The 228,657-nt window shown below is 71.9% G+C and carries 193 protein-coding genes and 9 pseudogenes (1 of these 202 only partly in view); 105 read left to right on the top strand and 97 right to left on the bottom strand.

Annotated features, from left to right (window positions below):
* The 13 genes from ACFYQQ_RS20170 to ACFYQQ_RS20110 form a co-directional block, all read right to left on the bottom strand.
* On the bottom strand, positions 1-1,522 hold the 5' portion of the coding sequence (locus ACFYQQ_RS20170; protein WP_388904912.1) for a molybdopterin oxidoreductase family protein. Its footprint begins 575 nt before the window's first position; 1,522 of the gene's 2,097 nt are visible here — the first part of the coding sequence; the start codon lies at positions 1,520-1,522; its stop codon lies off the left edge, out of view.
* Entirely contained in the window at positions 1,515-2,888 is a 1,374-nt protein-coding gene (locus ACFYQQ_RS20165; protein ID WP_388904911.1) for an MFS transporter, read from the bottom strand. Before ACFYQQ_RS20165 ends, ACFYQQ_RS20170 begins: the two co-directional genes overlap by 8 nt.
* 33 nt (positions 2,889-2,921) lie before the next feature.
* Complete coding sequence (gene ssuE, locus ACFYQQ_RS20160; RefSeq protein WP_355794507.1) at positions 2,922-3,455, bottom strand: NADPH-dependent FMN reductase; 534 nt, start codon at positions 3,453-3,455, stop codon at positions 2,922-2,924.
* Positions 3,456-3,545: 90 nt separating this feature from the next.
* Positions 3,546-4,409, bottom strand: a complete 864-nt coding sequence (locus tag ACFYQQ_RS20155; RefSeq protein ID WP_356170376.1) for a PAS domain-containing protein — start codon at positions 4,407-4,409, stop codon at positions 3,546-3,548.
* A 12-nt stretch (positions 4,410-4,421) separates the two neighbouring features.
* The gene (locus ACFYQQ_RS20150) at positions 4,422-5,159 is read right to left on the bottom strand and encodes an alpha/beta fold hydrolase (protein WP_355789614.1); all 738 of its coding nucleotides are present in this window, start codon (positions 5,157-5,159) and stop codon (positions 4,422-4,424) included.
* 28 nt (positions 5,160-5,187) lie between these two features.
* Positions 5,188-5,418, bottom strand: a complete 231-nt coding sequence (locus ACFYQQ_RS20145; RefSeq protein ID WP_355789611.1) for an acyl carrier protein — start codon at positions 5,416-5,418, stop codon at positions 5,188-5,190.
* Between the two features lie 13 nt (positions 5,419-5,431).
* Positions 5,432-6,001, bottom strand: coding sequence for a GAF domain-containing protein (locus ACFYQQ_RS20140; RefSeq protein WP_355789607.1), 570 nt, complete (start codon positions 5,999-6,001; stop codon positions 5,432-5,434).
* Positions 6,002-6,059: 58 nt separating this feature from the next.
* Positions 6,060-7,268, bottom strand: coding sequence for an acyl-CoA dehydrogenase family protein (locus ACFYQQ_RS20135; protein WP_355789604.1), 1,209 nt, complete (start codon positions 7,266-7,268; stop codon positions 6,060-6,062).
* Positions 7,265-8,950, bottom strand: coding sequence for an amino acid adenylation domain-containing protein (locus ACFYQQ_RS20130; RefSeq protein ID WP_388904910.1), 1,686 nt, complete (start codon positions 8,948-8,950; stop codon positions 7,265-7,267). The genes ACFYQQ_RS20135 and ACFYQQ_RS20130 overlap by 4 nt, the downstream gene beginning before the upstream one ends.
* A 40-nt stretch (positions 8,951-8,990) precedes the next feature.
* Positions 8,991-10,067: a methyltransferase gene (locus ACFYQQ_RS20125; protein ID WP_356170362.1), complete on the bottom strand. Its 1,077-nt coding sequence runs from the start codon at positions 10,065-10,067 to the stop codon at positions 8,991-8,993.
* Positions 10,068-10,069: 2 nt separating this feature from the next.
* On the bottom strand, positions 10,070-11,707 hold the full coding sequence (locus ACFYQQ_RS20120; protein WP_356170360.1) for a class I adenylate-forming enzyme family protein: 1,638 nt from the start codon (positions 11,705-11,707) through the stop codon (positions 10,070-10,072).
* A gap of 17 nt (positions 11,708-11,724) precedes the next feature.
* Positions 11,725-12,972, bottom strand: coding sequence for an FAD-dependent monooxygenase (locus ACFYQQ_RS20115; protein ID WP_355794451.1), 1,248 nt, complete (start codon positions 12,970-12,972; stop codon positions 11,725-11,727).
* Positions 12,973-13,315: 343 nt separating this feature from the next.
* Positions 13,316-14,509: an MFS transporter gene (locus ACFYQQ_RS20110; protein WP_355794120.1), complete on the bottom strand. Its 1,194-nt coding sequence runs from the start codon at positions 14,507-14,509 to the stop codon at positions 13,316-13,318.
* A 172-nt stretch (positions 14,510-14,681) separates the two neighbouring features.
* On the opposite strand from ACFYQQ_RS20110, the gene ACFYQQ_RS20105 reads away from it, so the two are divergent.
* Positions 14,682-15,212, top strand: coding sequence for an Rrf2 family transcriptional regulator (locus ACFYQQ_RS20105; RefSeq protein ID WP_355794119.1), 531 nt, complete (start codon positions 14,682-14,684; stop codon positions 15,210-15,212).
* Between the two features lie 30 nt (positions 15,213-15,242).
* Positions 15,243-16,265, top strand: coding sequence for a ParB/RepB/Spo0J family partition protein (locus ACFYQQ_RS20100; RefSeq protein ID WP_356170353.1), 1,023 nt, complete (start codon positions 15,243-15,245; stop codon positions 16,263-16,265).
* A gap of 153 nt (positions 16,266-16,418) precedes the next feature.
* On the opposite strand, the gene ACFYQQ_RS20095 is transcribed toward ACFYQQ_RS20100, so the two are convergent.
* Positions 16,419-17,333: an AfsR/SARP family transcriptional regulator gene (locus ACFYQQ_RS20095; protein ID WP_355785849.1), complete on the bottom strand. Its 915-nt coding sequence runs from the start codon at positions 17,331-17,333 to the stop codon at positions 16,419-16,421.
* A gap of 432 nt (positions 17,334-17,765) precedes the next feature.
* Between ACFYQQ_RS20095 and ACFYQQ_RS20090 the strand changes: the two genes are divergently transcribed.
* From ACFYQQ_RS20090 to ectB, 4 genes are all read left to right on the top strand, one after another.
* On the top strand, positions 17,766-18,584 hold the full coding sequence (locus ACFYQQ_RS20090; RefSeq protein WP_355785863.1) for a 2-amino-3,7-dideoxy-D-threo-hept-6-ulosonate synthase: 819 nt from the start codon (positions 17,766-17,768) through the stop codon (positions 18,582-18,584).
* On the top strand, positions 18,581-19,684 hold the full coding sequence (locus ACFYQQ_RS20085; RefSeq protein ID WP_388904909.1) for a 3-dehydroquinate synthase II family protein: 1,104 nt from the start codon (positions 18,581-18,583) through the stop codon (positions 19,682-19,684). The genes ACFYQQ_RS20090 and ACFYQQ_RS20085 overlap by 4 nt, the downstream gene beginning before the upstream one ends.
* A gap of 193 nt (positions 19,685-19,877) precedes the next feature.
* The gene (locus ACFYQQ_RS20080) at positions 19,878-20,324 is read left to right on the top strand and encodes a hypothetical protein (RefSeq protein WP_355785851.1); all 447 of its coding nucleotides are present in this window, start codon (positions 19,878-19,880) and stop codon (positions 20,322-20,324) included.
* A gap of 60 nt (positions 20,325-20,384) precedes the next feature.
* The gene (gene ectB / locus ACFYQQ_RS20075; RefSeq protein ID WP_355785854.1) at positions 20,385-21,662 is read left to right on the top strand and encodes a diaminobutyrate--2-oxoglutarate transaminase; all 1,278 of its coding nucleotides are present in this window, start codon (positions 20,385-20,387) and stop codon (positions 21,660-21,662) included.
* A gap of 371 nt (positions 21,663-22,033) precedes the next feature.
* On the opposite strand, the gene ACFYQQ_RS20070 is transcribed toward ectB, so the two are convergent.
* Together ACFYQQ_RS20070 and ACFYQQ_RS20065 are read right to left on the bottom strand one after the other, a co-directional pair.
* Complete coding sequence (locus ACFYQQ_RS20070; RefSeq protein WP_355785856.1) at positions 22,034-22,324, bottom strand: hypothetical protein; 291 nt, start codon at positions 22,322-22,324, stop codon at positions 22,034-22,036.
* A gap of 105 nt (positions 22,325-22,429) precedes the next feature.
* Positions 22,430-22,561: pseudogene (locus ACFYQQ_RS20065) on the bottom strand (transposase); the annotation flags it as partial.
* Between the two features lie 811 nt (positions 22,562-23,372).
* Between ACFYQQ_RS20065 and ACFYQQ_RS20060 the strand changes: the two are divergent.
* From ACFYQQ_RS20060 to ACFYQQ_RS20045, 4 genes are all read left to right on the top strand, one after another.
* Entirely contained in the window at positions 23,373-24,293 is a 921-nt protein-coding gene (locus tag ACFYQQ_RS20060) for a radical SAM protein (RefSeq protein WP_388904908.1), read from the top strand.
* Positions 24,290-26,167, top strand: a complete 1,878-nt coding sequence (locus ACFYQQ_RS20055) for an AAC(3) family N-acetyltransferase (protein WP_388904907.1) — start codon at positions 24,290-24,292, stop codon at positions 26,165-26,167. Before ACFYQQ_RS20060 ends, ACFYQQ_RS20055 begins: the two co-directional genes overlap by 4 nt.
* Before the next feature lie 374 nt (positions 26,168-26,541).
* Complete coding sequence (locus ACFYQQ_RS20050; RefSeq protein WP_388904906.1) at positions 26,542-27,777, top strand: MFS transporter; 1,236 nt, start codon at positions 26,542-26,544, stop codon at positions 27,775-27,777.
* A 257-nt stretch (positions 27,778-28,034) separates the two neighbouring features.
* Positions 28,035-30,791: a hypothetical protein gene (locus ACFYQQ_RS20045; protein ID WP_388904905.1), complete on the top strand. Its 2,757-nt coding sequence runs from the start codon at positions 28,035-28,037 to the stop codon at positions 30,789-30,791.
* A 150-nt stretch (positions 30,792-30,941) separates the two neighbouring features.
* On the opposite strand, the gene ACFYQQ_RS20040 is transcribed toward ACFYQQ_RS20045, so the two are convergent.
* The 6 genes from ACFYQQ_RS20040 to ACFYQQ_RS20015 all read right to left on the bottom strand — a co-directional run bounded on the left by ACFYQQ_RS20040 (position 30,942) and on the right by ACFYQQ_RS20015 (position 38,530).
* Positions 30,942-31,436: a DUF5949 family protein gene (locus ACFYQQ_RS20040; protein ID WP_388904904.1), complete on the bottom strand. Its 495-nt coding sequence runs from the start codon at positions 31,434-31,436 to the stop codon at positions 30,942-30,944.
* A 241-nt stretch (positions 31,437-31,677) separates the two neighbouring features.
* Complete coding sequence (locus tag ACFYQQ_RS20035) at positions 31,678-33,057, bottom strand: APC family permease (RefSeq protein ID WP_388904903.1); 1,380 nt, start codon at positions 33,055-33,057, stop codon at positions 31,678-31,680.
* A 546-nt stretch (positions 33,058-33,603) separates the two neighbouring features.
* Positions 33,604-35,103: a GH1 family beta-glucosidase gene (locus tag ACFYQQ_RS20030; protein WP_388904902.1), complete on the bottom strand. Its 1,500-nt coding sequence runs from the start codon at positions 35,101-35,103 to the stop codon at positions 33,604-33,606.
* A 52-nt stretch (positions 35,104-35,155) separates the two neighbouring features.
* Positions 35,156-36,097: a carbohydrate ABC transporter permease gene (locus ACFYQQ_RS20025; protein ID WP_355794007.1), complete on the bottom strand. Its 942-nt coding sequence runs from the start codon at positions 36,095-36,097 to the stop codon at positions 35,156-35,158.
* A 13-nt stretch (positions 36,098-36,110) separates the two neighbouring features.
* Positions 36,111-37,106 carry a sugar ABC transporter permease gene (locus tag ACFYQQ_RS20020; protein ID WP_355794009.1) on the bottom strand — a complete coding sequence of 332 codons (996 nt, stop codon included), beginning with the start codon at positions 37,104-37,106 and terminating at the stop codon, positions 36,111-36,113.
* A 110-nt stretch (positions 37,107-37,216) separates the two neighbouring features.
* Positions 37,217-38,530 (bottom strand): extracellular solute-binding protein, encoded by a 1,314-nt coding sequence (locus ACFYQQ_RS20015; RefSeq protein WP_355792896.1) that lies wholly within the window; start codon positions 38,528-38,530, stop codon positions 37,217-37,219.
* 284 nt (positions 38,531-38,814) lie between these two features.
* Between ACFYQQ_RS20015 and ACFYQQ_RS20010 the strand changes: the two genes are divergently transcribed.
* Positions 38,815-39,831, top strand: coding sequence for a LacI family DNA-binding transcriptional regulator (locus ACFYQQ_RS20010; RefSeq protein WP_356173979.1), 1,017 nt, complete (start codon positions 38,815-38,817; stop codon positions 39,829-39,831).
* A 551-nt stretch (positions 39,832-40,382) separates the two neighbouring features.
* Here ACFYQQ_RS20010 and ACFYQQ_RS20005 read toward each other — a convergent pair.
* From ACFYQQ_RS20005 to ACFYQQ_RS19990, 4 genes are all read right to left on the bottom strand, one after another.
* Positions 40,383-40,874 (bottom strand): RNA polymerase sigma factor, encoded by a 492-nt coding sequence (locus ACFYQQ_RS20005; RefSeq protein ID WP_355795511.1) that lies wholly within the window; start codon positions 40,872-40,874, stop codon positions 40,383-40,385.
* Positions 40,875-40,977: 103 nt separating this feature from the next.
* The gene (locus ACFYQQ_RS20000) at positions 40,978-41,658 is read right to left on the bottom strand and encodes a class F sortase (RefSeq protein WP_388904901.1); all 681 of its coding nucleotides are present in this window, start codon (positions 41,656-41,658) and stop codon (positions 40,978-40,980) included.
* Positions 41,655-42,014, bottom strand: coding sequence for a sortase-dependent protein (locus ACFYQQ_RS19995; RefSeq protein WP_388904900.1), 360 nt, complete (start codon positions 42,012-42,014; stop codon positions 41,655-41,657). Before ACFYQQ_RS19995 ends, ACFYQQ_RS20000 begins: the two co-directional genes overlap by 4 nt.
* A 270-nt stretch (positions 42,015-42,284) precedes the next feature.
* Positions 42,285-42,854 (bottom strand): TetR/AcrR family transcriptional regulator C-terminal ligand-binding domain-containing protein, encoded by a 570-nt coding sequence (locus ACFYQQ_RS19990; RefSeq protein ID WP_388904899.1) that lies wholly within the window; start codon positions 42,852-42,854, stop codon positions 42,285-42,287.
* A gap of 74 nt (positions 42,855-42,928) precedes the next feature.
* On the opposite strand from ACFYQQ_RS19990, the gene ACFYQQ_RS19985 reads away from it, so the two are divergent.
* From ACFYQQ_RS19985 to ACFYQQ_RS19970, 4 genes are all read left to right on the top strand, one after another.
* Positions 42,929-44,206 (top strand): MFS transporter, encoded by a 1,278-nt coding sequence (locus ACFYQQ_RS19985; RefSeq protein WP_356173988.1) that lies wholly within the window; start codon positions 42,929-42,931, stop codon positions 44,204-44,206.
* Between the two features lie 580 nt (positions 44,207-44,786).
* Positions 44,787-45,230 carry a VOC family protein gene (locus ACFYQQ_RS19980; RefSeq protein ID WP_355783056.1) on the top strand — a complete coding sequence of 148 codons (444 nt, stop codon included), beginning with the start codon at positions 44,787-44,789 and terminating at the stop codon, positions 45,228-45,230.
* A 257-nt stretch (positions 45,231-45,487) separates the two neighbouring features.
* Complete coding sequence (locus tag ACFYQQ_RS19975) at positions 45,488-46,948, top strand: NAD(P)/FAD-dependent oxidoreductase (protein ID WP_355783058.1); 1,461 nt, start codon at positions 45,488-45,490, stop codon at positions 46,946-46,948.
* A 429-nt stretch (positions 46,949-47,377) separates the two neighbouring features.
* Complete coding sequence (locus ACFYQQ_RS19970) at positions 47,378-48,115, top strand: SDR family oxidoreductase (protein WP_355783063.1); 738 nt, start codon at positions 47,378-47,380, stop codon at positions 48,113-48,115.
* Positions 48,116-48,259: 144 nt separating this feature from the next.
* Here the strand turns inward: ACFYQQ_RS19970 and msrA are convergent, their stop codons facing one another.
* Positions 48,260-48,772 carry a peptide-methionine (S)-S-oxide reductase MsrA gene (msrA, locus tag ACFYQQ_RS19965; protein ID WP_355783061.1) on the bottom strand — a complete coding sequence of 171 codons (513 nt, stop codon included), beginning with the start codon at positions 48,770-48,772 and terminating at the stop codon, positions 48,260-48,262.
* Positions 48,773-49,304: 532 nt separating this feature from the next.
* On the opposite strand from msrA, the gene ACFYQQ_RS19960 reads away from it, so the two are divergent.
* From ACFYQQ_RS19960 to ACFYQQ_RS19945, 4 genes are all read left to right on the top strand, one after another.
* Positions 49,305-50,810 (top strand): hypothetical protein, encoded by a 1,506-nt coding sequence (locus ACFYQQ_RS19960; RefSeq protein ID WP_388904898.1) that lies wholly within the window; start codon positions 49,305-49,307, stop codon positions 50,808-50,810.
* Positions 50,811-50,919: 109 nt separating this feature from the next.
* A complete protein-coding gene (locus ACFYQQ_RS19955) occupies positions 50,920-52,215 on the top strand; it encodes an AAA family ATPase (RefSeq protein ID WP_388904897.1) in 1,296 nt (431 codons plus the stop codon).
* Between the two features lie 128 nt (positions 52,216-52,343).
* A complete protein-coding gene (locus ACFYQQ_RS19950; RefSeq protein WP_356174000.1) occupies positions 52,344-53,546 on the top strand; it encodes a VWA-like domain-containing protein in 1,203 nt (400 codons plus the stop codon).
* A gap of 184 nt (positions 53,547-53,730) precedes the next feature.
* Positions 53,731-54,516, top strand: a complete 786-nt coding sequence (locus ACFYQQ_RS19945) for an endonuclease/exonuclease/phosphatase family protein (RefSeq protein WP_355793296.1) — start codon at positions 53,731-53,733, stop codon at positions 54,514-54,516.
* Between the two features lie 108 nt (positions 54,517-54,624).
* Here the strand turns inward: ACFYQQ_RS19945 and ACFYQQ_RS19940 are convergent, their stop codons facing one another.
* Entirely contained in the window at positions 54,625-55,488 is an 864-nt protein-coding gene (locus ACFYQQ_RS19940; RefSeq protein ID WP_355793292.1) for a PhzF family phenazine biosynthesis isomerase, read from the bottom strand.
* A 92-nt stretch (positions 55,489-55,580) separates the two neighbouring features.
* On the opposite strand from ACFYQQ_RS19940, the gene ACFYQQ_RS19935 reads away from it, so the two are divergent.
* The 4 genes from ACFYQQ_RS19935 (at position 55,581) to ACFYQQ_RS19920 (ending at position 58,685) form a co-directional block, all read left to right on the top strand.
* The gene (locus tag ACFYQQ_RS19935) at positions 55,581-56,480 is read left to right on the top strand and encodes a LysR family transcriptional regulator (RefSeq protein ID WP_388904896.1); all 900 of its coding nucleotides are present in this window, start codon (positions 55,581-55,583) and stop codon (positions 56,478-56,480) included.
* Positions 56,481-56,652: 172 nt separating this feature from the next.
* Positions 56,653-57,087, top strand: coding sequence for an ester cyclase (locus tag ACFYQQ_RS19930; RefSeq protein ID WP_356174006.1), 435 nt, complete (start codon positions 56,653-56,655; stop codon positions 57,085-57,087).
* Between the two features lie 43 nt (positions 57,088-57,130).
* On the top strand, positions 57,131-58,024 hold the full coding sequence (locus ACFYQQ_RS19925) for an NAD-dependent protein deacetylase (protein WP_356174009.1): 894 nt from the start codon (positions 57,131-57,133) through the stop codon (positions 58,022-58,024).
* Between the two features lie 73 nt (positions 58,025-58,097).
* A complete protein-coding gene (locus ACFYQQ_RS19920; RefSeq protein ID WP_355790546.1) occupies positions 58,098-58,685 on the top strand; it encodes a 3'-5' exonuclease in 588 nt (195 codons plus the stop codon).
* 95 nt (positions 58,686-58,780) lie between these two features.
* Here the strand turns inward: ACFYQQ_RS19920 and ACFYQQ_RS19915 are convergent, their stop codons facing one another.
* From ACFYQQ_RS19915 to ACFYQQ_RS19895, 5 genes are all read right to left on the bottom strand, one after another.
* Complete coding sequence (locus tag ACFYQQ_RS19915; protein WP_355790543.1) at positions 58,781-59,017, bottom strand: acyl-CoA carboxylase subunit epsilon; 237 nt, start codon at positions 59,015-59,017, stop codon at positions 58,781-58,783.
* Positions 59,018-59,147: 130 nt separating this feature from the next.
* Positions 59,148-60,473, bottom strand: a complete 1,326-nt coding sequence (locus ACFYQQ_RS19910) for a hypothetical protein (RefSeq protein WP_355790540.1) — start codon at positions 60,471-60,473, stop codon at positions 59,148-59,150.
* Between the two features lie 125 nt (positions 60,474-60,598).
* Positions 60,599-61,627: an ABC transporter ATP-binding protein gene (locus ACFYQQ_RS19905; RefSeq protein ID WP_355790537.1), complete on the bottom strand. Its 1,029-nt coding sequence runs from the start codon at positions 61,625-61,627 to the stop codon at positions 60,599-60,601.
* The gene (locus ACFYQQ_RS19900; RefSeq protein WP_388904895.1) at positions 61,624-64,560 is read right to left on the bottom strand and encodes an ABC transporter permease; all 2,937 of its coding nucleotides are present in this window, start codon (positions 64,558-64,560) and stop codon (positions 61,624-61,626) included. The genes ACFYQQ_RS19905 and ACFYQQ_RS19900 overlap by 4 nt, the downstream gene beginning before the upstream one ends.
* Positions 64,557-67,730, bottom strand: coding sequence for an FtsX-like permease family protein (locus tag ACFYQQ_RS19895; RefSeq protein ID WP_388904894.1), 3,174 nt, complete (start codon positions 67,728-67,730; stop codon positions 64,557-64,559). The genes ACFYQQ_RS19900 and ACFYQQ_RS19895 overlap by 4 nt, the downstream gene beginning before the upstream one ends.
* Before the next feature lie 185 nt (positions 67,731-67,915).
* On the opposite strand from ACFYQQ_RS19895, the gene ACFYQQ_RS19890 reads away from it, so the two are divergent.
* Positions 67,916-68,653, top strand: a complete 738-nt coding sequence (locus ACFYQQ_RS19890; protein ID WP_388904893.1) for an ABC transporter ATP-binding protein — start codon at positions 67,916-67,918, stop codon at positions 68,651-68,653.
* Positions 68,654-68,729: 76 nt separating this feature from the next.
* Here the strand turns inward: ACFYQQ_RS19890 and ACFYQQ_RS19885 are convergent, their stop codons facing one another.
* From ACFYQQ_RS19885 to ACFYQQ_RS19870, 4 genes are all read right to left on the bottom strand, one after another.
* The gene (locus ACFYQQ_RS19885) at positions 68,730-69,605 is read right to left on the bottom strand and encodes a geranyl diphosphate 2-C-methyltransferase (protein WP_355786007.1); all 876 of its coding nucleotides are present in this window, start codon (positions 69,603-69,605) and stop codon (positions 68,730-68,732) included.
* A gap of 54 nt (positions 69,606-69,659) precedes the next feature.
* On the bottom strand, positions 69,660-70,718 hold the full coding sequence (locus ACFYQQ_RS19880) for a family 2 encapsulin nanocompartment cargo protein terpene cyclase (RefSeq protein ID WP_355786004.1): 1,059 nt from the start codon (positions 70,716-70,718) through the stop codon (positions 69,660-69,662).
* A 20-nt stretch (positions 70,719-70,738) separates the two neighbouring features.
* Positions 70,739-72,181 (bottom strand): family 2B encapsulin nanocompartment shell protein, encoded by a 1,443-nt coding sequence (locus tag ACFYQQ_RS19875; protein ID WP_388904892.1) that lies wholly within the window; start codon positions 72,179-72,181, stop codon positions 70,739-70,741.
* A 463-nt stretch (positions 72,182-72,644) separates the two neighbouring features.
* Positions 72,645-73,184 (bottom strand): TetR/AcrR family transcriptional regulator, encoded by a 540-nt coding sequence (locus ACFYQQ_RS19870; RefSeq protein WP_355793349.1) that lies wholly within the window; start codon positions 73,182-73,184, stop codon positions 72,645-72,647.
* A gap of 171 nt (positions 73,185-73,355) precedes the next feature.
* On the opposite strand from ACFYQQ_RS19870, the gene ACFYQQ_RS19865 reads away from it, so the two are divergent.
* The 3 genes from ACFYQQ_RS19865 to ACFYQQ_RS19855 all read left to right on the top strand — a co-directional run bounded on the left by ACFYQQ_RS19865 (position 73,356) and on the right by ACFYQQ_RS19855 (position 76,604).
* A complete protein-coding gene (locus tag ACFYQQ_RS19865; protein ID WP_355793347.1) occupies positions 73,356-74,369 on the top strand; it encodes a zinc-binding dehydrogenase in 1,014 nt (337 codons plus the stop codon).
* Positions 74,370-74,559: 190 nt separating this feature from the next.
* Entirely contained in the window at positions 74,560-76,104 is a 1,545-nt protein-coding gene (locus tag ACFYQQ_RS19860; RefSeq protein WP_388904891.1) for a hypothetical protein, read from the top strand.
* 38 nt (positions 76,105-76,142) lie between these two features.
* Positions 76,143-76,604 carry a hypothetical protein gene (locus ACFYQQ_RS19855; RefSeq protein WP_355794136.1) on the top strand — a complete coding sequence of 154 codons (462 nt, stop codon included), beginning with the start codon at positions 76,143-76,145 and terminating at the stop codon, positions 76,602-76,604.
* A gap of 34 nt (positions 76,605-76,638) precedes the next feature.
* On the opposite strand, the gene ACFYQQ_RS19850 is transcribed toward ACFYQQ_RS19855, so the two are convergent.
* Positions 76,639-77,574 carry a LysR family transcriptional regulator gene (locus ACFYQQ_RS19850; protein ID WP_388904890.1) on the bottom strand — a complete coding sequence of 312 codons (936 nt, stop codon included), beginning with the start codon at positions 77,572-77,574 and terminating at the stop codon, positions 76,639-76,641.
* A gap of 134 nt (positions 77,575-77,708) precedes the next feature.
* Here ACFYQQ_RS19850 and ACFYQQ_RS19845 point away from each other — a divergent pair, with 134 nt between their 5' ends.
* The 3 genes from ACFYQQ_RS19845 (at position 77,709) to ACFYQQ_RS19835 (ending at position 81,397) form a co-directional block, all read left to right on the top strand.
* The gene (locus ACFYQQ_RS19845; RefSeq protein ID WP_388904889.1) at positions 77,709-78,977 is read left to right on the top strand and encodes an MFS transporter; all 1,269 of its coding nucleotides are present in this window, start codon (positions 77,709-77,711) and stop codon (positions 78,975-78,977) included.
* Between the two features lie 194 nt (positions 78,978-79,171).
* On the top strand, positions 79,172-81,064 hold the full coding sequence (locus ACFYQQ_RS19840) for an SMI1/KNR4 family protein (RefSeq protein WP_388904888.1): 1,893 nt from the start codon (positions 79,172-79,174) through the stop codon (positions 81,062-81,064).
* A 33-nt stretch (positions 81,065-81,097) separates the two neighbouring features.
* Positions 81,098-81,397 carry a YciI family protein gene (locus ACFYQQ_RS19835; RefSeq protein ID WP_355792534.1) on the top strand — a complete coding sequence of 100 codons (300 nt, stop codon included), beginning with the start codon at positions 81,098-81,100 and terminating at the stop codon, positions 81,395-81,397.
* A gap of 175 nt (positions 81,398-81,572) precedes the next feature.
* On the opposite strand, the pseudogene ACFYQQ_RS19830 reads toward ACFYQQ_RS19835, so the two are convergent.
* Positions 81,573-81,821 (bottom strand): annotated as a pseudogene (locus tag ACFYQQ_RS19830) (hypothetical protein); the annotation flags it as partial.
* A gap of 57 nt (positions 81,822-81,878) precedes the next feature.
* Here ACFYQQ_RS19830 and ACFYQQ_RS19825 point away from each other — a divergent pair.
* The 3 genes from ACFYQQ_RS19825 (at position 81,879) to ACFYQQ_RS19815 (ending at position 87,369) form a co-directional block, all read left to right on the top strand.
* Positions 81,879-82,346: an SRPBCC family protein gene (locus tag ACFYQQ_RS19825; protein ID WP_355792536.1), complete on the top strand. Its 468-nt coding sequence runs from the start codon at positions 81,879-81,881 to the stop codon at positions 82,344-82,346.
* Positions 82,347-82,832: 486 nt separating this feature from the next.
* Complete coding sequence (locus tag ACFYQQ_RS19820; RefSeq protein WP_388904984.1) at positions 82,833-85,601, top strand: PQQ-dependent sugar dehydrogenase; 2,769 nt, start codon at positions 82,833-82,835, stop codon at positions 85,599-85,601.
* A 16-nt stretch (positions 85,602-85,617) separates the two neighbouring features.
* Complete coding sequence (locus ACFYQQ_RS19815) at positions 85,618-87,369, top strand: ThuA domain-containing protein (protein WP_356169958.1); 1,752 nt, start codon at positions 85,618-85,620, stop codon at positions 87,367-87,369.
* A 182-nt stretch (positions 87,370-87,551) separates the two neighbouring features.
* Here ACFYQQ_RS19815 and ACFYQQ_RS19810 read toward each other — a convergent pair whose 3' ends face one another.
* On the bottom strand, positions 87,552-88,970 hold the full coding sequence (locus tag ACFYQQ_RS19810; protein ID WP_356169956.1) for a lipase family protein: 1,419 nt from the start codon (positions 88,968-88,970) through the stop codon (positions 87,552-87,554).
* Positions 88,971-88,991: 21 nt separating this feature from the next.
* Positions 88,992-90,590 carry a GMC oxidoreductase gene (locus ACFYQQ_RS19805; protein ID WP_388904887.1) on the bottom strand — a complete coding sequence of 533 codons (1,599 nt, stop codon included), beginning with the start codon at positions 90,588-90,590 and terminating at the stop codon, positions 88,992-88,994.
* 269 nt (positions 90,591-90,859) lie between these two features.
* On the opposite strand from ACFYQQ_RS19805, the gene ACFYQQ_RS19800 reads away from it, so the two are divergent.
* From ACFYQQ_RS19800 to ACFYQQ_RS19790, 3 genes are all read left to right on the top strand, one after another.
* Positions 90,860-91,507 carry a helix-turn-helix domain-containing protein gene (locus ACFYQQ_RS19800; protein ID WP_356241151.1) on the top strand — a complete coding sequence of 216 codons (648 nt, stop codon included), beginning with the start codon at positions 90,860-90,862 and terminating at the stop codon, positions 91,505-91,507.
* Between the two features lie 228 nt (positions 91,508-91,735).
* Positions 91,736-92,218 carry a GNAT family N-acetyltransferase gene (locus ACFYQQ_RS19795; protein ID WP_355794280.1) on the top strand — a complete coding sequence of 161 codons (483 nt, stop codon included), beginning with the start codon at positions 91,736-91,738 and terminating at the stop codon, positions 92,216-92,218.
* A 285-nt stretch (positions 92,219-92,503) separates the two neighbouring features.
* Positions 92,504-93,400 (top strand): GNAT family N-acetyltransferase, encoded by an 897-nt coding sequence (locus tag ACFYQQ_RS19790; protein ID WP_388904886.1) that lies wholly within the window; start codon positions 92,504-92,506, stop codon positions 93,398-93,400.
* A gap of 134 nt (positions 93,401-93,534) precedes the next feature.
* Here the strand turns inward: ACFYQQ_RS19790 and ACFYQQ_RS19785 are convergent, their stop codons facing one another.
* Both ACFYQQ_RS19785 and ACFYQQ_RS19780 read right to left on the bottom strand, forming a co-directional pair.
* Positions 93,535-94,044: a GNAT family N-acetyltransferase gene (locus ACFYQQ_RS19785; RefSeq protein WP_355793209.1), complete on the bottom strand. Its 510-nt coding sequence runs from the start codon at positions 94,042-94,044 to the stop codon at positions 93,535-93,537.
* 87 nt (positions 94,045-94,131) lie between these two features.
* Positions 94,132-94,911, bottom strand: a complete 780-nt coding sequence (locus ACFYQQ_RS19780) for an SDR family oxidoreductase (RefSeq protein WP_355793211.1) — start codon at positions 94,909-94,911, stop codon at positions 94,132-94,134.
* 295 nt (positions 94,912-95,206) lie between these two features.
* Here ACFYQQ_RS19780 and ACFYQQ_RS19775 point away from each other — a divergent pair, with 295 nt between their 5' ends.
* Positions 95,207-96,061 (top strand): class II glutamine amidotransferase, encoded by an 855-nt coding sequence (locus ACFYQQ_RS19775; protein WP_355793213.1) that lies wholly within the window; start codon positions 95,207-95,209, stop codon positions 96,059-96,061.
* 59 nt (positions 96,062-96,120) lie between these two features.
* Here ACFYQQ_RS19775 and ACFYQQ_RS19770 read toward each other — a convergent pair whose 3' ends face one another.
* Complete coding sequence (locus ACFYQQ_RS19770; protein ID WP_388904885.1) at positions 96,121-96,789, bottom strand: TetR/AcrR family transcriptional regulator; 669 nt, start codon at positions 96,787-96,789, stop codon at positions 96,121-96,123.
* Positions 96,790-96,930: 141 nt separating this feature from the next.
* Between ACFYQQ_RS19770 and ACFYQQ_RS19765 the strand changes: the two genes are divergently transcribed.
* The 5 genes from ACFYQQ_RS19765 to ACFYQQ_RS19745 all read left to right on the top strand — a co-directional run bounded on the left by ACFYQQ_RS19765 (position 96,931) and on the right by ACFYQQ_RS19745 (position 103,787).
* Positions 96,931-98,079, top strand: coding sequence for an FAD-dependent oxidoreductase (locus tag ACFYQQ_RS19765; RefSeq protein WP_388904884.1), 1,149 nt, complete (start codon positions 96,931-96,933; stop codon positions 98,077-98,079).
* A gap of 159 nt (positions 98,080-98,238) precedes the next feature.
* Complete coding sequence (locus tag ACFYQQ_RS19760) at positions 98,239-100,959, top strand: LuxR C-terminal-related transcriptional regulator (protein WP_388904883.1); 2,721 nt, start codon at positions 98,239-98,241, stop codon at positions 100,957-100,959.
* Between the two features lie 334 nt (positions 100,960-101,293).
* Complete coding sequence (locus ACFYQQ_RS19755; RefSeq protein ID WP_355794102.1) at positions 101,294-102,922, top strand: MFS transporter; 1,629 nt, start codon at positions 101,294-101,296, stop codon at positions 102,920-102,922.
* A 15-nt stretch (positions 102,923-102,937) separates the two neighbouring features.
* A complete protein-coding gene (locus ACFYQQ_RS19750; RefSeq protein ID WP_356169923.1) occupies positions 102,938-103,459 on the top strand; it encodes a hypothetical protein in 522 nt (173 codons plus the stop codon).
* Between the two features lie 130 nt (positions 103,460-103,589).
* Complete coding sequence (locus tag ACFYQQ_RS19745) at positions 103,590-103,787, top strand: hypothetical protein (protein ID WP_355788727.1); 198 nt, start codon at positions 103,590-103,592, stop codon at positions 103,785-103,787.
* Positions 103,788-104,115: 328 nt separating this feature from the next.
* On the opposite strand, the gene ACFYQQ_RS19740 is transcribed toward ACFYQQ_RS19745, so the two are convergent.
* Positions 104,116-105,525 carry a DUF2252 domain-containing protein gene (locus tag ACFYQQ_RS19740; RefSeq protein ID WP_356169920.1) on the bottom strand — a complete coding sequence of 470 codons (1,410 nt, stop codon included), beginning with the start codon at positions 105,523-105,525 and terminating at the stop codon, positions 104,116-104,118.
* A gap of 492 nt (positions 105,526-106,017) precedes the next feature.
* On the opposite strand from ACFYQQ_RS19740, the gene ACFYQQ_RS19735 reads away from it, so the two are divergent.
* From ACFYQQ_RS19735 to ACFYQQ_RS19710, 6 genes are all read left to right on the top strand, one after another.
* Complete coding sequence (locus ACFYQQ_RS19735; RefSeq protein ID WP_355794462.1) at positions 106,018-106,680, top strand: DUF308 domain-containing protein; 663 nt, start codon at positions 106,018-106,020, stop codon at positions 106,678-106,680.
* A gap of 76 nt (positions 106,681-106,756) precedes the next feature.
* Positions 106,757-107,758 carry a hypothetical protein gene (locus tag ACFYQQ_RS19730; RefSeq protein WP_355794461.1) on the top strand — a complete coding sequence of 334 codons (1,002 nt, stop codon included), beginning with the start codon at positions 106,757-106,759 and terminating at the stop codon, positions 107,756-107,758.
* 45 nt (positions 107,759-107,803) lie between these two features.
* A complete protein-coding gene (locus tag ACFYQQ_RS19725) occupies positions 107,804-108,697 on the top strand; it encodes a YhjD/YihY/BrkB family envelope integrity protein (protein ID WP_356169914.1) in 894 nt (297 codons plus the stop codon).
* 48 nt (positions 108,698-108,745) lie between these two features.
* Complete coding sequence (locus ACFYQQ_RS19720; RefSeq protein WP_356169911.1) at positions 108,746-109,216, top strand: SHOCT domain-containing protein; 471 nt, start codon at positions 108,746-108,748, stop codon at positions 109,214-109,216.
* A 35-nt stretch (positions 109,217-109,251) separates the two neighbouring features.
* Positions 109,252-109,677 carry a hypothetical protein gene (locus ACFYQQ_RS19715; RefSeq protein WP_388904882.1) on the top strand — a complete coding sequence of 142 codons (426 nt, stop codon included), beginning with the start codon at positions 109,252-109,254 and terminating at the stop codon, positions 109,675-109,677.
* A gap of 67 nt (positions 109,678-109,744) precedes the next feature.
* Positions 109,745-111,097: a diacylglycerol/lipid kinase family protein gene (locus tag ACFYQQ_RS19710; protein WP_388904881.1), complete on the top strand. Its 1,353-nt coding sequence runs from the start codon at positions 109,745-109,747 to the stop codon at positions 111,095-111,097.
* 147 nt (positions 111,098-111,244) lie between these two features.
* Here the strand turns inward: ACFYQQ_RS19710 and ACFYQQ_RS19705 are convergent.
* The 3 genes and pseudogenes from ACFYQQ_RS19705 to ACFYQQ_RS19695 form a co-directional block, all read right to left on the bottom strand.
* Positions 111,245-111,451: pseudogene (locus ACFYQQ_RS19705) on the bottom strand (hypothetical protein); the annotation flags it as partial.
* 123 nt (positions 111,452-111,574) lie between these two features.
* Positions 111,575-111,871, bottom strand: a complete 297-nt coding sequence (locus ACFYQQ_RS19700) for a DUF6234 family protein (protein WP_388904880.1) — start codon at positions 111,869-111,871, stop codon at positions 111,575-111,577.
* 348 nt (positions 111,872-112,219) lie between these two features.
* Positions 112,220-112,508: pseudogene (locus tag ACFYQQ_RS19695) on the bottom strand (hypothetical protein); the annotation flags it as partial.
* A gap of 142 nt (positions 112,509-112,650) precedes the next feature.
* Here ACFYQQ_RS19695 and ACFYQQ_RS19690 point away from each other — a divergent pair.
* The gene (locus ACFYQQ_RS19690; protein WP_355785726.1) at positions 112,651-113,184 is read left to right on the top strand and encodes a DinB family protein; all 534 of its coding nucleotides are present in this window, start codon (positions 112,651-112,653) and stop codon (positions 113,182-113,184) included.
* A gap of 198 nt (positions 113,185-113,382) precedes the next feature.
* On the opposite strand, the pseudogene ACFYQQ_RS19685 reads toward ACFYQQ_RS19690, so the two are convergent.
* Together ACFYQQ_RS19685 and ACFYQQ_RS19680 are read right to left on the bottom strand one after the other, a co-directional pair.
* Positions 113,383-114,056: pseudogene (locus ACFYQQ_RS19685) on the bottom strand (DinB family protein).
* 170 nt (positions 114,057-114,226) lie between these two features.
* A complete protein-coding gene (locus tag ACFYQQ_RS19680; protein ID WP_388904879.1) occupies positions 114,227-115,768 on the bottom strand; it encodes a polysaccharide lyase family 1 protein in 1,542 nt (513 codons plus the stop codon).
* Between the two features lie 896 nt (positions 115,769-116,664).
* Between ACFYQQ_RS19680 and ACFYQQ_RS19675 the strand changes: the two genes are divergently transcribed.
* Positions 116,665-117,315, top strand: a complete 651-nt coding sequence (locus ACFYQQ_RS19675; protein WP_355779763.1) for a class I SAM-dependent methyltransferase — start codon at positions 116,665-116,667, stop codon at positions 117,313-117,315.
* Positions 117,316-117,559: 244 nt separating this feature from the next.
* On the opposite strand, the gene ACFYQQ_RS19670 is transcribed toward ACFYQQ_RS19675, so the two are convergent.
* From ACFYQQ_RS19670 to ACFYQQ_RS19645, 6 genes and pseudogenes are all read right to left on the bottom strand, one after another.
* Positions 117,560-118,225 (bottom strand): hemerythrin domain-containing protein, encoded by a 666-nt coding sequence (locus tag ACFYQQ_RS19670; RefSeq protein ID WP_355779736.1) that lies wholly within the window; start codon positions 118,223-118,225, stop codon positions 117,560-117,562.
* 223 nt (positions 118,226-118,448) lie between these two features.
* Positions 118,449-119,129: a DUF3618 domain-containing protein gene (locus ACFYQQ_RS19665; RefSeq protein WP_355779733.1), complete on the bottom strand. Its 681-nt coding sequence runs from the start codon at positions 119,127-119,129 to the stop codon at positions 118,449-118,451.
* Positions 119,105-119,542, bottom strand: a complete 438-nt coding sequence (locus ACFYQQ_RS19660; protein ID WP_355779730.1) for a phage holin family protein — start codon at positions 119,540-119,542, stop codon at positions 119,105-119,107. The genes ACFYQQ_RS19665 and ACFYQQ_RS19660 overlap by 25 nt, the downstream gene beginning before the upstream one ends.
* 1 nt (position 119,543) lies before the next feature.
* Positions 119,544-120,185 (bottom strand): hypothetical protein, encoded by a 642-nt coding sequence (locus ACFYQQ_RS19655; RefSeq protein WP_355779727.1) that lies wholly within the window; start codon positions 120,183-120,185, stop codon positions 119,544-119,546.
* Between the two features lie 404 nt (positions 120,186-120,589).
* Positions 120,590-121,481 (bottom strand): annotated as a pseudogene (locus ACFYQQ_RS19650) (phytase); the annotation flags it as partial.
* A 96-nt stretch (positions 121,482-121,577) separates the two neighbouring features.
* Positions 121,578-122,336: an SDR family oxidoreductase gene (locus ACFYQQ_RS19645; protein ID WP_355779724.1), complete on the bottom strand. Its 759-nt coding sequence runs from the start codon at positions 122,334-122,336 to the stop codon at positions 121,578-121,580.
* Positions 122,337-122,486: 150 nt separating this feature from the next.
* Here ACFYQQ_RS19645 and ACFYQQ_RS19640 point away from each other — a divergent pair, with 150 nt between their 5' ends.
* Both ACFYQQ_RS19640 and ACFYQQ_RS19635 read left to right on the top strand, forming a co-directional pair.
* On the top strand, positions 122,487-123,125 hold the full coding sequence (locus ACFYQQ_RS19640) for a TetR/AcrR family transcriptional regulator (RefSeq protein ID WP_355779721.1): 639 nt from the start codon (positions 122,487-122,489) through the stop codon (positions 123,123-123,125).
* 203 nt (positions 123,126-123,328) lie between these two features.
* A complete protein-coding gene (locus ACFYQQ_RS19635) occupies positions 123,329-123,844 on the top strand; it encodes an SMI1/KNR4 family protein (protein ID WP_355779718.1) in 516 nt (171 codons plus the stop codon).
* Between the two features lie 25 nt (positions 123,845-123,869).
* Here ACFYQQ_RS19635 and ACFYQQ_RS19630 read toward each other — a convergent pair whose 3' ends face one another.
* Positions 123,870-125,093 carry a cation:proton antiporter gene (locus ACFYQQ_RS19630; RefSeq protein ID WP_355779760.1) on the bottom strand — a complete coding sequence of 408 codons (1,224 nt, stop codon included), beginning with the start codon at positions 125,091-125,093 and terminating at the stop codon, positions 123,870-123,872.
* 22 nt (positions 125,094-125,115) lie between these two features.
* Positions 125,116-125,262, bottom strand: a complete 147-nt coding sequence (locus tag ACFYQQ_RS19625) for a hypothetical protein (RefSeq protein WP_356169880.1) — start codon at positions 125,260-125,262, stop codon at positions 125,116-125,118.
* 262 nt (positions 125,263-125,524) lie between these two features.
* Between ACFYQQ_RS19625 and ACFYQQ_RS19620 the strand changes: the two genes are divergently transcribed.
* Together ACFYQQ_RS19620 and ACFYQQ_RS19615 are read left to right on the top strand one after the other, a co-directional pair.
* Positions 125,525-126,715 carry an MFS transporter gene (locus ACFYQQ_RS19620; RefSeq protein WP_355794869.1) on the top strand — a complete coding sequence of 397 codons (1,191 nt, stop codon included), beginning with the start codon at positions 125,525-125,527 and terminating at the stop codon, positions 126,713-126,715.
* Between the two features lie 319 nt (positions 126,716-127,034).
* A complete protein-coding gene (locus ACFYQQ_RS19615; RefSeq protein WP_388904878.1) occupies positions 127,035-127,802 on the top strand; it encodes a tetratricopeptide repeat protein in 768 nt (255 codons plus the stop codon).
* Between the two features lie 185 nt (positions 127,803-127,987).
* On the opposite strand, the gene ACFYQQ_RS19610 is transcribed toward ACFYQQ_RS19615, so the two are convergent.
* Together ACFYQQ_RS19610 and ACFYQQ_RS19605 are read right to left on the bottom strand one after the other, a co-directional pair.
* Entirely contained in the window at positions 127,988-128,266 is a 279-nt protein-coding gene (locus ACFYQQ_RS19610) for a GlsB/YeaQ/YmgE family stress response membrane protein (protein WP_356169872.1), read from the bottom strand.
* Between the two features lie 290 nt (positions 128,267-128,556).
* Complete coding sequence (locus ACFYQQ_RS19605; protein WP_355795494.1) at positions 128,557-128,958, bottom strand: excalibur calcium-binding protein; 402 nt, start codon at positions 128,956-128,958, stop codon at positions 128,557-128,559.
* A gap of 174 nt (positions 128,959-129,132) precedes the next feature.
* On the opposite strand from ACFYQQ_RS19605, the pseudogene ACFYQQ_RS19600 reads away from it, so the two are divergent.
* The 6 genes and pseudogenes from ACFYQQ_RS19600 to ACFYQQ_RS19575 all read left to right on the top strand — a co-directional run.
* A pseudogene (locus ACFYQQ_RS19600) lies at positions 129,133-129,315 on the top strand (DUF2269 domain-containing protein); the annotation flags it as partial.
* 287 nt (positions 129,316-129,602) lie between these two features.
* Positions 129,603-130,148 carry an ATP-binding protein gene (locus tag ACFYQQ_RS19595; RefSeq protein ID WP_388904877.1) on the top strand — a complete coding sequence of 182 codons (546 nt, stop codon included), beginning with the start codon at positions 129,603-129,605 and terminating at the stop codon, positions 130,146-130,148.
* A gap of 195 nt (positions 130,149-130,343) precedes the next feature.
* Entirely contained in the window at positions 130,344-131,150 is an 807-nt protein-coding gene (locus tag ACFYQQ_RS19590; RefSeq protein ID WP_388904876.1) for an MBL fold metallo-hydrolase, read from the top strand.
* A gap of 397 nt (positions 131,151-131,547) precedes the next feature.
* The gene (locus ACFYQQ_RS19585; RefSeq protein ID WP_355791969.1) at positions 131,548-131,991 is read left to right on the top strand and encodes a VOC family protein; all 444 of its coding nucleotides are present in this window, start codon (positions 131,548-131,550) and stop codon (positions 131,989-131,991) included.
* A gap of 142 nt (positions 131,992-132,133) precedes the next feature.
* On the top strand, positions 132,134-133,609 hold the full coding sequence (locus ACFYQQ_RS19580) for an NAD(P)/FAD-dependent oxidoreductase (RefSeq protein ID WP_355791972.1): 1,476 nt from the start codon (positions 132,134-132,136) through the stop codon (positions 133,607-133,609).
* A gap of 435 nt (positions 133,610-134,044) precedes the next feature.
* A complete protein-coding gene (locus tag ACFYQQ_RS19575) occupies positions 134,045-134,602 on the top strand; it encodes a CGNR zinc finger domain-containing protein (protein WP_355791975.1) in 558 nt (185 codons plus the stop codon).
* Between the two features lie 55 nt (positions 134,603-134,657).
* Here ACFYQQ_RS19575 and ACFYQQ_RS19570 read toward each other — a convergent pair whose 3' ends face one another.
* Positions 134,658-135,026, bottom strand: coding sequence for an SgcJ/EcaC family oxidoreductase (locus tag ACFYQQ_RS19570; protein WP_355791978.1), 369 nt, complete (start codon positions 135,024-135,026; stop codon positions 134,658-134,660).
* 262 nt (positions 135,027-135,288) lie between these two features.
* Positions 135,289-136,212, bottom strand: a complete 924-nt coding sequence (locus tag ACFYQQ_RS19565) for a LysR family transcriptional regulator (RefSeq protein ID WP_356169856.1) — start codon at positions 136,210-136,212, stop codon at positions 135,289-135,291.
* A gap of 426 nt (positions 136,213-136,638) precedes the next feature.
* Here ACFYQQ_RS19565 and ACFYQQ_RS19560 point away from each other — a divergent pair, with 426 nt between their 5' ends.
* From ACFYQQ_RS19560 to ACFYQQ_RS19550, 3 genes are all read left to right on the top strand, one after another.
* Positions 136,639-136,941, top strand: coding sequence for a muconolactone Delta-isomerase family protein (locus ACFYQQ_RS19560; protein ID WP_355789221.1), 303 nt, complete (start codon positions 136,639-136,641; stop codon positions 136,939-136,941).
* A gap of 251 nt (positions 136,942-137,192) precedes the next feature.
* A complete protein-coding gene (locus ACFYQQ_RS19555) occupies positions 137,193-138,356 on the top strand; it encodes a YbfB/YjiJ family MFS transporter (RefSeq protein WP_388904983.1) in 1,164 nt (387 codons plus the stop codon).
* Between the two features lie 326 nt (positions 138,357-138,682).
* Positions 138,683-139,147 (top strand): MarR family transcriptional regulator, encoded by a 465-nt coding sequence (locus ACFYQQ_RS19550; protein ID WP_356169853.1) that lies wholly within the window; start codon positions 138,683-138,685, stop codon positions 139,145-139,147.
* Positions 139,148-139,275: 128 nt separating this feature from the next.
* On the opposite strand, the gene ACFYQQ_RS19545 is transcribed toward ACFYQQ_RS19550, so the two are convergent.
* Complete coding sequence (locus ACFYQQ_RS19545) at positions 139,276-139,527, bottom strand: DUF5133 domain-containing protein (protein ID WP_355793542.1); 252 nt, start codon at positions 139,525-139,527, stop codon at positions 139,276-139,278.
* A 757-nt stretch (positions 139,528-140,284) separates the two neighbouring features.
* Between ACFYQQ_RS19545 and ACFYQQ_RS19540 the strand changes: the two genes are divergently transcribed.
* Both ACFYQQ_RS19540 and ACFYQQ_RS19535 read left to right on the top strand, forming a co-directional pair.
* Positions 140,285-140,842 carry a DUF3291 domain-containing protein gene (locus ACFYQQ_RS19540; protein ID WP_355793540.1) on the top strand — a complete coding sequence of 186 codons (558 nt, stop codon included), beginning with the start codon at positions 140,285-140,287 and terminating at the stop codon, positions 140,840-140,842.
* Positions 140,843-140,863: 21 nt separating this feature from the next.
* Positions 140,864-141,394, top strand: a complete 531-nt coding sequence (locus ACFYQQ_RS19535) for a GNAT family N-acetyltransferase (protein WP_355793538.1) — start codon at positions 140,864-140,866, stop codon at positions 141,392-141,394.
* 86 nt (positions 141,395-141,480) lie between these two features.
* Here ACFYQQ_RS19535 and ACFYQQ_RS19530 read toward each other — a convergent pair whose 3' ends face one another.
* Positions 141,481-143,088 carry a cation acetate symporter gene (locus ACFYQQ_RS19530; RefSeq protein WP_388904875.1) on the bottom strand — a complete coding sequence of 536 codons (1,608 nt, stop codon included), beginning with the start codon at positions 143,086-143,088 and terminating at the stop codon, positions 141,481-141,483.
* Positions 143,089-143,484: 396 nt separating this feature from the next.
* Between ACFYQQ_RS19530 and ACFYQQ_RS19525 the strand changes: the two genes are divergently transcribed.
* The gene (locus ACFYQQ_RS19525; protein WP_356169844.1) at positions 143,485-143,814 is read left to right on the top strand and encodes an antibiotic biosynthesis monooxygenase; all 330 of its coding nucleotides are present in this window, start codon (positions 143,485-143,487) and stop codon (positions 143,812-143,814) included.
* 219 nt (positions 143,815-144,033) lie between these two features.
* Positions 144,034-144,507, top strand: coding sequence for a carboxymuconolactone decarboxylase family protein (locus ACFYQQ_RS19520; RefSeq protein WP_355794552.1), 474 nt, complete (start codon positions 144,034-144,036; stop codon positions 144,505-144,507).
* A gap of 250 nt (positions 144,508-144,757) precedes the next feature.
* On the opposite strand, the gene ACFYQQ_RS19515 is transcribed toward ACFYQQ_RS19520, so the two are convergent.
* Together ACFYQQ_RS19515 and ACFYQQ_RS19510 are read right to left on the bottom strand one after the other, a co-directional pair.
* Positions 144,758-145,108 carry a hypothetical protein gene (locus ACFYQQ_RS19515; protein ID WP_355794550.1) on the bottom strand — a complete coding sequence of 117 codons (351 nt, stop codon included), beginning with the start codon at positions 145,106-145,108 and terminating at the stop codon, positions 144,758-144,760.
* Positions 145,109-145,283: 175 nt separating this feature from the next.
* Positions 145,284-145,844 carry a hypothetical protein gene (locus ACFYQQ_RS19510; protein ID WP_355794548.1) on the bottom strand — a complete coding sequence of 187 codons (561 nt, stop codon included), beginning with the start codon at positions 145,842-145,844 and terminating at the stop codon, positions 145,284-145,286.
* 282 nt (positions 145,845-146,126) lie between these two features.
* Between ACFYQQ_RS19510 and ACFYQQ_RS19505 the strand changes: the two genes are divergently transcribed.
* The 3 genes from ACFYQQ_RS19505 (at position 146,127) to ACFYQQ_RS19495 (ending at position 147,644) form a co-directional block, all read left to right on the top strand.
* The gene (locus tag ACFYQQ_RS19505; RefSeq protein ID WP_355793749.1) at positions 146,127-146,552 is read left to right on the top strand and encodes a DUF6003 family protein; all 426 of its coding nucleotides are present in this window, start codon (positions 146,127-146,129) and stop codon (positions 146,550-146,552) included.
* A gap of 88 nt (positions 146,553-146,640) precedes the next feature.
* A complete protein-coding gene (locus tag ACFYQQ_RS19500) occupies positions 146,641-147,234 on the top strand; it encodes a DinB family protein (RefSeq protein ID WP_355793747.1) in 594 nt (197 codons plus the stop codon).
* A 236-nt stretch (positions 147,235-147,470) separates the two neighbouring features.
* Positions 147,471-147,644, top strand: a complete 174-nt coding sequence (locus tag ACFYQQ_RS19495) for a hypothetical protein (RefSeq protein WP_355793745.1) — start codon at positions 147,471-147,473, stop codon at positions 147,642-147,644.
* Between the two features lie 26 nt (positions 147,645-147,670).
* Here the strand turns inward: ACFYQQ_RS19495 and ACFYQQ_RS19490 are convergent, their stop codons facing one another.
* Positions 147,671-148,048, bottom strand: coding sequence for a hypothetical protein (locus ACFYQQ_RS19490; protein ID WP_355793743.1), 378 nt, complete (start codon positions 148,046-148,048; stop codon positions 147,671-147,673).
* Positions 148,049-148,469: 421 nt separating this feature from the next.
* Here ACFYQQ_RS19490 and ACFYQQ_RS19485 point away from each other — a divergent pair, with 421 nt between their 5' ends.
* A complete protein-coding gene (locus ACFYQQ_RS19485) occupies positions 148,470-149,591 on the top strand; it encodes a peptidoglycan bridge formation glycyltransferase FemA/FemB family protein (RefSeq protein ID WP_356169833.1) in 1,122 nt (373 codons plus the stop codon).
* A gap of 16 nt (positions 149,592-149,607) precedes the next feature.
* Here ACFYQQ_RS19485 and ACFYQQ_RS19480 read toward each other — a convergent pair.
* Positions 149,608-149,862: pseudogene (locus tag ACFYQQ_RS19480) on the bottom strand (SAM-dependent methyltransferase); the annotation flags it as partial.
* A 371-nt stretch (positions 149,863-150,233) separates the two neighbouring features.
* Between ACFYQQ_RS19480 and ACFYQQ_RS19475 the strand changes: the two are divergent.
* From ACFYQQ_RS19475 to ACFYQQ_RS19460, 4 genes are all read left to right on the top strand, one after another.
* Positions 150,234-150,566 (top strand): putative quinol monooxygenase, encoded by a 333-nt coding sequence (locus ACFYQQ_RS19475; protein WP_355790019.1) that lies wholly within the window; start codon positions 150,234-150,236, stop codon positions 150,564-150,566.
* Between the two features lie 252 nt (positions 150,567-150,818).
* Positions 150,819-152,288 carry a glycosyltransferase gene (locus tag ACFYQQ_RS19470; RefSeq protein ID WP_356169831.1) on the top strand — a complete coding sequence of 490 codons (1,470 nt, stop codon included), beginning with the start codon at positions 150,819-150,821 and terminating at the stop codon, positions 152,286-152,288.
* Between the two features lie 102 nt (positions 152,289-152,390).
* Complete coding sequence (locus tag ACFYQQ_RS19465) at positions 152,391-153,416, top strand: permease (RefSeq protein ID WP_355791797.1); 1,026 nt, start codon at positions 152,391-152,393, stop codon at positions 153,414-153,416.
* The gene (locus tag ACFYQQ_RS19460; protein WP_355791800.1) at positions 153,413-154,174 is read left to right on the top strand and encodes a TIGR03943 family putative permease subunit; all 762 of its coding nucleotides are present in this window, start codon (positions 153,413-153,415) and stop codon (positions 154,172-154,174) included. Before ACFYQQ_RS19465 ends, ACFYQQ_RS19460 begins: the two co-directional genes overlap by 4 nt.
* 32 nt (positions 154,175-154,206) lie before the next feature.
* On the opposite strand, the gene rpmF is transcribed toward ACFYQQ_RS19460, so the two are convergent.
* From rpmF to ACFYQQ_RS19445, 3 genes are all read right to left on the bottom strand, one after another.
* The gene (gene rpmF, locus ACFYQQ_RS19455; RefSeq protein ID WP_355791803.1) at positions 154,207-154,377 is read right to left on the bottom strand and encodes a 50S ribosomal protein L32; all 171 of its coding nucleotides are present in this window, start codon (positions 154,375-154,377) and stop codon (positions 154,207-154,209) included.
* A gap of 88 nt (positions 154,378-154,465) precedes the next feature.
* Positions 154,466-155,830, bottom strand: coding sequence for a VWA domain-containing protein (locus ACFYQQ_RS19450; protein WP_388904874.1), 1,365 nt, complete (start codon positions 155,828-155,830; stop codon positions 154,466-154,468).
* Positions 155,827-156,684, bottom strand: coding sequence for a MoxR family ATPase (locus tag ACFYQQ_RS19445; protein ID WP_355789446.1), 858 nt, complete (start codon positions 156,682-156,684; stop codon positions 155,827-155,829). The genes ACFYQQ_RS19450 and ACFYQQ_RS19445 overlap by 4 nt, the downstream gene beginning before the upstream one ends.
* 243 nt (positions 156,685-156,927) lie before the next feature.
* On the opposite strand from ACFYQQ_RS19445, the gene ACFYQQ_RS19440 reads away from it, so the two are divergent.
* Complete coding sequence (locus ACFYQQ_RS19440) at positions 156,928-157,101, top strand: hypothetical protein (protein ID WP_355789438.1); 174 nt, start codon at positions 156,928-156,930, stop codon at positions 157,099-157,101.
* 900 nt (positions 157,102-158,001) lie between these two features.
* On the opposite strand, the gene ACFYQQ_RS19435 is transcribed toward ACFYQQ_RS19440, so the two are convergent.
* The gene (locus tag ACFYQQ_RS19435; RefSeq protein ID WP_388904873.1) at positions 158,002-158,994 is read right to left on the bottom strand and encodes an AraC family transcriptional regulator; all 993 of its coding nucleotides are present in this window, start codon (positions 158,992-158,994) and stop codon (positions 158,002-158,004) included.
* Between the two features lie 293 nt (positions 158,995-159,287).
* Here ACFYQQ_RS19435 and ACFYQQ_RS19430 point away from each other — a divergent pair, with 293 nt between their 5' ends.
* Complete coding sequence (locus ACFYQQ_RS19430; RefSeq protein ID WP_355791602.1) at positions 159,288-159,956, top strand: hypothetical protein; 669 nt, start codon at positions 159,288-159,290, stop codon at positions 159,954-159,956.
* 85 nt (positions 159,957-160,041) lie between these two features.
* Here ACFYQQ_RS19430 and ACFYQQ_RS19425 read toward each other — a convergent pair whose 3' ends face one another.
* Both ACFYQQ_RS19425 and ACFYQQ_RS19420 read right to left on the bottom strand, forming a co-directional pair.
* Positions 160,042-160,497: an HIT family protein gene (locus ACFYQQ_RS19425; protein WP_355791605.1), complete on the bottom strand. Its 456-nt coding sequence runs from the start codon at positions 160,495-160,497 to the stop codon at positions 160,042-160,044.
* Positions 160,498-160,552: 55 nt separating this feature from the next.
* Positions 160,553-160,972 (bottom strand): MarR family winged helix-turn-helix transcriptional regulator, encoded by a 420-nt coding sequence (locus ACFYQQ_RS19420; RefSeq protein WP_388904982.1) that lies wholly within the window; start codon positions 160,970-160,972, stop codon positions 160,553-160,555.
* A 204-nt stretch (positions 160,973-161,176) separates the two neighbouring features.
* On the opposite strand from ACFYQQ_RS19420, the gene ACFYQQ_RS19415 reads away from it, so the two are divergent.
* Positions 161,177-162,634, top strand: a complete 1,458-nt coding sequence (locus tag ACFYQQ_RS19415; protein ID WP_388904872.1) for an MFS transporter — start codon at positions 161,177-161,179, stop codon at positions 162,632-162,634.
* Between the two features lie 94 nt (positions 162,635-162,728).
* On the opposite strand, the gene ACFYQQ_RS19410 is transcribed toward ACFYQQ_RS19415, so the two are convergent.
* The gene (locus ACFYQQ_RS19410) at positions 162,729-163,388 is read right to left on the bottom strand and encodes a YceI family protein (RefSeq protein ID WP_355789200.1); all 660 of its coding nucleotides are present in this window, start codon (positions 163,386-163,388) and stop codon (positions 162,729-162,731) included.
* 572 nt (positions 163,389-163,960) lie between these two features.
* The gene (locus ACFYQQ_RS19405) at positions 163,961-164,818 is read right to left on the bottom strand and encodes a haloalkane dehalogenase (protein ID WP_355789197.1); all 858 of its coding nucleotides are present in this window, start codon (positions 164,816-164,818) and stop codon (positions 163,961-163,963) included.
* A 288-nt stretch (positions 164,819-165,106) separates the two neighbouring features.
* Here ACFYQQ_RS19405 and ACFYQQ_RS19400 point away from each other — a divergent pair, with 288 nt between their 5' ends.
* Complete coding sequence (locus ACFYQQ_RS19400) at positions 165,107-165,634, top strand: MarR family transcriptional regulator (protein WP_355789194.1); 528 nt, start codon at positions 165,107-165,109, stop codon at positions 165,632-165,634.
* Positions 165,635-165,816: 182 nt separating this feature from the next.
* Positions 165,817-165,963: a hypothetical protein gene (locus ACFYQQ_RS19395; protein ID WP_355789191.1), complete on the top strand. Its 147-nt coding sequence runs from the start codon at positions 165,817-165,819 to the stop codon at positions 165,961-165,963.
* A 149-nt stretch (positions 165,964-166,112) separates the two neighbouring features.
* On the opposite strand, the gene uvrA is transcribed toward ACFYQQ_RS19395, so the two are convergent.
* Positions 166,113-168,581 carry an excinuclease ABC subunit UvrA gene (gene uvrA / locus ACFYQQ_RS19390; RefSeq protein ID WP_356169799.1) on the bottom strand — a complete coding sequence of 823 codons (2,469 nt, stop codon included), beginning with the start codon at positions 168,579-168,581 and terminating at the stop codon, positions 166,113-166,115.
* A gap of 137 nt (positions 168,582-168,718) precedes the next feature.
* On the bottom strand, positions 168,719-169,420 hold the full coding sequence (locus ACFYQQ_RS19385; RefSeq protein ID WP_355781581.1) for a ScbR family autoregulator-binding transcription factor: 702 nt from the start codon (positions 169,418-169,420) through the stop codon (positions 168,719-168,721).
* Between the two features lie 253 nt (positions 169,421-169,673).
* Here ACFYQQ_RS19385 and ACFYQQ_RS19380 point away from each other — a divergent pair, with 253 nt between their 5' ends.
* Positions 169,674-170,597 carry an NAD-dependent epimerase/dehydratase family protein gene (locus tag ACFYQQ_RS19380; protein WP_356169795.1) on the top strand — a complete coding sequence of 308 codons (924 nt, stop codon included), beginning with the start codon at positions 169,674-169,676 and terminating at the stop codon, positions 170,595-170,597.
* A gap of 35 nt (positions 170,598-170,632) precedes the next feature.
* Here the strand turns inward: ACFYQQ_RS19380 and ACFYQQ_RS19375 are convergent, their stop codons facing one another.
* The 4 genes from ACFYQQ_RS19375 to ACFYQQ_RS19360 all read right to left on the bottom strand — a co-directional run bounded on the left by ACFYQQ_RS19375 (position 170,633) and on the right by ACFYQQ_RS19360 (position 175,585).
* Positions 170,633-171,022 (bottom strand): TraR/DksA C4-type zinc finger protein, encoded by a 390-nt coding sequence (locus ACFYQQ_RS19375; RefSeq protein WP_356169793.1) that lies wholly within the window; start codon positions 171,020-171,022, stop codon positions 170,633-170,635.
* A gap of 66 nt (positions 171,023-171,088) precedes the next feature.
* Positions 171,089-172,510, bottom strand: coding sequence for an extracellular solute-binding protein (locus tag ACFYQQ_RS19370; RefSeq protein WP_356169790.1), 1,422 nt, complete (start codon positions 172,508-172,510; stop codon positions 171,089-171,091).
* A complete protein-coding gene (locus tag ACFYQQ_RS19365; RefSeq protein ID WP_355786400.1) occupies positions 172,507-175,203 on the bottom strand; it encodes a vWA domain-containing protein in 2,697 nt (898 codons plus the stop codon). Before ACFYQQ_RS19365 ends, ACFYQQ_RS19370 begins: the two co-directional genes overlap by 4 nt.
* A 4-nt stretch (positions 175,204-175,207) precedes the next feature.
* Entirely contained in the window at positions 175,208-175,585 is a 378-nt protein-coding gene (locus tag ACFYQQ_RS19360; RefSeq protein ID WP_355786398.1) for a hypothetical protein, read from the bottom strand.
* A gap of 211 nt (positions 175,586-175,796) precedes the next feature.
* On the opposite strand from ACFYQQ_RS19360, the gene ACFYQQ_RS19355 reads away from it, so the two are divergent.
* On the top strand, positions 175,797-176,978 hold the full coding sequence (locus ACFYQQ_RS19355) for an amidase domain-containing protein (protein WP_355786395.1): 1,182 nt from the start codon (positions 175,797-175,799) through the stop codon (positions 176,976-176,978).
* Between the two features lie 120 nt (positions 176,979-177,098).
* Here ACFYQQ_RS19355 and ACFYQQ_RS19350 read toward each other — a convergent pair whose 3' ends face one another.
* The 3 genes from ACFYQQ_RS19350 to ACFYQQ_RS19340 all read right to left on the bottom strand — a co-directional run bounded on the left by ACFYQQ_RS19350 (position 177,099) and on the right by ACFYQQ_RS19340 (position 180,371).
* The gene (locus tag ACFYQQ_RS19350; protein WP_355786393.1) at positions 177,099-178,289 is read right to left on the bottom strand and encodes a cytochrome P450; all 1,191 of its coding nucleotides are present in this window, start codon (positions 178,287-178,289) and stop codon (positions 177,099-177,101) included.
* 167 nt (positions 178,290-178,456) lie between these two features.
* Positions 178,457-178,978: an RNA polymerase sigma factor gene (locus ACFYQQ_RS19345; protein WP_356169781.1), complete on the bottom strand. Its 522-nt coding sequence runs from the start codon at positions 178,976-178,978 to the stop codon at positions 178,457-178,459.
* 64 nt (positions 178,979-179,042) lie between these two features.
* A complete protein-coding gene (locus ACFYQQ_RS19340; RefSeq protein ID WP_355792201.1) occupies positions 179,043-180,371 on the bottom strand; it encodes a condensation domain-containing protein in 1,329 nt (442 codons plus the stop codon).
* A gap of 1,178 nt (positions 180,372-181,549) precedes the next feature.
* Between ACFYQQ_RS19340 and ACFYQQ_RS19335 the strand changes: the two genes are divergently transcribed.
* The 3 genes from ACFYQQ_RS19335 to ccrA all read left to right on the top strand — a co-directional run bounded on the left by ACFYQQ_RS19335 (position 181,550) and on the right by ccrA (position 195,499).
* Positions 181,550-190,297: an amino acid adenylation domain-containing protein gene (locus ACFYQQ_RS19335; RefSeq protein WP_356241326.1), complete on the top strand. Its 8,748-nt coding sequence runs from the start codon at positions 181,550-181,552 to the stop codon at positions 190,295-190,297.
* Positions 190,290-194,144 (top strand): beta-ketoacyl synthase N-terminal-like domain-containing protein, encoded by a 3,855-nt coding sequence (locus tag ACFYQQ_RS19330; protein ID WP_356169772.1) that lies wholly within the window; start codon positions 190,290-190,292, stop codon positions 194,142-194,144. The genes ACFYQQ_RS19335 and ACFYQQ_RS19330 overlap by 8 nt, the downstream gene beginning before the upstream one ends.
* Before the next feature lie 161 nt (positions 194,145-194,305).
* Positions 194,306-195,499, top strand: a complete 1,194-nt coding sequence (ccrA, locus tag ACFYQQ_RS19325) for a crotonyl-CoA carboxylase/reductase (protein WP_388904981.1) — start codon at positions 194,306-194,308, stop codon at positions 195,497-195,499.
* 59 nt (positions 195,500-195,558) lie between these two features.
* Here the strand turns inward: ccrA and ACFYQQ_RS19320 are convergent, their stop codons facing one another.
* From ACFYQQ_RS19320 to ACFYQQ_RS19310, 3 genes are read right to left on the bottom strand one after another with little or no spacing between them, the layout of a single operon-like run.
* On the bottom strand, positions 195,559-196,233 hold the full coding sequence (locus ACFYQQ_RS19320) for an enterobactin synthetase (RefSeq protein WP_356169769.1): 675 nt from the start codon (positions 196,231-196,233) through the stop codon (positions 195,559-195,561).
* Positions 196,234-196,285: 52 nt separating this feature from the next.
* Positions 196,286-197,764: an AMP-binding protein gene (locus ACFYQQ_RS19315; RefSeq protein WP_355794250.1), complete on the bottom strand. Its 1,479-nt coding sequence runs from the start codon at positions 197,762-197,764 to the stop codon at positions 196,286-196,288.
* Positions 197,764-198,012: an acyl carrier protein gene (locus ACFYQQ_RS19310; RefSeq protein WP_355794249.1), complete on the bottom strand. Its 249-nt coding sequence runs from the start codon at positions 198,010-198,012 to the stop codon at positions 197,764-197,766. Before ACFYQQ_RS19310 ends, ACFYQQ_RS19315 begins: the two co-directional genes overlap by 1 nt.
* Before the next feature lie 472 nt (positions 198,013-198,484).
* Here ACFYQQ_RS19310 and paaA point away from each other — a divergent pair, with 472 nt between their 5' ends.
* The 10 genes from paaA to ACFYQQ_RS19260 all read left to right on the top strand — a co-directional run bounded on the left by paaA (position 198,485) and on the right by ACFYQQ_RS19260 (position 207,131).
* Positions 198,485-199,561, top strand: a complete 1,077-nt coding sequence (paaA, locus tag ACFYQQ_RS19305; RefSeq protein ID WP_356169765.1) for a 1,2-phenylacetyl-CoA epoxidase subunit PaaA — start codon at positions 198,485-198,487, stop codon at positions 199,559-199,561.
* Positions 199,558-199,860: a 1,2-phenylacetyl-CoA epoxidase subunit PaaB gene (gene paaB, locus ACFYQQ_RS19300; RefSeq protein ID WP_355795314.1), complete on the top strand. Its 303-nt coding sequence runs from the start codon at positions 199,558-199,560 to the stop codon at positions 199,858-199,860. The genes paaA and paaB overlap by 4 nt, the downstream gene beginning before the upstream one ends.
* Positions 199,853-200,656: a 1,2-phenylacetyl-CoA epoxidase subunit PaaC gene (gene paaC, locus ACFYQQ_RS19295; RefSeq protein WP_355795313.1), complete on the top strand. Its 804-nt coding sequence runs from the start codon at positions 199,853-199,855 to the stop codon at positions 200,654-200,656. The genes paaB and paaC overlap by 8 nt, the downstream gene beginning before the upstream one ends.
* A 50-nt stretch (positions 200,657-200,706) precedes the next feature.
* Positions 200,707-201,237: a 1,2-phenylacetyl-CoA epoxidase subunit PaaD gene (paaD, locus tag ACFYQQ_RS19290; RefSeq protein ID WP_388904980.1), complete on the top strand. Its 531-nt coding sequence runs from the start codon at positions 200,707-200,709 to the stop codon at positions 201,235-201,237.
* A gap of 7 nt (positions 201,238-201,244) precedes the next feature.
* Positions 201,245-202,369: a 2Fe-2S iron-sulfur cluster-binding protein gene (locus ACFYQQ_RS19285; protein ID WP_356169761.1), complete on the top strand. Its 1,125-nt coding sequence runs from the start codon at positions 201,245-201,247 to the stop codon at positions 202,367-202,369.
* 84 nt (positions 202,370-202,453) lie between these two features.
* Entirely contained in the window at positions 202,454-203,224 is a 771-nt protein-coding gene (locus ACFYQQ_RS19280; protein ID WP_355787816.1) for an SDR family oxidoreductase, read from the top strand.
* Positions 203,225-203,314: 90 nt separating this feature from the next.
* Positions 203,315-204,163: a tryptophan 2,3-dioxygenase family protein gene (locus tag ACFYQQ_RS19275; protein ID WP_355787813.1), complete on the top strand. Its 849-nt coding sequence runs from the start codon at positions 203,315-203,317 to the stop codon at positions 204,161-204,163.
* A complete protein-coding gene (locus tag ACFYQQ_RS19270; protein WP_355787810.1) occupies positions 204,153-204,992 on the top strand; it encodes an alpha/beta hydrolase in 840 nt (279 codons plus the stop codon). The genes ACFYQQ_RS19275 and ACFYQQ_RS19270 overlap by 11 nt, the downstream gene beginning before the upstream one ends.
* Positions 204,989-206,239, top strand: a complete 1,251-nt coding sequence (gene kynU / locus ACFYQQ_RS19265) for a kynureninase (protein WP_355787807.1) — start codon at positions 204,989-204,991, stop codon at positions 206,237-206,239. The genes ACFYQQ_RS19270 and kynU overlap by 4 nt, the downstream gene beginning before the upstream one ends.
* A 286-nt stretch (positions 206,240-206,525) precedes the next feature.
* Positions 206,526-207,131, top strand: a complete 606-nt coding sequence (locus tag ACFYQQ_RS19260) for a hypothetical protein (RefSeq protein WP_388904871.1) — start codon at positions 206,526-206,528, stop codon at positions 207,129-207,131.
* Positions 207,132-207,216: 85 nt separating this feature from the next.
* Here ACFYQQ_RS19260 and ACFYQQ_RS19255 read toward each other — a convergent pair whose 3' ends face one another.
* The 4 genes and pseudogenes from ACFYQQ_RS19255 to ACFYQQ_RS19240 all read right to left on the bottom strand — a co-directional run bounded on the left by ACFYQQ_RS19255 (position 207,217) and on the right by ACFYQQ_RS19240 (position 210,094).
* Positions 207,217-207,477: a hypothetical protein gene (locus tag ACFYQQ_RS19255; protein WP_356169752.1), complete on the bottom strand. Its 261-nt coding sequence runs from the start codon at positions 207,475-207,477 to the stop codon at positions 207,217-207,219.
* A gap of 104 nt (positions 207,478-207,581) precedes the next feature.
* Positions 207,582-208,754: pseudogene (locus ACFYQQ_RS19250) on the bottom strand (globin domain-containing protein).
* Between the two features lie 100 nt (positions 208,755-208,854).
* A complete protein-coding gene (locus ACFYQQ_RS19245; protein ID WP_355787095.1) occupies positions 208,855-209,301 on the bottom strand; it encodes an Rrf2 family transcriptional regulator in 447 nt (148 codons plus the stop codon).
* A 184-nt stretch (positions 209,302-209,485) separates the two neighbouring features.
* Positions 209,486-210,094, bottom strand: coding sequence for a flavin reductase family protein (locus tag ACFYQQ_RS19240; RefSeq protein WP_355787092.1), 609 nt, complete (start codon positions 210,092-210,094; stop codon positions 209,486-209,488).
* Between the two features lie 611 nt (positions 210,095-210,705).
* Between ACFYQQ_RS19240 and ACFYQQ_RS19235 the strand changes: the two genes are divergently transcribed.
* The 4 genes from ACFYQQ_RS19235 to ACFYQQ_RS19220 all read left to right on the top strand — a co-directional run bounded on the left by ACFYQQ_RS19235 (position 210,706) and on the right by ACFYQQ_RS19220 (position 215,563).
* The gene (locus tag ACFYQQ_RS19235) at positions 210,706-212,205 is read left to right on the top strand and encodes a hypothetical protein (protein ID WP_355787089.1); all 1,500 of its coding nucleotides are present in this window, start codon (positions 210,706-210,708) and stop codon (positions 212,203-212,205) included.
* A complete protein-coding gene (locus tag ACFYQQ_RS19230; protein WP_355787087.1) occupies positions 212,202-214,034 on the top strand; it encodes a class II fructose-bisphosphate aldolase in 1,833 nt (610 codons plus the stop codon). The genes ACFYQQ_RS19235 and ACFYQQ_RS19230 overlap by 4 nt, the downstream gene beginning before the upstream one ends.
* Complete coding sequence (locus ACFYQQ_RS19225; RefSeq protein ID WP_356169738.1) at positions 214,031-214,513, top strand: YbaK/EbsC family protein; 483 nt, start codon at positions 214,031-214,033, stop codon at positions 214,511-214,513. The genes ACFYQQ_RS19230 and ACFYQQ_RS19225 overlap by 4 nt, the downstream gene beginning before the upstream one ends.
* 99 nt (positions 214,514-214,612) lie before the next feature.
* Positions 214,613-215,563 (top strand): DMT family transporter, encoded by a 951-nt coding sequence (locus ACFYQQ_RS19220; RefSeq protein ID WP_388904870.1) that lies wholly within the window; start codon positions 214,613-214,615, stop codon positions 215,561-215,563.
* A gap of 32 nt (positions 215,564-215,595) precedes the next feature.
* On the opposite strand, the gene ACFYQQ_RS19215 is transcribed toward ACFYQQ_RS19220, so the two are convergent.
* Positions 215,596-216,663: a membrane dipeptidase gene (locus ACFYQQ_RS19215; protein WP_356241354.1), complete on the bottom strand. Its 1,068-nt coding sequence runs from the start codon at positions 216,661-216,663 to the stop codon at positions 215,596-215,598.
* Positions 216,660-218,015 (bottom strand): amidohydrolase family protein, encoded by a 1,356-nt coding sequence (locus tag ACFYQQ_RS19210; RefSeq protein WP_355792822.1) that lies wholly within the window; start codon positions 218,013-218,015, stop codon positions 216,660-216,662. The genes ACFYQQ_RS19215 and ACFYQQ_RS19210 overlap by 4 nt, the downstream gene beginning before the upstream one ends.
* Positions 218,016-218,122: 107 nt before the next feature.
* Here ACFYQQ_RS19210 and ACFYQQ_RS19205 point away from each other — a divergent pair, with 107 nt between their 5' ends.
* Positions 218,123-218,890 (top strand): IclR family transcriptional regulator, encoded by a 768-nt coding sequence (locus ACFYQQ_RS19205; protein ID WP_355792818.1) that lies wholly within the window; start codon positions 218,123-218,125, stop codon positions 218,888-218,890.
* Positions 218,887-219,837, top strand: a complete 951-nt coding sequence (locus ACFYQQ_RS19200) for an ornithine cyclodeaminase family protein (protein ID WP_356241357.1) — start codon at positions 218,887-218,889, stop codon at positions 219,835-219,837. Before ACFYQQ_RS19205 ends, ACFYQQ_RS19200 begins: the two co-directional genes overlap by 4 nt.
* Before the next feature lie 112 nt (positions 219,838-219,949).
* Here ACFYQQ_RS19200 and ACFYQQ_RS19195 read toward each other — a convergent pair whose 3' ends face one another.
* Both ACFYQQ_RS19195 and ACFYQQ_RS19190 read right to left on the bottom strand, forming a co-directional pair.
* On the bottom strand, positions 219,950-220,291 hold the full coding sequence (locus tag ACFYQQ_RS19195) for a DUF5713 family protein (RefSeq protein ID WP_355794988.1): 342 nt from the start codon (positions 220,289-220,291) through the stop codon (positions 219,950-219,952).
* Between the two features lie 350 nt (positions 220,292-220,641).
* Positions 220,642-221,556, bottom strand: coding sequence for an NADP-dependent oxidoreductase (locus tag ACFYQQ_RS19190; RefSeq protein ID WP_356241361.1), 915 nt, complete (start codon positions 221,554-221,556; stop codon positions 220,642-220,644).
* Between the two features lie 206 nt (positions 221,557-221,762).
* On the opposite strand from ACFYQQ_RS19190, the gene ACFYQQ_RS19185 reads away from it, so the two are divergent.
* The 4 genes from ACFYQQ_RS19185 (at position 221,763) to ACFYQQ_RS19170 (ending at position 226,583) form a co-directional block, all read left to right on the top strand.
* Positions 221,763-223,019 (top strand): LuxR C-terminal-related transcriptional regulator, encoded by a 1,257-nt coding sequence (locus ACFYQQ_RS19185; RefSeq protein ID WP_388904869.1) that lies wholly within the window; start codon positions 221,763-221,765, stop codon positions 223,017-223,019.
* Positions 223,020-223,183: 164 nt separating this feature from the next.
* The gene (locus tag ACFYQQ_RS19180) at positions 223,184-223,705 is read left to right on the top strand and encodes an SRPBCC family protein (RefSeq protein ID WP_356241367.1); all 522 of its coding nucleotides are present in this window, start codon (positions 223,184-223,186) and stop codon (positions 223,703-223,705) included.
* Between the two features lie 105 nt (positions 223,706-223,810).
* Entirely contained in the window at positions 223,811-225,175 is a 1,365-nt protein-coding gene (locus ACFYQQ_RS19175; protein WP_355788744.1) for an FAD-dependent oxidoreductase, read from the top strand.
* 220 nt (positions 225,176-225,395) lie between these two features.
* The gene (locus tag ACFYQQ_RS19170; RefSeq protein WP_356241370.1) at positions 225,396-226,583 is read left to right on the top strand and encodes a hypothetical protein; all 1,188 of its coding nucleotides are present in this window, start codon (positions 225,396-225,398) and stop codon (positions 226,581-226,583) included.
* Between the two features lie 198 nt (positions 226,584-226,781).
* Here the strand turns inward: ACFYQQ_RS19170 and ACFYQQ_RS19165 are convergent, their stop codons facing one another.
* Entirely contained in the window at positions 226,782-228,350 is a 1,569-nt protein-coding gene (locus ACFYQQ_RS19165) for a hypothetical protein (protein ID WP_355794674.1), read from the bottom strand.
* Positions 228,351-228,657: the final 307 nt, after the last annotated feature.

The following is a 228,657-nucleotide window of genomic DNA, read 5'->3' as shown; positions in this document are numbered from 1 at the left end:
CGCGCAGTTCGTCGAACACGTCCTTCGGATCGGTCGGGTAGCGGTGGGCGGGCTCCCCGAGCCGGACCGCGAGGCCGTGCAGGACCTCCAGGTCGCTGCGGACGTGGGGCGGTGGTGGCAGCAGGGCGCGGCGGCGCAGCACTCTGCCCTCCAGGCTGGTCAGGGTGCCGTCCTCCTCGGCCCACTGGGTGACGGGCAGCACGATGTCGGCCGTCTGGGCGGTCTCGGAGGGCACGAAGTCGGCCACCACCAGCAGATCCAGCGAGGCCAGGCGTTGCGCCACGTGCGCGGCGTGCGGCGCCGACACCAGGGGGTTCGATCCGAAGACCAGTAGAGCGCGCGGCCCCGTGCCGTGTCCGAGCGAGTCCAGGAGTTCGTAGGCGGTGCGCCCGGGGCCGGGGAGGGCGTCGGCGTGCACACCCCAGACACCGGCTACGTGGGCGCGTGCGGCGGGGTCGGTGAGGGAGCGGTAACCGGGCAGCTGGTCGCTCTTTTGCCCGTGCTCGCGCCCGCCTTGGCCGTTGCCCTGCCCGGTCAGGCAGCCGTAGCCGCCGTGGCCGGAGCCGGGCAGGCCGAGTGCGAGCGCGAGGTTGATGAACGCGGCCGCGGTGTCGGTGCCCTGGCGGTGCTGTTCGACGCCCCGCCCGGTGAGGACGTAGGCGTCGTCGGCCGCCGCGAGCAGCCGGACGGCGGTGCGCTGGGTGCTTGCCGGGACGCCGGTGACGGCTTCGACGCGCTCGGGCCACCACGCCATCGCCCGGCGTGCGGCGGCCTCGAAGCCGTGGGTGCGGCGCCGGATGTACTGCGTGTCGGTGAGTCCTTCGACGACGGCGATGTGCAGCAGGCCCAGGGCGAGGGCGAGGTCGGTGCCCGGGGCGGGCCGCAGGTGCAGCGTGGCGCGTTGAGCGGTGGCGGTGCGCCGGGGGTCGATGACGATGAGTTCCGCCCGGTCCAGGTGCTGCATGAGGGGCGGCATGGTCTCGGCGACGTTCGCGCCGGCCAGCAGCACTGTGCCGGCGGTCGCGAGGTCGGTGACGGGGAAGGGCAGGCCGCGGTCCACACCGAGAGCGGCGTTGCCGGCTGCGGCGGCGGACGACATGCAGAACCGGCCGTTGTAGTCGATCTGGCTCGTGCCCAGCGTCAGCCGGGCGAACTTGCCCAGCAGGTAGGCCTTTTCGTTGGTGAGTGCGCCGCCGCCGAAAACGGCGACCGCGTCGGGCCCGTACCTCGTGCGCAGCTCACGCAGTCGCCCGGCGACCGTGTCGAGGGCCTCGTTCCAGGTGACGGGGGTGAGGCGGCCGTCGGCGGCGCGCATCAGAGGCTCGGTCAGCCGGTCGGCGGCGGACAGCACGTCGGGCGCGGTCCAGCCCTTTTGACACAGTCGGCCACGGTTGACGTCGAAGTCCGCCGGGCGCACGGTCACGCCCCTGTCGCGGTCGCCGGCCAGCCGGGTACCGCACTGCAGGGCGCAGTAGGGGCAGTGCGTGTGCACTTCGCGTGTGCGGTCGGGGGCTTCAGACACGGCTGGCCACCCTTGCGCCGGCCGGGGTGGCCGGTTCCGCGGGCGGCCGGCGTAGGTAGACGGTCCGGATGAGCAGCATGCACAGGATGTAGTAGCCGAGGAAGGTGAGGAAGGCGGGTGTGCCGGAGCCGGAGCCGTCGGAGTACGAGAGCTTGAAGGCGATGTTGATGGCGGCGCCGCCGAGTGCGCCGATCGCCCCGGCGATGGCGATGACCGCCCCGGACAGCCGGCGGGCCCGGGCGAACGCGGCGCTTGCGTCCTGTCCTTCGGTGATCTTCGCCTCGGCGCGTCCGGCGTGGATGGCGGGGATCATTTTGTAGGTGGAGCCGTTACCGATGCCGCTGAGGACGAACAGGGCGGTGAAACCGGTCACGAACAGGGGCAGGGAGTTCGCCCGGGAGGCGCCGATCAGGACGAGGGTGCCGCCGCCCATGGCGAGGAAGTTCCAGAAGGTCACCTTGGCGCCGCCCAGCCGGTCGGCCAGCAGTCCGCCCAGCGGCCGGGCCATGGAACCGAGCAGCGGGCCGAGGAAGGTGTAGCCGACGGCGGTGAGCGGGGTGGCGTCGAACTCGTTCTGCAGCACCAGGCCGAAGGCGAAGCCGTAGCCGATGAACGAGCCGAACGTGCCGATGTACAGGGCGGAGATCCACCAGGTGTCCCGGTCTCGGGCGGCCTCGCGCTGGGCGCCGGGGACGGTCCGCACGGCGTCGACGTTGTCCATCCGCCAGGCCGCGAGCAGCGCGAGGAGCACGATCAGCGGCAGGTAGACGGCCGCGACGTACGAGGGATGGGTGCGGCCTGCCACCGAGATGACGGCGAGTCCGACCAGTTGCACGGCCGCCACCCCGAGGTTCCCGCCGCCCGCGTTCAGGCCCAGCGCCCAGCCCTGGTGGCGCTGCGGATACAGGGCGGTGACGTTCGTCATGGAGGAGGCGAAGTTGCCGCCGCCCACCCCGGCCAGGGCGCCGATGAGCAGGAACACCCACAGCGGGGTGCCGGGCCGCCCCACGACGTACAGGGCGAGCACGGTCGGCACGAGCAGGATCGCGGTGGCGAACACGGTCCAGTTCCGGCCGCCGAAGCGGGTGACTGCGAAGCTGTAGGGCAGTCGCAGCAGGGCACCGACGATCGTGGGCGTGGCCACCAGCAGAAACTTCTCCCCCGGGTCGAACCCGAGCCCGATGTCGGGCGACATGAACAGCACGAGGACGGACCACAGGGTCCATACCGAGAAGCCGATGTGCTCGCAGAGTACGGACAGGACGAGGTTGCGGCGTGCGATCCTGCGGCCGTATCGCTCCCAGGCGTCCTGGTCCTCGGGGTCCCAGCCGACGAGCCACTGTCCCTTGTCCGGGTGGTCAACCATGGTGTGGCTCCAGCGGAATCGGATTGGTCCGGCTCATGAGGCCGAGACGAGAGACTTGCGGAACTGCTCGATCACGTCGTCGAGCAACTGCGCGCTCTGCGGGAGCAGTCGCGGCCGGTCCTCGTGCAGCACCAGGTGCTGGTTCAGGAGGAAGACGCTCTGCACCACGTGTCGTGCGCCCAGGGCGTGGGCCACGGGCCGCAGCGCGTAGTCGAGGACGAGGAGATGGGCGAGGCTGCCGCCGGTGGCCAGGGGCAGCACGGTCTTCTGCCCGAATCCGTGTCGGGGCAGCAGGTCCAGGAACGTTTTGAGCAGGCCCGAGAAGCTCGCCTTGTATGTCGGTGTGGCGAGGACGATGCCGTCGGCTCGCGAGACCTGTTGGATGGCTTCGGCGATCGCGGGGTCCGCGACGTCGGCGTTCATCAGTGGTGCGGCCGGCAGGGTGCGCACTCGTAGGTGTCCGACGTGCCACTCGTACTCGGCGAGGCGTCGCGCGACGTGGTCGCCGACGGCTTCGGTTTTGGAGGTCGCGGACGGGCTGCCGGAAATGACCAATACGTGGGACACAGCCACCCCTGGGGTCGTGTGGTCCGTTCGGGAAACCTGCGGTTGCCGGGCGGGCGGGGCGGGCGCCCGGCCCGCCCCGCCCGCCGGGCGTCAGGCGGGCCAGCCGAAGGCGCTGATGCTGTCGCGGGCGCGCTGCGGCTCGGGATCGCTGAAGACGAAGCAGCGGGTGTTGGAGACGCTGCCGCCTTCGGCCTGGGCGGTCGAGAAGATGAGCACGGGCTTCGGGGTGCCCTCCCGGGTGAGGAAGTTGGCCCGGAAGTTGATGATCGGCGAGTCCTCGTCCCAGCGTCCGAGGAAGTCGTCGAGCAGCCCCTTGTCCTCGTAGATGGTGCGGATGTGCCCGCCGACGTACTCGGCCGGCGACGCGGTGTACCCGACGAGGGCCACGTCCGCGGGGTTGGCGTGCATGACCTGGCCGTTGACTCCGATCAGGTGGATCGCCACCGGGGCGACCTCGTAGAACTCCCGCATCACGTCTTCGTGCTCCTTGGTGGGAGCCAGAGCGGGCAGCGGGCACTGGTCGACGGCACGGATCCAGGACGCCGCGTCCGAGGTGACGTCCTGGGAGCTGTCGTTGGAGACCGGAAGCCGCTCGCCGAGCTCGGGCCGGCTCACCCAGTGGATCCGGGTGGCGTCGCCGCTGCCGGTCAGGACGGCGTTCACCCAGGAAGCCCGCTCGTGCCCGCCTTCGGCGTCGCGGTAGGTGACTTGGACGTTCTCGATCCGCTGTTCCTTCTCCAGTCGCTGGATCAGTGCCGTGAGGCCGTCCTGTGAGCTGTCGAGCAGGATGCGGCCACCCAGGTGGGCGGCCTCACCGCCCATCAGCACGGACTGAGCCCGGTTGTGCAGCACGACGGCGCCGGTGGCGTCGGTCACCGCGATACCTACCGAGCTGTTGGTGATGACATCGATCAACTGCTCGACCGACGGTGCGTTCTGCTGGTCGTTCGGCATTGCTGTCTCCATTCAGTTCGGGGTGAGGGGACGCGAAGGGTTGGGATGTCGGCCGTGGTGGACGATGCGGGTGAGGGTGTCCGCGATCGCCTGCCGGCCGGACAGGTAGTAGTCGTGGCCGCCGGGGAAGGTGAACACCCCCAGGCAAGGGCCGCTGGTGACGTTCTTCCACGCCTCCATCTCCGCCGGGCGCGCGAAGGGGTCGGAGGTGCCGCACAGCAGCGCCACCGGTGCTTGCACCCTCTGGCGGGTGGTGCGGTACTCGTCCCGCATCCGCAGGTCCCGGTCCATCCACTGCTCCGCGGCGCCGTCCTGCTCGGACGCCCGGAGAGCGGCGAATGCGGTGGCCAGCAGGGAGCGGGGTGCGCTGCCCGGCTCGCGGGCTCCCGACACGGACAGGCTCGCCGCCTCGCAGACGGACCCGGCCTCGAAGCGCAGCGTCAGTTCATAGGCGTACAGCGCGCCCAGGCTGTGCCCGAAGAAGTGCAGCCGGTGGCCCTGCAGGGTCTCGGCCAGCTCGGCGGCCCAGCGGTCGGCAGCCTCGTGCACGGAGCTTGGTGACTCCTCGGCCGCCAGCCGGCCGCGCCCGGGCATCTCGCAGTGCGCGGCCGGCAGGATGTCCGGGAGGTGTTCGCCTATCTCGAAGTACGGCGAAGTGACGCAGCCGGCGGGCGGCAGGAACACGGCGACGTCCTCGGCCCTTTCGACATCGCCCTGAATGACTACGGATCGTCCGGTCGTGGTGCCCATTTGCCTCTCCCCGCACGGGTGTCTGCCTCTACTGGAAGAAGTTCTGCTCGATGCCCTTGAGGGTGCGAAAGGAGTCGAGGCTGACGTCGTTCGACTCCAGTGCGGTGCCGCGCAGGTCCTCGATGTAGAGGACGAGTTCGACGAACTGCAGGGAGTCGACGATGCGCGAGCCGATGATGTCGGTCTCGGGCTCCAGTTCCGTCAGGTCCGGATTGCGCTCGAGAATCCAGTCGCGTACGTCCGTCCAGGTCGCGGTCATCAGCTCTCCCCGCTCACTGTCCGGCGCGAGCGGACAGGGCGAGGAGTGCGTTGAACGCCCCGACCCGGTCGGCTACTTCGCAGGCGAGCGCCAGGTCCCCGGGGCTGAAGGGGCCCCGGCGGTGCTTCGCCGCGCGGGCCAGCACGAGGTGACCGCCGGACAGCCCCCGGTAGGCCAGCGAGAGGACCACCGCCGAGTCGCAGCCGCCTTCGCGCAGGAGTTCCAGGTGGCGCGGGTCGGTCTTGCCGACGAGTCCCTCGTGTTCGCTGACGACGATCTGCCGCTGCTCCGTCTCGATGGCCAGAGCGCGCAATGCCTCCAGGGTGGCCGCCAGTTCGTCCGGTGCCTGGACGACCGCCTGGTCCCGGCCGGGTCCGGCGTCCAGCGAGACGCCGGTGGCGAAGAACGGCACACAGGTGCGGGCCACCGCCGGGACGACGTCCGCCACGTCCTGGGTCTCCCGGACGGTGGTGCTGATGTGCGCGACGAAGCCCAGTGACTCCTCGGCCGCTTTGCGCCCCGCGATGTACTTCAGGGCGGTGTTCCAGTTCTGCGTGGAGCTTTCGGCGGTGTTTCCAGGCATGGCGATTCCTCGGGAGAGTGAGAGGTGGGTGCGGTGACTGCCGGAGAGGGGTGGAGGATCAGCCGAAACGGACGTCCGGGTCGAGCAGGCACAGCCGCCCGTCGGCCAGGTGCAGCCGGTCGTTGCTGTAGTTGAGGACGGCCGAGCGCAGATCGCGCAGGGCCTTCTCCAAGCGGGTCGGCGAGTCCTGGAGGTAGCCGTGCCTGAGGCCGACCGCGTCGATCAGTTCCTCGACGGCGGCGTGGCACTCCTCGGCCGCCGTGATCTTGAGGTTGTTCAGAAGCAGCTGGTGACCGGTGAGCGACCAGTCCGTGCCCGACTCCGCCAGTTCCTGGGTGCGGCGCAACAGCGCGTGCACGGTCTCCAGTCGCTGCCGGGCGCGGGACAGCCGGGTGAGCAGCAGCTCGGAGCCCAGGTCGAAGCGTTTACGGCCGGCCGGGTCGCGCAGCAGGTGCAGTACCCGGGACAGCGCACCGGAGGCCGTGCCGAGCCAGGCGGCCGACCAGCCGATGTGAGCGAGCGGGCCGAAGACGGACTGCACGATGCGGTGGAAGGCGCCGTGCTCGCCGATCACCTGATGGCCGGGGATGCGGCCGGTGAGCCTGAGCGGCAGGCTGTGGGTGGCGCGCATCCCCATCGGGTTCCACTGACCGGTCACCTCCACCTGCAACTGGTGGCGGTGGGCGTAGACGAGGGAGACGTGGTGGTCCGCCGTGGCGTGCGGGCTGCGCATGGTGATCAGGAAGCCGTCCGCGGAGCTGCCGCCGGTCGAGATGGGGACCGCCCGGTCCACCTCCAGCGTGCCCCGGGTCTCGTGCAGCGGGGCTTGGGACTTGAACAGGTCGGCGCCCTTGCCGCCTTCGGTGGTCACCGAGGCGAGGTACAGCTTGCCCTCGGCCAGCAGCGGGATCAGTTCCTCACGCAGCGGCGACGCGGCGTGCCGTACCACCGCCTCGGCCTGCTGGCAGTGCATCACGAAGATCATGGCCAGGGACATGTCGGTGCGTCCGAGCACCATGCCTGCCTCGATCAGGTCACCGAGGCCGCCGCCGAGGCCGCCCTCCTCCTTTGGCACCTGCAGGCCGAGCAGGCGGGTGCTGCGCAGCTGGGCCAGTGCCTCCTCGGGGAACGTCGCGTCCCGCTCGGTGCGGTCCAGGTGCTGCTCGGCGGCCCGGGTCACCGCCGAGAGGCGTTGCGCGAGGTCGGGAACGCCGGTGCGGTCCGTCCCTTCGCGTGCGCGGGCCGTCGTTGCTGTCGCCGTGGTCATCGTGCCCCTTTCCGGGTGCTGGCCGTGGCCGCCGTGAGCGACCGGTAGTCGGTCTTTCCGTTGCGGCTCAGCGGCAGCGCGTCCCATTGCCGCCAGCGCCGCGGCACCATCACCGGGGGCAGGGCAGCGCTCAGCGCCTGTCGCAGTTCCGCCTGCGCCACTTCGGTGCGCAGGGTGTAGTGGGCGACGAGTTCGCTGACGGCGCCTTCGTCGGAGACGGTGACGGCGCAGCTCTCGACGCCGGGGTGCCGGCTCAGGACGGCTTCGATCTCGCCGAGTTCCATCCGGACACCGCCGACCTTCACCTGCCGGTCACCGCGTCCCAAGTAGTGCACGAGTGCGTTCTCGACACGGGCGAGGTCACCGGTGCGGTAGATCCGGCCGGTCGCGGAGCCCGGTTCGAAGGGGTCGTGGAAGAAGGCGCGCTCGGTGGTGGCGGGATCGTTGAGGTAGCCGCGGCCGACGCAGGTGCCGCCGACGAACAGTTCACCGTTCTCGCCCGGTTCGGCCGGCCGCCAGGTGCCGTCGCCGGTCGGAAGCAGGACGTGCAGGGTGCAGTTGGCGACTGGCCTGCCGACCGGAAGCCTGGGGCGAGTCAGGTCGGCGCGGGTCACGACGTGCAGAGCGACGTCGTCGGAGCATTCCGCGGGCCCGTAGGCGTTGACGAGGTGAACGTGCGGCAGCGTGTCGAGCACCTGCTCCGCCAGGGCGGGGTACAGCTCCTCGCCGGTGGACAGCAGCCACCGCAGTCCCGGCAGGGCCGGTCCCTGCTGCCGCCAGATCTCGTCGACGAGCCGGCTGACGACGGTGGGCACCAGTTCCACGACGCTCACGGCCGCGGCATCGAGGGCACCGAGCAGCCACCGCGGCATACGCATGACGGCGTCATCGAGGACGACGACCCTGCCGCCGACCAGGAAGGGGCAGAGCATCTGCCAGATGGAGATGTCGAAGACCAGCGGGGCCGAGAAGGCGACGGCGTCCTCGGGCCCGAGGGACAGGTCGGCCACCTTGGACCACAGATGGTTGAGCAGGCCCCGGTGCTCGATGGTGGCGCCCTTGGGGTGACCGGTGGTGCCGGAGGTGAAGATCGTGTAGCGGGCTTCACCGCTGCGGTCGCTGTAGGGGCCCTCGTCCAGGCCGCCCGGCCTGGCTTTCTTCGGCAGAGCCAAGACCGCGAATCCTCCGGCGTCGGCGGCTTGGCGGGCGGCGGAGGCGGCGCCGGCGGAGTAGTCGACCAGCAGGGCGGCTCTGCTGCGCTCGAGGACGTCCCGGACCCGGTCCTGCGGCCAGCTCGGGTCGATCGGCAGGTACGACGCCCCGACGCTCTCCAGGGCGAGGAAGACGACCGGTGTGTGTGCGCTGCGCGGCCCTACGGCGGCGACGGTGTCACCGGCGCGCACACCGTGCGCACGCAGTGCGTCCCGTGCCGCGGCGACCCGGCCGAGCAGCCCAGCGTAGGTGAGTGTGCGTTCGCCGTCGACAACGGCGCAGGCGTCCGGCCGCGACCGGGCGTTGCGGACGACGTGGTCGAGGAGCGCGGTCGCCGTGTCGAGGTCCACGGGGTTGCGCAGGGCCAGCTCCCGTGCCCGGGTGACGGCGCCCGGTGCCAGGGGCAGTTCGGGGTGGTGCCGTGGGCGGTCGTCGGCGGTCTGGTGCGGGGGCGGGGCCTGACTGGTCAAGGTCTCTCCTGGTCCGTGGGGGCATGCGGGCAGGGATCGGTCAGCCGGGGGCGGCGACGAGGAGGTGTGTCTCCAGGGGAAGCCGGTGCTGGGACTCCACGGCGAATCCGGCCTTTTCGAGGAGGGCGCGGTAGTGCGCCTCGTCCCGCTCGCGGCCGCCGCCGAGCACCACCAGCATGTGCATGTTGTAGCCCTGGGTGAGCGAGGAGCCGGTGCCCTTGGTGAGGATGCGCTCCAGGATCACCAGCCGGGCGCCCGGGCTCATCGCGCGGCGGCAGTTGGTGAGGATCCGGTGGCAGGCGTCGTCGTCGAAGCAGTGCAGTATGCGCGAGAGGAGGTAGACGTCGCCGTCCGGCGGGACGGACTCGAAGAAGTTGCCGGCGATCCGTTCGCAGCGGTTTGCGTGCACGGTGGCGATCGGGCGGCTCGCTGCCTCCTCGATCACATGCGGTGCGTCGAACAGTACGGCGCGCGGGCCAGGGTTCGCCTTCAGGATCTCGTCGAGGAGCGCTCCGTGCCCCCCGGCGACATCCACGATCCGGCGTGCCGCGGAGAAGTCGAAGGCGCGGGCGACCTCGGCGAAGAAGGGAGTGCCCGCCACCATGGCGCGTTCGTACGTCAGCGAGACGTCGGGGTTCTGGTGGAGATACGAGAACAGGTCGCTGCCGAAGACGTGGGTGAACGCCGAGCGTCCGCTGCGCAGCGAGTGGGACAGGGCGCCCCACGCCTGGTAGAAGTGCGAGCCGTAGATGCGGACGTGGTCGCTCATCGAGCCGGGTGCGTCGGTGCGCAGCAACTCGCCGACAGGCGTGAGGGCGTAACCGCTCCGGTCGTCGCCCTCGACGACGCCGAGGCTCTCCAGGAACAGCAGCAGCCGTCCCAGGGCGTCGGCGTCCGTGTTGGTGCGCAACGCCAGGTCGACGGTGGGGATGCGGCCTGCGGCCGCGATGCCGTCGGCGATGCCCAGTTCGGTCGCCAGGAAGACGGCCTGCGTCTTCCAGAAGCCTGCCATCAGCTCGATGAGCTGTCGGCCTGCGGTGTCTTCGACCGTGTGCCGCACGGTCGCCGGCTTTGCCGTGTCGTGCGTGGTCGCTCCCACGCTCTGCTGGTTTTCCATGTTCAGGCACCCACCGTCTTGTCCGCGTCGTCGCCGGTTGTGTCGGGGTGTCGTAGGGCCTCCCGCACGAGCCGGGCCAGTTCGGGCCGCTGGATCTTCCGGGTGGAGGTCCGCGGCAGGTCGTCGTACCGGAACTGCCGGAATTCCGCCATCGGGGGCAGGTCCAGGACGGCCCGGCGCCAGCGGCGTTGGTCGAGCGGCAGTTCGTCGCGGGTGGCCACCACCGGGACCGGTTCGCCGGCCGGGCCTGCCACAATGACCACTTCGCGCAGTTCGTCGAGGCGGCTCATCAGCAGGTCCTCGACGGCGAGGTTGCTGTCCAGGGTCTCGATGCGGTCCGTTTCGCGGTCCATCAGGTGGAGCAGTCCCCAGCGGCTGAGCCGGCCGAGGTCGCCGACCCGCCACCAGCCGTCGTGCATCTGATCGGCATACCGTTCGTCCTCACCGAGGTAGGTGAGGATGCGGGTCCGGCTGCGGACCTCGATGTGGCCGGTCCGGCCGGGTGGCACCTTCTCTCCCGCGTCGTCGACGACTCGCATCGAGATGAAGCCGGGCAGCGGCAGTCCGACGCAGCGCCCGTCGGCTTTGTGGGCCGTGCGGCGGGTGTACCAGCGGCCGGCCATCGGGCCGACCTCCGACTGGCCGTAGAACTGCACGAATACCGGGAACCTGGCCCGGGAGGCCGCCAGCATCCGCTGGATGGTGCGCGGGTGCATCGCGTCGAAGGTGGCACCGAACACCTTGACCCCGGCCAGGGGGTCGCCGGGCGCGCGGTCGAGTTCCTCCCAGTCGACGTAGGTGTTGGGGTGGGTCTCCAGGTATCCGGGCCGGGTCCGCGCGAGCAGCGGCCCGATGGACGCCGGGTCCGGGTCTATGGCGATCACCAGGGGGTTGCCGTGGCCGAGGAACATGGCCAGGCCCTGGTAGAAGCGTGAATGGACGAGCGTGATGCACAGCGCGGCCGTCTCCCGCGCCCGAATCGGCCAGGAGACCAGACGCTGGGGCACCAACCGGTGCCAGCCCGCCTCGGGGGTCTGCACCGCCAGCTTGGGGGTGCCGGTGGTGCCCGAGCTGTGTGTGATCAGGGACGGCTCGCGGGGGTGGAGGAACACCGGCGGGCGACGGGGCGCGTCCGCGTGGGAGGCGAGCAGGTCGACCTCGCCGGTGTGGCCCCGCGGTGCGGCCCCGGCCGACAGCAGCGTCCTGCGGACGGTGCCGTCCAACGGTATGTGGCGCAGTTGGCCGGCCAGGATGTCGCCGTCGGTCAGCAGCCACGGCTGTTCAAGCCGAAGGAGCAGCCGGGCCGCCGTCGGGCCGTCGAGGGAGGGGGAAAGGAGTGCGGGCACGGCACCGATCCGGGACACCGCGCAGGCGAGCAGGGCGATGTCGAAGTTCTCCGACTTGTACAGCGCCACGCGTTCGGTGGGCCGGACGCCGGCGGCCCACAGTCGGGCCGCCAGCTCGTCGGTCTGTTCGGCGAGTTCACCGACCGTGAAGCGGGTCCCGCTGTCGGGGGCCCACTGTGGCGGGTGGTCGAGGATCACGCTGGTCGAGGCATCGCGGCGGGCGGCGGCGTGGAAGATGTCGCCGATGTAGAAGCCGTTCCCGCGGGTGGCTCGGCCCAAGAGGGTGTGCAGCACAGTGTTCTCCTCGCAGGTCAGAGCCGGTGGATGGGGTGTGCGGCCGGTACGGGCGCCGGAACCGGGGACGCCGGGCCGGGTGTCGGGGTGGTCGCCGCATCGGCGTCGAAGCCGTAGAGCCAGCTCAGATGTTCCGGTTCCTGCCGGTCGCGCATCTCGCGGTCCCGGTCGGTCTGTTCCTGGCCGTCGGGCAGGTGGAACGTCCGGGCCAGGTCCCGTGCCCTGCGGTGGACCTCGGCGGTACGCGGCCTGCGCAGTGACTGGTAGCGGTGGAGCGCGGGTGCCAGGCGCGCCGGGTCCGCTTCCCACAGGCATCGGGCCAGGGTCACGGCGTCCTCCAGGGCCTGGTTGGCACCCTGGGAGAGGTACGGCAGTGTCGGGTGGGCGGCGTCGCCGAGCAGGGCGATCCTGCCGGTGACGTACCGGTCCGCGAGGTCGCGGTCGAACAGGCCCCAGCGGGTGACCGATCCGGCGGCGGTCACGACCCGCCGGACCTCCTCGTGCCAGTCGGCGAACCCGGTCGCCAGTTCGTTCATCTCGTCCGGTGAGGAGAAGGATCCGGTGCGTGCGTCGTTGCTGGCGCCGACCGCGCTGAAGTGGACGATGTCGCCGCCCCTGACGGGGTAGTACGTCACGTGGCGGCGCGGTCCGAGCCAGAACAGCACGCGCGGGTCCGTGGCGAAGGAGGGTACGGCCGCGGCCGGGACGAGGCCGCGGTGCACTGCGTATCCGGAGAAGCGGGGCTCGTCTTGGACGACCGCGGCGCGGACCGCGGAGTGCACTCCGTCGGCACCTATGACCACATCGGCGGTGGTCGTCGTGCCGTCGGCGAAGTGGAGTGCGACCTCGTCGGGCCCTTCGACGACACGGGTGCAGCCCTTGCCGAGTTCCATGACGTGCTCGGGCAGCACCGACAACAGGCAGCGTTGCAGGTCCGCGCGGTGGATCAAGTAGTAGGGGGCGCCGAAGAGTTCGGTGCAGGCCACGCCGTGCCGCACCCGGGCGATGCGGGTTCCGTCGGCCCACCGGCGTGTCTCGATCGCCTGGGCCCGGACGCCGGTGCGGGCGAGTGCCGCCTGGAGTCCGAGCCGGTGCAGGACGCGGACCCCGTTGGGCGAGAGCTGGATTCCCGCGCCGATCGCGCCCAGCTGCGGGGTCTGTTCGAAGATACGGACGTCGATGCCCCGCCGCCGCAGCAGCGTGGCGGTGACCAGTCCGGCGACGCCGCCTCCCACGATGGCGACGCGTGTCCTTGGCTGGCGCATGCGGTTCCTCCCGACCTCGTGGGGCACGTACGACGCGTGGGGCACGTACATGGGGACCGGACGGGCCTCCCGTCGCCGGGGGCCGTTTGCGCTGTCAGCCTCGCAAACGCCTGTCGAGACCCTGTCGGGACCGAGCCTCAGAAGTACTCAACATCGAGCAGGTGTACGGCAAAGGCGCAGGCACAGGGCGGGGGCGGCGCGCTTGGGCGACGCGAAAGTCCTCGGCTGCGGGGGCATCGGACGCCTCGGGAACCGTCCGGACACAGGACAAGAGCCCGCCCCGGGGGATTGGGCGGGCTCTTGCCGTTGCGGGGCCGGCGTGCGGACCGGCCGGGTGCGGGGCTCAGGCGGTGTCCTGATCCTTTGCGATGTGCTGCGGCGACAGCCGGGAGATGGGCAGCAGCATCAGCAGCGTGAGCACCGTGAGGAGAACGAACGCCGGCCTGAAGTCGCCGGCTGCGTCGCGCAGTGCGCCGACGACGACCGGGCCGAGTGCCGCACAGGCGTAGCCGACGAAGAACGCCATGGCGGCGAACCGGCCGGCCTGTGTCGCGTCCCGGGCTGCGGCGACGGGCAGTGTCAGAACCAGCGTGAACAGACCGCCGTGTCCCACGCCCATGGCAAGGACCCACAGCCAGGTGCCGGTGCCGGGGCTGAGGCCGAATCCGAGAAAGCCCACGGCGGTCAGCACGGTGGTGAGCGCGAGACCGAACCGTTTGTCCTGCCGCTCCCCCAGCAGAGCGGGAACGGCCAGCATGGCAACGACCTGAATGGAGATCATCACGGTCAGCATGAACCCGGCACGGCTCTCGCTGAGTTGGCCGTCGTCGTGCAGCAGCGGTGCGATCCAGGCCAGTTCGCAGTAGTAGAGCGCCGAGTTGCCCGCGGACACGGCGGTGATCCGCCAGGCGAGACCGGACCTCCAGGGTAGTCCGCTGGTGGCCGGCCCCTTGGGACCGTCGACATGCTCCAGGCGCAGTGAGCCCTTGGCGGCCGTCCACAGCACCATGCCGGCCACGGCGAGAACTCCCCAGGAGGCCAGGGCGCCCGGCCAGGAGTCGAGGGCGTCGGCGAGCGGCGCGCTGACGCCGGCCGCCACAGCGCCGCCCAGGCCGAGGCCGGCGGTGTAGATGCCGGTGACCAGTGCGGCGCGGTCGGCGAAGCGGGTCTTCACGACGGCCGGCAGCAGTGTCTGCGAGATGGCGATCCCGGTACCCACCACCGCCGCGCACACCAACTGCAGCCAGGTGGACTGCCCCAGGCCGCGCGCCGCGGTCGCGAGGCCGACCACGGCCAGACCGAGCAGTACGCCTCTGTGCAGTCCCCAGCGGCGGCCGACTGCGGCGGCCAGCGGCGCGCACAGACCCATCGCCAGGGTCGGGACGGTGGTCAGCAGTGACACTCCGGTCGCCGACAGGTCCAGGTCCGTACGGATCCGGTCCACCAGGGGGGAAACGGCAGCGATCGCGGGCCGCAGGTTGGCCGCTGCCACGAACAGGGCGACGGCGGCGAACCCGAGCGCCGCGGGTCCGGGCACCGACGCGCTCCTGGACTCCGCGGGACGCCCGGGGGCCGCAGTGGCACGCGATGCCGTTAAACGATCTTCTGCCTCACTCATGACCTGCACCTTCACCTATCTCGGATAGTTGGTGTCCTCGTTATAGCAGAATCACGGATAGAAAAGGTCTGCGATTGCTAGACTGCGGAACATGAAGCTGACCAACGGCGTCGAGTGGGCGCTGCACTGCTGCGTGTCGCTCAGCCAGAGCCAAGTCCCCGTGTCAGCAGGCCGGCTGGCGAAGCTTCACGGCATTCCGCCGGCGTACCTCGCCAAGCACCTGCAGTCGCTGTCACAGGCCGGCATCCTGCGCTCCACACCGGGCCCGGTGGGTGGGTACACCTTCGCTCACCCGCCCGAGCAGGTCACCGTCCTGGACGTGCTCCGCGCGGTCGACGGGCCGGAACCGGCATTCCGCTGCACCGAGATCCGCCGGAAGGGGCCCCTCGCCGTACAGCCGGAGAAGTGCACGAAACCCTGCGCCGTCTCTCGTGCCATGGCCGCCGCCGAGGATGCGTGGCGGGCGGCACTGCGGCACATCACGATCGCCGATCTCGCCGAGGACATCGACGCCGACAGCGACGGCACCGCCATGGCGGAGGTCCGGCAGTGGCTGACCGGACGTAAGGAGCCGCTCCCGTCCTCGGCGTCATCCCCCCACGACCCCCTGGGCGTGTCCTGACCGCAACACTCACCGGAGGTGCACTGCGCGATGAGCCCTGAAGACGATCCCGAACCCGCACTCGCGTCAGAACTGTCCGAGGTGGAGGTCGTACCGATCAGCTGGCTGCTGCCGGCCGACTCCCCCCGCCGCCAGGGCGAGAACAGCGAACACGCCCGCCTCCTGGCCGACTCCGAGGCGCCACTGCCCCCGATCCTCGTCCACCGCCCCACCATGCGCGTGGTCGACGGCATGCACCGGCTGCTCGCTGCCCGGTGGCGCGGCAGCAGCACGATCGAGGTGCGCTTCTTCGACGGTCCGGAAAAAGACGCCTTCGTCCTCGCCGTACGGACCAACGTCCGGCACGGCCTGCCGCTGTCCGTCGCCGACCGCACATCGGCCGCCGCCCGCATACTGCGCACCCACAAGGACTGGTCCGACCGCGCCGTCGCCTCCGTCACCGGCCTGTCCGCGAAATCCGTCGCCGCGCAGCGGGTGAAGATCCAGGGCGATGCCGCCGGCCGCGCGGCCCGGGTCGGCCGGGACGGCAGGGTCCGTCCGCTGAGCAGTGCCGAGGGCCGGCGGACCGCGGCCCGGCTGCTCGCCGAGACCCCTTCCGCGTCGCTGCGTAGCATCGCCCGGAAGGCGGGGGTCTCCCCCGGTACGGTGCGCGACGTACGGGACCGGCTGAGGCGCGGCGAGAGCCCCGTGCCGGCCAGACAGCGGGCGGCCCGGCATGCCGTGCGTCCGATCACACCGCCCGCGGCGGGGCCGTACGACCAGCCGGTGCGGATGTCTGCCGAGACCCGCAAGGCGACGTTCCGCAGCCTGTGCCGCGATCCTTCCCTGCGGATGACCGAGACCGGACGCCTGCTGCTGCGCATGATGGAGCTGCACATGACGGCGGACCACCGGCGTATCGCCGCTTCGGTTCCCGCGCACTGCGCCGACTCCATTTCGGAGATGGCCACGGCCTGCGCCGAGGAATGGCAGAACCTGGCCGACGCTTTGCGGGCCGCCCCTGCCCCCTTTGCCACGGCACTGCCGCGGGAAGCGGTGCTGGCCGCGCCATGACCGGCCGCAGCGCGGCCGGCGGCGGTTCGCCAGACCGCTGAGGGCTCGGCGCGGACGCAGGAACTGCCCGGGCGGTGCGCACCCCGGTCGGCTCGTCCGGCTTGTGGCCGAGCAGCACGGCTCGGCCACAAGCCGGACGAGCCCCTGGGACTCTCACACCATGCCGGGCTCCGATTTCAGTATGGCCAACTGCAGTTCCCTGAGCGGGGCCCCAGGTTCGATCCCGATCTCGCTCACCAGTCGGGTACGCAGGGTGCGCAGCACCCCCAGCGCTTCTGCCCGGCGTCCGCCCAGGGCAAGAGCGCGGACGTACTGGGCGTGCAGCCCCTCGTGCAGCGCGTGTTCCCGGGTCACGGCGGCGAGCTGGGTGACGGCCTTCTGGTGCATGCCCGCCTTGATCTGCGCGTCGGCCCGGACCGCAATGGCGTCGAGCCGGGACTCCTCGAAGAACCGCCGTTTGGCATCGAGCACGGGCCCTGCCGGGGCGTCCACCAGAGCGTCGCCCCGCCACAGCCCCAGGGCGGCGTCGAGCGCGTCGATTCCCGCCGTGGTGTCGCCCACTTCGAGAGCCTTCGTTCCGAGGTTCTTCAGCCGCTGGAACTCCGACCAGTCCAGGCGGACGTGGTGACTCCTCAGCCCGTAGCCGCCCGCCCCGGTCACCAGGATCTCCCGGGCGACATAGGCGGCGGAGCAGCCCGTCAGTTGAGACACTATTTTTCGGCAGTTGAGAATATAGGTCTGCAAGGTACGCAGGCCGGTCGCCGGGGGCCTTTCCCGCCAGAGTTCGCGCATGAACGCATGGATGGGAACCACCTGGTCGGCATGGACCAGCAGCATGGCCAGAACCGTGCGAATCTTCGGCGCGAGTGCCACACCTTCGGCCGACGCGGAGATATCCAGATGCAATGGTCCGAGAATTCCGCCGTGAATGGCCACCCCGGCGCCCTCGACCGGCGGACGTTCTCGCGCATACCCTTCGGGGTTTCCTTCGTTCAAATGCTTCGAGTGATACACCAGTCCCCCATCAATCGCTTCGAATGCATGTGCCGGTGATCCGTAGAGATTCATTCAAGCAACACGAACATACACATCGGTTTGCTCATCAACCAGAAGCGCATGGGACCGCTGTGGCGCTCAAGCCACGACCGTCTCTGGCACACGAGGCTGCGGGCGCCCGTGGTCACACCGGTCGGACGCCGAACACCGGGGCTTCCCCACCACGCCTGTGCGGAACGGAAATGGCGCGATCTGCACCCGGCTCGCGCCCGCCCGGGCGCTCCTCGCGCCAAGCGGAACCGGGCACTTCCCATGGGCAACTGCGGAATTCTCCAGTTGCACGCCCGTGACCGCCCGCCGGATCTCACGCCCAAGCGTCGCCATGGCCGTCACGAGCTGCGGTTTGACGTTTTCTCCAACCGTTTCTTGAACGCGCTTTGCCAGGCTACCGACGACCCCTCATCGACTCCGTCTCCGCCGAATCCCCGTCAGAAGGAGCGCAGGATGGCCAATGCCACACTGACAGGACGTGCTTTACGCTTTGCCAGGCTGGCCGGTTACGGGGACGGCCGACTTGTTCTCGTTCCGCTGGACCACTCGGTTTCGGACGGGCCCATCACAGCGGCCGTGCGTTTCGACGAACTGGTCCGCGACATCGTCGCCGGCGGCGCCGACGGCATCGTCGTGCACAAGGGACGGGCCCGGCTGCTCGACCCGACGCTGTTCGCCACCTGTTCGCTCATCGTCCACCTCAGTGCCAGTACCGTGCACAGCCCGGACGGCAACGCCAAGGTCCTGGTCGCAGACGTCGAGGAGGCGTTACGTCTGGGGGCGGACGCCGTCAGCGTCCATGTGAACATCGGCTCCGACACCGAGGCGAAGCAACTGGCCGATATGGCCAAGGTGGCGGCCGCCTGCGACCGGTGGGGTATGCCGCTGCTGGCCATGATCTACCTCAGGGGCCCGAGGATCACTGGTCCCGTCACCCCGGAACAGGTGGCCCACGTGGTCACCCTGGCCGCGGAACTCGGTGCCGACCTGGTGAAGACGGCCTTCGCCCAGCCTGCCGACGGCATGACCGACGCGGTCGCCGCCTCTCCGTTGCCCGTCCTGGTCGCGGGCGGCTCCCACGACACCCGGGCGAGCCTGGGCGAGTTCGCCCGTACGGCCCTGGCTGCCGGTTGCCAGGGTCTGGCGATCGGCAGGCGGGTCTTCACAGCGCCCGCGCCCGGACGGCTGGTGCGGGAGCTCGTGGACATCGTGCACGGCCCCACCGTGGCGCCGGTTCCCTTCTCCCCCTCGCGATTGGCAGGTGTGCAGTGAAGCTCAGTTGGATCGACATCCGTGACGTCGGCTCGGCCAAAGAAGCCATTGTTCAGGAGGCGATTCACGCCCGGGTGGACGGCATCCTCGCCGCTGACCCGGCGGACCTGGAGCCCCTGCCGCCCACCGTGAAGAGGGTCCTGTTCCCCCAGGACCGGCCGCTGCCCGAGGACTTCGGGTCCGCCGACGTGGTCGTCGTCGACCCGGCCAAGCACGGGGACCCCGCCGAACTCGCCGCGCGGCACCCGCACATCGAGTTCGGCCGGTACGTGGAGATCGTGGACGCGCCGACGCTGGAGAACGCATGCCGTTCCGGCCGGGCCGACCAGTGGAGCCTGCTGCTGTTCCGGGACCCGACGAAGATCCCGCTGGAGATCGTGATCGCCGCGGCCGCCGGCGCGAAGGGAAGCCTGATCACCGTCGCCCAGGACGTCCAGGAGGCGGAGATCATCTTCGGGGTACTCGAACTGGGCTCAGACGGTGTGCTCATGGCTCCCTCGCGGGTCGGCGAGGCGACCATGCTGAAGCGGGCCGCCGAGACCGGGGTGCCCGACCTCGACCTGGTCGAGCTGGAGGTCACGGCGACCGCCCATGTCGGCATGGGCGAGCGGGCCTGCGTGGACACCACCACACACTTCCGCAAGGACGAGGGCATCCTGGTCGGCTCGCACTCCAAGGGAATGATCCTCTGCGTCAGTGAGACGCACCCACTGCCATACATGCCCACGCGCCCCTTCCGGGTCAACGCCGGAGCCATCCACTCGTACACCCTGGCCGTCGACCAGCGCACCAGCTACCTCAGCGAGCTGGGGTCCGGCAGCAAGGTCACAGCCGTCGACATCCACGGGAAGACGCGGCTGGTGACGGTGGGGCGGGTGAAGATCGAGTCGCGCCCCCTGCTGTCCATCGACGCCGTCTCCGCGGACGGCCGGACGGTCAACCTCATCCTGCAGGACGACTGGCACGTACGCGTCCTCGGCCCCGGTGGCACGGTGCTGAACAGCACCGAGCTCAAGCCCGGCGACAAAGTCCTCGGGTATCTGCCCGAGCAGGACCGGCACGTCGGCTATCCGATCCACGAGTTCTGCCTGGAGAAGTGACCGCATCTCGCCGTCCGTTCGGACCGGCGCGCCGCGGGCCGGCGCCGGTCCGAACGAGCCCGCACCGGCCCTCCCGACACCGAACGGTGCCGAGCGACGCTCGCAACACCGCCGGGCGCCCCCACCACCGGCAACAGACACCCGTCCGCCCCGGGACACCGCTTTACGGGCCGCAGGCAGGAGACAGCTCACCATGTCCGACGCAGACATCTCACATCGCGCGGCCCGCCTACCACAGCGGCGTCGGCAGTGGCCCGGCATGAAACGGCAGGGCCTCGCGCTCCGGTTCACTCTGATCATCGGCGACCGTCGACTGACAGAGGCCCTTCAGGTCGTGTGCGACAAGGACGCCGTGATGCTGGAGTTCCCCGAGACCTCCGTCCGTATCGGCCTCCGTCGGCTGCTTCCCGAACAGGACGGCGGCGTCGTACTCGACTGCCGGGCCACCTACCACCCCGGCGATCGCGGGCAGCGCGAGAGCACTCGCACCTGGCAGCGGGTGCTCTCCGGCCGCCCTGGTGCGCTGCACCAGCGCGAGGCCCTTCTGCGGGAGGTCCTGTCCGCCCGCAGTCACGCTCCCGGCCGGGTCGTCGTCCGCCCGACCCTGGCCTCGCTGCGCTACCTCGCGGCCGCGGTCTGAGATCCCACAGCTCCTTTGCCAGCCGCCCGTCCACACTCGTCTGCCGCTCAAGGATGTGCAATGGACCGTCATCACGGGGCCGATCAGCCTGATCCGGACGTCTTCGAAACCTTGGAATCGGAGGTGCGCAGCTACTGCCGCGGCTGGCCGACCGTCTTCGACCGCGCCCGCGGCACGCACCTGTACGACGAGCGGGGCCGCGCCTACATCGACTTCTTCACCGGGGCGGGATCGCTCAACTACGGCCACAACAACCCCCTGTTGAAGCGCGAGTTGCTCGCCTATCTCCAGCGTGACGGAGTCACCCACGGCCTGGACATGTCCACGGCGGCCAAGCGCACGTTCCTGGAGACCTTCCGTTCCCTGATCCTGCGGCCCCGCGAGTTGCCGTACAAGGTGATGTTTCCGGGTCCGACCGGCACCAACGCTGTGGAGGCGGCGCTCAAGCTGGCCCGTAAGGTCAAGGGGCGCGAGACGGTCGTGTCGTTCACGAACGCCTTCCACGGCATGTCCCTGGGATCGCTCGCGGTGACCGGCAACGCCTTCAAGCGGGCGGGTGCCGGCGTCCCGCTGGTGCACAGCACGCCCATGCCCTTCGACGGTTATCTCGACGACGCGCCCGCCTTCGCATGGTTCGAGCGGCTCCTGGCTGACAAAGGCTCCGGTCTCAGCCGGCCCGCGGCCGTGATCGTGGAGACCGTGCAGGGCGAGGGCGGCATCAACGTGGCCCGGCCCGTATGGCTGCGCGCGCTGGCCGACCTATGCGAACGCCACGACATGCTGCTGATCGTCGACGACATCCAAATGGGCTGTGGCCGTACCGGCGCCTTCTTCTCCTTCGAGGAGTCCGGCATCGTCCCGGACATCGTCACTGTGTCGAAATCCATCAGCGGCTACGGACTACCGATGGCGCTGTGCCTCTTCCGCCCGGAACTCGACATCTGGGAGCCGGGTGAGCACAACGGCACGTTCCGCGGCAACAATCCCGCCTTCGTCACGGCCACCGCGGCGCTCAACTCCTACTGGACTGACGACCAGTTGGAGAAGCAGATCCTCCTGCGCGGCGAACAGGTCGAGCAGGTGCTCACGTCGATCCGGGCGGAACACCATGAGGAGACCAAGGAGTTTCGAGGGCGCGGCCTCGTGTGGGGCCTGGAGTTCCACGACAGGAGCCGCGCAGAGCGCGTCGCCGGGCGAGCCTTCGAACGGGGCCTGCTGGTGGAGACCTCCGGCCCGGACAACGAGGTGGTCAAGCTCCTGCCGCCGCTCACCGTGACCCCCGACGAACTCGACAAGGGCCTGCGCGCCCTGGCCGAGGCGATCCGCGACACGGCCTGACTGCCATCGGCGCACGGTCTTCACGTGCCACAGCGGACCGCGTCCCGGCCGATCCGGCGGCCCACATACGCCCCATCTGGCATCCCACGAGGCCACGGGGCCTGGCGCGTAGCGCGCAGCGTGTGAGGCTGCAACTGCGCCTCCCGCCCTCTGCCCAACCGGTCGGCGACAGGCTGGCTCAGTGGTTCCTCAACGGCCGTCGCACGGGTCGTCGCCTACATGCATCGGCTTGGTGTCGACCGCCAGGCAGGAGGAGTACACCCGTGGCGGAGTGTGCTGCGGGTCCGCTTCCGTCGCGGCGCTCACGGCGCTGATTGCCGCAGCACCGGCGCAGATCAGCCCCGCTACCGCGGGGAGCCCTATACGGCGCCTCACCGGCCGCCGCCAAAGTGGTCAAGAATCACATCACGGCAGTCTGCCGCGCCGCCCGTCGTTCGCGAGAAGGCCAGCACACCGTCGTCGTTGCCATCCGCCTTGGCCCTGTCCAGCTGCGTCTCAATGTCCGAGATGTACTCGGCACACTCGGCGCTGACGGGCTTCTCGGGCTGCGCCTCAGGCTCCACGGAGGCATTCAGAGCGGCGGTGGCACCGATTCCAGCAGCGCACAGCACCGCCCACGCGGCGACCCACGTACGGCAACTCATCCCTAACGGCTTGGGCATCCAGGCATTTTACGAGCATTGCTCGGGCCGGCGCCGTCGCCGGGGTGGAAGGATGCTCGTTCTGCCATGCCGGGAGGCTAGAGGTTGTCCCGTGTGGGCCGTGAGTTATCCGGTGAGGGCCAGGTTGTAGAGCCGGGCTATGCCGAGCAGGGCCTGGTGAACTCCGTCGCCCTTGAGCCGGCAGTCCCGCAGGATCTTCCAGTTCTTCAGCCGCGACAGAGCATGTTCCACCCGGGCGCTGAGAGTCGGTACCGGCAGCCCTCAAAGCGATGAGGAAACACGCACAAAGGGCATACCGGCGCTACGCATGACAGCTTGGGCACCCCTGCCCCCGCCAGCCACCGCAGACCGGCCAATCGGAGGAAGCCAGGGAGACCATCGCGGCAGGCGCTCGGATACCAGTCGGACACCACGAAAACCCGCAGCGTGCAGCGCGTCAATGCCGGTGGTGAGCCGCTTGGACTGGAATTCGTCGAGGGCCAGCCGGTGGCGAGACCGACTGGACTGGATGAACGGCGAAGAGCCCTGGCTCGGCCACGACCCCGCGTCGCGCGCCGCGCACACTGGGGCGACCGCCCGGCTGTGGCCTGATGCAGAGCACCCGGACGGTCTCCCCATCGAACTGCCGCTGGCCCGATTGCCGGACTCCTGGGCTCCGTACAAGCCCAGCTCGTTCCTTTCCTAGCCTCCATCGAGGAGCGGGCCGCCCGGTATGCCCCGCTCCTCGCCCTTAGCCGCCTTCTCCTGCGCTCTGCTCTAGGGACCACAACTCCCCCTCACCTCCCACCTGGCGCTCAGTCTGCGCACCATCGCGCGCACGGAGGAGGCGGACGCACTGGCCGAGGAAGCGGTCCGGCGTGCCAAGGAGACTCCCGGCAACGCCCACTCGACCACCCGGGCCGTACTAGCCGGCAAGCATCTCGACTCCGACATTGGACCGCCGACCACCTGAACGGCGTAATTAAGCGTGCCCGCCATCGGGGTTCAGCCCTCGACTCCCTAGGATTCTGGGATTCACTCCGCCGACGCACCAGAGCGACCGATGCCGATGCCCGCCACCAGCCTCCCGACCGCCGGACCGGACGACCGTCAGGAGACGGTGCCCTTCCGGCAGTTCCTGCTGAAGGCGCACAGTAGGTGCAACCTGGCCTGCACCTACTGCTACATGTACGAGGCCGCCGACCAGAGCTGGCGCCGACGGCCGAGGACGATGGCCCCGGAGGTCGTCAGCCGGACCGCCGGTCTCATCGCCGCCCACGCCCGGGAACACGCGCTGGGCAGGTTCGACGTCGTGATCCACGGGGGCGAGCCGCTCCTGGTCGGAGCCGAACGGCTCGCCGCACTCTTACAGACCCTCACCAACGCCCTCGCCGGAGTCGCCGAACTCCGGCTGACCACGCAGACCAACGGCATCCGGCTCATCGAGGATCCTGACCTGCTGCCCGTCCTGGACCGCTACGGCGTACGCGTCGGGGTCAGCCTCGACGGCACCGCCGCCCTTCAGCAATTCCACCGCATGGGCGACCGCGGGCGCCAGCCCGAACAGCCGGGCGTCCGCACTCCCCACCCGACCCCGGCGCACAGCGCCCGTCGCCTCGTACGCCTCACCCAGTGCGCCGAACGCGGCGCCCTCGAACAGGCGGACTCACTCAAGGCCAGCTATCCCGGAGCCCCAGCTACCGGACTGCACGTGCTGAGCGACACCTTCGCCGACGCCGCACCGCACCCCGGTTTCCGCGCCTGCCGGCGCGGGACGGCCGGCCTCGAGCCGGTGTGCCGGGCCCGCCCACGGTCACGAGTCAGCGGCGGAGGCCTCTACGCCCACCGGTACCACCCCGGCTCCACTCCCCTGTTCGCCGCGCCCTCCGTGTATTGCGACGACTTCGCCGTACCCATCGACCACATCGGCGACTGGCTCCGCAGAGACGTGGCCCGGCTCGCTCGGTCGGGACGGGAGGCGATCCGGTGACGCCGGCTGCCAACATTCCGCGCGTTGGCCGGAGTTCGGCCGAGCCCGTCCCGCGAGTCATCGACCTCGCCACGTTCGCCGACCTCGCCCGGGCCCGGGGCGGCGCCCGAGCCGTGGCCCAGCTCGGCGCCGGGCAGCTCAGCAAACGTATGCTCCTCGCGGACGCGCTCCGGCGCACCGCCGCCGCGGGGCCGCCGGCCGTCGCCGCCGAGGTCGCGGGGATGTACGAACGGCTGGTGGACCTGAACCGCCGAGACCGGCGGGCCTGGCACGCGGTCATGATGCACCCGTTCCTCGATGAGGGGCTGGCCCGCGCCCTTGGTGCGCTGGACCGGGGTGAGCATCCCGAACTGGGCTGGCTGGAAGACCTCTTGGACGGCACGCGGCAGGGGAAGTGGCCAGTCGTGCGCACGGTGTGCGACGAGCAGGTGCTGCAACTGTGGCTCGCCGACAGCGGATCCCTGCGAGACGCGCACGGGCATGCCCTCACCGAACCGCTCGACGACAAGCAAGTACTGCGGTGGCAAGAGGCATTGGAGGGTGCCTGGGAGATCCTGGTCAGGCGACACCCCTGGCACGCCGAAGCCGTAGGCGCCTGCATCCAGGCGCTGGTGCCGTTGTGTCCCGGCACGGACGGCACCGCGGTCAGTTCCGCCGCCCGCCGCGCCTACGGTGCGATCGCGGCTTCGCTCCCCGACGACCCGGTCCTGCTCGCGCTCACCCTCGTCCACGAGTTCCTGCACGTCCAACTGGGCGCGCTGCTGGACCTGGTGCCGCTGCACGGCCCCCCTTCGGACGCCCGTTACCACGCCCCCTGGCGGCCAGACCCCCGTCCCGCGGGCGCCCTTCTCCAGGGCACCTACGCCCATCTCGGCGTCACCGACTTCTGGCGGGCCGAACTCGCAGCGGGGGTGGGCGGCGAGCGGGCCCGGCACGAGTACGGCACCTGGCGCGGACACACCGAGGACGCGGCGGCCGCCCTGTTGGACAGCGGGGAACTGCTGCCCGCCGGCGAACGGTTCGTCCAGGGAGTGCGCGAGGCCGTGCGACGCGAGCCGGTCGTCACCAGCCGGCTGCGTGAGCGGCACGAACTCGTCGATGCATTGAGCCAGTTGGGCCTCAGCACGGGCGACACCGTCCTGGTGCACGCCTCGCTGCACGCCCTCGGACCCGTCCGCGGCGGCGTGGACACCGTGGTCGACGCCCTGCGTGACGTGCTCGGTCCCACCGGCACTCTCACCGTCTACACCCAGACTCCCGACAACTCGGATCCATCCCGGTGGCCCGGCACACGGGGATACGCGGTGCCGAAGGAGACCTGGGACACGGAACGGGACAAGGTTCCCGCGTTCGACCCGGCGCGCAGTCCCAGCTTCGGCGTGGGCGTCCTCTCCGAGCGTGTATGGAGGCAGGACGGTGCCATGCGCAGCGCACATCCGCAGAGTTCCTTCGCCGCTCTGGGCGCCGAGGCGGCCTACGTCACCGCCGACCACGCCCCGGACTGCCACCTGGGTGAGGACTCGCCACTGGCCCGGCTGGAGAAGCTCGACGCCCGGGTGCTGCTTCTGGGCGTGGGGTACGACGTGTGCACCGCCTTCCATCTCGCCGAGTACCGTGTTCCCGGGCGGCCGAGGAACACGTACTCGTGCGTCGTCGCGGCGCCTCCTCCGCAGGGCCGCCGCTGGTACCGGTACCGCGACGTCCTGCTCGACTCCTCCCCGTTCGGCGAACTGGGTGCGGCGTACGAGGCCACGGGCGCTGTGCGCCGGGGTCGGGTGGGGAGTGCGGACGCCCGGCTGTTCGGGCTGGCGCCCGCGGTCGCCCATGCGGTGGAATGGCTGAAGGCCGGCGGCTCGAACTCGACCGAGAGCTGATCCTGGAGGCGAGGCGGCCGGTGCGTTCGGCGGGGTGACTCGGCTCCGCTCAACTCACCTGGCCTCAGCCGGGTTGGCCCGCTCGGTTAGACCAGCCACCGTCACAGTCGGCAGCGAAGCCAGAGCCAAAGCCCGAGCCGCCGCCAGCACCAGCACCAGCGATCGCCCGTTCCCAATGGACACTCCCGCCACGAGCGGTGAGAATGTCCGCCACACAACACCTAGATTTCTGCCCGGTGATGGAGTCGGTGCGGGGAGCCGTGCCCCCTCTCCGCGCCACCACTGGACGGTTCCAGGCGGCAACACCGGGTCGGCGCTTTCGGGCACCGGCGACCCGGACAAGCCGTCCCGCCGGGCGGTGAAATGGACTCGCCGTGCCCACGGCGAACTACCGTTCCTTGCTGCGCACCCCGGGCGCCGCCGCGTTCTTCCTGCCGGCTTCGCTCGGTCGGGTCGGCATTGCGATGACCAGCCTCAGCATCGTCTGGCTGGTACACGGCCACACCGACAACTTCACCTCGGCTGGACTGGTCACCGGCGCCTTCGCCGTGGCCGACGCGGTCCTGGCGCCCCAACTGGCTCGGCTGGTGGACCGGTTCGGGCAGACCAGGGTCCTGCCGCCGTCGTTGTTCGCCCACGCCGGTGCGATGGCCGTACTCGTGATCCTGGTGGCGGCCGACGCGTCCCCGGCCCTTCTGGCGCTGGGCGGGGCACTGGCCGGGGCCTGCGTTCCCCAGCTCAGTGCGATGTCCGCCGCACGCTGGGCGGCACTCCTCCGTGCCGACCGCGCCGGAGAACTGCCCACCGCCTTCGCGTTGGAGTCCATCAGCAACGCGGTGTCCTACCTCGTAGGGCCGACGATGGTCAGCGCGCTCGCCGCGGCAGGGCATCCCGTGTTCGGCACGGTGCTGGCCACTTCCCTGTCGGTGGTCGGCGGTCTGGTCCTCGCGGCGCAGCACCGGAGTGCGCCCCCACCGGCAGTCCGCGTCACCGCGCGCGACGCTCGTGAGGACCGCTCGCTGCTGCGCCGCGACGTCTTCTTGCTCATGGGCATGAATCTCGCCCTCGGGGTCTTCTTCGGCGCCATGCAGGTGTCGGTGACCGCCTTCGTGGTGGAGCGCGGTGTGCCAGGAGCCGCCGGCCCGGTCTTCGCCCTCTCCAGTTGCAGCGGGCTGCTGGCAGGCTGGCTGTACGGGCTACGCCGGTGGAGCGTCGTGGCGTCGACGCAGCTGCTGGCGACGACTGGCGTGCTGATGTGCGGCACGCTGTTGCTCGTGTCGGTCGACTCGCCATGGCAGCTGGCGGCGGTCGTGGTGCTGACCGGTGCCACCATTCCGCCGCTCCTGGTGCTGTTCTCGTCGCTCACCGAATCGGCCGTCCATCAGTCCGTCCTGACCCAGGCCTTCTCCTGGCTCGGTTCCGCCGGCGCGGCGGGCACGGCTGCCGCTGCGGCCGCCTCCGGCTGGGCGAGCGACTCACTCGGGTCCCGTGGTGGCTTCGCGGTCGCGGCTGTTGCCACCGCGGCGATGACGCTGCAGAGCGTCATGGGCCTGCGCCTGTTGCGAGCGCCGGAGGATCGGCCGGGACAGGCGGAGTCGACGACGAGATGAGGAGTCCTTCGTCCGGCGTTGGCGCGCGCACCGCTTGGTGGCGCCGATGTCCATGCGGTGATCCCCCTTCGCCGACCGTGCCGTCCCCGATCTGACCACTCGCTTCTAGTGCTCACGAGCCAGCGCCCCATGGTCTGACCGAGTCATGACAGAACCAGTCACCTATCCCCTAGCCTCCCCGTGCACCACTTGACCCAGCGGCCGCCCGACCGGACGTCCCGTCCGCGGGGGCCGTCGAGATTCTGGGGGAACTCGCCATGTGGCGCTTCGTACCCGGCTCACGACACAGACCTGCGCGCACCGCATCCAGCAGCCGCCTGCTCGCCGCCACCGCCGCCCTGCTGCTGTCGGTCGGCGTGTTCCAGGTGCCGGCCACCGCCGACTCGCCGTCCGGCGATGGCGCACCTGTCACCTCCACGGTCGACGGTGGCCCCACGGCCAAGTCGGCTCTCGCCCCACGGTCCAAGGCGCGGGCCGAGTACGAGGTTCCCGACTTCGATCCGCAGCCGCTCACCCGCAAGCAGTCGGGTGAAGCGCCCGAGCAGCCCGACCCCGTCAGCTACGCGGGCTTCGAACCCGGCATCCGCGCCCTCCTGGAGGACCTGCAGAGCGGGACCTTGAACGAAGAGGCTTTCATCAACCACGCGTACGCCACGCTCGGTTACCTCGGTGGCGTACCCGCGCACTACCGCGACACCGCGAAGGTGCCCCAGGAACAGCGTCAGATCCTCGCCATGGTCCTGGGCCGGGAGCTGGCCCGGCTGGGCCACCCGATCCGCGACTCGGTCAAGCACGAACTCGACCGGGCCGATCTGCTCACGCCCTTCATCAGCCGCTCCTCACTTCGGCTCGCTCCGACGCCGAGTACGGAATGCCAGCAGGCCAGTCTGCCGGGCGACTTCCAGTGCCTGCACCAGACGTCCCACTTCTCCGTGTTCTACCGCACCACGGGTGAGCGCAACGTCGACACCTACGACGGCGCCGGGGACCCGGCCCGGGGCGACGTGGCCGGCAACGGTGTGCCCAACTACGTCGAACGCCTGTCACGTTCACTTGAGGTGTCCTGGACCACATACACGTCGGACCTCGGCTATCACCCGCGTGAGGACACGGACAAGAAGGTCGCCGTCTTCCTCGGCTCGCCGCACGTGGACAGTGGGGTGGGCTTCGTCCAGCCGTACGAGACAGCCGACGCGAACATCATCCACATCGGCACCGACTACGGCGCGGGTGACGAGGCGGACGAGTTCTACCTGCCGAGGCACGAGCTGTTCCACACCATGCAGTACGGCTACATCGGCATCGGGCTGGTCTTCAATCCGCGTGACCTCAACGCCTGGATGGAGGGCAGCGCCGAGTGGGCCGCGCACCAGGCCATGCAGAACGACAGCACCGTGCCCTCCGCCAGCAACGCCAAGTACGCGAAGGCCCTGGACAGTTACTTCGCGAGGCCAGGAGTGGACCTCACGCAGCAGGACGGTTTCGGGTCGGGCCACCAGTACGGAACGTTCATCTTCGCCGAGTTCCTCGAGGAACGGCTCGGCAGGGACTCCATCCGTCGTACCTGGGAGCGGATCGACGACGCCTGGTTCCCGGACGCCAAGAGCCAGATCCGCGACATGATCGAGGACGACTACCACAGCGACCCGCACACCCAGTTCAGCGACTACTGGATCGCCAACTACCAGCTCTGCGGCGGCGGCAGCGCGGCCGACTACGGCACGTACTGGCACTACGCCGACAAGGACGTCCCGGTCTGGTGCTCCGAACTCCGGGGCACCGGTTCGGACTCGACCTTCTCCGTCCCACGCCCGGCGCACGAGACCGTCCGCCTTCCCGCCGATACCGGCGTGGCGTCCGGCTCGTACACCGTGCACGGCGGGGGCGCGCACTTCGTGGATTTGGTGGGCCAGGCCGATCCGTCCAAGCTGTGGAACATGGCCGTACGGACCATGCAGGACGACGACCGGCGGCTCACCTTCCGGGTGGTCGACTGGCAGGAGATCCCCAAGCGCTGCTACGCCGACGACGTCAGCGCGCGCGAGGAGGACAAGACGCTGGACACGCGGATCGGCGGCCGTGACTGCTACCGCGTCACCCTTTTGATCAGCCATGGGCAGCCCGACGAGGACGAGGAGGAGGGCCGTTGGGAGACGAAGTACACGAGTCTCTTCGGCGGCAGCATCGGCGGCGCCGCCACCGAGGTGGAGATCGGGGTCCAGCCCGGCGGCAACCTGATCACGCCCAGCGGCCGGCCGAGCGCCGGGGTCGGCACCACCGACCTGGGGCTGCGCCACAAGCCGACGAACTACGAGGGCGTCTCGGTCGCCGGCTGCTTCTGCGAGGGCTGGGGCATCGAGGTGACCCCACCCGGGGGCGTCGGGCAGTGGGCGGGCTGGTCCCACGGTGTCCAGGGGCTCTCGGACAACGCCGAGATCGTCGAGTTCTCCACCACTGCGACCACCGCGAAATCCGTGGTGCGGCTGGTGGGGACCGACTACCCGATCACCGTCACCCACGAGTACCGCCCGTCCTCCAGGCCGGAGCTGTACGACGTGAAGGTGACCGTCGCCTCCGAGGCGCCCCCGGGTGACCAGCCGTCGGTGGTCTACCGGCGCGTCGTCGACTGGGACGTGGAGCCGACGCCGCTCAACGAGTACGTCACGCTCAAGGCCGACCACGACCGCGTGGTCTTCGCCAGTGACGACGGGCTGGCCGGGCCGAACCCGCTGACGGGCCGCCCGTGGCTGCACAACAGCGGTTCGTTCACCGACGCCGGGCCGTACGACCAGGGATCGCTGCTCGACGTCGACGTACCGGTCGACGCGGTGGCAGGACAGCCGGGCACGTCGGGCAGCTTCGACCTGTACTACGGGGCGGCCGGCGACCAGCAGACCGCCCTGGCCGCACTGGGCGCCGTGAACGCGCCGGTCTACTCGCTCGCCAAGCCCAGCACCGCGGGCAATCCGGCCGGCGGCAGCCCGGTGACGTTCGTCCTCGGTTACAAGCCCTGAACCGTCCGTGCCCCCGCCCCGCTCCGGCGGGTGCGGGGGCACTCCTCGGTGACCGGCGCCGTCGTGTCTCGGCACGCGCCGCGTGTCACCGCGTATGCGCGAAGGACGCCGGCCGCCGCCGTGGGTCCACGGCCGCGGCCGCCGGTCGGGTCAGCGGTCGCGCAGTTTGCGAGCCGGCAGGACGACGTTGGCGGACAGCTTCAGCGTCTCCTCGTCGTTGGCGAAGGCGGCCAGTGCGTCGTTGTCGGTCAGTTCCCCGCCCGGCCACGTGCGCGTGGTGAGGATGAGACAGGCGTACCCGCGCTCGGCGACGACCGCGAGCCACTGGTCCGACGGGACGATCTGCGCGTTGATCTGCGGCATGGAGAGGACCACGGACCCGTCCACGACGAGCAGGCGGACCGGCATGCTCGGCCGGGAGCTGCCGTCGACCAGGCCCTCCTCGATCGAGAGTCCGCAGTTGCGCACCAGCTGCTCGACGGCGGCGGCGGCGGAGCCTTCGGGACCGTTCTCACCGTCACCGAGGGAGAAGGCGAGCACGTAGGGGATGGCGCCTTGCGGCGTCTCGCGGCTCCACGACATGGCGACGAAGGTCCCCACCTCGGCGGAGCGCACGGGGCGCGTTTCTGTTGAGTTCGAGGTCACCGCGTGACCGTATCGGCGCGGCGGCGGCAGTCTCCCTCCTCGCTCACTCGACCGGGTGACACGTGAGGGGTTCTGTACCCGAACGAAGGACGGCCGGCGGTCGGGCTGCGGTCTGACGTGCTCTTCTGCGTGGCGCTGCCGCCGGAGTGGTCCTCTGGGCACGCGGTGCGCCCGCAGATTGGGATGTCTGCGGGCGCTTCTGCCGCCGCGGGGACGGAGCGTCGCGCTCCGGTCGGCTCGTTCAGTCCGGCTGGGCGCCCCGGTCGTCGCGCCGGTGCCGGCGGGCCGCGACGAGGGCGGGGACGACGCCCACCGCCAGGACGAGGAGTCCGCGCTTCCACACCTCGCCCTCGACGCGGGTCGCGAGGAGGACGCAGGACGCGGCGCCCAGGACCGGAACCACGACCGGAATCCGGAAGTACTCGCGGTCGACGGGGTCCTTGCGCAGTACCAGGGCCGCGGTGTTGACCATGAAGAAGACCACGAGAAGAAGGAGCACCAGCGTCGAGGCCAGGGTGGCGACATCACCGGTGAGGGCCAGGAGCAGCGACAGCGCCGTGGTGACGGCGATCGCGACCCAGGGGGTACGGCGCTGCGGCAGCACGGTCGCCAGCTGACGGGGCAGCAGTCCGTCCCGGGCCATGCCGAACGCCAGCCGGGAGGACATGATGCCGGTCAGCAGGGCCCCGTTGGCCACGGCGACCAGGGCGATCGCGCTGAAGAGCCGCTCCGGTACCCCTCCCGCCGCCTTGACGACCTCCAGCAACGGACCGCTGGAGTCGGCGAGGACCGTGGCGGGGACGGCGGCGGTCGCCGCGAGCCCGACGAGCACGTAGACCAGTCCGGCGGTGCCGAGAGCACCGAACAGCGCCCGGGGATAGGACCGCACGGGGTCGCGCGTCTCCTCCGCCACGTTGACGGACGTCTCGAAACCGACGAAGGAGTAGTACGCGAGCACGGCGCCGCTGAGCACGGCGGCTGCCGCGCCCTTCTGCGGGGTACCCAGGTCGGTCAGCGCATCGACGTGTCCGTCACCGCGCAGCACGATCCACGCCCCGAGCACGACCACGATCAGCAGGCCGCCGACCTCGATGACCGTCGCGACCACGTTGGCGCGGGTCGACTCCTTGATGCCGCGTGCGTTGAGCAGGGCGAGCGCCGCGAGGAACACGATGACGACCGCCGCCACGGGCAACGACACGAACGCGGTCAGATAGTCACCGGCGAAGCCGCGGGCCAGCGCGGCGACGGAGACGATGCCGGCCGCCAGCATGCAGTAGCCCGCCAGGAACCCGGCGAACGGTCCGTAAGCCCGTGTCGTGTAGTGGGAGGCTCCACCGGCGCGCGGGTACTTGGTCGCGAGTTCGGCGTAGCTCCCTGCGGTCAGCATCGCCAGGCACAGCGCCACGCTCAACGGCACCCAGACCGCTCCGCCGGACGCGGCGACGATCTGTCCCACGAGGACGTACACGCCGGCCCCCAGGACGTCACCGAGGATGAAGAAGTAGAGCAGCGGCGTGGACAGGGCGGAATTGAGTGGGCTCTGCTTGGGTGTCCGGTCGTCGGGCTGCGGCCCGCGCCGCGCCGGCTGCGCGGATGCCGAGGACTTGGAGGTGTCCATGTGGTCAGGCCGCCTCTCGCCCGACGGCCCCGGCCTCACGGCGAGGGTGCGGGAGATGGCGCCCGAGCCGCGGAGTCGGGGCCGGGTTCCTCGGTCGTCGAAGGCCGGGCCGTCCCGCTCCGTGCGGAGGGTGGCAGACAGGTCGAGGTCGCTGGTCGTGGTGCCGCGCGACGGAGCGGTAGGTCTTTCCATGTGCGGCTGAGTAGCCCGCCGGACGGGACGGAAACGGGGGCGAGCGTGTGATTCGGCCTACCCGATCGTTCCCGGCGATCACACGGGCCCACGGCTCCCGCCGTCCGTAGGTCACTGGTCGGCGAGCGACGAGTGCTGGTCAGGCGGGGACCGGGGCACCACCGGGCGTGGCGCACCCCGAACCCCAGCCTCGGCTCCGGGCCCGGGCTCCCCGGTCCCCCGGGGCCCACTCCCGACACGGCAGCCCACACACGGCGGCGCCCGGCCCCGAGCGCTCCGTGGCGGGTACGCCTGTACGCGTACCCGCCGCACGTCCGCACCCTCGGCCGGGCCCGGCCCCACGTCTCGCCGGGCTCAGTGGCTCCGAGGACCCTCGCCCGGCAGGCTGCCGGTGCGTGCCACGTCGGCGTACCACCGCGCGCTGGCCTTGGGGATGCGCTTGCCGGTCGGGTAGTCGACGTAGACGGCGCCGAAGCGCTTGCTGTAGCCATAGCCCCACTCGAAATTGTCCAGCAGGGACCACAGGAAGTAGCCGCGCACGTCGGCACCGGCCGCGATCGCCCGCCGCACGGCCGAGAGGTGGCCGTGGAGATAGGCGATGCGCTCGGGGTCGGAGACCTCGCCCTCAGGGTTGACGTAGTCGTCGAAGGCGGCGCCGTTCTCGGTGATCATCAGCGGCATCGAGGGGAAGTCCGCCTTGAGCCGCATCAGCAGGTCGTACAGACCGCTGGGGTCCACCGCCCAGCCCATCGCGGTGGTGCTGCCGGCGGGCCGGTGGAAGGCGACCTGGTCGGCGCCCGGCCAGGGGCTGTGCTCGCTGGCCCCGTGGCCGTCGGAGCCGTGGCCGGCCTCGCCGGTGGCGGCGGACACGAGGGTGGGCGTGTAGTAGTTGACGCCCAGGAAGTCCAGCGGCTGGTGGATCGTGGCGGTGTCGCCGTCCCGCACGAAGGACCAGTCGGTCAGGCCGGCCGTGTCCTGGAGGAGGTCCTGCGGGTAGCGGCCCTCCAAGATGGGGCCGGTGAAGACGCGGTTGGCGAGCGCGTCGATCCTGCGGGCCGCGTCCAGGTCCTCGGCGGCCTCGGTCAGGGCACGGACGTGGTGGATGTTGAGGGTGATGGACGCCCGTGCGGAGGACGGCAGTTCGGCGCGTAGTGCCTGAACCGCCTTGCCGTGCGCGAGGTTGAGGTGGTGCGCCGCGCGCAGTGCGGCGACCGGGTCGGTGCGCCCGGGAGCGTGGACACCCGAGCCGTATCCGAGGAAGGCGCTGCACCAGGGCTCGTTGAGGGTGGTCCAGGTCTTCACCCGGTCGCCCAGCGCGTGGGCGGCCAGGGCCGCGTAGTCGGCGAACCGGTCGGTGGTGACGCGCTCGGGCCAGCCACCGGCGTCCTCCAGCTCCTGCGGCAGGTCCCAGTGGTAGAGCGTGACCACCGGTTCGATGCCGTTCTCCAGCAGCGCGTCGGTCAGGGCGCGGTAGAAGTCGAGCCCCTTCTGGACGGCCGGGCCGCGGCCGGTGGGCTGTACGCGCGGCCAGGACAGGGAGAACCGGTACGCGCTCACGCCGAGGTCGGCCATGATCGCGACGTCCTCGCGCCAGCGGTGGTAGTGGTCGGTGGCCACGTCACCCGTGTCGCCGTTGCGCACCCTGCCGGGTGTGTGCGAGTAGGTGTCCCAGATCGAAGGGGTGCGACCGTCGACGGCGGCGGCGCCCTCGATCTGGTACGCGGCGGTCGCCGTGCCCCAGGTGAATCCCTGCGGGAAGCGGACGGCGTCGGTGGTCTCCGGGGCGGGCGCGACACGTCGGGTAACGGTGGTCACGTGAGTCCTTCCAGATGTACTGCGGGGCGGGAGTGGCATACGGGGGTGGCGGGCGCCGGGGGGCCGTGGCAGCAGTGGGGCGGTGAGGCGCTCATCCCTTGACGGCTCCCTGCATGATTCCGCCGACGATCTGCCGGCCGAAGACGACGAACATCACGAGCAGGGGCAGGGTGCCGAGCAGGGCTCCCGCCATGATCAGTGACTGGTCGCGTACGTAGCCCGCGCTCAGCTGGGTGAGGGCCACGGGGACCGTCGGGTTGGTCATGTCGAGCACGATGAAGGGCCAGAAGAAGTCGTTCCAGGCGTGCACGAACGTGATCATGAAGAGCACGGCCATCGGGGGCCGGGCGATGGGGAGCACGATGCTCCAGAAGATGCGCAGGGAGTGCGCACCGTCGACGCGGCCGGCCTCGACGAGTTCGTCGGGCAGCGCCTCGGTCAGATACTGCCGCATGAAGAACACCCCGACGGCGCTGACGAGCGTGGGGAAGATGACGGCGGGCAGCTTCTGGCCCCAGCCCAGTTCCGTCATCATCATGAACAGCGGTACGACGCCGAGTTGGGGCGGCACCATCATCGTGCCGATGACGAGCATGAGCAGGATGTTGCGGCCCTTGAAGCGGAGTTTGGCGAACGCGAAGCCGGCGAGGGTCGCGAACAGCACCGTGGACAGGGCGATCACCCCGGCCACGATCATGCTGTTGAGCATGGCCTTGCCCAGCGCGGCGTCCTGCCATGCCTTGCCGAGGTTCTCCAGCAGGTGGGGTCCGGGCAGGAACGGCGGGGGCGTCTGGGTCACCCGCGTGTTGTCGGTCGAGGCCGCGACCATCGTCCAGTAGAGCGGGAAGAGCGAGAACAGGGCCGCGATTCCCAGGAGGATGTAGGCGACGGGGCCCGCGTGGTGCTGACGTCCGGCGCCCGGGTGCCGGAAGAGGCGCCGGCCCTGTCCGCCGGACGCGCTGCTCCCGCGTGTTTTCGGTGCGGCCCCGGGGTGCGCCTCCGCCGCCCGGACCGGGATGCTGTCTGTGGTCATGGAGATCTCCCGGTCAGGCCCTGCGCGCGAGGACGCGCCTGACGAGTCGTTGGACGACGAACAGGGCGATGAGCAGCAGGAACATCGCCCAGGCGACCGTGGCGGCCCGGCCCATCTGGTAGTTCTTCCAGCCCTCCTCGTACAGCAGCAGTCCAAGGGTCTGGTACTGGTTGTCCGCTCCGCCGGTGATGCCGTTCGGGCCCTGGCCGAAGATCAGGGGCTCGCCGAAGAGCTGGGTGGCGCCGATCGTGGACAGGACGATGGTGAACACGATGGTGGAGCGGATGCCGGGGACGGTGACCTTCAGGAACTGCTGCCACCGCGAGGCGCCGTCGATGGCGGCGGCTTCGTAGCGGTCGCGCGGGATCGCCTGCATCGCGGCGAGGTAGAGGAGGGCGTTGTAGCCGGTCCAGCGCCAGATGACGATCGTGGAGATCGCCGTCTGCGCGGCCCACTTGTTGTTCTCCCAGTCGATGTTGTCGACGCCGACCAGGCTCAGCACCCAGTTGATCATGCCGAAGTCGCGTTCGTAGAGCATCGTGAACACGAGGGCGGCGGCGCCCACCGATGTGGCGTACGGCGTCAGGGCGGCGACACGGAAGAAAGTGGAGCCGCGGAGGCGGTAGTTGAGCAGGTGCGCGAGGCCGAGCGCCATCATCAGCTGCGGCACGGTCGACAGGACACCGATGGTGAAGGTGTTGAGCAGCGCGTTCCAGAAGCGGTCGTCCTCCCACAGGGACGTGTAGTTGTCGAAGCCGACCCATTCCATGAGGTTCAGGGTGGACAGCTCGACGCGGTGCAGGGAGATCCACGAGGTGTAGACGAGCGGGTAGAAGCTGAAGGCGGCGAAGACGACGAAGAACGGTGCGACGAAGGCGTACGGAGCTCCGCGGACGTCGAGGCGGTGCAGCAGCGTCCGCCGCCGCTGGCGTTCCCCGCCGGTGCCGGTCCCGGCCGGCGGGACTGTGCCGGGGGCACCGTCTGAGGGTGTGGAGGTGGAGATGGCCACCGGAAGGCGTCCTTCCTGGAGGGTGAGAGGGGCGGGCAGGGGCCCGGCGGCCCAGGCAGGCCGTGCGTGGGGCGCCGGGCGGCTCCGCGGGCGGGCAGCGGTGCCCTCGGTCAGCCGGCGGCCTTCTCGATGCGCTCGTCAGTGGTCTTCCACGCCTCGTTCGGGCTCTTGTTCTGCGCCTCGATCAAGGTCAGGCCCTGGGAGAAGATGTCCTTGATGGTGCCGTCCTTGCGGCCGAGCACCTGCTCGTCGGGGATCTCCTTGGCCGCTGCGCCGAAGATCTTCCCGATGGGCGCGCCGCTGAAATAGTCCGACTTGGCGTCGACCACTTCGGGCATCCCGAGCGCGGTCTGCGACGAGGGGAAGTTGCCGATCTTCTCGAAGAGGTAGGCCTGCTGCTCGGGAGCGGTGAGCCAGGCGACGAGTTCCTGGGCCTCCTTCTTGACGGGGCTCTTCTCCATCACGCCAAGGAAGGAGCCGCCCCAGTTGGCGCCCTGGGGTGCCTTGGCGACGTCCCACTTGCCCTTGTTCTTCGGTCCGGCCTTCTCGCTGATGTGCGCGAGCATCCAGGCGGGGCAGACCGTGGTGGCGAAGGTGCTGTTGGCCAGGCCGGGGTCCCAACCGGGCTGGAACTGGCGCAGTTTGGCCGTGAGATCGGACGTGGCCGCCTCGGAGGCCAGCTTCCAGGCGTCCTTCACGACAGGGTTGGACGCGTAGATCAGCTCGCCCTTCTTGTCGTAGAACTGCTCGGAGTGGCCGTAGATCATGGCGTTGAACAGGCCGCTGGAGCTGTCCATGAAGGCGACCTTGCCGTCCTTGGACTTCTGCTTGAACTTCTTGCCCGCGGCGACGTACTTGGACCAGTCGCCCTCCCACAGCTTGGCGACCTCGTCACGGTCGGTGGGCAGGCCCGCCTGCTCGAACAGGTCCTTGCGGTAGCAGACGGCCATCGGACCGATGTCGGTGCCGAGGCCGATGACCTTCTTGTCCGCGGTGGTGACCTGGCTCTGCTTCCACGGGAGGAAGTGGTCGGTGCCGGACACCCCGGACAGGTCGACGAACTTGTCCTTCTGCGTGTCCGACAGCTCCTTGGCCCGGCCGATCTCTATGCCCTGGATGTCCTTCAGCCCGCTGCCCGCGGCCAGGTGGGTCTGCAGGGCGGTGTAGTAGGTCTGCTCGTCACCGGCGACATCGGCCTTGATGGTGACGTCGGGGTGTTCCTTCATGTACTTGTCGAGCAGGCCGGTCTCCTTGAAGCCCATGACGCCGAAGAGCCCCATGGTGATGGTGACCTTGCCGTCCTTCTTTCCTCCGCCGGTCCCCCCGTTGTCACTGCTCCCGCAGCCCACGACCAGACCGAGAGCCGACACGACCGACACGGCGGCCACGACTCGTGTACGCAACTTCCTTCGGGCCTTGCCCATTTCGTCCTCCTAGCGGCGGCGCTGACGCACCGGAGATCGAGCACCACGGTCCGCTCCGTAGGCCCGATTTGTCCGGGTGGGTACGTTCCCAAACGGCGATGGGAACGTGCCCACCCGGAGGCCCGAAGCGTGGCCGCCGCAAAAGGCTCCTGTCAAGAAGTTGAATCCAGTTCGTTGCGGAAAGATGTCGCGCCGGCGTCCTCGGCCCCTCCGGAAGCTCTTCCGGGGTCTGGCACAATGCGCAGGTGAAAGCCGTCGGGGCAGCGCGTGAGCGAGGAGGCGCCATGGGGGGCAGGCAACGCCCGACCATCAAGACCGTGGCCGCGCGCGCCGGCGTCGGACGCACCACGGTTTCACGAGTCATCAACGGCTCCGAGCTCGTCAGCGAGAAGGCCAGGGCCGCGGTGCTCGCGGCCATCGAGGAGCTGAACTACGTACCGAACTCGGTCGCCCGGGGCCTCGTGACGAGCAGGACGAACTCGGTGGCCCTGGTGATCCCCGAGTCGGAGAGCAGACTGGGCTCCGAGCCGTACTTCTCGGCGGTCATCCGCGGGGTCAGCACCGCCCTGGCGGAGACCCGGACGCAGCTCCAACTGGTGCTCGTACGCGACCAGGCCGAGCGGGACCAGCTCACCGAGTCGGTGGCGGAACGGCGTGTCGACGGTGTGCTGCTGGTCTCCGTGCACGAGCACGATCCGCTGCCCGGGCTGCTGGAGGACATGGGCCTGCCCACGGTGCTGGCCGGACGCCGCTCCCCCGCCGAGTCCCTCAGCCACGTGCACTCCGACAACGCGGGCGGGGCCGCCGCGGCCGTCGAGCACCTGCTCGCCCGAGGGCGGCGCACGATCGCCACGATCAGCGGCCCGCTCGACATGGACGTGGCACGCAGCCGGCTCCAGGGATGGCGTGACGCCCTGGAGAAGGCGGGGCACGAGATCCCGGAGCGGCTGGTGGCCTCGGCCGACTTCACCGAGGAGGGCGGCGAGGCCGCCATGCGTTCACTCCTTGAACAAGTCCCCGCTCTCGACGCCGTGTTCGTCGCGTCCGACGTCATGGCGGCGGGAGCCCTCGCCGAGTTGCGCAGGCAGGGGCGGCGCGTTCCGGACGAGGTGGCGGTGGTCGGGTTCGACGACTCCATCATCGCCCGCCACAGCAACCCGCCCCTGACGAGCGTGCGTCAGCCCGTCGAGGAGATCGGCGTCACGATCGCCCGCATCCTGCTGGAGGAGATCGGCGACCCCGAGGAGCCGCGTCGGCACGTCGTCCTCCCCACCGAACTCGTGGTGCGCGAGTCCTCGTGAGTGTGCCGGGCACCCGTCCGTCCCGGGGCCCGGCACAAGGGAGTTGAGGCCGCGGGCACCCGACTGGCACTCGTCCGCCGCGGCCCGGTGAGGCTCAACGCGGGCCGCGCTCCGTGGGTGCGGTCCCGGTCCGAGCCGTCTCCCGCGACGGCTCGGCGAGAGAGGGTGTGGGTGTCGCGGACGGTTCCCGGGTGGGCACCGGGGGACGGCGGGGATCGCTCTCCCTGGGGGCGGGCCGGGACGGCTCCGGCGAAGTCTGCCGGGAGGGGGCCGTCGTAGGGACGGTCGCGGGGCTGCTTGCGGGAGGCGGGGCGAGAGGGACGGTCGGGGAGGCCGGCGCCTCGGACGCGGACATGGTGAGCGGGAGCGCGACGACGGCAGCGACGGCGCACGACAGCCCGACTCCGATCGCGGTCCGGACCGTCCTGCGCCGGGACGCGCCGCGGCGGATCGCCTCGTACCGGCCGGGCGGTGGGCTCAGGTAGTCGGGCCCTGGCCTCAGGACGGCGGCGAGGGGGTCGTCGAGTCCGAAGTCCGGGTCCGGACCTTCGTCATGGTGTGCGATCAAGGTTCCTCCCCAGGTGGGCGCGGAGCAGTTCTCGGGCCGTGTGGAGGTCGGCCTTGACGGTTCCTTCCTTGCGTCCGGTCAGGACGGACACCTCCCGGATGGGCATGTCCGCGTAGTAGTGCAGCAGGATCGGGACGCGCAGGCGCTCCGGCAGTGACTGCACGAGCAGGCGCACCGAGGGATCGGTCTGCTCGTCGTGCGGACGGACGGCCGCCTCGGAGGTGACGCGCCGCACGGCTCTGCGCTCGCGTTCCGTCCTGCGCCAGTGGTCGCGCACGAGGTTGGCCGCCGTCACGTAGAGGAAGCCTCGGGGCTCCTCCACGGCCGTCCAGCGTGCCCAGAGCCGGGTGAAGGCCTCCGAGGCGATCTCGTGGGCGGTCTCGTCGTCGTCGACCAGTCGGCGGCACCAGCCGGCGAGACGTGGGTAGAGGGCAGCGAACAGCTCGGACGCTGCCGTGTCGCGGGACCGTTTCAACGCTCTCCATGGTCGTGGCCGCACGGGGTCGTGGGCTCGGGACTGGTGGGGCGGTTCCCGGGCGGCCGGCACAGGTCCGTCCGCCCGGGATCCGGTGGGAGGGTCAGGGAGTCACCGACTTCAGCCGGGCGAAGACGATCACGTTGTCGCGGTAGCCCTCGTCGGCGCGGGGGCCGCCGCAGGTGATGAGCCGGAGCTCGGGGCGGTTCACGTCCCCGTAGACGGCCTTCGCGGGGAAGCGGTTCTTGGCGACCGTCCGGACGGAGGTCACGGAGAAGGCCGCCGCCGTTCCGTCTCCCAGACTCGCGGTGACCGTGTCGCCGGGGCGCAGCCGGTCCAGGCGGCGGAACACCCCGTCCCCGTAGGCGCCGACGGTGACATGGCCGAGGATCACGGACGGCCCGACCTGTCCCGGCGCGGGCGAGTGCTCGTACCAGCCCGCTCGGTCGTGTGCCGTCACGGGTGGTACCTGCACGCTGCCGTCCTCTGCCAACCCGAGCCGTATCAGCGGGGTGTCGACCGAGATGGCGGGGATCCGCAACCTCACGGGGGCCGAACTCCCTTGCCGTTGCGGTGCCTTCGCCTTCGTGCCGGACTCCGAGGGCTCACGCCCGCTGCCCGATGGGGTTGTTGCGGACCGAGTGTCGCCGGTGCCACCACCGCAGCCGGACAGCAGCGTGCCCAGTACGGCGGCGGTGACGAGCCGTCTGGAAGGCGCGTGGGCGGCCGGTGCGCTCCGGGCGGGAACGGCAGGGGTGACCGCGCGCCGGGCAGGTGACGTCATGCCCCGGCGGTCCGTCGGCGGCGGACCACGAAGGCCACTCCGCCGCCCAGGACGACCGCCGCCGCGGCGCCGCCTCCGATGGCCGCTCCCCCGTCCGTGCCCTGTCCGGTCGTGGGTGCCACACCGGTGTCGGGCGCTCCGTTCGGAACGCGGCTGACCTGGCCCGTGGCGGGCGCCCGAGTCGGCGCTTCGCTCGGGGAGGCGGTGCTGGGGGTGGGCGTCGGGGCGGCGGTCGGGCGCTCCGAGGGGGCGGTGGGGGCCGGCCTCGGCGTCGTCTCGTTGGCGAACGCCGGTATCGCGCCCGCCAGTACGGCGGTGCACGCGAGTGTCATGGCCCCGGAAACGGTACGGCGCATGGGTCGCTCTCCTCTTTCGTCCGTCCGCCGCGGATCCGGCGGACCGGGTGACAGGTCGAGCGAAGAGACGACACAGCGACGGACCAGGTTGTAAAGAGCAGGCAAAGCCCGCGACTTGGCGGCGGCCCCTCGTCGTTCCGCGGGGCGACACGGCGAGCATTCGTGCGGGCACCGGCGTACGCCGCGCGGCCGCCGCACTGCCTGCCACCCCGAGCCGCGGCACGTGGCCGCCGCGCCTCGGGCTTCCTGCGCCGGGGAGGTCCGGCTCGCTCAGGTCAGCGCCCGGGAAGCCGCCAGGAACGTCGTGACGAGGCCGCGAGCCCAGTCACCGGAAGCGGGCTCCGCGCTGAAGATCGCGCGGTAGTACAGCGGGCCGAGGAGGAAGTCGACGGCGCTCTCCACCGTGGGCGCCTCACCGCCCCGGGAGCGCTCGCGCTCGATGATGGCCCTCAGCTGCTCGTGCCGGTCGGCCGTGCAGGCGCATCCCCCTTCGGGCCCCGAGCCGATCGTGGCGCGCATGAGGGCGAGGGTGTCCGGATCGGCGAGGTCGGTCGCGACGTCCGCCATCCACCGCTCGAGGTCGCCGGCCAGCGAACCCGAGTCGGGCACGACGACGTCACCGCTGAAGCGGCTGGTGGCCACGTCGCTGAGCAGTTGGGCGGCCGATCCCCAGCGCCGGTAGACGGTCGTGGGGTGCACGCCCGCGCGGGCGGCGACGGCGGGGATCGTCAGTGCCTCGGCGGGCCCGTCCGCCAGAAGATCCGCGACGGCGCGGTGCACGGCCGCCCGCACCTTGGCGGAGCGGCCACCGGGACGTACCTGAGCTGAAGCGTCAACCATGACGGAATTATCGCACTGATCGTTGCGTTAGTGCTAGCGTCTTAACGCATCGATCACTGCGTTTGGAGAGAATCGTGCCCGCCTCCGCCCTGCCCCATCAGCACACATCCCCACCGGTCACCACGTCGCCGGAAGGACGCCGCCGCCGCGAGCTGGGGCGGCCGATGGCGTTCGTCGCCCTGGCCGTCGTGTTCGTGCTCTTCATGGCCGCGTCCAGCGCCCCCTCCCCGCTCTACGTCGTCTACCAGCAGGAATGGAGCTTCTCGGCCACCGTTCTCACCACGGTCTTCGCGGTCTACGTCCTCGGGATGATCGCCGCGCTACTGGTGCTCGGCGCCCTGTCCGACCACCTCGGCCGACGACCGGTCCTGCTGTCGGCGCTGGCCCTCGAAGCCGTGGCGATGGCCCTGTTCCTCACCGCGGACGACATCGCGCTGCTGCTGGTCGCGCGGCTGGTCCAGGGCATAGCCACCGGCGCCGCCATGACCGCGCTCGGCGCGGCCCTGGTCGACCTCAATCCGGCACACGCGCCACACCGCGCCGGTGTCGTCTCGGGCGCGGCCCCCACCTTCGGGCTCGGACTGGGTTCGCTGGGTTCCGGTTTCCTCGTGGAGTACGGACCGCACCCCACCCGCCTGGTGTACGTGCTGCTGCTGGCCGCCGTGCTCGTGGCCGGCGCCGTCCTCCTGGCGCTGCCGGAGACGTCGGTGAAGCGGCCGGGTGCCGCCCGCTCGCTCCTGCCGCGCCTGCGCGTCGCTCCGCACCTGAGGGGCGACCTGCTGGGGCTGGTGCCGATCCTCGTCGCCAGCTGGGCGCTCGGCGGTCTCTACCTCTCGCTCGGCCCCTCCGTCGCGGTCGGCCTGTTCGGCCTCTCCAGCCATGTGGTCGGCGGTCTGGTGGTCACCCTGCTCACGGTGCCGGCCTCCCTCACCGCGTTCGCCCTGCGCGGCTGGCCCACCTCGCGCACCCTGACGCTCGGCGCGAGCCTCCTGCTGGTCGGTACGGCCGTCGCCCTCACCGGGGTCGAGGAGAACTCCCTGGTCACCGCGGCGCTCGGCACCGTCATCGCCGGAGTCGGTTTCGGCGGCTCGGCCCTCGCCAGCTTCGGCACCCTGGCCCGGATCGCCGCCCCGTCCGAACGCGGCGAACTGCTCTCCGTCGCCTTCGTGATCTCCTACCTGTCCTTCAGCGTGCCCGCCGTGATCGCCGGAATCGCCGCCACCCACACGGGACTGCACGAGACGTCCGTCGTCTACGCGGCCACGGTTGCGGTCCTGGCCGCCCTCGCCCTGCTCGCCCAGTGGCTGCGCTCCGCTCGCACCCCCGAGCGGGCGGCCGGCTCGCAGGCGTGAGGAGCCCGTCCGGGGCGGTGACGGCCACCCCGGACGACGGGCCGCACAGTCCCTCCCGTGCCGGGCACCCCGAGACAGGAGGGACTTCGCGGACATGGCCTTGCGCAGTGACCTGAAGGCGGTGCGGATCTCCCGGGACAGCAGCTCCGGCTGTTCCCAGGCGGCGAAGTGGCCGCCCTTGTCGACCTCGTTCCAGGGGGTCAGGTTGCCGAGTGGGGTGCCTGACGGCATCTCAAGCCGGCGATCACGACAGTCGATACGTCACCGGTCAAGCAAGTGACAAAGTCCGTCGACCTACATCCGGTCGAGGCGCGCAGCACGCGTTCGACCCACCCCCCAGCAGGCGGTCGCCGTCGGATGCATAGCAGCAACTTCTGGCCGCCTGGATCTATACAACTCTTGACCCAAGCCGTCGGACGCAGGGCCGACCCGCCCGCTTCCACGCCAGAGAGACAGCCCGACCGGGGAGCACATTCCTCCGTCACCAGCTTGACCAGTGACGCCGACGTTGGAATGATGTCACCCGTTGAACCGGTGACACGCTCGGGGCGTGTCCTCTGTCGTGAAAGCGAAGGCAACAATGGAATTCAAGCTCGAGGTCATGGTGCTGCCCGTCTCGGACGTCGACGCGGCCAAGGCCTTCTACGAGAAGGCCGGGTTCCGGCTGGACGTCGATTACGTCGCCGATGACTCCTACCGGGTGGTCCACCTGACCCCGCCGGGATCGCAGTGCTCGATCCTCTTCGGCACCGGTGTCACGACCGCCGCACCGGGTTCCGTGCAGGGCCTGCACCTCGTCGTCTCCGACATCGAGGCCGCTCACGCGGAGCTCGTTGAGCGGGGTGTCGAGGTGGGCGAGATCTTTCATGACGCGGGCGGCGTGTTCCACCGCGGCACGGAGGAAGGCAGGGTCGGCGGACCGCAGCCGCGGCGCGCCAGCTACGGCTCCTTCGCGGCGTTCAGCGACCCTGACGGCAACGGATGGGTTCTGCAGGAGGTCACGACCCGGCTCCCCGGCCGGTGACCACCCGTCCGTAGGACAGCTGGGAACGCCGCTCGGGGCCAGGCGCCCGTCGGCCCGACCCGAACCTCGCTCGGGATGCCCCCACCTACTGGCGTCCGCGCCCGGCGCCGCCGGTTGGGTTCCGCCAGGCGCTGTCCGACCCTCTGGAGGAATATGGCAGGAGAACTGCGCCGACCCCGGGCGAGTGCGGGTCGCGCGGTGTTCTCCACATTGAGCGCCACGCCGGGCTGCGATTCGGATGAGGGACTGGAGCAAGCATGGATAGCACTTCTCGCGCCTACGACGTGGTCGTTCTGGGCGCCGGCCCGGCCGGCGAGAACCTGGCCGAGCGCACCAGGGCGGCCGGACTCTCCACGGTGATCGTGGAGAACGAGCTGCTCGGAGGCGAGTGCTCGTTCTGGGCGTGTGAACCGAGCAAGGCGCTGCTGCGCCCCGTGGTGGCGCGCGCTGACGCCCGTCGAGTCCCGGGGCTGAGGGCAGCGGTGGAGGGCCCGCTGGACGTGCCCGCGGTGTTCGCCTACCGCGACAAGATGTCCGCCTACTGGCATGACGAGGACCAGGTGGGCTGGCTGAACTCGGTGTCCGTGGACCTGGTGCGCGGCTACGGGCGGCTGGACGGCCCGAAGCAGGTCGTCGTGGAGACGCCGGACGGCGACACCGTGCGCCTGACGGCACGGCAAGCCGTCGGCGTGTGCACGGGGACGATCACCGCGTTCCCCGATCTGCCCGGGCTCGCGCAGGCCCGCCCCTGGACGAATCGTGATGCCACCGCCGCCCGGCACGTCCCGGATCGCCTCGCCGTCGTGGGCGGTGGTGTGGTGGCCGTCGAGATGGCCACGGCGTTCCAGGCACTCGGTTCGCGGGTGACCATGCTGGTGCGGGGCAGCAAGGGGCTGCTGAACCGCATGGAGCCCTTCGCCGGAGAGATGGTCGCGGAATCCCTGCGAGCCGCGGGCGTCGATCTCCGTTTCGACACCTCGGTGACCGGGGTCGTCCGTGAGAACGGCGACGACAGCCCCGTGCGGGTGACCCTGTCCGGCGGCGAGACGTTGGAGGCCGACGAGATCCTGTTCGCGACCGGCCGCGCGCCGCACACCGCGGACATCGGCCTGGAGACCGTCGGACTGACGCCGGGCGACTGGTTGGCCGTGGACGACTCCTACCGCGTGACAGACGTCGCCGACGGATGGCTCTACGCGGTCGGCGACGTCAACCACCGCGCCCTGATGACCCACCAGGGCAAGTACCAGGCGCGCATCGCCGGTGCGGTGATCGGGGCGCGCGCCAAGGGCGAACCGCTGGACGACGGCAGGTGGGGAGCGCACGCCTCCACGGCCGACAGCGCCGCCGTGCCCCAAGTGGTGTTCTCCGAGCCGGAGGTGACCAGCGTCGGTCTGACGACGCAGGAAGCCGAGCGCACCGGGCGCCGTGTCGACGTCGTGGACCACGAGATCGGCAGGGTCGCCGGCGCCTTGCAGTACGCCGAGGGCTACCGCGGCAGGGCTCGCGTGCTCATCGACCCCGATCTCCAGACCGTCGTCGGAGTGACCTTCGTCGGCCCCGGGACGCAGGAGCTGCTGTACTCGGCGACCGTCGCGATCACCAGCGAGGTACGTGTGGACCGGCTGTGGCACGCCGTACCGGCGTTCCCCACGATCAGCGAGGTCTGGCTGCGCGTTCTGGAGAGCTACCGAGACGGCCGCGTCGGCAAGTCATGACACCGTCCGTTCGAGCACGGTGTCACCGGCCCCCGCCTGCGAGGGTCCGGTGCCGCTCCAGTGGTGGGCGACATCCGGGAGAGGTACGTTGGTGAGCGCCGTGACGGGCGCGCTGCGTGTCGGCACCGCGGGCAGTCGCATACGAGAACTCGGCGTGAGAACGATGGCGGCGGGTCCGGCGTGGAGCGTACGCGGACCTCGCGCCTTCGAAGTCCCAGGTGTGTACCGGACCAAGCAGCCTCGACCTGGGCGCGCGTGACGGGACTTCGGTTGCGCGGCGGCTGCCCCGTCCGGCTCGGGGCGATTCCGTGCGGCGCCTGGCCCGGCGCGGGCGTGACGAACACCTCGCCGTGGACGGTCAGTTGACCCGGAGTGTGAGATGTCCACCACTCACCCTCCACCGGCCCCCTCGATCACCGGAGGCACATGATGGGCGAGCAGAACCAGGGTCGTGACTTGGCCGATCAGACCGTCGTGGTGATCGGAGCGAGTTCCGGTATCGGGTTGGCGACCGCGCGTCGCGTACGTGACGAGGGCGGCCAGGTGGTGATGGTCGGTCGCGATCCGCAACGCCTGGAACGAGCGGCCGCCGACATCCAGCCGTTGAGCACCGCGACCTTCGACGCCACGGACACCCACCAGGTGGAGCGGTTCTTCCAGGACCTCCCCCACCCCGTCGACCACGTCCTGTCGACGGCAGGCGGCCCGTCCTACGCGCCCCTGGCCGACCTGGACCTGCCGGAGACCAGCCGCCACTTCGGTGACCGGCTCGCCATGACCCTCGCCATCGGCAAATACAGTCAGGGCAGGGTCCGAGCCGGAGGCACGCTGCTGTTCATCGGGGGAACCGGTGGACGGCGCCCGGGCAGGGGCCTGTCCGTCATCTCCGCGCTCACGGCGGCGCTGCCCGCACTCACTGCCAACCTGGCACTCGAACTGGCGCCGATCCGCGTGAACCTCATCGCCGCCGGATTCGTCGACACGGCGTTGTCGGCCTCGCTCCTCGGCGACCAACTCGAAGCACGACGCGAGGAACTGCGCTCGACCCTGCCCATCCGGCGGGTCGTCGGCCCGGAGGACATCGCGGCGCTGGCCGTTCACATCATGCTCAACGAGGCCCTGACCGGGGCCACCTACGACATCGACGGCGGACAGCAGTTGCTCTAGAGCCGCCGCACCTTCGCGTCGCTGTTCTCTGTCGCGCTCGACCGGCGCGAGCGGCCCGCGGTCACCGACTTCCTCGGGCGGCGTATGCGAAACCGCCCCGCGGAACCAGGGATCCGCGGGGCAGGTGACCGTCAGCCGGGTGGGTCAGCTCGCGGCGCGCTTCGGCAGGCGCCAGTTGGGCCGCGGGAAGTGGCAGGTGTATCCGTCGGGGTACCGCTGGAGGTAGTCCTGGTGCTCCGGTTCGGCCTCCCAGAACGCCCCGGCGGGCACCACTTCGGTCACGACCTTCCCGGGCCACAGTCCGGAGGCGTCGACGTCGGCGATGGTGTCCTCGGCGACGCGCCGCTGCTCCTCGTCGAGGTAGAAGATGGCCGAACGGTAGTCGGCGCCGATGTCGTTCCCCTGCCGGTTCTTCGTCGTCGGGTCGTGGATCTGGAAGAAGTACTCGAGGATGTTGCGGTAGTCCGTCTTCGCCGGATCGAAGGTGATCTCGATGGACTCCGCGTGCCCGGCGTGGTTGCGGTACGTCGCGTTGGGGAGGTCGCCGCCGCTGTATCCGACGCGCGTGTCCAGGACACCCGGGATTGACCGGATCAGTTCCTGCATGCCCCAGAAGCAGCCGCCCGCCAGCAGAGCCCGCTGCGCTTCGTTACTCATGATCCATCTCCTTGTTCGTCGGTGCACACGGCTGGCGACACGCCCTGGTCCATCCGCACGCCCTGAGGGCGCACTGTAGTACCGGCCTGCACTGATGCCGCAGATCATCGAACACCGCGGGCAGGCCGGTCATTCCCCCGGACGGGGTCTGCCAGGGGTGCCGGCGGGCGCCGAGACCGGGGCTTTAGCAGCGACTCCGAGCGCGGTCGAGGCGTACTCGCCGCGGGACGTGCGGGGACACGGCGGGTCGTCGGCGTTCCTGACCGTGAGCCGCTCTCCTGACGCCTTGCGTCACCGGCTGGAGTGGTGATGAATGTCACTGTCCGTGCATCCGTCGCGGCCATGACCAGGTGCTCGAAAGGTCGGGCCAGGGCCTCCCCGGCGAGGGCACCTCGCCCCCCACTCCACACGCGCAGGAGGTGGCAGCCGCTATAGGCGCATGACAGATCTTCACCGTCGTGGTTACGATGCGCGCGATGAAGAACTTCTCCTCTTTCGGATTGGGGGACTCTTCCGCGAACGGTGAGTGCTGATGGCACTTCACTTCGCGGACGAGATTCCGCCCCACCTGTTGATGTGGCAGCGCGTACGGGAGTACGCCGTGCCACCGTCCATGATCGAGAACGCGACCGCGCGGCGCGCGGCCGGTGACTGGGCGGGGGCCTGCGCCGCCGCCCGCGTCTACGTCGATCTCGATCTGCGCGCCGTACGCCGTCGCCACGGCACCGGCATCGTCACCCTCCTCCGAGCGGACCTGCGTCGCCTGGCGCCGGATCTGCTCCGCTGGCACATGCCCCGCATCGCCCCCGACGGGCGGCTACGCCCCGGTCTCACCATCTCCCTTGCCCGCTACCGGAGTTCGGGCGGGTCGCCGCTGCACCTGGTGGTGCGGACACCGCCTGCCCGGGCGGATGCCGGACAGCGCATGTCCCTGGCGGTGTGGGACGCCTCGGACAGTCACGGCAGGGGCATCCCGGCGCACCACCCGCATCCGCATCCCGACCGCCGCTTCCGGCTCGACCTGCACCGGCATCTCTGGGACGCCGGGCGGAGCCATGAACTGGCATCGCGGTGCGGGCCGGGAAGACCACTCTCCCTCGCGGCAGTTGACCCGGGCCCCGAAACGCACGGGCCGCTGTGGCCGGATGGACCGGAACGGCACTACGGCGACAACTCCCATTGGGCGTTCGGCAGTTGGGTAGCTGAGGCCGAGCTGTTGCTGCGCGCCGACGGGCTGCCTCGCGGGGCCTTCACCGTACGGCTCGGTGCGCGCAGGCGTGCCGTACTCGACCTCGTCGCGCCCGACGACAGCCACGTTCCGACGCTCCGGCGGCTCCCCGAGGACGCGCTGCCGTCCCAGGTGACCGCTGCTCTGCCGGTCCTGCCGGAGGCGGCGGCCCGCGTCCTGCCGGACCTGGAACTGCTGCGCTCGGGGCTCGTCCCGGTGAACGGGCTGCATCCTCTCGTGGCCGCGGCGCTGACGGCTCCCGGACCTGCGTCTGCCGACGGAGGCCCTCCGGAAACCGGTGATCCGCACCGCGTGCCGTGCCGGGGCGAGATCCACCGCATCGCCCTCCGGGACGGAGTGCTGACAGCCGTCGACCACGATCCCGCCCAACTGCGGCGGGAGGAACTGCTCGTGGCGCTCGGCGGCCCACCACTGCCCTGCCTACGGGCCATCGACGCGGTGCACCGTGATCCGGAGGCGCTGCCCGCCGTCCGGGAACGGCTGCGGCACGGCGACGTCACCGGCGCCTTGGCCGTGGTCGAAGGCTTGCTCGGGCCTGCGGCGATCCTGCGCGACGGACCGCTCCGGACCGAACTGGAGTCGGCCATGGCCCGCCGCGTCGACCACGGGCTCTTCCGTTCGGGACTGCTCGACGTGCACACAGGTGCCGGTACGGCAGGGCCTGAGAGCGCGTCGGACGTGGCACACGCGACGGCCGACCACCGACCCCGTCTGAACCGGCGTACGCCGATCGCGGTGCGCCGCAAGCTGAGCAGCCGCGCCCGGCCCCGGACCGGCCTGGCGTCCTGACCGGCGCCACCGAACTCCCCTTACCTGAGCGCGCGTTCAGCCGTCCGCGCGCCCTCATGACCTCCGGACGGATCCTTCCCCGTCCCCTCACGCCCTCAAGGTGATGCCGATGACCACCAGTACGCTCCTGTCCGCTCCGTTCCCGACCAACGAAGCGTGCGCACCCGCTCGCGCGACCGCGACCGACGCCCACCTCGCCGTCGCCGACAACCTGCTCTCCCTCCTGCGGACGACCACCACCGAGCCGCGCCCGGACGAACAGCTCGAAGCACTGACGCTGGCCGTGGCGGCTGACCTGCCCGTTCTCTTGTGGGGCGAACCGGGCATCGGGAAGACCGCGGCCCTGACCCAGCTGGCGGACTCCCTCGATCTGCCGCTGACCACCGTGATCGCCAGCGTCCACGAGCCGTCCGACTTCTCCGGGCTGCCCGTCGTCGGTGAGGACCCGGCGGTGCAGGGCGTGCCGATGGCACCGCCGCAGTGGGCCGTGGAACTCGTACGGGCCGGACGCGGGCTGCTGTTCCTCGACGAACTCTCCACCGCGACCCCGGCCGTGCAGGCCGCCCTCCTGCGGGTCGTGCTGGAGCGGCGGGTGGGTGCGCTGCAACTGCCGCCGGGCGTACGGATCGTGGCCGCCGCCAACCCCCGCGCCTCGGCGGCGGACGGGTGGGAACTGAGCCCTCCGCTGGCCAACCGGTTCGTGCACCTGTACTGGGTGCACGACCAGGAAGTGGTGGTGCGCGGCCTGGGGGGCGTCTGGCCGAGGGCGGAACTGCCCCGGCTGGTGCCGGAACGACTGCCGGAAGCCGTCGCCTTCTCCCGCCGCGCGGTCTGCGGCTTCCTGGCCGCCCGGCCGACCCTGATCCACCGGCTGCCCAGCACCGAGACTCGACGCGGGGGCGCCTGGCCCTCGCCCCGCAGCTGGGACGCGGCGCTGACCCTGCTGGCTTTCGGCACCGCGGCCTCGGTCTCTCGCGACGTACTGGCACTGCTCGTACGCGGCGCGGTCGGTGACGGACCTGGACTCGAACTCCTCGCCTATCTGGACCGGATGGACCTGCCGGACCCGGAGACACTGCTGGCCGATCCGGGCGCCGCCGAGCTGCCGGAGCGGGGTGACCTGCGGCAGGCGGCCCTGGAGGCGGTGGTGGCCGCCGTCGGCGCGCGGCCGGAGCGGCAGCGGTGGGAGGCGGGCTGGGCCGTCCTGGTCCGGGCGTTGGAGACCGGCGCGGCGGACCTGCTCGTCGCTCCGGCGACGGCACTGGCCGCGGTGCGCCGTGACGACTGGGAGGTGCCGGAGACGATGGAGCGGCTGGCCGCGGTGGTCGGCCTCGCGCGGCAGGCGGACCGCTCGGTGGGACGGGTCAAGGCGGCGGCCGCCAGGCGTACGGGGGTGGCGGGCTGATGGCGGAGGTCGCGAAGCGGCCGGTGCCGCGTCCGATGCCCCGGCCCCCAACGCCGCGCCCGGTGAGGGAGGTCCATCCGGGGCCGGGGCCCGTCCATGTGTCCGACCGGGCCGAACTTCCGCTGGACATGCAGAAGTTGCTGACCGCCCGGCTGCACGCGGTGAACGTACGGCCCTACCTCGCCGGTGCGCTCTTCGCGCTGCACGTGGTGGAGGACCGGTCGGTGCCGACGATGGCCGTGGACGCCCACTGGCGTTGCTACGTCTCCCCCGGGTTCGTGGCGCGCACCCCGGTGGAGGAACTGGCGGGCGTCTGGGTGCACGAGGTCTCCCATCTGCTGCGGGACCACCACGGGCGGGGCGAGCGGTACGCGCGGCAGCACGAGGAGTACGGGCCGGGCGAACGGCTGCGGCGGAACATCGCCGCGGACTTCGAGATCAACGACGACATCTACGGAGACGGGCTGCCCCGGCCCGCCGGAGTGGTGCTGCCGTCGCTGCTGCGGCTGCCCGACGGACTGCTGATGGAGGAGTACCTGCGGCGGTCCTCCATGTCCGGGCTCGCGGACCTGGCCTGGCTGGACTGCGGCAGTGGCGCCGACGGGCAGCACCGCTCGTGGGAGCTGGGCCCCGACGGGGCGAACGGGCTGACCAGGCAGCAGCGGGACGCGGTTCGCTTCCGGGTCGCGGAGGCGATCAAGGGCCGGCCGGGCAGCGCGCCCGAGGGGTGGCGCCGCTGGGCGGACGAGGCGTTCCAACCGCCTCAGCCCTGGCGGCAATTGCTGGGGTCGGCGATCCGCTCGGCCGCCGGCGCCCCGGGGGCGGGCGAGAACCACAGTTACCGGCGGCCGTCCCGGCGTTCCGCGAGCCTTCCCGGGGTGATCCTGCCGAGCCTGCGCCGTGTTCCGCCGCGGGTCTGCGTCGTGATCGACACCTCCGGGTCGGTGAGCGACGCCGAACTGGGCAGCGCGCTGCTGGAGGTCGCGGCGATCTCCCGGGCGGTGGGCGGGCGGCGCGACCTGGTCTCCGTCATCTCCTGCGACGCGGCGGCCGGAGTCGCCGTCCCGCTCTGCCGTGCCGAGAGCATGGAGCTGATCGGCGGCGGTGGCACGGACCTGCGTTCCGGTTTCGCCCGGGCGCTGCGCTCGCGGCCCGGTCCCGACGTCATCGTGGCGCTGACGGACGGGCAGACCCCGTGGCCCTCCGCGCCACCGCCCTGCCGCACCGTCGTCGGTCTCTTCCCCCGGCCCGCCGGCTCCGCGCGCGAGGACGATCCCGACTACGTCCCGGACACTCCGCCCGGCTGGGCACGTGTCGTCACCATCGGGTGAGAGGCGGCGAACGCCGTGCCACCGTCCGGGCCGCGACGGGATCGCCGACTCCGCGCGGGCCGGCGGCGGCGTGTCCCATAACCTCGTACAGGAACACGTCGGATGTCAGGGGAATCGACTTCGAGGAGGCGATGTGCTCGCCAGGGGCACGCGCTTGCACGTCGGCGCACTGATCGTGGCCTGCATGGCGCTCATCGGGCCAAGTGCCCCGAGGGATGCCCTCTTCGGCGGGTCGCTGCCGGTCGAGGCGGTCAGGGACGTCGTGCCGAACCGGGTGATGACGTGGAACATCTGCAACCCGTGCGACGCGAGCAACGTAGCCCGGGCGGCGGAGATCGCCACGTACGCGCCGCAGGTCATCGGCCTGCAGGAAGCGTGCGTGCGGGACGTGGAGAGCATCCGGGACCATCTGGAGAACCTGCACGGGCTGGTCTACCACGTCGAGTACGGGGCGGTCCTCAGGAACTGGAGCCGCTGCGGAGGTGTGCCGTGGCGTCCGGGCGGCTACGGACAGGCGATCCTCTCGGCGGCACCGATGAAAGACGTCCTCCGGGCGGAATACCCCGACGGCGGATCCGAGGACCGTGGGTACATGGCCGTCACCACCACCGTGGGCGGACGGTCCGTCCGGGTCTTCGACACACACCTCGCCCAGCGGCGGCAGGAGGGGGTCCGGGCGGCCCAGGCGCGCGTACTGGTCGCTGAGGTCGCCCGGCACGACCGCGCGATCGTCCTCGGCGACTTCAACGCCGTACCGGACGCCCCCGAGCTCGACAGGATGTGGACACTGGCCCTCGACACGGACCCGCAGTGCCGCCACTCCGTCTCCGGGGCCTGCGAGCCCACGACCGACTGGCAGAGCAAGTTCGACTACGTCTTCCTGCGAGGGATCGACTCGTCGCGGCACCGTGTGCGCCCGAGCGTCCACTCGGACCACCATCTGCTCCTCGCCGACCTGGACACGACCTGAGCGGGCGCCCCGACCGAGCCGGCCGGCGGTCCGGGGAGTGCGCGGTGCGCTCCGCCGGTCCCGGGCCGCGACGGCTCGCCCCGACGCGGGCCCGGGGTCCTGCCGCGTTCACTGCTTGATCGGCACCGCTTGTCCGCTGACGCGTACCCGCGGGTCCGCGGCGTCGATGTCGACGTCGAGCAGGCTGGGGCGGCCCATGTCGTCGCCCTGGTGGATGCGCACGGTACGGCCGTGCGGTGCCAGGCCGAGGGTCCTGAGGTATCCGCCGAACGCGGCAGCCGCGGCGCCGGTCGCCGCGTCCTCGACGACTCCCCCGACGGGGAACGGGTCGCGGGCGTGGAACAGATCGTCCGACTCCCGCCAGACGAGCTGCAGAGTCGTCCAGCCGTGGCGGCGCATGACCTCGCCGAGGGCGTCGAAGTCGTAATCCAGGTCGGCGAGTCGGGCCCGGGTGGCGGCGGCGAGGACGAGGTGCCGCACGCCCCCGAAGGCGACGTGCGCCGGGAGTTCGGTGTCGAGGTCCGACTGCTTCCAGGCCAGTGCGGCGAGAGCCTCGCTCAGCTCGGTCCCGCTCGCCGGCCGGGTGTGGGTCGGGACGCTGGTCAGCGTCGCGTGCAGCGCGCCGTCGGCGTCGGCGACCGTGAGGACGGGGACTTCGCCGGCCTGGGTGTCCAGCATCAGCAGGCCCGGGCCGATGCGTTCGGCCAGGGCCACGGCGGCGGCGATGGTCGCGTGTCCGCAGAAGTCGACCTCGGCGAGGGGGCTGAAGTAGCGCACGGTGAACCGGCGTTCGTCCATGTCGTGCTCCGTGATGAACGCCGTCTCGGAGTACCCCACGTCCGTGGCTACGGCGAGCATGCGGGCGGCGTCGTACGACGCGGCGTCCAGGACGACCCCCGCCGGGTTCCCGCCCTGGGGGTCGGCGGTGAAGGCGGCGTAGTGCAGCACCGTGTCGGTGAGGTTCGAAGTCATGTCTCTACGGTGCCACCCCTCCGGCATCGAAGGAAGCGATGATTCTCGATGGATGTCATCGGGAAAAGCGATGGCTCGGGTAGGGTCCGAGTGTGGAGACACAACTGATTCGGACGTTTCTGACCGTCGCGCGGACGGAGAACTTCACGTCGGCCGCGGCGGAGCTGCATCTCTCGCAGTCCACGGTGACGACGCAGGTCAAGTCCCTGGAGAAGATGCTCGGAGTCCAGCTCTTCGACCGTATGCCGCGCGGGGCCCGCGTGACCGCCGCGGCACGACGACTGGTGCCGGAGGCCGCGGCCGTCCTCGACGCGGAGGCGAGGCTTCGCTCGGCCGCCGCGGACTCCGAACCCTCGGGTACGGTCGCCGTCGCCGCGGGAGACACCCTGTGCTCCACGCATCTGCCTCATGTGATCGCCGCTCTGCGCCGCAGCCACCCGAACATCGCCGTGCACCTGTTCCCCGCCGGCACCCACGCCTCGGTCGAAGGACTCCGCAGCGGCCAACTCGACCTGGCCCTGCTGCTGGAGGACTCGGTCGCCTTCCCCGACCTGACGGCGACCGTCATCGCGAGGGAGGCCCTGTCCCTGGTCGGACCGCCGGGGCACCCCCTGGCCTCGTCACGAAAGCCTGCCACGTGGCGTCAACTCGCCGACGAGGACGTCTTCTTGCACGAGGAGGGCTGCTCCTACAGCGACCGGATCGCGGGCCGGCTCCAGGCCGCGTCCGGCGCGCACACCCGACTGACCCGCCTCGGCAGCAGCGAAGCGGTCCGCAGCTGCGTCATGGCCGGTCTCGGCATCAGCATCCTGCCCCGTACGGCGGTCGCGACCGCGCTGCGCGAGGAGCGCCTGGCCGTCATCGAGGGCCCGGCGCTGCCCGACGTCCCCGTGCAACTGGTCCGCCATGGCGAGCGACGGACGTCACCGGAGGTCCGCGTGGTGGTGCAGGCCCTGACGGACCACTTCTCCACGACGCGGCACGACGGATGACCCGCTCCGCTCGCGCGGGCCCGACGCCCTCGTGCGCGACAGCCGAACCGGCGGCAGGTCCCGCGCGTCAAGCACCGTCCGCGAGCCTCCCTCAGGGGCCGTGTCACATTCCGAGCGGCCGCCCCGTCTCATCGCTGTGACCCCTTCCAACACGGGCCCGAGGAGAGACCGCATGCCGACAACCGAGACGACGGACAACACGGCGACGCTCCACCGCTTCCACTCCGCCGTGAACAGCGGTGATCCGGACACCGTCCTGAAGGCCATCGACGAGTTCGTCGCACCTGACGTGCGCTTCCATGCCCCCGTCCCGATGGGCGAGACCGGCGCGAAGGCGCTGAAGCAGGTGTGGGACGTGCTGCTGCGCGCTTTCCCCGACATCCACGTCACCATCGAGGAGACGGTCGCGGAGGGGGACAAGGTCGTCTCCAGGAACACCGTGACCGGGACCCACCAGGGCGAGTACCGGGGCCTGGCCCCCACGGGTCGCGCGGTCACCTACGGCGAGATCTTCGTCTTCCGCTTCGTCGACGGGCGGATCGCAGAAATACGGGGCGTCGTCGACGTCCTCACCCAGCTGCGCCAGCTCGGCGCCCTGCCTTCCTGAGCGACGTGCCGGGTCGCGGCGCGGGATTCCGTACCCTGGCTGAATGCGCATGCGTCCCACTCTGAACTGGACCCCCACCGGGGATCTGCCGCCGGGCACCACGGACCTGGAGCCGGTCGCCGAGGCGCTGGGCACCGGCGGCGTGCTGGTGCTCAGCGGGGCGGGCATCTCCACGGAGTCCGGCATCCCCGACTACCGGGGCGAGGGCGGGAGCCTGAGCAGGCACACCCCGATGACCTACCAGGAGTTCACCGCGAGCGCCCCGGCCCGGCGGCGCTACTGGGCGCGCAGCCACCTCGGCTGGCGCACCTTCGGCCGGGCTCGCCCGAACGCGGGGCACAGGGCCGTCGCCGCGTTCCAGCGGCACGGTCTGCTCTCGGGTGTGATCACGCAGAACGTCGACGGTCTGCACCAGGCAGCCGGAAGCGAGGGTGTCGTGGAGCTCCACGGCAGCCTGGACCGGGTCGTCTGCCTGACCTGCGGCGCTTTCACCCCGCGCCGGGAACTGGCCCGCCGTCTGGAGGAGGCCAACGCTGGTTTCGCCCCGGTGGCCGCCGCCATGAATCCGGACGGCGACGCCGACCTCACCGACGAGCAGGTCGGCGACTTCCACGTCGTTCCCTGCACGGTCTGCGGCGGCATTCTCAAACCGGACGTGGTCTTCTTCGGCGAGTCCGTTCCGCCGTCCCGGGTCGCGCACTGCCGCGCCCTGGTCGACGGGGCGACCTCGCTGCTGGTCCTCGGATCCTCACTGACCGTGATGTCGGGTCTCCGGTTCGTCCGTCATGCCGCTCAGGCCGGAAAGCCGGTGGTGATCGTCAACCGGGACCCCACGCGGGGCGACCAGCACGCCGTCGCCCGTGTCACGCTCCCGCTGGGAACCGCCCTCACCACCGTGGCCGAACAGCTGGGCATCCCCGGGGACGGCACCCTCTGACACGTCGGCCCCCGATGCCGCCCCGCACAAATGGGGATGCCGGGACCCAGCTCGCGTCTCTACGCTCGGCCGCATGCGCCGCGAATCCGCCCTGCTGAACGTCATCGATGTGGAAGCCACCTGCTGGGACGGACAACCGCCGCCCGGCTCCGTGAGCGAGATCATCGAGATCGGTCTCGCCGTCGTGGACGTGTCGGCACGGCGCCGCGTGTCGAGGCACCGCATCCTGGTCCGCCCCGCCCGGTCGGCGGTGAGCGACTTCTGCACCGAACTGACCGGCCTGACCCAAGCCGAGGTGGAGCAAGGCGTCACCTTCGCCGACGCGTGCCGGATCCTCGTCCAGGACCACGAGGCCGGGGAGCGCCCTTGGGCCAGCTGGGGCGAGTACGACCGTCGGCAGTTCGCGCGGCAGAGTCAAGCCCACGAAGTCGCCTACCCCTTCGGCCGGCCGACGGAGCGCACCCACACGAACGCCAAGGCCGTGTTCGCCGCGGCCTACGGGCTGCGCAAGAAGCCCGGTATGGCTCACGCCTTGCAGATCGCCGGACTGCCGCTCGAAGGACGACATCACCGCGGCGAGGACGACGCGTACAACATCGCCGCGCTCGTCCTCGATCTGGTGGGCCGTGGCGCATGGCCGGCCACGGCCACCGTCGTCTAGACAGATCCCCTGCGCATCACATCGCGGGGGGCGGAGCACCGGTTCACGCCGGCGAGCAGCCCACCGTCCTTCGCACCGACCGTCACGGTCACGCGTCAACCCGCGAACGGGAGTCGGGGTGGATGGCGCCACGAATGGGGAGCGCGGTAGACACCTTGGCTGTCGTCCTGCCCCCATCGCGCGGTCTCCGGCTCCTCCTTCAAGTCGTCCTCGTCTCGGTCCCGCCCGGACAGCACGGCGCCGAGGACCACCGCGATCGCCGCGAGCTCCTCCTCCCCCGCGGTGCCCCGCACCACCCGCAACTCGGTTCGGACACTGTCCCGTTCACCCACGAGAGCCTCCCGACGACGCAGCACGCCACGACATGCTCACGCTCGGGCACACGCCTCGAAGAACGCTTCCGTCCCGGTCGAGAAGGCTTCGAGAACCGGTACAGGCCGTCCGGTCACCGAAGGACGCTCGTCAGCCGTCCGAACCGCATTCCTCCCCCAGCTGTCTCAGGACCTCTCGGAAGTCGTCGAGCGCCGGCCCGAACTCGCGGGTGGTGGCACGGAAGGCCGAGCGGTCGAGCAGCGACCTGACGACTGCCGGAGTTCCCTCCGCGGGGCGGTGCCGGGACCAGCGCAACGCCAGTTCCACGCCTTCGTCGAACAGCACGCCCGTGTGCTCGGTGCACCCTCGGGCGCCCGCTTCCCAGTGGACGGCGGAACGAATGGTGAACACCCGGTGCAGCCGCACCAGTTCGGCGAGGTGGCTTTCAGGATCTTCAGCGGCCCGTGTGGCGAGGGCGTCCACCTCGTCACGGAGCGCGTCGCGGCTGTCGAAGTAGTCGCGTCGGACGTCGGGTGACCACCGCAGTGTGACGACGCCCGACGGCGGCCGGGGTTCTCCGGGCCGCGGCCGCTCGCTCTCGGCGCCGGACATCAGCGACAGCACCGCCCAGTACGACGACTGGTAGCCGCTCCAGGACTTGCGCTCGCCGGTGGCCGCCAGTTCCGTCAGCAGGACGAGCGCCTCCTGCCGGGCCGCGGCGGCCTCCCGTCGTCGGCCGTGGGTGCCGAGCATCCGCGCGTACTCGAACAGCGCGAAGAGGTGGCAGGCGATCGGGCCACGGTCGTTCGCGGCTTCGGCCGCCTCCATGTCGACAAGTGTCTTGAAGGCGGCGAGTGCCTCCTCGGACCGGCCCGCGTCACGGAGAGCGGCGATCCACTGCAGCAGGATCCACGCCAGACCACCTTCGGCGGGGCCACCGGGCAGCGCGGTGGCCGCCAACTCGGTCGCGGCGTCGGCGGCTTCGACATAGCGGCCCTCTTCGGAGAGTCCCGAGGCCCACTCGGACAACCCTCTGATGGCGCGGCTTCGTGACGTCTCCGCCTGAGCCCTTCCGATGGCGAGCATCTCCGCACGCATGGCGAGCCCTTCGGCTCGTCTGCCCACTTCGTACAGTCCTCTCTGGCACGTGCCGAGGGCCTCGTACAGGAGATTCGCGCGCTCCGGCTCGGCCGGATCGACGGTTCGTGCGGCGGCCACCGCCTCCTCGCACAGTGCGAGGCTCACTTCGGGCCGGTGGCTGGGGTCGTAACTGAGGTGCTGCAGCGCCTTCACCAGGCGGGGCAGGTAAGCGGCGGGACTGACCTGAGCAAGGACACGGTAGGCGCCGACTTCCTCGCGAGGAGTGCGGCGTCCCGAGGCGAGCAGTACATTCCGCGCTCGCAGGATGTCGTCCTGGTCGATTTTCGCCGAGTAATTCATGGCGGAATTCTGGATGTCGCCGAGAATGCCGGACAAGCCGTAAAGGCTGTGCCCTTCGTCCTACTGGAATAGCCCCTGACCTGGCATGATGGAACTGGCATAACTCCCATGACTTCGACGCAATGTGACGGAGCTTCTGGTGGCTCCGGACCTCGCCCTGGTCAGGCTCCGGCGTCCGGGGCCGGAGTGTCCGGCCAGACGCCGATGTGGTCGCGTTCGAGCTGGAGCATGACCCGGTGCTCCATCGACAGGGACTCCACGTACTCCGACGGAAGCTGGAGTCGGCCCGCGCGGTCGAGCATCGCGTACTCGTGGGCCTCGACCGACGTGCGACCGCCCTCGTCGACCGTGGTCCGGCGCAGCGTCTCCGTGGAGGTGCGTCCGTCGCGGATGGCGACGGTACGGCGGACCTCGTTCGCGACGGCCTGGTCGTGGGTCACCACCAGTACGGTGGTGCCCAGTTCGTCGTTGGCGCGCCGGAACGCCGCGAAGACATCGGCGGCCGTGGCCGAGTCGAGTTCACCGGTGGGCTCGTCGGCCAGCAGCAGCGAAGGGTTGTTGGCGAGCGCCACCGCGATGGCGACCCGCTGCTGTTCGCCGCCGGAGAGCGCGGCGGGACGGCGGTCGGAGCGGTCCGCGACGCCGAGCAGGCCGAGCAGGTCGTGCGCGCGCTCGGCGGCCGCCGCACGGGCCTTGCGGCCGCCGCGGCCCGCGAGCCGGATCGGCAGGGCGACGTTCTGCGCCACGTCCAGGTAGGGCAGCAGGTTGCGCGAGGTGCGCTGCCACACGAAGCCGACGGTCTCGCGCCGATAGGCGAGGCGCTCGCGGGCGCGCATGGTCAGCAGGTCCCGTCCGGCGACCCGGGCCGCGCCGGCGGTCGGCACGTCGAGGCCGGCCAGGATGTTCATCAGCGTCGACTTGCCGCTGCCGGAAGCACCCACGAGTGCGGTCAACTCCCCCTCGCGGACCAGCAGGTCGAGCCCTTGCAGGGCCTGCACCTCGACACCGTCGGCGGTGAAGACCCGGACGAGCCGGTCGCAGACGACGAGCGCGTCCCGGCCGTGGACGGGGCGTTCGCGCCCCGCCCGCTCCTCCAGTTCGGCGAGGGTGCGGCGGGTCCGGGAGCCGTCCGGCTCGCCCGCCGCGCCGGCCGGACGGGACCCGGCCGAGGACGGCTGGGGCACGGTCATGAGGGCTCCTCCTGCGTGCGTTCGGTCGAATTCGCCGCGGTGGGGCTCACCCCGGCGGGGTCGCTGGTGACCGGAAGGCCAGGGGTGCGTCCGGCGCCGGGAGGCGCAGCGTCCCTGAGGCTGCCCGGGCCGGCCTCGCGGGCCCGGGGCCACCTGCGTCGGCCGCCCGGATCGCCCGCCCGGCGTGTGTGCAGCACCGTGACGACGGCCGCGAGCACCAGGACCGCGGCGGCGGGCAGCACCAGGGCAGTGGGCACGGCGTGCAGCGCGGGGTGGAAACCCTCGGGGACGGTCGTGCCGTCCGGCCCTGCGGGGGCGGTGCCGACGGCGAGCAGCCGCAGGTCGACCGCCGGGCCCGCGAGGGCGATCGCGACCCAGCCGGTGACGGCGCCGCCGACGGCTGCGGTCACCGCGAGCGGCACCGCCTCCAGCAGGGCGAGACGGCGGCTCTGCCGGGCCCCGAGGCCCAGTGTGCGCAGCCGGCCGAGGAATGCGGCGCGGGCGTCGGCGTCGTGGAGCAGGGACAGCGCGAGCGCGAGGGCGGCGAGCGCGCCCGCGGCGCCGACCGCCGCGGCGTAGACGCGGAACGTGCCCTCCTGGAGCGGCGGGGCCGCGTACCGTGCCCGCACTTCCGAGCGGAGTACGGCGCGCACGGGCGTGGAGCCCTTGGCGCGGGCCGCGCGTTCGAGGGCCGTCGCACCGGCCGGGGTGCCGGTGACCAGCAGGCTCGTCGCGCCCCCGGCCCGCATCAGGGTCTGGTCGAGAAGGAGGAACGCACCGTGCGGGACGGCCGGTGTGCTCGTACGGGCGGCGGTGACGCGCACGGTGAGGGTGCGGCCGAACGCCTGGACCCGCTGCGGTCCCGTGCCCAGGCGGCGGGCGAGGCCAGGAGAGGCGACCGCGCCCAGGGCGCCGCTCCGGGGCTGGAGGGCGGCCGCGGGGAAACCGCCGTTGCCGGTGGAGCGGGACAGCCGCGCGTACGCCTCGGCGGGGACGGCGACGGCGGTGACCCGGTGGCCCCCCACTTGCCCGTCGGTGTCGGTGCCCACCGAGGTGACCGAGCGGACGCCGGGCAGGGCGGCCACGGCGTCCCGCGCCCCGGCGGGCAGCCGGCCGCCGCCCAGGACGTCGACGCGGGCGTCCGCACCGGTGGCGAGCAGTGCCGCGCGGTCCCGGGCGGCCGTGGTGCCGAGAAGGACGGAGCCGCCGAACGCGGCCGTGGTCAGGGCGATCACGAGGGCGCACAGCGGGAACGCGGTGGCGGCCGGGGCGCGTCCGGCGCGGGCCAGCGCGAGGAACACCACCGGACCGCGCAGCCGCGCCGTCGAACGGGCGGCACTCCGCAGCAGCGGCGGGGTCAGCCGCAGCAGCAGAAGCGCTCCGAGCAGCGCGGTCAGTACGGGAACGACGGCGACCGCCGCCGTCGAGTCCGCGCCCGCGGCGCGCAGCGCCACCAGGGAACCGGCCGTCAGGAGCACGATCGTCGCCTCGGCGACGAGGCGGCGGCGTCCGGGGCGTACGGCGGCGAGGTCCTCGCGCTCGTCGTGCGCGCGCGGCACCCGGTGAACGGCGACGACGAGCAGCGGCGGTGTCAGGCAGACGAGGACGGCGACGGCCGCGACCGCGAGGACGGCCCGTGCTTCGCGCCCGTCGGGCAGCACCAGTCGCGCGAGCAGCAGGCCGACGGCCGCCGCGGGCAGCGTGGTCACGGCCGTCTCGGCGCCGGTACGGGCGGCCAGGGAGATCAGGCCGGCGCCCCGGGCGCGCAGCAGCGCGAGTTCGGGGGCGCGGCGACGGGTGAGGAGAGCCGCCGTGGCGGTCAGGACGAGTGCGGCGACGGCGGCGGCTCCGGTGAGGCCCGCCGTGACGAGCGGGTTGACGGCTTCTCTCTGCCGGTTGTGGGCGGCTGCCACGTCGCCGAGTTGTGTGGTGACGGCGGCGCTGGGCCCGGCGAGGGCGCGTAGCCGCAAGGACGCGGGGCCCTGGCGCAGGGACGCGGCGGCGCGGACGATCCCTTCGGCGTCCTCGCCGGTGAGCGCGTCCGTGTCGGGGATGAACCGCCAGGCGAGTTCGGGCTGGGTCTGGGTGCCGAGCAGCACGGGTGCGGCCTCGGCGGGCAGCAGCAGCGCCGCCGACCAGTACAGGGCCGGGAGTCTGTCGCTGGTGGCGGCCATGCCGGGAGTACCGAGCTGCGGATCGGCCGACCAGTACGGGCCTGCGGGCGCGCGCGGGCGCAGGATCGCGGTGATGGTGAACTCGGGCCCCTGGGAGCCGTTCTCGTAAGCGGTCGGCACCGTGCTGCCGACATGCAGCCGCAGCGCGCGGGCGGTGGCCTCGGTGACGGCGGCTTCCGCGGTGCGGGTGGTCTCGGTGGTGTCGTGCGCGGCGCGCGGCAGCCGGCCCCGCAGCACCCGGGCGTGCTCGTCGAGGCCGCCGAGCGCGTGCACGCTGAAGTGCGGCGGGACGGCCTCGGGGCGGGGCAGCGCGGGGTCTGTGCCCAGGAGCTGGTGGGTGGTGCGGACCTCCGCCACGGCGTTCTCGGCCCGGGTGGTCAGCGGCGCGGGGAACGTCCGGGGTGCCCTGTGCGTCACCCGGGCGAGTGCTTCCGGGGCGACGGCGGCGGCGCGTTCACGTGTCCCGAGCGCCAACGAGGGCTGCGGCGCCGTCAGTTCGACGACCGTGCGGGGGGTTCCCGCGTCGGTGAGGGCCGCGTGCAGGGCCCGTGAGGCGACGGCGTCGTCGGCGCGCGGCAGCGCCGCGGCGACGAACGCGACGAAGCAGGTGAGCGCGGCGAGCGCGAGCACCGCCCGGGGTGCGGCGCGCAGCCGGGTCCGCAACCACGGGGCGGGGACCCGGTGCGTGTGGCGCCGGCGTGGGACCTCCCGCGCCGCCGCCGCGTCGCGGTCGGTCCGCTCGGCGTGACGGATGGTCATGCGGGCTCCGTTCCGGTGCCCGCGGGGATGCGGGTCGCGTGGCGGGCGAGCAGGACGGTGACCACGACGGGCGCCGTGGCCACGGCGGCGAGCAGCAGGAGGACGTGCGGAACGGGCAGGTCCGTGACGGCGGTGGGCACGGGCCGGGCGCCGGTGGCGGTGCGCACGGTGTACGGGACCACGGCGTGCACCAGCAGGACGCCGAGGACGGTGCCGGAGACCAGGCCGGTGACGAGGTGCGCGGCGTTCTCCGCCGCGATGAGCAGCATGGGCAGCCTGCGGGGCGCGCCGAGCGCGCTCAGCACGGCGAACTCCGGCCGGCGGACCCGCGCCGTCGCGGCCCAGGCCGCCGCGAGGCCGAGCGCGGCGAGGACGACGGCCGCCTCGGCCGTGGCCCACAGTGCGCCGCGCACTCCGCCGCTGAGCGGATCGGCGAGGAGCCGGGCGACGGTCTCGTCGCGCACGGCCACGGTGGCTCCCGGGTGCGCGGCGCGCAGCGCGGCGGCGGCCTGTTCCGTGCGGCCGGGGGCGGGCCCGGCCCACCACTCGTTCGGGGCGAGAGGGGCGCGGCCTCGGGCGGTCAGCCAGGCGTCGGCGGCGGCCAGGTCCACGACGAGGGCGCCGCCGGTGCCGGTGGTGGGGAAGGAGCGAGCGGTGGCGGCGAGCCGCACCCGCAGGGTCTCTCCGGAGAGGGTGACGTCGACGGTGTCGCCCGCGTGGGCTCCGGTGGCTCGCAGGTAGGCGTCGGTGGCGAGCGCGGGCAGCACCGCCGGGACGCGGGGCTGCGCGCCGGGGCGAAGCCGCACGGTGACGGTGGCGGACGCGGGGTCGGCGGCGCCGGTGCGGTAGCCGACCGTGACGGCGTTCCCGTCGACGCGCGGGCGCAGTGCGCGGGGCGGATCGTCGAGGGTGCCGCGGGTGACGGTGGCGTCGGCGCTCCAGGTCAGTGCGGCGGGAAGGTCCAGGGCGCGGACGGTGTCGCCGCGGCGCGCGGTGTGGAGCGCCTCGATGCGCAACGCGGCGGCGCGGTCGCGGCCGGGGACGGGGCTCTCCGCGTCGATCCCGGTCAGAATGAGCGGGCCGGCGGGGGCGGCACGCGTGGTGTCCGCGGTGGTGTCGAGGGCGGCGCGCAGCCGGTGGACGCGGCCGTCGGCCGGCAGTCCGCCCGCGGACAGCCGGTAGGCGGTGCCGTGCCGGTCGGTGACGACCACCGACAGCAGCGTGGCCCTGCCGTCGTCACTCGCGGACTCCCGCCGGTCAGTCCGCGCGTCGATGAGGAGCGCGCGGGCATCGGGGGGCAGGACCGCGCGGGTACCGGACACGGTGGGGCGCGCCGCGGCGGGCGCCGCGAGTGGGTCGGCGTCGGCGAGCGCGGGCCGCAGCAGGACGACGGACCGCAGGGCGGTGGTGTCGGCGGCGAGCACGGTGGCCTGCGGGCCTTCGGCGCGGTGTACGGGCGCCACGGTCGTCAGGTCCGGCACGCCGTCGACGCGGCCGCTCTGTCCGGGGCCGGCCGGGCGCGCGTCGGTCACGCGCAGCGGGGCGCCCACCGTGTGGTCGGCCTGGTCGTGCTGGGAGGTGCGCCAGGAGGAGTTCTGCCCGACGGCGAGCAGCCCGGTGGCCAGGGTGAGGACGAGCAGCAGAACCGGCGCGGTGGCAGTGGCGGGCCGTCGGGCGAACTGCCGGCACGCGAGGGCGGCGCCCGCGCCACGGCCGCGGGCGGCGATCCGCTCGGCGGCGCGTGCGGCCCACGGAAGCAGCCGCAGCATCAGCACGGTGGCAGCGAGGAGGGTGAGTGCCGGTGCGCAGGCGGCGACCGGGGTGAGGGTGTCGCCGGAGCGCAGCGGGAGCCAGGCCGCGGCGGCGAGGACGACAAGGGCGAGGTCCGCGCCGGCTCGGGCGGGTCCCGGCAGCGCCCGCGCGCGTGCGGTCGCGCCGTCGCCCCGGGTGGGGGTGGCGGTGGCGAGGACGACGACTGCCCCGGCGAGGGAGGTCGCGGCGCCGACCAGGAACACGGCGCCGGTCAGCGGGGCGCGCGCGGCGTCGGCGGCGAAGAGGCCGGCCAGCGGGCGTGCGGCGAGGACGGCGACGGCGGCCGCGGGCACCGCCAGGCACGCCGCCTCCACGGCTGCGACGGCGGCCAGCGCGCGGGCGGAGGCGCCACGGGCGTAGAGCACCGTCGTCTCGGCGGTGCGCCGCTCGCGCAGCAGCCGGGCGACGAGCAGCAGGACGCCGGTGGCCAGGACGACGAGGTGGACGGCCGCGGTCAGCAGTGACGTCGCGGCGACCGAACGCGCCGTGGCCGCCTGGTCGAGGAGCGCGGGCAGCTTCGTGGCCACGACGGCCGAGCCGCCCAGCTCGGGCGCGCCGCGCAGTGCGGCGCGGGCCCGCACGACATCGGCCCGCAGGGCGCCGGAGTCGGCGACGGTGACGCGGCGCGTGTCGGCGGTGACGCTCCACGCGGTGCTGTCGGTCGCCACCCGGCCCGTGGTGAACGCCTCCGCGGAGGTGAGCAGGGGCCCGTACGTCGTGAAGGAGACCGTCGCCGCGCCACGGCCGCGCAAGGGGTCGAGCCGCCAGTACGGATCGGACGCGTCCTGTGGCTCGTAGACCCCGGTGACGGTGACGCGCAGCGCCCGGGAGTCGAGCCGCCCGGTGAGGCGCAGGGTGTCGCCCGCGCGGACGCCGAGCCGTTCGGCGGCCACCCGGGGCACGGCCACGGCGACCCGGCGCGCGGTGCCGGCGGACGGCAGCCGCCCGGAGACCAGGCGTACGCGGCCGGTGTCGAGGGTGGCCAGCTGGGTGAGGTCGGGCCGGTCGCGGTCACCGCCGGGCAGCGCGTAGGTGACGGAGCGTTCGCTCTCCCGGACCGTGACGGGCAGCCCGCCGTACGCAGCACGGGCCTGCCGGGCCACGGTGTCGCGGGCCCTGTCCCGCTCTCCCCCGGGCACGTCGGCGGTGATCCGCAGCGCGGTGTCGGCTCGGTGGTCGGTGGCGGCGAGGGTGCGGCGCAGCGCGGCGTCCCCGGCGGCGGTGGAGAAGGCGGCCAGGGCGGTGAGCACCGTGGCTGAGAGGGTCACCGCGAGTACGGCGGCGAGCACCGGCAGCCGGTGCGCGAGAATCCGCCGCGTCCCCCAGGTCAGCACGCAGACCCCCGTCCCGTTCGCCACGACGTCGACTGCCGTTCCCCGGACGGCAGTTCGAGCCGGAGCGCGAGGATCATAACCCTGCGCCTCCGCATGACCGCGACCGCACGGCGCACGTTGTCTCGCGGGACGCGTCCGCATAGGGTGACCGCCCGTCCGGGTGGCGGGCACGCGGATGTCCGCCGGACGGCGCGGAACAGGGTGGGGCGATGACCGGAGACAGAGTGGAGCACGGCGCGGAGCCGATGGTCCGCGTGGTGGACGTACACCGCGGCTATGGACGCGGACCCTCGGCGGTGCAGGCACTGCGCGGAGTGTCGCTCACGGCGCGGCGTGGACGGCTGACCGCGGTGCGCGGGCGCTCGGGCGCGGGCAAGACGACGCTGCTGAACATCGTGGGCGGCCTGGTCCGGCCGGACCGGGGCCGGGTACTCCTGGACGGCACCGACCTGTCCGCCCTGCCCGAGGCCCGGCTCCGTGAACTGCGCCGGGACCGGGTCGGGTTCGTCTTCCAGGACTTCGGCCTGCTGCCCGTGCTCACGGCGGCCGAGAACGTGGGCGTGCCGCTGAGGCTGCGCCGGCGGCAGCGCGCGGAGCGCGACGAGCGGGTGCGGGTGCTCCTGGCCCTCGTGGGTCTGGCCGACCACGCGCGGCAGCGGCCCGACGAGCTCTCAGGCGGGCAGCAGCAGCGGGTGGCGGTGGCGCGGGCGCTCGCCAACCGGCCCGCTCTCCTGATCGCCGACGAGCCGACCGGGCAACTCGACGCGCACACCGGCCTGGCCGTGATGGAGCTGCTCCGTGCCGTGGTGGACAGCGAGGGGGTCACCGCTCTCGTGGCCACCCACGACACCCGCCTGCTCGACCTCGCCGACGACGTGTGGGAACTGAACGACGGCACGGCCCGCCTCACCAGCCCGCCGCCCGCGGTCGCACACGCGTCGGCGTAGACGCCGGACCGGGTCCGTCGCCGTGCACGGCACCTGCCGTCGCCACGCCGGCGGACCCTGGCGTCCGCGACGGAACCTAGACCCGGTCGGCCGCGATCAGCAGATACTGGAAACTGCCGTTGCGATAGGCGTCCAGGAAGGTCTCCTCGATACCGGTGACCAGGTGGTCGGCCTGCCGGCGCAGGTCCCAGTACGGAATGGTCGCCGCCGTCAGATCCTCCACGTGCACGGGCACGAGCCGGTTGCGCGCCATGGCGCGGAAGTACTCGGACCGCGGGTGGATGTCGCAGATGTAGTGGGCGTTGATGAGCGACACCTCACGGGAGGCCCGCCCGTAGGTGTCGTTGTAGCAACCGGTGATGACCACGTACCGTCCGCCGCGGCGCAGCAGGCGGGCGTGCTCGGCGAAGAGCAGGTCCAGCTCGACGTACATCGTGGACTCGTTGTTCCAGGACGCCGCGTAGGCACCGGACTTGAGTCCGGTGTCGAGCATGTTCCGGTGGTGGTAGCGCACCTTGTGGTCGATACCGCGCTTGCGGGCCTGCTCGTTGGCGAACTCGGCCTGCTTGGCGGAGAGGGTGACCCCGTCGGCGTGGCAGCCGTAGCGCAGGTTCGCGGTGACGCTGCCTCCGCCCCGACCGCAGCCCGCGTCGAAGACCCGGTCGTCCGGCGAGAGTTCACCCAGGTGGGAGGCCAGCAGTTCCGCCTGCGCGTGCTCCAGCCGGTGCAGTTCGTGCGTGATGCGCTCGCGGCGCCGGTCCGGGTCCGGTTCGTCCAGCACCGAGGCGTCGGCGCCGCCGATGCCGTAGTGGTGGTGGTAGAGGTCATCGATCTTCCCGAGCTCGAGGTTGACCGGGTTCTCCTCGGCGTTCCAGTACTCCGCGACACGGTTCTGGTACGTGGACTGGGCTGGCACCGGTGCGGACGTGACTGCGGTGGGGACGGTGGTCAACGGTGACTCTCCTCGCTTTGACACTGTGCTGACGTGCTGGCGGAACCGCTCGGCCTACCAGTAGTTGGGCAGGCTGTAGCGGTGGCTGTTGGTGGCGTGCCACTCGTGGTTGCCGGACACCCAGTCGGCGAGGCCACGGGCGTACCTTTCGACGAGCGGCGAGGTGGCCGAGAGGGCGGCGGCCTCCGCCTCGAAGGCGTCCATGATCTGGTTGTGGATCTCGACGCTCTTCAGATAGGCGGCCTTGAGGCCGCACTGGTCGTTCGCGGCGACCACCTGGGGCAGGTTCAGGTGGTCGGGATCGCTCGCCAGCTCCTTGGTGTAGGAGTACAGGTCGTTGACGATCGTCGTGGCGTTGCAGGCCAGGGCCGTGATCCGCTGGATCTCCGGTCGGGCGTACACCACTTCGGGCAGTTCGTAGCCGTCGACGGCGTCCACGATGGACAGGCAGGGCCGGAAGTTGTTGAACTGCCGCATCACCAGGTACTCCCAGATGTCCGGCACGTACCTGGTCTCCGCCCAGGCGGCCTCACCGAGGTACCCGAGATGCAGTCGGGCGACGTCGTGCAGGAACCTGCTGGTCTGGCTGGGTGTGGCGACGGCGGCGTAGTCCTTCAGCGCCCAGTGGTACGAGCGCAGCGGGCCGTCCGCCTGTACTCCGTCGCGCCAGCGCTCCTCCAGTTCGGGAGTGCTGTGGAACGGGTCGAGCGCCGACTGGGCCACGACGAGCCGGCCGCCCAGTCCGCTGCGCGCGGCGCCCCTGCCCTCGTCCTCCTCGCAGTAGCAGCTGTCGACGATGTTCTCGGCGAGCAGGAGTTTGCCTGCGACGGTGAGGCGCTCCAGGTCGGCCGCTCCGGGGTGCTGGAGGGCCACGGCACGGCCGAACTGGAACTGGGTGAAGTCTCCCGTCCACTGCGGGGGGAACAGGTCGAGCCCGCGCGCCCATGCCTCCAGTCTCCGGTCGATCTCCGCGGCCTTCTCGGGATTGGCGGGGGCCGCCGGCCGGTACCTGAGCCCCGGGACGGCTCCACTACGCCTGGCGCGCAGGGTGGGGACGGGGTGGGGTGGGCCGGGCGGGGTGAACGCGGCTGTGTCGTCCGTGGACGTGCTCATGTGTGCGGTGCTCCACCTGTTCAGTCGGCGACGCGGCCGAGCTGGACGTTCTCCAGGACGCCGGCCGCGTCGGGCACGAGGATGGCCAGGGAGTAGTAGGCGGTGACGAGGTACTTGACGACGGCATGCTGGTCGACGCCCATGAAGCGGACGTTGAGGCCGGGTTGGTACTCCTCGGGGATTCCGGTCTGGTAGAGCCCGACGACCCCTTGGTCGGCCTCACCGGTGCGCAGCGCGATGATGCTGGTCGTGTGGGCCTTGGAGGTCGGGATCTTGCCGCAGGGCAGGATCGGGACTCCCCGCCAGGCAAGGCATTTGTGGCCGTTGATGGTCGTGGAGGCGGGCATCAGGCCGCGTTTGCCGCACTGGCGGAAGAACGCCGCGATGGCCTTCGGAGGGGCGAGGATCAGCCGCGTGCCGCGCCGCATCGCCAGCAGTTCGTCCAGGTCGTCGGGTGTCGGGGGTCCGCTGGACGTGCTGATGCGCTGCTCGAAGTCCACGTTGTGCAGGAGTCCGAACTCGCGGTTGTTCACCAGCTCCCATTCCTGGCGCTCGCGGACCGCCTCGATGGTGAGCCGCAGTTGCTCGCGTGTCTGGTCCATGGGACTGCTGTAGAGGTCGGCGACGCGGGAGTGCACGCGCAGCACGGTCTGTGTGAGGGACAACTCGTACTCGCGGGGCGCCAGTTCGTAGTCCACGAAGCCGCCCGGCAGCACCCGCTCGCCGGTGTGCCCGGCCCGGATCGGCAGGTCGGCCTCTCCGGCGCGGTTCGTCCGGCGTCGCCGGTGGCGCTCGTACGACTCCAGGTGAGCGGCGAACGAGGGTGAACGGTCGCCGAGTTCGCGGATCGCCCGCAGGGGCAGCACGAGCAGGATTCCCGCTGTCTCGGCCCGCACCGAGGTCGGCCACACGGGGTCGGACCGGCCGAGGGCCTCGTCCCCGAGGTGGTCGCCGTTCGCGGCGATCCCGTGGGACTGCTCGTCGCCGTAGGCGCCAACGGTGAACCGGCGGAAGCGGCCGTGGGCGACGAGGTGGATCTCGGTGACGGGCTGTCCGGCCCGTACGACGACCTGTCCGGGCTCGACCTCGCGGGTAGCGAAGCGGCCGGCGATCCCTTCGAGGACCTCTGTGTCCGTACAACCGCGCAGGGCGGCGAGTTCGGTCAGGGTCCCGGGGATCACCCTGATGTCGTCCGCGCCGTTGTGCTCGAAGCGGACGCGTCCTCGCCCGACGTGCAGGTGCAGTCGCCGGTTGACGCGGTACGCGCCGCCCTGGACGTCGACCCACGGCAGCGTCCGCAGCAGCCAGCGGGAGGAGATCGCCCGCATCTGTGGCTGGGATTTGGTGGTGGTCGCCAGCTGGCGGGCGGCCTGTGTCCCGAGACTGGTGCGGGCCGACCCCGAGGGCGGTGGCGGAGCCGCTTCATCGACCGCGGGACCAGTGACGCTGTCCGGTACTGACACATGCCCTCCGGGAGCTGAACGGAAGTGAAGCGAACGCCCGGTGGTGAGCGAGGTGGCCGTGCGCAGGAACAAGCGAAACAGGCGGGGCGGCATGTCAGTAAGGCGCGAAAGAGGGCGGTTTGCTCACTGAGAGGCATAAACACCGTTATGAGGCAGGAGGCGCATTGTGGATCACCTCGCGCGCCCCACCCTCTCGCGCGGGCCCAGACCGGGCGGCCGGCAGGAGGCCCCGGTCACCGCGGATGGCGTGAAGTATCACTGCCGCGACCCTCACTGGACGCCGTTACGGACGTCCGGCACCGGCACCGTGGCAATCACCATCGCGGACGCCCGGCACCGGCGTCTCGACGAAACCCACCCGTTGTCGAGTCCGCACGGGAACCCGGACGCACTCACCCACCGCCGACCGGCGGCCGACCGGTGGCGTGGCGCCCCGGCAGTCACCCGCCGACGGGCGCGGGCCTCACCCTCCGTCGGGCCTGACCCCGTCGAGCGTGAGGCCGACCAGGCCGCGGACGAGAGTCTCGTCCAGGGGCGCCCCGCTCAGCAGGACGCGCGTGAACAAGGGCCCGCTGATGGCTTCGACGACCAGACCGGCGTCCGTGCCCTCCGCCAGTTCTCCTCGTTCGACGCCCCGCCGGACCATCACGGCGGCCCGTTCGAGCCGGTCGCGCCAGTAGCCGGTACGGCAGTCGTCGAGCATGTCGTCCCGCTCCACGCTCAGGCGCAACAGGGCCCGCCCCTGCGCCGAGTCGAGCAGCCGGACCAGCGCGAGGAAGAACCGCGTCAGGTCCTCCCGGACGTCCCCGCTGTCCGGGATCGGCAGCGCGGTGTCCAGTTCCGTGGTCAGCGCGTCGAGGATCAGGTTCTCGCGGGTCTTCCACCTGCGGTAGACCGACGTCTCGTGGACTCCGGCCGCCCGGGCGACTGCGCCGACGGTCGCGCCCCGCAGTCCTTCCGCCGACAGGAGGTCCACGGTGGCGGCGAGGACGGCCCGCCTCATGCGCTCGCCGCGCCGGCGCAGCGGAGGTGCGGGGGCGGGCTCTGGTGTGGATGACGGGGCGGCGCTCATCGTCCAAGCGTAAAGCAAGTCGACCTGCGTTGGGTGTACGGTGAACGCAAGGCGACCTGCGATACGGCGCGGGGCTCGCCGCCGCACCGAGGAGACCGCCCCATGGAGCAGATGCTCGCCGCCCGACTGCACGTGCCCAGCCGCACCCTGCGCCTGGAGGAAGTGGCCCGCCCCCAGCCGAGCCCGGGGCAGGTCCTGGTCAAGGTGGAGGCGGCGGGCGTGTGCCTTTCCGACGTACACCTGATCGACGGGACGCTCACCCCGCTGCTGCTCAAGGGGGACACCGTCACCCTCGGCCACGAGGTGTCCGGCGTGATCGCCGAGGTCGGCGACGGGGTCACCGCGTGGCAGGTCGGCACGCGCGTGGTCCTGTACGCGGGTGAGGTGCGCGAAGGCGTCACCTACACCCGGGGCGTCGACTACGACGGCGGCTGGGCCGAGTACACCCTGTCGTCCGCCGACGCGCTCACCGTGCTGCCGGACGCGATCCCCTTCGAACAGGGGTCGATCATTCCCGACGCCGTCTCCACTCCCTGGGGCGCGATCACCACCACCGGTGCGGTCCGGCCCGCCGAGGCGGTCGGCGTCTGGGGCGTAGGAGGGCTCGGGGTGCACGCGGTGCAACTGCTGCGCGCGGTGGGCGCCTGCCCGGTCATCGCCGTCGACCCGAACCCCGTCGCGCGGGAACGCGCCCTCGCGGCCGGCGCCGACTTCGCCCTGGACTCGGCCGACCCCGATCTGCGCGCGACCGTCGCAACGCTCACGGGCGGCGCCGGAATCGCGGCCGCCTTCGACTTCGCGGGCGTCCCGGCCGTACGCGAGCAAGCTCTGCGTGTCCTCGCCCCCAAGGGCCGACTCGTCCTGGTCGGACTGACCGACAAGCCGCTCACCGTGTCCGACGGCACCCGGTTCAGCTACCTGCAGCAGCAGATCCTCGGCCACTACGGCTCCGACATGCCCGTCGCCCTGCCCCAGCTCCTGCGGCTGATCCAGAACGGGCGCCTGGACTTCTCCGGTTCCATCAGCGACGTGCTGCCGCTCGCGGAGGCGGCCCAGGCGGTGGAGCGGCTGGAGAAGAAGGAGGGCAACCCCATCCGACTCATCCTCCGCCCCTGACGACCGCGGCGGCGGGCTGCCCCGAGGCAGGTGGGCTGCCCTACGGCCTCCAGTACGGCACCCGACCCGGCACCGTACCGGCCCGCCGCCACCGAACGTCGATGCTCACCAGCCCCCTCGAGACCGGGAGCCGTGCCGCGGCGCCGAAAAGCCCGCGCCCTTCACGTGCGGCGCGGGCAGTATGCCTCTCGTGAATCACGTCCTGCGCGGTCTCGCCGTCAACACCGCCCTGCCCTCCGAACTGGTCGACCGGCTGATCGCGGTCGCGGACGACGACGTCGCGGCGAGCCTGGCCGATCGCCCGGACCTCAGCCGCGCGCAGGCGGTGGAACTCGCGTCGCGCGTACCGGAGAGCGCGCTGCCCCTCGCCTGCAAGGGGCGGCTGACCTCCGCCGACATCGATCCTTCGGCGCAGCCGCTCGCCGCCCTCGGCCTGCTGGAAGAGAGTTCCGGGAACCCGGAGTGGGCGCGCCTGTTCGCGGCGGATCCGCTCGTCGAGCACCGAGAGAAGCTGGCCGGCTGCCCCGGCCTCCCGCCCGACGTGGTGGAGACGCTGACCGGGGACCCGGACATACGGGTCGTCGCGGAGCTCGCCCTGTGGGCCACGGCGGATGTGGCCGCCGGCCTGGCCGGGCATCCTCACGCCGAGGTCCGACGTGCGGTGGCGTTGAACGAGGCGACTCCGTCTGCCGTCCTGGCCGCGCTGCTCAGCGGCGAGGGCTTGCCTCCCGCTCGCTGGTGCCTGGTCTGCGACGGCGAGACGAAGCCGTGCGTGGATGATCCGGACTGCCGGCAGCCCTCCTGCGGCCTGCCGACCGGGGCCTTCTGCGACGGAGCCCACGAGTCCACCGTGCACCTCATCCGCCAAGCCGCCCTGGGGAATCCGGCCACACCCGTCGACGCGGTCGTCGGCTTCGCCGCCCATCCGTCCGTATCGCTGCGCTGGGCACTCGCCGCCCGGCCCGACCTGCCCACGGAGGTGTACCGGCTGTTGGCCGAGGATCCCGTTCCCGGGATACGCGGTGACCTCGCGGAGAATCCCGGGATCGACGAGTCCCTGATCCGGAAGCTGGCCGACGATCGCGGACACGACGTACGGCGCAGACTGGCCCATCACCCGGACATACCGCTCGACGTGCTCGCCGGCCTGGCCGCGACCCGCAAGATCGGTGCGACTCTGCTGCCGCGGATCGCGACGGCTCGTCCCGACGAGATCGAGGCACTGGCCCAGTCGCCCGCGCCTGCCGTGCGGATGCTGGCGGCTCTACGACGGGATCTGCCCGCCGGAATCCGTGACGCGCTGGCCGACGACCCCGACGCGAAAGTGGTCAAGTGCGTCGCCCCTCATCCGGGCTTCGACGAGGCACGCCTGCGAGGCATGGTGGCGCGGCACGGGACTCAGGTGATCGCGGGGGTCGCGGCCAACCCGGACGCGACCGCGGAGCTGTTGAGGGACCTGGCTCGGCACCAACCCACGCCGGCGAGGGCCTTGCGCGAGATCGCCCGGCACCCGTGTGCGACGGCCCCGGCGCTCCTCGCCTGTCTGACCGACGGACGTGCCAGGCGCGTGGCAGCGGGCCACCCGGCTCTCCCGCCATCCGCCATACGGGAGTTGCTCACGGATCCCGACTGGCTCGTGGTCGAGGCAGCGGCAGCCAACCCGTCCCTGCCGCGGGAGGCGATGTCGGCACTGGTGACTTCCCGGGGCTTTGTCCTGGACGGTTCCCCGGCTTGAGTACGCTCCCTCTGGCTGCGTGGGCGGAGGAGGCAGGCATGACGCGGAGACCGTCGACACGTGAGGCTTTGGGGGTGCTCGAAGGAGAACTGCGGTCTGGGACGTCTGCCGGTCTGGTCACGGAGGACTTCTGGCTTGCCTTCCTCCGTTTCGGCCGACGGCTGTTCGACGTCCCTGACACGCCTGACGCTGACGGCCTTCTGCTCCAGTACGGGATCTACGCGTTCGACGGTCCCGCCTCGTTCACGCTTGACCTCACCCGCCAGTTCGAGGTCTCCGGCAGGGCCGGTGACCATGACCACTACACACAGGTCCACTGCGAGCTCCGGTACGGACTCGCCCCCGACCTGGCGGCTCTGGGAAGTTTCGACTCGTGGTTCTTCCACGGCGCCGGAGACGATCTCGACCTCTGGGCCCGACGCCTGGCCGGGCGGCCTGCCTGGGCAGTGATCCGGCGGCTTCGGCCTGTCCTGGTCAGGGTCTACGAGGAGCGGGTGTAGTCGCCTCGTCGGGGCCGGTGGGTCCGGGGGCCGTTCACCGTGGGATCACCCAGTCCGGTGCCCACGTGCCGACGGCGTCGTGGCCGGGTGCCGCCGCGGCCAGGTGAGCGCGGAGCGTGGCCAGCGCCGGGTGCGGGTTGTCGCGGTGCCAGAGGAGCGAGTGCGGGTACACAGGCGTCGGGTCCGTCACCGGGATTCGGCGCAGCCCGTGGCCCGCGGGCCAGACGAGGCGGGTGTGGCCGCCCATGAAGGTGGCCAGCGACGGGGTGTCGGCGATGGTGTCGAGGAGCGCGTCGGACCCGAAGTTGGGGCCGGTGGCCTCGATGGTGAGGCCGAACTCGGCGATGAGGTCGTCGTAGTAGGCGGCCCATTCCGTCCCCGGGACGATCCCGGGCATCCAGATCCGGTGCCCGGCCAGCTGGGCGACGGTCACCGACTTGGCGCCCGCCAGTGCGTGGGCCGGGCCCGTGAGCAGCTGGAGCGGCTCGTCCAGCACCCGGCTCGCCTCGACGTCGTCGGGAAAGGGCCGCCCTGGCGCGGCGACGGCGCGGAAGGACGCGTCGATCGCGCCGGAGCGGATGGCGGCGACCGCCGTCTCGATCTCGAACAGCATCACGACATCGAGGTCGATCTCTGGGTACGCACGGTGGAAGCCGCGCATCAGTCCCGTCGCCGCGCCGCGCGAGGCGATCACGTCGACGCGCAGGGGACGACGGCCCGCGCGCACGGAGGCGGACGCGCGCTCGGCGACCCGCAGCAGCTCGCGCGCGTGAGGCAGGAACGCCTGGCCGTCGATGGTGAGTTCGGCGCCACGGGGAGTGCGGGTGAACAGCGGCACGCCGAGATCCCGTTCCAGCGCCGCGATGCGCTTCGAGACGGCCTGCTGGGTGACCGCCAGTTCGGCGGCGGCCTCCTGGAACCGTCCCGCCTCGGCGGCGGCGACGAAGGTCCGGACGGTGTCGAGGTCCATGCCCACCAGCCTAGGGGCACAACCACTGGTTGTGACTGAGGGCCTCGTGGTTGTTTGTGCGCTGCGTATGGCGCTCGCTTTGATGAAGTCGAACGCGAATCGGTTGTGCGGGTGAGGGGCGGAGGGCGTCGGGCATGAAGCGCTGGCACGGGCTGGGGTGGTCGACCGGGGTTCGCCTGGGCCGGCCGTTCGGGTGGCTCTGGGGGGCGTACGGGACCAGCGCGCTCGGCACCTGGCTGGCCTTCGGCGCGTTCCCGCTGATCGCCGTCCGGGTACTGGACGCCGGGCCGGCCGAGGTCGCCGCGCTGTCCTCCGTGGGGGCCGCGGTGGGCGCGGTCGTCGCGGTGCCGCTCGGCCCGTGGGTGGAGTTCCGCAGCAAGCGGCCGGTGCTGATCGCCATGGACCTCGTGCGGTGCGCGGCACTGCTGACGATCCCCGTCGCGTTCGCGTTCGGCGTGCTCGGCTTCCTTCAGCTCCTCCTCGTCACGGTGGTCGTCGCGGCGGCCGACATCACCTTCCGTGCCGCCTCCGGCGCGTACCTGAAGACCCTGCTGCCGGCCGAGGACCTGCTCGTCGCCAACGCCCGGTTCGAGTCCACGTCCTGGACGACCACGATCGTCGGGCCTCCGCTGGGCGGTCTCGCGATCGGGCTGCTCGGCCCGGTGGCGACGGTGGTGGCCGACGCGGTCAGCTATCTGCTCTCCGCCCTGGGCATCCGCGCCATGGGCGGCCACGAGGCGCCGCCGGAAGCCCGGAAGGCGACGCGTCCGCGGGCCCGGGACCTGCTCGACGGCTGGCGGTACATCCTCGCCGACGGGACGCTGCGACCGCTGTTCTTCAACACCGCGCTGTTCAACGGACTCGTCATGGCCGCGCAGCCGCTGTTGACGGTGCTGATGCTCGGACCGCTCGGATTCGCGCCGTGGCAGTACGGCCTCGCCTTTGCCGCGCCCTCGATCGCCGGCCTGCTCGGTTCGCGGCTCGCCGGGCCGCTCGTCACCCGGTTCGGCGGACACCGGGTCCTGGTCGTGACGGGGGCACTGCGTGCGCTGTGGCCCGTCGGCCTCGCCTTCGTGGGGTCCGGGACGGGAGGGCTACTGCTGGTGATGGGCGTGGAAGCCGGGCTCATCTTCTGCTGCGGGGTCTTCAACCCCGTCCAGGCCACCTGCCGCCTGGAACGCACACCGGCCGAACGGGTCGCCCGCACGCTGTCCGCCTGGGCGGTGACGACGAAGGCATCGACCGCGCTGCTGACCGCGGTCTGGGGCCTGCTGGGCGCCCTCCTCGGCCCGCGTACCGCCATCGGCCTGGCCGGGCTCCTCCTGCTGGCGACCCCGTTGGTGCTCCCCCGCCGCACGAAGTCCGCCCCTGCCGAGCCGCGGCCGGAACCGAGCGCCGCCTGAAGTCCCGTCGCGGCGGGCGGAGGCCCCGGTTCGCCGACGTCGAGCCGCTGGTGCGAGCCGCCGCTGCCTTCGAAGCCGCCGCGTGCGTTCTCCGGTCCGGCTCCGGCCCCGCTCCCCGGCGGGCGCGCCGAGGGGGGATCGTTCCGCGGAGGGGCCGCGGCCCGATTGTCAGTGGCCGGTGCCATGATCCGCGCATGACTGGCGAGCCTTTCAACTGGCATGATCTCCTCGGGCGTTGGCAGGAGGAGTGGGTTCCTCGCGCGGGCGAGGACGAGGGCGAGGAGGAGGCCACCGCTCCGCCCGGCCGGCCCGGCGCGGACGAGGCGACGATCGCCGCCGCCGAGGAGCGGCTGGGGACGCGGCTGCCTCCCTCGTACCGCGCGTTCCTCGCCGCGAGCGACGGGTGGCACGTGGACCAGACGGCCGCCGTCTATCAACTCGGCGGCGCCGCCGACATCGACTGGTTCCGGGACCCGCACGACATGACCTCCCTGTACGAACAGCACGTGGACGACACGTCGCGCGAGGAGGACGTCCTCCTCGCGGGGATGTGGCGTCGGGCGCTGCGGCTGGAGACGGAGTCCGACATGTCGCACGCCCTGCTCGACCCGGGCGACCGCGACCAGGACGGCGAATGGGCGCTCTACGTCTACAAGGGCTGGAGCGGTGAATACCCGGACCGCTACCCGTCGTTCCGGGCCTACATGGAGGCCATGTACCGCAGCTTCCACGCCGACCGCGTGGAAAGACCCGACTTCGTGAACGCGACCACGCGCGCGCAGGACGCCCGTACCGAGGAAGCCCGCGTGCTGGCCCTGCGCGGGCGGTACGAGGAGGCCCTGCCGCTGCTCGAGGAGGCATCCTCCTTCGGACGGCCGCGGAGTGCCGCCCTGCTGCGCCAAGTCCGGCAGTTGCTGGCCCCGCGCGGCACTTCGGACTACGGCGATCTGGTGGCCGACGCGCGCTACCTTCCCGAGCTCCTGCCGGTCGTGGCCATGGGGGCGGCGCACGCGGCACGGTGGCCGGACGAGGGCGAGCACTGGCTCAGGATGATGGCCGCTCGGGGAGTCGACCGGGCGGTAGCCGAAGCGGTGCTGAACGCGGTGCGCGACGGCACCTACCGTTACGCGCCTCCCGGTCCCTGGGGGCGGGCCGTGGCCGAGGCCCGGGAGTCGGCCCGCCGGGGAGCGGGCGACACCGCGTGGCGGGTGCTGCGCGACGCGCTCCCGCGGTGGGAGGCGCCCGGACCCATGCTGATCGCCCCGATCGGGCTGCTCGCCGACCCGGTCCTGGGCCCGCTGGTCACCCCGGAGCGCGGGCGGGAGATCCTCGCGACACCGCGGGCCGGGGAGACGGGCCCCGCCCCCGAGCCGGTGCCCGATCTGGACCCCCCGGGTCTCTCGTGGCTGACGGAGCCGATGCCGAACGGGCAGGCATTCGACGGATACCGCTGTGTCTGGGTCGAGGACACCGACCCCGCACTCCTGCCCGCCCTGATCGGCGAGGACGGCGCCCGGCTGAGCGTGCCCGTGGACCCGCGCACGGCGTCCTGGCGGGCGCCCAGGCCCCACGAGCGCGAGGGCGTGGAGCTGTGGGAGGACCGGGCCGTCGTCTGCGTCGGCCGCACCGCCGAGGGGTGGGCCTTCGCCTTCGACGGTCACTCTCGGAGCCGTCTGGGCAAGGCGTCCCGGTCCCCCGCCGCGGCCGCGTCCTCGTCCGGCCGTGCGGTGGTCCTCTGGCGGGACGCGGCGTTCTCGACCTCCGAGGACCACCCCGCCGCGTTCCACGTGTCGGTGGCCGAACGGGGCGAAGAGCTGTACGCGTTCACCGTGCGGGGCGCGGAGGTCCTGCGCTCCGGTGCGATACCCGAAGCTCTGGACCCCGCACGGCTGTTCCGCCCACAGGACTCCGACTCGGCCCGCGAACTGGCCCTGTTGCGGGCCCTGCACGACGAACTCGGCCTCTCACTCCCCCGCTTCGCGCTGACCCGCGGGAAGCTCTCCACCTTCACCACCCGCTCCTGGACGCGGGCGCCGCGCGAGGGCGAGGCCTTCGCCTACCTCAGCTTCGTCCGCCACCGGTCCTGAGCACGGTCGGCGAGTCCGGCTAACCTGCGGATCATGTTCGTAATGGAATTGACCTACACGGCACCCATCGAGCGCGTCGAGGAGCACCTCGGGGCGCACGTGGCCTGGCTGAGCACCCTGTACGAGGAGGGCGTGGTGATCGCCTCCGGCCGCAAGGACCCGCGGACCGGCGGCATCCTGATCGCGGCGGGGATCGACCGCGCCCGCGCCGAGCGGATAGCGGCGGCGGACCCGTTCGTCGCGGCCGAGGTCTGCGAGTACCGGATCACGGAATTCATCGCGACGAAGACGGCGCCCGCGCTGGAGCGGTACCAGGAGCAACTCCCGGCGTAGGCGCCCGAAGAGGCCGCAGGATGCCTGGTCCGCTGCCTCCGAGTGCCCCTGGACCGGGTCTCCTGCGCCCGGCATCCCCACCCGGGCCGTCCACCGTGGCCCCGGCCGCCGTCGGCCGGGCGTCACCGGTCGGCGCGGGCGCGAGTGTGTGTCAGCGGTGGTCCCCGCGGGCGCGTCACGGGTGGTCGCCGTGCCGCCCGAGGATCTGCACAGGGGTCGCACCAGGACGGGTCCACCGCGGCACGGAACGGCTGGTCCCGCCCCAGGGCGTGTTCCCGTCCGCGTCCGCGCGCCAGGACCGGCACGGGTCGCGTCCCTCGAACCGGCCCTCGGGACGATCTTCCCACGCCCCACCGCGCCCGCAGGGCGTCATGTCCAGCAGCCCCAGGTACGCGTTGACCTCATCGGCGCGAGGCGTTTCGCTTCAGCGACCCGGCCGGTCGCGGGCCGCCCCGGAACCTCGCGACCATAGACTCGGCGCATGGACCGGAGAGACCGCGCCACCCGCCTGATCGCCGCTGCACCGACGGCCGTCTACGACGCGCTCCTCCGCAGGGAGTCCCTCGAGGCCTGGTTGCCGCCGGAGGGCATGCGCGGGCGTATCGAGCGGTGGGATCCCCGGTCCGGAGGCGGCTTCCGCATGGTCCTGACCTATCTCGACGCCACCGACAGCCCTGGCAAGACCTCCGGGGGGACGGATGTGGTCGAGGTCGAGTTCGCCGACCTCGTGCCGCCGGAGCGTGTGGTGCAGCGGGCGGTGTTCGAGGCCGACGATCCCGCGTACGCGGGCACCATGACGATGACCTGGCAACTCGCCTCCGCGGGCGCCGGGACAGAGGTCACCGTGACCGCCACGAACGTGCCCTCCGGGATCGACCAGACGGTGCACGAGGTCGCGATGGCGTCTTCCCTGGCTCACCTGGCAGCCCACGTCGAAGAGGCCCGCTGACCACGTAGTCGTATGCCTGGGCGCCGCCGCCGTCGTCTCGGCCGTCACCGTCCCTGATCTCACGTTCGGCAGACCGTTCGGCCGACGCCGTCGCGGGCTGCCGTCACCGTCGCCGTTGCCGTCCTCTGCGGGCGGCCTCCTTCACACGTCCCGCGTCTCCGCGATCGACGGCTGCCGTCAACTCCATTGCTCCGCAGGCGACATGGCACTTTGTCCCGTCAGCGGAGAAAGAATGAAGATCTTGATGGAAAGGGGTTACGGGTGAGGACCAACCCCGCTAACTTCCCTGAAATGAACCGGTCATAAATCTCTTAGGCCGGGGCTCGACGGCGCGACGGCGCGCGCCTGTACTCCCTCACGGCAGTCCCTGCGGCCTGCCGCCACCCCCACCCCCGGGAGAACTCTGTGCGCACGAGAACGCGCGGACACAGACGTGTCCGTTTCCTCCTGACGGCCGCGGCGTGTGCCATCGGCCTGGCCCTGCCCATGAGCCCGGCCGCCGCCGACACGGCGGACCCCGGCGGCCGGGCCGCGTCCGCAGCCGCCGACGAGTTCCAACAGGTCACCCTCGCCAAGGGCGTGGCCGAGACCGGCGAACCCATGACCCTGGCGGTGCTGCCGAACCGGTCGGTGCTGCACACCTCGCGCGACGGCACACTCCGCCTGACCGACGCCGGAGGCACCACGAGCGTGGCGGGCACGCTGGAGGTGTACAGCCACGACGAGGAGGGCCTGCAAGGCGTCGCCGTCGACCCGGGATTCACGTCCAACCGCTTCATCTACCTCTACTACGCACCCAAGTTGAGCACGCCCGGCGGCGACGCCCCGGCGGACGGGACCTCCTCCGACTTCACCCCGTTCGACGGGGTCAACCGGCTCTCGCGGTTCGTCCTACGCTCGGACGGCACCCTGGACACGGCGAGCGAGAAGAAGATCCTCGACGTGCCGGCGTCCCGCGGCCTGTGCTGCCACGTCGGCGGTGACATCGACTTCGACGCGGCGGGCAACCTGTACCTGTCCACGGGCGACGACACCAACCCCTTCGCCTCGGACGGCTACACGCCCATCGACGAGCGCACCTCGCGCAACCCGGCCTACGACGCCCAGCGTTCGGCGGGCAACACCAACGACCTGCGCGGCAAGGTCCTGCGTATCAAGGTGGCCGCCGACGGTTCGTACACGATCCCGTCCGGCAACCTCTTCGCGCCCGGCACCGCGAAGACCCGTCCCGAGATCTACGCGATGGGCTTCCGCAACCCCTTCCGCATGAGCGTCGACAAGGCCACCGGCACCGTCTACGTCGGCGACTACGGCCCCGACGCGGGCACCGCCAGCGCGTCCCGAGGGCCCGCCGGGCAGGTGGAGTTCAACCGCATCACCAAAGCGGGCAACTTCGGCTGGCCGTACTGCACGGGCAAGAACGACGCCTACATCGACCACGACTTCGCCACCGGCTCGGCGGGCTCGGCCTTCAACTGCGCCGCCCCGAAGAACACCTCGCCGCGCAACACCGGCCTGACCGACCTGCCCGCCGCGCAGCCCGCGTGGATCCCCTACGACGGCGGCTCCGTACCGGAGTTCGGCAGCGGATCCGAATCGCCCATGGGCGGACCGGTCTACCGCTACGACGCGAGCTCGACCTCCGAGGTGAAGTTCCCGCAGGAGTACGACGGCGACTTCTTCGCGGGCGAGTTCGGCCGCCGCTGGATCAAGCGCATCGAAGCCGCCGGCGACGGAACCGTGCAGTCCATCAACTCCTTCCCCTGGAGCGGCACCCAGGTGATGGACATGGCCTTCGGGCCGGACGGCGCCCTCTACGTCCTCGACTACGGCACGGGCTACTTCAACGGCGACGCGAACTCAGCCCTGTACCGCATCGAGCACGTCACGGGCGGCCACGCCCCGGTCGCGCAGGCCAAGGCGAACGTCACCTCCGGAAAAGCGCCCCTGTCCGTCACCTTCTCCTCCGCGGGCACTTCCGACGCGGACGGTGACGCCCTCTCCTACTCCTGGAACTTCGGCGATAGCACCACGTCCAACGCGGCCGACCCGTCGCACACCTACCCCGCCAACGGGCAGTACACGGCCACGCTCAAGGTCACCGACGCGACGGGCAAGAGCGCGACCGCCTCCGTGCAGATCACGGTCGGGAACACCGCCCCGACGGTGCGCATCGACCTGCCCGGCGACGGCGCCATCTACGACGCCGGCGCCGCGATCCCCTTCAAGGTCACGGTGACCGACCCCGAGGACGGCACCGTCGACTGCACCAAGGTCAAGGTCACGTTCATCATCGGCCACGACAGCCACGGCCACCCGCAGACCTCGACGACCGGCTGCACCGGCACCCTGCAGACCCTCGCCGACGGTGAGCACGACCCCAACGCCAACATCTTCGGCGTCATCGACGCCGAGTACACGGACAAGGGCGCGAACGGTCAGCCGGCTCTCACGACGCACGACCAGCACATCACCCAGCCCAGCCACCGCCAGGCCGAGCACTACGGTGACTCCTCGGGCGTCGAGGTCGTCAGCCACATCCCGGCCAACGGCGGCAAGACGGTCGGTTACATCGACAGCGGCGACTGGATCTCCTTCAAGCCGTACACCCTCGGCAACACCACCGCCTTCACCGCCCGCGTCTCCTCCGCCGGCGCCGGCGGCACCATCGAGGTGCGTGCCGGCTCCAAGACGGGCACGCTGCTCGGCACGGCGACCGTGCCGGTGACAGGCGGCTGGGAGACCTTCCGGGACGTGACGGCGAACCTGAGCGGCCAGCCGACCGGCTCCACCACCCTGTACCTCGTCTTCAAGGGCGGCAGCGGCTCGCTCTTCGACGTGGACGAGTTCTCCTTCACCACCACGGGCGGTACCCGGTCAGGCCCGGTCAAGGGGGTCGGCGGCAAGTGCCTGGACGTGAAGGACGCGGCCACGGCGGACGGCACGCAGGTGCAGCTGTGGTCGTGCGACGGTTCGGCCGCGCAGAAGTGGTCGGTGCCGGGCGACGGAACGCTGAAGGCGCTGGGCAAGTGCCTGGACGTGTCGGGCGGCGGAAGCGCCGACGGTACGCGCGTCCAGCTGTGGACGTGCAACGGGACCGGCGCGCAGAAGTGGGCGCCCCAGTCGGACGGCACGGTCCGCAACCCGCAGTCCAGCAAGTGCCTGGACGCCTCCGGCGACACCTGGAACGACGGAACGCCGGTCCACCTGTGGACCTGCCACACCGGACCCAACCAGAAATGGACCCTGCCCTAGAAGGGAGGTGACGCAGATGCGCACCCATCTCACAGCGGTTCTCGGGCTGTTCGCCGGCGCCGCACTCTGTTCCGCTCCGCAGGCCGCGGCCCTGCCCGCCGTCGGCACGAGCGCCCACACGCAAGCGGTCACCCGCGTGGCCGCCGACCCGACGTACAAGATCCTCGTCTTCTCCCGGACCGCGGGTTTCCGCCACGACTCGATCGACGAGGGCATCACGGCGCTGCGGGACCTCGGCACGGCGAACAACTTCACCGTCGACGCCACCGAGGATCCGCAGACCTTCACCACGGCCAACCTGGCCCAGTACAAGGCGGTCGTCTTCCTGTCGACGACCGGTGACGTCCTGGGCGCCGCCCAGCAGACCGCCTTCGAGAGCTACGTCCAGGGCGGAGGCGGGTACGTCGGTATCCATGCCGCCGCGGACACGGAGTACGACTGGCCCTTCTACGAGGGGCTGGCCGGCGCGCTCTTCCGCTCCCACCCGGCCGTACAGTCCGCCACCGTCCGCGTCGAGGACCGGGCGCACGACGCCACCGCCCATCTGGGCAGGACCTGGCAGCGCACCGACGAGTGGTACGACTACCGCACCAACCCCCGCGCCACGGCCCATGTGCTGGCCTCGCTCGACGAGTCCAGTTACACGGGCGGTTCCATGGGCGGGGACCATCCGATCGCCTGGTGCAAGGACTACCGCGGCGGCCGGGCCTTCTACACCGGGGGCGGTCACACCGAGGGCTCGTACGCCGAGGCGGCGTTCCGCAGGCATCTGCTCGGCGGCATCCGCTGGGCGGCGGGGATGACGCGGGCGGACTGCCGGCCGGAGAACGGCTACACGTCCCTGTTCGACGGGTCGGGCACGACCGGCTGGCAGCAGGCGGGCCCCGGCGGTTTCGACCTCGCCGACGGCACCCTCACCTCGCACGGCGGGATGGGCATGCTCTGGTACTCCGCCAAGGAGTTCACCGGGGACTACTCCCTCAAGCTGGACTGGAAGGCGAGCGGCGACGACAACTCCGGTGTCCTGCTGGGCTTCCCGGCCTCCTCCGACCCGTGGTCGGCGGTCGACAACGGCTACGAGGTCCAGATCGACGCCACCGACACCGTCGACCGCACCACGGGAGCCGTCTACGGGTTCAAGTCCGCCGACATCGCCGCGCGTGACGCCGCGCTCAACCCGCCGGGGCAGTGGAACACGTACGAACTACGGGTCACCGGGGAGCGGTTGGAAATCTTCCTGAACGGCAGCAAGATCAACGATTTCACCAACACCGATCCGGCGCGGAGCCTGAAGCAGGGCCACATCGGCATCCAGAACCACGGGGACGGCGACGAGGTGGCCTTCCGCAACATCCGCATCAAGCAGGGCGACACCCAGCCCGGTCCGCGCTCGGGGCCGGTGAAGGGCGTCAACGGCAAGTGCCTGCAGGTGGAGAACGCGGGCACGGCCGACGGCACCCGGGCGCAGCTGTGGTCGTGCGACGGTTCGGCCGCGCAGAAGTGGTCGGTGCCGGGCGACGGAACGCTGAAGGCGCTGGGCAAGTGCCTGGACGTGTCGGGCGGCGGAAGCGCCGACGGTACGCGCGTCCAGCTGTGGACGTGCAACGGGACCGGCGCGCAGAAGTGGGCGCCTCAGTCGGACGGCACGGTCCGCAACCCGCAGTCGGGCAAGTGCCTGGACGCCTCAGGCAGCACCTGGAACGACGGAACGCCGGTCCACCTGTGGACCTGCCACACCGGACCCAACCAGAAATGGACCCTGCCGTGATGCCGGTAGGCCGTTGAGGCCGTCCGGCTGGTGACCTTCAGCCCCGCTCACATCTGTGAGCGGGGCTGAACGCGTCCGCGACCGCCGGTGCCACCGACGCGCTCAACTCAACCGACTTCACGGCTACTTGGCGGTGTAGCCGACGAGGCGCACGTCGAACGAGCGGAGGCACGCCCGACCGGTCAGGGTTGCAGCGGCATGGTCCAGCAGTTGGAGGTCGTGGGCTTGCCCGAGAGCCGGTCGGTCAGCCAGGAGATCGCGTCGCCCTGGTCGGTGAGCAGGGGGACGAGGTGGTTGGTGAGGATCTTGTCGCCGAGGTTGGGCAGCCGGATGGGCTCGTAGGTGACGTCGCCGCCCTTGCGGCACCAGTCCACGGCGAGTTGCCGGGCCTGGCCGTGGGGAACGATGTCGTCCTGGACGCCGGTGGCCACGCGCACCGGGCCCGTGGGTTCGAGCCGCCCGATGCGCTGCTTGTCCAGCGCGGCCTTGGCACGCGGCTCGGCGGCGATGACGTCCCCGACGGACCTGCCGTCGTTGGTCCACTTGTTGCTCTTGGTGAAGCCGTAGCCGAACAGCGCGTCACCCACGCACATGGTCGAGGCGTCCTTCAGCGCGGCCTTGCCGGTGGCGCTGATGTTCGCCTCGACGACCGCGCGCAGGTCGGGGTCGGCCTGCGCGAAGCCGTTGATGGACCAGGCGAGCGCGCCGGCCAGGGCACTGCCGTCGATGCCCTTCATGACGGAGGTGAGGTCCGCCGGCGGCGCGCCGGCGTAGGTTCCGACGAGGGGCACGTCGGGTGCGTAGGTGGACTGAAGTTCGGCGGCCGACGCGCTGGCGCCGCCGCCCTGGCTGTAGCCGTACAGGCCGGTCGGGGAGGCCGCGGTGACCGAGGCACCGGGCACGCCACGGGCGGCGCGGGCGGCGTCCAGCAGGGCGTGCCCCTGGTCGAGGCGGTTCACGTAGGTGTGGACGCGGTCGGTGGCACCGAGGCCGACGTAGTCGGTGACGACCACGGCCGCCCCGGTGGCGAGGATGCGGTAGATGGCCAGAGCTTCGTAGCCGACCGACACGGTGTCGCCGTTCAGGGTCAGCGGGTGCTGGAGCGCGAACGAGGGCGCGCACTGGTCGCCCTGCCCCATGGTGCCGGAGGCGACCGCCACGAGCGGGCGCGGGCCGGGCTTGGTCCACGCGGCCGAGGGTTCGATGTAGGCCCCGGTCACGGCGACGGGCTGCCCGGCCGAGTCGGTGGACTTGTACATCAGCCGTGTCGCGGTGCCGGGCATCGGGCGGCCGTCGAGTCCGGGGATGCTCAGCCCGAGCGGCATCGCTTCGGTGCGTATCAACGCGCCGTTGGTGGCGGGCAGTTCGGCCGGCGGGTTGTAGAAGGCGGGGATGGTGACCCCGCGTGAGACGACGGGTTCCGTACCGGCCGCGGACGCCGGTGCGGCCAGCAGGCACGCGCAGACCGTGCCGGTGACGACACCGGCCAGCACTCGCGGTCCGGCAGGGCCGGTACGGCGGGTGCGCTCCGCCGGGGAGGCGGCCTGCGGGACCCGGCCCGGGGTGAGGTCGGAAAGGGATCGGGTTCTCTTGCGGCTCATGGTCGGCTCCTCGCTCGGCGTTCAGATGAACGTGTCGATGTCGTGCGCGGTGATCGCGTCCATCGCCCGCTCGGCGACGGCCGCGATGGTCATGGACGGGTTGCACGCCCCGGTCGTGCCGGGGATCAGGGCGCCGTCGAGCACGTAGAGGCCCCGCTGGCCCCGCACCCGGCCCTCCAGGTCGCACACCGTGCCCATGGACGCGCCGCCCAGTGGGTGCCAGGTGCTGTTGACCAGGGAGTTGGTGTCCGTCAGTACGCCGAGTCCCTTGGCGACGGCCGTGACCCGCCGGTGGAGGTTGCGGTGGCTCGCGGAGTCCCCGCCCCGGGGCCAGTGCAGGGACACCGAGTCGGTGGACGCGTCGTAGCGGAAGCGGCCGCGGTCGGGGCTCACCCCGAAGCCGACCAGCATGGTCGTCCGGGCGTCGATGCCCAGTGGCGGCAGTGACGCCTGGATGACGGTGTTCGCGGTGGCCGGGTCGTCCCACGCCTTGCTTCCGTAGACGACGGGGCCTCCCTGCTCGGCGCCGAAGTCCTCCTGCAGGTTCGTCCAGGCGTAGATGCGGTCGCCGTTGGTTCCCCAGCCTTCGCCGAGTCCGTCGGGGAGGTCGGGCACGGCGCCGGTCGCCTGCGCGCGGACCAGGAGCCTGCTCGTGTTGACGCTGCCGGCTGCCATGACCAGGGCACGGGTCGAGAGGACCTTCTGCTCCAGCACGCGGCCCGAGTCGTCGGTGCGGTCGGCCCACACCTCCCAGCGGCCGTCGGCGGCCCGGGCCACGGAGGTGACGTTGTGGTGGGTCGCGACGGTGACCTTGCCGGTCGCCTCGGCCTGCCGCAGATACGTCACGTCGACGGAGTGCTTGCCTCCGTTGTTGACGCCGAGTGCGCAGTCCCCGTTGGTGTAGGAGGGCTTCATCTCGCCGCGGAGTTCGGCGAGGGCGTAGTCCCAGTCGATCGGCATCGGGATCTTCGCGAGGTCGTAACCGGCTCCGCGCACCCGCTCGGCGAAGACCCGTGCCGCGTAGTAGGTGCGGGCGCCGACGAGTTCGTCGGGTGCCGTCGCGACCTGGAGCATGTGCGCCACGCGGGGGTAGTGGATCAGGTCCATGCGGCCGTAGTCGAGGCGTTCGGGCAGCCAGGTGTTGAACACCGCTTCCGAGGGCTGGAGGGTCATGCCCTGGTAGACCAGCGATCCCCCGCCGACCCCGGCCGCGCAGACGCTGAGGATGTTCTCGCCGCGTACGGGTTCGAGAAGCCCTGTGTAGGGCGCGAAGTCCAGTGGGGTGCCGATCAGCCGGGCGAGCGGCCTGACGGCGGCCGGGAGCGTGCCGTACCAGAGCATCCGTTTGTCGAGGCCGGACACGTGGGGGAAGGTCTCGGCGTTGGGCCCGGTCGGCCACCTGCGGCCGCGCTCCAGGACGGTCACCGGCACGCCGGCCTGCGCGAGGCGGAGCGCCGCCACACCTCCCCCGAACCCCGATCCGATGACGACGACCCGGTGTTCCTCCCTGGTCAGCCGCACGCGGGACGGTGCGGCCGAGGCCGCCGGTGAGGGGAGGAGGCTCGCGGCGGCCAGTCCGGTGGCACCGGCGAGCAGGGCGCGTCTGCTGGGCCTGGGCATGTGGGGCTCCTTGGTCGGATGTGGGGGTGCCGTCCGTGGGGCGGCCGACCGCGCCGTTTCGGCGGGCCGGGCGGGGTTCGCGCAGGCCGGACCGCGCCCGTCGCTTGGCAGGGGCATGCCAAAGAGCGGGCGAGACCGCGGCGGTTACTCGCTGGTTACTTACGTTAGAGTAAGTTCGCGTGTCACTCAGTGACAAGACGTCTGCATGCGTCATCTTGCGGCGGCTTCGCTATGCTGCGGCGACCAGAGACCGAGGGCGGGGAGCGAGCGTGCGCAGGACGCCATCCGTGGACCACGGGCAGCCTGCGGCACCGGACGACAGGCCGTCGCTCGCCCAACGGCGCAGGTCCGCCCTCCGCTTCGACATCGCCCGTGAGGCCGTCCACCTGTTCACCACGCAGGGCGTCGGCGCAACGACGGGCGAGCAGATCGCCCAGGCGGTCGGCGTCTCCGCCCGCACGCTGTGGCGGCACTTCCCCACCAAGGAGAGCTGCGTACTGCCGCTGCTCACCGCGGGCCTCGACTTCGCCATGGACCAACTGCGGTACTGGCCGACGGACATGAGCCTGCTGGACTTCTTCGAGGACCTCTGCGGGAACGGTGAGATGCCGCCGGCCGCCCCCGTCATCCTCGACCTGATCCGGATGACCTCCACCGACCCGGCACTCCGCGCCGTCTGGCTCCAGGCGCACGACGACGCACTGCCCGTCCTCGCGACGATGCTCGCCCGGCGATCCGGCGCGGACGTCGACGACCTGCGAGTGAAGGTCCACGCCGCGACCCTCAACGGGGCACTGCGCGCCGTCGCCGAGGACTTCGCACGGCGGTACGGGGACGACCCGGACGCGGCCGGCAACGAGATCACCGCCTGCCTCCTCGCCGCCCTGCACGCTGCGTCGGAAGGGCTCCCCTACTGACGCCGAGGTGTCGGGGATGAACCGCGACGCAGGGACCGTCACCGGCAGCCGGAGCCGAACCCGCGCCGCGTGAACGTGATCGCGACTGCGGCGCGAGACGCGAACCGCGTCCCACAACGGGCCCCTTGCCGTGCCGGACCACTCAGGGCGCGGCGCCTGCACGCCCTCCGGGACGCGGCCGACAGAAATTCAGGCGCGGCCGAGGCGAGACCACGCGAAACTTGCCGCATGACCACAGACTTCCGTGTACGCCGGGCTGAGGCGGCCGACGCTCCCGAACTGGCGCGGTTGCGCTGGGCGTTCAAGCAGGAGGACTACGAAGCGGACCACGAGGTCGACGCCCCCGCCCCGGTTCACTCCGCGAGGGAGGCCGAGCAGTGGATCCGGGAACGGCTGGGCGACGGACGGTGGTTGGCCTGGGTGGCCGAAAGCGACGGAGTGGCCCGGGGGCACGTCTTCCTCAACCTCGTGGAACGAGTGCCCGAGGCCTATGAGGACAACACACCCCTCGGTTACGTGACGAACTTCTACGTGACCCCCGGGTTCCGCGACCGCGGGTGCGGTGCCGCACTGCTCGACGCCCTGCGCCGGCACGCACGGGCCACGGGCATGGACGTGCTCGTGGTCTGGCCGTCCGAGCGCAGCGCCCCGCTCTACCGACGGGCGGGGTTCCGGCCCCCGGAGGAGCTGCTGGAGGCGCGGGACAGCTGAGACGGTGATTCCGAACCCTTCCAGTCACCGCTGCCGACGGGTCGGGGGCGTCTGCGGCGGCCGAGCACCGGTCAGCCAAGGGAAGGAGACCGGGACGCGACCGTCGTCAAAAACCGGTGGCCCCGGCTCGCCGTGGGCCGTAAGGTGGGCGCACGCCCTGAGACGGACGGAAGGAGGCGAGTGCCATGCAGTTCACAACGACCCAGCGCTCCCTTTCCGTTGCCCCGGCGTGGCTCGTCTGATCCGACCGGGAGCGCTTCACACGGCATTCTTCCCGGAGGACTCATGACCGACACGGTCATCCACGCGCTCGACGAGCGCGACGCACATCTCTTCGACACCCTGCCCGACCCGCTGAACACGCGAGAGGCACACCGGCGCACCCGCTTCCGCACCGACTGGAAGCGCGTGGCCCTGCGCGACGGAAAGGTCGTCGCCCGTGCCGCCTGGTGGGGTGGCCCCGACGACACCACACCGCTGACCGTCAACTGGTTCGACGTGGCCGAGGGCGAGGAGAAGGCCGGAGCCGAACTCCTGCGCAGCGCACCCTGGCAGGTCGAACTCGAGATGAACCTGCCCGCCGGCTGGTGCGAGGACCCCGCCCTGCGCACCGCCGCCGAGACACGGTTCACCGCCGCACGGGCGGCGGGATACGAACTCCTGGTGGAGCGCTTCCTGTACCGCTGGACACCCGACTGCGGGCTGCCCGAACGCCCCGGCCGCCTGGAGTTCCGCTCCGAACCGGACGACGCGGTCTTCTTCGACGCGCTGCGCAGCATCCACTCCGTGACGTTGGACGCCCACGCCCTGCGAGCCATCCGCGAAGGCGGCATCGACAAGGCCGCCCAGGAGGAACTCGACTTCTTCAACTGGTGCCCGTCGCCTCGGGAGTGGTGGCAGATCGCTCACACTCCGCAAGGGGAGCCGGTGGGCATCCACATCCCGGCGCGCAACCCGTCGGGCCCTTGCGTCGGATTCATCGGGGTGCTGCCGGAGCAGCGGGGCCGCGGGTACGCCTATGACCTGCTCGCGGAGTGCACCCACTTCCTGGTCGAGCAAGGCGCGGACTTCGTGTCCGCGGCGACGGACCAGGGCAACTTCCCGATGGCCGCCAACTTCGCCAAGGCGGGCTACCCGGTAGTGCGGGAGCGGCTCAACTTCGACTTGGCCGACGCCGGTTGAGACAGCGCACCGTACCGGCCGGGGCTCGCGCCCCCTGCCGGTACGGGCGCGACCCGGGATCACGTACCCGCCATCGCCCGTCACACCGTCCTGGGCCACGGCAAGCGCATCACCTCCGCCGCGCCTGCGTGGGACTACAAGCCCTTCACCGCGTGCACCATGCAGACGAGCCGGTCGCGGTCGTCCCAGGACTCGGTGATGGTGAACCCGAGCCGCTCGTACAGTGCGATGGCCCCGGTACGCCACTCCCACACCGACAGCCGCACCAGGCCCACGCCGAGGTCTGCGGCGTACGTCAGCGCGGCGCCGACCAGGTCGGAGGCCACGCCCCTCCCCCGGAACGCCGGGTCCGTCCAGAGCCTCTTGATCTCGCAGTGCCCGTCGACGGGAGCGGTCACGACCAGACAGCCCACCGCGGTGGCACCGCTGAACGCCAGCAACACGGCGTCGTCCGCGAAAACGGCCTCAGGACGGACCAGTTCGGCGCGGTAGCGGTCCGGCAGCTCGTCCACGCCGCCGGCGGCCTCACCCTTCTCGGCCTGCGTCCGCAGGTGGTAGGCGGCCAGCAGCTCGGACAGCCCGTCACGGGCGGAGAGGTCCCTGCCAGGCCGGCGGACGACCACCACAGCGTCTTGCGTGTTCATGCGGTGAGCATCGCACGACGCGGGACAGGCGCCCCGCGGCACCCATCGCTCGCTGTACGGCCGGACGGCACCGGCGTCGGCCCCGGCTCAGTGCACGGAGAGGCCACCGTCGACGAAGATCGACTGACCGGTGACGTAGCCGGACGCCTGACCGGCCAGGAACACCGCGGCGCCGGCGAAGTCCTGGGCCAGACCGTTGCGCCCGGCCATCGTGCGCTCCGCGAGCGCCGCCACCTTCTCCGGGTCGGACGACAGGCGTTCGTTGAGCGGCGTCATGACGAAGCCGGGCACGAGCGTGTTGCAGGTGACGCCGTGCCGCGACCAGGCCTCCGCCTGTGACCGGGCCAAGGACTCCAGCGCCCCCTTGGAGACGCCGTAGGCGCCGCTCTGGACGAACGCCCGGTGCGCCTGCTGCGAGGTGATGTGGATGATCCGGCCGAATCCGCGCTCGGCCATACCGGGCCCGAACCGCTGGCCGAGCAGATAGGGCGCCTCCAGGTTCACCGCCATGGTGGTGTCCCACACCTCGTCGGTCAGCTCGTCCATCGGCGGCCGCAGGTTGACCCCGGCGCTGTTGACGAGAATGTCGGGCTCGCCGAACACCTCGGCCGCCTGTTCCGCCGCCGCGCGCACGCCCTCGCGGGTGCCCAGATCTGCGCTCACCCAGGCCGCCCGGCATCCCTCCGCCGTCAACTCGTCGACGGTGGCCGTCAGTTCGCGTTCCTTGCGCGCCACGACCACCACGCTCGCACCGGCCCTGGCGAGCGCTCCCGCGATGGCTCTGCCGATACCGGAACTCCCTCCGGTCACGACGGCGACCCGGCCGTCCAGCGAGAAGAGTTCGGAGAGGTAGGCGCTCGATGTCATGTCCGAACCCTAGACGCGAGGGCCATGACGGAATCGCCAGGGGCGGAGGTCCAGAAAGCGCGCCCGCCACACCCTCTCCCGGCGCTCCCACCAGGCACTGCCCGATCCGGCCTTGTCCGTGTGCCGCGCCCGGACGCCGTCCCCGTAAGGCCGCCCCTGTCCCCCCTGTCTCCGGGCCAGAACAAAGGGCGTCCCGGCGTGCCGTCGGCGCACGGCCGGGCGATACTGGGGACTACTCGTCCGACGGCGCCTCTCCTGTGACGGGCCGTTGATCCCAGCAGCGGAGGGATCCAAGATGTGCCGCTGGATCGCCTACTCGGGCACTCCTGTCCTGCTCAGCCAGGTGCTGTTCAAGCCGACCCACTCCCTGATCGACCAGAGTCTGCACTCCCGCATGGGGGTGGAGACGACCAACGGCGACGGTTTCGGCCTCGGCTGGTACACCCTGGACACGGGCGCGACCCCGGCCATCGTGCGGGACGTGGGCCCGGCGTGGAACAACCGCAATCTGCGGGAGGTCGCCCATCACGTCCGCTCGGGCCTCTTCTTCGCCCACATCCGGGCGGCGACCGGGACGGCCGTGCAGCAGTCCAACTGCCACCCCTTCCGGCACGACCGCTGGATGTGGATGCACAACGGGATGATCAACGGTTTCCGTCTCCTCCGGCGTGATCTCGCCGTGGCCGTCGATCCGGAGCTGTACCCCGACATCGAGGGGTCCACCGACTCCGAGCTCATGTTCTACCTCGCCCTCACCTTCGGCCTCACGGAGGACCCACCCGGGGCGGTGGCCCGTATGGCGGCCCTCGTCGAGCGAACGGGCCACGCGCACGGCGTCGAGAATCCCCTCCAGATGACCGTCGCGGTGGCGGACGGCGAGCGGCTGTGGGCGTTCCGCTACTCCAGCGAAGGGCGGTCACGCTCGCTGTACTTCAGCACGAGGGTGGACACCCTGCGCTCCCTCCACCCCGACGTCGGGTTCCTCCGTGAGGTCTCGGAGGAGACGCGTCTCGTCGTGTCGGAACCGCTGGGCGACCTCCCGGGCGCCTGGAACGAGGTCCCGGAGCACAGTTACGTCCTCGTCCAGCCGGGTCACGACGTGATCCGCAGCTTCCGTCCCGAGTTCGAGGGCGACCCGGCCCGAAGCTGAGGAGCGGGCACGGACAGGCGCCGGACCACGGACGTCCGGAGGCCTCCGGAGGAACCGGGCTACGGGCGCGCGGTGATCCCCGCGAGGATGAGGTCGATGCCGGCCGCGAACTCTGCCCGGTCGTCGTGCCGGCGGAGGCGCTCGGCGACGTGCCGGGTGAACGGGTAGCGGTCGGGGTCGAGTGCCTCCCACGCGGTCGCCGTGGCGTCGAGGAACTCGGTGCGGTCCGTGCCCGGCCGCACCGTGCGCGCGTTCGCGGCGTTCTGGCCCGCCACTCCGAGGATGTAGTTCAGCAGCGCGGACGCCGCGGTGAACTGGGCCTCGTCCGGCACCCCGAGCGCCTGGACCTGTCGTCCGAGGCTTTCGAAGACCTGGAGCATGGGCGGCTGCGACGGTGAACTGGCGAGTTGCGTGCCGACCCAGGGATGGGCGTCGATCGCGTCGAACAGGCCCAGTGCGAGGGCGCGGATCGTCTCCTGCGGGGTCGCGGCAGTGTCTCCGACGGTGGTGGCTCCGATGACGGCGTCGGTTGCGGCACCGAGGAGCTCGGCCTTGCCCGTGACGTGCCAGTAGATCGCCCCGGGGCCGGTCGCGAGCCGCTCGGCCAGCGCGCGGAAGGTGAGACCGCCCTCCCCCACCATGTCGAGGAGTTCCACGGCGGTGGTGACGATGCGCTCGCGGGAGAGCGGTTCCTGCCGTCGGTCCGGACGGCGCGTCCTGGTTGCCATGCCGCCATCGTAGACGCTCTGGAACATTGTTCCAGCTTGACAGGTGATGGAACGGTGTTCCACTCTGGGCGTGCTGGAACGTCGTTCCAGACTCCCTCGGTCGGCGCTCGCCCCGGGGTCCGCGATCACGGAGGAAGCACCATGACCACGCACGTCACGATCGTCGGAGCGGGGCTCGGCGGGCTGACGCTGGCCCGCGTCCTGCACGTCCACGGCATCCCGGCGACGGTGTACGAGGCAGAGGCGTCACCGGCCGCGCGTGCCCAGGGCGGCATGCTCGACATCCACGACCACGACGGACAGCGGGCTCTCAAGGCCGCAGGCCTGTACGACCGGTTCCTCGACCTCATCCACGAGGGCGGTCAAGCGATCCGCGTGCTCGACCGGCACGCGACCGTGCTGTTCGACCGGCCCGACGACGGCTCGGGCGGGCGGCCCGAGGTGCTCCGCGGCCGGCTGCGGCAGCTGCTTCTCGACTCGCTGCCCGCCGGCACGGTCGCCTGGGGGCACAAGGTCACCGTGGCCCGGTCTCTGGGCGACGGCCGGCACGAGCTCACCTTCGCCGACGGCTCGAAGGTGACGAGCGGCCTCCTGGTCGGCGCGGACGGCGCGTGGTCACGGGTCCGCCCCCTGCTGTCCGCGGCGCGACCCGAGTACGCCGGCACGGTGTTCGTCGAGACCTACCTGTTCGACAGCGACGAACGCCACCCCGCCAGCGCCGGGGCGGTCGGAGAGGGCTCCATGTTCGCGCTCGCACCGGGCAAGGGAATCGCCGCCCACCGGGAGCCGGACGGCGTCCTGCACACCTACGTCCAGCTCAACAAACCGCGTGAGTGGATCGACGACATCGACTTCACCGACGCCGCCGGAGCCGCGGCCCGGGTCGCCGAGGAGTTCCCCGGATGGGCACCCGAACTCACCGCGCTCATCACCGACGGCGAGACCGCTCCGGTCGCCCGGATCCTGCACTCACTGCCGGGCGACCACCGGTGGGAGCATGTCCCGGGCGTCACCCTGCTCGGTGACGCCGCCCACCTCATGCTGCCCTCCGGCGAGGGCGCCAACATCGCCATGCTCGACGGCGCGGAACTCGCCGACGCCATAGCCGCCCACCCCGACGACACCGAGGCGGCGCTCACCGCGTACGAGGAAGCGCTGTTCCCCCGCAGTGCCGAGGCGGCCGCCGAGGCCGCCGCCCTTCTCCCCCTCTACCTCGACGAGAACGCGCCGCACAGCCTGGTCGACATGTTCACCGGCGCCCGGCAGGGCGGCGACCCGGCAGGTACCTGACGCACGGCCGGAAAGCGCTCGCGTACACGCCCGGAGGGCGCCGCCTACCACCCCAGTACCGATCTTGCACGTCGCGCGCGGGGGCGGGAGGGCTGGGATGCTGGATCCGAGAGCACTGCCCCGTGACACGACTCCGACGGACAGTGGTGGTGAGCGCCCGTGGCGGAGACCTCCGAGCATGCTTCGGGAGCGGCCGACCCGGGCGCCCCGTGGCTCGATCTTCCGGGAGAACCCCTTCTCCGTACGCGGATCACCGTGCCGACAGGACCGGCCACGTTCCTGCGGCGGCAGCGACTCGTCGATCATCTCGACGAAGCCCTCCGGACGCCGTTGACGCTGGTCAACGGTCCGGCCGGAGCGGGCAAGACCCTGCTGGCCGCCGACTGGGCCGCCGGACTGCGGCAGCCGGTCGCCTGGCTGTCCGCGGAGGCGGAGGACCGGCGTCCCGGAGTGTTCTGGGCCTACGTGCTGCAAGCCCTGCGCGCTGGCGGGGCGCCGGTGTCCGCAGCGGTGGGGGTTCCGGCCGAGGCGGGCCGGGTGGACCAGCGGCTGCTGTCGGCGCTCGCCGCCGAGCTGAACGGCCGTGCCGGACCCGTCGTCGTGATGATCGACGAGTACGACCGTGTGACGGACCCGGAGATCGCGGAGCAGCTGGAGTTCGTCCTGCATCACGCGGGGCAGGGCCTGCGTCTGGTCCTGGTGACCCGGACCGAACCCCTCCTGCCCCTGCACCGCTACCGGGCGGCGGACGAGCTGACGGAGATCCGCGCCGCCGAGCTCGCCTTCACGCCGGAGGAGACGGTGGCGCTGCTGGAGCTGCACGGACTGACTCTGCCGGTGCCGGCCGCGAGCGCCCTGGTGGATCGCACCCGCGGCTGGGCGGCCGGTCTGCGCCTGTGTGCCCTGGCCGCAGGGGAGACCGAGGATCCGGAGAGGTATCTGAAGGAGTTCGAGGCGGACCGGAGCACGGTCGCGGACTTCCTGCTCGCCGAAGTGCTCAAGCGGCAGACGGCGGAGACCCAGGACCTGCTGCTGCGCGTCAGCGTCCTGGACCGCTTCTGTCCCGGCCTGGCGGACGCCCTGACCCTGCGGAGCGACGCCGAGCCCATCCTCGACGGACTGCACCGCGGGAACGCGTTCGTCGAGCGTCTGGGGCACTCGTGGTATCGGCTGCACCCGCTGTTCGGGGAGATACTCCGCGCCCATCTGCGGGTGCGCATGCCCGGCCTGGAGCCGGAACTCCACCGGCGCGCCGCACGCTGGCTGCGCCGCCGGGGGACGCTCACGGAGACCCTCGCCCACGGCGCGGCCTCGGGCGACTGGGAGTTCACCGCCGAAGCCCTCGTCGACGACCTGGCGATCGGGCAGTTCTTCACCGGTCTGCGCTCCGGCGAACTCGACCACGTCTTCTCCGAGTTGGACCCCGGGACCGCCGGCCCCGCCACCGATCTGGTGCGGGCGGCCCGCGACCTGTCCCGGGGCGAAGCCGAACGCGGACTGCACCACCTGCGCCGCGCGCAGGAGCGGCTGGCCGCCGCGGGACCCGACGCCGCGTCCGCCCGGCTGAGCTGCGCCCTGCTGCAGACGCTGGCCGCCCGGCTGACCGGCGCGCCCGACGACGCCGAGGCGGCCGCCGAGACGGCCGGCGCACTCCGGCGGGAGGTCCCGGGTCCACTGCTGGACGGGCATCCCGAACTCATGGCGCTCCTGCGGACCCATCTGGGCTCGGCCCGCCTGTGGGCCGGACGGTTCGAGGACGCGCGCGCGGTGCTGGCCCAGGTGGCGGGCACGCCGGGCGGGGCGCCCACCGTGCTCCCGCGTGAGGAGGCGGTCGGGCACCTGGCTCTGATCGACCACCTCCACGGCTGGATCGGCCGGGCGGAGCGCAAGGCCCTGACGGGAGCCCCCGAACCGCAGCGGTCCGGTCCGCCTCGCCAGGACCCCTCGTCCGGGCCGCCCCGACAGGACCCGTCCGGCGCCGGCTCCGCCCTCGGGCTGCTGGTGCTGGCCGCCGTGGCCATCGAGCGCGATGAGCTGGGCCGGGCCCAGGGACTCCTCGACGAGACGGCCCGGCTCCCCCTCATCGGGCAGGACCCGGTGACGGCGGCGGGACGAGCCGTCGTCGAGGCTCGCCTTCTGCTGGCCCGGGGCAAGGCCCGCGCCGCCGTGGAGGTGGTGGACCCGGGCGTGTCCACCGCCGTGCCCTCGCCCTGGGCGGACGGCTGCGCGGCACTGGTCGTCTCCGCCGCCCACCTGTCGGAGGGGCACCCGGAGAGCGCGGTCGAGGTACTCGAAGACGTGTCCGCCGATCAGCCGGCCTGCGCGGTCGAGGCGGCACGGATGTTCCTCGCCGCGGCCCGTCCCGAGAGGGCGCTCGCCCTGCTCGACGCGATCCCCACCACGGGCCGCACCGGTCCGGCCGTGACCGTCCGGGCAGCGCTGGTCAAGGCCCGGGCGGCGCAGGAGGCGGGCGACGGCGCCACCGCCCGCCGGCTCGTCGCGCAGGCGCTTCTCGACGCCCGGCGTGAGCGGCTGCGGCGTCCCTTCCTCGATGCCGGTCCATGGCTACGGCCCATGCTGGCCACCGCGCCGCTGCACGACCTTGCCGCGGACTGGCTGGCCCCCGGTCCGTCGCGACGGAGCACGCCGGCCGCCGCCGAGGACGAGCGGCCCCCGGCGCTCGTCGCCGAGGAGTTGAGCGGACGCGAGCGCGACGTCCTGGAACGGCTGGCCAGGATGATGTCCACCGAGGAGATCGCCGCGGACCTCTACGTGTCCGTGAACACGGTGAAGACCCACCTCAAGAGCGTCTACCGGAAACTGGCCGTGAACCGGCGCAACGAGGCGGTGCGCCGCGCCCGCGAGCTCGGGCTGATGTGAACCGCCCGCGCCGACGACCCCGGCCGGGGCGTCCGGCGTAGGCATCAGGTGCGGGCGGCCGCGGGCGCGAGCCGCCGCCTCCGGGCGACCGAAATGAACTCCTTCCCTTGGGCCGTGTGGCCGAGGCCCGCATCCGATGGCGCGAGAGACTTCCGGACGCCGCGCCGGCCCGATTACCGCACGGCCCCGCCCGATCCCCTCGCCCTCCCCCGTGGCGGGTGAGGCGCTGGGCGGGCCGTTCGGCTGCGATGGGAGGGCGGCAGCGCACGCGTGGGCCGCCGCCCGGCGCATTCCGCCGGCAGCACGGCCGACTCGGTGAGGCGAGGTGGACACCTTGAAGCACTGGCGCGCTCTGATCGTCCTGGGTACGGCCCAGTTCCTGATGGTCCTGGACACGTCCGTCATGAACGTCTCGATCAGCCAGCTGGTCGAGGACTTCGACACCGAGGTCACCGCCATCCAGGCCGTCATCACGCTGTACGCGCTGGTGATGGCCGCCTTCATGATCATCGGCGGCAGGTTCGGTGACATCCTGGGGCGCCGCCGCGTCTTCCTTCTCGGTCTCACCGTCTACGCCGTCGGATCGGCCCTGACCGCCGTGGCACCCACGCTGTGGGTCCTCACCCTGGGCTGGTCCGTCATCGAAGGACTCGGCGCCGCCATGGTGCTGCCCGCCATGGCCGCCCTCATCGCGGAGTCGTACCGAGGACGGGACCGGGCCGTCGCCTACGCGGTGGTCGGCGGGCTCGCCGGTGCGGGAATCGCGGTCGGCCCCCTGCTGGGCGGCTGGGTGACGACGTACCTCACCTGGCGGCTGGTCTTCGTCGGTGAAGTCGTGGTCGTGCTGGCCGTCCTGCTGTGCCGCGGGGTGATCCCGCGCACCGACCCGACCGGCCCGCGACCGCGGCTGGACGGGATCGGCGCGGTGCTCTCCGCGGCCGGACTGGGGCTGTGCGTGCTCGGCGTGCTGCAGAGCAGCACCTGGGGATGGGTGCAGCCCCGCAATCCGCCCTTCACCGTCCTCGGCTTCGCCCCGACGCTGTTCGTCGTCGCCGCCGGAGCCGCCGTCCTCACCTTCTTCCGGTACTGGGAACGACGGCGGGACGAACAGGGCGCCGATCCCCTCGTCCATCTGTCCCTGCTGAGCAGACCGGTGCTGCGCTCCGGCCTGATGACGCTGCTGAGCCAGAACCTCATCCTGCTCGGACTGTTCTTCGCCATCCCGCTGTACCTCCAGGTGGTGCAGGGGTTCGACGCCTTCCAGACGGGGCTGCGGCTGCTCCCGGTGTCCGCCACCATGCTGGTGACCTCCCTGTGCGGTTCCGCGCTGGGAAGGGTGATGGGACCGCGCCGGGTGGTCCGGCTGGCCCTGCTGACTCTCACGGCGGCCGTCGTATGGCTACTGGCCACCATCGAGCCGGAGATCGACGACGCCCAGTTCGCCGGCGCGATGGCGCTGCTCGGCGTGGGTGTCGGCCTGCTCGCCTCGCAGCTCGGCAACGTCGTCCAGTCCAGCGTCGGCGAGAAGGAGCGCAGCGAGGTCGGAGGGCTCCAGTTCACCGCACAGAACCTGGGCTCCGCTCTGGGAACCGCGCTCATCGGGTCGATCCTCATCGGCGCGCTGGGCCACGCCGTCACCAGCAAGGTCGAGGACGACCCGCGGCTGTCTGCGCAGGCACGCGAGGGGGTCAGCGTGGCCCTGGAGGCCGGAGTCTCCTTCGTCCCGACCGAAGAGGTCCGCACGGCGGCCGAACGCGAGGGACTGCCGCCTTCGGAGGTCGACGCCATCGCGGAGTCCTACGCCGACGCGCAGCTCGACGGGCTGAAGGCGGCGATCCTCGCCACGGGCGGCATCACCCTCGCCAGTTTCCTCGTCACCCCGCATCTGCCGGCGGGCCGCGAGCGCCGTCCCTCGCGGCCGAAGAGCGGAGCCCCGGCCGGCGTCACAGGATCGACGCGCTGAACCCCTGGAGGACCGATGTCCCGGACCCCGAGCCCCGCCGAGGAGCGGACGACACCGACCGAGCGCCGGACGCGTGCCGACTACACGGGCGGCGTCTACGGCTCCATGCTCGCGGCCTCCGTGGTGATCGGCGCCGGCACTCTCGGCTCGTTCCCGCGCACGGAACTGGTGCTGCTGCTGTTGCTCACCGGCGTGGTGTTCTGGGTGGCGCACGTCCACGCGCAGTTGTTCGGCGCGCGTCTGGCGCAGCAGGCCCTGGACCGCAGAGCGGTACTGCACGTCTGCCGCGAGGAGTGGCCGATCGTCAAGGCGGCCGTTCCGCCCGCCGCCGCGGTGGCCGTGAGCCCGCTCCTGGGGCTGGACGTGCAGGGTGCCGTCTGGCTGGCCCTGTCCGTCGCGGTGGCCGGGCAGGTGGGCTGGTCCGTGGCCGCGGCCCGCCGGGCCGGTGCCTCGCGGCGTCTCATGGCGAGCACCGCCTCGGTCAACCTGGTGCTGGGGCTGCTGATCATCACCTTCAAGATCGTCCTGAAGCATTGACGCCCTTCGACCTCCGCGCCGTGCCCGGCGGGTCACCTGTACCGGGTGATGGCCGGTCCGGCGCGAAGGAGCACGATCGCAGGGAAGGGCGCCGTCCGCCTGCCCCACGCCGCCCAGGGGAGAGCAAGCCATGCGCTACGAGATTCGCGTCGAGGGAGACCTGTCGGACACGCTGGCCGAGGCGTTCCCGGAGCTCGGTCACGTGGTGATGTCCGGCCAGACGCTCCTGTTCGGCCCCGTCGTGGACGACGCGCACCTGTTCGGGCTGCTGGCCCGCTGCCAGTCGCTGGGGTTGCGCGTCCTGGAGATGCGGCAGTTGCCGGAGTGACGGAACGGATGATCCTGCTGACACCGGGTGTCCCGGGAATTCGGCTGGGGTGAGTCCGCCTCCGTCCGGGTGGGGATGCGGGCGGCGATCACACGGGGTTTCACGCTGACGAGAAGCGAGCCGGCGGTCCTTGGAGGCCGGCGCGGGTAGTCAGCACAGACACAGCGCAGGTGACGCGATGAGGAAGGCCCCCGACGAGGGGGCCTCCGACGAAGCGGACAGAGGGGCGGCGGAGCCGGAACCAGGGCTACGGCGCGGGGAGTTCGGGTCGGCGGAGCTGGAACAAGGGCTACAGCGTGCGGAGTTCGGGTCGGCGGAAGCCCGCCTCTCAGAGACTCTCCGCCGTGATCCGCCCGGAACGGCGCGCCGCTCCCAGCGCCTCGAAGTCCCGCTCGTTCTGGTCGGCGTAGGACTGGGCGAAGACGGTGAGCGCCCTGTCGAAGCGGTCGCTGCCGCCCAGGTACGCGGCGATCGCGACGGGGTCGCCGGAGCGGGCGTGGGCACGGGCCAGCGAGGCCCCGCACAGCCGAGCGAAGAGGGAGAGCAGGCCGGGGTCCATCGTCTCCGGCTGTGCGATGCCCTTCCAGTCCCGCAGTTGACGCACGTAGAAGTCCCGGTCCTGCCCGTCCAGGCCCGTGACGTGTGTCCATCCCAGGAAGATGTCGCTGGTCGTCTGGATCAGGCGCTGGCCGGTCACCACCCGGCGGCCCTGGTTGTCGTAGCCGTCCCCGCCCGTGTGGGCCGCAAGGACCGACTCCTGGGCCTCCTTGGCCTGCAGCAGCAGGGGGTCGTCGTCGTCCCTGCCGAGCAGCAGCAGGATCCAGCAGCGGGTGCCCACGCTTCCGACGCCCACGACCTTCCGGGCCATGTCCACGAGCCGGTAGTGACGCAGCAGGTGACGGCGTTCGGACGGCAGGGTCCGCGCGTATCCGCCCACCAGACCGCGCAGTTGCTCCTCGCGCCCGACCTCGGCACGGTCGTCCCGCAACTGGTCGAGCGGCGTGATCAGCGGTGGGTCCGGGGCGATGCGCCGGCCGTCGACCGTGACCCGGGTCAGCTTCTCGAACGCCTGGATGTTGGTCCGCGTGCGCGCCCGCTCCGTCGCCCGGGCCGTACGGCGCCTGGCCTCCTTGTCCATCGAGGAGGCCAGCAACTGGCGCATCCGGTCGGTGTCGTCCTGCGCGTACCAGATGTCCAGGGTGCGCATGCCGGCGAACTCGCGCATCCGTTCCCGGTACGCGCTCACGCAGGCGCGCACCGCTCTGTTCTGCTCCTTGAGCGAGAAGCCGTTGGCTCGACTCGCCGTCACGAAGCTCGCCGCCAGCCGCTTGACGTCCCACTCGAAGGGGCCGGGCAGGGTCTCGTCGAAGTCGTTGATGTCGAAGACCAGATGACGTTCCGGCGACGCGAGGAGCCGGAAGTTGAGCAGGTGCGCGTCCCCGCAGAGCTGCACCCACAGTCCCGTGCTGGGCAGGGCCGCGAGGTCGCCCGCCATGATGGCCGCCGCCCCGCGGTAGAAGCGGAACGGCGACTCCAGCATGCGGCCGTAGCGGATCGGCACCAACTCCCGCACACGGTCGGCGGACTGGCGCTCGACCACCTCCACAGGGTCGGTCCGCCGCTCGTCGGCCTCGAACCAGCCATGACTCGATCGCGAGGCGCGTGAGCGTGCGCTCCTGCCGTGAGCCGCTCGCTCGGCCTCGGGCAGGGACGCGGTGAAGTGGTTCGGTACGGTCATGGTCCGGCCTCCCGGTTCGGCGTCCTGGCGTCGGGGACGGCACCCGGCACGGTCCCCCGGCGCCGGTGAGGCAGCAGCGTCCGGGAAGCGCCCGTGTGCATGCGCGCGGCTCCGTCCCGGAGAGGTGGCCCGCCGGCCGTCCGCGGCCTCGTCATGGCGCGCACCTCCCGGGAGGTACGCGCTGATGCCACGGAGCCGCCGCGGGTACGGGCAGTCGCCCCGTGCCCGCGGTGCGGTGGCTCCGGCGGCCTGTGCCGGTCCGTTCCGGGTTCGCTCATGCCATGGCTCTTCGTTCCGTCCGACGTGCTGCTTGCGTTCACCGCGGGTCCGGCGAACACGTCCGGGTCCCAGCTCACACCGCGGCGCGGTCCGCCGGATCACCCGCGGCGGGTGACCCGACGGGCGGGCGGCACGGGGGACGCTGAGGCGGTCAGGTCCCCGCGCACCGTCCAGCCGGCGGTCCGGTAGCGACCTGCTCGGCGAGGAGGAGCCATGACCATGCCGCGTGATCCGGCGCCGCCCACCGGACCGGAGATCCTCACCGACGGGCCGGCCCCACGCCCGGCCGGCAACCCCGTCGACGTACTGGCACAGCTGGGACGCTCGTGGACCTGGATCCTGTGTTCGGCGATCGCGACCCTGGTGCCAGGTGTCCTGGTCCTGGTCTGGCCGGACGAGACCCTGCACGTCCTGGCCGTCCTCGTCGGCCTGTACCTGCTGGCCGCCGGAGTGTTCCGCTTCGTGGCCGTCTTCGGCCGGGAGGAGTCCGGGGAACGGCTGCCCGGGCTGCTCATGGCGGTGCTGTACCTCCTCGCCGGAGTGCTGTGCCTGCGCAACCCGCTGCAGACCATCGCCGCCCTGTCCCTGATCGTCGGCGTCGTATGGCTGGCCTCCGGCGTCCTGACCCTCTACACGGCCATCGCCGCCAAGGACCTCCCCCACCGCGGCGTCGTCGTGGGTGTCGCGGTGCTCGCCATCGTCGCGGGCATCGTGGTCCTGGCCCTGCCGACCGAATCCGCCCGCGCCCTGACCCGGCTCCTCGGGCTGTGGCTCGTCCTGCTCGGCCTGGCCGAAGCGGCCGTCGCCCTGGCCTGGCGGGCCGCGCTCCGCAGGGCCGGCGTACCGGGCGCGCACGCCTCCGGTGCGAGGACCTGACCGCGGCCCGGCCCGTGGGAGCCGCCGGTCGAGGGGCTCGCGGCGACCCGCTCACCGCACGAGGAGGGGAGCACGCATGAACCCGGCCTCACCGAGCCCCGAGGACCGCGCGCCCACCCACCCCCTGACGGCCGCGGAACGCGCGGAGTACGAACGCCTGCGTCGGCACGCGGGTGTACGGCACCGCCGGGTGCGCCGGGCCGGCGCGTCGGTCCTGCCGCTCCTGACGCTGCTGCTCGCGCCGCTGGCCGTGGTCGCCGCCTGGGTCCAGGACTTGGTCACGGACACCGACCGGTACGTGCAGACCGTCGCGCCGCCGGCGTCCGAACCCTCGGTGCAGAAGGTCGTCACCGACCGCCTCTCCGACCGCGTCGTCGCGGATGTGGACGTCAAAGCCGTTACGGACTCCCTCGCCAAGGCCCTCCAGGACGCCGGGGCACAACCCCGCGTCGTGGACGGCGCCGAGGCACTCACCGGCCCTCTGCGGTCCGCGGTCACAGAGGTCGTCGACCGCACAGTGAGCCGCGTGATCACCAGCGACGTCTTCCAGCAGGCCTGGGAGGGCGTTAACCGGCGGGCGCACGGCGCAGTGGTGGGCATGCTCACCGGTGACCGGAGCGGCGTCGTGAGCGCGGAGGGCGACACGGTCCGCCTGGACGTCGGCGAGGTCGTCGACGAGGTGCGCCAGCGTTTTGTCGACGCCGGCTTCGGCAAGGCCACCGCCATCCCCGACACCGACCGCACGATCACCCTGTTCGAGACGGAGAAGCTGAACAAGGCGCAGGACACGATGCGGCTGCTCGACGTCGTCGGCACGTGGGTGCCCGTGGTGACCCTCGTACTCGCCGCGCTCGCCGTCTGGACGACGCCGTACCACCGGCTGATGATGCTCACGAAGTGGGTGTCCGCCGGCCTCATCGCGGCGGGAGCCCTGGCGCTGCTGCGGTGGAACCACCCCTCGGTGGGCGCGGTCGCGCTCATCGTCTGCCTGGTCCTCGCCGCCCTGATCCTGGCGGCGGTCCTCGCGGCCGCGGCGGGTCCGACCGCCGGCGAGAAGCACCGACCGGCGGCCACGTGAGCCATGGTCAGGAAACCAGGCCCCGTTCCGGCAAACCGTAGACGCATGGCGGTGGAGCGGGTCGCGGCGGGCCTGCGGTCCGGTCAGGCGGCACGGCTGCTGACCCGCCTGTCGGCGCTCAACGTCGTGGAGGGCGCCGTGCGGCTGGCGGCGCAGGCCTTCATCACCGCGCTGCCGCTGCTGATGACCGTCGCGGCGTTCGCCCCCGCGGGCGTGCAGGACCTGCTGGCCGACTCCGTGCGTACGGTTCTCGGAGTGCGCGGCGACACCCTCGACGAGGTGCGTCGCGCCTTCGCCGCCACCGGCACGACACGCGACGCGGTCGGCGCCCTGGGTGTGATCGTCACGCTGGTGTCGGCCACGGCCTTCAGCCGGGCGCTCCAAGCGGTGTGCGAGCGGTGCTGGCACCTGCCACGCGCGCCGATCCGCGCCGCGGTCTGGCGCTGGCTGCTGTGGCTGGTGGTCTGGCTGGCCGTCCTCCTCGTCCAGGCGCCGCTGCGCAGCGGCTTCGGCGGCCGTGCGGTCATCGGGTGGGTGCTGGCGCTGCTGTCGGCGACGCTGCTGTGGTGGTGGTCCCAGCACCTGCTGCTCGGCGGCCGGATCGGCTGGCGGAACCTGCTGCCGGGAGCGCTGCTGGCGGGCACGGGCACCGTGGTGCTGAGCTGGGCCGCCGCCCTGTTCATGCCCACGGCCGTGGAACGCAGCCTGCGGGAGTTCGGCCCGCTGGGGCCCGTCTTCACGGTCCTGTCCTGGCTGATCGCCGTGTTCCTCGTGGCGGTCTCCGGCCTCGCGCTGGGCGAGTACGTGGCCTCCTCGGACTGGTACCGCGCCGCGTCCGCGTCCTGGCACCGTCCCGGCGGTGGGGACGCGGGCCGTCGGGCGCACCCGGAGTCACCCGCGCCGGGTGAGGTCGACAGGCACCCGCCGAGGCCACGCTGAGAACACCACACAGGTCGGCCGGCGGAGGCGCCGGGAACGGAGGGCGAGATGAGCGCGCAGACGTACCTGGCGTACGACTATCCCTTGCTGAGCGTCTTCTGGAGCATGTTCGTGTTCTTCCTGTGGATCATGTGGTTCATCCTGCTGTTCCGCGTGGTCATCGACATCTTCCGTGATGACGCGATGAGCGGATGGGCGAAGACGGGCTGGCTGGTCCTCACCGTCCTGCTGCCCTTCCTGGGCGTCTTCATCTACGTCATCGCACGCGGCAAGAACATGGGCCGTCGCGAGATGGCCCAGGCACGCGCACAGCAGGCCGACTTCGACGCCTACATCAGGCAGGCGGCGGGCACCACGCCCGGGACCGGCAGCGTCGACGAGCTCGCCCGGCTGGCCGAGATCCGCGACCGCGGAGCCATCACGGACGAGGAGTTCCGCAGGGCGAAGGAACTGGTGCTGTCGGGACACGGTCCGTCCCAGCACCCAGGCGGCGCGACAGCCGCAGGCTCCGCACGCTGAGCAGGTGTCCGACGACACGAAAACGAGGCAGCGGTATGAGCGCGACACACACACGGCAGGCCGACCCGAGGAAGCAGGCGTGGGCAGGCGGACTGACGGTCTTCGCGGGCGTCATGCTCATGATCGTCGGAGTGCTCGACATCCTCCGGGGCGTCATGGCCATCGCCGAGGACGACATCTTCCTCACCACACGCAACTACGTCTTCGAGTTCGACCTGACCGGCTGGGGCTGGATCCACCTGGTACTGGGCGCGCTGGCCGTCGTCGTCAGCCTCGGGCTGGTTCGGGCCACGATGTGGGCCCGCGTCGCCGGCGTGGTGATCGCCGGATTCGTCATCATCGCCAACTTCCTCTCCGTGCCGTACTACCCGGTCTGGTCGGTCGTGATGATCGCGATCTCGGGGTTCGTCATCTGGGCCCTGTGCGCGGTACGCGGGGACGACCACCTCGACTCGGCCTGACGGCACGCGCTCGCCGGGCGGCCGCGGACAGGAAGGGCGCGCACGTGGAACGAACGGCACGGTTCCCATGAACAGTCCACGCACGGCCGGGACTTCGCGGCACCGAGGTGCCGGATGGGCTCGCCTCGCACTGCTCGCCCTGCTGGCCGCCGTCCTGGTGCCGCTCGTCACCGCCGGCCTGCGCAGCGTGCTGTGGCTGCTGGTCGGTCTCGCCGGGCTGGCACTCGGTGTCGCCGGTGTGTGGTGGGCCCTCGCCCACACCGGCGTGGCCCGCGTCCTCGGAGTCGCCCTGTCACTGGCCGCGCCCGCCGCCGTGCTCGCTCTGTACGCGGCGGCCGGCATCCTGTGGGCCGCCTTCCTGTCGCTGGGCCTGTGGGCACTCGCCGCCACGGCCGCGCGTGTCGCCCTGGCACCGGGGCGCGACGCGACCGGACACCTGGTGACCGAGCCCGCACGCCATCCCTGGATTCTCATGAACCCGCGCTCGGGCGGCGGCAAGGTGGGCCGCTTCCACCTCGTGGAGAAGGCCCGGGAGGCGGGCTGCCGCGTGACCCTGCTGGAGGGCGTCCAGGACGTGTCCGAGCTGGCGCGGCAGGCCGTCGCCGACGGTGCCGACCTGCTGGCGGTGGCGGGCGGCGACGGAACCCAGGCCCTGGTGGCCGAGGTCGCCGCCCAGCACGATCTGCCGTTCGTGGTGGTGCCCGTGGGTACCCGCAACCACTTCGCCCTCGACCTCGGACTGGACCGCGACGACCCGCCCCGAGCTCTGGAGGCCCTGACCGACGCCGTGGAACTCCGCGTCGACCTCGGTTACGCCGCGGACCGCGTCTTCGTGAACAACGCCTCCTTCGGGACGTACGCGTCCGTGGTCGCCGACCCCGAGTACCGCGACGCGAAGACGCAGACGATCCTGCGCGCCCTGCCCGGTCTCCTCACCGGCGCCGACGCACCCCGGCTGCGGATGCGGGCCGGACGGACACGCTCCGAGGGGCTCCAGGCACTGCTCGTCAGCAACAACCCGTACGGGCGTGCCGTCGACGCGGCCCACCCCGGACGCAGGAAGCGGCTGGACTCGGGACAGCTGGGCGTGGTGTGCGTACGAGTCGACAACGCCGCCCAGGCGGCGACCCTGGTGCGCGGACCGCGCGCCGGCGGCACGGAGGGACTCATCCGCCTCAACGCCGAGGAAGTCGTCGTCGAGTCGGACACCGGCACCCTCCCGGTCGGCATCGACGGCGAGCACACCGTGCTGCCCGCACCGGTCGTGTGCCGCAGCGCCCCCGGAGCACTCAGGGTCCGCGTGCCACGCCATCGCCCCGGCACGCCACGGAGCGCCGCGGAGACCGACTGGCGACGCGTTACGAGGCTGGCCCTGGAACGCCCACTCGGAGACCGCGGCCGGCACGCCGAGACGACGTGAGGGGCGGTGTCCCTCAGCAGCGGTTGAGCACCGACTGCGCCACCCTCCACGCCGCCCCACATTTCAAGCCGCTACCGTCCGGACGCCTACGCGACGCGGCAACAACTCAACCAAGGCGAATGAACGAGCGGCCAACGGTCGTGCCGTTCAACCGAGTTGGGCCGCCCAAGCGCCCAACACGTCGAAATCCTCATCGACGAGGCCGCTTCGGGGGTCCACTCGGTGAAGCAGGGCCGGACCGTCATGGTGGTCCAGCACCCAGGTGCGGTCGGCCTCGGTGATCTCGTCGTCGATCCATGCGAACACCCGGCCTTTCGCCCACGCGACGATCGCGGGCGTCTTCCAGAACACGCCGTCAGCTTGTTCTTTATGGTCGCCGGTGGCTGACCGCGACAGTTCGCGGGGGTTGAGTGTGCATGGCTGCCCCAGTTGCAGCGTGTGTCTGGCTTTGTGCTTCGGCGTCCGCCGTTGTGGGTCCTACCGGTCGGGCACGTGGTTCGAAGGCATCCCGGCCCTCGTTGGTAGCGGAGGTGGGTGGGCACGCTCGTGCTGGTCGTGCCAGGCAGCGATGGTGAAAAACAGTGCAACGGCTGCCACGACTAGTTGGACCGCTCCTGCGAACGGATGCGCCGAGCGCAGGAAGATGAAGGCGATCACCAGCACGCCTAGTGTGAACCCGCCGAGCCAGAGGATCGGAACCCAGTCCATCGGGGGTGCGGCGGTTTGCTCTTCCACACGGCCCCATCCACGGATGACCGACGTCAGCCCCAGCAAAAGGCGACCGGGATCTCGATGAGCAGCACGATCAGGCTTATGCAGCCACCCGTGAACCCGTCGCCCCGCGAGTCTGAAGACTTTCCAGCGCGACAATCGTTCCCCGGTAAGCGCGGTATACGCGATCTCGGCTCGAAGGTCATGGTCCCACGCTCGTACGTCACGCCGGGCGCTGCATCACGGTTGACCAGGCCGAGACCGAGTCGTGGCCGAGCTGAGCGTCTCTCAGAGCCCCGACCCTCGAACTGCAGATCAAACACTCGCTCGTACGAGGATTCTGGGGACGTGAACACGGCCTCCGTCTGATCCTGTGCTCCGACCAAGAGGCACTTGACCAGCACGAAGGCCGGGCCAGGAGATGAACGGCAGTCGAGGCAGCCCCAGCACCGGTCGTCGTCCACACCAGGTCGAAGGAGAGCGCTGTCAGCGCCGGGCCGTGGCGCGGGTCGAGCCACACCCGCAGGGGCTTCACCGCCTTGTCCGGCAACCCGAACTCAGTGAGCCGCCGCCGCTCAGCGGCCTCCCAGTTCCGCGTCAGCAGCCTGTGCGTCTCATACCCCTCGGGTCGCCGGTACGGCTTCGCGGCATACGGATTCAACGGCCCGTCGACATCCACCAACAACACCGGTCGCACCAACTGCCCCCTCCTGAGGTGTGGATGGCACGGTACCTGGCCACGCTGGGCCCCTACCGCCCACGAGACTGAAGATGTGGGCGCCGATACCCGCGGTGAACAGGGGGACATGAGGTCGGCCGTGCAATCACGCTACGTTCGCCATATGCAGCAACCCTCGGCGAGCGTTCCCGCGCCCTTGGACGGCCCTGCCGTCGACGTCTCTGACGCCCATGAACTGCTGCTCGGCTATCTGGAGTGGTACCGCGAGGCTCTCCTGCGAAAGCTCGCCGGGCTGCCCGACGAACAACTCCGCACGCCTGTGGAACCATTGGGCTGGTCGCCGCTCGGCCTGGTCCAGCACCTCGGCTGGGTCGAACGCCGATGGCTGCGCTGGGGGTTCGGCGCCGAGGACGTCATCGCGTATCCGCCGGGTGGAGACGCTGAGGAATGGACGGTGCCCTCAGGGACCCCCACTGCACAGATTCTGGCCGCGTATCAGGCAGAGGTAGCCGCCGCGCAGGCCCTCACGCTGCAAGCCGCACTGAGCGACACGGCCCGTCTCGGAGGCCGCTTCAAGACGCCCGATCAGGCGCCCTCGCTCGGGCGGATCCTCTTCCATCTCCTCCAGGAGTACGCCCGCCATCTCGGTCACCTCGACATCGCGCGAGAGCTCATCGACGGCGAGACCGGCGAGTGAGGAACAGTTGCGGTGGCCCACTGCCCTACTGCTGGTCAGGGGTGCCGGCTCCGACGCGCGCGAGGGCGACGAGGTGGGGCGCGTCCACGCGGCCGACGGTGCACCGTCGGCCGACTCGATGACCAGAAGTCGATCACTCGGAAAGGCGCCCTCCGCGTCCGCCCGAGGTCGATCCACAGGTCAGAGCGTTCCTCGGGTTCATGAGTCGGATGGCGCAATCGACGGCCTCGTAGGTGTCGTGCCGTCGTTCCCGGCAGTCGCGCAGGCGCGATACAGGTCGCGCAGCAGGGCGACCTCGGCGCCGTGGTCAGAAGTCCTGGTTGACCCACCACACGATGTCGAGGAACGGCTCCTCCGGGTCGCTGCCGTGCGGATAGGTGCGGTACCCCACGGTGTCGAGTGCGACGTCGTCGACGCGCAACAGGGCCGTCCGCCAAGCCTCGGCAGCTGCGCCGAATTCTGCGACCGCTCCCGTGACGTCCCCGCTCACAACGTAGTCGTCCCGGGTCAGCGCGTGACTGCCTGCGGTGTGGTCGGCGCGTAGGAGGAGCATCTCGCTGAGGTGACTCAGCCGCCAGGCGATGGTGGTGAAGGTCGGCGGCCAGGGGTGCGGACAGGAGGCGGCGTCGCGTCCCCAGTCACCGGTACCCGCCAGGAAGGTCACACGCGGTCCCGCCCCGTCCACGCGCCGCCGGACCGACCAACAACCGGGCACCGGCTCCCACAGGAACTCCGCACCCGTCATGGGGCTGAACCTCGGCATCCACCCCGTCGCCGCTGTCCACGCCCGGCCCAGACATACGGGCGGTGAGGCGCCGGCTTGCGAAGTCGAACTGCTCCACCAACGGAGCGAGGCGGGACGGCGCCTGCATCGGATGCTCCTGTCTGAGGCGGCCAGTGACATTCCGTCAGCCTGGCACGCCCGGCGCCACAGTCGCGTCCAATTTCTCGCGCACTCTCCCGAGGCTGACTGATCGGACAGACAGGTCAGGAGCGGCTCCGGCCGGCCGCTTGTGCGGCCGGCCGGGTCACGCCGTTCCGGTCAGGCGTAGGTCTCGAACTCGGCCACCTTGGGCGTCCCGCTCGACGAGGTGATCTCGAACGTGACCTTCTTCAGCGAAGTGGACGCGAAGGAGACGACCCCCGCCCCGCTGCCCGAGGCCAGCACGGACCCGGTGTCGCCGTTGAGTACGCGCCAGGAGCCGATGTTGCCGGTGGCGCCCGAGGCCTCCTTGATGTTGATCTTGGAGATGGTCGTCGCGGAGCCCCACTTGATCGAGATGGAGCCGGTCGAGCCGGCCGGCGACCAGTAGGTGCTGGTGTTTCCGTCACGGACGTTGCCGTAACTGGTCCCGCTCGCCTTGCTGGAGCCGTCGGAGTCGGCGCCGATGCTCAGGTTGGTCCCGATCGGCGTGGGCGTGGGCGTCGGAGTGGGCGTGGGCGTCGGCGACGACGGCGGGGTGGGAGTGGGCGTCGTCGGCGTGCAGTTGCCGTCCGACACCTTCAGGCCGTTGTTGGCGCCCGCCGTCGCGGTCACGATCGACGGTACGCAGGACGCGCCGTCCAGGGTGTAGGCGTAGGGGATGCTCACGGTCGTGTTCGACGTCGGGTTCGGGCCGGCCGGGTTGTTGTCCTCCCCAGGGGCCGACCAGGTCACGTTGTCGAAGATGTTGCCGCTGACCTGCCAGTAGCCGGGCAGGTCCGTGTAGAAGGTGCCAAGGACGTCCTTGGAGTCCTTGAAGTAGTTGTTGTCGACCTTGGCCTTGCCGCCGGCGCGGGGGTTGATGCCGGACGAGTTCAGGCTGACGTAGTAGTTGTTGTAGATGTGCGCGGTGGCGCCGCGCAGCAGGGGCGTACGGGAGTCGATGTTCTCGTACCGGTTGTGGTGGAAGGTGACGGGCCCGTTGGCGAGGTCGCTGTCGCTGGAACCGACGAGCCCGCCACGGCCGGAGTTGCGCAGGATGCTGTAGGACAAGGTCACGTACTTGGTGTTGTCCTTCATGTCGAACAGGCCGTCGAAACCCTCCGATTCACCTCCCGAGGCGACCAACGTGGCATGGTCGACCCAGACGTTGTGCACGTCGGTCTCCATGCCGACGGCGTCACCGCCGTTGGACGTGGGCGAGCCGGACTTTTTCACGTTCTGCACGGTCACGTTCTGGACGATGATGTTGCTGGACTGGCGGATGTGGATGCCGATCTGGTCGAACACGGCACCTCCGCCCACTCCGACGAGAGTGACGTTGCTGATGTCCTTCAGCTCGATCACGCCCGCGGCCGTGTTGCAGCTGGTCCCGGACACCTTGGCGGTGTTGCCGACGGTGATGGTCCCCTCGACCTGGATGACCAGCGGGGTGCTGCTGCTGGCCCTGCTGCACAGCGCCTGGTGGATCTGGGTGCCGGTGGTGGCCTTGACCGTCGCTCCGCCGGCGCCGCCGGTCGTCCCACCGTTCTGGGTGGCGAACCCGGTCGCTCCGGCCGCTGCCGCCGAAGCGGTGGGCATCGACAGGACCACGCCTGTCGCCGCCGCCAGGGCCAGTGTGCCGAGTGCCGCGGAGAGTCGCAGTGCGACTGGCTTTCTCATCCTTGCCTCGTCTTTCGTCATCGCGTGCCGGGGGTGCCGCGCACGTCCGAGCCCGGTCGGCAGGCAGGGGGAGATCACCGAAATGCCATGCAGATGTCATGTACGCAGGGCACATTCGGATCTGCCGATCCGGTGCGGGTGTTGTTCTCGCCACCAGGCGAGAGGAACGGTGGTGCGGGTGATACAGCTCTGACTTGAAGTGCGGCCGGTGTGCGGATGGGATGCCGGACCCCTGGAGTACACGCCCGCGGCGGAGGCGTACGCCGCCGAGAGGAGCGACCCCGGGGAAGGAAGTGCGTCCCGGTCGGAACCTGAGTGCGGTGCGGGCGCCCGTCGCCGTGGCCACGACGGCGGGCAGGGCGATGCGTCCGTACCCCGGAGCCCATCCCTGACTCCCGGCACGTCGGCACCTCGGCGCGGTCGGCCTTTACGCCACCCCTCGCCGGATCGGTTACGGCTTGCGGGCTGCGACGGCTGTACCGCGGCCACCTTCTCCGGCGCGGTCGACGCACACCGGGAAAGCGCTTTCTCTCCGCGAGGATAGGGCGGTCGTCGCCGAGTTGACAAGAATGTGAACAGCGTTCCCTCAGTCGATTTCCGTCGCTGCGCCATCCGCGTTGTGGCGCCACACCTGCACCCGGTCTTCACCTGACTAGGGTCGGCATACCGGAGCACCACCACGTCACACGCTCGTTCACAACAATGAACGTTGTTCTGTGATGAGAACGCCCTCAGAAGGGGCGCCGGAGAGCCGTCACTTCACTCGGACTTGCCTGGCGAGCCGGCAACACCTCTGTCCGAGCCCGGTTTTGCCGGTTCGGCAAGCGGACTGGCCGGGGCGGAGCATCCTGCCCGACCGTGGGTCCGTGAGCGACGACACCGTAGGAGAAACGACCATGGCCGACCTGCCGACGTCTGCCGACACCTACGCCGGAGACCCGGCGGTGCGGGAAGAGTGGGACACGCGCTACGCCGGGCGAGAGCAATTGTGGAGCGGCCGGCCCAATGGCGCGCTGGAGGCCGAGGTCGCCGGGCTCACTCCCGGACGGGCACTCGACGTCGGCTGCGGCGAGGGCGCCGACGCCGTCTGGCTGGCCCGCGAGGGCTGGGAGGTGACCGCGATCGAGGTCTCCGGCGTGGCGCTGGAGCGGGCGGCCAGGCACGCGCGGGACGCCGGTGTCACCGTTCGCTGGGTGCACGCCGCACTGACGGAGGCGGCGCTCGCGCCGGGCTCGTTCGACCTGGTCTCCGCGCAGTACCCGGCGCTGCTGCGCACCCCCGATGCGGCTGCCGAGCGCGCACTGCTCGCGGCCGTCGCACCCGGCGGCGTACTGCTGGTCGTGCATCACGCCGGCATGGAGACACGGCAGGTGGACGACGGGGACTTCGATCCCGCCGACTACGTATGGCCCTCGATGATCTCCGCCCTGCTCGACGACGACTGGGAGATCGAAGCCGACGAGCAGCGTCCACGTGTGGCACCCGATGGCGGCGCGGGCGCGCATCACACCGATGACGTGGTGCTGCGTGCTCGCCGACTGCGTTGATGTCCGTGAGCGGCTGACGGATCGTGAAAGACCGGCGGGCAGGGGCGAGACGCACGGCCCCGGTGGGATGATTTGTCCTCCACCGAGGCGGTGACTCCGACGGCGCACCCCTCCCCCGCTGTCGACTCCCGCGCTGCGATGGTGAGTTACCCTCGGCGGCAGCGCTCCACAGGCGCACGCGGAGTCCGCTTCGGGAGACCTCGGCACGGGTGATCTCGTACCCGCGTCGTCAACGGCCGCTGTCTCACAGCCGTTTGCGCAGGACGACCACGGCGGTGACAGCGGCCAGAGCAGCACCCACGCCGATGAGCGCCTTGTCGGGAGCGGAACCGTTGACGCCGAAAGCGTCGCGGGCACGGTCGGAGAGACTGAGGGGTACGCCCAGGAGCGCGTTCCCGGGCGGGCGCCTGGGGATGACGGGGTGCGGGTGGGTGGGGGCGGTCCGCCGTACCGCTTCCCAGGCGGTGCCGAGTCCCCGTAGCCGCGCGTCGTCCATGGCGTCCTGGAGCCGGGGCAACAGCAGGTCCTCCTCGTCTCTGATGTCCTGCCGTATCAGATCGAAGGCTCGCCGCACCTTGTCCTCGCGCTCGGGATCTCCCGGGGACAGACGCTCCATGTCGGCCACGAGACCGTTGATCTCCTGGTGTTCCTCCTCGACCCGGGCGGTGAGCTCCTCGCCGCCCGGGACCGAGCGCCGTACGGCGGGCCACAGCACGCTCTCCTCCGCGAAGGCGTGGCTGAAAACCAGTTGGACGAGCTGCCGCAGGATCTGTTCGCGTCGGCGTGTGTCGCCCATGGCCCGGTACCGGTTCATCAGCTCGTCCATCTGCACGTGTTCACGGCGCTGCCGGACAAGGACGCTGCCGTGGCCGCCGAGTTGCAGAACGCTCTGGTCCTTGATGGTCCTCACGATGGTTCACTCCCGTCTTCACACCACCACGAGCCGGGACTCTTGATCCGGCGATCCCCTTCGCCGTTCGTGCGACGCCGGTGCCCGCTGCCGCCCTGTAGGCAGGGCCCGTTCGCGCCGACGGGATGTCCCTGGGCGGGTGCCGTCCGGGGACATCCTGTCGCGATGGGTCGCGGCGTCACTCGTCTCTCCGAAGCGAGCCGCCACCAGCGGGCTCAGCGGATCACAGGCCTCCGCCGGACGGCCGCCGGGCCTCGTCGGCGATGTTCTGGCCCGAGGACCGGGCCTGATCCGTGACGTGCTCGGCCTTGCCCCGTGCCTCTTCCTGTGTGGTGCGCGCCGCGTCCACCGTCGTCTCCTTGACGCTCTGGGCGGCGTCCTGCGCGACTTCGGTCGCGTCCTGCTTGAGCTGCTGGGCCGATTCCACCGCGGCCTGCTTGACCGGTTCGATGACACCGTCGGCGCGGTCGGCGAGCTGCGCGGCCGCCTGCTCCTCGGCCTGCGTGGTCGGGAGGAGGGAAGCCGCGAGGAGCCCCGCTCCGAAGGCGATCAGACCGGCCGCGAGAGGATTGCCCTGGGTCTGGCGCATCGCCTGCTCCGGCATGTTCTGAACGGCTTCACCGGCCTGGCCCACCGCCTGCTTGGCGGTGTCGGTGGCCTGTCCGGCCGATTCCTGGAGGGACTGGGTCGCCTGGCGGGTGCGGTCGGTGGCCTGGCCCGCGGTCGTGGAGGCGCTGCCCATGACACGCTCGCGCAGCCCGGTGACGGCCCCGCGGACGTGCTCGGTGCGGCGGCGTACGACCCGCGAGGGGCTGGTGCGATCCGCCAGCCGGTCCACGTCCTGAGAGAGCTTCTCCCGCGTCGCTTCGATCTCGGCCCTCACTTGGTCGGGTGACGTGCCCATTCCGCGTCCTCCTTCAACGTCTCGACGGTCTGCTCGGGCTTGGGTGACACCGTCTTCATCTGGGAGCGGCCCTTCGCGTACAGGACGGCCCCGATGACGGCCCACACGGCGGTGACGATGAGTGCCGCCCACGCGGCGTCCATCACGTTGGCGAGGCCGAAGACAGCGGCCAGCGACAGGAAGAGGGCGACCATGTAGCCGGCGAAACCGGCGCCGCCGTACATGCCCGCGGCCTTGCCCGCCTTCGTGGCCTCCTCGCGGACCTCGACCTTGGCCAGCTCCACCTCCTGGCGGAACAGTTGCTGCACGTCGGAGGTGATCGTGGAGAGCAGCGCGCCTACCGACTGGTCCCCGCCCTCCGACCGTCCCTGTCCGTATCCCTGCGACCCCGGCGGGGGGTATGCCGACGCCATCTCACACCCCCGGGTGCGGCGGCACCGGCGGCGTGGTGGGCGGTACGACCGGCGCGGGCGGCACCCCCTGGGACGGTGGCAGCGGCATCTGGGGAGGCGGTTCTATGGACTGCGGGGCGGTGGAGCCCTGCCCCGTCCGTACGCCACCGGTGGAGCCGGACTGGCTCGCCTTCTTCCCGGCCTTCGCGAGCCGGCCGACGAGCAGCCCGGCCGCGACCGCCCCGCCCAGGAACGCGCCGGGGCGGCGCCTGGCGAACTGCTGGAGGTCTTGGAGCGCTCCGTCGACACCGCTCTTGTCCAGGTAGTCGGCGGCCCGGTGGCCGCCGCCCGCCGCCTGGTCGACCAGGGCACGGGCCGGTGAGTCGCCCGGCGCGTTGTCGGCGAGCCCGGTCAGGTCCTGCGCCCACTGCCGCAGCGTTCCGGACAGCCGCTGCACCTGACCGTCGGCCTCCGCGCGGACCCGGTCCTGAAGGTCCCCGAATGCCGAGCCGACCTGCCGGCGCGCCTCGTCCGTCACGTTCCTGGCCTGATCTACGGCCGTCGACGTGACGTCACTCGCGGCCTGCTTCACCTGCCCAGCGGTCTGGGACACCTCCTCCTTGGATGTCTGCGTCGCCTGTTGCACACGTCCCGTATCGGTCATGAGCCCTCCTCCTCGGTCCAGGCCCAGTCCGCCGTCGACGCCGTGGCGCGGTGGGCGCCACGTCACCGGCAAGGTGAGAACCGGGGTGAAAACGTGTTGTCGGCGCCCCGGGTATCCACCCCGTCGTCGTAGGAAACGAGGTGATGCCCTCCGATTACGGGAGTGAGGTGACATGCCCGGAATTCGCGCACACTCCGCCTTCGTCACCGTTCGGCTCATGGGGTGCGCGATCATCCCTCCTCCCTGGTGGGGGACCGCGGAACGGTGGCGAAGGCGGCCCGCGCCGCCGAGCGGCTCGTCCGGCAGGAAGCGGTGGAACAGGCCGAACGGCGCGGAGGAGGCGTCGGTCTCGTGGACGGCACCGCTGTACGGGTCGACGGCGACCGACTCGTGCGCGAAACGCCCCCGGTGGCTTCGCGCTCCTCGCCTTCACCGTCGGTCACGGCGGGGGTGTCGTGGCCGTCCTGGACGACCAGCAGGCCTTGCGGATAGCGGCTGCCCAGTGGGGCGTTGAGGACGGCGGCACCGTCGCACTGCTCGGATCCGTCGAACGTGCTGCTCGCGCCACGATCCGGAAGCCGCCTTCGTACTCGTTGTCCTCGTCGGCCCCACGGTCGTAGAGCACGAAGGTGTCGTCGCCCTGGCTGGAGGCCATGAGGTAGCCGTCGCCGTCCGGTACTTGGAGCAGGGTGAGGCACTCGACGTCGGCGGCCAGCCGGGTGCCGTCGTAGCCCGGGGCCGCGCCCGGGGTGCACTCCCCGGTGACGTCGTCATAGGTGCCCGGGACGCCGAACTCCCTGACCTTGTCGACCAGGACGGGTGGGCCGGTGAGCTCGACGCGCAGCCTCCAGATGCCGACGTCCTCCTGTCCGGCGTAGAGCAGTCCGTGCGCCGGGTCCGCCACCGTCCCCTCGCCCTGCGGGCCTCGCCCGGTTCACCGCACGGGGTCCAGGAGGTGCCGGCGGGGAGACGGAAGGCGGACGGCAGGTCGAGGGTGCGGATCTGGCGGTAGCCGACCGTTCCGGCGAAGGCGGGCCGCAACTCCAGGAGCGCGAGGCGGGTTTCGTAGCGGCGGCTGACCAGGGCGTACGCGCGTCCGGTGGCCCGGTCCGTCCAGGTGGCGAGGCCATAAGCGGTGGGCTGGTCGTTGATCTCGTCCCGGTTCGAGGAGAAGACGGCGGGAGCGGACGGGTCGGTCACGTCGGTGAGGGGGGCGCCGGCACCGGACGGGGCGATGCGGTAGCCCCGGAGTCTGTCGTTGCCGCGATCACTGACGACCGCCAGATCCGACCGGCCGTGGCGAGCGGGAAGCGGGATACGAGAGCGTCGGCGGCTACACCCCAGCCAGCCGCGTCACCAACCCGTCCGATCAGCACACCTAGAGCAGGGCGCCTAGAGCAGGGCGCCTCCTGAGACCTCGAGGCGCTGGGCGGTGACCCAGCGCAGGCTGTCGGAGGCGAGGGCGGCGATGGCGTCGCCGATCTCGGCGGGTTCGCCGACGCGACCCAGAGCGGTCTGCGCCGCCAGCCCCGCTCGCATGTCGGTGTCATCGCGCATGGCGCCGCCGTTGAAGTCGGTGGCGGTCGGCCCCGGGGCGACGGAGTTGACCCGGATGCCGCGCGGCCCCAGTTCCAGGGCAAGGGTGCGGCTGAGTGCCTCGACGGCGGCCTTGGACGCCGAGTAGACGGCGGTGGCGGGGCTGGTGTGGCGGGTCAGGGAGCTGGACACGTTGATGACGCCGGCGGGGTCGGCAAGGAGCGGCAGCAGAGCCTGGATGAGGAAGAACGTGCCGCGAACGTTGGTATCCATCATCGCGTCGAAGTCCGCGACGCTGACCTGCTCCAAGGGGCCGAAGATCCCCACCCCGGCGTTGTTCACCAGGATGTCGAGCCGTATGGCGTCCCAGAGCCGCAGATGGTCGCCGAGCCCTGCCGCGAAGAGAGGGAACGAATCGACGTCACTGATGTCGAGACGCAGCGCGAGGGCGGCGGACCCGGCCGCCCGCACCGCCTCAACGGTCTCCCGCGCCCCCGCCTCGTCGCCCCGGTGCGTGACGATCACCCTGGCCCCGCGCTGCGCCAGCGCCACCGCCGTACCGCGGCCCAGCCCCCGGTTGGCACCGGTCACCAGCGCGATCTTCTTGCTGTCCATGCAACGACTCCTCGGGCGGAAAAAGGAAAGAGCCCGCCGGGCTCACTGCCACGGCGCGGGCTGCGAGTCGACCGACTCGCCTCTTTCACCGTAGGGTCACCCCAGAGGCGAGTCAAGTGACTCGCCTCGCCACCCAGGCATACTGTCCTCATGGCAGAAGGACTCTCCGACCACCACCGTCGGCTGGCTCAGCAGAAGCGGGAAGCGATCACCTCGTCCGCCACCGCACTGTTCCTGGAACGGGGATACGGGGGGACGTCGCTGGCCCGGATCGCCGAGGCGGCCCTCGTGTCGAAGTCGACGCTGTTCAAGCAGTTCCCGACCAAGGCCGCCCTGTTCGAGGCCATCGTGACCGAGTCCTGGCAGCAGGGGTCCGGCGAAGCACCGGCCCGGCCCCCGGCGGGCGACCTGCGTGCGGGGCTGGAGGTCATCGGCCGCCAGTACGCCGAGCTGATGGGCCGGCCCGGCATGACGGCCCTGTTCAGGATCGTGATCGCCGAGCTGCCGCGCCTGCCCGAGCTGGGCACGATGCAGTTCCAGCTGGGCAAGCTGCCCTACTTCGACTCCGTGCGGCTCTACCTACAGGCGGAGGACGAGGCCGGCACCGCCCGCGTGCCCGACGCGGAGAGTGCCGCGAACCAGTTCCTCGGCATGATCGCCAACTTCGTCCTGTGGCCCCGGATGCTGCTCACCGACTGGGACCCCGGCGCGCGGGAGACGGGTTACGCCGTCGACGAGGCCGTGGAGACGATGCTCGCCCGGTACGGCACCGACCGGCAGAATCCGTAGACCCAAGGGCCGCCCGACCGTGCCGCTGCGTGCGTCCGTGCGGCGGAGGCGTGCAGATCGGTCGTCGGGTGGGGCGGTGGCCCGTGGACGCCGATGGACGCGCCGTCGGGGATGCTGCCGCAGACGCCAGTAGCCGCTGCCGGGGCGGGTCGGCGACGGCGCGGCATGGTTCGGCGTCACCCTCGGCTCCTACGATGCACGCCATGGCACGTTTTGAGGACCTACGGCAACTCCTCTGGGACCCCGACAGCAGCTACGGCGTACAGCTGCCCCTGACACGACAGGCGATCGCGCAGGCGGAGGACCGATTGGGTGTCGTCCTTCCCGGAACCCTGCTCGATCTGCTCCGCACCCGGAATGGCGGGCAGATCGCGGACGACTGGAACGCATTTCCCACGAGCGGCCCGACGTCGTGGAGCGCCGACCACGTCCCCTTCGACAGCATGATGGGCATCGGTCACCGCGAAGAGGCACTGTCCATGCTGGACAGCCCCTATCTGGTGGCCGAATGGGAGCTGCCCGCGAACGTGGTGACGTTCTCGGGCGACGGTCACTGGTGGATCGGGCTCGACTACCGCGCCGGGGGGTGCCACGGGGAACCGTCCGTCACGTGGTTCGAGGCGGACGACGGCACGGAGTTGCCCCTCGCCCCCGACTTCCGGTCCTTCGTCGAGGGCCTCACCTCCGCCGGTCGTTTCGAGAGGGAGGAGCCGGCCTGAGTTCGCGCGCGAACGCCTACCCCCCTCACCACGTCTCCGCGTCCTTCGCCGTGCCGAGGTCCGGTTCCTCGCGGGCCGTGGGTCCGGTGGACGACCGCACCCGCATCGCCAGCAGCGGGAGTACGAGGACCGAGATCATCGCGGCGCCCACCAGCGCCGCGGCGGCGTCCGAGCCGAGCACCTTCTGGTCGACGCCGATGGTCGTGATCGCCGCGACGAGCGGGAGGCACGTCGACGCGAAGAGGGCGAGCGCGGCCCGGTCCGGCCGCGTGAGGTCGCGGGGAGCGAGCAGGTAGACCGGGCCGCCGCGCACCAGCACGACGAGCAGCAGGAACACCGGCACGAGCAGCAGGGCCCCGAGGTCGTGCAGCAGCGCGTGCAGGTCGAACTCGATGCCGGTGACCACGTAGAACAGGGGCACCAGGAAGCCGAATCCCATGGCCTCCACCTTGCCCAGGACCTCTTCGCTGCTCTCGGGCGCGGCTCGGTGCAGGACGAGACGCGTCAGGACACCGGCGGCGAACGCGCCGAGCAGCACGTCGAGACCGAAGACCTCGGCCAGTCCCAGCATGCAGGCCAGCAGCAGCATCACGAAACGGACCGCGAACTGCCCGCTGCTGTGCAGGGTCCGCTCGGTCAGCCGGGCGAACCACGGCGGCCTCGGGCGCAGCGCCCAGAACACGGCGCCGGCCGTGATCACACCGAACGCGGCGAGCAGGGCCGCGGACTCCCCCGGACGGCGGCCGCTGAGCAGCAGGGCCACGGCGACCACGGGGCCGAACTCCCCCACCGCGCCGAACGACGACATCACGGTGCCGAAGCGGCCCCGCAGCTGGCCGCTGTCGCGGAGCATCGGCAGGACCGTGCCGAGCGCCGTGCTGGTCAGCGCGGTGCCGATGACGAACGCCTCGTAGGCGTCCCCGCCGCTGATCGGGAAGGCCACCCCGATGCCCACCGCGAGCGAGACCAGCCACGCCCACACGGAGCGGCGCAGCGTGTCACCGCGTACCGCCGCGAAGTCGATCTCGTAGCCGGCCAGGAAGATCAGCATGGACAGTCCGAGGTCGGCGAGGGTGTCGACGACCTTGTCGGGCTGGGCCCAGCCGAGGACGTCGGGACCGATCAGAATGCCGAGTCCGATCTCGAAGATGACCAGCGGCACCCTGATGTGGCGGCCCGAGGCGTAGACGAGCAGAGGCGCCAGGACGGACGCCGCGAGGATCAGGACGAGGGTGCCGGGGTGGGTCATCAGCGGCTCGACGGACGCCGGATCACGGCGCGACGACGGCGAACTGGGCCTCCACCGCGCCGAGATGGCGACGACGGAGCGGTCCGGCGAACAGCCGCACCGTGACTCCCGTCTCGGCCTCGGGACGCCGATCCAGGCCCTCGGGACCGGACCGCGTGTGCTGTGGCATGGACGTCTCCCTCCCGCGTGGCATGCGCCGGCCGACGACGCCGGGGCTGCGGCGCGCGGCCCTGTGCCACTCTCACCCGGGCCTCGGGAGCGGACCACCGGGTGTACGCCGTCGGAGGGAGACCGGCGGTGGGTGGCGAAAGCGCGAGGGCGGCGCGGGCGAGCGGTGCACCTGCAACGCGTGGGCGTGTCATCGGCAGCCCTCGCTCCCGACGGCACGCCGATCACGGTCCGGGTGGCCGGGCGGGGTTACGGTCGGCGGCATGGACAGTGATCGCCGTGGCTGGCTCCCGTGTCTGCTGGGCGGGGCGGTGTTCGCCGTGTGCATGGCCGGCACCACGCTGCCGACTCCCCTCTACGGCCTGTACCAGGAGAAGTTCGACTTCTCCGAGCTGACGGTCACCGTCGTGTACGCCGTGTACGCGTTCGGAGTCATCGCCGTGCTGCTGGCGGCGGGCAACGCCTCGGACGCCATCGGCAGACGGCCCGTCCTGCTGTGGGGTCTGGGCTTCGCGGCGGCGAGCGCCGTGTGCTTCCTGGCCGCCCAGGGGCTGGGCTGGCTGTACGTGGGGCGGCTGCTGTCGGGCCTGTCCGCCGGCCTGTTCACCGGGGCGGCGACGGCGTACGTGATGGACCTGGCGCCGCGGGGTGCCGCGGCACGGGCCACTTTGGTCGCGACGGCCGCCAACATGGGCGGGCTCGGCTGCGGCCCGCTGCTCGCCGGAGTGCTCGCCCAGTACGCGGACTGGCCGCTGTACCTGCCGTTCGTCGTGCACCTCGCCCTGGTGGCCTGCTCGGCCGCCGTCCTGCTGTGGCTCCCGGAGACGGTACGCGAGCGACAGCCGCTGAGGAGCGTACGGCCACAACGACCCAGCCTTCCGCCTCAGGTCAGGTCGGTGTTCGCGCCCGCCGCCATCGCCTCGTTCGTGGGCTTCGCGCTGTTCGGGGTGTTCACCTCGGTCAGTCCCGCGTTCCTGGCGCAGTCGTTGGACGTGCACAACCACGCCGTGAGCGGGCTGGTCGTCGCGCTGGCCTTCTTCGCCTCGACCGGCGGGCAACTGGCCGTCGGCCGGGTCGGGGTGAGCCGGTCCCTGCCACTGGGCTGTGCGCTGCTCTTCGCGGGGCTGGCGCTCCTCGCGGGCGCGCTGCGGTGGGACCTGCTGGTGCTGGTGGCCCTGGCCGCCGTCGTCGGTGGCGTCGGGCAGGGGCTCGCCTTTCGTGGCGCGCTGTCCGCGGTGGCCGGCGCGTCCCCGCCCGAGCACCGTGCTGCCGTGATCTCGACGTTGTTCGTGGTGGCTTACGCGGGCATCTCGGTGCCGGTCATCGGTGTGGGGCTGCTGACGGAACCGCTCGGGCTGGAGGGCGCGGGACTGGTGTTCATCGCGTGCATGGCCGTACTCGTGACGACCGCCGCCGTGTATCTGCTGCGGCGACCGGTGCCGACGGACAAGTAGTGGGGTGAGTGCGGTATCCCGCGTACCGGTGCCCACCGCGCCGGGTTCCGCCCGTCGTTCCGCCGCAGGCCCGACAGCGCCGACCGGACCACACGTACGCCCTGTACGCCCCGCTGATCTCAACACAGCTGACACTCTGTTCACTTGGGCACCCAGGCGCCCTTGAGCCGGATGAACGCGGGCCGCCGCCGAACACAACGGCCAGGCCCATGTACCGTCGCTCCTCGTGGAGTTCGTACGGATGCGCGGTGTGCGGTGGTGGCCCCGGCGGGACGCGAAGGGATTCTCCGAATCCCAGACGGCGGCCCTCAAAGAGCTCTTGAGTCTCGTCAAAGCGGACAGGTACGAGGAGGTCGAGGTCCGGGCACGTGCCCTCGCGACCGTGCCCCACCGCAACGGAGGCCGGGACGCCATGACCGTGTGGCTGGCCAGGACGTTCGCGGCGTCGGCGGCCGTGCTGCACGGACGCGGGGAGGATGTCCTGCCGGAACTGGACGCGCTCTCGGTCGAGTTGGCGCACACCAGCGGCACCGACCGGACCGTCCTGCTGGTGAACCGGGTGAGCCGTGCCACCGTCCTCATCCGCCTGGAGCGCTACAACGAGGCAGAGGCCGAGGTGTCCGACGTCCTGCGCGCTGTGACCCGGTTGGCGCATCTGACGGACGTGTGGGACGTCGAACTGTCCGCCTTGGCGTGCCTGGCGGAGGTCCTGTGCGCGCAGGGCCGGTACGAGGAGGCCGAGGCCGTGGCACGGGGACATCTGCCGCGCGCGAAGGGCAGCAGGGCTACCTCCCTGCGGTGTCTGCTGGCCCAGAGTCTGAACGGGCAGGGCCGGTACGAGGAGGCCCTGGCCGAGTGCCATATCCCCACCGCACCCGTCTCCCGGGCCGGAACCGGACACCTGGGTATGGTCACCGCCGACGCCCTGCACGGCCTGGGCCGCCGCGTCGAGGCGGAGACCACGGCGCGGCAGGCGCTCGACGACTGCGAGCGTCTTCTCCATCCGTCCCATCCCCGCATCGGCAAGATCCGCGCCCTGCTGGCCGACATCACCGCCGAGGAGCCCCCGGGCGAGGGTTCCAACTGAGCTCGCCCGCAGGGCCTGACCCCGGCCGGGCACGCCGTCGACGGGGAGACCCGCTCGCGCGACCTCCCGCGATCATGCGTTGCGGCGCCGGGCATCCTGCGCGCACGGACTTCGTCCGCGAGTGTCGCGGGACAGACGTCGGCAGGCCCCGCCCGGAGAGGGCGGGGCCTGCCGAGACGGGTAGGTCAGGCGTGACGGTGCGAACGCCGATTGCCCGTGACGAGTCGGTACAGCACGAGCAGGATCAGGGAACCGACGATCGCCGCCACCCAGGTCGACAGCTCGAAGAAGCCGTCAACGGAGTCGACGTCGAAGAGGACCTTCCCCAGCCAGCCTCCCAGCAGGCCGCCCGCGATACCGATCAGCATGGTGATGATGATTCCGCCCGGGTCTTTACCGGGCAGCAGCAGCTTGGCGATGGCACCGGCCAGCAGGCCGATCAGAATCCAGGCGATGATGCCCACGACTCCTCCTCAGACAATCGGAAGTGCGTTCATCCTCCGACTGCACCCAGAACGTGAACATAAACATTCCATAAGCCAATCCGCTGCCTGGGAATCTTCGAGGGCGGAGGTGCGAGGACGTGCCCGACGGCCCGGACCACCCCGAGGACCGACGCACCCTCCGCCGCACCGCTGTGGGCCGGACCAGCCGGGATGACTCCGCAGAACTCGAGCGGGACCGGAACGATTCTCACCGGCGTGCACCGCCCAGGACCCCCAGACTCCAGACCCGTCTCGCTCGTCCGGGACTGTCAGCCGCGGCGCATCCGCCTCAGCACCACGACCGCCGCGAGCACGCCGGCCGCGGTGAGTCCCGCACCCAGACTCACGTCCCAGACGGACGGACCGGTGTGGACGGCTCCACCCGTACCGCCCTGAACACCACGGGTGGGGGTGAGGGGCACCGGGACAGAGGCTCTGCTCGGCGAGGCGGTAGGGCGGTGCGGCAGGACCTCGCACGCGATGCCGTCGTCCACGCCCCGGTCCTCGTCCAGACGGTTCGGGTCCGCGGGGTTCGCGTCGAAGACGGCCTGCGCGTCCTCCTGGTAGACGAAATTGCGGCAGTCGAGGTCCTGAGCGTGCGCGACGCCGGACAAGGGAGCGACCGATGCGATCGCGGCGACTATGCCGCCCACAACTCCACGGCGACTCATGTAACGCCTCCTTCCAGCCTGGAACGGCTGACGTCCCGACGCTAGAAGCGGCCGCTCGGCACGGCCCGCGAGGCTGGGCCGAACGAGTGCGTCACCGACCGTGCACGCCGTGTGCCGCCCGGGAAGACGCGGTTTTCCACGGACACCGGTGACCACCGAGAAGCAGGCCCGCCCGCGCGCGATCCCCTGCCCGACGCCGGCGATCTCCTGTTCCGGCCGATCGTCTCCCTGTCCGCGTACGTCTTCATGGTGGTGATCTCGGTCCTGAAGCCCTGGGGGCCGACGCGACGGGGTCGCGGACTGCGTACGTCCGCCCCTGACGCGATCCGGGCCGAGCGCAGCCGCCGGACGACGTGAGCAAGCGCGCAATCGCGTGCGGGGCGTCGGGCTGAGCCGAGGGCCGGAACGCTCTGTCGGCGCGGTCGCCGGTCCCGCCCGCGCCGGCACCGGTGATGCCGCCGCGCGCGGGCCGCCGGCGGGCTCCAGCGCCGCCGGAAGCGTCGCCGATCCTCGTCCCGGGGCGTCTGCGAGACCGGTCGCACTCCCCTCCCGGCCTGCAAAGTGGGAGACCTGGGGTATGTGGGCTGTCGTGCCGACAGCACGACAGTGACAAAGCACCACAGATCGACAGGGCGTGTTTACCCATGGTCATCCCGCTTGGGAAGCAGGCGGCGGATGAGCACGGGCCCGACTCGAACGTGACGCCGAACTGGGAGATCTCCTGGGGCGGCGGTGCGATGACAAGCGCGCGAGCGCGCCACGCGGCGAGCGCGTTCCTCGAGCGGACCCGGCAGTCCGGCCTGATTTCCCCCACCCCCCACGACATGCAGAACGTCCAACTCGTGGTCAGTGAACTGGTGACGAACGTGTTGCGCCACACGTCCGGTACCGGCAGCCTGCGTATCGAGCTCGCTCCCGACGGCACCCAGGCCCGGATCACCGTCCGGGACACCTCCCCCTGCACACCCCGGGTGCTGGAGCGGGACCCCAGGCGCCTCGGCGGTCACGGCCTGGAGATCGTCGAGGCCGTCAGCCGAAGCCTGAGTGTCGAACCGGGTCCGGACGGCACCGGCAAAATGATCATCGTGGACATCCCCCTCACCCCGGCGGAGCCCGCCAACTGGTCCTCCGGGCAGACGCGGGTCACCGGCGCCGGCCGGCAGACGGCGCGCTCCTCCCAGGACGCCTGAGGCCCGTCGGGCGACAGCTCAAAGGTGCGCTGACCGCCCGCGCCGACGGTCGCGGTCGCCCCGCGTGCGACCCGGCCTCCGCCGCCTCCAGCCCCGGGCCCAGGGCGGCGGCTCCCCGCCCACTCGAACTACGCCACAGGGGCATGACAGTTACAGTGAGTCTCCAGAGAGGCAACTCACCAGCGAGGTGCGGTCATGGCTCACGCAGTCAGTTCCGAACGCCGACCCTGTGCCGTCGCGGTGCTCGGCGGACCGACCACCGTCATCGACATCGGCGGTCTGCGGCTGGTCTGCGATCCCACATTCGACGACGCCGGTGACCACGGCTACCTGACGAAGACCGCGGGGCCCGCGGCGACCGAGGCGGACCTCGGCGCGGTCGACGCCGTCCTGATCAGTCACGACCTGCATCCCGACAACCTGGACACCCGTGGCCGAGCCTTCGCGCTGGGCTCCCCGCTCGTACTCACCGGCCCTGCCGCCGCCGCACGCCTGGGCTCACCCGCGCAAGGGCTCGCGACCTGGGACATGGCCGCCCTCGACCGGCCCGACGGCGGAACGCTCGAAGTCTGCGCCGTCCCCGCCCAGCACGGGCCCGACGACGGAGAGCGCGATCAGGACGGGCACGTGAACTGCGAGGTGACCGGGTTCGTACTGCGCGGCTCCGGTCTGCCGACCGTGTACGTGAGCGGTGACAACGCCTCCGTCGGAATCGTCGCCAGGATCGCCAGGCGCATGGCGCCGATCGATGTCGCCGTGCTGTTCATGGGCGCGGCGCGGGTGCCGGCCAAGATGGGCGGGCGTCCGCTGACCCTGTCCGCGCAGCGGGCGAGCGCCGCCGCGTCCGTACTGGGCGCGCCCGTCGTGATCCCAGCGCACTGCGACGGTTGGGCGCATTTCAGTGAGGAACGCGGCGACATCCGGCAGGCGTTCGACGACGCGGGACTCGCCGGGTGCCTGCGCACGGCGGACAACGGCACCTGGATCGACCTGCCGTTCTGAGCGTCGGCAACTCCACGTCCCGCAGGTGCTGCTGACGGTGGCGCCGAAGCCCGGAGCGGCCGGAGTCGCCCGGCTTGTGCGTAAAAGTGGCGCCGTCGAAGTCCCGCAGTATCGTGGAGTGGTCTTCAGGCCGCGCCGCCTCCGCGGATCCGGCGTGGCATCGGCGCCTCGGGCGGCTGTCGCACGGCCGCGCTTCCGCACTCGCGGCGCCGGGCAGGACCGTACAGCTTTCTGTGCGCCCCACCGCGGCGCACTCACATCGGCGCCACCCGCGCTGCCGGGACGAGCACCACTTTCCGTCCCGCGGGCGCACTCCTCTTCCCCACGCGGGAACGGGAGTTGCGGCGACCGGCGCGAGTTGCGCGCACGACTGCCGACAGGGCAGGAGGACTCCACCGTGGACATGAGACTCGAAGTCGTGGTCATCCCGGTCGCCGACGTCGACCGCTCGAAGGACTTCTACAAGGCACTGGGGTGGCGGCTGGACGCCGACTTCGACGCCGGTGACGGCTTCCGTGTGGTGCAGCTGACTCCCCCGGGTTCGTCGTGCTCGGTGATCTTCGGAAACAAGGTCAGCTCGGCCGCACCGGGTTCCGCGGAGGGCCTGCACCTCGTGGTCTCGGACATCGAGGCCGCGCGGGAGGAGTTGGCCCGCGGCGGAGTCGAGGTGAGCGAGGTCTTCCACGACGCGGCAGGGGTCTTCCACCGTGCCGGCGGCGAGAACCAGGTGCCGGGGCCGGATCCCGAGCGGCGCAGCTATTCGTCCTTCGTCTCGTTCACCGACCCGGACGGCAACGCCTGGACGGTGCAGGAGATCACGGAGCGCCTTCCCGGACGGTGACGCTCAAGCCCCTCGTGCGCGAGACGGGGCACGTGGGCGGTACGAATGATCGCTCCGGCGGCGTGACTCCGGCCTGTCACTTACGGTGCCGCGTCGGTGTGACAGGCCAGACCGGAGGTTCCGGCGACGAGGGAGAGCACGCATGGCCGCGACCGTGGATCCGGACCGCTCGGAATGGGATGTGATCGTTCTGGGGGGTGCCGCCGCCGGCGAGAACGCCGCACAGTACGCCGGTCAGTTCTCCGGACTGTCCGCGGTGCTCGTGGAGGACGAACTGCTCGGCGGCGAATGCTCCTACTGGGCCTGCATGCCCAGCAAAGCGCTCCTGCGGCCCGTCGAGGTCGTGGACTCCGCGGCCCATCTGCCGGGAGTCTCGGCCCTGTTGGACGCCGCCGAAGTCCTCGCCCAGCGTGACACCGTGATCAACGGCCTGGACGACGGTTCACAGATCTCCTGGGCCCTCTCCGCAGGCATCGACGTCGTTCGCGGCTATGGGCGGCTGGCGGGTGAGCGCACGGTCGTCGTCAGCCGCCCTGACGGTTCGACCAGGACGCTGACGGCCCGCCACGCCGTGGTCCTCGACACCGGTTCCCGTCCCGCCGTACCGGACATTCCCGGGCTGCGCGCGGCGTTGCCATGGACGTCACGTGACGTGACGACGATGCGCGAGGTGCCGCGACGCGTGGTCGTCCTGGGCGGTGGCGTGGTGGCCTGCGAGGCGGCCACGTGGCTGCGCGGCCTCGGCGCCGACGAGGTGTCGGTCGTGTACCGCGGCGACCGCCTCCTGCCCCGGCTGGAGCCCTTCGCGGGCGAACTGGTCGGCGAGGACCTGCGGGACAGCGGGGTACGGCTGTGCGCGGGGCGCAATCTCGCCGGCGTGGAGCGGACCGGTCCCAGCGACACCGGCCATGGGCGCGTCCACGGCGGGGAGATCCGCGCGACGCTGGACGACGGCACCGCCCTCGTCGCCGACGAGATCGTCGTGGCCACGGGCCGCGTCCCCAACTCCGAGGACATCGGCCTCGACACCGTCGGGCTGAGCCCCGGCGGATTCGTCGGCGTCGACGACCACCAGTGCGTGCGGGAGGCCGACGGCCACTGGCTGTACGCCATCGGCGACGTGTGCGGCCGGGCACTGCTGACGCACATGGGCAAGTACCAGGCCCGTATCGCGGGCGATGTGATCGCGGCGCGCGCACAGGGCTCCGCCGAACTGCCCTCCTCCGCCGCCGGGCACGTCGGACTGCCCCAAGTGGTGTTCACCCACCCGGAGGTGGGCAGCGCAGGGATGACCGAGCAGCAGGCGCGGGACGCCGGCATCGACGTTGAGGCCGTCGAGTACGACCTCGCCGCGCTCGCCGGTACGTACGTGATGCGCCCCGACTACCGCGGGCTCGCCAAACTGGTCATCGACCGTACGGACGACGTGGTGGTCGGAGCCACCTTCGTGGGAGCCGGGATCGCGGAACTCGTGCACTCGGCGACGACGGCGATCGTGGGGCGGATCCCGGTCTCCACCCTCTGGCACGTCGTCCCGAGCTATCCGACTGCCAGCGAGATCTGGCTCCGGCTCCTGGAAGCCCTGCGCGCCAAACGGCATACGGGCGAGGCGAGTTGAGCCGGCATCCCAGGAAGCCCTCTGCGACACCAGAACACCCGCACGCCCGCGTCACCGGCCCGATGACCGGGAGCACACAAAGAATCACACCCACACCGGTCACGCCACCACCTCGACAGGTGACACGACAGGGCCCCATAAGGCTCGTGGAACTCCTCTGCCCGCCTGGCACCCGACCTGGGCCTGTGACGACGGCGTCGCCGCTCACCCTCCCTCCCCCGCACGTCGACAACTCGACGCACTGACCCGGGAGTTGCCGTCGGCACGTCAAGTCCCATCACGGGCAGGGGGACGCGAGGACGTCGAAGGGCGCGGCACACACGTGCCGCGCCTGACCGGTTCGCCCCGGCCTACGCCGACTCATGGGCCGCGCGAATCCCGCCGGACCACCGGAGGCACTTGGCGGTTCCGGCAGTCACCTGTCAAAATAGTGATGTGAATCTAGACCACGTCTTCGTGTGCGGAAACCCGGCCCTCGACTTCGCCGCGACCCTCCGGGCGCGACGTTCGACGCGCTTCGAGATGTTCGCGGCGCCGGACAGACTGGACGCCTGGTACCTGGAGTCCGGGATCGTCGACGCCGTCTCCCCCAGCCAAGAGGCCGACGTGGAGCAGGCGAAGACCGTACGGGAGGCCGTCTACCACCTGGTCACCGACCGCCGCCTCGGCGAGGAGTACGCCAACGGGGCGCTGGCCGTGGTGAACGGCGCGGCGCGCAAGCCCTCCGCGGTGCCGCAGCTCACTCCCTCCGGGCGCTGGACGGCGGCCACCCCCGACGAGGCGCTGTCCACGATCGCCCGGCTCGCCATCGAGCTTCTCAACGGGCCCGACGTGCCTCTGCTCAAGGAGTGCGGCAACCCCGAGTGCACCCGCGTCTACATCGACCGCTCACGGGGCATGCGGCGCCAGTGGTGCGGCATGGAGTCCTGCGGCAACAAGTACAAGGCCGCCGCGTACCGCGCCCGCAAGAAGACCGCCGGCGCCGCTCACTGACAGCGACGGCGCACTCGACGGACACAGCCCCGGCCGGGGTGGGGCGAGGGGACCATCAGAGGCGCGAGACCTGGTAGTGCGCGATGGACCAGCCGTCGTCCGTGCGCTGCAGCAGCAGGCTCAGATTGACGTCGATCGTGGGCCGGTCGGTGAACGAGAAGTCCACGCGGACATAGCCGAGGATGACGCCGTCGGCGAGGCGCCTGGTCTCGAGCAGGCGGTAGTCGGCCTCCAGGCCCAGGGGCTGGGAGTCGTAATAGTCCGCGACCGCCTGGCGGCCGACACCGTAGGGGTGCAGACCCTGGAAGATGGCGTCCTCAGTGAACAGGGACGCGACCTGCTGCGGTTCATGCTGGTCGACGCCGGCCTTCCACTGGTCGATGACGCCGCGCAGGATCTCTTCCGTGTCCGTCGTGCTGTGCATCAGGGTTCTCCTGTCGTTTCGGAACCGTCGCCCGGGCGTCGCTCCCGTCTGCTTCGACGGATGCCTAGGCGACCGGTCTACTAATGGACTCTAAGGCGCTGCGGGAGAAGAGTCAAAGACCCACGGACTGCGACATGGAACCGGTTTCCTCCCGTGTGCGAGGCACCGCCTCTCAGCGACACGCCACTCAGGGCCTGCCGTTTGGATCAGGCCGGCCGGGACGAACCCTCTGTAACCGCCGACCTGATCCAAACGACAGACCCTAGCGCCGGTACGGGTCCCCGACGGGGAGCCAGGCGTCGGGACCGTGGAGGGCGGAGTCCTCCACGCCGTCGCACAGCGCGTCGACCACGGCCAGGACCTCGGCGCGGACGTCGCTGCGGCGCCACACCAACGACCACGTCCAGTAGACCTCAGGTGCGACGACTCGGCGACGCACCAGGTCCGGAGGCAGCGGCGCGGTCTGCCCCTTGGGCGAGTTGACGACCGGGCGGCGGCTGTCGCGGACGTGCTGGAAGAAGGCCGGCCCGGTGACTCCGTTGTCGGAGATGCGTAGCGGCCGGGCGCCGGTGTCCCGGGCGAGTTGTTCGGCATACGCGTTCCAGGACGACCACGAGGTGGTGTCGCCGTCCAGCAGGACCACGGTGTCCCTGGCGGCCACGTCACCGGAGTCGTCCCCGGAGGCGACGGCATGCAGCCGGTCGGCGCCGAGGAACCGGGCGTGCAGGCCGTGCTTGTCGAGGTCTTCGGTGCGCACCCAGCACACGGCGAGGTCGAGGCTGCCGTCGGCCACCCGGGCGGCCTGCGTGTGGGACGGCGCGACCCAGGCGTCGACGTGGAGCTGGGCGACCGCCGAGGTACGGGTGGTCAGGTCCGCCGGAAGCCAGCTGACGTATCCCAGACGTACCGGCTCGGACCCGGACAGCCCTCGCGCGCGCTGCTGAAGGGCGTCGGCCTGCTCCAGCAGGGCGCGGGTATGCGGGAGCAGGGCCGAACCGGCGGCGGTGAGCGAGACCGAGCGGCGGTCGCGGTCGAACAGGCGCACCCCGAGGTCGCGTTCGAGCACCTTGATCTGCTGGGACAGGGATGGTCCCGCGATCAGAAGCCGCTCGGCGGCCCGGCCGAAGTTCAGCTCCTCGGCGACCGCGACGAAGTATCGCAATTGACGCAGCTCCACGGCCGCCATGCTACGGCCGGTGAGAGGCTGCGCCTACCAGCAGCGAGGATGCCGGTCGTGGCGCCCGCCGGGCGGCGAGCGCACCATGAGGGAGTGGAAGCCGTCCGACGACGCCCGACCGCACGGCCCTCCCCCGGACACGGGGCACGGCCGCCGAACCGTGGCGCTCGTGGGGCGCGGTGTCACTCGAACCCGTGCCGGGCCGGTGGCCCCCGTGGTGACGGCCACCGAACGGTCCCACCACGCCGGCGGCTCGGGTGTCGGCCCCGTACTCCAGCCCGGGAACAACGGTCGGGCGTGCCGACGGCCGACAGCTGCGACACCTTCCCAGGCCCGGGCAATCCGTCGGCCGACCAGCCGGTTCCACGACGGAAGGCCACCACCAAGCACGGCGCACGGGTCCTGCCCGGACGCCTCACAGAGCGGAGCAGCACCATGCAGGAGTTCCTGGTCGAGATCACCACCACGGTGCCCGACGGCACGAGCCAGGAGGAGGTCGACCGGCGGCGTGCCGCCGAGGCCGTCCGCGCCCGCGAGCTCGCCTCCACCGGCCATCTCGGGCGGATCTGGCGCCCGGTGGGTGAACTGCGCAGCATCGGAATCTGGCGGGCCGACGACGAGGAAGAGCTGCACGAGAAAGTCCTGGGCACCCTGCCGCTGAGCCCCTGGATGAGCTTCGCCGTCACCCCGCTCGTGCCCCATCCGAACGACCCGGGCCGCACCGACGACAACCGGTGACGGCGCGCTGCCCGGTCCTCTCCCACGCCTTCGGGCGCCGTGGCGGCACCGGCGACAGCGCCCTCACAGTTCCGAAATGACCGTCAGTCCGCACCGCGGCGGCCCACCGAGGTCGCCGCGTGTCTCCGCATGCCCACAAGGACTTCGCCATGACCGTACGGCCTTCGCGCGCTCCCTCCGTTCGAGGAGCCGGATTGGCGTCCTCACCCTGGGGCCACGTCGCCCAGGCGGCCGCCGCCCTCGCCGCCGGAATGGGGGTCGGGCGGTTCGTGTACACGCCGATCCTGCCGCTGATGCACGTCCAGGCGGGCCTGTCGGCGGGGGACGGCGCACACCTGGCCACGGCCAACTATGTGGGCTACCTGGTGGGCGCGTTCGCGGGCATCCTCGCCCCCGCGCTGGTCCGCTCACCGGTCCTGCTCCGCGCGTCCCTGCTCGTACTCATCGCGACCCTTGTGGCGATGCCCCTCACCCACGCCACGGAAGTGTGGGTCGTGCTGCGTCTGCTGGCGGGAGTGGCCAGCGCACTGATCTTCGTGATCGCGGTCAGTTCCCTGCTCAGCCATCTGCGCGAGCATCCCGCCCACCTCCCCGGCTGGGCCTTCGGCGGGGTCGGTGCCGGCATCGCCCTGTCCGGGCTGCTCGTCCTCGCGCTGCGTTCCACCGCCGACTGGCGGGCCGCCTGGTGGGCTTCGGCGGTCCTCGCCGCCGTCCTCGCCGCCGGTGCGTGGAACCTGCGCCCCGAGTCCGCCCCCGCGAGCGTTCCCGAGGCCACCGGCGCGGTGGACCGGCCGGCTCCGCGCCCGCACCGGTGGTTCACCGCCCTGTTCGCCTCCTACACGCTCGAGGGCGTCGGCTACATCGTCGCCGGCACCTTCCTGGTCGCCGCGATCGAACAGGGCTCGCCGGGCCGGGCGGGCAGCGGGGCGTGGGTGCTGGTGGGCGTGGCGGCCGTACCGTCCTCGGCCCTGTGGTCCTGGCTCGGGCGGCGCTGGTCCCGGCCCGGCCTCCTGCTCGTCGCCCTCACCGTGCAGGCCGTCGGCATCGCCCTGCCCGCGCTGGTCGGCGGGGTGGCGCCCGCACTGGTCTCGGCGGTCCTGTTCGGCACGACCTTCATCGGCATCAGCACGCTCGCGCTCGCCACGGGCGCGCACCTGCAATTCCCGCGTTCCGTGGCGCTGTTGACCGCCGGGTACTCCGTCGGCCAGATCGCCGGACCCCTCGTCGTCGCACCACTGCTCCGCCACGGCTACCACCAGGCGCTGCTCGTGGCGGCCGCCGTGGTCCTGGTCGCCGCCGGAGCCGCCGCCGTGCTGCGCGTCGGCTTCCCGGGCCTCGGCGCGTCAGCACGGACCCCGGTCGTCGTACGTCGATCGACACCGGAGGCGCCCTCCGGGGACCGGACGGGCGCCTGAGGGACGTGCGTTTCGCGCTTCATGTGACGGATTCACCGACGGCCTACCCCGCAGGTGTGCAGCTGGGCCCCTGCGGGGCAGGCCGGCAATGGCAGGGCCCGCCCGGATGCGTGCCGCGGCCCTGCGTCGCGTGGCTCCCGCGCCCGCTCGACGCGGGAGACACGTTCATGACGGCTCCCCGGTCGGGCGGAGAAACGACGCCGATGTGGTCATGCCGGTGCTTGGGCCCGACCGCCCCGAGGCACGTGATCGGCCCGCCACAAGCATGCTTGCCCGGGCAAATAGAATCCCAGTTTGTTTGACTTGTCAAGGAGTACAGTGGGGGCATGCCGTCGCCCGCGTCTCAGGACCTCCGCCCGCAGCCCCTCAATCCGAAGGAGGAGGCACTCATGCGCGCGCTGGGGCGCGTCATGTTCGCCCTGCCCCGGCTGATCGACGCGGACATGGGCGGTGAGGGACAGTTGCCGCTGTCCGGGTACACCCCGCTGATGCACCTGTCCGAGGCTCCCGGACGGCGGATGCGCATGAGCGAACTGGCCTACGCCTGCGACGTCTCGCTCAGTGGCATGACCCGTGTGGTGACACGACTGGAGAAGCGGGGGCTGGTGCTGCGGGCCAAGTGCCATGAGGACGCGCGCGGCTGGAACGCCGTACTGACCGAGCCTGGTCTCGCCTGTCTGGAGGAGGCATGGCCGGCGCATTTGTTCAGCGTGCGGCGGCACGTCTTCGACCACTTGGAGGGTCACGACCTCGTAGGACTCGCCGCCGCGCTCAGGAAGATCGCGAACTGAGGAAACCCGTCACGGAACGGGGTGCGTTACGCAACGGCCGGACCAGGGACTGCTCCGCACGGGGACGCGCCAGCCGTCCGGGTCCCCCGAGGCGCCGCCGGACGACCGGGGCCTCGGAGGGGAAGGCGTCAGGCGGCCAGTGCCGCGCCGTCTCCGGCCGTCGAGAGGCGGGAGGCGCGCTGCTTCCGGACGTGCCGGTCGAGGATGTCGTCGGCCTTGGAGACCGCGTCGGCGATTGAACGCGCGCCGGTCAGCGCGCACAGGGCACGAGTCACGTCGTCCAGTTCCCGCTGCCACGCCGGGGTGCTCTTCTCCGCGAGAGCGATGCGCGCGCTCGCGTACCGGGCGAGCAGCGTCCTCACGTGGCGGGGATCCGGCATCGACACAGTGACACCCTTTCGGTGATCTGCCTGAGCTGTTGATGTGCGTCTGCCCCGGCTCACCGATCCCATGCCCCTCTCCTGTCCCCCGGTTCGACGAACGCCCCGATGGCACGCCTCCAGGGCCCGTCAAGCCGTGGACAGACGCAGGTTCCGGGGGCGACGGGTGCCCTCGCGCGCGGAGAGGTGAACGGGTCCCGCCCCGAGCGGATGGTGGGCGGGACCCGTTCACCTGCCATTCTCGGCGCGATGGGCGGCGCACGGCAGGGCGTGAGACCCGTCGGGGCCGACAGGGCGAAGGACCCGTGGGGTGAACGGCACACCTCCCGTGTGAAGTGCGCCGTGTCCGGCGGCCGGCACGCTGCTCGGTCTTGTGGCCGTAGGCAGTCTTCTTCAACCGCACGCGTTCGGCGACACTCGGGGCTGTCGGACGAGGGGTGTGGACGGGCAGGCCTGCCGAACCCATCGGAGGAAGGGGATCACCGGTACCCGCAGCCGGCCCCTCCGGTCACCTCCCCAAGACCTCGCGATGACCGGTTCCGGAGGCCACTTGGACAGGAAAAGCGCAACTTCGACAGGGCGCGCGGAGGCAGCTACCTTCACCTGGTCTTCAGCAATCGCCCACGGTGGCAGGGGAGTTCCCTCAGGCTGAGCCGCCCGCAACAGCAGGGTCGGTCACGCCCCATGAACCCTCGCGCCCCACGCGTAAGCCACCGAACCGGGTCCACTCCAGGCACCCCCGATCAGGGAGAGACGCATGCCCCCACTCGCGCTGTACACGTTCGGCGTCCTGAAGTCCCCTCTCGCCGATCCCGCACCTCTCACACGCGAGTTCTACGACATCGGCGAGGCCGTCTACGAGAAGATCAGTCAGCACCCCGGACACCTCGCGCATGCTCAAGCGGCGGACGGTGAGCGGGGCTCGCACTTCGAGACGGACTGGGGAGCCTGGGGAGAGTTCGTCGTGCCGACCTGGTACGACAAGGGCCGTACGGTGGAAACCACCGCCCTGGCCGCGACGCTCTCGCTCTGGACCGGCCTGCGCCCCGCCTTCGACGCCATCTACACCGGACAGCACCGCGAGGCGCTGAACAGGCGTTACGACTGGTTCGAGAGGAGGGGGCACCCGGGCTACGTGTTCTGGTGGGTCCCCGACGGCGTGACACCCACCTGGCAGGACGGGGTGACCAGGCTGGAGCACCTCCACTCCCACGGCTCCACGCCGCGCGCCTTCACCTTCCACGACTCGTTCGCCCCTGACGGAACTCCGGCCAGGAAGAGTGGTGTTGGACCGAACAGCGACCGGGTCAACTGAACTGGCCACTAAGCTCCCGCCGTGAACGACGGCACGCATGACCTGCGGATCAGACCGGGCGGCCCCGCCGACGCACCAGCGGTCCTGGACATGCTCGACGCGGCCGTGGCCTGGATGAACTCCCGTGGCAACACCGAGCAGTGGGGCACGACTCCGTATTCGCAGACGCCGGGGGGTGTCGCACGCGTCGAGCGGTACACGACGGAGAACGACCCGTGGATCGCCGAACTGGACGGGGTTGTCGTCGGCGCCCTGGTCCTGGACTCCGGACCCAGCCCGCAGATGCCGATCGCACCGGCCGGGGAACCCGAGAGGTACGTCCGACTCCTTGTCTCCGACCGTCGGTACGCCGGCCTGGGCGTCGGAGCGGCTCTGCTGGCCCATGCCGCCGACGAGACCCGGCGGGCCGGCGTGGACCTGCTGCGGGTCGACTGCTGGGCCGGGGGCGGGGGTCGACTGGTCGCGTATTACCGGCGCAACGGCTTCACTCCCACCGAGCGGTTCCTGTCCGGGGCGTGGCCGGGTCAGGTGCTGGCCAGACGGGTGGCCTGACCCGCATGCGCCCGGCCACCGTCCTGACCTGGCAGGAACCGCCCCGTTCGGATACCGGGGGGATGGGAGAGGTGACGGTCACGCTCTCATCTCCGGAAGGCCCCCGTCGTCCTCAGCGACATGGTCCGCGCGTCCCGCGCCGCCGGGTGGGCCCGGTCTCGCGCGCGGTTGCGGTCGCGGCCGATGAGACCGAGCAGGAAGCCCGCGGGGATGGTCACCAACCCCGGGGTCTGGAGCGGGAACCAGTGGAAGTCACGCTCGGGGAAGAGCGCGATGGGCGTGCCCGAGACGGCGGGTGAGCCCGCCATCAGCAGCAAGACCAGCGGCAGCGTCCCGTACACGGTCCACCGCGCCCCGGTGGCGGTGTGGCCGGGCAGGAAGAGCGCGTACAGCAGGACGGGAGCGAGCACCGAGGCCGCGACGGTGAACGACAGTGAGATCAGGGTCAGCCTGCCGCGGTCCTCGAGGAGCACCGCCAGGACGACGGCGACGAGGCCGACCAGGACGATGCCCACGCGGGCCCTGCGGATCTCGCCGCCGGGCGAGCGGGGCGCCGCCCGGTCCGCGGGCCGGCCGCCGAAGTCCCGGGCGAGACTGGTCGCGGCGGCCAGCGTGATGCCGGCGACGGCCGCGAGGGTGGTGACGAACACGGCACAGGCGACGATCGCGAACAGCATGCTGTGCCGGACTCCCCCGGCGGCGGGGTCGAGTACGCCGGTCACCATCAGCAGGGCGGTCGCCCCGCCCGGATCCGCGGCACGGATGGGATCGCGGCCGATCATGGCGCAGGCGCCCAGCCCGGCGATCACGACGCCCGCGCAGACCACGGCGACGGGTCCCACCGCCCAGCCGACCGCCCGACGGGCGGTCCGCGCGTCGCGCAGGGGGTGCAGCCGCATCGTGAGGTGCGGCAGACAGGCCGCGCCGATCAGGAGGGTGGCCTCGAAGCTGATCAGATCCAGGCGCCCGCCGAAGGAGTGACCGAAGTGCAGCCCGGGGAACGCGTAGTCGGAGCCCGCCCCCGACCGCTCGCGCGCGGCGTCGAAGAGGGCGGGCGGCGACCAACCGAACCGGGCGAGAACCAGTCCGGCGAGCAGCAGGACGGCGGTCAGGGTCACACCGACCTTGAGGATCTGCACGTAGCCGATGCCGCGCATACCGCCGAAGGCGGCGTAACAGACCATCAGGGCGCCACCGGCCACGGTGCACCCGGTGAGCGCGCCCTCCGGGAGGCCGAACATGGCCGCCATGATGTGCCCCGCGGTCGACAGCTGCACAAGCAGCAGCGGAGTCAGTACGACGAGGGTCGCGACGCCGAGAGCACGGCGTACGGAGAGGTCCTTGAGCCGGTCGGAGAGGAAGTCGCCCATCGTGAACACGCCCCGGCGGCGCAGGGGTTCGCCCAGGATCCGCATGACGAGGAAGAGCGAGACGACCGTGGCGCAGGCGAAGAGCACGCCGTCGGTCCCGTCCAGGGCGACGGAGCCGGTGGTACTGAGCAGGGTGGCCGCCGAGATGTAGTCACCGGCGATCGCGAGCCCGCTGCCGACCGGTCCGAAGGCGGCACTGCCGCCCGCGTAGAAGTGCTCGGGGTCGTCGAGGTCGGCCGCGGCCAGCCCGCACAGCAGCAGCGACACCGCGACGAAGGCGAGGAAGACCATGGCGGCGAGCGACTGTCCGTCGCCGGTACTCACGGGCGGCGCTCCGGTGCCGTCGTCGCGTGCGGGTCTGTCGGCGCGCCCGGGCCCGACGTTGCAGGGGAAGCAGGAAGCATGCCGGTCATGGCACCAGCGCCCGGGTGCCTCGTACAGGGGTTGTGGCGGGTGAGAGGCCTGTGCACAGTGCGGGCCGGGTCGCGTTGTGCCGGGGCACAGGGGCGCCGCGGGCCGACCGGGACGAGGGCTGCGGTGGGCGGCCCCGGCTGCGGTCCGGCCGTGGCTTCGGCGGTGTCGCCACCTGGAGGAGCCTCCGCGGCGGGGCTTTACGGGGCCGTCGGACACGCAGCCCGGCCCGGTCCGGTGACGCGTTCCTCGGTCGCACACGCCCGAGGCGCTGCTCGCGCGCCCCACGACGTGCGGCAGGATGGAGCCATGAGCGTAGTCAAGATCAACGTACTGTCCGTCCCCGCCGAGCAGCGCGAGACCCTGGAGAAGCGCTTCGCCTCCCGGGCCCACGCCGTGGAGAACTCGGACGGGTTCGAGTGGTTCGAACTCCTCCGCCCCGTCGAGGGCACCGACAGCTACCTCGTGTACACCCGGTGGCGGGACGAGGAGTCCTTCCAGGCCTGGATGGAGGGCCCCATGAAGGCCGCTCACCAGGGTGGCGACGCGGGCGGCGGCGAGCGCCCGAAGCCCGCGGCCAGTGGCTCCACCCTGTGGTCGTTCGACGTCGTACAGCAGGCGGCTCCGAAGGGCGCCTAGGCACCTCTTTCCCGGCCGCGTGAGCGGCGGGGCGGCGGGAGGCGCGGGCGGCGCCCGGGGTGTCGGAACCCGGGCGCCGCCCGCGTTCCGTCGCGTGCCGGCCGACCGTCGGGGAGGGGCCGCGGTCGTGGTGACCCAGCTCACATCCATCCCGTGTCACGTCCTGTCGAGTCCGATCCGTCAATGCGGTGTAACCCGACAACGGCACTGGAGTTCAAAGTGGACGCTCGCCTGAACCTCTTCGGCAACTCGGTCGCGACCAAGGTCCTGCGGCACATCAACTCGGCAGGCAAGGTCATCTCGGACTCGACGCTCCCCGCCGAGACGCAGGAGCTGGTGAAGATCCGTGCCAGCCAGATCAACGGCTGCGGCTTCTGCACGGACATGCACACCAAGGACGCCATCCACGCGGGCGAGACCCAGCTGCGCCTCAACCTGATCGCCGCCTGCCGGGAGGCGACGGTGTTCACCGACGCCGAGCGCGCCGCCCTGGAGCTGACGGAGCAGGGCACCCGGATCGCCGACGCGGCCGGTGGCGTGAGCGACGAGGCCTGGGCGGCCGCCGCCAAGCACTACGACGAGGACCAGCTCGCCGCCCTGATCTCCCTGATCGCTCTGATCAACGCCTACAACCGCGTCAACGTCATCGTGCGGCAGCCGGCCGGCGACTACCAGCCGGGCATGTTCGGATGACGACCGCCGGCGCGCCGTCACCGATCGTGCGGTGACGGCGACGCCGCCGGTGTCCGACCGAGGCGCCGCAGCCGAACACCGTTGCAAGGAAGGTCATTTGAGCCCGCAGCTCACCGAACGCCCTCGCCGCGCTGCTCCTCGCGGGGCTGACGACAGCCTCACGGGCCGGTCACCCTCCACGTCGGCGACGACGACATCATGGGTGGCCGGCCGTGCTCGGCGACTTGCGTGCGGCCGAGCGGCCCGACGTCTACCGGAACTCGTGGACCACTTCGATCTCACCGACGATGTGGTCGTTGAACGCGTCGAGTTCCTCGGCCGGCACCCACAGTTCGAGGATCGTGCGTCCGCCCGCCTGCTGCACGGGATACCGGGCGAGGAACCGGGTGTCGACCTCGAAGCGCGTGACGAACCCGGCGCCGTCGTGCTTCACGTTCCAGTCCCTCGCGATGCGGACCGCGTAGTCCTCGTTGAGGACCGGATAGAAGATCGGCTGCTCGGGCAGTCGCGGCGGCCAGGCACGCCAGTTCAGCTCACGGACCAGGTCCAGCTCCGCGGGGCCCGTCGGCCGCCAGAGCGTCGTCGTCCGCCCGCCGGTCATGCGCGTCCCTTTCCACACGTCGAAGACCGCCGGAACCGCCGGTCAGGCAAGGGACGTTACCCGTGACGGCATTCGCATGGCGACAGTGTTTCCCGCCCACCGGCCACGCCCGCACGGCACCGTGGGAGCACGGCGGATCCGTGACGGGCGTGGTCGCGGTGCTGAGCGGACCGGGTCACCAGGTGTGGGCGACGTCCACCACGATCCGATCGGCCAATTGCGTCACGCGGAACGGCAGCCGGGCCCGCACGCCGAGGCCGATCTGCGTGTCGCCCTCGAAACTGCCGGCGAAACGCGTGTCCCTGAACGTCTTGTAGCCGGTGACGTCGACGCCGGGGAGCGGCTGTGCCACCTTCCCGGGATACGTCGGCGAGCCGGTCTCCGGGTCGTAGCTCGGCGCGCCCGCGCGTACCTCGATCACGGCGCCACCGGCGACGGGGATGTACTGGCCCGAGCCGTCCTGGTAGAGGCGGTCCACGTACTGGACGTGGTAGCCGAGGCCCGAGGTGCCCCCGCCGGGGATGTCGAGGACCATCCGGTCGTAGCAGTCGTGCCGTCCCGTCCTGACGCCCACCAGCGATGCCGAGGTCGTCGCCGTGGCGCTCTTCGGGCCGCTTCCCCAGGCCGTCGCACACGCCGTCGCCTGCGTCGAGGCCGCCGCGGCCGGAACGGCCGTCGCCCCCAGTCCCCCGGCCGCCAGCACGAGCGCCAGCACTGCCACTCCGCTCCTGCGCATGACATCCCCCTGTCTGTTCGGTGCCGCCCCGCCCCGTGCGGGCAGCTACCGGTTGAGACAGTCCGACGGCGCGGAAGGTTGTACCCGCGCCGCGCTCGGCCCGGCCACCTCCCGCTTTTCCTCCGGCCGAGGCGTCCCGGACGGGAACAGCGGTCCGGACGGGGGCATCGGAATCGCTTCTGCGTGCGCACGCGTGAACACCGCCCGTCCGGTCGCCATGCCACGGCCGCGACGGGGTAGAAAGCCGCCATCAGCACAACCACCCCCCGTGAGGAACCGACAATGACTGACGACGCCTACCTCGTCCTGCTGGACGGCACCGCCGCGAACCTGGGGGTCCCCCCGTCGGCCGTGGGAGAACTGGCGTGCATGGACACCCCCGCCGTCCAGGCGTGGCTCGGCGCCCAGGGCATCACGACGGCGTCCCCGCGGCTGCGCCTCCTGCCCCCGGAGGAGACCTCGGCGGTGCCCGAGGAAGCGGAGCGTCTGCCCGTGCCCCTCAGCGACGATGAGCTGAGCCGTGTGCGGAACGGCTCGGCGCCGCAGGACATCGCCCGGCTGGAGAAGGAACTGCTGGCCTATCGCTCCTGCGCCGACGGTCGCGACGCACTGCTCACGCGTGCTCTCGCGGCGGGCGTCCCGGCCCACCGCATCGCGGAACTCACCGGCGAGGACCTCACGGCGGTGAAGGCGGCCGGCAGCCGCTAGCAGGAGGACGGGCCAGCCCCGGGCCCTCACGGTCGCGGGCCACCGCGAAATGAGTGGACGGAGATCACGTCGTGGGCAGACTTGCCGCATGACCGCATCGGATCCCAAGGACGACCTCCACTTCTACCTGCAGTCGGCCCGCGACGCCTTGCTGTGGAAGCTGGAAGGGCTGTCGGAGTACGACATACGGCGCCCCCTGACGCCGACCGGCACGAACCTCCTCGGTCTGGTCAAACACGCGGCGAGCGTCGAACTGGGCTATCTGGGCGACACCTTCGGACGGCCGTCCGGTGAGCCGCTCCCCTGGCTCGACGACGGCGCCGAGCCCAACGCCGACATGTGGGTCCCCGCCGACGAGTCGCGGAAACAGATCGTGGAGCTCTACCGACGGGCCTGGGCCCACGCGGACGCGACGATCGACGCCCTGCCACTGGAAACGGTCGGCCGGGTCCCGTGGTGGCCGACCGGCAGGGACGAGGTGACGCTGCACCATGCCGTGGTGCGGGTGATCTCCGATACGCACCGCCACGCCGGGCACGCCGACATCCTCCGGGAGCTCATGGACGGCGCCGTGGGCATGAACGAAGGCAACACCAGCATGCCGACGGACGATTCGGCGTGGTGGGCGGACTACCGGGACCGGCTGGAGCGCGCGGCCAGGGACGCGGACTCCGCGGGGTGATCCCTTGACCGCGGGTGACTGCGCGGCGGGCGCACCGCTCCCGGCGGGACTCAGTGTCCCGTTCGGCGAGACCCGTCGAGTGCTTCGGGCTCGGCGGGCCTCCGGCCGAGCAGATGTTCCCTGCCCCAGGCGCCGAGCGGGACCAACGCCGTGTTCAGGGAGACGCCGAGGGGGGCAAGGCGTACGTGACTTGCCGTACCGCGACGGCGACTACACGAAGGGCGTCACGTCTCGCCATGATGACGGCGGGCAACGCGACACTCCTGGCCACCGCGAAGGACCAGTCCGTCGACCCGGGACTCCTCACCCCGTACATGGAGCTGATGCGCCACCGGGGCCACGGCGAGGAGGGACTGGCGGGGGCGGTGTCGCTGCTCGGGAGCGGTCAGGAGCCGTCCGATGGTGAGTGATAGCCGGTGGGCAGGCCGCGTCCCGGTCAAAGAGGTGTCCCCGTCGGCGAGTTCGAGGAGGTCTCCGGTCGTGAGCGCTCGGCCGGGGACCAGGAGAGCTCCCACGGTCTGTCCTCGACCTGGCCCCGCCACAGGAGCACTCGCCGCTTCCTCTCAAAGCGGGCGGCGACGCAGCCGCGGAACAGACAGTCCAGCGCCATCGACATCGGGGTCAGTGACAGCCACGGATTCCAGGCCAGTCCCATGGCCAGCGCCGGAACCACCGGGACGGCGACCAGACTCCCCCGCACGGGCACGTGGCGCGTCGTGTGGTCCGCCGGCAGGACTTCGGGATTTTCCAGCGGCAACGCATGCTCGAAATCGCGATTCTCCGTCAGCCGTACGAGCGTGAACAGCAGCGGCAACGTTGACATCGTGATGAGGGTGACCGCACCGGCCGAGTCACTCGGGACGGACGGCGCTCCGCGAACGGCGAGGCACACCGGAACCGCCACTGCGCAGGCGGCGAACCCCGCCAGCCGCGACCCAGCGGGTTCTCGACGGCCGGGTCCGACGGTTCGGTGTGGCCGCTGCCGGGGACCTCTTCGACGCCGCCGACTTTCCGCGCGCGCTCGACCCCGAGCACCTCACCTTCACCGGACCCGACGAGCGACCAGGCTGAGCAACCGTCAAAGACTCCGCCGGGTACGTGATGCGGCCGACCGAGTGAGAGGCGGTGCGCCGGTCGGTGCCTGTGGCCGACCCGTTCGCGGCGTCGCTCGTGTGAAGCGCGGGAACCGGCCCCCTGGCTCGTACGCTGACGCTTCGAGCAAAGGAGCACGGCGCATGAGTCATCACCTGAAGGCGATCGACCGCGAGGAACACCTGGCCTTCGTCACGGCTCGGCCCTCGGTGAGCCACATGCAGGTCCCGTCCTGGGGGGACGTGAAGCCGGACTGGCGGGCGGAGAGCCTCGGCTGGTTCTCCGAGGACGGCACCCTCGTCGGCGCGGGCCTCGTACTGCTACGGCCGCTGCCGAAGCTGAAGCGGTACTTCGCGTATCTCCCCGAGGGGCCGGTCATCGACTGGGCCTCGGGCGACCTCGGGGCGTGGTTGGAGCCCATGCTCGCGCACCTCAGAAGGCGCGGCGCCTTCTCGGTGCGGATGGGCCCGCCCGTGGTGACCCGGCGCTGGAGCGCCGACGCGCTCAAGGCCGCGATCGCCGACCCGGGCGCCAGGCGTCTGGGTGACGTGGAAGCCACCGTGCACGAGCCGGGGGCCCGCGACGTCGCCGATCAGCTTCACCGGTTGGGCTGGCGGCGGACGGCGGCGGGCGAGGAGGACGGGTTCGCCGTCGGCCAGCCGCGTCACGTGTTCCAGGTCCCCTTCTCCGGACGGTCCCTGGAGGAGGTCCAGCAAGGCTTCAACCAGCAGTGGCGCCGCAACATCAAGAAGGCCGAGAACGCCGGTGTGAAGGTCGTCCAGGGCACGTACGAGGATCTGCCGGTCTTCTACGCCCTGTACACCGAGACCGCCGAGCGGGACCGCTTCATCCCGCGCCCGCTGCCGTACTTCCAGCGGATGTGGACCGCGCTGCGGGCCGAGCACCCGGACCGGATGCGTCTCTACCTCGCCCACCACGACGGCGAAGTCCTGGCGGCCGCAACCATGCTGACGGTCGGTCAGCACGTCTGGTACTCGTACGGTGCCTCGACCGGTCGCAAGCGCGAAGTCCAGCCGAACAACGCCATCCAGTGGCGCATGATGTCCGACGCCCACGAACTCGGCGCGGCCGTCTACGACTTCCGCGGCATCACGGACACCCTGGACGAGGGAAACCACCTGCTGGGACTGCTCCGGTTCAAGGCCGGTTCCGGCGGCGAGGCCGTCGAGTACCTCGGCGAGTGGGACCATCCGCTCAACAAGGTCCTGCACAAGGCCTTCCACCTCTACATGTCCCGGCGCTGAGACCGGGGCACCTCCAGGAGTCGATGCCGGTGACGCCCGCTCCGCGGTCCCGCAGCGACGCGGACAGGGGGCCCGAGCCGCGCCCGGCGTCCAGGACGCGGCGGCCGGACACGTCTCCGGCGAGGTCCAGCATCGCGGGCCGCTCGTAGTACGCGTTCACGAGACTGTTCTCGGTCTCCGCCGCGTACGCCTCGGCCATGCCGGCGTATTCGTTCACGGGCGGGTCCACGGGCCGGGCGGGACTCCCGCTCACCTCGGTTGCGCGCTCCATCGCCGCAGCCTGGTAGGTGCATGATCCACCGAACAGCCCTATGTCCCGAGGTCCGGGCTGCCGCGCCCGCCCGCCGAACTGCACGGGTGCACACTCCCGCGTCCGGACACGATGAAGGCCGCGCCGCCGGTGATGGGGGGACAGGACCGATGCGGCGCGGCCGTACTCACCGGGTGCCCGGGTCCTCGGGCCCTACACCTGTGCGGCGAACAAAAAGTTTGGCTCCCGCTTCCTCTCGCGGCCCTCGTTCGCGCGAAGTCCGCCAGGCGTCGGCGGCACCGCCGCGAGAGGTCCTCCCGTCCGGCGTACGCTCCCAAAGCGTCCGTTCCGGCGGCGCGCCCACGATCCGGCACGACAGCCAGGGAGTCCTCATGATCTTCATCACCGCCCGGTTCAGCGTCCGGCCCGAGTACGCGGACCAGTGGCCGCAGATCGCCGGTGACTTCACCGCCGCCACCCGCGCGGAACCCGGCTGCCTGTTCTTCGACTGGTCCAGGAGCGTCGAGGAGCCCACCGAGTACGTCCTGGTCGAGGGGTTCCGTGACGACGAGGCCGGAGCCGCGCACGTGCAGTCCGCCCACTTCAAGGCAGCCCAGCAGGTGCTGCCGCGCCATCTGACGGCGACCCCCCGCATCCTCAACATGACGATTCCCCAGGACGACTGGTCCCTGCTCGGCGAGATGGCCGTCGACGGGGAGTCCTGACGGGCCACTGCGGGCGGCGCGGCCACGTCCGCCGGCCGCCTCGGAACCCTTCCAGGACGGCACCCTCCGTACCGCTCACCTCACCCCATGCGACATAAGGGGCGAAACTCGCGAAACGGTGGAAAGTATAGTTTTGAAAGGGTTTCACGGATCACACCGGAGAGACGAGCCGGTGAGGGCCGTCAGGAGGCGGTCACGATCCGGATCGGTTCCGCACGAACGGCAACCCTGGCCCCGAGCGGACGGACTGCCATGGCACAGCTTCTCTTCTCCCCGCACACGACCGCAGAGGAAGCGCTCCTGCCGGAGGTGGACCTCACCCCCGCCGATCCCTGGCTGCTCGGGGACACGATCGGCTCCGAGCGAGCGGCCGGCCTGGACGCCGCGATCAGCGGCCTGCGGGCGGCACTCGGGGCCCGCCGGGTCGTCGACGTGAACTCGACACCGGCCGGGGGCGGGGTCGCCGAGATGCTCTACCGGATCCTGCGCTACACCCGCGGCGCCGGCGTCGACGCGCGGTGGTTCACGATCGAGGCCGACCCGGCGTTCTTCGCCCTCACCAAGCGGCTCCACCACCTCCTGCACGGCCAGGACGCCGCCGGTCCCTCCCTCGACGCGCACACCGCCGCCCACTACGCGGCGGTCGGGGAGGCCAACGCGCGGGCACTGCTGCGGTCCGTGCGGCCGGGAGACCTGGTGACGCTGCACGACCCGCAGACGGCGGGCCTGGCGCCCGCGCTGCACCGGGCGGGAGTGCGGGTGGTGTGGCGCTCGCACATCGGCACCGACGCCCACGACGAGTCCACCGACCGGGCGTGGGCGTTCCTGCGTCCCTTTCTAGAGACGGTCGACGCGTTCGTCTTCTCGCGCACCCAGTACGTCCCCACCTGGCTCACGGAGCGGCACGTCGCCGTGATCCAGCCGTCGATCGACCCCCTGTCGGCGAAGAACCGGCCGCTGGACGACGACGCCGCCGCCGCGATCGTGCGCCGGATGGGCCTGCGTGCCGGTCGCCGCCCCCGCGAGCGGGCGCTGTACCGGCGCGGGGACGGGAGCGTCGGTGTCGTGCACCGCGAGCCTGTCAGCCTGCACAGCCTCGCGCCTCCCCCGGCCGAGGCCCCGCTGATCCTGCAGATCTCGCGGTGGGACCCGCTCAAGGACATGGCCGGGGTGATGTCCTCCTTCGCCGCGGACACCACCTCGCTCGACGGGGCGCACCTCGCCCTCGTGGGACCCGACGTCACCGGTGTCACCGACGATCCCGAGGGCAGCCGGGTGTTCGCCGGGTGCGTCGAGCTGTGGCACCGTCTGCCGCCGCGCAGCCGCGCCCGTATCCACCTCGCCTGCCTGCCCATGGCCGACGCAGAGGAGAACGCGGTGATGGTCAGCGCCCTCCAGCGTCAGGCCACCGTCATCGCGCAGAAGAGCCTGGCTGAGGGATTCGGTCTGACGGTGACCGAGGCCATGTGGAAGAGCCGGCCGGTCGTGGCGAGTGCCGTCGGCGGCATCCGCGACCAGATTCAGCACGGTGTGCACGGCCTTCTCCTGGAGGACCCGCACGACCGGGCGGCCTTTGCCGCGGAGGCCGGTGGGCTGCTCCGGGACGACGGCCTGGCCGCCTCGCTCGGCGCCGGGGCCCGGAGCCGAGCGCTCGAACAGTTCCTGGACGACCGCCAACTGTGCCAGCAGTCCGCCCTCTACCAGGTTCTCGCCGCCGCCTGAGACCGCGCGCTCGGGTGTGCCGGTGGCCACCCGGAGGGACCGTGACGGCCGGTTTCCGGCACCGGCTATGTTCGCTCTGGACATCGGACAGGCGGAGCGGACATGCAGACGACAGACGTACCGGCCGGCGGGGTCGAGCCGGCCGTCGCGGTGGCGGACGAGGCCCCGCCGCGCCGCTTGCCCCGGTTCTGGCTGCTCGAACTCCTCGGAGCGATCCTGCTGCCGCCCGCGCTGGCCTACGTCGCCGTGCGGTGGAACGAGCCGGCCGTACAGGCCTGGCGGACCGTGTGCATCGCGATCACGATGCAGGCGCTGCCGTTCCTGCTCCTCGGCACGGCACTGTCCGGCGCCATCAACGCCTTCGTGCCCGCGCGCGTGTTCGGCCGGCTGCTGCCCCGGCGGCCCGCTCTCGCCGTACCCGTCGCCGGGGTCGCCGGAGTCGTCCTGCCGGGCTGCGAGTGCGCGTCCGTGCCCGTCGCGAACAGTCTGATCGGCCGGGGTGTCACCCCGGCCGCCGCCTTCGCGTTCCTGCTGTCGGCGCCGGCCGTCAATCCCGTGGTGCTGACCGCGACCGCCGTCGCCTTCCCCGGCAGTCCGGGCATGGTGCTGGCGCGGCTGCTGGCCTCGCTCGCCACCGCCGCGGCGATGGGGTGGCTGTGGCTCTGGTTGGGCCGCGAGGAGTGGCTCAAGCCCACGGTCCGTCATACCGGGCACGTGCCGGGAGGCAGCCGCTGGAGGGAGTTCCGGCGCGGTTTCCAGCACGACTTCCTGCACGCGGGCGGGTTCCTGGTCCTGGGCGCGATGGCCGCCGCCACCTTCAACGTGGCGGTTCCACGCTCCGTCCTCGACACGTTCTCCGGCTCGCCGTGGCTCTCGGTGCTGTTCCTGGCCGCGCTCGCCATCGTGCTCGCGGTCTGCTCCGAAGCGGACGCGTTCCTGGCGGCGTCCCTCACCGGCTTCTCGCCGCTCGCCCGGCTGACGTTCATGGTCGTGGGGCCGATGGTCGACCTGAAGCTGATCGCTCTTCAGGCAGGCACCTTCGGACGTGCCTTCGCGATCCGCTTCTCCGCCGCGACCGCGGTCGTCGCGGTCGTGTGCAGCGCTCTGATCGGAGGAGTACTGCTGTGAAACGACCGCTCCAGGTCCTGCTGCTCGTCCTGAGCGGGCTCGGTCTGCTGCACGCCTCGCTCTTCACCGACCTGTGTCTGCGGTACGTGAAGCCGGGGATGCGTCCGATCCTGATCGCCTCGGGCGTGCTGCTGCTCCTGCTCGGAGTGGCGGAGGCGTGGTCGCGGCGCGGTCCCGCGGCAGACGACGGGCACGGCCCAGAGGGCGACCGGGACGGGGGCGGGGGCCATGGTCACGACCACTCCTCGGTGCCGCGTGTGGCCTGGCTGCTGTTCTTCCCCGCGCTGAGTCTGCTGTTCCTCGCCCCGCCCGCGCTCGGCGCGTACACGGCCTCGCGTCAGCCGCCCAAGGCCGTCGCCGAGCAACGGGAGTTCGACCCGCTGCCCGCGACGTCACCGGTCCCGATGACCCTCACCGACTTCACCAGCCGCGTACGTCAGGACCGCGAGCGGGCCGTCGAGGGCCGCACCGTCCGGCTGACGGGCTTCGTCACGCCGGACGGGCGGGGCGACGGCTGGAACCTGACCCGGATCATCATCTCGTGCTGCGCCGCGGACGCGCAGTCCGTGCAGGTGCGGGTCCACGGGGCCGCGCCGCTGCCTGCCAACACCTGGGTGACCGTCACGGGCACCTGGCACCCCGCCGGGACCCTGGGCACCGAGTCCGCCGCGATCGCCCTCGACGCCCGGACGGTGAAGAAGGTGGCCAAACCGATGAACGCGTACAAGGACGCCTTGCCGCTCACCCTCTCCCGCTGACCGCCCCGGCGCGGCCGGCCCCGTCGGGCCGGTCAGCCGTCGGGACACAGCAGGCCGCGCTCGTACGCCTTCGCGAGGCGCTGCGGCACCCGGTGCGGGACTCCGTCCACGACGACCGGGCTCAGCCGGGGCACGGTCGCCTTCCACTGGGCGCGGCGGTGGCGGGTGTTGCTGCGGGACATCTTCCGTTTGGGTACGGCCATGGTGATCTCTCGTGTACGACGGGGAGCCCACGCTATATGAAAATGACTGCCATTATCAACGTGGTCCTGCGGTGCCCCGCGGCGTCGGTCACACCGGCAGCAGGCGGCCGACCAGGGCACTGAGCTGCTGCGCGTTGCGGCACTCGTACATGTCGACGAGTTCCGCGTAGGCCGGCGCGGCGGAGTCGCCGGTGCCCCACTGCGAGCGCTGCTCCGGGTTCAACCAGTAGACGCAGCGGGCCCGTTCGGACAGCAGGCGCACCGCCGGGAGATTCGGGTCGCCCATGTTGGTACGGGCGTCCCCGAGCACGAAGACGGTCGTGCGGGGACCCACCGCGCCCTCGTACCGCTCGGTGAACTCACCGAACGCGGCACCGTAGTCGCTGCTGCCGTGCCAGCTGGTGAGCGTCGCCTCCGCACGGATGCGGCCGCCGAGCCCTGCCGGGTCCGCGGCGCCGTGGACGAGCAGGCCGGTCACCTCGTCGATCCGGTTGACGAAGGCGAACACCCGCAGCTTGCTGAACTGGTCGTGCAGCGCCTGCGTCAGCAGCATCGTGAAGTCCGAGAAGCCCGCCACGGAACCCGACACGTCGCACAGCAGCACGAGTTCGGGGCGGGCGGGGCGGCGGCGCCGCAGCACGGGCCGCATCGGCACTCCACCGGTCGACAGGGACCCGCGCAGGGTCCGCCGCAGGTCGATGGTGCCGCGCGAGGCGCGCCTGCGCCGTGCGGCGAGGCGAGTGGCCAGCTTGCGCGCCAGGGGCTGCACCACCCGCCGCAGCTCGGCGAGTTGGTCCCGTCCGGCGAAGAGGAAGTCGACCCGGTCGGCGGTGGTGACCACCGCGCGCCGTGCGATGAGGTCCCTGCCGCGCCGCTCCGCCACGCGGCGCCGCGCCTCGATGACGATCTGGGCTCGGAAGGCCTGGATACGCCGACGGATCTCGTCCTCCAGTAGCCGGTCGGTGAACCCCGCTCCCCCGCCCTGCGCCCTGACGCCGTCACGCACGCGCGCCAGCAGCGTCTGCGGGCGCAGCCGGTCCAGCGTCTGGTACGACGACCAGCCGTCGGAGCCGGGCGAGGAACCGTACCCGCCGAAACCGTCCACCGCCTCGACGGCCAGCCGGGCCAGAGCCGCCAGGTCGTCCGCCGTGAGCGCGGCGACCAGCCGGTCCCTCAAGTCCTCCCGGTCGGCGGGGGTTTCGGTGTCCGCCGTCACGCCGACGCGGCGCGGGAAGTACACGTCGAAGACCGGATCGAAGACCTGGCGCTGCCCCGTGCTGTGGAGCAGGGTGGCGGCCAGCCCTTCGCGCAGCAGTTCCCGGTCGTCGAGACCGAGTGCCTCCAACGCCCGGGCGGCGTCCACGGTTTCGCCGGTGCCGATGCGGACGCCGTGCGAGCGCAGCGCGGCGACGAGTCCTGTCAGCCGGTCCGCGACACCGGACGGGGCGTTCACACGGCGTCCAGGTCGAGTTTGGCGGACGCCTTGAGGACATCGTCCTGGTGCTTGAGAAGGACGCCGAGGCTGTCGCGTACGACGCCCTCCTCCAGGGTGTCGGCGCCCAGGGCGAGCAGCGTGCGCGCCCAGTCGATGGTCTCGGCGACGGACGGGACCTTGCGCAGGTCCATCTCGCGGAGGGCGCCGACGACCCGCACCACGGATTCCGCGAGCGCCTCGTCGAGGCCCGGCACCTTCAGCCGTACGATCCGGCGCTCCAACTCCTCGTCGGGGAAACCGATGTGGAGGAAGAGGCAGCGGCGGCGCAGCGCCTCGGACAGTTCACGGCTCGCGTTCGAGGTGAGCACCACGAAGGGGCGGCTCGTCGCGGTGATCGTGCCGAGCTCGGGGACGGTGACCTGGAAGTCGCTGAGCACTTCGAGGAGCAGCCCCTCGACCTCGACGTCCGCCTTGTCGGTCTCGTCGATCAGCAGGACCTTCGGCTCGTCGCCGCGGATGGCGGTGAGCAGCGGCCGGGGCAGCAGGAACTCCTCGCTGAAGATGTCCGTACGCGCCTCGTCCCAGCTCTCGTCACGGCCCGCGCTGATGCGCAGCAGCTGTTTGGCGTGGTTCCACTCGTACAGGGCGCGTGACTCGTCGACGCCTTCGTAGCACTGGAGACGCACCAGCCGTGCTCCCGCCACCTGGGCGACGGCCTTGGCGAGTTCCGTCTTGCCGACGCCCGCCGGGCCCTCGACCAGGAGGGGCTTGCCGAGGCGGTCGGCCAGGAAGACCGTCGTGGCGACCGCCGGGGAGGCGAGGTACCCGGTCTCGGCCAGGCGTGCGGAGACGTCGTCGACAGATGTGAACAGCAACGGGGCCTCCAGCGCGGCGCGGGCTAGTCGGTGTCGAAGCGAGTCACTATCTAAGCGCTTGTTCAGTGCCGCTGTCACGTGTGACGGCCCCCACGGGAGCGACCGGGGCTTCCGTGTCCGGCCGGCGGGACCGACGCCGCTCGCCCACCGGTGGAGGAGGGAAATCGCACCGCAGACGGCGGCTGTTTCCTTCCGGGGGCGGCGGGCAGTCGGTCAGTGAGTGCCTACGAAAGGACCGACATGAGCGCCGGAGAGAAGGCCAAGGCCAAGACCGAGCAGGTCGTCGGTAAGGCCGTGAGGAAGGCGGCCCACGCGATGGGCAACGAGACCACCGCCGCCAAGGGCGCCGCGCTGGAGGCCCGGGGCAAGGCCCGGGACACCAAGGAGAAGGCGAAGGGCGGCTTCAAGCGCTGATCCCCTCGTCGCACGGACGCATCCGTGGGCTGAGCCGGCGCGAGGCTCGGCCGTGGACCGCGTCGGACGGACGGCGCGCACCGGAAACCTCCGGCTGCGCGCCGTCGTCGTCTCCGCGCCCAGCCGCCCGTATGCCGGCCACCTGAGCTCCGATGTCAGGCGCTGCCCGCACACTCGACGGCAGCCGCGCCGGACCCGCGTCACAAGGACACGTGCACCGATCAGGTGGCCAGCAAAAGCGAAGACCCGCGCCGTCTCCAGGGAGACGGCGCGTCTGTGTGCCGGCGGGCCCGCTTCAGCGGGCCGGGCTTCTGCCCCACCCCAGGTCTTGATCCATGGGCTTCCCTCGATCCGGTCCTGCGCCGTCGCCTTTCGCGTCCTACGGCGCTCAGGAGCACCACGCTCGCAGACCGGGCCCGTGCTCGCCGTCGCTTCGAGGGCCGTCGAATCGATGGCCACGGGGTACTACGTCGACCGCTGCCGAGGAGGCCGCCGTCGCGTCGTGGACTCCGGCTCGGCCGGGCGCTTCACTCGTCCGGCGCAGTATGTGAAAGCGGCGCCGGGGCAGACGCCCCGCTGCCGGGGTGTTTCCTTCCTGCTGCGCCCCGCGGTGGGATGTGCCGCAGTCGATCCCCGAGTCGACTGCGGCACGGACTACCTGAAGTCCATCTCTGTTGGCCACGGCGGTACTTGGCATCGCCGGCGAGAGCCGCCTGACGGCGCGTCCGGCGCGCGTGAACCCGATGGTCCTCCCGGAGGCCGCGTGCCGGAGCCGGGCCGGGACCCCCGTGCCCGGCCCGCCCCAGGACGCTCCCGCGCCGCCCCCGCGGTGATCACCAGGATGCCCGGGCAGGGGCCGGCTGTCGTTGGCCGACAGTCCACATCTCCTTGGCACTGCGTCTACTGCTCGGCGTCGGGTCCGCCGGCCTGCCTGGGGGACCCGTGGCGCACCTCGCTCGGCGGGACGCCGTAGGCCGTGCGGAAGGCCCGCGTGAACTCGGCGGCGCGCGGGAAGCCCCAGCGGGCGGCGATGACGTGGATGGGCCGCGTCCGCAGTGCCGGGTCCGTGAGGTCGCGCCGGGCGTTGCGCAACCGCTGCTCGCGGACGTAGCCGGCGACGGTGATGCCCTCGGTCTGGAAGAGGCGGTGCAGATAGCTGCGGGAGATGTGGTGCGCGGCGGCGATCGTGGCGGGTGTCAGTTCCGGGTCCGCCAGATTGCGGCGTACGAACGCCTTGACGCGCAGGGTCAGGGCGCGGCCGTGGGCCTCGGGCGGGAGCCGGACGTCGGACTCCAGCACGTGTGCGGCGACCGCCGTGACGAGATCGGCCGCGACCGTGCCCAGGCGGGGCGCGTCCGCCGGCTGGTAGGAGTCGGTGTCCGAGGCCAACTGGACGAGGAACTGGGCCAGTAGCGCGCCGAAGCCCTCACGGCCCGATATCCGGCGTCCGATGACCTTGTCGGTCTGGTGCGCGGGCAGCGCGATGAGCGATCGCGGGATCTCGACTCCGATGGTGGTGACCGGGTCGGGGCCGGTGAAGATCTCGTACGACCAGGAGGAGCAGTTGACGTGGAAGTCGTCGACGCCGTAGGCGACTTCGCGTCCCGCCCAGGTCGCCGCTCCCTCGCCGCGCTGGAGCAGGGAGAGGTGGAGGACTTCGGGGTCGGACCGGCGGATCAGTTTGGGTGTCCGGCGGAAGACCAGCGGATCGAACGTCGACGGCCACAGGGTCACGTCCCCCAGCTGGATCAGCCGCAGCCGGGCGCGGTAGTCCGCACTGCGGTCGCTGGCCAGCTCCATGGGTGCGTGGGTGCGTCCCAGCCGCTCCGTCCAGGCGTCGAACCGGTCCCCCACCGGGAGGTCGGCGGTCCGGAAGAGCGACTCGTGCAACACGGCCGTAGTCAACCACACGCTCCAGGGCGGGCGGTGGGCACCTGACGCGGGAGCCCGGGTTGCCGGATCCCACGGGTGGGTGCCGCACGACCGGGCCCTCACGCTAGGGTCAGCGGGCGAAAACAGGCCATGGCCGGACGCGAGGGTGACGCTCGGGTCACGCCGTTGTCCGTTGAACGACCGGTGAGGCGGGAACAACTCGCGCGGACGTGCAACTGACGGCGGCCGAAAGTCGTCCTCTGCGACGAGCCGTCGAGGCACACGAAGAACCGGGACAACAGGGGGGACGCATCATGAATATGACGTCGAGGACGAGCCGGCGCAGACCGGGCGCTGTCCGGGCGGCCGTACTGGGAGCCTGCCTGGCGGGGGCGTTGGTCCTCACCGGGTGCAACGGCGACGGCGGCGCGACGGGTTCGGGCGGCGGCACGAGTCCGACGAAGGCGGACGGCAGCGGCGGCAAGGGGAAGGGCACCGGCGCGGCGAGCAAGAAGCCGGGCGCCAAGGCGTCCTCGGGCTCGGGCAGCGCCGCGAAGTCCCCCGGAGCCGCCCCGGCAGCGTCCAAGTCCCCCGCGCCCACGGCGTCGAGTGCCGGTGGCGCCGACGACGACGGCTGCGACCACAAGATGCCGATCTCCCCCGACGAGATCGCGGTCTACCGCTACACCCCGGAAGGCGGATTCCTCAGCCTGATCGTCAAGCACGGCAACTGGGGCTGCGGATCGCCGGACTCCGACGGTGCGCCCTTCGAGACGGTGGGCAAGGAGACCTTCATCCCGATGGACCAGGCCGCGGACGTCACCGTGACCAACCCCATCGTGGAGAGCACCGAGAACCAGCCCATCGGCGTGCAGGAGTTCCTCGACTGGCTGGAGGCGCACCCGAACTCGGGCCTCGTCTTCAAGTACCACCTGGGTGCCGACGGCGCCATCGACCGCCTCGACGAGGTCTTCACCCCGTAGTCACGCCCCTGCGGCAGGGCGCCCGTACGACGCGGCCTCGTCGTCGCGCGGGCGCCCTGCCGCGACATCGCGGCGCCCGCCCCGATCACCTGTCGTGGAGGCGGGCCCGCAGGGACCGGGCCAGGTCATCGGCCAGGTCGTCGGGCACCTGCTCCTGTTCGGGGCGCCGCAGGAGGGCGAAGACACCCGGTCCGCGGTGCTCGGGCGGCAGCTCCGCCCCGCGCGGCACGATGTGGAAGTGCACGTGCGCGAAGCCCTCGGCCTCCGCGAACTGCACGACGTAGGTCTTCACGCAGCCGGTCACGTCACGGAGGGCACGCGACAGCCGGACCTGCCACGTCCCGAGGGCGGCGGCCTCGGCGTCGGTGAGCTGGTGGACAGCCGTGACGTGGCGCCGGGGCAGCAGTACCAGCCACCCGGGCAGCGCGGTGCCGAAGCAGTGGGCCACCCGCCAGTACGCGTCCCCCGCGATGCGCTCCCGCGGGGGCAGTTCCTCGAACCGGGCTTCCTTGCCGCACGCGTAGCACTCGCCGGTCGTCATGCACCGAGAGCGTAGAAGCTCATGCGGCCGGCAGCCGCGTCTTTCGGCCGTCCGGTCACGGGCGCGGCCAGGGGCGTCCGCCCAGCCGCTCGATGTCCGTGTTGAAGCGCCGCAGATAGGCGGCGAACGCGGCCACGTCCTCGTCGGCCCAGTCGGCCATGACCTGGTCGAGCGCGTGGACGATGCCCTCGCGTTCCTCGTCCAGCAGGCGCGCGCCCTCGTCGGTGAGGCGGAACTTGCGGGCCATGCCCCCCTCGGGGTCGGGGATGCGCTCGACGAGACCTTCCCGCATCGCGGCGGCCGTCTGCCGGTTGAGCGTGGAGGCGTCGAGCCCGAAGGCGTCGCTGAGTTCACCGATCGACATCGGTCCCTGCACCCGGATGCGGCTGAGCAGGATGTAGGCACTGCGCTCCAGCAGCGAGCCCTTGCGGCGTCCGCTTCTGTGATGCATGAGTCCGTGGCGGCTCAGCAGCATCTGCTCGTACTCGACTTCGTGCGTGGGCTTGACCACGTGCCTGTGCCTCCTGCGTCCGCCGGGCCGGTGACACGCCACCTCTCGCCGTGCGCGGCCCGGAGCCCATCCTCTCACGGGTGTGTGCGCCGTACATGTGACGTGCTGGATGCACACGACATGTACGATGCACATCCTTGTCCGACAGAGCACCTCAGGAGTCCCGATATGGGCGCCCCCCAGCCGCCGGCCCGAGCAGGAGGCGTGGTCGCCACGCTCGCGTTCGCCGGGATCGTGGCAGCGATCACCCAGACCCTCGTCACCCCGCTCATCGCGGAACTGCCGAAGATCCTGGACACCTCGGCATCGAACTCGGCCTGGGTGATCACCGTCACCCTGCTCGTGGCCGCCGTATGCGTGCCGGTCTCCGGCCGCCTGGGAGATCTGGTCGGCAAGCGCCGGATGCTCCTGGCGTGTTCCATACCGCTCATCGCCGGCTCGGTGGTGTGCGCGCTCGCCTCCTCCGTCGTCCCGATGATCGTCGGCCGGGGTCTGCAGGGCATGGGCATGGGCATGGTGCCCCTGGGCATCGCCCTGCTGCGTGACGTGGTGCCCGCCGAGAAGCTCAGCTCCTCGATCGCCCTGGTCAGCGCCTCGATGGGAATCGGCGGCGGTCTCGGTCTGCCGATCGCCGCGGCGGTGGCGCAGTACGCGAGCTGGCGGGTCCTCTTCTGGGCCTGCGCCGCCCTGGCCATGGTCATCGCCGTGCTGATCTGGTTCCTGATCCCCGACGTGCCCGCGGGCGCCAAGGGGCAGCGCTTCGACGCCCCCGGCGCCGCAGGTCTCGCGGTCGGCCTCGTCTGCCTGCTGCTCGCCGTGTCCAAGGGCGCCGACTGGGGCTGGGGTTCGGCGACCACGCTCGGCCTGTTCGTCGCCGCCGTCGTCGTGCTGGCCGCCTGGGGCGTGTGGGAGCTGCGCACCCGGGACCCGCTGGTCGACCTGCGCACCACCGCTCGGCCCCGGGTGCTGTTCACCAACGTCGCCTCGGTCTTCGTCGGCTTCGGGATGTACGCGAGCATGCTGGTGATTCCGCAGCTGCTGCAGTTCCCCGAGGCCACCGGCTACGGTCTGGGCCAGTCAATGCTCGCGGCGGGCCTGTGGATGGCGCCCGGCGGAGTCATGATGATGTTCGTCTCGCCGCTGGGCGGCAAGCTCACGGACGCCCGGGGTCCCAAGTTCACGCTGATCTGCGGAGTTCTGGTGATCGCGGCCGGGTACGGCCTGTCGCTGGCCCTGATGGGCTCCGCCTGGGGCCTGATGGTGGTGTGCATGGTCATCAACAGCGGCGTCGGCCTCGCCTACGGGTCGATGCCGGCCCTGATCATGAGCTCGGTCCCGCTCTCGGAGACCGCCGCCGCGAACGGCTTCAACACCCTCATGCGCTCACTGGGCACGTCCATCGGCGCGGCCGTGATCGGCGTCGTCCTCGCCCAGTCGACGACCACCATGGGCGGCTACAGCTTCACGTCGGAGAACGGTTTCCGTACCGGTCTGCTGATCGGCGGTGGCGTCGCGCTGGTCGCCGCGGTGATCGCCGCCCTCATCCCGGCCGTCCGCACTTCCGCGGACACCGGGAGCAAGACCGGCTCCTCGGCCGCTCCGGACCAGGCCACCGTCGAGGCCTGACGGCGGGCGGAAGAGGGACTCCGCCGGCCGGTGACGGCCGACGGAGTCCCGCACGCGGCTGCCCGCTGACGGTGCGCCGCCGATCGGTGGCCGATCAGCCGACGGGGGTCGTGCGGATCGCGGCGATGTCGAACTGCAGGCGCACCTTCTCACTCACCATGGCGCCGCCCTCCGCGAGCCTCGTGTCGTACGTCAGCCCCCAGTCGGAGCGGTTGATGGTGGTGGTGCCGTCGAAGCCGACCCGCTCGTAGCCGAACGGGTCGACGACATTGCCGATGTAGGTGAGTTCGAGCACCACGGGCCGCGTCACGTTCTTGATGGTGAGGTCCCCGGTCATGCGGTAGACGTCGGGGCCCGCCAACTCCACGGACGTACTGGTGAATCCCATACGCGGATAGCTCCTCGCGTCCAGGAAGTCGCGGCCGACCAGGTGCGCGTCGCGCTGCTCCACCCCGGTCTCGACGGACGCGGTGAACAGCACGATCTCGGCGCTGGAGCGCGAGGGGTCGCGGCCGTCGAAGTACAGACGGCTCTGGTACTCGGCGAAGGAGCCCCGCACCGTGGTCACCATGGCGTGGCGGACCGAGAAGCCGATCCTGCTGTGCGCGGGGTCGATGACCCACTCCCCCGTCAGAGCGGCCAGGCGGGGGTCCGGACGGACGGCCGAGGCCACGTCCGGCGAGCCGAACGCGGGCTCGGACACGGTGGGTGAGGTCGTGCGGCGCGACGATGCGCCGCGGGTGAACAGATTCATAAGTCACCTAGTTACTTCACCCGCGGTAATTGCGCAAGCATTCGCCGACGGGCGGAAGTTTTCCGGCGCCGCATCCAGCGGCACGCACACCCTTTCCCGGACCGGGATATTCACGCTTTCCACACATCGGTCGTGACATCGGAATCGAGATCGGGGGAACGGTCCGAATCGGCCCGGGCCATGGGGTCAGCACGGGCGCACCTGCATGGCGGAACTTTTCGGCCACCCCTCTTTCCCGCAACAGCCTGATTCCGCCGCGGCATCTGGCACCTGGCTGAAACGAACAGTCGGGTTTCGTCGCACGGGAGACTTCACACCGTCTTCGACCACCGAAATGCGCGCCCTTTCCGTTTTCAGCGGGATCAGCCTCTCCCTGTAAAAGAAATGTGCGATCGGGGCATCCAGTGGCCACCCGCACTTTCCGACCCAAGCCGTACCGGATACGACGGGTCGTCACCGTGTGTCACGGAGCAGCGCGTGGGGAGCGGAGGCATTGACGGTCCTGGGGCTCCCGGCGGTCCTGCACTCGGACCGCACCCCGTCCGGTCGTCCGCCCGCGGTTGGGGTCGGACTCAGCGGAGTCCGTGGCGGTCCGCCCACGCGGCGATCGACGCGGCGATCTCCTCAGGTCGGTCCTCCGGGGCGTGGTGCCCGGCCCTGCCGCAGTGGACCGTCTCCAGTGAGGCCATGTGGCGGGCGCACCAGTCGGCCGTCTCCGCGCCGACCAGCAGGGTGGGCGTGCCCTCGAAGGTCATGAGCAGCTTGGGCACGTGCGTACTGGCCGCGAGCCACGGCTGGTACCCCTCAAGACGGGCCACCAGTTCCGGCGGTTCACCTCCGAGCGGGAGCTGGCGGGCCCAGGCGAGGAGGGGCCGGCGGCTCCCCGGCGTCGGGAACGGCTCCAGGTACGCCTTGAGGTCCTCGTCGCTCACCGGGGTGAGCACGGCTCCGGAGTACGCGGCGCGCACCAGCAGGTCCTGTTCGAGCACCATGTCCTCGCCGGTGCCGGGAGTGCGGATCGACTCGATGCGCTTCCGCGCCTGGGGTGACACGTCGTCCCAGGACAGGGGCTTGATGACGCTCTCCAGGAAGGCGACACCCCGCACTCGCTCCGGGTGACGGGCCGCCCAGTCGAAGGCGAGTGCGCCGCCCCAGTCGTGGCCCACCAGCACGACGCCGTCCAGGCCCAGGGCGTCGAACCAGGCGTCGAGGTAGCGGGCATGGTCGGCGAACAGGTAGGGGATGTCGGGCTTGCCGGAGCGGCCCATGCCGATGAGGTCGGGGGCGAGCAGCCGTCCGGTCCCGAGGCGGGGAAAGACGTTCCGCCAGGTGTGCGAGGAGGCGGGGTTGCCGTGGAGGAGGACCACGGGCGTCCCGCTGCCCAGGTCCTCGTAGTACATGGTCGAGTCGAGTACGTCGATCGTCGGCATGCCGGTGCCCTCTCGTGTGTGCGGTTGGTGCTTCGCGATCTGTCGGTAGTGCGCGTGCGGCGGGTCGGCGCCGCTGTGGGTGCGGGCGCCAAGACGTGGGGGTCGGCGCGTCGCGCCGGCCGGTCGGCAGGACGTGCGGTTCGACCGGGCCGCCGCCCAGCCGTCGACGGCGCTCTCCCACTCGCGCTCGGAAACCGGGAGCCGTCGTAACGTTTGAGGAGCTAACGTTAGCGCCACGAACGAAAGTACATCGTTAGGGTGACTAACGCAACGGGTAGGCTGGATGGCATGGACAGCGCGGCCGAGAAGGCTCTCCCCATGGACGACGACGGCGGGAACGCGACGCCCGCACGGCTTCGCGGCATGCCCAGCCGGCTCCTCTCGCACGCGGCGCTGCACGCGGAGCGGCTGGTGAACCAGGGGCTGGCGGAGGCGGACGCGCGCAAGTGGCACTACGCCGTGCTCGTGGCCCTGCACGACTCCGGTCCCGCCAGTCAGTCGGTCCTCAGCCGTCGCACCCGCATCTACCGCAGCGACCTGGTCGCCGTGCTCAACGAACTCGCCGAGGGCGGCCACGTCGAGCGCGCTCCCGACCCGGCCGACCGCCGCCGCAACGTCATCACGATCACCGAGTCCGGCCGCCGCCGGCTGGACCGGCTCGACGCGCTGCTCACCGGCATCCAGGACCAGGTCCTCACGCCGCTGACATCGCCGGAGCGCGAACAGCTCGTCCGGCTGCTGACCCGCCTCGTGGACCACCACACGCAGGGGGCGCCGAGCGCCGCCGACCGACCGGCCGGGCCGGCCCAGGAGTAGCGCCGAGCCGCCTGAGAGCCGCCTCCACCCGCGACACCGGCCCGCCTTCGCGCTCCCCCGGGCACCGCACGATGTCCGCCGACGCCAACGGGCCCTGAGTGGAGGGGCGCTTACTCGCCGTCAGCGGGGTACACGGGCTGTGCAGGCAACCGCTGCACCGACCTCGTCACAGGAGGAAAGCCGTGCCAGGCATGATGAACAAGATCAAGGAGTTCGCGAAGAGCCCGCAGGGCCGGCGCACCATCGAGCAGGTCCGCCGCACCTCCGCCGACCCCCGGCGTCGTGCCCAGGCGCAGCGTCTCCTGGGCAAGCTGCGCGGGCGCCACTGATATCGGCCGGAGCGCACGTGCCGCCGGCCGCGACCGGCGGCGGCACGGGAGCAGGACGGGGCCGGGCACGTGCCTGAGCGTGTGCGCGGGACGTGCCGCCCCGCCGGTCGCGCCTCGCCCGTGGATACGGTCGCACAGGCGTCACCGGCTCAGCGTCCCCGCAGTCTCGGCGCCAGATAGCGCGCGGTGGCGCTGCGTTTGACTCCGGCCACCTTGGCAGGTGTTCCGGTGGCCACCACCCGGCCGCCCGCGTCCCCTCCGCCCGGACCGAGGTCGATGACCCAGTCCGCGGTGGCGATCGTGTCCAGGTCGTGCTCGACCAGGACGACCGTGTTGCCCGCGTCGACCAGACGGTGCAACTGCTCCAGGAGCAGCGCGACGTCCGCGGGATGCAGACCCGACGTCGGCTCGTCGAGCAGGTAGAGGGCGTGGCCCCGGCGGGCCCGCTGGAGTTCCGTCGCGAGCTTGATGCGCTGGGCCTCACCGCCGCTCAGCTCCGTCGCCGGCTGGCCGAGCCTCAGGTAGCCGAGCCCCACCTCCCGGAGCGTCTCCAGACTCCGGTGGGCCGCGGGGACGTCGGCGAGGAACCCGGCGGCCTCGTCGACGGGCATCGCCAGGACGTCCGCGACGGTCCTGCCCCGGTAGGTCACCTCCAGCGTCTCGGCGTTGTACCGGGAGCCCCCGCAGTCCGGGCACGGCGCGTACGTCCCCGGCAGGAAGAGCAGTTCGACCGCGACGAAGCCCTCGCCCCGGCAGGTCTCGCACCGCCCCTCCGCGACGTTGAAGGAGAAGCGCCCCGCCGTGTAGCCCCGCGCCCGCGCCTCGTCCGTCGCCGCGTACAGCCTGCGCACCGCGTCGAACATCCCGGTGTACGTCGCCAAATTGGAGCGCGGGGTGCGACCGATCGGCCGCTGGTCCACCCGTACCAGCCGGTCGAAGGACTCGACACCCGAGGCCTCCCGCACCTCGACCTCGACCTCCGTGTCCTCCGGGTCCTCGGGCGTCACGCCGAGATGACCTCGTACGACCTCCGCGAGCACCTGGGTGACCAGTGTCGACTTGCCCGAGCCCGACACCCCGGTGACGGCCGTCAGCACGCACAGGGGCACCTCGACGGACACATCACGCAGGTTGTGACGGGAGATGCCGGCCAGCCGCAGCCAGCCCCCCGGCGTGCGCGGACGCCGGTCGGTCCGCTCGGCCCGGCCGAACAGGTGGCGGGCGGTCGCCGACTCCTCCACCGCTTCGAGGCCGGGCACCGGACCGCTGTACAGCACCCGGCCGCCGCCCTCGCCCGCGCCGGGGCCGATGTCGACCACCCAGTCCGCACGGCGTACGACGTCCATGTCGTGCTCCACGACGAACAGTGAGTTGCCCGCCGCCTTCAGGCGATCCAGCACGTCCAGCAGGGGTTCGGCGTCCGCCGGGTGCAGGCCCGCGGACGGCTCGTCGAGCACGTACACGACACCGAAGAGGCCCGACCGCAGCTGGGTGGCGATCCGCAGCCGCTGCGCCTCGCCGGGCGAGAGCGTCGTGGAGCGGCGCCCGAGACCGAGGTATCCCAGGCCGAGGTCGAGCAGGACTTCGAGGCGGGCGACCACGTCGGCGCAGATCCGCACCGCCACTTCGGTCCTCTCCCCCGAACTGGCGGTCTCCGTGGCGGCCTCGGCTTTCCGCAGCCGCGCGACGGGCCGCAGCAGCGCCACGACGGCGGTGAGCGGCAGCGCGTTGAGCTCGGCCAGGGTGTGGCCGGCGAAGGTGACCGCGAGCGCCTCCGGGCGCAGGCCGCTGCCGTCGCACTCGGGACACCGCACGCTGCGGACGAACCGCAGGGCCCGCTCCCGCGACCGCTCGCTGCGGGAGTCGGCGAGGACGTGCATGACGTGTTCGCGAGCGCTCCAGAACTTCCCCTGATAGCCGTAGTCGACGCGGCCGGGTTCCGGCTCGATCAGCACGGAGGGCTGTTCGTCGGTGTAGAGCAGCCAGTCCCGGTCCTTCTTCCTCAGCTTGCGCCACGGCTTGTCGATGTCGATGCCCAGTCCGCTCACGACGCTGCGCAGGTTGGCGCCCTGCCAGGCGCCGGGCCAGGCCGCGATCGCCCCCTCGCGGATGGTCAGCGACGGGTCCGGTACGAGCAGGTCCTCGGCGACGTCGTGCACGGAGCCGAGCCCGTGGCAGCGCGGGCAGGCGCCGGTGGCGGTGTTGGGCGAGAACGCCTCGGCGGGCAGCCTCGGGGCGCCCGGCGGATAGGTGCCGGCGCGCGAGTACAGCATGCGCAGCAGGTTGGACAGCGTGGTGAGGGTGCCGACGGTGGAGCGGGAGCCGGGTGTCCCACGGCGCTGCTGGAGCGCCACGGCAGGCGGCAGCCCGGTGATCTCCTGGACGTGCGGGACGCCGGCTTGCTGGAGCAGTCGGCGGGCGTAGGGCGCGACGGACTCGAAGTAGCGGCGCTGGGCCTCGGCGTAGAGGGTGCCGAACGCGAGGGACGACTTGCCCGAGCCGGATACGCCGGTGAAGGCGACCAGCGCGTCCCGGGGAACGCTGACGTCCACGTTCCGCAGGTTGTGCTCGGACGCGCCCCGTACGTGGACGAAGGAGTCGCTCGTGTCGCTCTTCACCCCTCCTGCCTACCGGATGCGGCCGGAAACCGCGCGAGGGACGGCGTGGCGGGAGGCGGGAGGGGCGGCGAATCCGCACGCCCGGTCCGTTTCGGGGTACCGGCCGACGCCCGGTGGTCCGACCGGTACGGGCGAGGTCAGACCGCGGCCCGGACCGGCCCCGGCTCCGCCCGCTCCTCGGCTCGGTCCTCGGCATCCTCGGCGGCGAGCGCTCCGGCGGCGCCGAGTTCGGCGGCGCGTTCGGCCGTGATGACGAGCCGGCCGAGCACCGCGGGCACGGCGATCGCGGGCAACAGGTGCTCGAACAGCGTCACCACGCGCACTTCGAGGTCCTCGCGCGCGGCGAGGATCTGCGAGTACACCTGCACTCCCGTCCACGCCGCCGAGAACAGCCAGGCACTCTCAGCCGGGTCGACGTGGGGCAGCAACTCGCCCTGCTCCTTGGCCTCCTGGAGCAGCCATCTCGACGCGTCGATCCACTGCGTCAGCGCCGCCGTGCCGAACTGCGCCCGCATGTCCTGCTCCAGCGAGAGCCGGGCCACGGCGCTCACCATCGGGTCACGGCGCATCTGGTAGGCCACCAACAGGCCCGTGTCCACGAACTCCTGCAGCCGGGAGGCCTGCCGGCCGACCGTCACCGTGGCGAACTGCTGACCCAACACCCCTTCCGCCAACGCCTGTTTGGACGGGAAGTGGAAGTACAGGGCACCCTTCGTCACGCCTGCCCGCGCCAGCACCTCGCCGATCGTGGCGGCCTCGTAGCCGCGCTCGTCGAACACCGCCGCAGCGGCGTTGAGAATCGCCAGCTTCGTACGGACCGCACGCTCCTGACGCGCCACCAGACCTCCCGAAGTTCACGTGCACTCGACCACCCGGGGCGCCGCATCTGGCACGTCCCCGTATGACCACATGGGTGTTCCTTTGCCATCGCCCTCTAGAAACAAAACCAGGTAGTCCGTATTTTCACAAGCCACTACACCATTCAGCACCCGATGGACAGGAACAGAAGGCCCGCCTCCGGACCGCCGGCGGCACCCTCCGCACCCCGGCAGACACGTTGAGCAACCCGTTCCCCATCGTCAGGGAGTCCCGATGCCGCCCACTCTGCTCGTCACCGGACCTCGCGGTTTCATCGGGCGGCACATCACCGCAGCCGCCCGCAGAAAACCGGACGTCCGGCTTCAGCTCCTCACCCGGACCCCCGGCGGTCCGCCCGCCGACGACCGGACCGGCACCGTGACCGCCGATCTGGGCGATCCGCCTTCCCTGCGGGGAGTCTGCGAGGGCGTCGACACGGTCGTGCACTGCGCCTCCGGCATCGGCGCCGAGGAAGCCGCGCTGCACGCCGTCAACGACCTCGGCACCCGGGCCCTCGTCGAGGACGCCCGGCGCCACGGTGTGCGCCGCCTCGTCTACGTCAGCACCGCCGCCGTGTACGGCCACGGCCCCTTCCACCGGGCCGGCGTCGAGGACCTGGTGCCGGCTCCGGAGTCGGCCACCAGCCGCTCCCGCGCGGCCGCGGAGCGCCATGTCCTGGACGCCGGCGGCACCGTCCTGCGCCCCCACCTCGTCTACGGCAGCGGGGACCGCTGGGTCGTGCCGGGCCTGGCCGGGCTGCTGCGCCATCTCGGAGCGGGCGTGGACACCCCTGCCCTGCACTCCGCCGTCAACGCCGCCGACCTGGCGCGCCTGGTGCTCGCCGCCGCCCTCACGGAAGGCGATGTCGCGCGCGCGCACCACGCCAACCACCCCGTGCCGCTGGCCGCGGCGGACCTCATCGGTTTGCTCCTCGACCGGCTCGGCACCCCCTCGCGCCCCGCGCTCACGCCGGAGCAGGCTCTCGCCCGGGTACGGGGGAACGCGCAGGCACATCACCACCTGACGATGCTGACCGGCCACCACTGGTTCACCGGCGACGAGCTGTGGCACCGGCTCGGCGTGGACCCGGGCGCGCCGCCCGTCCTCCAGCTTCCCGAGCACGTCCCGGCCGGGGTGGGGCAGCCCGCGGGCCGGTGACCCGTCGGCGCGCGGCTATCCGTGCCGGTCGCCGGTCACCGGGGGCGGGCGGCGGCGCAGCCCACGCAGGTGCGCGCCGCCGGGCGCACCTCGAGCCGCTCGGGCGGGATCGGCGCACCGCACGCGTCGCACCATCCGTAGGTGCCCCGCTCGCGCCGCTCCCGCGCGCTGTCCAGGTCGGTCAGGTGCTCGCGGGCCCGGGCCAGCAGGGCGGCGACGTGCGCGCGCTCGAAGGCCGTGCTCGACCCCTCGGGATCGTGCTCGTCGTCGACCGCCACCAGCGCGTTCGCCTGCACGATGCCCTCGAAGTCGCGCTCCAAGGCCGCGATCTGCTCATAGGTGTCCCGGCGCTCGGCGGCGAGCCGTTCGCGGACCGGGTCCGCGGGCCCGCCGGGGGACGCGGCGCCCTCGGGTGGGGTGCTCATTCCTACCTAAACGGTCGCGGACCCGTACCTATTCCGGTCCCGTGCGGGGTGTCCCGGCGGGTGCGGTCAGTCGTCCGGCAGGACCTTGCCGAGTGCCTCGTCCAACTGCCTGGCGAGCCGGCCGTCGCTCGGCGGGTCGGCCGTGAAGAGTCTGCCGAGCTCGGTGGTGAAGGTCTGCGTGAAGGCGCCGTAGAACGGGGTGCGGGGACGCTGCACGGCCCGCGTGAGCGCCGGCAGCAGGACGGCGCGGGCGTAGGCGGGTCTGCCGTGGTCGTCGCGTGGCATCCGGTCGGCGCTCTCGCCGGACGGCGAACCGGTGGCGTCGGGCGTCTCGGCGGCGGACGGCCCGGCCGAGCGGCACGCCACGGTGTCGTCCTCGTACGCCGACACCCGGGTGGCGGCGAAGCCCGCGTCGAGCAGGCAGCGTTCACTCTCCTCGCTGGTCAGGAACCTGATCAGGTCGGTGGCCGCGTCCCGCTGTCCGGAGGACCGGGTCACGGCGAGGTTCTGGCCGCCCAGCACCGCTCTGCCCGGCAGCGTGGTCACGCCGAGCTGCGACCCGCGCAGGGACTGGTGGAGGCTCTGGTAGGCGTAGGGCCAGTGCCGCAGGAACGCCGTACGGCCGTTCGCGAAGTCGGTGAGTGAGCCGGCCTCGTCGGAACGCAGGGCGTCCTTGAGGAGGTACGAGGCCTGCGTGCGGTTGCGCAGTTCAGCGAGGCCCCTCTCCAGGGCGGCCACCGAAGCGGTGTAGTGGCCGTCCTTGTCGGTGAGGGCGACACCGCCGGGAGCGGACGCGAACGCCTCGATGCCGTTGACCGTACGGCCCTCGTAGGCACCGAACTGCGCGGTCCAGCCCTTCTCGTAGTCGCGGGGCCGGTCCTTTCCGGTCTGCTCGCCGAGGGTCTCCATCAGTTCCTGCAGCTTGCCCCGGTCGAGCCCTTTGCTCAGGTCGGTGTTGCGGACCCCGGCCTTCTTCAGGTAGTCGCGGCGGTAGTAGAGCAGGCCGACATCGCTGTTGAACGGCACGGCGTACACCTCGCCGTCCCAACGGGCCGTGCTGGCTACGGACTTGATGACGTCGTGGTCGTCGACCAGTTCCGCGGGGAGCGGGCGGATCAGCCGCGCTTCGGCGAACTCCGGCACCCAGGTGACGTCGAGGTTGACCACGTCGTACTGCGCGCTGTCGGACTGGAGGGCGCCCAGGAGCTGGCTGCGCTGCTCGTCGGCGGAGCCCGGGAGTTCCACCAGCCGGGCGCGGCGACCGGTGTTCCGGCGGTCCTGCTCCGCGTTCCAGGCGTCGATGAGCCGCTGGCGGATGCCGCCCCGGCCGGTGACGTCCCGCCCGCTGGCCACGACGATGTCGCCCGCGGCGCCCGGGGTGACGGTGGCTCCCGGCTGCCCCGAGGTGCCGCCGCCGGTGCAGGCGGCGCACGCCGTGAGGAGGGCGGCGAGCCAGAGCCGTCCCCCGTACCTGCCCGGTCCTCTCATTCGTCCCCCGTCCCGGTCCGCGCCACCTCGTCGCGCAGGCCCGCGACGAGGTCGGTCCTGGTGTCGAGGCAGCGTCCGCCGCTCGCCTCGGAGATGCGGGCGTCGGGCTTGTCCCGGTCGCAGCCGCCGCCGTCGAGGGCCGCCATCACCACCGGAACACCCCGCTTCTCCGCCGACGCGAGGAGTCCGCCGAGGGCGTCGCCGCCGGTCAGGCGGTTGTTGTCCTCGTCGTCGGTGACGTAGACGATCAGTTGGGGGCGCTCGTCGTCCCTGCCCCGCCCGGCCATGTAGTCCAGGGCCGCGGTGAGCGCGCCGTCCGGGTCTGCCTCGGCGTCCCGGACCACTGCCTTTTGGTCGATGGTCCGCTCCGCGTCGGCGCGCCGGTGGCGGTCGAAGGGCAGCAGGACCTCGTAAGGGCTGCCGTCCCGTGAGGCGACCGCCCAGATGCCGTACTCGTCGCGGTCGCCGAGCCCGCCGAGCGACTGCTTGAGGATGCCCGGGGCGCCGCCCGCCCCCTCCCACAGGTCCCCCATCGAGCCGGAGCTGTCGAGGAGGAACAGGACGCGGCCCGGGCCGTTGGCGTTGCGGTACCGCTCCAGAGCGGTCGTCATCGCGTCGCCCGTGGCGGGGCCCGGGAGGTGGCCGGGGCGGCTCAGCGTGCCGGTGTCGGTCCGCGGTGCGGCGAGGAAGGCGTGGCCCCCGGACACGGCACGGAAGCCGTCCTGCGCGAACACGTCGAGTCCGCCCCGCTCCTCGCCCCCGCCGCTCACCAGCCAGTCGTGGAAGCGCCCGACGGCCTCGTCCCGCGCGTCCCGGTCGCGGTCGGCGCCGTCCCAGCGCACGCGGACGAAGGTGGGGACCAGGGGCGGTACGTCCGTGGGGTACTCGGCGAGCCTCGGCGTGCGGGTCGGGCCGTCGCAGCCGAGCCCGCTGACCATCAGGAACTCGGGGACGAGCGCGGCGGTGCGCTCGTCGATCTCACGGTGGTCCGGCAGGGTGCACAGCAGGTCTGAGCCGGTCAGCGAGGGCGGTCCCGGCTGGGCCACGATCCCCTCGGGCCGGCCGACGCTCGTACCGGAGCCGTAGAGGCCGACGCTGGCCAGCAGCGCGGAGTCCGTGTACTCGGGGTCGGTGCGCCGCACGTCGGCGTCGTCCTGGCGGCGCAGGAGCTTGTCCCGGAGCGTGGCGAAGGTGGAGCCGGTGCGGTGGCGCACCGACTCCTCGGCGAGGTTCTGCGGGACGGACAGCACCATCGGGGAGTACGCGAAGGGGTGGGCGTCCGGTTCCAGCGTCACGTACTTGCGGGGCGGCTCGACCGGCTGGGCCCGCGCCGCGCTCGCGGACGTCGCGGGGATCCAGACGTCGGGCTGGGGACCGATGTCGCGCTGCGGGTCGAGTTCGTCGCTGACCGGGCGCTGCCAGGGGTCGGACCGGTCGTGGAAGCCTGTGACGGCGTCGGCCGCACCCGCGCTGTAGACGGTGATTCCGACGCGCCGGCAGCCGCCGGACGTCGTGTTGGCCGGCGAGGTGAGGAAGGCGTCCTTCGCCTTGCGCACGGTGCTCTCGATGTCGGGGTCGGTGAGCAGGCGCAGTTCGAGGGGCGGACCGCAGGGCGAGGCGTCGGGGCCCGGGCCCCAGGCGGCGTAACCGCCGATGCCCGCGGCGCTCAGGACCGTCACCGCGACCACCGTCCGGCGGGGCCGGGAGCGCAGCCAGTGCAGCGGCCGGCCGACCGCTGCCGCCGTCAGCACGGCCCGGACCAGGGAGACGAGCCGTGCCAGGGCGCGCCGCCGCCACCGCGGAGCCTCCCGGGCCTCCCCGTCCCGACGCCGGGTGGACGACCTCCGTGCGGGGCCGTCGTGCGAGCGGCGCCCGTGGGGCTTCCCGTCCGGCGGGGTGACGGCCGTCGGCACGGGTACGACGTCGGGCGGCACGGACGCCGGGGCGGGGCCCGCCAGGACGATGTCGGTGTCGCCCCACCGCTGTGGCTCCCACGGCTCGTTGCGTAGCGTCGTGTAGTGCGCGGACATGTGGGCGGTGAGCGCCTCCGCGAGTTCCTGGAACGTGACCTCGCCGCCGGGCTCGTCGGCACCGCCCTCCAGGAGCCGCACCAGTTCGGCCGTGAACGGGGTCGGGGTCGCGTCGTCGCCCGCGTCGATGCGGTTGTTGGCCTGCGTGCTCATCAGCACGGAGAAGCGCCGCCGGTCCGCGAGCGCCTCGCAGACCTGGGCGGCGTTGCCAGCGTTGCAGCAGTCGAGGACGACGACCACGTGCCGGGCCCGGCTGGTGGCCAGCACGGTCAGCACGCTGGAGAAGGGGTCGGCGCCCGGGAACACGGCCCGGCTGCCCGGCACGACGCGTGCGTTGCGCATCTGCAGCCAGAGCTCGTCGCCCGCGCTGGGCACGGCGCCGTGACCGGCGAAGTAGAAGAGGAGCAGCCCCTCGGCCTCGTCGGCGGCGGTGCGCAGCGCCTCGCTGAACGCGTCCAGGTACGGCGACCCGGACACGGTGATCTCGCCCTTGCGGAACACCTCGCCCCGCAGCAGCGCTCCTTCCAGCAGGGCTAGGTTGTGCTCGACGGCGGCGAGATCGCCGGGGACGCCGTGCGGGTCCTTCGGCCGCGTGGAGTCGTAGGCGGACACACCGACGAGCAGTGCCCGGTTCACCTCTCCGCGCGGGTCGAAGCGGTGCACCTGCCTACCTCTCGTCGAGGTCCACCGGGTCCACGTCGTAGTCGGGCGGATCGCCGCTCTCGACGGAACGGCGGTTCTCGTACCAGGCCTTGACGCCTCTCCTCACCTGCTTGAACACGATGTCGAACGTGGACTGGGCGGCCGCTCCCGCGAGCAGCAGCAGGATCTCGATCCCGGCGCCCATGGGTCTGCCGTGCTCGTCGGTCCCCTGGTCGTCCGTCCCGGCGCGCTCCTGGATCCTGAGATCGCCGTTCCGGGCCAGTTCCTCCAGCGGCTTCTCCCGCTCCAGCCACTTCTTGAGCGCGCCGATGTCGCCCTGGCTCGCCGTTCCGTCCAGGCGGACCCGGATCGCACGGGTCGCCACACCCTCCCCGTCAGTCATAACTCATCATGATGGCACGGGTGTTGATGCCGGGCGAGGGTTCTGCCCGGACGGTACCCGGCCGGTGGGGCCCGGTCGGCGGTGTCGCGGCCCCCGGGGTAAGCCGCGTGAAGTGCCCGTGTATCACTTGTGCATCCCCCTTCCCAAGCGGAACACGCGGCGTGCGAAGATGCCCTGCCCCGGTAGGCGTCCGGGGTAGAGGGGAAACTCAGTGAAGTCAAGGAAATTGAGCAGAACGCGGCGTCGCGCCACCATAGTGACGGCGGCGGCCGCTTCGGTCGTCGCCGGCGCGGCCATGCTGCCCAACTGGAGTGCCGGCGCGAGCAGCGCCGGAGCCGGTGAGCCCGCGGTGGACGCGGCCACCAAGGCCACCTTCCAGAGGCTGGCGGACGCGGTCTTCACCGACCGCACCGACGCTCTGGTGGACCACAAGCAGAACAAGGGGCGCTCCCCGCTGACGTCCCGCTTCTCCGGCGACGTGGAGCTGTCCTCCTCGCTGGAGAACAAGGAGGACTCCGCACGGTCCTCGCTGCGCGGCCGCAAGTCCCGCCTCGCCGACCTCGGTGAGCGGTACAGCTCGGCCAAGACCAGCGTCACCCTGGACAAGACGCGCGTGCGGGACCGGCACGCCACCGTCCAGGTCACCGAGACCACGACGCTGACGTACGAGAAGGTGCAGGGGGACGAGCCGAAGACCACCGGCTTCCAGGCCCACCACAAGCTGACGTTCACCGCGGACCGGTCGGGTGTCTGGCAGCTGACGAACGTCCGCACCACGGACGACGGCTACCTGGCGGTGAACCAGCCGGCCAAGACGACGTTCACGGCCACGGTCGCCGACGACGACATGCCCGCCGCCACCCGCTCGGCCACCACCTGGCCCGCACCGGCCAAGGCCAAGAACTTCTCCGCCACCGGCTACGACTACAAGGCCATGGCCGCGTACGCGGAGAAGTACTGGAAGACCTACAACACGGCGTACCCCGACTTCAACGGGGCCGGAGCCGGCGGCGACTGCACGAACTTCGTGAGCCAGTCGCTGAAGGCGGGCGGCTGGAAGCACGTCCCCGGTTACGTCTACGACTACACCAAGTGGTTCGGCAACGCCGACATCCAGTCGGACTCCTTCGTCGGCGTCAACGAGTTCTCCTGGTTCTCGCTGAACTCGAAGCGGGCCACCAGCCTCGCCAACGTCTACCAGATGGACATCGGTGACGTGCTCCAGGTGGACTTCGACAAGGACGGGTCCAAGGACCACACGATGATCGTCTCGTACCGCAGCTCGCAGGGCGTGCCGTACGTGACGTACCACTCCACGAACACCTACCGCAGGTCGGTGGCGAGCATAATCGCCTCGTACCCGAACTCGGCGTTCTACGCGTACCGCACCTGATCCACCGGCTGGGCCCCGCGGCCGGCACCACCGAACGGGATTCTCCGGGCGGGCCGGACGCGGGGCTCTTCCGTTTTCCCGGCGGCGGGGCGACGTGTGGGACGCGGCCCGTGCCCGGGGTCACTGCCGGTCGGCGGCGACCTCCAGGCCGCGGATCACATAGCCCCCTATCTCGTCCTGGAACGAGACCTCGGGCGGCGTGACCATACGGAGGCCCGGCAGTGCGAAGAGGCGACTGAGGAAGACGTCGGTCTCCGTCATCGCGAGATCGGCGCCCGGGCAGCGGTGCGGGCCGTCGCCGAAGGACAGCGCCATCGCCTTGCCGCTCGTCGTGGGGCGCCCCGGGCACACCAGCAGGGGATCGGCGCCCACCTCCTCCCGGTCGGTGTTGGCGTCGTCCACGAAGATGTCGACGCGTTCACCGGCGGGCACGGTGTACGGTCCCTGCTCACCGGGGACTTCGAGGTCGGCGGTGGCCCTGCGGCCGAGGCGGGCGACCACCGGTTCCAGGCGCAGGATCTCGTGGAGCACCGCGAGCCGCTCCTGCCGGTCCCCGGTTCGGAACCGGTCGCGGAGCCCGGCGTCGGTGAACAGGTGCCAGGCCGCGACGCAGATGAACTCGCGGGTGGTGACCATGCCGGCGGCCGCGTAGGTGAGGCACTCCCCCAGGATCTCGGCGTCCTTGCAGCCTTCCGCGATCAGGTGCGAGATGAGGTCGTCGGCGGGCCGCGCGCGGTGGGCGCGGATCGCGGGGCGCACGTCGGCGAGGTAGATGCGCAGCCAGTTGGTGTTCTGGCGGAACAGCCAGTAGATGCCGTGCGGGCTGGTCAGCCCCGGCTTGCCGAACTTCTCGGGGAAGAAGCGCTCCAGCCGCCGCTGGATGCCGGGCCTGCTGCGGGTGAGGCCGATGACGCCGCACGCCACGTCGATCGCGACGCCGAAGCTGAGGTCCTCCAGGCGGGCCGCGCCGGCCGTGCGCAGGGGCGCCAGGTGCTTCTCGGTGACGCGTTCCGCCAGTTCGCGGTAGTGCTCGTCCACCCGTCGGGGCGTGAAATAGCGCGCGGTCTGGCGGCGGTGCTCGCGGTGCTCGGGGCCGTCCCGGTACAGGACGGGACGCCGGATACGGGCGGGCAGCTTCTCGACGGTCTCGACCCCCAGGCCCGCCTGGACGGTGTCGGGGCTGCGCAGCACGGCGCGTGCCGCCGCGTACCCGCGCACCTGCCAGGTTCCGTCGTCGGCACGGTGGACCGGGCAGCTCTGCCGGGGGTCACCTCGGTCGACCTTCCGTGCGTCGTCGTCGGTTCTGCTCATCGGCCGGTGTCCTCCGTCGTCGCCGTCGGCCGCCACCGCGGTGGCCGTCAGTGTGCTCCGACAGACTTCAGGACAGCCGTCCGGTCCACCAGTACCCGTACCGCCGGGGCACGCCGGACCTGCGTACCCCGGCGGTACGCAGGTCCGGCGGAAGCTTGCCGACCGCTTCAGGCCGCCGAGGGCTGCCACGCTTCCTGGAACCGGCGGCGGGCGCGGTGCAGGCGGGAGCGCACCGTCCCGACCGGCAGGGACAGGGTCTTGGCCATCTCCTCCTCGTTGAGTCCGTAGACCCGCAGGGTGAGCACTTCGCGGTGCTGTGTCGACAGGCGTTCCAGGACGTCGTTGATGTGGACGGCGTCCAGGGGGTTGGCCTCGTGCCGGGCCTCGACGGGTGAGCACGTCATCGTGTCGTCGAGGCGTTTGACCGTGCGGACCGCCTCGCGGATGGTGACCGAGCGCACCCATCCGTAGAAGGCGGCGGGTTCCTTGAGGGTGGCCAGGCCCCGGTAGATGGCGAGGAGCGCCTCCTGTGTCGCGTCGGAGCCGTTGTCGTGGGCGATCGAGTAGCAGACCCGGGCGACGTACGGCGTGATGTGGGTGAGCAGGTCGTTCATCGCCTGTTCGTCGCCCGCCTGCGCGCGTGGCAGCAACCGGGCCAGGGGGGTGGGCAGTTCGTGCGCGGTCTTCATCGCGGAGGGGTGCTCCTTGGGGGAAGCCGGTGGGGGCGCTGCGGCGCGGCGGAGGGGGTGACCCTCAGGCCGTGACCGCGGGAAGGGTGGGTGCGTCGCCGGTCGTGGCGAAGGTCAGGAGCGTGGTCCGGACGTCGTCGCGGAAGGCGCGCATGAACGCCGGGGTGAAGCACGCGGTGAAGTGGGGGAACTCGATGCCCAGCCGGCCGTCGAAGGAGACCACGCAGGCCATCACGGGGCTGCGGCCGGCCTGGGGGAAGTACTGCTCGCGGGCGGGCACCAGCCGGACGTCCGTGACCTCGGCGCCCTCGGGGAGCCGGGGGCCGGGTGCGGAGCCCATGTTGGTCACGATGACGGTGCCGGTCTGCAGGGCGGGGTGCCGGGGGAGGTGCGGCATGAGGCGCATGTCCTGGAAGTGGTCGCCCCGTGCGATGGACTCACGCAGGTGGGTACCGATCTCGCGGGCCAGGGACAGCGGTTCGGCGTCCGCGTCGACGGCGAGTGCCTGGAGGTGCATGGTGACGGCGGGGACCATCACCTCGGGCTCCAGCGGCGGCGTCAGGCGGGAGCGCAGGTCGACGGGCGAGAGGCAGCCGAGGACGCGCGGGCCGTCGCCGCCGAGCCGCTTGCGGGCGGCGGTGAGCACCGCGGCGCTGACGAGGCCGTGTACGGACACCCCGGTGTAGCGGGCCAGCCGGCGCAGGCGGGCGGTCTGGTCGGCGTCGAGGAGGAGGCGCCGGATCTCGATGCCGTGGCCGCTCAGGTCCGCGTCCGCCGGCTGCCGCGGGGTGTCGTAGGCGACTAGCTCGACGGGCATGCGTCCGGTCTCGGCGAGGCGGCGCTCCAGGTACCCGGTGGTCTCCGCCTCGTCGCAAGGGGGCAGCAGTGTGCTGACGGGCGCGGGCCAGGCCGGGTCCTCGGCGCCTTCTTCCGTCGGCTGTACGGGAGTCGACGCGGGCTCCTTGCCTTCGACGAGGGCGCGGTAGCGGTCCCACAGGGTGTTGTGGAACGCGATGGCGCTGTGTCCGTCGGTGATGGTGTGGTCCACCGTCAGGACGAGGAGGTGACGGTCCTCGGCGGGTTCCTGGACGAGGACCGCTCGCAGCAGCGGACCGCCCACCGGCAGCGGGGTGTTGAGCTCCTCGGTGTACGCCTCGGCGGTGTCCCCGGTGCGTATCGCGAGCCGTGGGCGCTCGTCCTCACCGAGGAGTCGCAGGGCGTAGCCCGGCCCGTCCTGGACGATACGCGTCCGCAGCGTCGGCTGTTCGGCCGTCAAGGTGTCGAGCGCTCTCGACAGGGCGGCCGTGTCCAGTTGTCCGCGTACGGCGCAGGAAAGCACCGCCCTGCTTCTCTGGGCCACGTAGAGGGTCTCGACGGGACACAGCGCGCGCATGTGTTCAGCCTTTCTCGCCGCCTCCGTTCCGGGCAGGGGGAACGGGCGGTTCGTCGTACAGGGTTTCTGGATTGTTCACGCAGTCGGATCGTGGGGAGCCGGGCAATTCGGCATCACGACAGGAAAACAAAGCAAGAAGGGTTTCCGGTATCCGCCGGAGGCAGAGTCCGGGACCGTGGCCGGCACCTCCGCGGTGCCTGGACGACGTTCCCGATTCACTCTTCGCTTACATGCTGTCCATGGAGGAGGTACTGGCCTCGCCGGACTTTCTCGCACACACCATTGAGCACCTCCCCGAATCGGGCCGAAGGCCGTCGAGTCCGGCGGGCCCCGGGTGGGCGCGGTCCGGCGCGGTGCTCGCGCGGTCCGTGTCCGACGCCGGGAATGGGCCACCGCTCCGCGCCGCGCCGGTGCCGTGGAGGCGCCGGCTCCTCGAAGGCCTTCGCATGCGTCCGTGGCGACCGCGGCCTCGCACTGGCGCTCGACCGTGCCGCCCCAACGGAGCGGAGTCTTCCACAGACCCTTCACGAATGAGCCGCCGGATTCGCGAAGTTGGCCGATTTACCCCCTCGACAACACGCCACCGCCCTCGCGGAACGAGATGTTCCGTCCGGTCCGAGGGGCTCGCGCCCCACCCGTCATGACAACGCGGTCCTGTCCGCGGAGCCCGCGAGAGCGGCTCCGGAACGGTCACGCCGACCACGATCGATCAAACCGGGCGACGCTCACCGTGCCCGTTTCGCGGCCCACGGGGTGGCCTCCGTGCCCGTTCGGGCACACCCGAGGACTCGGCGGGCGGGCTTTCGCCGCCCTGCGCAACAGGGTCCTCCGAAAGGATGACCGAAATGCAGCCGCCGCCCCGGAGAGTGCTTTCGTGAGCACCCCTGGTATTCACCGGTAATTCCCCTGAAGCAATTCCCCTCCGCCCGACCGGTCTTGACTCCCGACAAGGCGTCATGCAAGGTGTTGCGGCGGCAGGTGATCGCACCCGACCACGCGATTCCTGCACCTGAGCGTGCGACCCAGTCCCCCGTCGTATTCGCCCCCGCTTTCAGTGGCGCCCGTTGCGTCGGCTGGCCGGGACGACGGGCGGCGGTGGCACCCTTTGCGGCTCGCCCGGCCATGCCGGGCTTCTCCTTACATTCGACTGAAGACAACTCGCCACGAGGGTTGGTGCCATGTCAGTCCATGAGGACGACCGTCGACCGCTGTCCGGAGCACAGGAGGGCCTCTGGTTCGCCCAGCGCCTCGCTCCCGGAAGTGCCGCCTACAACACCGGCGAGTACGTGGAGATCCACGGGCCGCTCGACACCCGCCTGTTCGAGACCGCGCTGCGCCGGACCGTCGCAGAGGCCGACACGTTCGCACTGCGTTTCCCGGACACCCCCGACGGCCCCAGGTGCGTGACCGCGGAGGCACCCGACGCCTGGCCGCTGCACCGCGTCGACGTGAGCGGAGCCGCCGACCCCGCCGCCGCGGCGGAGGAGTGGATCCGGCGCGACCTCGCCACCCCGGTGGACATCGAGGCGGGCCCGCTGTTCTCCCACGCCCTGCTCACCCTCGCCCCCGACCGGCACTACTGGTTCCTGCGCGCCCACCACATCCTGCTCGACGGCTACAGCTACAAGCTCGTCGCGCGCCGCCTCGCCGACACCTACACCGCGCTGGCCGCCGGCGAGGAGCCCGGCCCCGCCAGCTTCGAATCCTTCGCACGCCTGCGCACCGAGGAGGAGGCCTACCTCGCCTCCGACCGCCACACACGCGACCGCGAGCACTGGGCGAAGCAGCTGGCCGGACTGCCCGAGCCCGTGCGGCTCACCCCGCGCACCGCCGCCCCCACCGCCCCCTTCCTGCGCCGCACTGCCGACCTCACGCCCGCCGAGACTCAGGACCTCACCACCGCCGCGTCCCGGCTGGGCGTCTCCCGCACCGACCTGCTGGTCGCGGCGGTCGCCGCCTACCTGCACCGCATGACCGGCGCGGACGACCTGGTCCTCGGCCTGGCCACCATGAGCCGGCTCGGCAGCGCGGCACTGCGCACCCCGGGAACGGCCTCCGACATCCTGCCGCTGCGCGTCCCCGCCGCCCCGGACACCCCGGCCGGCGAGTTCGTGCGGGCCGTCGCCGGTGAACTGCGGACGCTGCGCCGCCACCAGCAGTACCGCGGGGAGTCCGTCCGCCGCGATCTGGGACTGCTGGGCAGCGACCGGCGCGTGCACGGACCCGTGGTGAATATCGTCCCCTTCACCGAGGACCTGGTGTTCGCCGGCAGCCCCTCCACCTCCCACCACCTGTCCGGCGGCGCCGTCGAGGACCTTCAGATCTCCGTGCGCCCCGGAGCCGACCCCCGCGGGCTGTGGCTCGCTTTCGACGCCAATCCCGCCCTGTACGACGAGCGCGAACTCGGCCTCCACCTGGAGCGGTTCCTCCTCGTGCTGCGGCAACTCGCGGGCGCGGACGCGGATATGCCGCTCTCGGAGACCTCGATCCTCCTCCCCGGCGAGCATCCGCGGGACAGCGCCGCCCCCGAGCACACGGTCACCACGACCCTCACCCGCTGCTTCGAGGCACAGGCGGCCCGCGTCCCCGACCGGACGGCCGTCTCCTGCGGGGGCGCCTCGCTCAGCTACGCCCAGCTGAACGAGGACGCCAACCGGCTGGCGCGCCTGCTCCTGGAGCGCGGCGCCGGGCCCGGCCGCGTCGTGGCGCTGGCCCTCCCCCGCGGACTGCGGCTCGTCTCGGCCCTGATCGCCGTACTCAAGACGGGCGCCGCCTACCTGCCGCTCGACACCGGACATCCCGCCGAACGGCTGCGGCTGGTCATGGAGGACGTCGGTCCCGCCGTCCTGGTCACGGACGACACGCACGCCCCGCAGCTGCCCGCCTCGGCCACGCCGTCCGTCGTCCTGGGCGAACCGGACCTCGAGAAGGATCTGGCCTCCCGCCCGAGCGACAACCTCACGGCGGCCGAACTCACCACGGAGACCGGCCCCTCGGACATCGCGTACATCATCCACACCTCGGGCTCCACGGGACGGCCCAAGGGCGTGCCCGTGCCCCATGCCAACGTTGTCCGGCTCTTCGAGGCCGCCTCCGAGCACTTCGACTTCGGTGAGGACGACGTGTGGACCCTGTTCCACTCGTACGCCTTCGACTTCTCCGTGTGGGAGATCTGGGGCCCCCTGCTGCACGGCGGGCGGCTCGTCGTGGTGCCGTACGCCGTGAGCCGCTCGCCTCGGGACTTCCTGCGGTTGCTGCACACCGAGGGCGTCACCGTCCTCAACCAGACACCGTCGGCCTTCGAACAGCTGATACAGGCCGACTCCGAGGCCGCGCCGGCGCCGACGGCGGGCGCGCTCCGCTACGTGATCTTCGGCGGGGAGGTCCTGCGCGCGGAGCGGCTGCGGCCGTGGGCCGACCGCCACGGGCTGGACTCGCCAGAGCTGGTCAACATGTACGGGATCACCGAGACCACCGTGCACGTCACCCATCACCGCGTCACCCGGGCGGACCTGGACGACCCCCGCCGGGCCAGCGTCATCGGCCGGCCGCTCGCCGACCTGCGCGTGCACGTCCTCGACGCGGCGCTGCGGCCGGTGCCGCCCGGCGTGACCGGCGAGATGTACGTCTCCGGACCGGGCGTCGCCCCCGGCTACCTGAACCGCCCCGAGCTCACCGAGGAGCGCTTCGTGCGCGACCCGTTCGGCCGGCCCGGTTCACGCATGTACCGCACCGGTGACCTGGCCCTGCGCCGCGCCGACGGCACCCTGGAGTACCTGGGCCGGGCCGACCAGCAGGTCAAGATCCGCGGTTTCCGTATCGAGCCCGCCGAGATCGAGGCGGTGCTGGCCCGGCACCCCGGTGTCGCCCGGGCGGCCGTCGTGGCCCGCGGCACCGACGGCACGGACCCCCGCAGCAGCGGTGACGCACGGCTCGTCGCCTACGCCGTCCCCGCCAGCGGCACCCGCCCCGACCCCGCCGAACTGCGCCGCCACGTCGCCGAGCAGCTGCCCGAGCACATGGTCCCTGCGGCCTGCGTACTCGTCGACGAGCTGCCCCTCACCGCCAACGGGAAGCTCGACACCAAGGCGCTGCCCGCACCGGACTTCGCCGCGTCCGCCGGTGGCGCCCGCCCCACCACACCCCAACAGGCCCTCACCTGTCGCCTGTTCGAGGACGTCCTGCGCCTCGACGGGGACACCGTCGGACCGGACGACAACTTCTTCGACCTCGGCGGGCACTCCCTCCTCGCCACCCGACTGCTGGGACGGCTGCGTTCCGAAACGGGCGTCGACATCCCCATCACCGTCCTCTTCGACACCCCGACACCGGGCGCCCTGGCGGCCCGGCTCGCCGACGGACACCAGGGGCCGCGGCTGCCCGAACTCCGCGCCGGCGTACGCCCCGAACGCGTACCGCTCTCCTTCGCCCAGGAACGCATGTGGTTCCTCGACCGGCTGGGCGAGACGTCCGCGACCTACAACATCCCGCTGGTGGTCCCGCTGCGGCAGCCGCTCGACACGTCGGCGCTGCGCGCCGCCCTCGACGACGTCGCGGAGCGGCACGAGAGCCTGCGCACGGTCTTCGCGCAGGACGGTGACACCACGTACCAGCGGATCCTCCCGCCCGGTGGACTGCGGCCCGCCCTGCGGCTCGTGGACTGCCCCGCCGAGGAAGTGGCCGCCCACGTCGCCACGGCACTGCGCCACCGCTTCGACCTGACCCGCGAAAGCGCCCTGCGCGCCGACGTGTTCGGCACCGGGACCGACCGCACGCTGCTTCTGCTCCTGCACCACAGCGCGGCCGACGGCTGGTCGCTGCGCCCCCTCGCCGACGACCTGGGCCGCGCCTACCGGGCACGGCTCGCGAGCCAGGCACCGGGCTGGGAGCCACTGCCGGTTCAGTACGCGGACCACGCCCTGTGGCAGCGGCGGCTGCTGACGCCCGCGCCCGAGGGGCCGGGCCGGCTCGAACAGCTCACGGGCTTCTGGCGTGCGGCACTGGCCGGGCTGCCCGCGGAGAGCTCGCCGCCCTCCGACCGGCCGCGGCCGGAAACCTCCGGCGGCGAGGGCGCGAGCGTGACGGCCACCGTCGACGCGGACCTGCACCGCAGGCTGCTGCGACTGGCGGACAGCCGGGACGTCAGCCTGTTCATGGTGCTCCACACCGCGCTGGCCGCCCTGCTCACCCGCTGGGGCGCCGGTGAGGACGTGGCCGTCGGCACGCCGGTCGCCGGCCGCTCCGACCCCGCGCTCGACGACGTGATCGGCCTGCTCACCAACACACTGGTCCTGCGCACCGACACCTCCGGCAACCCCCGTTTCAGCGAACTGCTGGCGTCGGTACGGGAGTTCGACCTGAAGGCGCTGGACCACCAGGAGCTGCCCGTGGACCGCCTGGTGGACGAGCTCAACCCGCCGCGCCATCCCGCGCGCCACCCGCTGTTCCAGGTGATGCTGGCCCTGCAGAACAACGAACGGGCCGTGCTGCGGCTCGGGGACGACCACGTACCGCTGCGGCCCACCGCGACCGGCACCGCCAAGTTCGACCTGTTCGTAGACGTCCTCGAACGCCACGACGCACAGGACGCGCCCGACGGGCTTGAGCTGCACGTCGAGTACGCCACGGACCTCTACGAGGCGGGCACCGCAGAGGCGTTCGCCCACGACCTGCGGGCGTTCCTGGACGCCGTGTGCGCCGACCCGGACGTCCGCGTCGCGGAACTCCCCGCGCCGTCCCGCCGTGCCGCCCGGCCGGACGGCACGGACCTGTCGGCGTCCACCGCGGCGGCACTCGAACGAGAGGCGCTGTCCGTCGCCGGTGTCCGCGACGCGGTGGTGCTGTCCGAGCCGGACGGAATGCCGCCCACGGCCTACGTGGTGCCGCACCGGGCAGGCGCCGCCGACCGGGTGGAGCAGACCCTCGACGGCGCCGCCGAGGTCCGGGTCACCGCGGTGAGCGACCTGCCGCGCACCGGCGACGGCGACCTGGACACCGACGCCCTGCGCGCCCTGGCCCCGATCGACCGGCACACCGCGCGATCCTGGCGCCGCCAGCTCGCGGACGTCCCCGGCGTCCTGCGGGCGGACGTCGCCGTCGAGGACGTCCCCGAGGAACTCGACCGCCGCCACGCCGGTGCCGGACGCGCCCCGGCCGCGTGCCCGCCCGCGACGCACGGCGCGGACCCGCGGACCTCCGCCGTGCCCGCGCTCAGCGAGGGCCCGGACCTGCCGGAACCGTCGGTGTCCGACTGGGCCGCCGCCCTCACCCGTGCGGCCGGCCGGCCGCACGGCGAGATCGTCCACGTGCAAGCCGACGGCCGCGAGGTCCGGCGCAGCTACGCCTCGCTCGTCGAGGACGCCTCCCGCGTCCTGGCCGGGCTGCGCCGGGCCGGGCTGCGGCCGGGCGACCGGGTGATCCTGCAGTGCGGTGACAGCGAGGACTTCGTCGCGGTGCTGTGGGGCTGCATCCTCGGCGGTTTCGTCGCGGTGCCCCTGACCGTGCCGCCCTCCTACGCCACCGCGTCGGCCGCGGTCACCAAGCTGGAGGGCATCTGGCGGATGCTGGACCGTCCCTGGATCGTGGCCTCGCCGGGCAGCGAGGCCGGCCTGCGGGACCTCGCGGCGCGTCAGCAGTGGCCCGGCCTGCGCCTGACCACGGCCGACGTGCTGAGGGACGCCCCGGAGGACCGCGACTGGCACGCCGCGCGGCCGGACGACCTGATCCTGATGCTGATGACGTCCGGCAGCACCGGCCTGCCGAAGGCCGTGTGCCTCACGCACCGCAACGTGCTGACCCGCTCCGCGGCCACTGAGGCCATGAACTCCCTCGGCGAGCAGGACGTCACCCTCAACTGGATCCCGCTGGACCACGTCACCGGCGTGGTGATGTTCCACCTGAGGGATGTCTACCTGGGGTGCCGCCAGGTCCACGCGCCGACACCCTGGATCCTGGAGGACCCGACGCGCTGGGCCGACCTCGCCCACCGCCACCGCGTCACCGTCACGTGGGCGCCCAACTTCGCCTTCGGGCTCCTCGCCGAACAGGAGCACCGCTTCGCCGACCGCGACTGGGACCTGTCCCCTATGCGGCTGGTGATGAACGCGGGCGAGGTCGTGGTGGCGTCGGCGGCCCGGCGGTTCCTGCACGCGCTGCGGCCCTTCGGTCTGCCGCAGGACGTCATGCACCCCGGCTGGGGCATGTCCGAGACCTGTTCGGTGGTCACCGACTGCGTACTGCCGGGTGAACCGCCCGCTCACGACGAGCCGTTCGTCAGCTGCGGCCTGCCCTACCCCGGGTTCGCCATGCGGATCGTCGACGACCAGGAGCGCCTGCTCAGCGAGGGCGATGTCGGCCGGCTCCAGGTGCGGGGCACCTCCGTGACCCGGGGCTACCACGACAACGCGCGCGCGAACGCCCAGTCGTTCACCGACGACGGCTGGTTCGACACCGGCGACCTGGCGTTCCTGCGGGCCGGCGAGCTGTACATCACCGGGCGCGCGAAGGACGTCATCATCGTCAACGGCGTCAACCACTACAGCCACGAGATCGAGGCGTGCGTCGAGGAACTGCCCTCCGTCGTACGGAGTTTCACCGCCGCCTGCGCCGTGCGCTCCGACCCCGACGCCACCACCGACGAACTGGCCCTGTTCTTCCACCTCGCCCCCGGACAGGACCCGGCGGCCGCGCTGCGGGAGATCGGCGGCAAGGTGACCCGTGAGATCGGCGTCAGTCCCGCCTTCCTCGTCCCCGTCCCGGCCGAGGCGATACCCAAGACGGAGATCGGCAAAATCCAGCGCACGAAGCTGCGCAAGAGCTTCGAGGCCGGGGAGTTCGACGAGGCCGTACGCGAGTCCCAACTGCTGCTCGGGACGGCCGAGACACTGCCCGACTGGTTCCTGCGCCCGGTGTGGCAGCGGGCCCGGTCACCGCGCCCGGTGTCCCGCCCAGCCGGACACCACACCCTCGTCCTGGCGGGCGGCGACGCGCGCGCCCTCGCCACGGCCGACCTCGTCGCGGCCCGGCTGCGCGCCGAGGCCGGACTGTGCACGGTGGTCACGCACGGGCAGGCGTACGAGCGGCTGGACGCCGCCCGCTACCGCGTCCGCCCCGGAGACGAGGGCGACCACGCGGCGCTGCTGGCCGGCCTCGACGCGGACGGACGCGCCGTGGACACCGTCCTGCACCTGGAAGCCCTCCACGACGCCGGTCACGAGGCTGGGCCGCTCGACGGACTGGACGGGGCCGAGTCCCTGCTGGTGCTGGCCCGCGCCCTCGCGGAACGGCCGCGTCCGCGCCCGCTGGACCTTCTGTTCGTGACCGCCTCGGCCCAGGCCGTCACGGCCGGCGAGCTCCCCTCGCCCGCCCACGCCACCGCGGCGGCCCTGCTCAAGTCCCTGCGGGAGGAACTCGCCTGGCTGCGGGGCGTCCACCTCGACCTGGCGTCCGCCGACGAGGAGGAGACGGCCGCCGCCGTCCTCGCCGAGGCCGGGAGCCACTCCGCCGACGCCGAGGTGGCCTGGCGCGACGGGCACCGCCACGTCCGCCGGCTGGCTCCCCTGCCCGATCCGCTCCCCCGTACGGCCCCGCCCGGGAACGACGGCTTCCATCTCGTCAGCGGAGGACTCGGCGGAGTGGGCGCCGAGATCGCCGCCCACCTGCTCAGGACACCGGGCACCCGGGTACTGCTCCTCGGCCGCACCCGGCTGCCCGACGAGTCGGCCTGGCAGCGGCACCTCGACGAAGCGGGACCCGCCGCCGGCCGGGTCGAGGCGCTCCAGCGGCTGCGCCGGCTCGGCGAGGTCCGCTACGCCTGCGCGGACGTCACCGACGCCGGGCAGGTGCGGCGAGCGGTCCGTGACGCCGAGGAGGCGTGGGGCACCCCGCTGACCTCGGTGCTGCACCTGGCCGGGACCTTCGACGAACGGCCGCTGCGGGACCTGACACCCGACGGCTGGCGGGAGGTCCTGCACGCGAAGGTGCGGGGCGCCTGGACGCTGCACGAGGTCGCCGCCGAGCACCCGGTCACGTCCTTCGTCACCTTCTCGTCCGTCAACGGCTGGTTCGGCGGGGCGATGAACGCCGCCTACTCCGCCGCCAACGCCTTCCTCGACGGCCTGGCCGGGTACCGGCGCGGACTGAGCCTGCCCGGGCAGAGCCTGGCGTGGAGCATGTGGCGCGAGCGCGGGATGAGCCTCGGCTACCAGCTGGTCTCGCTCACCGAGGCGCGTGGATACCGCGTCCTGGACGCCGCCGCCGCGCTGCGTTCCTTCGACCTCGCCCGCACCGTCGACGCCCCGCACGTCCTCATCGGCGCCGACCGCACCGCGCCCTGGGTCCGCGCTCATGTCCTGGCCCCCGTAAGGCAGTTGCGGCGGCTGGGCGCACGGGTCGCCCTCGACGACGGCACCGACCTGGGCGCCCTGCACGCCGCCGCGTCGGGCGCCGCCGAAGCGAGCGGCATCGGTGACGCCTGGGTGCTGCGTACGGCCGGCACCATCGCGCAGCCGGCGGACGGCGACGCGGGTTCCGGAGAGGAACTGCGCCGGCTGGAGAGCGAACTGGCCGCGCTCTGGTCGTCGGTCCTCGGCCGCGACCGGGTCGCCCGCGACGAGAACTTCTTCGACCTCGGCGGCAACTCCCTGCTCCTGGTCACCGCCCAGACCACCCTCAACAAGGCACTGGGCTGCGATCTGAGCGTCGTCGACCTGTTCGCGCACCCCACCGTGCGGGCCCTGGCGCGCCACCTGAACAAACGCGGCGTCACCGCCTCCTCGGCACCGGACCCGGCTCAGCGGCCGGCGCCCACGCCGCCCCCATCCGCTCCGGCAGGCCTGGAGCGCGCCAAGGAACTCGCACAACGGCAGCGCGCCGCCCGCACGGCACGCCGCTCCGCACGGGAACGGAAGGACCGAGGCCATGCATGAGACGACCAGCCCGCGGGACGGTGACGCCGGGACGACGGACCCGCACGAGGACGCCCCGCCCGCCGTCGCCGTGATCGGCATGGCGGCCCGCTTCCCCGGCGCCGACGACGTGGACGCCTTCTGGGACAACCTCGCCAACGGCCGCGAGTCCATACGCCCGGTGAGCGACGAGGAGTTCCTTGCCGCGGGCGGCGACCCCCGCGACCTCGACGACCACACCCTCGTCCGCATGGCGTCGGTCGTGGACGGCATCGACCTCTTCGACTCCGGCTTCTTCGGCTACAGCCCGGCGGAGGCCGCCGTCGTCGACCCGCAGCAGCGGCTCCTGCTGGAGACGGCGTACCACGCCCTGGAGGACGCGGGCTGTCCCCCGGGGACGGACTCGGGGACGACGGGTGTGTACGCGGGCGGCGGTGACAGCCGCTACTACCCCGCACACGTGTACCCGCAGTTCGCCGGGCAGCCCGGCACGGTGGACCTCGTGCACGCGGCCACCGCGAACTCGCTGGGCACGCTCGCCACCCGGATCTCCTACGAGTTGGGGCTGACCGGCCCGAGCGTGTCCCTGCAGACCGCGTGCTCCACCGCGCTCGTCGCGCTGCACACCGCCTGCCAGGACCTGATCGAGTACCGCTGCGACACCGCTCTCGCGGGCGCCGTCTCCCTCAACCCCTCGGCGCTCCTCGGCTACCGGCACGTCCCCGACGGGCCGTTCTCGCCCGACGGGCACTGCCGGGCCTTCGCCGCCGACGCGCGCGGCACCTCCTCCGGCGACGGCGTGGGGGTGGTGGTCCTCAAGCGGTTGGAGGACGCCCTCGCCGACGGCGACCGCATCCGCGCGGTCATCCGTGGGACGGCCGTCAACAACGACGGCCGCCGCAAGGTCGGCTTCACCGCCCCGAGCACCGCGGGACAGACCGAGGTCGTCCTCGCGGCGCAGGCCCAGGCCGAGGTCGACGCGGACACCATCGGGCTCGTCGAGGCCCACGGCACCGCCACCCGCATCGGCGACCCCATCGAAGTGGCCGCGCTCACCGAGGCGTTCCGGCAGAGCACCGACCGGCGCGGGTTCTGCGCCCTCGGGTCGGTGAAGACCAACATCGGCCACCTCGGCGCCGCCGCCGGGATGGCCGGGCTGATCAAGGCGGTCCTCGCACTGGAGCACCGCAGCATCCCGCCGAACCTGCACTTCGACCGGCCCAACCCGCTCATCGACTTCGCCTCCGGGCCGTTCCGGGTGCCCACCACGCTGGAGGACTGGCCTGCCGACGGCCACCCGCGGCGGGCCGCGGTCAGCGCACTCGGCGTGGGCGGCACCAACGCCCACGTCATCCTGGAGGAGGCTCCCGCCACCGGACAGGACTCGCCGCGGGCGCCTGAGGACGGCCGCCGGCACGTCCTGCCGCTGTCGGCGCGCACCCCCGGCGCGTTGCGCGGCCAGGCCGAGGCCCTCGCCAGGCATCTGCGGACCCGGCCGGAGCTGCGCCTGGACGACGTCGCCCACTCCCTGCGCGCCCACCGTCCCGTCCTGCGCCACCGGCTGACCGTCACCGCCGCGTCCGTCGAGGAGGCCGTCGCCGCGCTGGAGGCCGCCCCTCCGGCCGGCCCGCCGGTACCGGACGAGGCTCCGAAGGTCGCGTTCCTCATGCCGGGCGGCGGCACGCAGTACGTGGGGATGGGCAGGGAGCTCTACCGCGACAACGCCGTCTACCGCGACGTCGTCGACCACTGCGCCGGGATCCTGCGCCGGGTGACCGGGGAGGACCTGCGCACGGCGCTGTTCGACCGTGCCGAGCCCGGCAGCGCGTCCGCGCTCCTGTCCCTCGTCGTGACCGAGTACGCCCTCGCCCGCACCCTGATGGAGTCGGGCGTGCGCCCCGACGCGCTCATCGGGCATTCGCTCGGCGAGTACACCGCGGCCTGTCTCGCCGGGGTCATGGACCTGGAGGAGATGCTCCCGCTGGTCGAGGAGCGCATCCGCCTCATCACCTCGGCGGGCGGCGCGACGGTCGGCGTGGCGGCGTCCGCCGAGACGCTGCTGCCGTTGCTCGGCGACGACCTGTCCCTCGCCGCGGTCAACGGGCCCGCCGCCTGCACCGTCGCGGGGCGGACCGACGCGGTGGCCCGGCTGGAGGCCGAACTGACGCGCCGCGAGGTGCCGTTCCGCCGGCTGCGGGTGCCCGCCGCCGCCCACTCCCACGTCCTGGACCCGATCCTGGAGACTTTCGCGGGCCACCTGCGCTCCCTGACCCTGCGCCCGCCCCGCATCCCGTACGTCACCAACGTCACGGGCGACTGGGCCACCGACGCGCAGGCCACCGACGTCGGGCACTGGATCGACCACACCCGGCGCACGGTGCGCTTCGCGGACGGCATCACCGCGCTGTGGCGGCGCCACCGTCCCGTCCTGGTCGAGATCGGCCCCGGTGACGCCCTCTCCAAACTGGCCCGCGCCCAGCTCGCCGAGGACGACCCGGTCACGGTCACGACGATGCGGCACGCCAAGGCCGACAGCCCCGACGGGTTCGTCCTCGCCGAGGCCCTGGGCCGGCTGTGGAGCGCCGGCATCGACGCGGCGCTGCCCGACAGCACCGGCCCCGACGGCCCGCCCCGGCGCGTCCCGCTGCCGGGTTACGCCTTCGAGCGGCACCGGCACTGGATCGACGCGCCCGGCGCCCGCACCGGCGACCGGCCGGACGCCACGGACGGCGCCGCCACTGACCCCGGCACGTCCCTGGCCCCCCGTCCCCGGCTCACCACCGAGTACGTCGCTCCCCGCACCGAACGCGAACGCGCGGTGACCCGGCTGTGGGAGGAGACGCTCGGCATCGGCGGCGTCGGGGTGCACGACAACCTCTTCGATCTCGGCGGCGACTCCATGCGCGCCGTGCTGCTCGCGGGCCGGCTGCGTGCCGCCGGGGTACTGGACGTGCCCGCCGCCTCGCTGCTGGCCACCCCCACCGTCGCCGGACTGCTCGCAGCCGCCGAAGACGCCACCTCCTCCGACCCGATGCGGCCTCTGCTCCCGCTGCGCGCCGACGGCACCCGCACGCCGCTGTTCTGCGTGCACCCCGGCGCGGGCGTCTCCTGGCGGTACACCGGGCTGCTGCCCCATCTGGGCGCGGACCAGCCGGTGTTCGGCATCCAGGCCGCCGGGCTGGACGGGAAGCGGCCGCCCGCCCCGGACGCCGCGTCCATGGTGGCCTCGTACCTGGACCTGGTCCGCGAGGTGCAGCCCCACGGCCCGTACCGGCTCCTCGGCTGGTCCTACGGCGGTTTCGTGGCGCACGCCATGGCCTGCGCGCTCCAGGAGCGGGGCGAGGAGGTCGAGCTGCTCGCCCTGCTGGACGCGCCCCTGCCCGCGGGCGTCCACTACACCCCCGAGGCCGCCGAACGGCAGGTGGCCGGCCTGCTGATGCGGGTGGCCGGTCTGCCCGTCGACCCGCGGGGTGACATACCGGACGTCGAGTCCGTCCTGGACCTCATCGGCGCGGGTGCGGCCCCCGGGACGGCGGACACCGGGCAGGCGACGGTTCCGGTGACCCGTGAGGAGGCCGCCGCGATCGCCGCCGTCATGCGCAACAACCTGCGGATCGCACCGGAGTTCACCCCCGGCGTGTTCCACGGGGACGTGCTGTTCTTCAGCGCGCTGGAGGATCCGTCCGCGGCGCCGTCCGAGGCCGACCTCGCCCTCGCCCCCGGGAAGGCGGACCAGTGGCGCCCGCACGTCGACGGACGGCTCGACGACCACGCCGTGCCGTGCGGTCACTACGAGATGACCGAACCCGAACCGATCGCCCGGATCGGCGCGGTCGTCGCCAAGGCGCTCCGCCCGGTGTCCGACTGAAGCACCGCACTCCCCCCTCCCCCACCCCGGCCGCCGGACGCACCCCCGGCGGCCGGCCGGTCCCACGACCGGTGACGACCCCACCGCTCAGGAGATCACCCGTGCCCCAGGACCTCTACGAACTCGGAGACGCACCCGAGCTCGGCACCGCGCCGAGACGGATGTACGCCTCACTCATCCGGCGTGAGCGCTACGGACAGCCGCGCGACGCCTTCCGCACCGAGGTGGTGGACGTGCCGCCCGTCCGCCGCGGCCAGGTCCTCGTCAAGGTGATGGCGGCGGGCGTCAACTACAACAACGTCTGGGCCGCGCTCGGTTCACCGCTGGACGTGATCGCCGCGCGGCAGAAGGCGGGCGCCACGGAGGACTTCCACATCGGCGGCTCCGACCTGTCGGGAATCGTCTGGGCCGTCGGCGAGGACGTACGCGGTGTGCGGCCGGGTGACGAGGTGGTCGTGCTGGCCAGCCGGTGGGACGAGTCGGCGCAGGACATCCGGCTGGGCCGCGACCCCGCCGCGTCCACCTCGCAGCGCGTATGGGGCTACGAGGAGAACTACGGCTCCTTCGCCCAGTTCGCGGTCGTCGACGACTACATGTGCCATCCCAAGCCGGCCCGGCTCTCCTGGGCGGAGGCCGCCTGTTACATGGCGACGGCGGCCACCGCCTACCGGCAGTTGTTCGGCTGGCCCCCGCACACCGTCAGGCCCGGCGACCCGGTGCTGGTCTGGGGCGGGGCGGGCGGCCTGGGCTGCATCGCCATCCAGCTCGTCCGGCACGTAGGCGGTATCCCGGTCGCCGTGGTCTCCAGCGAGGAGCGCGGCGAGTTCTGCGTGAAGCTGGGCGCCGAGGGGTACATCGACCGGCGCGAGTTCGACCACTGGGGGCGCCTGCCGGACGCCACGGACGAGGCCGCCATGGGGCGCTGGCTGGCCGGGGCGCGTGCCTTCGGGCGGCGTTTCTGGGAGGTGCTCGGGGAGCGCCGGGCACCCCGGATCGTGCTGGAGCACTCGGGCACGGACACCATCCCGACCTCGATGTACCTGTGCGACAACGCGGGCATGGTCGTCATCTGCGGCGGCACGACCGGCTACAACGGGGACGTGGACCTGCGCTTCCTGTGGATGCGGCAGAAGCGCCTCCAGGGTTCGCACGTCGCCGACGCCCGCGAGGCACGTGAGGTGACCCGGCTGATCGACCAGGGCGTCATCGACCCCTGCCTGTCGCGGACCTTCGGCTTCGAGGAGATCGGCCTGGCCCACCAGCTCATCCACGACAACCGGCACCCCGCCGGGAACATGGCGGTACTGGTGAACGCGAGCGAAAGCGGGAGTCGGATCACGCCGAGGGGCCGGTGACGTGAAGTCACCGGCCCCTCGGCGTGATCCGGACGTCCGCCCCCAGGCGGGGGACGACGTCAGACGCACACCCAGCTGAACACGCCCGCCCCCAGGGCGTGGACGCGGACCTCGACGGCGTCGCGGGAGGAGCTTCGGACCCGCACCGAGAAGCCGGCCGGGGCGGGTACGGCGCGCAGATCACGCAGGGTTCCCGCGGAAGGTGCCGTGCGGGCCTCGGAGTCCGCCGCGCGGTGCGGCGGGGCACCGTGGAACGCCTTCCAGGCGGCCTCCTTGGCGGAGAAGAGGGCGAGCATCCGGGCGGACACGTGGTCCGGGCCCGCCGCGTGCAGCCAGTCCTCCTCGTCCGCACGCAGCACGAACCGCTCGGCCCCCGGAGGGAGGGGGCCCAGCTCCAGGTCGCAGCCGGGCACACCGGAGTGCCCGGGCGCGCGGGCCACGGACACCGCGACGCCGGCACTGTGCGTGATCGACGCCGCCTGGCCGGGCGGGAAGACGGGCAGCCGCCCGGCCCGGGGGATGTCGCCGCACCGCAGTCCCACCGCACGCAGGGCCCGCCGGGCGGCGAGCCGCCCGGCGAGGAACTCCCGTCTGCGGCTCGGGATCATCGCCGCGGCGGCTGCCGCCTCGGCGCGTCCGGCGGGACGCGCCCGCGCCTCCGATTCCAGCGCAACGCCCAGGCCCAGCCCGGCGGCGGCGAGCGGCGCCCGCAACAGTTCCAACTCGGCTGTCACGTCCGGCGATTGCACCGCACCGGCCGGTGTCCGCGGGCACGCGTGCACGGCGTCAGTCCCGCAGCAGTTTCTTGATGATCTTCCCGGCCGGGTTGCGCGGCACCTGCTCGATGAACTCGATCCACCGGGGCCGCTTGTAGGGCGCGAGGTTCTCCGCGACGTGCCGCAGCAGGGCGGGCGCGGTCGTGCCCTCCTCGGCGACGACGTACGCCAGCGGCATCTCGCCGTAGTCCTCGTCGGGGACGCCGACGACCGCCGCGTCCCGGACGCCGGGGTGCGTCATGAGCACGCGCTCGATCTCCGACGGGTACACGTTCTGGCCGGCCCGGATGATCACGTCCTTGCTGCGGTCGACGAGGTGGATGCGTCCGCGCTCGTCCATGTAGCCGAGGTCGCCCGTGAGGACCCAGCCGTCCCGGGTGACCTCGCGGGTGGCCTCGGGGTCGTTCCAGTAGCCCTGCATGACGCCCGGGCCGCGGACGACGATCTCGCCCATCTCCCCGCGCGGGACCTCCCGGCCCCGCTCGTCCACCGCGCGCGCCGACATGCCGGGGATGACGCGTCCGCACGGGATGCGGGCGCTCACGTCACCGGGTCCGGGGTGCTCGTCGGGGCCGAGGGTGACGAAGGGGCCGCCCACCTCCGTCATGCCGTACACCTGGCGGAAGCCGCAGCCCAGGCGCTCCACGGCGTCGGCGTACACGTCGAGAGGCATCGGGGCGGCGCCGTAGAGGATCTCGCGCAGGGAGGACAGGTCGGTGCGGTGCGAGGCCTTCGCCTGGAGCATGAAGCGCAGCATCTGCGGGACCAGCCACATGTGCGTGGCCCGGTGCCGTTCGACGGCGGCCAGGGCGCGCTGGGGGGTGAAGCCGGGCATCAGCACGACGGTGGCGCCCGCGGCCAGGTAGGTGAGGGACACCACCATGCTGCCGTGGTACAGCGGGCAGCAGTTGACCATCACGATGTCGTCGGTGGGGCGGGCCGACACCAGCCAGCCGAGGGCGATGGCGCGGAACGATGCCTCGTCCACGGTGACACCCTTGGCCTGGCCCGTGGTCGCCGAGGTGTGCAGCACGGCGATCGGGGCGGTGTCGGGAACGTCGGGCAGGTCCCTCTCGTCGGCCATGGTGCCGAGGGCCTCGAAGGCGGGTTTGTCGAACGCCATCCGGATCCGCACCGTCGTCGGCAGGGAGGCGTGCCGGTCCAGCAGATCGGACTCACCGAGCACCGCGACCGCGCCGACCCGTTCGATGATGCCGGCCACCTCCGGCACGGCCAGACTGTGGTTCAGCGGCACGAACAGCGCGCCGAGCCGGGCGAGCGCGAAGTAGCTCTCCAGCACCTCGATCCGGTCCTGGGAGAGCACCGCGACGCGGTCACCGGCCTCGATGCCCAACTCGGCCAGGCCGCGCGCGAGTTCGGCCGTACGGTCGTCGAACTGCGCCCAGGTGACACTGCGGTGCTCATCGACGAGCGCGGTGCGGTCGGGGAAGCACTGGCGGTTGCGTTCCACCAGCTGCGTCAGCCACATCACGCACCGCCGGGGGTTCCGGCGACGGCGTGCTCGGCGACGAAGCGTTCGTAGTCGGCGATCGTGTGCAGCTTCTCCATGTCCTCCGCGGTGATCTCCACGCCCGTCCGCTGTTCGACGAGCAGGACCAGGCGCACCAGGTCACCGGAGTCGATGCCACTGCCGGCGAGGTCGACGTCGTCACCGATGGCGTCGGCGTACTCGGCCGTGCCGGTGAGTTCGACCAGCAACGTCCTGATGGTGCTCATGGCGTCCCCTTCTCGCTGTGCCGCGGCCGGCCGCCGTCGCGGCCGCGCCCCTGTGTCGCAAGAAGAAGAGGCGTCGGGGCCCGCGAGCACTCCCCTCGCTCCCGGGTGACGTTCGTCACGCGCGCGGGCGCGACGGCCGGGGATAGCGCGGCTGCCGTCCGTCCTCTCTTGTCGGTGAAAGGTTCCGCTCGGGCCATGAGGCACGCAGCGGGCGGGTGATCGCGGTCGAGGGAGTGATGCCGATGCCTAGGGAGTGTGTGCGGGTCGGTGCGGTGAGCGGGACCGGACCCGCTCACCGGAGCGGCACCGCGACCCGGACCACCGGCGGGCGTGGCACCGCGACCCGGACCACGGACCGTGGTGTGCGCACCCACGCGGGCGCCACCGCGGACGGCGTCGCGCTCACGCGCCCGGCCGGCTCCGCGACACCCACCGGAGCGACGGACGCCGGCAGCACCGGGGACGGGCCGACATGAGCACGGCACCCGGCGCGGCGGACACGGCAGTCCCCACCACGGAGGCGGAACTCACCGCGCACTTCGAGGCGTTGCTGGACGCCGGTCAGACGGTGGAGCCCCGGGACTGGATGCCCGACGGCTACCGCCGGATGCTGATCCGGCAGATCGCCCAGCACGCCCACTCCGAGATCATCGGCATGCAGCCCGAGGGCGCCTGGCTGACCCGCGCGCCCTCCCTGCACCGCAAGTCGGTGCTGATCGCGAAGGTCCAGGACGAGGCCGGCCACGGCATGTACCTGTACTCGGCCGCCGAGACCCTCGGGGTGGACCGCGACGACCTGCTCGACGCCCTGCACCGCGGGCAGCAGCGCTACGCGGCCACCTTCAACCATCCGGCTCTCACCTGGGCCGACACCGGGGCCATCGCCTGGCTCACGGACGGCGCCGCGGTGATCAACCAGGCGCCGCTGTGCCACACGTCGTACGGGCCCTACGCGCGGGCGATGCGCCGGGTCTGCCAGGAGGAGGCGTTCCACGTGCGGCAGGGCTACGACCTGCTGCGGTCGCTGTGCGAGGGCACGCCCGCGCAGCGGGAGATGGCCCAGGACGCCGTGAACCGCTGGTGGCTGCCGGCCGTGGCCCTCATGTTCGGGCCGCCCGACACCGTCGCCGGGGGTGCCGACGAGCGCACGGCGGCGCTGGGCGCGGCGGTGTCGCGGCGGGCCATCGCCTGGGGCATCAAGCGGCACACCAACGACGAGCTGCGTCAGCGCTTCGTCGACCACTGCGTGCCGCAGGCCGAGCGCCTGGGTCTGACCCTCCCCGACCCGAACATCCGCTGGAACGAGGAGCGCGGGCACTACGACTTCGGGCCGATCGACTGGGAGGTGTACCGCAGCGCACTCGGCGACGACTCGCACTGCGCCCGTCGGCGGCTGGCGCACCGCGTCGCGGCCCACGAGGACGGTGCCTGGGTCCGGGAGGCGGTCGCCGCGTACGCGGCCCGCGAGCACGCGGACGTGGCGGACACCGCGCACGAGGTGCCCGGGCGGGCCCCGGATGCCGTACGGGAGAAGGAGCCGGTCGCATGAGTGCCGCACGCAACGAGACGACGGCGTCCTGGGAGGTCTTCCTGCGCCCGCGCCGCGGACTGTCGCACCAGCACGTGGGGTCGGTGCGGGCGGGCGACCCGGACGCGGCCCTCGCCCACGCCCGGGATCTCTACACCCGGCGAGGCGATCCGCTGTCCCTCTGGGTGGTCCGCTCGGACGCGGTGCACGCCGTCTCCCCCGACGAGCACGACCCGTTCTTCAGCAACGCCCGGCACAAGCCCTACCGGTACCCCGAGCAATTCGCCCCGGCGGCGGAGGGAGGCGACCACGATGACTGACACCTGCGAGACCACCGTCCCGGCAGCGCGCGGCGCGGGCACGGCGGACGGGGACCTCGCCCGGTTCACCCTGGCCCTCGGCGACGACGCGCTGGTGCTCGGACAGCGGCTGTGCGAGTGGATCACGCGGGCGCCGACGATCGAGGAGGACCTGGCGCTGTCCAACATCGCCCTCGACCTGGTCGGCCACGCCCGCACCCTGCTGGCCTGGAGCGGCCGGATGGACGGCAGCGGCCGGTCGGACGACGATCTCGCCTTCGGGCGCACGGAGCGGCAGTTCCGCAACGCGCTGCTCCCCGAGCTGCCGAACGGCGACTTCGCCGCGACCGTCGCACGCCAACTGGCGTACACCCACTACGCCGTACTGCTCTACGAGGCGCTGGCCGGCTCCGCCGAACGGGAGTTGGCCGCCTTCGCGGTGCGGGCCGCGAAGGAGACGGCCTTCCACCGCCGGCACGCGGACAACTGGACGGTGCGGCTGGGCCTCGGCACGGCGGAGAGCGCGCGCCGTATGCAGGCGGGGCTGGCCCGGGTCTGGCCGTACGTCGCCGAGCTGTTCGACGAGGACGACGCGACGCGCCGGCTCGTCGAGGCCGGGGTCGTGCCGTCCTCCGCACTGCTCCGCCCTTCCTGGCAGGAGAGCGTGACCGCCGTCGTGGCGCGGGCCGGGCTGACCGTGCCCGCACCCACGTGGACGGCACGGGGCGGACGAGAGGGCCTGCACACCGAGGACTTCGCCCCGCTGATCGCCGAGATGCAGTCCGTGCACCGGCAGTTCCCCGGAGGCACCTGGTGACCGCGCACCGCCCGCCCACGGCCACCGAGCCGCTCCCGGCCCGGCAGTCCGTGCCGGGCCCCGTCCCCGCGACCGAGCGCCGGGCCGCCCCGGCTCCGCGCCGGGACATCACCGAGGTGCGCTCGCGGGTGGAGGCCCTTCCGGACCCCGAGCTGCCGATGATCAGCCTGGGCGAACTGGGCGTGATCCACGCCGTCGCCCCGGCGGCCGACGGCGTCCTGGAGGTCGAGCTCCTGCCGACGTTCCTCGGCTGCCCGGCGCTGCCGGCCATGGTCTCCGCCGTCGAGGACGTCCTCAGGGACTGCGGCCATCCGGACGGCCGGGTGCGCCACGTCCTGGCGCCCGCCTGGACCACCGACCGCGTCACCCGCTCGGGTCGCGACAAGCTCGCCGCGCACGGCATCGCGCCGCCCGTGCCCCGGGGCGCGCCCCGGCCGGTGCGCCTCGGCCTCGGCGTGTCCTGCCCGCACTGCGGTTCGCGGGCCACCAGGCCGCACAGTCCCTTCGGTCCGGCGCGCTGCCAGTCCATGCTGCGCTGCACGGCCTGCCGGGAGACCTTTCCGTACCTGACGGCGATGTGAGACGCCCATGACCACAGCTCCCGCGGCACAGCACGCAGGGCCGCACGACACGCGCCCGACGGCGGCCCGGCGCACCGGGTGGTTCCGGCTGCCGGTCTCCCGCCTCGACCGCCTGGCCTCCGGCACGGTGGCCATCACCCTGGACGTCCCGGAGACCCTGGCCGGCACCTTCGCCCACCGGCCGGGCCAGCACGTCGTCGTACGCCACCGGCGCGAGGGCACGGAACTGCGGCGCAGCTACTCTGTCTGCCCGCCGCCCGACGCCCCGGCCGCCCTGCGCCTGGTCGTGCAGCGCAACACACCCGACGGGTTCGGCGAGCACGCGCTGTCCGCCCTGAAGGAGGGAGACCTTCTCGAACTCTCCCCGCCGGACGGCCGGTTCGGGCTCCCGGACGTCACCGGCGGGCACCACGTCCTGATCGCCGGCGGCTGCGGCATCACACCCCTCGCCCCCATGGCCGCCTCGGCACTGCGCGCGGACCCCGGCTGCCGGGTCTCGCTGATCCACTCGGTCCGCACCGTCGGCGACGCGCTTTTGGCCGACGAACTCGCCGCCCTCAAGGACGCGTTCGTCGACCGGTTCACCGTGCTGTACGTCCTCACCCGCGAGCGGCGTGAGAGCGAGCTGTTCAGCGGGCGCCTCGACACGCCGAAGCTGCTGCGCCTGCTCCGGCTGCTCGACGCACGTCCCGGCCCCGGCACGGATTTCGCCCTGTGCGGGCCGTACGGGCTGCTGCGGACCGTGGCGGCGACGCTCGACGCGTGGGGCGCGGCCCCGGACAGCGTGCGCTCGGAACTGTTCTCCGGCGCCGGGACCCCGCCCGGACCGGCCTCCGAGGTTGCCGCGATCCCGGGGGGCCGGATCACGACGGTGCTCGCCGGCCGCACCAGCGTCGTCACCGTGCTGCCGCAGGACGAGGTGATCCTCGACGCCGTTCTGCGTCACCGCCCCGAGGCGCCGTACGCCTGCCGCGACGGCGTGTGCGGCAGCTGCAGGGCGAAGGTGGTGCGGGGAGCGGTGACGCTCGGGCCCCAGCACGCCCTGGACGCCGACGACCTGGCGGCCGGCTACACGCTCGCCTGCCGCGCCCGCCCCCGTGGCGAGGACCTCACGCTCGACTTCGACGCCTGACCCGCGACCCGCGGCTGACCCCCGGTCCCCCTCACCTCGACCCCCCACCCCCACCCTCACCCCGTTCCAGTGAAGGAGAGCACGTTGTCCACCACCCTGCGGCACGAAGGCAGGACCGCCCTGGTGACCGGCGGCAGCCGAGGCATCGGCAAGGGCATCAGCCGACGGCTGGCGCGCGAAGGCGCCCTGGTCGCCGTGCACTACGGCCACCGGCACGACGCGGCCGAGCAGACCGTCAAGGAGATCGAGGCCGAGGGCGGGCAGGCGTTCCTCGTCCACGCCGAACTCGGTGTCCCCGGCGACGCCGAGACCCTCTGGACGGAGTTCGACCGCCAGATGGCCGCCCGGGGCGCCGAACCCCGCCTGGACATCCTCGTGAACAACGCCGGTATCACCCTCCCCCGGACCATCGCGGACGTCACGGAGGAGGACTACGACCTGCTGTTCGCCATCAACACCCGGGCACCGTTCTTCGTGATCCAGCGCGCCCTGCCCCGCCTGCGGGACGGTGGCCGGATCGTCAACATCTCGTCGGTGGCCTCCCGGGTCGCTTTCCCGGCGATCATCGCGTACACGATGACCAAGGGAGCCCTGGACGCCCTCACCCTCTCCCTCGCCAAGGAGACCGGGCCGCGCGGCATCACCGTGAACACCGTCGCGCCCGGCTTCACCGAGACGGAGATCAACCCCACCCTCAAGAACCCGCAGATCCGGCAGGCCTACTCGGCGGCGTCCGTCTTCGACCGCCTCGGCACCCCCACCGACATCGCCGACATCGTGTCGTTCGTCGCGAGCGACGACGCCCGCTGGATGACCGGTCAGTGGATCGACGCCAGTGGCGGCGTCCAGCTCTGACCCCCGTCGAGCCGGTCCGGCACCGGCAGCGCACGCAGGCGCACCCACCCCGCTCGTCTCCCGGCCGCCCGCGGCCTTCTAGGAGTCCTGATGCAAGACGGCACATCCGTACTCGCGGATCTGTCCACGGACGATCCGCTCACCCAGCCCTTCCCGGGGGCGACTCCCTATGACGACTACGTCCACGCGTCGGTCCTCAACTCGCTCCAGCGACCGCTCACCGAGGCCGCCGACGAGATGGGCTTCCTCATCACCACCCAGGTGATGGAACTGTGGTTCACGCTGATCGTGCACGAGTGGCGCACGGCCCGGGACGCCTTCGTGAAGGACGACCTGGACGAGGCCGTGGACGCGCTGGTGCGCAGTCGCCGCGCGCTGCGCGCCCTCGTCGCCTCCTGGCAGCCCATCGCCGCGCTGACGCCCGCTCAGTTCAACGGATTCCGGGCCGCGTTCGGCCGGGCGTCCGGGTTCCAGTCGGCGATGTACCGGCACATGGAGTTCCTGCTCGGCGAGAAGTCCGAGGCGCTGGTGCGTGCCCACCGGGGCGACCCGAACGTCCACGAGGCGCTGCGTGACGCGCACCGGGAACCGTCCCTCTACGACGAGGTCTTGTTGTTCCTGCACCGGCGCGGCCTGCCGGTGCCGCGGCACGTCCGCGAGCGCGACGTCGCCGAGCCCTACGTCCCGGACCCCGGAGTGGTCGAGGTGTGGCGGCACGTGTACGCCGGTCCGCAGCACGATCCGCTGCTGGCACTGGGCGAGTTGCTCACCGACCTCGCCGAACTGGTGGCGCGCTGGCGGTTCGACCACGTGATGGTCGTGCGGCGGGCGATGGGCACCAAGTCGGGCAGCGCCGGTTCCCCGGGCCTGGCCTGGCTGGAGCAGCGCGCCGCCCGCACCGTCTTCCCCGAGCTGTGGGCGGTGCGCGGTGACGTCTAGGGTCGTCTCCGCGTTCGGCGCGGAGGAGGAGCGGCGGGTGCTGAGCCTGAAGCCCGTCCTGGCACCCCGGCACGGGTCGTACGGGGAGCACCCCCACCAGGTCTACGACGCCTGGCCGGCCGAGGACCCGGACGCCCCGCTGGTGGTCCTGCTGCACGGCGGCTACTGGCGCTACGACCGCATGCATCTGACCCCGTTCGCCGCCTATCTCTCCCGGCAGGGGTTCTCCGTGCTGCTGCCGGGATTCCGCCGGTCGGGTGGCGCAGGCGGCTTCCCGGAGACCTTCGACGACGTCGCGCGGCTCGTGGACACCCTTCCCGGGGGACGGCCGTACGTCCTGGCCGGTCACTGCTCGGGCGGCCATCTCGCCCTGTGGTGCGCGGCTCGCGGGCTGCTGCCGCCGTCCTCGCCCTGGTACACGACCCGCCTGCCGGACGCCGTGCTCGCGCTCGCCCCGCTCACCGACCTGGCCGCGACCCGTCGCGACGACCTGAGCAACGGGGCGGCGCTGCAACTCCTCGGCGGTGAGGAGAAGTTCGAGGAGCGGCTGCCTCTGGTGGATCCGCTGGAGCTGCTCAAGGGCGCCGGTTCCACCCGCGTACGGACGGTGTTGCTGCACGGCGCCGCCGACGAGGAGGTGCCGCTGTCGCAGTTCGCCGACTACGCGTCCGTCCACCACGATCTGGAGACCGTCGTCCTGCCGGGGACGGGCCACTACACGCTGATCGAGCCGGGTGCGGCGGGTGCGCAGGCCGTCGCGGACACCCTGCGGCGGCTCGCCGGCGAGTGGTCGGGCGCGAGCGCCGCACGGACGGGAGGCCAGCCGTGACGACCGCCGCCCGCACCCTGGACGAACAGGCCGCGGCACTCGACGCCGAGGACGTCCTGGCCCCGGTCCGGGAACGCTTCCTGATCCCCGACGGGCTCGTCTACCTGGACGGCAACTCGCTCGGGCCGCTGCCTGCGGCGGTGCCGCCCGTCCTCACCGACGTCGTCCACCGGCAGTGGGGCACCGACCTGATCCGCTCGTGGAACTCGAACGACTGGTGGCAGGCCCCGCTCCGCGTGGGTGACGCCGTCGGGCGTCTCGTCGGCGCCGCGCCGGGGCAGACCGTGGTGGGCGACTCCACGAGCGTGCAGCTCTACACCGCGCTCAGTGCCGCCGCCGGGCTGCTCCCCGGCCGGCGCCTGCTGGTCACCGACCCTGGGCACTTCCCCACCGACCGGTACCTCGCGGAGTCGGTGGCCCGGCTGCACGGGCTGCGCGTACGCCCGGTCCCGCCCGGCGAACTGGAGCGCTGCCTCGCCGCGGAAGGCGACGACGTCTGCGTGGTCAGCTACTCCCCCGTCGACTACCGGACGGGCGAGCTGTACGACATGCGGGCGCTGACCGCGGCCACGCACCGGGCCGGCGCGCTCTCCCTGTGGGACCTGTGCCATGCGGCCGGTGCGCTGCCGGTGCACCTCGACGACCTGGGCGTCGACTTCGCGGTCGGCTGCGGTTACAAGTTCCTCTCGGGTGGCCCGGGCGCCCCCGCGTTCCTCTACGCCGCCCGCCGCCACCACGAGGACTGGCGGACACCGCTGAACGGCTGGACGGGACACGCGGACCCCTTCGGTCTCCAGCCGGACTACACCCCCGCGCCGGGCGTGGCCCGGGCCCGTATCGGTACGCCGCCGATCCTCTCCCTGCTCGCACTGGAAGCCGCGCTGACGGCCTTCGAGGGCATCGACATGGCACAGGTCCGCGCCAAGAGCTCCTCCCTGACCGGGTTCTTCCTGAGCTGCGCCGAGGAGATGCTGACCGGACTGGGCTTCGAGGCGGTCACCCCGGCCGAGCCGGCTCGCCGCGCCAGCCAGGTGTCCCTGCGCCATCCGCACGCCTACGGCCTGATCCGGTCGCTGGCGGACCAGGGCGTCGTGGCCGACATGCGCGCACCCGACCTCCTGCGGTTCGGCGTCAACGCCCTCTACACCTCTCACCAGGACGTTCTCACCGCCGTCGGACGCCTCCGGCGGACGGCGGCGAGCGGCGCCTACGATCCGTCGCCGCAGCAGGCCGGCACGGTGACCTGACGTCGCCTCGGATGTCGTGACCCGCTCACCCGCGGGTCGCACATGACCTGCTGCCGTCGGGACCCCGTCCCACGGCGGCCGGTCCACGGCTCCCTTCCGAACCGTGCCGGCGCGGGTCATCCGAAGCGGGTCCAGGTCAGCGGGCGGCTACGGCGGACAGAGAGAATTCCGTGTCTCCGCACCGCGAACCGGGCTGTGTCGCGCCCCTGTTCGGCGGGCCGCACGGCATCTCTGTGAGTGGACGAACGGTACCGGACGGGCATCGACAGGTCCCTATGCTGACCGCATGACCGATCCGCCGCTCCCCGGCCCGGAAGCAGCTACCGCCCCTCAAAACGACGGCAGGTCCACTCCGGTTCCGCGGAGCGACGCCGGCGAGAGCGACCCGACTCAGGGCATGGACACCTGGACCGTCGAACGCCTGGAGGCGTTCACCGCGCGGACGCGAGGCCCGCACCTCGAAGCGGTGCGCGTCCTGGCGCAGGCGCACGCGTACAGCGACGACGAACCCCGGGCAGCCCGCCTGCGCTGGGCCCGGCTGGCGCTGCTGGCCAACGAGCGCCTCGACGGCGACGGTCCGTGGAACGAGGCCCGCACGGCACAGCAGGACTTCATGCTCCGCATGTGGGTGATCGACGAGCTCGGGCCCGGCGACGGAGTCTGGAGTCCCGAGGGGCTGGCGGCCGACACCAACGGCGCACTACCTCCGTCTCCCGTCGAGGCCCGCGCCCTCGCCGCGCACTGGCGTGATCTCCCCGTCGAGCGGATCGGGGAGCTGCGGCGGCTGAAGAACCTGACCGCGCATCTGCCCCGGCTGCTGCCCCATCTGCACCCCGGCCCCGTGCGCGACCGCCTCCTCGCCTGGGCAGGGGCCCGCCGCCACCTCCCCTGACCCGGGACGCGGTGGGCAGGGGCCGACGGGCCAGGGTGAGCCGCCCGGCTGCGGACCGCGTACGCGGGCGGCGCGTCCCGCCGGCTCAGCCGGCCAACGAGCACGACCGGGAGTGCTCCCAGTACCGGCGGGTCTCCCGGCTGTCCTCGTCGGCCCCTTCCGGCGCGCCACACGTGCACTGCCCGGCGCTGGGGTCGATGAGGTCGGCGGCCTCGCGATGTCCCGCCTCACGGAGCCGGCCGGCGAGCTGGTGCGCGTAGTCCTCCACGAGGAGCGCGGCTTCCTTGCCCGTACGGCCGGTGCCGTCACGGCGAAGCTCCTGGACGAGTCTGGCGCGCGCCATCATGCGGGTCGGGCTCCTTCTGCTGTGGGCCGCCGGTGCCTGCGCGGTCTCCGTCAACCTAACAAACGGCGGGGTCACGGCTTCCGCGCCCGGCACCGGCGGCCGGATCAGGCCTCGGCGAGCCAGAGGTCAGGGCCGAAGACCTCGTAGTGCACGGCGGAGGCGGGCACCCCCCGCTCCAGGAGCTGGGTGCGGACGGCGCGCATGAACGGCAGCGGCCCGCAGAGGTAGGCCTGCACACCCTCGGGCAGTGGCGGCAGCTGCGCCAGGTCGACCAGCCCGAGCCGGTCACCCTCCTCCGGGTCCTCCTCGTACCAGAAGTGGACCGTGGCCCCGGGCAGCTTCCCGGCGAGGGCGTGGTGGTCGGCGCGCAGCGCGTGCGCCCGCGGGTAGCGGTCGCCGTGCACGACGGTGACGGGCGCCTCGTACCGGGTGTCGGCCAGGTGGTGCAGCATGGCCAGCATCGGCGTGCACCCGATACCGGCGGAGACCAGCAGCAGCGGTGCGTCGGTGTCGTCGAGGACGAGATCGCCGTAGGGGGCGGAGAGTTCGATGCGGTCGCCCACGCGCACGTGGTCGTGCAGGTGCCCGGAGACCTCGTTCACCCGCTTCACCGTGATGGAACGCGTGGGGTCGGCGGGTGCGCCGGACAGGCTGTACTGACGTATCTGCCTTGCCCCGTCGGCCAGTTCGACGCGGACGGAGACGTACTGGCCCGGCGCGCACGAGGGTGCCTCGTGTCCGTCGGCCGGGCGGAGCCGGAAGGTGACGACGTCGTCGGTTTCCGCGACGCGTTCGAGGACCTCTCAGGGGCGCCAGGTGTCGCCGAGCAGTACTCCCCGCTCGGCGTACAGGCGGCGCTCGATGGCGATCAGCGCGTTCGCCATGAGCCAGTACACCTCGTCCCACGCGGCGGCGACCTCGGGGGTCACGGCGTCGCCGAGCACCTCGGTGATCGCGGCGAAGAGGTGGGTGTGGACCACCTGGTACTGGCCCGCGCTGATGCCGAGCGAGGCGTGCTTGTGGGCGATGCGGTCCAGCATGGCGTCCGGCCGGACTCGGGGGTGCTCGACGAGTGCCGTGGCGAAGGCGGCGATGGAGCCGGCCAGCGCCTGGCGCTGCGTCCCGTCGGTCTGGTTGCCCCTGTTGAACAGGTTCCGGAGCAGCTCGGGGTGGGCGGTGAACAGCCGCTCGTAGAAGCGCTCGGAGATACGCGGCAGCGCCGCACCCACCGCGGGCAGTGTGGCGCGGACAGTCGCTGCGGACGTGTGAGAGAGCACGGCAACCCCTAATACGAATGCTGGATGCTTATTTACGGGTGTGGCATCGCGCGCGGACACCCGGTGGGACCGGGAGGCACCGCGCACTGCGCTTACGGCGTCAGAGCCGCATGTCGCGTCCCCGGCCGATGAGTCCGATCAGCACCGGACCGGTCGGTGGCGCGGTGAGATCCTCGACGGTCAGCGGGTCGAGGGAGGCGTAGAAGGCTTCCTGCGCCTGCCGCAGCGCGCCGCGGAGCCGGCAGGCACCCGCGAGCGGGCACGCCTCGTCCCCCTCGCAGTCCACGACGTCACCGGTCCCCTCCAGTTCGCGGACCAGCCAGCCGATGGACAACGTCCGCCCGCCAGGCGTCAGTTCGAGTCCGCCGCCGCGCCCGCGCCGGGACTCGACGACACCGAGGTGCTGCAGCCGGGCCGCGACCTTCGCCAGGTGCGAGTACGGGACGCACACGACCGCCGCGACATCGCGCGCCGTCGACGGACCGTCGGCCGTGGCCAGGGCCATGACCGCACGGAGTGCGAGGTCGGTGGACTTCGTCAAACGCATGGCGGGAGCGTAGATAATGCGAATGCTTGATGCAAGTTATCCGCCGCCGAGTCGCCGACTCGTCCAATTCATCCCCATATCACTCGACCCGCTGTCGGGGGACAGTCCGAACCCGGACGTCCGACGGGACAGCGAGTGACCGGTCCCGGCGGCCGGGGCCGCCGGGACCCGTAGGATCGACCGCTCAGTCCCGCTGCCAGTCGCTGTAGCGGATCCGCGCGAGGTCCTTGATCTCGCCCATCGCCCCCCACTCGTTCTTCCCGAGGCGGGACAGCGGCTTCAGCAGGCCGATCTCCGGATGCCCGTCCACCACCGTGTCCGCGCGCACGGCGGCGTGCACCACCCGGCCGAACAGCACGGTGGAGTTCCCCAGGCACAGGGTCGCGTGGAGCCGGCACTCCAGCGCCACCGGCGAGGCGGCCACCCGGGGCGGCTTGACCCTCAGCGAGGGCTCCTTGTCGATGCCGACCGCGTCGAACTCGCCCTCCTCGCTGGGGAAGTCGGTCGCGGTCGCGTTGATCTGCTCGAAGAGGGGCTCGGGCGCGAAGTTCACGACGAACTCCCCGGTCTCCTCCACGTTGCGCAGGGAGTCCTTCCGGCCGACCGAGGTGAACTGCACGATGGGCGGGTCGGTGCAGGCGACGGTGAAGAACGAGTGCGGTGCCAGGTTGGCGGTCGTGCCGTCTGCCGTGAGGGTCGACACCCACGCGATGGGGCGGGGTACGACCACCGCGGTGAGGAGCTTGTAGAACGCACCCTTGTCCATGGACTCGGGTGAATAGTCGATACGCATGTCAGGCAGTATCGCTGGCCCCGACGACGCCGGCGCTCCCGTACCCGGCACACCGGCGGCTCCGACGTCCGCCCGCCCACCACCCGTCGTCCCGGTGTCCGCGACAGGTCCCGCCGCCGGTCGCCGCCGCACAGGCGAAGCTCGCCCCGGCACGGTCCGCCCGGTCCGCCGGAGGACGGCATTGAGCCAGGCCGCGCCCCTCACCCGTCCGTGCGCGAGGACCGTCCTCCCGGCCGCCTCACCGCAGGCCCGAGGCCGCCTTCGCGAGGCTCCATAGCGTCTGTCCCCCGGGCCTCGCGGCGGGCCTTCCGCGGCCTGCAGACCGGCTGGATTTCGCTGACCACCGATGATCTACGCCGTGTACAGTCTCCGCCGTTGGCGTGCGGATGCTTCCGGGACGGACCCCGGGAAGCCGGGTACGGGGGAGGCACGCGGACCGGGTCCATCGCCCTGCGCACAGCGTCGTGCGCGGGCGTCGCCGCCTCCCTTCCGGCCGACCGAAGGTGCCCCGTCCCTCATCCGTCTTGACGGCCGTTCGGCTCTCCCGATCGTCGGTGATCGGCGGTGGGCGGCGGCCACGAATGAGCGATGAATGAGCGGGGGGTTGATTCATGCGCGCGGCAGAACACGGCGGCGTCGCCTTGGTCCAGGAGACCGGGGCGGCCGAGGACAGCGGGACGATCGACGGAGCGCGGGAGATCGTCGACGAGGCCGAGGGGATCATCGATGGGGTCGCCAGGGGCGCCGAGGAGGGCGGGACGCCGGCGCCCGCCGCGGCCCCGCGTGGGGAGGTGTGGTCGGACAGCCGGGTGGCGCACATGCTGGAGCGCCTGACCTCGGACTTCGTCCTGGACAACACCTATCGCGAGCAGCACCTGAGCCTGACGGCCAGCGAGAACTACCCGAGCAAGCTGGTGCGGATGCTCGGCGGCGGACTGCAGGGCGGGTTCTACGAGTTCGCCCCGCCCTACGCGTCCGAGCCCGGCGAGTGGTCGTTCCCGGACTCCGGCGCGAACGCGTCGCTGGTGGCGAAGCTGACCGGCATCGGGCGCCAGCTCTTCGAGGCCGCCACCTTCGACTGGCGGCCCAACGGCGGATCGGTCGCGGAGCAGGCCGTGCTGCTCGGCACCTGCGGCCGGGGCGACGGCTTCGTGCACTTCGCGCACAAGGACGGCGGCCACTTCGCACTGGAGTCACTGGCGGCCGCGGCCGGGGTGAACACCTACCACCTGCCGATGGTGGACCGGACCCTGCTCGTCGACGTGGAGCGGCTGGCCACCCTGGTGAGCGAGCACCCGGAGATCAAACTGGTCATCCTCGACCAGTCGTTCAAGCTGCGCTGGCAGCCGCTGGCGCAGATCCGGGCCGCCCTGCCCGAGGGCGTCTTCCTGGCCTACGACGCCAGCCACGACGGTGCCCTGATCGCGGGCGGGGTCCTGCCCCAGCCCACCCTGCTCGGCGCGGACGCCGTGCACGGCAACACGCACAAGACCATCGCGGGGCCGCAGAAGGCGTACGTCGCCTTCCGGGACGCCGACCACCCGAAGCTGAGGCAGGTCTCGGACTGGGTCTGCCCGCAGATGCAGAGCAACTCGCACGCCGAGCTGATCGCGCCCATGTACGTGGCGCTGTCGGAGGTCGCGCTCTACGGCCACGACTACGCCCGGCAGATCGTCGCCAACGCCAAGGCGCTGGCGGGCGCCCTGCACGAGGAGGGGGTGCGGGTCTCCGGGGAGTCCTTCGGGTTCACCGAGACCCACCAGGTGCACGTGATCACCGGATCGGCGGCCGACGCGCTGCGCCTGGCCCTGGGCGACCTGGCACGCGCCGGGATCCGCACCACCAACATCGAGGTCCCCGGCAGCAACGGACTGCACGGTCTGCGGCTCGGTGTCCAGGCGATGACCCGGCGCGGGCTGCGCGAGGCGGAGATGCGCGAGGTCGGCCGGCTGGTGGCGCGGGTGGTGCTGCGCCGGGCCGAGCCCGCGGCGGTACGCGCCGAAGTGGCCGATCTGCTGCAGCACTTCGGCCTTGACCGGCTCGCCTACTCCTTCGACGAGTACGTCGACTCGCCGGCGGCGGCCCGGCTGCTCGGCGAGGTGTTCCGGTGAGCGCGGTACCGGTCGCGGTCCCGCTGCCGGGGCGGGCTGCGGGCGGGCCGGTCGTACGGCGTCCGGCCGACGCACCGCACGCGGTGATCAGCGCCGAGGTCTGGAACACGGAGTGGGCGCGAACGCTCCTCGAGCCGCTCGCCCTGCGGACCGTCATCACGGACGAACGGCTCACGTCCGAGCGGGTCCTGGACACCCTGGCCGCCCAGTCGGTGGCGTTCGTGTGCGAGGAGCTGCCGGTCAGCGGCCTGGCCGCGCTGTCCTGGGTGGCGGAGCGGACCCGGGCGCTGCGGCGCGACGACCCGCTGCTCGGGGTGGTCTTCGTGGTCGAGGACCACAACGCCCTGGATCCGCGGGCCCTCGGACCGCTCGTGCGCACCCTGTCCCCCGGTGACACCGACCTGGCGGAGTTCCTCGACCGCGTGCGGCACGTCAGGCGCGAGGTCCACTGGGAACTGCGCAACAGGCGGCCGGGCCCGCCGTCCGGGGCGCCCGCCGGGACACCGCCCGCACGCTGGACGGGCACCGTGCCCAACTTCAACGTGAAGCATCCGTCGATGCTGCTGCCCTACGCCCTGCTCTCGGCGCGGACGCGGCGCGACGTGTACTGCGAGATCTCGCCGCAGGAGGCGCTGCTGTTCGTCGCCGACGGCGCGGGCGGGGAGCCGGCCGCCACCGTCGCCGGGGTCTTCCGCACCCTCCAGCAGGACGTGGACCGGCTCAACGCCACGCTGGGCTCGCGGCTGCGGCTGCACCTCGACCACGCCGACGACTACGAGGTGGTCCGCGCCGCCTGCGAGGCGGGCTTCGACTCGGTCATGGTCGACGGCTCCGGCCGGGCCCTCCACCAGAACGTCCTGTTCACCAACGCCGCGACGGAACTGGCACGCCGCTACGACGTGCTCGTCGAGGGCGAGATCGGCTGCATCGACGGCGCCGGGCTGCGCAAGTGGGCCAGGACGACCACGGACGACTTCGTCCGGTTCGTCGGGGACACGGACCTGGACTTCGTCGGGGCGCACGTGGGCCAGTTCCACAGCTTCGACTACGGTTTCGCCGCCACCCGCCGCTCGCTGGCGGAGGTCGGGCTGCTGGACGACGGCGCCACCGGGGACGACCTGCACGCCTTCGCCGAGGCGTGCGCGCGGGTCGAGAGATCCCTGACGGAGGCCGGACTGCCCGCCTACTCGGCCGAGCACCGGCTGATCGCCGCCACGGCCCGGCGGGCCATGGAGGGAGAGGGACCGGACGCCGGGCAGCGGCTGGACGCGGTGCTGCGTGAGGCACGGGCCGGTGTCCCGGTCTTCCAGCGTCCGCTGCTGGACACGCTGGAGCGGGAGTGGCTGGAGCGCCGGCTCGCGAAGGCCCGGCGCAAGTCCGAGCTGTGGGACGAGGTGTTCGCGACGGAACCCGCGCGGGAGCACCGGTACGCGGCGATCGACCACGGACTGGTCCGCGAGCTCACCGGTGTCCTCGCGGACTCCGGTCGCCGACTGGTCGTGCACGGCGGCAGTTCGCTGTCCCGGGTCGACCTCGCGTCCCTGCCCTCGCACGGCGTCGCGCGCGTGAACTTCGGCAGCGGGGTGTTCGCGGACTACCTGGAGGCGCTGCGCGCGCACCTTCCCGTCGACCTCGGTTCCCGTACGGGTGACGGGACTTGGAAGCACCTGCGGCGGATGTCGTACCTTGCCGAGGTGACCCGTGACTGGCGGTCCTGGACCGAGGCGCCGCCGTCGTTCATCGACACCTTCGTCAGCCGGCTGGAGCGGCGCTACGCCGCCCCGCTCCGCGGCCGTACGCACGCACAGCCCACAGGAGGCCTCCGTTGAGTCCCTTTGAGCAGATCATCGATCTCCTCGACCGAGAGAAGGCCGCGTACCGCGTGGTGGAGCACGCGGCCGAGGGGCGTTCCGAAGAGGTGTCGGCGGTGCGCGGCACCACGGTGTCGCAGGGCGCCAAGGCTCTCGTGTGCCGGGTGAAGGGCATCGACTCCCCCGCGGTGCTCGCCGTGCTGGCGGGCGACCGGCGCGCGGACCTGAAGAGGGTCGTCGCCTCGGTAGAGGGCCGCAAGGGCGGCTTCGCGCCGTCGGAGCTGGCTGAGCAGCTGACCGGGTGCGTCGTCGGGGCGATCCCGCCGCTGTGGCTCTCGGGCGGTCTGCCGGTGGTGGTGGACGCCGAGTTCCTGGCCTCACACGAGGAGATCGCCTTCAACGCGGGCCGGCTCGACCGGTCCGTCGTCATGGCCACGCGGGACTACGTGCGGATCGTGGCGCCGACCGTGGCACCGATCGCCGCGGACCGGAACTAGGAGCCGGTCGCGGCGGCCTCCGGGCCCGCGGGCCCGGAGGCCGCCGCGGCACGGCCGGTGAGAGACGTCAGGCCCGAAGGGGCCGAGGGGGGCCGTGACTTGCGTGCGAGGATCGTCGCGCAGTTCGTCGCGCTGGCATGCGCGTGGGGTTCGAGTTTTCTGTTCATCAAGGTCGCGCTGGAGGGGCTGACGCCCGCTCAGGTCGTGTGGGGGCGGCTGGTGTTGGGCGCGCTGGCGCTGTGCACGGTGATGGCGGTGACCCGCAGCCGCATCCCGCGCGAACCGCGACTGTGGCTGCGGCTGGCCCTCGTGTCCGTGCTGCTGTGCGTCGTGCCGTTCCTGCTGTTCTCCTGGGCGGAGAAGCAGCTCACGTCGGGCATGGCGAGCATCCTGAACGCCACCACTCCGCTGCTCACCCTCGCCGTCAGCACGGTCGCCCTGGCGGGTGAGCGGCTGACCCGGCGGCGCACCGCGGGCCTGCTCACCGGCTTCGCCGGCGTCCTGGTGCTGATCGGACCGGCGGGCCTGTCCGGCGGCGGTCACCTCAAGGCGCAGCTCGCCTGCCTGGGCGCGACCACCTGCTACGGCTTCGCCTTCGTGCAGCTGCGCCGGCACATCACCCCGCTGGGGCTGCCGGCGGTCAGCGTCGCCTTCGTCCAGGTGACGATCGGCGCGCTGATGATGCTGGCGGCCACGCCGTGGCTGGCCTCCCCGGCGCCGCGGGTGGATCCCGGCATCGCGGTGAGCATGCTGGCGCTGGGCGCCCTCAGCACGGGTCTCGCCTATCTGTGGAACAACAACATCGTCCAGGCGTGGGGCGCGGTGAACGCGGCCGCGGTCACCTATCTGACGCCCGTGGTGGGCGTCACGGCGGGTGTGGTCCTGCTCGGTGAGCGGCTGACCTGGAACCAGCCGATCGGTGCCGTGCTGGTCATCGCCGGCATCATGGCGGCCCACGGCACCCTCGGATCCGTCCGGCGGCGCCGCGCCGCCGGACCGGCGGACTCCGGCGAGGCGGCGCGGCCTCTGGAGGAGGGTGCCGCCCGCTGAGGCGGCTTCCCGGCGGCCCGGCTCGTCAGGGGTTACGGGGCCCACACCCGCGCCGCGTAGTCGAGGAAGTTCCGTCCGAGGATCTTCTCGATGCGCTCACTGCGGTAGCCGCGCTTCTCCAGAAGGCGTATCAGTTCCCGGAACTGGTCCACTCCGCGCAGGTCGATGACGAACGGCAGTGTGTCGCTGCGCTCGCCCGCCGCCGACACGCCGGCCTGTCGGCGCAGCGCCACGTGCTCGGCGAGGTGCGCGCGGTAGGCGTCGAGGTCGTCGATGGACGTGACGGGGCCGTCGGTGCCGATCCCGACGTGGTCCTCGCCGCAGACGTTCACCGCGTGGTCGATGTGCTCCACCACGTCCGCGGCACTGGCGTGACCGGAGACGTCGAGGAAGGGCATGAAGTAGATGCCGACGAACCCTCCGCGCGAGGCGACCAGGCGCAGTTCCTCGTCGGTCTTGTTGCGGGGCAGGTCGGCCAGGGCACGGCAGCCGGTGTGGTTGACCGACACCGGACGCCGGGCGATCCTCGCGGCCTCCAGGCAGGTGCGTTCCCCGCTGTGCGAGAGGTCGACCATGAGGTGCTGCTCGTCCAGGGCCGCGACGAGGTCGCGGCCGAACTCGGTGAGGCCCCGGTTGCCCGGTGCCATCGACCCGTCGCCGATGTGGTTGGCCTGGTTGTAGGTGAGCTGGACGATCCGCACGCCCAGCTCGGCGAAGGTGGCGACGCGGTGGAGGTCGTCACCGACGGCGACGGCGTTCTGGAAGCCGTAGATGACGCCGATCCTGCCCTCTTGCCTGGCCCGGTGCACGTCGGCGACCGTGAGGATCTTCGTGAGGTCCGCCGCGTTGTCCCGGATGATCGCGTCCCACACGGCTATCTCGTGCAGGGTGTGCTCGTACGGGGGCAGGTCGCCCATGGTGTAGCCGAGGGTGATGTTGACGGCGGTGAGTCCCGAGGCGTGGGCGTCGGCCAGGGCCCGTGCGTCGACGGTGAGTTGCTCGCTGGAGGCGTTGAGCTGGGCGGCGGCCTCGGCGGACCGCGGGGCGTTGGGGTTGTCGAGCTGCCCCAGCGCGTTGATGATCATGGGCGTGGACGTCATCGGCCCTCCTGGGTCTCGTCGCGCCGGGCACGGGTGTCGGCGGCGAGCGTCCGGTCGAACTCGCCGCGGACGAAGCGGTGGCCCCGCTTCACGGTCATGGTGATGGTGCGCAGCCGGTCGACGCCGTGTGTCGGGTCGTCCCCGAGGACGACGAAGTCGGCGAGCTTGCCCGGTTCGACGCTTCCCATGACGGCCTCGGTGCCGGCGCTGCGGGCTCCGATCAGGGTGGCCGAGCGGAGCGCCTGCGCGGGAGTCATCCCGCAGCGGTCCACGAGGAACGCCAGCTCCTCGTACAGCGCGGGGAACGGGTTCTCGGGGCCGGTCTCGTAGTCCGTGCCGGCGGAGACGTCCACGCCGGCCCGGTGCGCCTGGGCGGTGAGCCGGGCCGCGAGTTCGCTGTTGAGCCGGGCACGCTCGGCTCCCTCGGGTCCGTCCCCGGCCAGGGCGTCGCTGGACCACATGCAGGCGGTCGCGTCGAGCACGGTCCCCCGCTCGCGCATCAGGGCGAACAGCTCCGCCACGCGCGGATCGCCACCTCCGGCGAACCTCTCGTGGTCGACGGGCGGTTTGTGCTTGTAGCTCGTCAACTGCCCCTCGGCGCCCTCGAAGGCGAGCAGCGTGACGTGCGAGACGCTGTCAACGCCGGCCAGGACGACCTGCCGGGGAGAGGCGGGGAACACGGTGGCGTGGGCCCAGACGGGGATGCCCTGGCGGTGGGCCTCCGCCGTGATCGCGGCGACCGCGGAGTGGTCGAGGTCCGCGTAGACCTTGATCGCGGCGGCGTGGGTGCCCCGCGCCATCGCCACGGCCAGGCGCAGGTCCGTGTCGTCCGTGATCGCCTGCATCCACGGCACCGCGCCCGGGGTCTCGCCCTGCGACACCTGGTGGGTGCGCGGGTCGTCGAAGAAGCCGGGGCCGGCCATGAGCGCGGCGTAGCGGATGTCGGGGCCGGGGATCTCGCCGACGAGCGTGGCTCTGGCGAGATCGCCGACCTGGCGCAGGTCGTCCGCCATGTCGCGGATCGCGGTGACGCCGCTGTAGACGAGCCGGCGGAGCACCGCCTCGGCCGCGGGCCGGTCGGGAGGCGTCGCGATGTGCTGGTGGGAGTCGATGAGCCCCGGGACGACGAAGTGGCCGTCGAGGTCGAAGACCTCGGCGTCCGAGGGGAGTCGGGCGTCGAGTTCGGCGTCGTCGCCGACGGCGCGGATCCACGCCCCGTCGGTGACGATCGTGGTCGACGGCCGCAGCGGGCCCCCGTGCCCGTCGAACAGCGTGGCACCGCGGTAGACGGCGACGGTGCCGTCCGGCGGCGGCGCGTGCGGGCCCGGCTCGACAGAGGCCTCGTGGGTCATCTTCACCTCGTGGGGGCTTGTTACGGTGTACGTAACAGCTGTATCGTCACTGGAAACACGGGCCACCGTACGCTGGCCACCCGCGGCGCCACAAGGAGTGGTCGGAATTGCCCGCAGCACCCCGCTCGGCGGTGGACAAGGCGCTCGACCTGGTCGAGGCCGTGGCCCGCGCACCGCATCCCCCGCGCCTCACCGACCTCGCCGAAGAGGTCGGCCTGCATCGCGCCACGGCCTACCGCGTCCTGCTCGACCTCGTCCGCAGAGGCTGGGTGCTCCGCGCCGGCGACCGCTATCTGCCGGGCACCGCGGTCCTGGGCCTGTCGTCCGCGGCGGCCAGGAACTCGCTGACGGCCATCGCCCGTCCCGTGCTGGCGGCCCTGTCGGAGGACACCGGGATGATGGTCAACCTCCAGGTCCCGGAAGCGGACCGCGCCCGGGTCATCGACGTCGTACGTCCCGAACGCCTGGCGATGATCACGCACTTGATGGGTGAGGCCCTGCCGGTCCACCGGTTCGCCGGCCCGCTCGCCCTGGTCGCCGCCCTCCCCCCGGAGGCCCGCGCCCCCTACCTCCGCCTCGCTGAGGCGGCGGGACATCCGCTGACCGGGCCCGAGGGCCTGCTGGCCGACATCGAGCGCACCGAGCGGAGCGGCTTCGCCGTCGAGCACGGCCGCAACGAACAGCCCGTCGCCTCCGTCAGCCGCGCCGTCGTCCCCACCCCGGGCGCCCCCGTGTGCGCCCTGACCGTGGTCGGTCTGGACACCGAGTTCGACGAGTCCCGCGTCGCCGGTCTGCGCCACCGACTGCGGGCGTCGGCCGACGAGTTGCAGCGCCTCCTCACCCGTACCGCCGATGCCGAGGAGGGAGCGGTATGAGCGGCATCCTCGTCCTCGACCGCGCTCAGACGCGCGCCGCCCTCGACCCCCACCGCCTCATGGACGCCGTGGCCACGGCGCTGAAGGCCGTCGGCGACGGGTCGGCCTCGGCACCGCCCAGGATCGCGGCCCGCGCCCCGGCCGGACTGCTGGGCGCGATGCCCGGATACGTTCCCGGACTGGGACTCGCGGCCAAACTCGTCTCCGTCTTCGCCGACCCCGGCCGTCCGGGACGCAGCACGCACCGGGGTGTCGTCGCCCTGTTCGACGCCGAGCACGGCGGCCCGCTGGCCCTGATGGACGCCGAGTCCCTCACGGCGATCCGCACCGCCGCGTCCGCCACCCACAGCGCCCGCGCCCTGGCAAGTCCCCACCACCGCGCCGTCGCCGTCATCGGCACCGGCGCGCAGGCGCGCGCCCAGGTCGAGTTGCTCGCGGTACTCGACCCCGCGACCCCGGTGACGGTCGCGGGCCGCGACCTCGCGAGCGCGGAACGGCTCGCCGGTCTGCACCCCGCGGCGCGCGCCGCCCGGAGCATCGAGGAGGCGGTACGCGAGGCGGGCACGGTCTTCTGCTGCACCGGCGCGACCCGCCCCGTGATCGAGCGGCACTGGCTGGCGCCCGGCACCCACGTCAGCTCGGTGGGCGGCTCCCACGGCCCCGAGCTGGACGCCGCCACCGTCCACGACGCCACCCTCTTCGCGGAGTGGCCCGGCGCCGCCACCTCCGCCGTACCGGCGGGGGCGCACGAGTTGCAGGACCTCCCGGCGGGGCGCACGGTCGCGCTCCTCGGTTCCGTCCTGTCGGGACAGCACCCCGGCAGGCGCACCGCGGCCGAGCTGACCGTGTTCAAGTCCACCGGCCACGCCGCTCTCGACGTCGCGGCGGCCCATGTCGCGCACGCCGTAGCCCGTGCGGAGGACCGGGGCACGATCGTCGACATGTGAGCGCACCGCCGGGCTCCGACCACCCCACGGCGGGCCGTGCGGACGTACGGCCGGGTCCCCCATGGTTCCGCTCTCCTGCCACGCGCCGCGCGAACCCGGGACGACGGAGGCCTCACCACTCCCGGGCGGCCACCAGCTCCTCATGGTCGGCGTCCGCGAACCCGTACGCGGTGGCGACGAACGAGAAGTCCTCCGCGATCTCCTCACGCGCCACCGTCTCGATCTCGCTGCCGGCCGCATCGAACTCGGCCTCCAGGGCGTTGAACTCCTCCGTGGCCTCGGCGGTCAGCGCGTACAGGGCGCCGAGGCCGTCCGGACGTTCCGCCTCGATGCGGGCGCACAGCCTCAGCAGGATCTCCCTGCCCCGGTCCAGCACATGGTCGGGGTAGTAGTCGTCCTCGTACAGCGCCCGCAGGAACGGGTGCCGCAGCACGTTCTCGTTGTTGACGGACATCCCGCTCACTCCCCTACCGCACCGACGACGTGTTCCCGGGATCATGCCGGACGCCACCGACAACGCGGGGCCGGACGCCGCGTACGGCCGCACGCTCCGCGGCGGGCAACGCGAAAACCCCACCCCGGGTGACCGGGGTGGGGTTCGTGGAGCGCCGGGCAGGCCTTGCACCTGCATCTCCCCGCAGGAAGCGGGGCGTCTTTCCTTGGACCACCAACGCGAGGCACGGTGCCGGGAGTTCGGCGACGCGCTCAAGATCGATGATACATCAGCCCCGGTGTGCCGCGCGTCGCCCCGGCGAACACCCCTCGACCGCGCCCCCTTCACCAATGGGACCCGCCGGCCGGCGGTCACACCGTGAGGATCAGCTTGCCGCGCACATGTCCCGTCTCGCTCAACTCCTGTGCCTCGGCGGCGTCGGCCAGCGCGAACGTCCGGGCTACCGGGACGCCGAGCCTGCCCTCCACCGCGAGCCTGCCGTGTTCCGCCAGCCAGGTCCGCACGACCTCCGACGGAGTGCCACCCCCGGAGAACACCACGCCGTAGTCGGCCGCGTCCTGCGCCGCGATCGTGACGATCCGGTCCCTCGTGCCGCCCCGCAGCTCGACGGAGACGGGCAAGGTGTCGTGTCCGGCGGCGTCGAACACCGCGTCCACGCCGTGTGGAGCGGCCGAGCGGACCCGGTCGGCGAGCCCCTGCCCGTACGCGACGGGGACCGCTCCCAGCGCGAGCAGGAAGTCGTGGTTGGCCGGGGACGCCGTACCGATCACCGTCGCCCCGCGCGCGACGGCCAGCTGGACGGCGACCTGCCCGACCGCTCCCGCCGCCCCGTGCAGCAGGAGCGTCTCGCCGGACTTCAGGCCCAGGAGGCCCAGCACCCGCTCCGTGGTCTCGCCGGCCACCGGCAGCGTCGCCGCGGCCTCGAAGGAGAGGCCGGCCGGCTTGTGGACGATGTCGCCGGCGATGGCGTACTCGGCGTACGCTCCCGTCCTCGTCCACCCGAACACCTCGTCCCCGGGCGCGAATCCGGTCGCCCCCTCGCCCAGCGTGTCCACGACCCCGGCGAACTCCAGACCCGGCACAGCCGGGAAGGTCGTCGGGTAGAACGCCTCCATCCAGCCGTGACGGCGTTTGTGGTCAAGGGGGTTGACGCCGACCGTCACCACGCGGACCCGCACCTCGCCCGGGCCCGGTACCGGCTCGGCGATCTCGCCGAAGCTGAGGACGTCCGCCGCGCCGAACTCGTCGTACCTGATCGCCTTCATGGGAACTCCCCGCTGTCGTGTCGCGCGGCCACGGTGATCGGAACTCCGCGGCCGGTGCCGTCGGGCGACGGCACCTCGACGGCCCGTGGCCTGTCGACGACTCAAGCCTCGTCCGGGGCGCGGCCCGTGGGGGCCGGTCTTCCGGACAGTCGCACCTGTCCGAAAGGACAGCCGGTCCGGCGGGGCCGTTCATTACGCTGAAACGCATGGAACTGTCCGGCTCCGTGCCCGCCCTGACCGCCGCGTACGACGTGATCCGTCAGCCCCTCGGCCGGATCCTGCCGCGGCTGTCCTCCGTCCTCGCCGAAGCGGTCCCCCACCGCGCGGCCGCCGAACTGTCCACGCACTGCGCGCACTCGCCGTTCAAGACCCACGGCGACGAGGACGTCGTCGCCCGGCTCGGCGCGGCCGACCTGGCGCCGCTGCTCGACTCAGGGGTGGCCGGCCGCCCCTGGCAGGGCGTGCTCACCCTTGCCGGCGCGGAGCACCCGGTGCTCGCCGTGCGCAGCGACGCCACGCCCCGGGGCGCGGTCCTGCTGCTGGTGCGGGAGGACCGCTCCGTGCTCGACCCGGCCGTTCTCTCGTTCGTCCAGGCACTGTGGGACCTGGTGACCAGCCACGTCGACCGGCTGGCCGCGGAGGCCGTGCCGGGGGCGCTGGCCCGCTCGCGCACCGCCGCCGACACCCGGGCCCGGGTGATCGCCGAGCTGGGTGAGGCGCACGCCGCGGCGCTGACCGGGATGCTCGGCGTGCTGCGCAGCCGCGCCATGGACGACGCGACCGCCCGGGCCGCCGCAACCGATCTCGCCGTCACGGCCGTGCTGGAGCTGCGCGCCACGGCCGAACGGGACCAGGAGATCGCCGAGGAGCCGGCCGACGAGGCGTTCGCCCGGCTCGCGGAGAGCGTGCGGCCGCTGATGCGCTACGGCCCCGTCCGGCTGGAGCTGGGCGCTCCGCAGTCGACCAAGCCGCTGGCGGCGGACGTGGCCCACACCGCGCGGGCGGTCGTGCGGGCGGTGCTGATGAAGGCGCTGGAGCAGGAGTCGGTCAGCCGCGTCCACATCGGCTGGCAGGTCACGGAGGACGAACTGCGGGCGACCGTGCGGGACGACGGTCCCGGCACGCTGTCGCACTGCGCCCTGGGTCCGGGCCGGGTGGTGGAGCGCCTCGACGTGCTGGACGGGCGCCTGGACGTCGACGCCGTGCCGGGCTGGGGTTCGACGGTCACGGCGACCGTCCCGCTGCGCGCCACTCGGGATCCGGCACCGCACCCGCTGACGTCGCTGGGCGAGCGGGAGCTGGAGGTGCTGACCAGGCTGGCGCTCGGGCACCGCAACCGGGCCATCGCGCAGGAGCTGCGCATCACCGAGTCGACGGTGAAGTTCCACGTCGCCAACATCCTGACGAAGCTGGGCGTGGGTTCCCGCGGCGAGGCGGCGGCCCTCTTCCACGCCGCCGCCTGACGCGACACCCCGCGAGGCCGGGCGGGACCTGCGGGAGGCGCCCAGGACGATTCCCGCAGGCCGGCCACGCGGGTACTGGGCCCTCGCCGTGGGGAGACGGTCGGCCGGAGCCCGGTGACATCCTTGCTACTGACGAGTAGGTTGTGGGCGACGAAAGGACTTCCATGCCCCGCACCTTCACCGTGACGCGCAGCATCCTCGTCGAGGCGTCGCCCCTGTCCGTGTACGAGGAGGTCAGCCGTCCGGCCCAGATGGGGCGCTGGAGCCCCGAGAACCTCGGCGCGACCGTGGCCCGGCCTGACGAGCCCGCGCAGGTCGGGCTGGTCTTCGAGGGACACAACAAGCGCGGCCCGTTCCGGTGGACAACCCGCTGCACGGTGACCGTGGCCGAACCCGGCCGCCGCTTCGCGTTCCGCGTCCACGCCATCGGCGTCAAGCGGCCCCGGCTGCGCGCGCCGATAGCCACCTGGGAGTACCGCTTCGCCCCGGACGGGACGGCGACACGGGTGACCGAGTCCTGGACCGACGACCGCCGCTCCTGGCCGGACTTCGTGGCGAACGCCTTCGACCGCATGGCGACCGGCGGGAAGACCTTCGCGGCGTTCCAGACCGGCAACATCGACCGGACGCTGCGCAATCTGAAGCGCGAGATCGAGGCGGGCCGGTCCACCCAGCCGCGCCCATAAGGCGGCCTTATGGGGTCATCAACCGGACCCCCGTACCAAGTAAGGATTGCCTTAGTTTAGGCTTCCCGACGAGCCAGCCTGTCATCGCTCGAAGGGAACCTGATCATGTCGCGCCCTCTGCGGGTAGCCATCGTCGGAGCCGGCCCCGCCGGTATCTACGCCGCCGATGCGTTGCTCAAATCCGAAGCGGCCGGCGAGCCCGGGGTCTCCATCGACCTCTTCGAGCGGATGCCCGCCCCCTTCGGCCTGATCCGCTACGGCGTGGCCCCCGACCACCCCCGGATCAAGGGCATCATCACCGCCCTCCACCAAGTGCTCGACAAGCCCCAGATCCGCCTCTTCGGCAACGTGGACTACCCGCGCGACATCGATCTGGACGACCTGCGGACCTTCTACGACGCCGTCGTCTTCTCCACGGGCGCGACCGCGGACCGGGCGCTCGACATCCCGGGGGTCGACCTCGACGGCTCGTACGGCGCGGCCGACTTCGTCTCCTGGTACGACGGCCACCCGGACGTCCCCCGCACCTGGCCGCTGGAAGCGGAGAAGGTCGCCGTCCTCGGCGTCGGCAACGTGGCGCTCGACGTCGCCCGCATCCTCGCCAAGACGGCCGACGAACTCCTGCCGACCGAGATACCGCCGAACGTCCACGAGGGGCTGAAGGCCAACCGCGCCAAGGAGATCCACGTCTTCGGCCGACGCGGCCCGGCGCAGGCCAAGTTCAGCCCCATGGAGCTGCGGGAGCTGGACCACTCCCCCACCATCGAGGTCATCGTCGACCCCGAGGACATCGACTACGACGACGGCTCGATCGCCACCCGGCGCGGCAACAAGCAGGCCGACATGGTCGCCAAGACCCTGGAGAACTGGGCGATCCGCGACATCGGCGACCGCCCGCACAAGCTGTTCCTGCACTTCTTCGAGTCGCCCACCGAGATCCTCGGCGAGGACGGCCGGGTCACCGGCCTGCGCACCGAGCGCACCGCCCTCGACGGCACCGGCAACGTCAAGGGCACCGGAGTGTACAAAGACTGGGACGTCACCGCCGTCTACCGCGCCGTCGGCTACCTCTCGGACGCGCTCCCCAAGCTCCCCTGGGACCTCGCCACGGGCACCGTCCCCGACGAGGGCGGGCGGGTCATCGAGGCCGGCGGCGAGCATCTGCGGTCCACCTACGTCACTGGTTGGATCCGCCGCGGTCCCATCGGTCTCATCGGCCACACCAAGGGCGACGCCAACGAGACCGTCGCCAGCCTGCTGGACGACCACGCGAACGGCCGTCTGCACACCCCCGCCTCCCCGGCCCCGGAAGCCGTCGACGCGTTCCTCGCCGAGCGCGAGGTCCGCTACACCACCTGGGACGGCTGGTACCGGCTGGACGCCGCGGAGAAGGCGCTCGGCACACCGCAGGGCCGCGAGCGCGTGAAGATCGTCGAGCGTGACGAGATGCTCGACGCCAGCGGCGCCTGACGACACGCCGGAGCGGGGCACGGGCCCGCTCCGGACGGCCGGCTCACCGGGGCCGCGTGGGGGGCGACGCCCCCCACGCGGCCTCGCGGCCTTCCCGGCGACGAGCGGGGCGAACTGTCTCACAGCGCCGGACGGCGGAAGCACGCCCCCTCCCCCGCAGCGCGTGATCAGCACGGCCCATACTGGGACCGCACGCCGTCTCCCAACGTCAGAGTGATCCATGGCCAAGTCCCCCACCGTCCGCGCCACGGCCCCCGACACCGTGTGGCTCGCCCGCGGGCGCTTCGTCGGCCCCGGCGCGGAGGAGGTCGTCCGCCGGCGTCTGCGCGAGCAGAAGAACGACCGGGTCATCCAGGACCACCTCGAACTGGACGACACCCGCGACGGCGCCGGCCGCCGCGTGTTCGAGGCGCGGTGGCAGGTCTCCGGTGCCGTCACCGTGCGCGCGCGGCTGACGGTCGAAGCCGTCCAGGGCAGCACCGACGAATGGACCTGGTCGCTGGCCGCGGAGGCGGAGCGGCCCTGGGACCTGGAGATGCCCTCGCCCGCCGCCATGTTCTGGCCCGAGGACACCGACGTGCCCTGGGACCACGACCTCGTCCCCGGACTGCGCTTGCGCACCATCAATCCGCTCCCGGGCGAGGACAAGGAGCTGCGGCGGCTGCTCAACACCGCCGCGCACAACACCTGGAGCATCCACGTCGTCGTCCACGAGGCGATGACGACCGACGAGCGCGGCCGGCGGCCGCTGGCCCGGCTGATGCCGCCCAGCCTCCGGCACCGCGTCGTGGAACACCGCGCCGCGCCCGACCAGTTCCAGATCGTCAACTGGGCGCTCCGCGATCTGGGCGTCCAGGTACCGCGGGGCGGCGCGGTCGTCCTGCCCGGCACACCCCCGAGGCCCGGCTACGAGGACGACGACTTCACCGTGCGGAGCGTCTTCCTGGACGGCTCGGTGCCGGCCGACCTCATCGACACGGTGACGCGCTACGCCGCGCTGCCCAGACCGCTGGTCGAGGACGCCGCCACAGCCGTGTCCGACCTCCGCGAGCAGTGGCACCTGCTGACCGTCGAGGAGGAACTCGCCCACGCGCGCGCCCTCGTGGCCACGTACGCCGAGGCACTCGAAGCGATGACGAAGTCCCGCGACCTGTACCGGGAGGCCGCGGAACTCGCCCACGAGGCGCTGGCCGCCCTCCAGGAGTCCGGCGCCGGCGTGCCGGTCGTCGGGAAGCCGCGCAGACCCGAGGGGCTCCCCTTCCGGGGCCTGGCGAAGACCCTCGAACGCCTCAAGGACACCGCGGGATCGCTCCGCCTGCCGGGCGCGGGCGCCGCGTCCCCCGGCACCCGGACCGAGGAGCCGGACGCGCGCGCCGACGACCGCCGCGACGACGTCCCCTGCTCCTAGGGCCTGTCGTTTGGATCAGGCCGGGGTCGCGGGGTCTGGCACGCGCATCTGCGGCGTTGTCGTCGGTCGCCGACTCCCTCCTCCGCCTTGCAGCTGCACGCGCCCGACCCCGCTCGGGCCGACCGGGACGAACCCTCTGTCACGGCCGACCTGATCCAAACGACAGACCCTAGCCCGGAGCCGGGGACGGGCGCCGGGTCAGGTGCCCAGGCCGAAGCCCTTCGTCGTGTAGGCGCACTCGGTGTAGATGTAGCCCGAAGACAGCTTGGCGGTGTCCGAGGCGGGGGTCGTGCCGGAGGTGCCGGACTTCGGCTTGTGCAGGAAGTACGTCGTGCCGACGGGCAGGCTGATCGTCCGCTGGGGGTACTTCTTGCCGCTGTCGCTGCAGGGCTTGAACCCGAGGGAGAGCGTGCTCGACGTGGAGTAGGCCGTGCAGCTGCCGCAGCCCTTGAGGGTGACGCTGCCGGTCACGGGCCCGGTGAAGAGGACCGTGATGTCGTCCGGGCTGTCGTTCTTGAGCGTGACGGTGATGCCGCCGCCGGACGCCGTCGTCGGCAGGCGCTTGCCCGCGGCGGGAACGGTCTGCGCGATCTCGGCGGCGATCGCGATCTTCTTGGCGCGCTCCCGGTTCTTGCTCCCCTTGTTGTCGTCCACGAAGTCGTTCATGGTGCTGAGCGCGTCCGCGAAGTCGCCGTCCTTGTACTGGTCCACACCGCAGTCGTACGCCCCCGAGCCGGCGCTCTTGTCGGCCCGGCCGACCTCCTTGGCGAGTGCCTGCTCCACTCCGGCCTCCTCCCCCTTCAGGCCCTCGACCTGGGAGCTGAGCGCCTTCAGCCGGTCGACGGCGGCACACGGTTCGTCGCCGCGCACGTCCTTGACCGCCTTGTCGACCGCCGAGCCGACGGCCGGTTCGACCTTCGCCGCCTGCTCCGACTCGGGGAAAGTGCCGAGGAGTTCACCGAAGTGTGTCGGCCAGACGGCGTCGCCCGTGGCGAGACCGTCCGACCCGCACTCGTACAGGGAGGTGGCCAGCCGGTCGTCGGGCCAGGTGGCGAGCGAGCCGAGATCCTTCTTGTCGGTGCCGCGCGAGAGTGTGCGCAGGTACTGCAGCGGCGGGATCGCGTCGCAGTACTTCTTCTGCGCGTAGGGGGCGCCGACCGTCGTGTAGTAACTCTTCATCCGGTCCGGCACCCGCTCGGCCGCCCGCGAGTCGGGGTGGTCGTCCCGGAGATCGCCGTACACGCGCCATGCGTCCTTGAGATCGGACCGGGCGCTCCCGAAGGGCTTGCCCTCGGCCTTCGACACGAGCCGGTCGGCCCGTTCGAGCCGGTCGAGGAGCATCTCCTCGGTGGCCTCGTCACGCGCGCCGTCGTACAGCACGACACCGCCGGCCGGAACGGCGAGGAGCACCAGGCCGAGCAGGATCGCGACGGGAGCGGCGGCGGGCCACATGAGCCGGGTGCGCAGTCCCACGACCGCGCCGTGGGCGGCCGCGAGCACCAGGAAGACCACGTACGCGGTCAGGGCTCCGCCCGACACCCCGTCGGGGTCGGCGGGCAGCGCGACGAACAGCAGGACCGCGGTCGCGGCCCAGCACACCGCCGCGAGGATCCAACGGCGTACCAGCACATAGCCCAGCCCGAGGCCGCTGAGGTTCAGCAGCGCCACCGCGACGGCCCGCAGCGGGTCGGCGGGAGCGGGTGGCGGCGCGGACGGCATCGGAGGCACGGCGAACCCGTACGTCGGCCCGAACTGATCACCTGACATGTCGGCTCCCCCCGGTCAACTACGCCCGCATGTCTGCGATTTGGCAGTGTACGTTCGGTGGCTCCGCCGCGACAGTGGGTTCCGGCGGTGATCTCGGGAACAGCGCGGGACGGGCCGCCGGAAATCTTCCGTGTCATGTACCTGTACAGACGGTCGAGGCCGTGCTGTCATGCCAACTGCCGCCCTTTCCAACGTTGTACAGGCCAGGGCGACTAGGGCCTGTCGTTTGGATCAGGTCGGCCGTGACGGACGGTTCGTCCCGGCCGACCCGAGCGGGGTCTGGTGCGTGCAGCTGCAAGGCGGAGGA

Origin of the sequence: Streptomyces sp. NPDC005496 (genome assembly GCF_042872045.1) — a bacterium.
Classification (GTDB): domain Bacteria; phylum Actinomycetota; class Actinomycetes; order Streptomycetales; family Streptomycetaceae; genus Streptomyces.
Note: the sequence above shows the minus strand (reverse complement) of the source record. Positions and strands in the feature narration are given on the sequence as shown.

Coding starts and splice junctions, on each gene's coding strand:
- ACFYQQ_RS19405 (WP_355789197.1), bottom strand. CDS start 164,818: ATGCCGACGATCGACGTACTCGACTCGACCATGTACTACGAGGACCTG.
- ACFYQQ_RS19215 (WP_356241354.1), bottom strand. CDS start 216,663: ATGACGTCCACGCCCATGATCATCAACGCGCTGGGGCAGCTCGACAAC.
- ACFYQQ_RS19945 (WP_355793296.1), top strand. CDS start 53,731: ATGGCGCTCATCGGGCCAAGTGCCCCGAGGGATGCCCTCTTCGGCGGG.
- ACFYQQ_RS19595 (WP_388904877.1), top strand. CDS start 129,603: ATGGTCATCCCGCTTGGGAAGCAGGCGGCGGATGAGCACGGGCCCGAC.
- ACFYQQ_RS20135 (WP_355789604.1), bottom strand. CDS start 7,268: ATGACCACGGCGACAGCAACGACGGCCCGCGCACGCGAAGGGACGGAC.
- ACFYQQ_RS19805 (WP_388904887.1), bottom strand. CDS start 90,590: ATGCCCAGGCCCAGCAGACGCGCCCTGCTCGCCGGTGCCACCGGACTG.
- ACFYQQ_RS19920 (WP_355790546.1), top strand. CDS start 58,098: ATGCGCCGCGAATCCGCCCTGCTGAACGTCATCGATGTGGAAGCCACC.
- ACFYQQ_RS19645 (WP_355779724.1), bottom strand. CDS start 122,336: ATGGACAGCAAGAAGATCGCGCTGGTGACCGGTGCCAACCGGGGGCTG.
- ACFYQQ_RS19590 (WP_388904876.1), top strand. CDS start 130,344: ATGGCTCACGCAGTCAGTTCCGAACGCCGACCCTGTGCCGTCGCGGTG.
- ACFYQQ_RS19850 (WP_388904890.1), bottom strand. CDS start 77,574: ATGGACCTCGACACCGTCCGGACCTTCGTCGCCGCCGCCGAGGCGGGA.
- ACFYQQ_RS20155 (WP_356170376.1), bottom strand. CDS start 4,409: ATGCCGAACGACCAGCAGAACGCACCGTCGGTCGAGCAGTTGATCGAT.
- ACFYQQ_RS20070 (WP_355785856.1), bottom strand. CDS start 22,324: ATGCCCAAGCCGTTAGGGATGAGTTGCCGTACGTGGGTCGCCGCGTGG.
- ACFYQQ_RS19835 (WP_355792534.1), top strand. CDS start 81,098: ATGTTCGTAATGGAATTGACCTACACGGCACCCATCGAGCGCGTCGAG.
- ACFYQQ_RS19930 (WP_356174006.1), top strand. CDS start 56,653: ATGCCGACAACCGAGACGACGGACAACACGGCGACGCTCCACCGCTTC.
- ACFYQQ_RS19235 (WP_355787089.1), top strand. CDS start 210,706: ATGCGCGCGGCAGAACACGGCGGCGTCGCCTTGGTCCAGGAGACCGGG.
- ACFYQQ_RS19165 (WP_355794674.1), bottom strand. CDS start 228,350: ATGTCAGGTGATCAGTTCGGGCCGACGTACGGGTTCGCCGTGCCTCCG.
- ACFYQQ_RS19715 (WP_388904882.1), top strand. CDS start 109,252: ATGAGCGCGACACACACACGGCAGGCCGACCCGAGGAAGCAGGCGTGG.
- ACFYQQ_RS19430 (WP_355791602.1), top strand. CDS start 159,288: ATGAATATGACGTCGAGGACGAGCCGGCGCAGACCGGGCGCTGTCCGG.
- ACFYQQ_RS19905 (WP_355790537.1), bottom strand. CDS start 61,627: ATGACCGTGCCCCAGCCGTCCTCGGCCGGGTCCCGTCCGGCCGGCGCG.
- ACFYQQ_RS19570 (WP_355791978.1), bottom strand. CDS start 135,026: ATGCACAGCACGACGGACACGGAAGAGATCCTGCGCGGCGTCATCGAC.
- ACFYQQ_RS19315 (WP_355794250.1), bottom strand. CDS start 197,764: ATGTGGCTGACGCAGCTGGTGGAACGCAACCGCCAGTGCTTCCCCGAC.
- ACFYQQ_RS19470 (WP_356169831.1), top strand. CDS start 150,819: ATGGCACAGCTTCTCTTCTCCCCGCACACGACCGCAGAGGAAGCGCTC.
- ACFYQQ_RS19345 (WP_356169781.1), bottom strand. CDS start 178,978: ATGAAGACCGCGCACGAACTGCCCACCCCCCTGGCCCGGTTGCTGCCA.
- ACFYQQ_RS20115 (WP_355794451.1), bottom strand. CDS start 12,972: ATGCGCCAGCCAAGGACACGCGTCGCCATCGTGGGAGGCGGCGTCGCC.
- ACFYQQ_RS19380 (WP_356169795.1), top strand. CDS start 169,674: ATGCCGCCCACTCTGCTCGTCACCGGACCTCGCGGTTTCATCGGGCGG.
- ACFYQQ_RS19635 (WP_355779718.1), top strand. CDS start 123,329: ATGGCACGTTTTGAGGACCTACGGCAACTCCTCTGGGACCCCGACAGC.
- ACFYQQ_RS19415 (WP_388904872.1), top strand. CDS start 161,177: ATGGGCGCCCCCCAGCCGCCGGCCCGAGCAGGAGGCGTGGTCGCCACG.
- ACFYQQ_RS19870 (WP_355793349.1), bottom strand. CDS start 73,184: ATGAGGCGGGCCGTCCTCGCCGCCACCGTGGACCTCCTGTCGGCGGAA.
- ccrA (WP_388904981.1), top strand. CDS start 194,306: ATGTACGCCTCACTCATCCGGCGTGAGCGCTACGGACAGCCGCGCGAC.
- ACFYQQ_RS19980 (WP_355783056.1), top strand. CDS start 44,787: ATGGAATTCAAGCTCGAGGTCATGGTGCTGCCCGTCTCGGACGTCGAC.
- ACFYQQ_RS19335 (WP_356241326.1), top strand. CDS start 181,550: ATGTCAGTCCATGAGGACGACCGTCGACCGCTGTCCGGAGCACAGGAG.
- paaA (WP_356169765.1), top strand. CDS start 198,485: ATGAGCACGGCACCCGGCGCGGCGGACACGGCAGTCCCCACCACGGAG.
- ACFYQQ_RS19210 (WP_355792822.1), bottom strand. CDS start 218,015: ATGACCCACGAGGCCTCTGTCGAGCCGGGCCCGCACGCGCCGCCGCCG.
- ACFYQQ_RS19180 (WP_356241367.1), top strand. CDS start 223,184: ATGCCCCGCACCTTCACCGTGACGCGCAGCATCCTCGTCGAGGCGTCG.
- ACFYQQ_RS19540 (WP_355793540.1), top strand. CDS start 140,285: ATGCCCCCACTCGCGCTGTACACGTTCGGCGTCCTGAAGTCCCCTCTC.
- ACFYQQ_RS20095 (WP_355785849.1), bottom strand. CDS start 17,333: ATGAATCTCTACGGATCACCGGCACATGCATTCGAAGCGATTGATGGG.
- ACFYQQ_RS19665 (WP_355779733.1), bottom strand. CDS start 119,129: ATGGGCACGTCACCCGACCAAGTGAGGGCCGAGATCGAAGCGACGCGG.
- ACFYQQ_RS20045 (WP_388904905.1), top strand. CDS start 28,035: ATGTGGCGCTTCGTACCCGGCTCACGACACAGACCTGCGCGCACCGCA.
- ectB (WP_355785854.1), top strand. CDS start 20,385: ATGGACCGTCATCACGGGGCCGATCAGCCTGATCCGGACGTCTTCGAA.
- ACFYQQ_RS20100 (WP_356170353.1), top strand. CDS start 15,243: ATGAGCCCTGAAGACGATCCCGAACCCGCACTCGCGTCAGAACTGTCC.
- ACFYQQ_RS19810 (WP_356169956.1), bottom strand. CDS start 88,970: ATGAGCCGCAAGAGAACCCGATCCCTTTCCGACCTCACCCCGGGCCGG.
- ACFYQQ_RS19200 (WP_356241357.1), top strand. CDS start 218,887: ATGAGCGGCATCCTCGTCCTCGACCGCGCTCAGACGCGCGCCGCCCTC.
- ACFYQQ_RS20105 (WP_355794119.1), top strand. CDS start 14,682: ATGAAGCTGACCAACGGCGTCGAGTGGGCGCTGCACTGCTGCGTGTCG.
- ACFYQQ_RS19950 (WP_356174000.1), top strand. CDS start 52,344: ATGCAGAAGTTGCTGACCGCCCGGCTGCACGCGGTGAACGTACGGCCC.
- ACFYQQ_RS19960 (WP_388904898.1), top strand. CDS start 49,305: ATGGCACTTCACTTCGCGGACGAGATTCCGCCCCACCTGTTGATGTGG.
- ACFYQQ_RS19690 (WP_355785726.1), top strand. CDS start 112,651: ATGCAGCAACCCTCGGCGAGCGTTCCCGCGCCCTTGGACGGCCCTGCC.
- ACFYQQ_RS19780 (WP_355793211.1), bottom strand. CDS start 94,911: ATGACATCGAGCGCCTACCTCTCCGAACTCTTCTCGCTGGACGGCCGG.
- ACFYQQ_RS19775 (WP_355793213.1), top strand. CDS start 95,207: ATGTGCCGCTGGATCGCCTACTCGGGCACTCCTGTCCTGCTCAGCCAG.
- ACFYQQ_RS19510 (WP_355794548.1), bottom strand. CDS start 145,844: ATGCGCAGGAGCGGAGTGGCAGTGCTGGCGCTCGTGCTGGCGGCCGGG.
- ACFYQQ_RS19170 (WP_356241370.1), top strand. CDS start 225,396: ATGGCCAAGTCCCCCACCGTCCGCGCCACGGCCCCCGACACCGTGTGG.
- ACFYQQ_RS19195 (WP_355794988.1), bottom strand. CDS start 220,291: ATGTCCGTCAACAACGAGAACGTGCTGCGGCACCCGTTCCTGCGGGCG.
- ACFYQQ_RS19545 (WP_355793542.1), bottom strand. CDS start 139,527: ATGCCGGATCCCCGCCACGTGAGGACGCTGCTCGCCCGGTACGCGAGC.
- ACFYQQ_RS20150 (WP_355789614.1), bottom strand. CDS start 5,159: ATGGGCACCACGACCGGACGATCCGTAGTCATTCAGGGCGATGTCGAA.
- ACFYQQ_RS19725 (WP_356169914.1), top strand. CDS start 107,804: ATGGCGGTGGAGCGGGTCGCGGCGGGCCTGCGGTCCGGTCAGGCGGCA.
- ACFYQQ_RS19190 (WP_356241361.1), bottom strand. CDS start 221,556: ATGAAGGCGATCAGGTACGACGAGTTCGGCGCGGCGGACGTCCTCAGC.
- ACFYQQ_RS19840 (WP_388904888.1), top strand. CDS start 79,172: ATGACTGGCGAGCCTTTCAACTGGCATGATCTCCTCGGGCGTTGGCAG.
- ACFYQQ_RS20000 (WP_388904901.1), bottom strand. CDS start 41,658: ATGACGTCACCTGCCCGGCGCGCGGTCACCCCTGCCGTTCCCGCCCGG.
- ACFYQQ_RS20080 (WP_355785851.1), top strand. CDS start 19,878: ATGTCCGACGCAGACATCTCACATCGCGCGGCCCGCCTACCACAGCGG.
- ACFYQQ_RS19790 (WP_388904886.1), top strand. CDS start 92,504: ATGACCGACACGGTCATCCACGCGCTCGACGAGCGCGACGCACATCTC.
- ACFYQQ_RS19485 (WP_356169833.1), top strand. CDS start 148,470: ATGAGTCATCACCTGAAGGCGATCGACCGCGAGGAACACCTGGCCTTC.
- ACFYQQ_RS20035 (WP_388904903.1), bottom strand. CDS start 33,057: ATGGACACCTCCAAGTCCTCGGCATCCGCGCAGCCGGCGCGGCGCGGG.
- ACFYQQ_RS20025 (WP_355794007.1), bottom strand. CDS start 36,097: ATGACCACAGACAGCATCCCGGTCCGGGCGGCGGAGGCGCACCCCGGG.
- ACFYQQ_RS19640 (WP_355779721.1), top strand. CDS start 122,487: ATGGCAGAAGGACTCTCCGACCACCACCGTCGGCTGGCTCAGCAGAAG.
- ACFYQQ_RS19785 (WP_355793209.1), bottom strand. CDS start 94,044: ATGAACACGCAAGACGCTGTGGTGGTCGTCCGCCGGCCTGGCAGGGAC.
- ACFYQQ_RS19880 (WP_355786004.1), bottom strand. CDS start 70,718: ATGAGCACGTCCACGGACGACACAGCCGCGTTCACCCCGCCCGGCCCA.
- ACFYQQ_RS19745 (WP_355788727.1), top strand. CDS start 103,590: ATGCGCTACGAGATTCGCGTCGAGGGAGACCTGTCGGACACGCTGGCC.
- ACFYQQ_RS19625 (WP_356169880.1), bottom strand. CDS start 125,262: ATGCCACAGCACACGCGGTCCGGTCCCGAGGGCCTGGATCGGCGTCCC.
- ACFYQQ_RS19400 (WP_355789194.1), top strand. CDS start 165,107: ATGGACAGCGCGGCCGAGAAGGCTCTCCCCATGGACGACGACGGCGGG.
- ACFYQQ_RS19550 (WP_356169853.1), top strand. CDS start 138,683: ATGCCGTCGCCCGCGTCTCAGGACCTCCGCCCGCAGCCCCTCAATCCG.
- ACFYQQ_RS19440 (WP_355789438.1), top strand. CDS start 156,928: ATGAGCGCCGGAGAGAAGGCCAAGGCCAAGACCGAGCAGGTCGTCGGT.
- ACFYQQ_RS19555 (WP_388904983.1), top strand. CDS start 137,193: ATGGGGGTCGGGCGGTTCGTGTACACGCCGATCCTGCCGCTGATGCAC.
- ACFYQQ_RS19750 (WP_356169923.1), top strand. CDS start 102,938: ATGTCCCGGACCCCGAGCCCCGCCGAGGAGCGGACGACACCGACCGAG.
- ACFYQQ_RS19820 (WP_388904984.1), top strand. CDS start 82,833: ATGAGCCCGGCCGCCGCCGACACGGCGGACCCCGGCGGCCGGGCCGCG.
- ACFYQQ_RS19865 (WP_355793347.1), top strand. CDS start 73,356: ATGGAGCAGATGCTCGCCGCCCGACTGCACGTGCCCAGCCGCACCCTG.
- ACFYQQ_RS19975 (WP_355783058.1), top strand. CDS start 45,488: ATGGATAGCACTTCTCGCGCCTACGACGTGGTCGTTCTGGGCGCCGGC.
- ACFYQQ_RS19680 (WP_388904879.1), bottom strand. CDS start 115,768: ATGAGAAAGCCAGTCGCACTGCGACTCTCCGCGGCACTCGGCACACTG.
- ACFYQQ_RS19330 (WP_356169772.1), top strand. CDS start 190,290: ATGCATGAGACGACCAGCCCGCGGGACGGTGACGCCGGGACGACGGAC.
- ACFYQQ_RS20030 (WP_388904902.1), bottom strand. CDS start 35,103: ATGCCACTCCCGCCCCGCAGTACATCTGGAAGGACTCACGTGACCACC.
- ACFYQQ_RS19765 (WP_388904884.1), top strand. CDS start 96,931: ATGACCACGCACGTCACGATCGTCGGAGCGGGGCTCGGCGGGCTGACG.
- ACFYQQ_RS19740 (WP_356169920.1), bottom strand. CDS start 105,525: ATGACCGTACCGAACCACTTCACCGCGTCCCTGCCCGAGGCCGAGCGA.
- paaC (WP_355795313.1), top strand. CDS start 199,853: ATGACTGACACCTGCGAGACCACCGTCCCGGCAGCGCGCGGCGCGGGC.
- ACFYQQ_RS19925 (WP_356174009.1), top strand. CDS start 57,131: ATGCGCATGCGTCCCACTCTGAACTGGACCCCCACCGGGGATCTGCCG.
- ACFYQQ_RS19565 (WP_356169856.1), bottom strand. CDS start 136,212: ATGGCGGCCGTGGAGCTGCGTCAATTGCGATACTTCGTCGCGGTCGCC.
- ACFYQQ_RS19815 (WP_356169958.1), top strand. CDS start 85,618: ATGCGCACCCATCTCACAGCGGTTCTCGGGCTGTTCGCCGGCGCCGCA.
- ACFYQQ_RS19255 (WP_356169752.1), bottom strand. CDS start 207,477: ATGATGGCGCGCGCCAGACTCGTCCAGGAGCTTCGCCGTGACGGCACC.
- ACFYQQ_RS19890 (WP_388904893.1), top strand. CDS start 67,916: ATGACCGGAGACAGAGTGGAGCACGGCGCGGAGCCGATGGTCCGCGTG.
- ACFYQQ_RS19720 (WP_356169911.1), top strand. CDS start 108,746: ATGAGCGCGCAGACGTACCTGGCGTACGACTATCCCTTGCTGAGCGTC.
- ACFYQQ_RS19370 (WP_356169790.1), bottom strand. CDS start 172,510: ATGAGAGGACCGGGCAGGTACGGGGGACGGCTCTGGCTCGCCGCCCTC.
- ACFYQQ_RS19245 (WP_355787095.1), bottom strand. CDS start 209,301: ATGCGTTTGACGAAGTCCACCGACCTCGCACTCCGTGCGGTCATGGCC.
- ACFYQQ_RS19730 (WP_355794461.1), top strand. CDS start 106,757: ATGAACCCGGCCTCACCGAGCCCCGAGGACCGCGCGCCCACCCACCCC.
- msrA (WP_355783061.1), bottom strand. CDS start 48,772: ATGAGTAACGAAGCGCAGCGGGCTCTGCTGGCGGGCGGCTGCTTCTGG.
- ACFYQQ_RS19360 (WP_355786398.1), bottom strand. CDS start 175,585: ATGACTGACGGGGAGGGTGTGGCGACCCGTGCGATCCGGGTCCGCCTG.
- ACFYQQ_RS19660 (WP_355779730.1), bottom strand. CDS start 119,542: ATGGCGTCGGCATACCCCCCGCCGGGGTCGCAGGGATACGGACAGGGA.
- ACFYQQ_RS19340 (WP_355792201.1), bottom strand. CDS start 180,371: ATGCGCGCGCTGTGTCCCGTCGAGACCCTCTACGTGGCCCAGAGAAGC.
- ACFYQQ_RS19175 (WP_355788744.1), top strand. CDS start 223,811: ATGTCGCGCCCTCTGCGGGTAGCCATCGTCGGAGCCGGCCCCGCCGGT.
- ACFYQQ_RS19995 (WP_388904900.1), bottom strand. CDS start 42,014: ATGCGCCGTACCGTTTCCGGGGCCATGACACTCGCGTGCACCGCCGTA.
- ACFYQQ_RS19630 (WP_355779760.1), bottom strand. CDS start 125,093: ATGACCCACCCCGGCACCCTCGTCCTGATCCTCGCGGCGTCCGTCCTG.
- ACFYQQ_RS19795 (WP_355794280.1), top strand. CDS start 91,736: ATGACCACAGACTTCCGTGTACGCCGGGCTGAGGCGGCCGACGCTCCC.
- ACFYQQ_RS19855 (WP_355794136.1), top strand. CDS start 76,143: ATGACGCGGAGACCGTCGACACGTGAGGCTTTGGGGGTGCTCGAAGGA.
- ACFYQQ_RS20145 (WP_355789611.1), bottom strand. CDS start 5,418: ATGACCGCGACCTGGACGGACGTACGCGACTGGATTCTCGAGCGCAAT.
- ACFYQQ_RS20140 (WP_355789607.1), bottom strand. CDS start 6,001: ATGCCTGGAAACACCGCCGAAAGCTCCACGCAGAACTGGAACACCGCC.
- ACFYQQ_RS19990 (WP_388904899.1), bottom strand. CDS start 42,854: ATGGTTGACGCTTCAGCTCAGGTACGTCCCGGTGGCCGCTCCGCCAAG.
- ACFYQQ_RS19825 (WP_355792536.1), top strand. CDS start 81,879: ATGGACCGGAGAGACCGCGCCACCCGCCTGATCGCCGCTGCACCGACG.
- ACFYQQ_RS19675 (WP_355779763.1), top strand. CDS start 116,665: ATGGCCGACCTGCCGACGTCTGCCGACACCTACGCCGGAGACCCGGCG.
- ACFYQQ_RS19185 (WP_388904869.1), top strand. CDS start 221,763: ATGGAACTGTCCGGCTCCGTGCCCGCCCTGACCGCCGCGTACGACGTG.
- ACFYQQ_RS19970 (WP_355783063.1), top strand. CDS start 47,378: ATGGGCGAGCAGAACCAGGGTCGTGACTTGGCCGATCAGACCGTCGTG.
- ACFYQQ_RS19420 (WP_388904982.1), bottom strand. CDS start 160,972: ATGCTGCTGAGCCGCCACGGACTCATGCATCACAGAAGCGGACGCCGC.
- ACFYQQ_RS20165 (WP_388904911.1), bottom strand. CDS start 2,888: ATGGTTGACCACCCGGACAAGGGACAGTGGCTCGTCGGCTGGGACCCC.
- ACFYQQ_RS19655 (WP_355779727.1), bottom strand. CDS start 120,185: ATGACCGATACGGGACGTGTGCAACAGGCGACGCAGACATCCAAGGAG.
- ACFYQQ_RS19500 (WP_355793747.1), top strand. CDS start 146,641: ATGACCGCATCGGATCCCAAGGACGACCTCCACTTCTACCTGCAGTCG.
- ACFYQQ_RS19940 (WP_355793292.1), bottom strand. CDS start 55,488: ATGACTTCGAACCTCACCGACACGGTGCTGCACTACGCCGCCTTCACC.
- ACFYQQ_RS20010 (WP_356173979.1), top strand. CDS start 38,815: ATGGGGGGCAGGCAACGCCCGACCATCAAGACCGTGGCCGCGCGCGCC.
- ACFYQQ_RS19375 (WP_356169793.1), bottom strand. CDS start 171,022: ATGAGCACCCCACCCGAGGGCGCCGCGTCCCCCGGCGGGCCCGCGGAC.
- ACFYQQ_RS19310 (WP_355794249.1), bottom strand. CDS start 198,012: ATGAGCACCATCAGGACGTTGCTGGTCGAACTCACCGGCACGGCCGAG.
- ACFYQQ_RS19350 (WP_355786393.1), bottom strand. CDS start 178,289: ATGAGCAGAACCGACGACGACGCACGGAAGGTCGACCGAGGTGACCCC.
- ACFYQQ_RS19425 (WP_355791605.1), bottom strand. CDS start 160,497: ATGACGACCGGCGAGTGCTACGCGTGCGGCAAGGAAGCCCGGTTCGAG.
- ACFYQQ_RS19580 (WP_355791972.1), top strand. CDS start 132,134: ATGGCCGCGACCGTGGATCCGGACCGCTCGGAATGGGATGTGATCGTT.
- ACFYQQ_RS19955 (WP_388904897.1), top strand. CDS start 50,920: ATGACCACCAGTACGCTCCTGTCCGCTCCGTTCCCGACCAACGAAGCG.
- ACFYQQ_RS20090 (WP_355785863.1), top strand. CDS start 17,766: ATGGCCAATGCCACACTGACAGGACGTGCTTTACGCTTTGCCAGGCTG.
- ACFYQQ_RS19410 (WP_355789200.1), bottom strand. CDS start 163,388: ATGAATCTGTTCACCCGCGGCGCATCGTCGCGCCGCACGACCTCACCC.
- ACFYQQ_RS19260 (WP_388904871.1), top strand. CDS start 206,526: ATGACCGATCCGCCGCTCCCCGGCCCGGAAGCAGCTACCGCCCCTCAA.
- ACFYQQ_RS19275 (WP_355787813.1), top strand. CDS start 203,315: ATGCAAGACGGCACATCCGTACTCGCGGATCTGTCCACGGACGATCCG.
- ACFYQQ_RS19475 (WP_355790019.1), top strand. CDS start 150,234: ATGATCTTCATCACCGCCCGGTTCAGCGTCCGGCCCGAGTACGCGGAC.
- rpmF (WP_355791803.1), bottom strand. CDS start 154,377: ATGGCCGTACCCAAACGGAAGATGTCCCGCAGCAACACCCGCCACCGC.
- ACFYQQ_RS20060 (WP_388904908.1), top strand. CDS start 23,373: ATGCCCGCCACCAGCCTCCCGACCGCCGGACCGGACGACCGTCAGGAG.
- ACFYQQ_RS19465 (WP_355791797.1), top strand. CDS start 152,391: ATGCAGACGACAGACGTACCGGCCGGCGGGGTCGAGCCGGCCGTCGCG.
- ACFYQQ_RS19495 (WP_355793745.1), top strand. CDS start 147,471: ATGATGACGGCGGGCAACGCGACACTCCTGGCCACCGCGAAGGACCAG.
- ACFYQQ_RS19605 (WP_355795494.1), bottom strand. CDS start 128,958: ATGAGTCGCCGTGGAGTTGTGGGCGGCATAGTCGCCGCGATCGCATCG.
- ACFYQQ_RS19285 (WP_356169761.1), top strand. CDS start 201,245: ATGACCACAGCTCCCGCGGCACAGCACGCAGGGCCGCACGACACGCGC.
- ACFYQQ_RS20125 (WP_356170362.1), bottom strand. CDS start 10,067: ATGGAAAACCAGCAGAGCGTGGGAGCGACCACGCACGACACGGCAAAG.
- ACFYQQ_RS19505 (WP_355793749.1), top strand. CDS start 146,127: ATGACTGACGACGCCTACCTCGTCCTGCTGGACGGCACCGCCGCGAAC.
- ACFYQQ_RS19735 (WP_355794462.1), top strand. CDS start 106,018: ATGACCATGCCGCGTGATCCGGCGCCGCCCACCGGACCGGAGATCCTC.
- ACFYQQ_RS19620 (WP_355794869.1), top strand. CDS start 125,525: ATGGACAGTGATCGCCGTGGCTGGCTCCCGTGTCTGCTGGGCGGGGCG.
- ACFYQQ_RS20015 (WP_355792896.1), bottom strand. CDS start 38,530: ATGGGCAAGGCCCGAAGGAAGTTGCGTACACGAGTCGTGGCCGCCGTG.
- ACFYQQ_RS19240 (WP_355787092.1), bottom strand. CDS start 210,094: ATGCGTATCGACTATTCACCCGAGTCCATGGACAAGGGTGCGTTCTAC.
- ACFYQQ_RS19845 (WP_388904889.1), top strand. CDS start 77,709: ATGAAGCGCTGGCACGGGCTGGGGTGGTCGACCGGGGTTCGCCTGGGC.
- ACFYQQ_RS19525 (WP_356169844.1), top strand. CDS start 143,485: ATGAGCGTAGTCAAGATCAACGTACTGTCCGTCCCCGCCGAGCAGCGC.
- ACFYQQ_RS19770 (WP_388904885.1), bottom strand. CDS start 96,789: ATGGCAACCAGGACGCGCCGTCCGGACCGACGGCAGGAACCGCTCTCC.
- paaB (WP_355795314.1), top strand. CDS start 199,558: ATGAGTGCCGCACGCAACGAGACGACGGCGTCCTGGGAGGTCTTCCTG.
- ACFYQQ_RS19710 (WP_388904881.1), top strand. CDS start 109,745: ATGAACAGTCCACGCACGGCCGGGACTTCGCGGCACCGAGGTGCCGGA.
- ACFYQQ_RS19900 (WP_388904895.1), bottom strand. CDS start 64,560: ATGACCATCCGTCACGCCGAGCGGACCGACCGCGACGCGGCGGCGGCG.
- ACFYQQ_RS19560 (WP_355789221.1), top strand. CDS start 136,639: ATGCAGGAGTTCCTGGTCGAGATCACCACCACGGTGCCCGACGGCACG.
- ACFYQQ_RS19515 (WP_355794550.1), bottom strand. CDS start 145,108: ATGACCGGCGGGCGGACGACGACGCTCTGGCGGCCGACGGGCCCCGCG.